This is a genomic window from Bacillus sp. SN1 (genome assembly GCF_002796895.1).
GTDB lineage: Bacteria > Bacillota > Bacilli > Bacillales > Bacillaceae > Bacillus > Bacillus inaquosorum.
The window spans coordinates 1,430,098-1,660,783 of sequence record NZ_PHIE01000001.1 but is presented as its reverse complement, the minus strand read 5'-3'; the positions used below and the strand labels follow the sequence as shown (position 1 = coordinate 1,660,783).

228 protein-coding genes, 8 pseudogenes and 1 riboswitch (2 of these 237 running past the window's edge) are annotated in these 230,686 nt (G+C 45.4%); of the genes and pseudogenes, 134 read left to right on the top strand and 102 right to left on the bottom strand.

Annotated elements, in window-relative coordinates; genetic code table 11:
• Positions 1-47, bottom strand: partial view of a cold shock-like protein CspB gene (gene cspB, locus CVV77_RS08420; RefSeq protein WP_003224086.1) — the 5' end (the start) only. It extends 157 nt beyond the left edge of the window; only the first 47 of its 204 coding nucleotides appear in the window; the start codon lies at positions 45-47; its stop codon lies off the left edge, out of view.
• Positions 48-484: 437 nt separating this feature from the next.
• Between cspB and CVV77_RS08410 the strand changes: the two genes are divergently transcribed.
• Positions 485-1,315, top strand: a complete 831-nt coding sequence (locus CVV77_RS08410; RefSeq protein WP_100275097.1) for a MetQ/NlpA family ABC transporter substrate-binding protein — start codon at positions 485-487, stop codon at positions 1,313-1,315.
• Positions 1,316-1,317: 2 nt separating this feature from the next.
• Here the strand turns inward: CVV77_RS08410 and dgcK are convergent, their stop codons facing one another.
• Positions 1,318-2,397 carry a diguanylate cyclase DgcK gene (gene dgcK, locus CVV77_RS08405; RefSeq protein ID WP_100275096.1) on the bottom strand — a complete coding sequence of 360 codons (1,080 nt, stop codon included), beginning with the start codon at positions 2,395-2,397 and terminating at the stop codon, positions 1,318-1,320.
• A gap of 172 nt (positions 2,398-2,569) precedes the next feature.
• On the opposite strand from dgcK, the gene tcyP reads away from it, so the two are divergent.
• Positions 2,570-3,961 (top strand): L-cystine transporter TcyP, encoded by a 1,392-nt coding sequence (gene tcyP / locus CVV77_RS08400; RefSeq protein ID WP_084991811.1) that lies wholly within the window; start codon positions 2,570-2,572, stop codon positions 3,959-3,961.
• Positions 3,962-4,228: 267 nt separating this feature from the next.
• Positions 4,229-4,750 (top strand): streptothricin N-acetyltransferase SatA, encoded by a 522-nt coding sequence (gene satA, locus CVV77_RS08395; RefSeq protein ID WP_100275095.1) that lies wholly within the window; start codon positions 4,229-4,231, stop codon positions 4,748-4,750.
• 158 nt (positions 4,751-4,908) lie between these two features.
• On the opposite strand, the pseudogene CVV77_RS08390 reads toward satA, so the two are convergent.
• Positions 4,909-5,081: pseudogene (locus CVV77_RS08390) on the bottom strand (endopeptidase); the annotation flags it as partial.
• A gap of 249 nt (positions 5,082-5,330) precedes the next feature.
• Here CVV77_RS08390 and CVV77_RS08385 point away from each other — a divergent pair.
• A complete protein-coding gene (locus CVV77_RS08385) occupies positions 5,331-6,119 on the top strand; it encodes a helix-turn-helix domain-containing protein (RefSeq protein ID WP_100275094.1) in 789 nt (262 codons plus the stop codon).
• A gap of 505 nt (positions 6,120-6,624) precedes the next feature.
• Here CVV77_RS08385 and CVV77_RS08380 read toward each other — a convergent pair.
• The gene (locus tag CVV77_RS08380; protein ID WP_100275093.1) at positions 6,625-7,059 is read right to left on the bottom strand and encodes a hypothetical protein; all 435 of its coding nucleotides are present in this window, start codon (positions 7,057-7,059) and stop codon (positions 6,625-6,627) included.
• 149 nt (positions 7,060-7,208) lie between these two features.
• On the opposite strand from CVV77_RS08380, the gene CVV77_RS08375 reads away from it, so the two are divergent.
• Together CVV77_RS08375 and CVV77_RS08370 are read left to right on the top strand one after the other, a co-directional pair.
• Positions 7,209-7,793, top strand: a complete 585-nt coding sequence (locus tag CVV77_RS08375) for a YhcN/YlaJ family sporulation lipoprotein (RefSeq protein ID WP_100275092.1) — start codon at positions 7,209-7,211, stop codon at positions 7,791-7,793.
• Between the two features lie 119 nt (positions 7,794-7,912).
• A complete protein-coding gene (locus CVV77_RS08370) occupies positions 7,913-8,881 on the top strand; it encodes a gluzincin family metallopeptidase (RefSeq protein WP_100275091.1) in 969 nt (322 codons plus the stop codon).
• Here the strand turns inward: CVV77_RS08370 and CVV77_RS08365 are convergent.
• Complete coding sequence (locus CVV77_RS08365; RefSeq protein ID WP_019257883.1) at positions 8,813-9,463, bottom strand: spore coat protein; 651 nt, start codon at positions 9,461-9,463, stop codon at positions 8,813-8,815. The genes CVV77_RS08370 and CVV77_RS08365 overlap by 69 nt on opposite strands.
• Positions 9,464-9,614: 151 nt before the next feature.
• Between CVV77_RS08365 and yhcR the strand changes: the two genes are divergently transcribed.
• Positions 9,615-13,199, top strand: a complete 3,585-nt coding sequence (gene yhcR, locus CVV77_RS08360) for a sortase-dependent nonspecific endonuclease YhcR (protein WP_100275090.1) — start codon at positions 9,615-9,617, stop codon at positions 13,197-13,199.
• On the top strand, positions 13,196-13,792 hold the full coding sequence (gene srtA, locus CVV77_RS08355; RefSeq protein WP_100275089.1) for a sortase SrtA: 597 nt from the start codon (positions 13,196-13,198) through the stop codon (positions 13,790-13,792). Before yhcR ends, srtA begins: the two co-directional genes overlap by 4 nt.
• Before the next feature lie 30 nt (positions 13,793-13,822).
• Here srtA and CVV77_RS08350 read toward each other — a convergent pair whose 3' ends face one another.
• Positions 13,823-14,731 (bottom strand): RluA family pseudouridine synthase, encoded by a 909-nt coding sequence (locus CVV77_RS08350; RefSeq protein WP_100275088.1) that lies wholly within the window; start codon positions 14,729-14,731, stop codon positions 13,823-13,825.
• 110 nt (positions 14,732-14,841) lie between these two features.
• On the opposite strand from CVV77_RS08350, the gene CVV77_RS08345 reads away from it, so the two are divergent.
• The 14 genes and pseudogenes from CVV77_RS08345 to CVV77_RS08280 all read left to right on the top strand — a co-directional run bounded on the left by CVV77_RS08345 (position 14,842) and on the right by CVV77_RS08280 (position 29,914).
• Positions 14,842-15,237 carry a YhcU family protein gene (locus tag CVV77_RS08345; protein ID WP_100275087.1) on the top strand — a complete coding sequence of 132 codons (396 nt, stop codon included), beginning with the start codon at positions 14,842-14,844 and terminating at the stop codon, positions 15,235-15,237.
• A gap of 137 nt (positions 15,238-15,374) precedes the next feature.
• Positions 15,375-15,797 carry a CBS domain-containing protein gene (locus tag CVV77_RS08340; RefSeq protein ID WP_019257888.1) on the top strand — a complete coding sequence of 141 codons (423 nt, stop codon included), beginning with the start codon at positions 15,375-15,377 and terminating at the stop codon, positions 15,795-15,797.
• A 125-nt stretch (positions 15,798-15,922) separates the two neighbouring features.
• A complete protein-coding gene (locus tag CVV77_RS08335) occupies positions 15,923-16,585 on the top strand; it encodes an HAD family hydrolase (protein ID WP_084991801.1) in 663 nt (220 codons plus the stop codon).
• A 15-nt stretch (positions 16,586-16,600) separates the two neighbouring features.
• Positions 16,601-18,142: a bifunctional GNAT family N-acetyltransferase/carbon-nitrogen hydrolase family protein gene (locus CVV77_RS08330; protein ID WP_003239590.1), complete on the top strand. Its 1,542-nt coding sequence runs from the start codon at positions 16,601-16,603 to the stop codon at positions 18,140-18,142.
• A gap of 107 nt (positions 18,143-18,249) precedes the next feature.
• Positions 18,250-19,163: pseudogene (locus CVV77_RS08325) on the top strand (AEC family transporter).
• 144 nt (positions 19,164-19,307) lie between these two features.
• A complete protein-coding gene (locus tag CVV77_RS08320; protein WP_100275165.1) occupies positions 19,308-20,660 on the top strand; it encodes an aspartate aminotransferase family protein in 1,353 nt (450 codons plus the stop codon).
• Positions 20,661-20,690: 30 nt separating this feature from the next.
• On the top strand, positions 20,691-21,266 hold the full coding sequence (gene glpP, locus CVV77_RS08315; protein ID WP_100275086.1) for a glycerol uptake operon antiterminator GlpP: 576 nt from the start codon (positions 20,691-20,693) through the stop codon (positions 21,264-21,266).
• Between the two features lie 170 nt (positions 21,267-21,436).
• Positions 21,437-22,261 (top strand): glycerol uptake facilitator protein GlpF, encoded by an 825-nt coding sequence (glpF, locus tag CVV77_RS08310; RefSeq protein WP_003239586.1) that lies wholly within the window; start codon positions 21,437-21,439, stop codon positions 22,259-22,261.
• A gap of 18 nt (positions 22,262-22,279) precedes the next feature.
• Entirely contained in the window at positions 22,280-23,770 is a 1,491-nt protein-coding gene (gene glpK, locus CVV77_RS08305; protein ID WP_003239584.1) for a glycerol kinase GlpK, read from the top strand.
• A 141-nt stretch (positions 23,771-23,911) separates the two neighbouring features.
• Entirely contained in the window at positions 23,912-25,579 is a 1,668-nt protein-coding gene (gene glpD, locus CVV77_RS08300; RefSeq protein ID WP_100275085.1) for a glycerol-3-phosphate dehydrogenase, read from the top strand.
• A gap of 132 nt (positions 25,580-25,711) precedes the next feature.
• Positions 25,712-27,457: a phospho-sugar mutase gene (locus CVV77_RS08295; RefSeq protein WP_100275084.1), complete on the top strand. Its 1,746-nt coding sequence runs from the start codon at positions 25,712-25,714 to the stop codon at positions 27,455-27,457.
• Between the two features lie 149 nt (positions 27,458-27,606).
• Complete coding sequence (locus CVV77_RS08290; RefSeq protein WP_100275083.1) at positions 27,607-28,749, top strand: GAF domain-containing sensor histidine kinase; 1,143 nt, start codon at positions 27,607-27,609, stop codon at positions 28,747-28,749.
• Positions 28,746-29,393, top strand: coding sequence for a response regulator (locus CVV77_RS08285; RefSeq protein ID WP_100275082.1), 648 nt, complete (start codon positions 28,746-28,748; stop codon positions 29,391-29,393). The genes CVV77_RS08290 and CVV77_RS08285 overlap by 4 nt, the downstream gene beginning before the upstream one ends.
• The gene (locus CVV77_RS08280; protein ID WP_100275081.1) at positions 29,390-29,914 is read left to right on the top strand and encodes an NADPH-dependent FMN reductase; all 525 of its coding nucleotides are present in this window, start codon (positions 29,390-29,392) and stop codon (positions 29,912-29,914) included. The genes CVV77_RS08285 and CVV77_RS08280 overlap by 4 nt, the downstream gene beginning before the upstream one ends.
• A 15-nt stretch (positions 29,915-29,929) precedes the next feature.
• Here CVV77_RS08280 and CVV77_RS08275 read toward each other — a convergent pair whose 3' ends face one another.
• Complete coding sequence (locus tag CVV77_RS08275; RefSeq protein WP_003224139.1) at positions 29,930-30,172, bottom strand: YhdB family protein; 243 nt, start codon at positions 30,170-30,172, stop codon at positions 29,930-29,932.
• 200 nt (positions 30,173-30,372) lie between these two features.
• Between CVV77_RS08275 and CVV77_RS08270 the strand changes: the two genes are divergently transcribed.
• Positions 30,373-30,696: a YqzG/YhdC family protein gene (locus CVV77_RS08270; RefSeq protein ID WP_088111241.1), complete on the top strand. Its 324-nt coding sequence runs from the start codon at positions 30,373-30,375 to the stop codon at positions 30,694-30,696.
• A gap of 42 nt (positions 30,697-30,738) precedes the next feature.
• Here CVV77_RS08270 and lytF read toward each other — a convergent pair whose 3' ends face one another.
• The 3 genes from lytF to CVV77_RS08255 all read right to left on the bottom strand — a co-directional run bounded on the left by lytF (position 30,739) and on the right by CVV77_RS08255 (position 34,417).
• Entirely contained in the window at positions 30,739-32,184 is a 1,446-nt protein-coding gene (gene lytF, locus CVV77_RS08265) for a peptidoglycan endopeptidase LytF (protein ID WP_088111240.1), read from the bottom strand.
• 152 nt (positions 32,185-32,336) lie between these two features.
• Complete coding sequence (gene nsrR / locus CVV77_RS08260) at positions 32,337-32,777, bottom strand: nitric oxide-sensing transcriptional repressor NsrR (protein ID WP_003239574.1); 441 nt, start codon at positions 32,775-32,777, stop codon at positions 32,337-32,339.
• Positions 32,778-32,890: 113 nt separating this feature from the next.
• Complete coding sequence (locus tag CVV77_RS08255) at positions 32,891-34,417, bottom strand: mechanosensitive ion channel (RefSeq protein ID WP_100275164.1); 1,527 nt, start codon at positions 34,415-34,417, stop codon at positions 32,891-32,893.
• Between the two features lie 165 nt (positions 34,418-34,582).
• Here CVV77_RS08255 and spoVR point away from each other — a divergent pair, with 165 nt between their 5' ends.
• Positions 34,583-35,989, top strand: coding sequence for a stage V sporulation protein SpoVR (gene spoVR / locus CVV77_RS08250; RefSeq protein WP_019257901.1), 1,407 nt, complete (start codon positions 34,583-34,585; stop codon positions 35,987-35,989).
• A gap of 34 nt (positions 35,990-36,023) precedes the next feature.
• On the opposite strand, the gene phoA is transcribed toward spoVR, so the two are convergent.
• Positions 36,024-37,400, bottom strand: coding sequence for an alkaline phosphatase PhoA (gene phoA / locus CVV77_RS08245; protein ID WP_100275080.1), 1,377 nt, complete (start codon positions 37,398-37,400; stop codon positions 36,024-36,026).
• Between the two features lie 541 nt (positions 37,401-37,941).
• Between phoA and lytE the strand changes: the two genes are divergently transcribed.
• Entirely contained in the window at positions 37,942-38,952 is a 1,011-nt protein-coding gene (lytE, locus tag CVV77_RS08240; RefSeq protein WP_088111237.1) for a peptidoglycan endopeptidase LytE, read from the top strand.
• Positions 38,953-39,022: 70 nt separating this feature from the next.
• On the opposite strand, the gene citR is transcribed toward lytE, so the two are convergent.
• Positions 39,023-39,898: a transcriptional regulator CitR gene (gene citR / locus CVV77_RS08235; RefSeq protein WP_019257903.1), complete on the bottom strand. Its 876-nt coding sequence runs from the start codon at positions 39,896-39,898 to the stop codon at positions 39,023-39,025.
• A 108-nt stretch (positions 39,899-40,006) separates the two neighbouring features.
• Here citR and citA point away from each other — a divergent pair, with 108 nt between their 5' ends.
• The 4 genes from citA to CVV77_RS08215 all read left to right on the top strand — a co-directional run bounded on the left by citA (position 40,007) and on the right by CVV77_RS08215 (position 45,182).
• Positions 40,007-41,107 carry a citrate synthase CitA gene (citA, locus tag CVV77_RS08230; RefSeq protein WP_100275079.1) on the top strand — a complete coding sequence of 367 codons (1,101 nt, stop codon included), beginning with the start codon at positions 40,007-40,009 and terminating at the stop codon, positions 41,105-41,107.
• A gap of 73 nt (positions 41,108-41,180) precedes the next feature.
• Complete coding sequence (locus CVV77_RS08225; RefSeq protein WP_100275078.1) at positions 41,181-42,050, top strand: SDR family oxidoreductase; 870 nt, start codon at positions 41,181-41,183, stop codon at positions 42,048-42,050.
• Positions 42,051-42,305: 255 nt separating this feature from the next.
• Positions 42,306-43,703, top strand: a complete 1,398-nt coding sequence (bcaP, locus tag CVV77_RS08220) for a branched-chain amino acid transporter BcaP (protein ID WP_003239563.1) — start codon at positions 42,306-42,308, stop codon at positions 43,701-43,703.
• Positions 43,704-43,826: 123 nt separating this feature from the next.
• On the top strand, positions 43,827-45,182 hold the full coding sequence (locus tag CVV77_RS08215) for a sodium-dependent transporter (RefSeq protein WP_100275077.1): 1,356 nt from the start codon (positions 43,827-43,829) through the stop codon (positions 45,180-45,182).
• Positions 45,183-45,214: 32 nt separating this feature from the next.
• Here CVV77_RS08215 and pdxR read toward each other — a convergent pair whose 3' ends face one another.
• On the bottom strand, positions 45,215-46,624 hold the full coding sequence (gene pdxR / locus CVV77_RS08210) for a MocR-like pyridoxine biosynthesis transcription factor PdxR (RefSeq protein WP_100275076.1): 1,410 nt from the start codon (positions 46,622-46,624) through the stop codon (positions 45,215-45,217).
• 109 nt (positions 46,625-46,733) lie between these two features.
• Here pdxR and CVV77_RS08205 point away from each other — a divergent pair, with 109 nt between their 5' ends.
• On the top strand, positions 46,734-47,162 hold the full coding sequence (locus tag CVV77_RS08205; protein ID WP_100275075.1) for a GNAT family N-acetyltransferase: 429 nt from the start codon (positions 46,734-46,736) through the stop codon (positions 47,160-47,162).
• Between the two features lie 32 nt (positions 47,163-47,194).
• On the opposite strand, the gene CVV77_RS08200 is transcribed toward CVV77_RS08205, so the two are convergent.
• Genes CVV77_RS08200 through sigM form a run of 3 tightly spaced genes read right to left on the bottom strand, consistent with a single transcriptional unit; the run spans position 47,195 to position 49,030 of the window.
• Positions 47,195-47,485 (bottom strand): hypothetical protein, encoded by a 291-nt coding sequence (locus CVV77_RS08200; protein WP_003239559.1) that lies wholly within the window; start codon positions 47,483-47,485, stop codon positions 47,195-47,197.
• Positions 47,473-48,549 (bottom strand): anti-sigma factor, encoded by a 1,077-nt coding sequence (locus CVV77_RS08195; protein WP_080010757.1) that lies wholly within the window; start codon positions 48,547-48,549, stop codon positions 47,473-47,475. The genes CVV77_RS08200 and CVV77_RS08195 overlap by 13 nt, the downstream gene beginning before the upstream one ends.
• On the bottom strand, positions 48,539-49,030 hold the full coding sequence (gene sigM, locus CVV77_RS08190) for an RNA polymerase sigma factor SigM (protein ID WP_003224177.1): 492 nt from the start codon (positions 49,028-49,030) through the stop codon (positions 48,539-48,541). Before sigM ends, CVV77_RS08195 begins: the two co-directional genes overlap by 11 nt.
• Before the next feature lie 196 nt (positions 49,031-49,226).
• Here sigM and akrN point away from each other — a divergent pair, with 196 nt between their 5' ends.
• From akrN to CVV77_RS08175, 3 genes are all read left to right on the top strand, one after another.
• Positions 49,227-50,222: an aldo/keto reductase AkrN gene (gene akrN / locus CVV77_RS08185; RefSeq protein WP_100275074.1), complete on the top strand. Its 996-nt coding sequence runs from the start codon at positions 49,227-49,229 to the stop codon at positions 50,220-50,222.
• 134 nt (positions 50,223-50,356) lie between these two features.
• Positions 50,357-50,956, top strand: coding sequence for a 1-acylglycerol-3-phosphate O-acyltransferase (locus CVV77_RS08180; RefSeq protein ID WP_019257912.1), 600 nt, complete (start codon positions 50,357-50,359; stop codon positions 50,954-50,956).
• 101 nt (positions 50,957-51,057) lie between these two features.
• Complete coding sequence (locus CVV77_RS08175) at positions 51,058-52,185, top strand: NAD(P)/FAD-dependent oxidoreductase (RefSeq protein WP_100275073.1); 1,128 nt, start codon at positions 51,058-51,060, stop codon at positions 52,183-52,185.
• 21 nt (positions 52,186-52,206) lie between these two features.
• Here CVV77_RS08175 and CVV77_RS08170 read toward each other — a convergent pair whose 3' ends face one another.
• From CVV77_RS08170 to cueR, 3 genes are all read right to left on the bottom strand, one after another.
• The gene (locus CVV77_RS08170) at positions 52,207-53,106 is read right to left on the bottom strand and encodes an NAD-dependent epimerase/dehydratase family protein (RefSeq protein WP_100275072.1); all 900 of its coding nucleotides are present in this window, start codon (positions 53,104-53,106) and stop codon (positions 52,207-52,209) included.
• 160 nt (positions 53,107-53,266) lie between these two features.
• Positions 53,267-54,601: a hemolysin family protein gene (locus CVV77_RS08165; protein WP_003239552.1), complete on the bottom strand. Its 1,335-nt coding sequence runs from the start codon at positions 54,599-54,601 to the stop codon at positions 53,267-53,269.
• 60 nt (positions 54,602-54,661) lie between these two features.
• Positions 54,662-55,093, bottom strand: coding sequence for a Cu(I)-responsive transcriptional regulator (gene cueR / locus CVV77_RS08160; protein ID WP_100275163.1), 432 nt, complete (start codon positions 55,091-55,093; stop codon positions 54,662-54,664).
• A 155-nt stretch (positions 55,094-55,248) separates the two neighbouring features.
• On the opposite strand from cueR, the gene CVV77_RS08155 reads away from it, so the two are divergent.
• Positions 55,249-56,430, top strand: a complete 1,182-nt coding sequence (locus CVV77_RS08155; protein ID WP_100275071.1) for a pyridoxal phosphate-dependent aminotransferase — start codon at positions 55,249-55,251, stop codon at positions 56,428-56,430.
• Positions 56,431-56,724: 294 nt separating this feature from the next.
• Positions 56,725-58,110: a hemolysin family protein gene (locus CVV77_RS08150; RefSeq protein ID WP_100275070.1), complete on the top strand. Its 1,386-nt coding sequence runs from the start codon at positions 56,725-56,727 to the stop codon at positions 58,108-58,110.
• A gap of 13 nt (positions 58,111-58,123) precedes the next feature.
• Here the strand turns inward: CVV77_RS08150 and crcB are convergent, their stop codons facing one another.
• From crcB to CVV77_RS08135, 3 genes are read right to left on the bottom strand one after another with little or no spacing between them, the layout of a single operon-like run.
• Positions 58,124-58,480 carry a fluoride efflux transporter CrcB gene (gene crcB, locus CVV77_RS08145; RefSeq protein ID WP_100275069.1) on the bottom strand — a complete coding sequence of 119 codons (357 nt, stop codon included), beginning with the start codon at positions 58,478-58,480 and terminating at the stop codon, positions 58,124-58,126.
• Positions 58,477-58,872, bottom strand: coding sequence for a fluoride efflux transporter FluC (locus CVV77_RS08140; RefSeq protein ID WP_084991763.1), 396 nt, complete (start codon positions 58,870-58,872; stop codon positions 58,477-58,479). Before CVV77_RS08140 ends, crcB begins: the two co-directional genes overlap by 4 nt.
• Positions 58,859-59,590 (bottom strand): glycerophosphodiester phosphodiesterase, encoded by a 732-nt coding sequence (locus CVV77_RS08135; RefSeq protein WP_088111229.1) that lies wholly within the window; start codon positions 59,588-59,590, stop codon positions 58,859-58,861. The genes CVV77_RS08140 and CVV77_RS08135 overlap by 14 nt, the downstream gene beginning before the upstream one ends.
• 233 nt (positions 59,591-59,823) lie before the next feature.
• Between CVV77_RS08135 and CVV77_RS08130 the strand changes: the two genes are divergently transcribed.
• The 3 genes from CVV77_RS08130 to srtN all read left to right on the top strand — a co-directional run bounded on the left by CVV77_RS08130 (position 59,824) and on the right by srtN (position 62,016).
• Positions 59,824-59,931 carry a YhdX family protein gene (locus CVV77_RS08130; RefSeq protein WP_003224203.1) on the top strand — a complete coding sequence of 36 codons (108 nt, stop codon included), beginning with the start codon at positions 59,824-59,826 and terminating at the stop codon, positions 59,929-59,931.
• 151 nt (positions 59,932-60,082) lie between these two features.
• A complete protein-coding gene (gene mscY, locus CVV77_RS08125) occupies positions 60,083-61,198 on the top strand; it encodes a small-conductance mechanosensitive channel protein MscY (protein ID WP_100275068.1) in 1,116 nt (371 codons plus the stop codon).
• A 74-nt stretch (positions 61,199-61,272) separates the two neighbouring features.
• Positions 61,273-62,016, top strand: a complete 744-nt coding sequence (gene srtN / locus CVV77_RS08120) for a sirtuin NAD-dependent deacetylase (RefSeq protein WP_100275067.1) — start codon at positions 61,273-61,275, stop codon at positions 62,014-62,016.
• 26 nt (positions 62,017-62,042) lie between these two features.
• Here the strand turns inward: srtN and CVV77_RS08115 are convergent, their stop codons facing one another.
• Entirely contained in the window at positions 62,043-62,891 is an 849-nt protein-coding gene (locus tag CVV77_RS08115) for a polysaccharide deacetylase family protein (RefSeq protein ID WP_100275066.1), read from the bottom strand.
• 285 nt (positions 62,892-63,176) lie between these two features.
• On the opposite strand from CVV77_RS08115, the gene dat reads away from it, so the two are divergent.
• Positions 63,177-64,025, top strand: coding sequence for a D-amino-acid transaminase (gene dat, locus CVV77_RS08110; RefSeq protein ID WP_084991755.1), 849 nt, complete (start codon positions 63,177-63,179; stop codon positions 64,023-64,025).
• Between the two features lie 42 nt (positions 64,026-64,067).
• Here the strand turns inward: dat and nhaC are convergent, their stop codons facing one another.
• Entirely contained in the window at positions 64,068-65,429 is a 1,362-nt protein-coding gene (gene nhaC, locus CVV77_RS08105; RefSeq protein ID WP_100275065.1) for a Na+/H+ antiporter NhaC, read from the bottom strand.
• Between the two features lie 123 nt (positions 65,430-65,552).
• Positions 65,553-66,053, bottom strand: coding sequence for a universal stress protein (locus CVV77_RS08100; RefSeq protein WP_100275064.1), 501 nt, complete (start codon positions 66,051-66,053; stop codon positions 65,553-65,555).
• A gap of 163 nt (positions 66,054-66,216) precedes the next feature.
• Between CVV77_RS08100 and CVV77_RS08095 the strand changes: the two genes are divergently transcribed.
• The 3 genes from CVV77_RS08095 to bmrD all read left to right on the top strand — a co-directional run bounded on the left by CVV77_RS08095 (position 66,217) and on the right by bmrD (position 70,273).
• Positions 66,217-66,378: a hypothetical protein gene (locus CVV77_RS08095; protein WP_019257926.1), complete on the top strand. Its 162-nt coding sequence runs from the start codon at positions 66,217-66,219 to the stop codon at positions 66,376-66,378.
• 119 nt (positions 66,379-66,497) lie between these two features.
• Positions 66,498-68,255, top strand: coding sequence for a multidrug ABC transporter ATP-binding protein BmrC (gene bmrC, locus CVV77_RS08090; protein WP_100275063.1), 1,758 nt, complete (start codon positions 66,498-66,500; stop codon positions 68,253-68,255).
• Positions 68,252-70,273 carry a multidrug resistance ABC transporter ATP-binding protein/permease BmrD gene (bmrD, locus tag CVV77_RS08085; protein ID WP_100275062.1) on the top strand — a complete coding sequence of 674 codons (2,022 nt, stop codon included), beginning with the start codon at positions 68,252-68,254 and terminating at the stop codon, positions 70,271-70,273. Before bmrC ends, bmrD begins: the two co-directional genes overlap by 4 nt.
• A gap of 46 nt (positions 70,274-70,319) precedes the next feature.
• On the opposite strand, the gene CVV77_RS08080 is transcribed toward bmrD, so the two are convergent.
• The 6 genes from CVV77_RS08080 to spaC form a co-directional block, all read right to left on the bottom strand.
• A complete protein-coding gene (locus CVV77_RS08080) occupies positions 70,320-70,940 on the bottom strand; it encodes an NAD(P)-dependent oxidoreductase (RefSeq protein ID WP_100275061.1) in 621 nt (206 codons plus the stop codon).
• Positions 70,941-70,977: 37 nt separating this feature from the next.
• Positions 70,978-71,103, bottom strand: a complete 126-nt coding sequence (locus CVV77_RS08075; protein WP_080010758.1) for a hypothetical protein — start codon at positions 71,101-71,103, stop codon at positions 70,978-70,980.
• 104 nt (positions 71,104-71,207) lie between these two features.
• Entirely contained in the window at positions 71,208-71,411 is a 204-nt protein-coding gene (sspB, locus tag CVV77_RS08070; RefSeq protein WP_003233287.1) for a beta type acid-soluble spore protein SspB, read from the bottom strand.
• Between the two features lie 209 nt (positions 71,412-71,620).
• Positions 71,621-71,839 (bottom strand): YheE family protein, encoded by a 219-nt coding sequence (locus CVV77_RS08065; RefSeq protein ID WP_080010759.1) that lies wholly within the window; start codon positions 71,837-71,839, stop codon positions 71,621-71,623.
• Between the two features lie 151 nt (positions 71,840-71,990).
• The gene (yheD, locus tag CVV77_RS08055; RefSeq protein ID WP_100275060.1) at positions 71,991-73,352 is read right to left on the bottom strand and encodes a spore coat associated protein YheD; all 1,362 of its coding nucleotides are present in this window, start codon (positions 73,350-73,352) and stop codon (positions 71,991-71,993) included.
• The gene (gene spaC / locus CVV77_RS08050) at positions 73,342-74,433 is read right to left on the bottom strand and encodes a spore coat associated protein SpaC (RefSeq protein WP_003239523.1); all 1,092 of its coding nucleotides are present in this window, start codon (positions 74,431-74,433) and stop codon (positions 73,342-73,344) included. Before spaC ends, yheD begins: the two co-directional genes overlap by 11 nt.
• Before the next feature lie 267 nt (positions 74,434-74,700).
• Between spaC and CVV77_RS08045 the strand changes: the two genes are divergently transcribed.
• Together CVV77_RS08045 and CVV77_RS08040 are read left to right on the top strand one after the other, a co-directional pair.
• A complete protein-coding gene (locus CVV77_RS08045) occupies positions 74,701-75,834 on the top strand; it encodes a DUF445 domain-containing protein (protein WP_084991735.1) in 1,134 nt (377 codons plus the stop codon).
• Positions 75,835-75,925: 91 nt separating this feature from the next.
• Positions 75,926-76,279, top strand: coding sequence for a YlbF/YmcA family competence regulator (locus CVV77_RS08040; RefSeq protein ID WP_003239521.1), 354 nt, complete (start codon positions 75,926-75,928; stop codon positions 76,277-76,279).
• A gap of 43 nt (positions 76,280-76,322) precedes the next feature.
• Here the strand turns inward: CVV77_RS08040 and CVV77_RS08035 are convergent, their stop codons facing one another.
• Positions 76,323-77,396 (bottom strand): DNA alkylation repair protein, encoded by a 1,074-nt coding sequence (locus CVV77_RS08035; RefSeq protein WP_100275059.1) that lies wholly within the window; start codon positions 77,394-77,396, stop codon positions 76,323-76,325.
• A 484-nt stretch (positions 77,397-77,880) separates the two neighbouring features.
• Between CVV77_RS08035 and CVV77_RS08030 the strand changes: the two genes are divergently transcribed.
• A complete protein-coding gene (locus CVV77_RS08030; RefSeq protein WP_003239519.1) occupies positions 77,881-78,747 on the top strand; it encodes a Cof-type HAD-IIB family hydrolase in 867 nt (288 codons plus the stop codon).
• A 111-nt stretch (positions 78,748-78,858) separates the two neighbouring features.
• Positions 78,859-80,364: a coproporphyrinogen III oxidase gene (locus CVV77_RS08025; RefSeq protein ID WP_003239518.1), complete on the top strand. Its 1,506-nt coding sequence runs from the start codon at positions 78,859-78,861 to the stop codon at positions 80,362-80,364.
• 18 nt (positions 80,365-80,382) lie between these two features.
• Here the strand turns inward: CVV77_RS08025 and khtU are convergent, their stop codons facing one another.
• Genes khtU through CVV77_RS08010 form a run of 3 tightly spaced genes read right to left on the bottom strand, consistent with a single transcriptional unit; the run spans position 80,383 to position 82,501 of the window.
• Positions 80,383-81,600, bottom strand: a complete 1,218-nt coding sequence (khtU, locus tag CVV77_RS08020; RefSeq protein WP_003239517.1) for a K(+)/H(+) antiporter subunit KhtU — start codon at positions 81,598-81,600, stop codon at positions 80,383-80,385.
• 7 nt (positions 81,601-81,607) lie between these two features.
• Entirely contained in the window at positions 81,608-82,105 is a 498-nt protein-coding gene (khtT, locus tag CVV77_RS08015; RefSeq protein ID WP_003239516.1) for a K(+)/H(+) antiporter subunit KhtT, read from the bottom strand.
• A gap of 57 nt (positions 82,106-82,162) precedes the next feature.
• On the bottom strand, positions 82,163-82,501 hold the full coding sequence (locus tag CVV77_RS08010; protein WP_080010760.1) for a hypothetical protein: 339 nt from the start codon (positions 82,499-82,501) through the stop codon (positions 82,163-82,165).
• Between the two features lie 165 nt (positions 82,502-82,666).
• On the opposite strand from CVV77_RS08010, the gene CVV77_RS08005 reads away from it, so the two are divergent.
• Positions 82,667-83,434, top strand: coding sequence for an enoyl-CoA hydratase (locus CVV77_RS08005; RefSeq protein WP_029316804.1), 768 nt, complete (start codon positions 82,667-82,669; stop codon positions 83,432-83,434).
• 20 nt (positions 83,435-83,454) lie between these two features.
• On the opposite strand, the gene CVV77_RS08000 is transcribed toward CVV77_RS08005, so the two are convergent.
• Entirely contained in the window at positions 83,455-83,640 is a 186-nt protein-coding gene (locus CVV77_RS08000) for a YhzD family protein (RefSeq protein WP_088111217.1), read from the bottom strand.
• 127 nt (positions 83,641-83,767) lie between these two features.
• Here CVV77_RS08000 and CVV77_RS07995 point away from each other — a divergent pair, with 127 nt between their 5' ends.
• From CVV77_RS07995 to yhaL, 6 genes are all read left to right on the top strand, one after another.
• Positions 83,768-84,664 carry an ABC transporter ATP-binding protein gene (locus CVV77_RS07995; RefSeq protein ID WP_019257935.1) on the top strand — a complete coding sequence of 299 codons (897 nt, stop codon included), beginning with the start codon at positions 83,768-83,770 and terminating at the stop codon, positions 84,662-84,664.
• Positions 84,657-85,916: an ABC transporter permease gene (locus tag CVV77_RS07990; protein WP_019257936.1), complete on the top strand. Its 1,260-nt coding sequence runs from the start codon at positions 84,657-84,659 to the stop codon at positions 85,914-85,916. The genes CVV77_RS07995 and CVV77_RS07990 overlap by 8 nt, the downstream gene beginning before the upstream one ends.
• 106 nt (positions 85,917-86,022) lie before the next feature.
• Positions 86,023-87,249, top strand: coding sequence for a metallophosphoesterase family protein (locus CVV77_RS07985; RefSeq protein ID WP_100275058.1), 1,227 nt, complete (start codon positions 86,023-86,025; stop codon positions 87,247-87,249).
• Between the two features lie 4 nt (positions 87,250-87,253).
• Positions 87,254-90,151, top strand: a complete 2,898-nt coding sequence (locus CVV77_RS07980; protein ID WP_100275162.1) for an ATP-binding protein — start codon at positions 87,254-87,256, stop codon at positions 90,149-90,151.
• Between the two features lie 73 nt (positions 90,152-90,224).
• Positions 90,225-91,169 carry a 3'-5' exoribonuclease YhaM gene (gene yhaM / locus CVV77_RS07975; protein WP_019257939.1) on the top strand — a complete coding sequence of 315 codons (945 nt, stop codon included), beginning with the start codon at positions 90,225-90,227 and terminating at the stop codon, positions 91,167-91,169.
• A gap of 125 nt (positions 91,170-91,294) precedes the next feature.
• Positions 91,295-91,507, top strand: a complete 213-nt coding sequence (yhaL, locus tag CVV77_RS07970) for a sporulation protein YhaL (protein WP_019257940.1) — start codon at positions 91,295-91,297, stop codon at positions 91,505-91,507.
• A gap of 41 nt (positions 91,508-91,548) precedes the next feature.
• Here yhaL and prsA read toward each other — a convergent pair whose 3' ends face one another.
• Complete coding sequence (prsA, locus tag CVV77_RS07965) at positions 91,549-92,424, bottom strand: peptidylprolyl isomerase PrsA (RefSeq protein ID WP_019257941.1); 876 nt, start codon at positions 92,422-92,424, stop codon at positions 91,549-91,551.
• Between the two features lie 159 nt (positions 92,425-92,583).
• Here prsA and yhzE1 point away from each other — a divergent pair, with 159 nt between their 5' ends.
• The gene (gene yhzE1 / locus CVV77_RS07960) at positions 92,584-92,670 is read left to right on the top strand and encodes a sporulation protein YhzE1 (RefSeq protein ID WP_003327753.1); all 87 of its coding nucleotides are present in this window, start codon (positions 92,584-92,586) and stop codon (positions 92,668-92,670) included.
• A gap of 124 nt (positions 92,671-92,794) precedes the next feature.
• Positions 92,795-92,881 (top strand): sporulation protein YhzE2, encoded by an 87-nt coding sequence (gene yhzE2 / locus CVV77_RS07955; protein ID WP_003155248.1) that lies wholly within the window; start codon positions 92,795-92,797, stop codon positions 92,879-92,881.
• 50 nt (positions 92,882-92,931) lie between these two features.
• Here yhzE2 and CVV77_RS07950 read toward each other — a convergent pair whose 3' ends face one another.
• The gene (locus CVV77_RS07950) at positions 92,932-93,114 is read right to left on the bottom strand and encodes a hypothetical protein (protein WP_024571667.1); all 183 of its coding nucleotides are present in this window, start codon (positions 93,112-93,114) and stop codon (positions 92,932-92,934) included.
• Positions 93,115-93,221: 107 nt separating this feature from the next.
• Positions 93,222-93,740: a DUF3267 domain-containing protein gene (locus CVV77_RS07945; protein ID WP_003239503.1), complete on the bottom strand. Its 519-nt coding sequence runs from the start codon at positions 93,738-93,740 to the stop codon at positions 93,222-93,224.
• Positions 93,741-93,946: 206 nt separating this feature from the next.
• Between CVV77_RS07945 and CVV77_RS07940 the strand changes: the two genes are divergently transcribed.
• The gene (locus CVV77_RS07940) at positions 93,947-94,288 is read left to right on the top strand and encodes a YhaI family protein (RefSeq protein ID WP_100275057.1); all 342 of its coding nucleotides are present in this window, start codon (positions 93,947-93,949) and stop codon (positions 94,286-94,288) included.
• On the opposite strand, the gene CVV77_RS07935 is transcribed toward CVV77_RS07940, so the two are convergent.
• Both CVV77_RS07935 and CVV77_RS07930 read right to left on the bottom strand, forming a co-directional pair.
• Positions 94,285-94,896, bottom strand: coding sequence for an HTH-type transcriptional regulator Hpr (locus CVV77_RS07935; protein WP_003239501.1), 612 nt, complete (start codon positions 94,894-94,896; stop codon positions 94,285-94,287). The two genes, CVV77_RS07940 and CVV77_RS07935, sit on opposite strands and share 4 nt — an antisense overlap.
• Positions 94,897-95,072: 176 nt before the next feature.
• Positions 95,073-95,429 carry a YtxH domain-containing protein gene (locus CVV77_RS07930; protein ID WP_003239500.1) on the bottom strand — a complete coding sequence of 119 codons (357 nt, stop codon included), beginning with the start codon at positions 95,427-95,429 and terminating at the stop codon, positions 95,073-95,075.
• Positions 95,430-95,557: 128 nt separating this feature from the next.
• Here CVV77_RS07930 and yhzF point away from each other — a divergent pair, with 128 nt between their 5' ends.
• Positions 95,558-95,749, top strand: a complete 192-nt coding sequence (gene yhzF / locus CVV77_RS07925) for a membrane protein YhzF (protein WP_003239499.1) — start codon at positions 95,558-95,560, stop codon at positions 95,747-95,749.
• A gap of 72 nt (positions 95,750-95,821) precedes the next feature.
• Here yhzF and trpP read toward each other — a convergent pair whose 3' ends face one another.
• From trpP to CVV77_RS07910, 3 genes are all read right to left on the bottom strand, one after another.
• A complete protein-coding gene (gene trpP / locus CVV77_RS07920; RefSeq protein WP_019257945.1) occupies positions 95,822-96,340 on the bottom strand; it encodes a tryptophan transporter TrpP in 519 nt (172 codons plus the stop codon).
• A 123-nt stretch (positions 96,341-96,463) separates the two neighbouring features.
• Complete coding sequence (serC, locus tag CVV77_RS07915) at positions 96,464-97,546, bottom strand: 3-phosphoserine/phosphohydroxythreonine transaminase (RefSeq protein WP_019257946.1); 1,083 nt, start codon at positions 97,544-97,546, stop codon at positions 96,464-96,466.
• Positions 97,547-97,691: 145 nt separating this feature from the next.
• On the bottom strand, positions 97,692-98,129 hold the full coding sequence (locus CVV77_RS07910) for an HIT family protein (protein WP_003239494.1): 438 nt from the start codon (positions 98,127-98,129) through the stop codon (positions 97,692-97,694).
• Between the two features lie 487 nt (positions 98,130-98,616).
• Between CVV77_RS07910 and ecsA the strand changes: the two genes are divergently transcribed.
• Genes ecsA through CVV77_RS07895 form a run of 3 tightly spaced genes read left to right on the top strand, consistent with a single transcriptional unit; the run spans position 98,617 to position 101,312 of the window.
• Complete coding sequence (ecsA, locus tag CVV77_RS07905; RefSeq protein WP_003239493.1) at positions 98,617-99,360, top strand: ABC transporter ATP-binding protein EcsA; 744 nt, start codon at positions 98,617-98,619, stop codon at positions 99,358-99,360.
• Entirely contained in the window at positions 99,353-100,579 is a 1,227-nt protein-coding gene (gene ecsB, locus CVV77_RS07900; RefSeq protein ID WP_019257947.1) for an ABC transporter permease EcsB, read from the top strand. Before ecsA ends, ecsB begins: the two co-directional genes overlap by 8 nt.
• A gap of 22 nt (positions 100,580-100,601) precedes the next feature.
• Positions 100,602-101,312, top strand: a complete 711-nt coding sequence (locus tag CVV77_RS07895; RefSeq protein ID WP_088111210.1) for an EcsC family protein — start codon at positions 100,602-100,604, stop codon at positions 101,310-101,312.
• A gap of 17 nt (positions 101,313-101,329) precedes the next feature.
• Here the strand turns inward: CVV77_RS07895 and sndC are convergent, their stop codons facing one another.
• The 4 genes and pseudogenes from sndC to hmoB all read right to left on the bottom strand — a co-directional run bounded on the left by sndC (position 101,330) and on the right by hmoB (position 104,911).
• The gene (gene sndC, locus CVV77_RS07890; protein ID WP_100275056.1) at positions 101,330-102,520 is read right to left on the bottom strand and encodes an N-acetyl amino acid acetylase SndC; all 1,191 of its coding nucleotides are present in this window, start codon (positions 102,518-102,520) and stop codon (positions 101,330-101,332) included.
• Between the two features lie 68 nt (positions 102,521-102,588).
• The gene (locus tag CVV77_RS07885; RefSeq protein ID WP_100275055.1) at positions 102,589-103,980 is read right to left on the bottom strand and encodes a hypothetical protein; all 1,392 of its coding nucleotides are present in this window, start codon (positions 103,978-103,980) and stop codon (positions 102,589-102,591) included.
• 68 nt (positions 103,981-104,048) lie between these two features.
• A pseudogene (locus CVV77_RS07880) lies at positions 104,049-104,367 on the bottom strand (hypothetical protein).
• A 43-nt stretch (positions 104,368-104,410) separates the two neighbouring features.
• Positions 104,411-104,911, bottom strand: a complete 501-nt coding sequence (gene hmoB / locus CVV77_RS07875) for a heme-degrading oxygenase HmoB (protein WP_084991706.1) — start codon at positions 104,909-104,911, stop codon at positions 104,411-104,413.
• Positions 104,912-105,032: 121 nt separating this feature from the next.
• Here hmoB and CVV77_RS07870 point away from each other — a divergent pair, with 121 nt between their 5' ends.
• The 6 genes from CVV77_RS07870 to CVV77_RS07845 all read left to right on the top strand — a co-directional run bounded on the left by CVV77_RS07870 (position 105,033) and on the right by CVV77_RS07845 (position 113,912).
• Positions 105,033-107,177 (top strand): transglycosylase domain-containing protein, encoded by a 2,145-nt coding sequence (locus CVV77_RS07870; protein WP_100275054.1) that lies wholly within the window; start codon positions 105,033-105,035, stop codon positions 107,175-107,177.
• Positions 107,178-107,298: 121 nt separating this feature from the next.
• Positions 107,299-108,360, top strand: coding sequence for a uroporphyrinogen decarboxylase (gene hemE, locus CVV77_RS07865; RefSeq protein WP_100275053.1), 1,062 nt, complete (start codon positions 107,299-107,301; stop codon positions 108,358-108,360).
• A gap of 71 nt (positions 108,361-108,431) precedes the next feature.
• Positions 108,432-109,364, top strand: coding sequence for a ferrochelatase (gene hemH, locus CVV77_RS07860; RefSeq protein ID WP_003239483.1), 933 nt, complete (start codon positions 108,432-108,434; stop codon positions 109,362-109,364).
• A gap of 14 nt (positions 109,365-109,378) precedes the next feature.
• Positions 109,379-110,791 carry a protoporphyrinogen oxidase gene (gene hemY / locus CVV77_RS07855; protein ID WP_100275052.1) on the top strand — a complete coding sequence of 471 codons (1,413 nt, stop codon included), beginning with the start codon at positions 109,379-109,381 and terminating at the stop codon, positions 110,789-110,791.
• A 147-nt stretch (positions 110,792-110,938) separates the two neighbouring features.
• Entirely contained in the window at positions 110,939-111,514 is a 576-nt protein-coding gene (locus tag CVV77_RS07850) for a TetR/AcrR family transcriptional regulator (RefSeq protein WP_019257956.1), read from the top strand.
• Between the two features lie 70 nt (positions 111,515-111,584).
• Complete coding sequence (locus CVV77_RS07845; RefSeq protein ID WP_100275051.1) at positions 111,585-113,912, top strand: YhgE/Pip domain-containing protein; 2,328 nt, start codon at positions 111,585-111,587, stop codon at positions 113,910-113,912.
• 41 nt (positions 113,913-113,953) lie between these two features.
• Here CVV77_RS07845 and fabHB read toward each other — a convergent pair whose 3' ends face one another.
• A complete protein-coding gene (gene fabHB / locus CVV77_RS07840) occupies positions 113,954-114,931 on the bottom strand; it encodes a beta-ketoacyl-ACP synthase III FabHB (protein WP_060398302.1) in 978 nt (325 codons plus the stop codon).
• A gap of 129 nt (positions 114,932-115,060) precedes the next feature.
• On the opposite strand from fabHB, the gene CVV77_RS07835 reads away from it, so the two are divergent.
• The 4 genes from CVV77_RS07835 (at position 115,061) to CVV77_RS07820 (ending at position 117,717) form a co-directional block, all read left to right on the top strand.
• Positions 115,061-115,837 (top strand): YhfC family intramembrane metalloprotease, encoded by a 777-nt coding sequence (locus CVV77_RS07835; RefSeq protein ID WP_100275050.1) that lies wholly within the window; start codon positions 115,061-115,063, stop codon positions 115,835-115,837.
• 96 nt (positions 115,838-115,933) lie between these two features.
• Positions 115,934-116,122, top strand: coding sequence for a hypothetical protein (locus CVV77_RS22155; RefSeq protein ID WP_309300183.1), 189 nt, complete (start codon positions 115,934-115,936; stop codon positions 116,120-116,122).
• Positions 116,123-116,256: 134 nt separating this feature from the next.
• Positions 116,257-117,297, top strand: a complete 1,041-nt coding sequence (locus CVV77_RS07825; RefSeq protein ID WP_100275048.1) for a M42 family metallopeptidase — start codon at positions 116,257-116,259, stop codon at positions 117,295-117,297.
• Between the two features lie 12 nt (positions 117,298-117,309).
• The gene (locus CVV77_RS07820; RefSeq protein WP_019257961.1) at positions 117,310-117,717 is read left to right on the top strand and encodes an ASCH domain-containing protein; all 408 of its coding nucleotides are present in this window, start codon (positions 117,310-117,312) and stop codon (positions 117,715-117,717) included.
• A gap of 36 nt (positions 117,718-117,753) precedes the next feature.
• Here the strand turns inward: CVV77_RS07820 and gltT are convergent, their stop codons facing one another.
• Together gltT and yhfH are read right to left on the bottom strand one after the other, a co-directional pair.
• A complete protein-coding gene (gene gltT, locus CVV77_RS07815; protein WP_100275047.1) occupies positions 117,754-119,043 on the bottom strand; it encodes a glutamate/proton symporter GltT in 1,290 nt (429 codons plus the stop codon).
• Positions 119,044-119,313: 270 nt separating this feature from the next.
• A complete protein-coding gene (gene yhfH / locus CVV77_RS07810; protein WP_003244802.1) occupies positions 119,314-119,448 on the bottom strand; it encodes a protein YhfH in 135 nt (44 codons plus the stop codon).
• 157 nt (positions 119,449-119,605) lie between these two features.
• Here yhfH and CVV77_RS07805 point away from each other — a divergent pair, with 157 nt between their 5' ends.
• The 4 genes from CVV77_RS07805 to lcfB all read left to right on the top strand — a co-directional run bounded on the left by CVV77_RS07805 (position 119,606) and on the right by lcfB (position 123,716).
• Positions 119,606-120,340: an MBL fold metallo-hydrolase gene (locus CVV77_RS07805; protein ID WP_084991689.1), complete on the top strand. Its 735-nt coding sequence runs from the start codon at positions 119,606-119,608 to the stop codon at positions 120,338-120,340.
• Positions 120,341-120,352: 12 nt separating this feature from the next.
• Entirely contained in the window at positions 120,353-121,348 is a 996-nt protein-coding gene (gene lplA / locus CVV77_RS07800; RefSeq protein WP_088111201.1) for a lipoate--protein ligase, read from the top strand.
• 64 nt (positions 121,349-121,412) lie between these two features.
• Positions 121,413-122,057: an SDR family oxidoreductase gene (locus CVV77_RS07795; protein ID WP_100275046.1), complete on the top strand. Its 645-nt coding sequence runs from the start codon at positions 121,413-121,415 to the stop codon at positions 122,055-122,057.
• Between the two features lie 117 nt (positions 122,058-122,174).
• Entirely contained in the window at positions 122,175-123,716 is a 1,542-nt protein-coding gene (gene lcfB / locus CVV77_RS07790; protein WP_100275045.1) for a long-chain-fatty-acid--CoA ligase LcfB, read from the top strand.
• A gap of 39 nt (positions 123,717-123,755) precedes the next feature.
• Here lcfB and CVV77_RS07785 read toward each other — a convergent pair whose 3' ends face one another.
• Positions 123,756-124,151, bottom strand: coding sequence for a YhfM domain-containing protein (locus CVV77_RS07785; protein WP_088111198.1), 396 nt, complete (start codon positions 124,149-124,151; stop codon positions 123,756-123,758).
• A 149-nt stretch (positions 124,152-124,300) separates the two neighbouring features.
• Here CVV77_RS07785 and CVV77_RS07780 point away from each other — a divergent pair, with 149 nt between their 5' ends.
• The gene (locus CVV77_RS07780; RefSeq protein WP_100275044.1) at positions 124,301-125,593 is read left to right on the top strand and encodes a M48 family metallopeptidase; all 1,293 of its coding nucleotides are present in this window, start codon (positions 124,301-124,303) and stop codon (positions 125,591-125,593) included.
• 39 nt (positions 125,594-125,632) lie between these two features.
• On the opposite strand, the gene aprE is transcribed toward CVV77_RS07780, so the two are convergent.
• A complete protein-coding gene (gene aprE / locus CVV77_RS07775) occupies positions 125,633-126,778 on the bottom strand; it encodes a subtilisin AprE (protein WP_100275043.1) in 1,146 nt (381 codons plus the stop codon).
• Positions 126,779-127,221: 443 nt separating this feature from the next.
• Here aprE and CVV77_RS07770 point away from each other — a divergent pair, with 443 nt between their 5' ends.
• The 3 genes from CVV77_RS07770 (at position 127,222) to CVV77_RS07760 (ending at position 130,199) form a co-directional block, all read left to right on the top strand.
• Complete coding sequence (locus tag CVV77_RS07770) at positions 127,222-127,671, top strand: GNAT family N-acetyltransferase (RefSeq protein WP_003239457.1); 450 nt, start codon at positions 127,222-127,224, stop codon at positions 127,669-127,671.
• A gap of 71 nt (positions 127,672-127,742) precedes the next feature.
• Entirely contained in the window at positions 127,743-128,735 is a 993-nt protein-coding gene (locus tag CVV77_RS07765) for an NADPH:quinone oxidoreductase family protein (RefSeq protein WP_100275042.1), read from the top strand.
• 492 nt (positions 128,736-129,227) lie between these two features.
• The gene (locus CVV77_RS07760) at positions 129,228-130,199 is read left to right on the top strand and encodes an ABC transporter substrate-binding protein (protein WP_019257972.1); all 972 of its coding nucleotides are present in this window, start codon (positions 129,228-129,230) and stop codon (positions 130,197-130,199) included.
• Positions 130,200-130,230: 31 nt separating this feature from the next.
• Here the strand turns inward: CVV77_RS07760 and phoE are convergent, their stop codons facing one another.
• The 7 genes and pseudogenes from phoE to CVV77_RS07730 all read right to left on the bottom strand — a co-directional run bounded on the left by phoE (position 130,231) and on the right by CVV77_RS07730 (position 137,085).
• Positions 130,231-130,812 carry a phosphatase PhoE gene (gene phoE, locus CVV77_RS07755; protein ID WP_100275041.1) on the bottom strand — a complete coding sequence of 194 codons (582 nt, stop codon included), beginning with the start codon at positions 130,810-130,812 and terminating at the stop codon, positions 130,231-130,233.
• A 70-nt stretch (positions 130,813-130,882) separates the two neighbouring features.
• Entirely contained in the window at positions 130,883-131,977 is a 1,095-nt protein-coding gene (locus CVV77_RS07750) for an acetyl-CoA C-acyltransferase (protein WP_100275040.1), read from the bottom strand.
• A 1-nt stretch (position 131,978) separates the two neighbouring features.
• Complete coding sequence (locus CVV77_RS07745) at positions 131,979-133,418, bottom strand: acyl-CoA synthetase (RefSeq protein WP_100275039.1); 1,440 nt, start codon at positions 133,416-133,418, stop codon at positions 131,979-131,981.
• Positions 133,419-133,422: 4 nt separating this feature from the next.
• Positions 133,423-133,983: a biotin transporter BioY gene (locus CVV77_RS07740; protein WP_100275038.1), complete on the bottom strand. Its 561-nt coding sequence runs from the start codon at positions 133,981-133,983 to the stop codon at positions 133,423-133,425.
• Positions 133,984-134,117: 134 nt separating this feature from the next.
• Positions 134,118-134,633 carry a methyl-accepting chemotaxis protein gene (locus tag CVV77_RS22660; RefSeq protein ID WP_373695039.1) on the bottom strand — a complete coding sequence of 172 codons (516 nt, stop codon included), beginning with the start codon at positions 134,631-134,633 and terminating at the stop codon, positions 134,118-134,120.
• Between the two features lie 240 nt (positions 134,634-134,873).
• Positions 134,874-135,500 (bottom strand): annotated as a pseudogene (locus CVV77_RS22655) (protoglobin domain-containing protein); the annotation flags it as partial.
• A gap of 55 nt (positions 135,501-135,555) precedes the next feature.
• Complete coding sequence (locus tag CVV77_RS07730; protein ID WP_100275037.1) at positions 135,556-137,085, bottom strand: FAD-dependent oxidoreductase; 1,530 nt, start codon at positions 137,083-137,085, stop codon at positions 135,556-135,558.
• Between the two features lie 111 nt (positions 137,086-137,196).
• Here CVV77_RS07730 and CVV77_RS07725 point away from each other — a divergent pair, with 111 nt between their 5' ends.
• Positions 137,197-138,054 carry an SDR family oxidoreductase gene (locus tag CVV77_RS07725; protein WP_003239442.1) on the top strand — a complete coding sequence of 286 codons (858 nt, stop codon included), beginning with the start codon at positions 137,197-137,199 and terminating at the stop codon, positions 138,052-138,054.
• Positions 138,055-138,080: 26 nt separating this feature from the next.
• On the opposite strand, the gene CVV77_RS07720 is transcribed toward CVV77_RS07725, so the two are convergent.
• Positions 138,081-138,314 (bottom strand): IDEAL domain-containing protein, encoded by a 234-nt coding sequence (locus tag CVV77_RS07720; protein ID WP_003239440.1) that lies wholly within the window; start codon positions 138,312-138,314, stop codon positions 138,081-138,083.
• A 292-nt stretch (positions 138,315-138,606) separates the two neighbouring features.
• On the opposite strand from CVV77_RS07720, the gene comK reads away from it, so the two are divergent.
• On the top strand, positions 138,607-139,185 hold the full coding sequence (gene comK, locus CVV77_RS07715) for a competence transcription factor ComK (protein ID WP_003239439.1): 579 nt from the start codon (positions 138,607-138,609) through the stop codon (positions 139,183-139,185).
• 45 nt (positions 139,186-139,230) lie between these two features.
• On the opposite strand, the gene CVV77_RS07710 is transcribed toward comK, so the two are convergent.
• Positions 139,231-140,130 (bottom strand): SDR family oxidoreductase, encoded by a 900-nt coding sequence (locus CVV77_RS07710; RefSeq protein ID WP_100275036.1) that lies wholly within the window; start codon positions 140,128-140,130, stop codon positions 139,231-139,233.
• Between the two features lie 207 nt (positions 140,131-140,337).
• Here CVV77_RS07710 and CVV77_RS07705 point away from each other — a divergent pair, with 207 nt between their 5' ends.
• Complete coding sequence (locus tag CVV77_RS07705; RefSeq protein ID WP_019713871.1) at positions 140,338-140,607, top strand: excalibur calcium-binding domain-containing protein; 270 nt, start codon at positions 140,338-140,340, stop codon at positions 140,605-140,607.
• Between the two features lie 42 nt (positions 140,608-140,649).
• Here the strand turns inward: CVV77_RS07705 and CVV77_RS07700 are convergent, their stop codons facing one another.
• The 3 genes from CVV77_RS07700 to CVV77_RS07690 all read right to left on the bottom strand — a co-directional run bounded on the left by CVV77_RS07700 (position 140,650) and on the right by CVV77_RS07690 (position 142,897).
• The gene (locus tag CVV77_RS07700; RefSeq protein ID WP_100275035.1) at positions 140,650-142,119 is read right to left on the bottom strand and encodes a sodium:solute symporter family protein; all 1,470 of its coding nucleotides are present in this window, start codon (positions 142,117-142,119) and stop codon (positions 140,650-140,652) included.
• The gene (locus CVV77_RS07695; RefSeq protein ID WP_019257983.1) at positions 142,116-142,316 is read right to left on the bottom strand and encodes a DUF3311 domain-containing protein; all 201 of its coding nucleotides are present in this window, start codon (positions 142,314-142,316) and stop codon (positions 142,116-142,118) included. The genes CVV77_RS07700 and CVV77_RS07695 overlap by 4 nt, the downstream gene beginning before the upstream one ends.
• A 218-nt stretch (positions 142,317-142,534) precedes the next feature.
• Positions 142,535-142,897: a YhjD family protein gene (locus CVV77_RS07690; RefSeq protein WP_100275034.1), complete on the bottom strand. Its 363-nt coding sequence runs from the start codon at positions 142,895-142,897 to the stop codon at positions 142,535-142,537.
• Between the two features lie 153 nt (positions 142,898-143,050).
• Between CVV77_RS07690 and CVV77_RS07685 the strand changes: the two genes are divergently transcribed.
• From CVV77_RS07685 to CVV77_RS07670, 4 genes are all read left to right on the top strand, one after another.
• Positions 143,051-143,674 carry a TVP38/TMEM64 family protein gene (locus CVV77_RS07685; protein ID WP_100275033.1) on the top strand — a complete coding sequence of 208 codons (624 nt, stop codon included), beginning with the start codon at positions 143,051-143,053 and terminating at the stop codon, positions 143,672-143,674.
• A 1-nt stretch (position 143,675) separates the two neighbouring features.
• Positions 143,676-144,197: a signal peptidase I gene (gene lepB / locus CVV77_RS07680; protein ID WP_019257986.1), complete on the top strand. Its 522-nt coding sequence runs from the start codon at positions 143,676-143,678 to the stop codon at positions 144,195-144,197.
• Between the two features lie 167 nt (positions 144,198-144,364).
• Positions 144,365-145,858 (top strand): monooxygenase, encoded by a 1,494-nt coding sequence (locus tag CVV77_RS07675; RefSeq protein ID WP_100275032.1) that lies wholly within the window; start codon positions 144,365-144,367, stop codon positions 145,856-145,858.
• A gap of 76 nt (positions 145,859-145,934) precedes the next feature.
• The gene (locus CVV77_RS07670; RefSeq protein WP_088111190.1) at positions 145,935-146,462 is read left to right on the top strand and encodes a MarR family transcriptional regulator; all 528 of its coding nucleotides are present in this window, start codon (positions 145,935-145,937) and stop codon (positions 146,460-146,462) included.
• 25 nt (positions 146,463-146,487) lie between these two features.
• On the opposite strand, the gene CVV77_RS22000 is transcribed toward CVV77_RS07670, so the two are convergent.
• The 3 genes from CVV77_RS22000 to CVV77_RS07660 all read right to left on the bottom strand — a co-directional run bounded on the left by CVV77_RS22000 (position 146,488) and on the right by CVV77_RS07660 (position 149,182).
• Entirely contained in the window at positions 146,488-146,667 is a 180-nt protein-coding gene (locus CVV77_RS22000) for a hypothetical protein (protein WP_138140499.1), read from the bottom strand.
• A gap of 48 nt (positions 146,668-146,715) precedes the next feature.
• Positions 146,716-147,870 carry an AbrB family transcriptional regulator gene (locus CVV77_RS07665; protein ID WP_084991845.1) on the bottom strand — a complete coding sequence of 385 codons (1,155 nt, stop codon included), beginning with the start codon at positions 147,868-147,870 and terminating at the stop codon, positions 146,716-146,718.
• A 109-nt stretch (positions 147,871-147,979) separates the two neighbouring features.
• On the bottom strand, positions 147,980-149,182 hold the full coding sequence (locus tag CVV77_RS07660) for an MDR family MFS transporter (protein ID WP_100275031.1): 1,203 nt from the start codon (positions 149,180-149,182) through the stop codon (positions 147,980-147,982).
• Between the two features lie 112 nt (positions 149,183-149,294).
• Between CVV77_RS07660 and CVV77_RS07655 the strand changes: the two genes are divergently transcribed.
• A complete protein-coding gene (locus CVV77_RS07655; RefSeq protein ID WP_100275030.1) occupies positions 149,295-151,022 on the top strand; it encodes an SgrR family transcriptional regulator in 1,728 nt (575 codons plus the stop codon).
• Positions 151,023-151,057: 35 nt separating this feature from the next.
• Here the strand turns inward: CVV77_RS07655 and CVV77_RS07650 are convergent, their stop codons facing one another.
• Together CVV77_RS07650 and CVV77_RS07645 are read right to left on the bottom strand one after the other, a co-directional pair.
• Positions 151,058-151,387 carry a four-helix bundle copper-binding protein gene (locus CVV77_RS07650; RefSeq protein ID WP_100275029.1) on the bottom strand — a complete coding sequence of 110 codons (330 nt, stop codon included), beginning with the start codon at positions 151,385-151,387 and terminating at the stop codon, positions 151,058-151,060.
• 117 nt (positions 151,388-151,504) lie between these two features.
• Positions 151,505-151,942 carry a ferritin family protein gene (locus CVV77_RS07645; protein WP_100275028.1) on the bottom strand — a complete coding sequence of 146 codons (438 nt, stop codon included), beginning with the start codon at positions 151,940-151,942 and terminating at the stop codon, positions 151,505-151,507.
• A gap of 182 nt (positions 151,943-152,124) precedes the next feature.
• Here CVV77_RS07645 and addB point away from each other — a divergent pair, with 182 nt between their 5' ends.
• The 5 genes from addB to CVV77_RS07620 all read left to right on the top strand — a co-directional run bounded on the left by addB (position 152,125) and on the right by CVV77_RS07620 (position 164,268).
• Positions 152,125-155,625 (top strand): helicase-exonuclease AddAB subunit AddB, encoded by a 3,501-nt coding sequence (gene addB / locus CVV77_RS07640; RefSeq protein WP_100275027.1) that lies wholly within the window; start codon positions 152,125-152,127, stop codon positions 155,623-155,625.
• Complete coding sequence (gene addA / locus CVV77_RS07635) at positions 155,612-159,316, top strand: helicase-exonuclease AddAB subunit AddA (protein WP_100275026.1); 3,705 nt, start codon at positions 155,612-155,614, stop codon at positions 159,314-159,316. The genes addB and addA overlap by 14 nt, the downstream gene beginning before the upstream one ends.
• A gap of 71 nt (positions 159,317-159,387) precedes the next feature.
• The gene (sbcD, locus tag CVV77_RS07630; protein WP_100275025.1) at positions 159,388-160,563 is read left to right on the top strand and encodes an exonuclease subunit SbcD; all 1,176 of its coding nucleotides are present in this window, start codon (positions 159,388-159,390) and stop codon (positions 160,561-160,563) included.
• A complete protein-coding gene (gene sbcC, locus CVV77_RS07625) occupies positions 160,560-163,952 on the top strand; it encodes an exonuclease subunit SbcC (RefSeq protein WP_100275024.1) in 3,393 nt (1,130 codons plus the stop codon). The genes sbcD and sbcC overlap by 4 nt, the downstream gene beginning before the upstream one ends.
• Positions 163,953-163,965: 13 nt before the next feature.
• On the top strand, positions 163,966-164,268 hold the full coding sequence (locus CVV77_RS07620; protein ID WP_100275023.1) for a hypothetical protein: 303 nt from the start codon (positions 163,966-163,968) through the stop codon (positions 164,266-164,268).
• 36 nt (positions 164,269-164,304) lie between these two features.
• On the opposite strand, the gene CVV77_RS07615 is transcribed toward CVV77_RS07620, so the two are convergent.
• The 8 genes from CVV77_RS07615 to CVV77_RS07580 form a co-directional block, all read right to left on the bottom strand.
• Positions 164,305-164,523 carry a spore germination protein gene (locus CVV77_RS07615; protein WP_003239412.1) on the bottom strand — a complete coding sequence of 73 codons (219 nt, stop codon included), beginning with the start codon at positions 164,521-164,523 and terminating at the stop codon, positions 164,305-164,307.
• A gap of 31 nt (positions 164,524-164,554) precedes the next feature.
• Entirely contained in the window at positions 164,555-164,956 is a 402-nt protein-coding gene (locus CVV77_RS07610) for a spore germination protein GerPE (protein WP_084991634.1), read from the bottom strand.
• Entirely contained in the window at positions 164,949-165,131 is a 183-nt protein-coding gene (gerPD, locus tag CVV77_RS07605; RefSeq protein WP_019258000.1) for a spore germination protein GerPD, read from the bottom strand. The genes CVV77_RS07610 and gerPD overlap by 8 nt, the downstream gene beginning before the upstream one ends.
• Positions 165,128-165,745, bottom strand: coding sequence for a spore germination protein GerPC (gerPC, locus tag CVV77_RS07600; protein ID WP_060398332.1), 618 nt, complete (start codon positions 165,743-165,745; stop codon positions 165,128-165,130). The genes gerPD and gerPC overlap by 4 nt, the downstream gene beginning before the upstream one ends.
• Before the next feature lie 23 nt (positions 165,746-165,768).
• A complete protein-coding gene (locus CVV77_RS07595) occupies positions 165,769-166,002 on the bottom strand; it encodes a spore germination protein GerPB (RefSeq protein ID WP_003239410.1) in 234 nt (77 codons plus the stop codon).
• A 13-nt stretch (positions 166,003-166,015) separates the two neighbouring features.
• Positions 166,016-166,237 (bottom strand): spore germination protein, encoded by a 222-nt coding sequence (locus CVV77_RS07590; protein ID WP_003239409.1) that lies wholly within the window; start codon positions 166,235-166,237, stop codon positions 166,016-166,018.
• A gap of 422 nt (positions 166,238-166,659) precedes the next feature.
• The gene (locus tag CVV77_RS07585; protein ID WP_003239407.1) at positions 166,660-166,830 is read right to left on the bottom strand and encodes an aspartyl-phosphate phosphatase Spo0E family protein; all 171 of its coding nucleotides are present in this window, start codon (positions 166,828-166,830) and stop codon (positions 166,660-166,662) included.
• 142 nt (positions 166,831-166,972) lie between these two features.
• Entirely contained in the window at positions 166,973-167,896 is a 924-nt protein-coding gene (locus tag CVV77_RS07580) for a CotH kinase family protein (protein WP_084991632.1), read from the bottom strand.
• Between the two features lie 154 nt (positions 167,897-168,050).
• Here CVV77_RS07580 and CVV77_RS07575 point away from each other — a divergent pair, with 154 nt between their 5' ends.
• The 3 genes from CVV77_RS07575 to wprA all read left to right on the top strand — a co-directional run bounded on the left by CVV77_RS07575 (position 168,051) and on the right by wprA (position 172,277).
• Complete coding sequence (locus CVV77_RS07575) at positions 168,051-168,956, top strand: fumarylacetoacetate hydrolase family protein (protein ID WP_084991630.1); 906 nt, start codon at positions 168,051-168,053, stop codon at positions 168,954-168,956.
• 114 nt (positions 168,957-169,070) lie between these two features.
• Positions 169,071-169,427, top strand: coding sequence for a YisL family protein (locus CVV77_RS07570; protein WP_003239401.1), 357 nt, complete (start codon positions 169,071-169,073; stop codon positions 169,425-169,427).
• A gap of 165 nt (positions 169,428-169,592) precedes the next feature.
• Positions 169,593-172,277, top strand: coding sequence for a cell wall-associated protease WprA (wprA, locus tag CVV77_RS07565; protein WP_100275022.1), 2,685 nt, complete (start codon positions 169,593-169,595; stop codon positions 172,275-172,277).
• 32 nt (positions 172,278-172,309) lie between these two features.
• On the opposite strand, the gene CVV77_RS07560 is transcribed toward wprA, so the two are convergent.
• The gene (locus tag CVV77_RS07560) at positions 172,310-172,867 is read right to left on the bottom strand and encodes a DUF2777 domain-containing protein (RefSeq protein ID WP_100275021.1); all 558 of its coding nucleotides are present in this window, start codon (positions 172,865-172,867) and stop codon (positions 172,310-172,312) included.
• Between the two features lie 169 nt (positions 172,868-173,036).
• Between CVV77_RS07560 and asnB the strand changes: the two genes are divergently transcribed.
• Together asnB and CVV77_RS07550 are read left to right on the top strand one after the other, a co-directional pair.
• A complete protein-coding gene (gene asnB, locus CVV77_RS07555; RefSeq protein WP_060398334.1) occupies positions 173,037-174,881 on the top strand; it encodes an asparagine synthase (glutamine-hydrolyzing) in 1,845 nt (614 codons plus the stop codon).
• 81 nt (positions 174,882-174,962) lie between these two features.
• Positions 174,963-175,792, top strand: a pseudogene (locus CVV77_RS07550) (phytoene/squalene synthase family protein).
• A 29-nt stretch (positions 175,793-175,821) separates the two neighbouring features.
• Here CVV77_RS07550 and CVV77_RS07545 read toward each other — a convergent pair.
• Positions 175,822-177,189, bottom strand: coding sequence for an MATE family efflux transporter (locus tag CVV77_RS07545; RefSeq protein ID WP_088111177.1), 1,368 nt, complete (start codon positions 177,187-177,189; stop codon positions 175,822-175,824).
• Between the two features lie 123 nt (positions 177,190-177,312).
• On the opposite strand from CVV77_RS07545, the gene CVV77_RS07540 reads away from it, so the two are divergent.
• The 3 genes from CVV77_RS07540 (at position 177,313) to iolX (ending at position 180,443) form a co-directional block, all read left to right on the top strand.
• Positions 177,313-178,176, top strand: coding sequence for an AraC family transcriptional regulator (locus CVV77_RS07540; protein ID WP_100275019.1), 864 nt, complete (start codon positions 177,313-177,315; stop codon positions 178,174-178,176).
• Between the two features lie 17 nt (positions 178,177-178,193).
• Complete coding sequence (gene degA, locus CVV77_RS07535; RefSeq protein WP_100275018.1) at positions 178,194-179,207, top strand: transcriptional regulator DegA; 1,014 nt, start codon at positions 178,194-178,196, stop codon at positions 179,205-179,207.
• Positions 179,208-179,414: 207 nt separating this feature from the next.
• Positions 179,415-180,443 carry a scyllo-inositol 2-dehydrogenase gene (iolX, locus tag CVV77_RS07530; RefSeq protein ID WP_100275017.1) on the top strand — a complete coding sequence of 343 codons (1,029 nt, stop codon included), beginning with the start codon at positions 179,415-179,417 and terminating at the stop codon, positions 180,441-180,443.
• A 62-nt stretch (positions 180,444-180,505) separates the two neighbouring features.
• On the opposite strand, the gene CVV77_RS07525 is transcribed toward iolX, so the two are convergent.
• Positions 180,506-181,015, bottom strand: coding sequence for a DinB family protein (locus CVV77_RS07525; RefSeq protein WP_019258012.1), 510 nt, complete (start codon positions 181,013-181,015; stop codon positions 180,506-180,508).
• A gap of 49 nt (positions 181,016-181,064) precedes the next feature.
• Positions 181,065-181,676 (bottom strand): LysE family transporter, encoded by a 612-nt coding sequence (locus tag CVV77_RS07520; RefSeq protein ID WP_019258013.1) that lies wholly within the window; start codon positions 181,674-181,676, stop codon positions 181,065-181,067.
• Positions 181,677-181,793: 117 nt separating this feature from the next.
• On the opposite strand from CVV77_RS07520, the gene CVV77_RS07515 reads away from it, so the two are divergent.
• Positions 181,794-183,245, top strand: coding sequence for an aminotransferase-like domain-containing protein (locus tag CVV77_RS07515; protein ID WP_100275016.1), 1,452 nt, complete (start codon positions 181,794-181,796; stop codon positions 183,243-183,245).
• 7 nt (positions 183,246-183,252) lie between these two features.
• Here the strand turns inward: CVV77_RS07515 and CVV77_RS07510 are convergent, their stop codons facing one another.
• Entirely contained in the window at positions 183,253-183,891 is a 639-nt protein-coding gene (locus CVV77_RS07510) for a pentapeptide repeat-containing protein (RefSeq protein WP_100275015.1), read from the bottom strand.
• Positions 183,892-184,095: 204 nt separating this feature from the next.
• On the opposite strand from CVV77_RS07510, the gene CVV77_RS07505 reads away from it, so the two are divergent.
• Positions 184,096-184,902, top strand: coding sequence for an alpha/beta fold hydrolase (locus CVV77_RS07505; protein WP_100275014.1), 807 nt, complete (start codon positions 184,096-184,098; stop codon positions 184,900-184,902).
• 26 nt (positions 184,903-184,928) lie between these two features.
• On the opposite strand, the gene cysC is transcribed toward CVV77_RS07505, so the two are convergent.
• The 3 genes from cysC to CVV77_RS07490 form a co-directional block, all read right to left on the bottom strand.
• Positions 184,929-185,528 (bottom strand): adenylyl-sulfate kinase, encoded by a 600-nt coding sequence (cysC, locus tag CVV77_RS07500; protein ID WP_019258017.1) that lies wholly within the window; start codon positions 185,526-185,528, stop codon positions 184,929-184,931.
• A complete protein-coding gene (sat, locus tag CVV77_RS07495; protein ID WP_100275013.1) occupies positions 185,525-186,694 on the bottom strand; it encodes a sulfate adenylyltransferase in 1,170 nt (389 codons plus the stop codon). The genes cysC and sat overlap by 4 nt, the downstream gene beginning before the upstream one ends.
• A gap of 105 nt (positions 186,695-186,799) precedes the next feature.
• Positions 186,800-187,513 carry a phosphoadenylyl-sulfate reductase gene (locus CVV77_RS07490; protein WP_100275012.1) on the bottom strand — a complete coding sequence of 238 codons (714 nt, stop codon included), beginning with the start codon at positions 187,511-187,513 and terminating at the stop codon, positions 186,800-186,802.
• Between the two features lie 189 nt (positions 187,514-187,702).
• Between CVV77_RS07490 and CVV77_RS07485 the strand changes: the two genes are divergently transcribed.
• Positions 187,703-188,389 (top strand): 2-phosphosulfolactate phosphatase, encoded by a 687-nt coding sequence (locus CVV77_RS07485; RefSeq protein ID WP_100275011.1) that lies wholly within the window; start codon positions 187,703-187,705, stop codon positions 188,387-188,389.
• Positions 188,386-189,144, top strand: a complete 759-nt coding sequence (locus tag CVV77_RS07480) for a phosphosulfolactate synthase (RefSeq protein ID WP_064813435.1) — start codon at positions 188,386-188,388, stop codon at positions 189,142-189,144. Before CVV77_RS07485 ends, CVV77_RS07480 begins: the two co-directional genes overlap by 4 nt.
• Positions 189,145-189,188: 44 nt before the next feature.
• Here CVV77_RS07480 and CVV77_RS07475 read toward each other — a convergent pair whose 3' ends face one another.
• From CVV77_RS07475 to CVV77_RS07445, 7 genes are all read right to left on the bottom strand, one after another.
• Positions 189,189-189,818: a YitT family protein gene (locus CVV77_RS07475; RefSeq protein ID WP_100275161.1), complete on the bottom strand. Its 630-nt coding sequence runs from the start codon at positions 189,816-189,818 to the stop codon at positions 189,189-189,191.
• A gap of 94 nt (positions 189,819-189,912) precedes the next feature.
• The gene (locus CVV77_RS07470) at positions 189,913-191,028 is read right to left on the bottom strand and encodes a mandelate racemase/muconate lactonizing enzyme family protein (protein ID WP_100275010.1); all 1,116 of its coding nucleotides are present in this window, start codon (positions 191,026-191,028) and stop codon (positions 189,913-189,915) included.
• Positions 191,029-191,036: 8 nt separating this feature from the next.
• On the bottom strand, positions 191,037-192,305 hold the full coding sequence (locus CVV77_RS07465) for an MFS transporter (protein WP_100275009.1): 1,269 nt from the start codon (positions 192,303-192,305) through the stop codon (positions 191,037-191,039).
• Between the two features lie 111 nt (positions 192,306-192,416).
• Positions 192,417-193,268, bottom strand: coding sequence for a GNAT family N-acetyltransferase (locus CVV77_RS07460; protein ID WP_019258025.1), 852 nt, complete (start codon positions 193,266-193,268; stop codon positions 192,417-192,419).
• Between the two features lie 4 nt (positions 193,269-193,272).
• Positions 193,273-193,722, bottom strand: coding sequence for a GNAT family N-acetyltransferase (locus CVV77_RS07455; RefSeq protein WP_142397303.1), 450 nt, complete (start codon positions 193,720-193,722; stop codon positions 193,273-193,275).
• 89 nt (positions 193,723-193,811) lie between these two features.
• Entirely contained in the window at positions 193,812-195,650 is a 1,839-nt protein-coding gene (locus CVV77_RS07450) for a bifunctional homocysteine S-methyltransferase/methylenetetrahydrofolate reductase (RefSeq protein WP_100275007.1), read from the bottom strand.
• A 90-nt stretch (positions 195,651-195,740) separates the two neighbouring features.
• Positions 195,741-195,859, bottom strand: a riboswitch (SAM riboswitch).
• Positions 195,860-195,965: 106 nt separating this feature from the next.
• Positions 195,966-196,457 (bottom strand): YajQ family cyclic di-GMP-binding protein, encoded by a 492-nt coding sequence (locus tag CVV77_RS07445; protein ID WP_100275006.1) that lies wholly within the window; start codon positions 196,455-196,457, stop codon positions 195,966-195,968.
• A 98-nt stretch (positions 196,458-196,555) separates the two neighbouring features.
• On the opposite strand from CVV77_RS07445, the pseudogene CVV77_RS07440 reads away from it, so the two are divergent.
• Positions 196,556-197,453: pseudogene (locus tag CVV77_RS07440) on the top strand (CvfB family protein).
• A gap of 51 nt (positions 197,454-197,504) precedes the next feature.
• Here the strand turns inward: CVV77_RS07440 and CVV77_RS07435 are convergent.
• Genes CVV77_RS07435 through CVV77_RS07425 form a run of 3 tightly spaced genes read right to left on the bottom strand, consistent with a single transcriptional unit; the run spans position 197,505 to position 199,536 of the window.
• Positions 197,505-198,089: a sporulation delaying protein family toxin gene (locus CVV77_RS07435; protein WP_003239365.1), complete on the bottom strand. Its 585-nt coding sequence runs from the start codon at positions 198,087-198,089 to the stop codon at positions 197,505-197,507.
• Positions 198,086-199,015: a sporulation-delaying protein SdpB family protein gene (locus CVV77_RS07430; protein ID WP_100275004.1), complete on the bottom strand. Its 930-nt coding sequence runs from the start codon at positions 199,013-199,015 to the stop codon at positions 198,086-198,088. Before CVV77_RS07430 ends, CVV77_RS07435 begins: the two co-directional genes overlap by 4 nt.
• On the bottom strand, positions 199,000-199,536 hold the full coding sequence (locus CVV77_RS07425; protein ID WP_100275003.1) for an SdpA family antimicrobial peptide system protein: 537 nt from the start codon (positions 199,534-199,536) through the stop codon (positions 199,000-199,002). Before CVV77_RS07425 ends, CVV77_RS07430 begins: the two co-directional genes overlap by 16 nt.
• 177 nt (positions 199,537-199,713) lie before the next feature.
• Between CVV77_RS07425 and CVV77_RS07420 the strand changes: the two genes are divergently transcribed.
• From CVV77_RS07420 to nprB, 4 genes and pseudogenes are all read left to right on the top strand, one after another.
• The gene (locus CVV77_RS07420; RefSeq protein ID WP_100275002.1) at positions 199,714-200,061 is read left to right on the top strand and encodes a PadR family transcriptional regulator; all 348 of its coding nucleotides are present in this window, start codon (positions 199,714-199,716) and stop codon (positions 200,059-200,061) included.
• Positions 200,058-200,649: pseudogene (locus tag CVV77_RS07415) on the top strand (HAAS signaling domain-containing protein). The gene CVV77_RS07420 and the pseudogene CVV77_RS07415 overlap by 4 nt, the downstream one beginning before the upstream one ends.
• A 19-nt stretch (positions 200,650-200,668) precedes the next feature.
• The gene (locus tag CVV77_RS07410) at positions 200,669-200,962 is read left to right on the top strand and encodes a DUF3784 domain-containing protein (protein ID WP_003239356.1); all 294 of its coding nucleotides are present in this window, start codon (positions 200,669-200,671) and stop codon (positions 200,960-200,962) included.
• Positions 200,963-201,096: 134 nt separating this feature from the next.
• Positions 201,097-202,713, top strand: coding sequence for a neutral protease NprB (gene nprB / locus CVV77_RS07405; RefSeq protein ID WP_100275001.1), 1,617 nt, complete (start codon positions 201,097-201,099; stop codon positions 202,711-202,713).
• Positions 202,714-202,760: 47 nt separating this feature from the next.
• Here the strand turns inward: nprB and CVV77_RS07400 are convergent, their stop codons facing one another.
• Complete coding sequence (locus CVV77_RS07400) at positions 202,761-203,612, bottom strand: DegV family protein (protein WP_100275000.1); 852 nt, start codon at positions 203,610-203,612, stop codon at positions 202,761-202,763.
• Between the two features lie 137 nt (positions 203,613-203,749).
• On the opposite strand from CVV77_RS07400, the gene CVV77_RS07395 reads away from it, so the two are divergent.
• Positions 203,750-204,592 (top strand): YitT family protein, encoded by an 843-nt coding sequence (locus tag CVV77_RS07395; RefSeq protein WP_003224514.1) that lies wholly within the window; start codon positions 203,750-203,752, stop codon positions 204,590-204,592.
• Between the two features lie 18 nt (positions 204,593-204,610).
• Positions 204,611-205,066, top strand: coding sequence for a BsuPI-related putative proteinase inhibitor (locus tag CVV77_RS07390; RefSeq protein WP_309300182.1), 456 nt, complete (start codon positions 204,611-204,613; stop codon positions 205,064-205,066).
• Between the two features lie 30 nt (positions 205,067-205,096).
• Here CVV77_RS07390 and CVV77_RS07385 read toward each other — a convergent pair whose 3' ends face one another.
• From CVV77_RS07385 to yitU, 3 genes are all read right to left on the bottom strand, one after another.
• Entirely contained in the window at positions 205,097-205,294 is a 198-nt protein-coding gene (locus CVV77_RS07385) for a DUF3813 domain-containing protein (protein ID WP_100274999.1), read from the bottom strand.
• On the bottom strand, positions 205,295-205,447 hold the full coding sequence (locus tag CVV77_RS22150; RefSeq protein ID WP_003239346.1) for a hypothetical protein: 153 nt from the start codon (positions 205,445-205,447) through the stop codon (positions 205,295-205,297).
• Positions 205,448-205,551: 104 nt separating this feature from the next.
• The gene (gene yitU / locus CVV77_RS07380; RefSeq protein WP_019258036.1) at positions 205,552-206,364 is read right to left on the bottom strand and encodes a 5-amino-6-(5-phospho-D-ribitylamino)uracil phosphatase YitU; all 813 of its coding nucleotides are present in this window, start codon (positions 206,362-206,364) and stop codon (positions 205,552-205,554) included.
• A 120-nt stretch (positions 206,365-206,484) separates the two neighbouring features.
• On the opposite strand from yitU, the gene CVV77_RS07375 reads away from it, so the two are divergent.
• From CVV77_RS07375 to CVV77_RS07315, 13 genes and pseudogenes are all read left to right on the top strand, one after another.
• Entirely contained in the window at positions 206,485-207,252 is a 768-nt protein-coding gene (locus tag CVV77_RS07375; RefSeq protein ID WP_100274998.1) for a prolyl oligopeptidase family serine peptidase, read from the top strand.
• Between the two features lie 64 nt (positions 207,253-207,316).
• A complete protein-coding gene (locus tag CVV77_RS07370; protein WP_003224525.1) occupies positions 207,317-207,625 on the top strand; it encodes a metal-sulfur cluster assembly factor in 309 nt (102 codons plus the stop codon).
• A 68-nt stretch (positions 207,626-207,693) separates the two neighbouring features.
• Positions 207,694-207,864, top strand: a complete 171-nt coding sequence (locus CVV77_RS07365; RefSeq protein WP_003232996.1) for a YqaE/Pmp3 family membrane protein — start codon at positions 207,694-207,696, stop codon at positions 207,862-207,864.
• A 62-nt stretch (positions 207,865-207,926) separates the two neighbouring features.
• A complete protein-coding gene (locus CVV77_RS07360) occupies positions 207,927-209,357 on the top strand; it encodes an FAD-binding oxidoreductase (protein WP_100274997.1) in 1,431 nt (476 codons plus the stop codon).
• Positions 209,357-209,896 (top strand): MFS transporter, encoded by a 540-nt coding sequence (locus tag CVV77_RS07355; RefSeq protein ID WP_258459141.1) that lies wholly within the window; start codon positions 209,357-209,359, stop codon positions 209,894-209,896. Before CVV77_RS07360 ends, CVV77_RS07355 begins: the two co-directional genes overlap by 1 nt.
• Positions 209,897-210,099: 203 nt before the next feature.
• Entirely contained in the window at positions 210,100-211,140 is a 1,041-nt protein-coding gene (gene argC, locus CVV77_RS07350; RefSeq protein ID WP_100274996.1) for an N-acetyl-gamma-glutamyl-phosphate reductase, read from the top strand.
• A gap of 19 nt (positions 211,141-211,159) precedes the next feature.
• Positions 211,160-212,380 (top strand): bifunctional ornithine acetyltransferase/N-acetylglutamate synthase, encoded by a 1,221-nt coding sequence (gene argJ / locus CVV77_RS07345; RefSeq protein ID WP_100274995.1) that lies wholly within the window; start codon positions 211,160-211,162, stop codon positions 212,378-212,380.
• Positions 212,381-212,394: 14 nt separating this feature from the next.
• A complete protein-coding gene (gene argB / locus CVV77_RS07340; RefSeq protein WP_003239329.1) occupies positions 212,395-213,171 on the top strand; it encodes an acetylglutamate kinase in 777 nt (258 codons plus the stop codon).
• Positions 213,168-214,325: an acetylornithine transaminase gene (locus tag CVV77_RS07335; RefSeq protein WP_100274994.1), complete on the top strand. Its 1,158-nt coding sequence runs from the start codon at positions 213,168-213,170 to the stop codon at positions 214,323-214,325. Before argB ends, CVV77_RS07335 begins: the two co-directional genes overlap by 4 nt.
• Positions 214,326-214,395: 70 nt before the next feature.
• Positions 214,396-215,457, top strand: a complete 1,062-nt coding sequence (locus CVV77_RS07330; RefSeq protein ID WP_100274993.1) for a carbamoyl phosphate synthase small subunit — start codon at positions 214,396-214,398, stop codon at positions 215,455-215,457.
• Entirely contained in the window at positions 215,450-218,542 is a 3,093-nt protein-coding gene (locus CVV77_RS07325; RefSeq protein ID WP_100274992.1) for a carbamoyl-phosphate synthase (glutamine-hydrolyzing) large subunit, read from the top strand. Before CVV77_RS07330 ends, CVV77_RS07325 begins: the two co-directional genes overlap by 8 nt.
• Positions 218,530-219,490: pseudogene (argF, locus tag CVV77_RS07320) on the top strand (ornithine carbamoyltransferase). Before CVV77_RS07325 ends, argF begins: the two are co-directional and overlap by 13 nt.
• A gap of 86 nt (positions 219,491-219,576) precedes the next feature.
• On the top strand, positions 219,577-219,756 hold the full coding sequence (locus tag CVV77_RS07315; protein WP_003239319.1) for a YjzC family protein: 180 nt from the start codon (positions 219,577-219,579) through the stop codon (positions 219,754-219,756).
• A 45-nt stretch (positions 219,757-219,801) separates the two neighbouring features.
• On the opposite strand, the gene CVV77_RS07310 is transcribed toward CVV77_RS07315, so the two are convergent.
• Positions 219,802-219,987 carry a YjzD family protein gene (locus CVV77_RS07310; protein WP_003224551.1) on the bottom strand — a complete coding sequence of 62 codons (186 nt, stop codon included), beginning with the start codon at positions 219,985-219,987 and terminating at the stop codon, positions 219,802-219,804.
• Between the two features lie 251 nt (positions 219,988-220,238).
• On the opposite strand from CVV77_RS07310, the gene CVV77_RS07305 reads away from it, so the two are divergent.
• From CVV77_RS07305 to comZ, 4 genes are all read left to right on the top strand, one after another.
• Positions 220,239-220,973, top strand: a complete 735-nt coding sequence (locus CVV77_RS07305; RefSeq protein WP_019258046.1) for a hypothetical protein — start codon at positions 220,239-220,241, stop codon at positions 220,971-220,973.
• Between the two features lie 81 nt (positions 220,974-221,054).
• On the top strand, positions 221,055-221,612 hold the full coding sequence (locus CVV77_RS07300) for a hypothetical protein (protein WP_100274990.1): 558 nt from the start codon (positions 221,055-221,057) through the stop codon (positions 221,610-221,612).
• A gap of 90 nt (positions 221,613-221,702) precedes the next feature.
• Positions 221,703-222,656, top strand: a complete 954-nt coding sequence (gene med / locus CVV77_RS07295) for a transcriptional regulator Med (RefSeq protein ID WP_019258048.1) — start codon at positions 221,703-221,705, stop codon at positions 222,654-222,656.
• A gap of 14 nt (positions 222,657-222,670) precedes the next feature.
• A complete protein-coding gene (gene comZ, locus CVV77_RS07290; protein WP_003224559.1) occupies positions 222,671-222,862 on the top strand; it encodes a ComG operon transcriptional repressor ComZ in 192 nt (63 codons plus the stop codon).
• Positions 222,863-222,891: 29 nt separating this feature from the next.
• On the opposite strand, the gene yjzB is transcribed toward comZ, so the two are convergent.
• The gene (yjzB, locus tag CVV77_RS07285) at positions 222,892-223,119 is read right to left on the bottom strand and encodes a spore coat protein YjzB (protein WP_080010764.1); all 228 of its coding nucleotides are present in this window, start codon (positions 223,117-223,119) and stop codon (positions 222,892-222,894) included.
• A gap of 164 nt (positions 223,120-223,283) precedes the next feature.
• Here yjzB and fabH point away from each other — a divergent pair, with 164 nt between their 5' ends.
• The 7 genes from fabH to CVV77_RS07250 form a co-directional block, all read left to right on the top strand.
• Positions 223,284-224,222 carry a beta-ketoacyl-ACP synthase III gene (gene fabH, locus CVV77_RS07280; RefSeq protein WP_019258049.1) on the top strand — a complete coding sequence of 313 codons (939 nt, stop codon included), beginning with the start codon at positions 223,284-223,286 and terminating at the stop codon, positions 224,220-224,222.
• 22 nt (positions 224,223-224,244) lie between these two features.
• A complete protein-coding gene (fabF, locus tag CVV77_RS07275) occupies positions 224,245-225,486 on the top strand; it encodes a beta-ketoacyl-ACP synthase II (RefSeq protein WP_100274989.1) in 1,242 nt (413 codons plus the stop codon).
• Between the two features lie 76 nt (positions 225,487-225,562).
• Positions 225,563-226,348, top strand: a complete 786-nt coding sequence (locus CVV77_RS07270; protein ID WP_019258051.1) for a DUF2268 domain-containing putative Zn-dependent protease — start codon at positions 225,563-225,565, stop codon at positions 226,346-226,348.
• A 188-nt stretch (positions 226,349-226,536) separates the two neighbouring features.
• Positions 226,537-227,523 carry an oligopeptide ABC transporter ATP-binding protein AppD gene (appD, locus tag CVV77_RS07265; RefSeq protein ID WP_100274988.1) on the top strand — a complete coding sequence of 329 codons (987 nt, stop codon included), beginning with the start codon at positions 226,537-226,539 and terminating at the stop codon, positions 227,521-227,523.
• Positions 227,520-228,509 carry an oligopeptide ABC transporter ATP-binding protein AppF gene (appF, locus tag CVV77_RS07260; RefSeq protein ID WP_100274987.1) on the top strand — a complete coding sequence of 330 codons (990 nt, stop codon included), beginning with the start codon at positions 227,520-227,522 and terminating at the stop codon, positions 228,507-228,509. The genes appD and appF overlap by 4 nt, the downstream gene beginning before the upstream one ends.
• Before the next feature lie 85 nt (positions 228,510-228,594).
• Entirely contained in the window at positions 228,595-230,223 is a 1,629-nt protein-coding gene (locus CVV77_RS07255) for a peptide-binding protein (protein ID WP_100274986.1), read from the top strand.
• 73 nt (positions 230,224-230,296) lie between these two features.
• Positions 230,297-230,686: the beginning of an ABC transporter permease gene (locus CVV77_RS07250; protein WP_014113363.1), read on the top strand. It continues 561 nt past the right edge of the window; the window shows 390 of its 951 coding nt (coding positions 1-390); its start codon is at positions 230,297-230,299; its stop codon lies beyond the right edge, outside the window.

Here is a 230,686-nt window from a genome sequence, read left to right as displayed (position 1 = left end):
CCGAAACCTTTTTCAGAGTTGAACCATTTTACTTTACCTTCTAACATGAAATTTCCTCCTAAAGCGATCATAACGCTTAAATTCACTATTCTTGCTCTTAACAAACTTCCAAGACGAAAACTCTTACAAAACTTTCTTCTTAAAGATAGTTCGAACAAAAATAATTACCTTTACTCTACCAGTAATCTTCAGAAAAAACAACTGCTAAATGAAACTTTTTTCGGAAAATACCATATTTATTTTTCGATTTGATATTTATTCACGGAAATTCATCTGCTTTCTCGATACGTGATCATACGTTTGCCTTAGATATTCCTGCTTTTCTGGAGAGAATGCAATAGGAATTGACAACCTTATTGTATATGAGTAAGGTAAAAGTTAACCAATATTACAAATGACAACGTTTATCAACTAAAGAGAGCGTATGTTTTTTATGTCTGATATTGCTTGCATGCTCTAATACATAGATAGGAGTATGGTCACAATGAAAAAGTGGCTTATAGGCAGTTTTGTTTTTGTTCTGCTCGTTTCATTCACTGCATGCTCACCGTCAGGAGAACATGAAACGATCAAAATCGGAATTGCTGAGTCTGACAGGGCAATATGGAACTATATTGCTGAAAAGGCGGAAGAGGCAGGGCTGGATATTCAACTGATTCATTTTTCGGATTATGCGGAGTCTGATATCGCGCTTGCGAACAAAGAAATTGATGCTAACGCTTTTCAAACCATTTCATATTTTCAGTCATTCACCCAAAAATACAAACATAAGCTGGCACCGCTTGGTACGACATACATAACGCCTATGGGCATTTATTCAAAACGATATGGCCGAATCCAAGATATACCGCGCGGAGCTGTTGTTTCGGTTCCGGATAAAGCGTTCGATTTTGGCAGGGCGCTTACGGTGCTTCAGGAGGCGGGCTTGCTAACGCTGAAAAACGGATTTAACGGAACAGGTTCAGTCGATTTGATTAAAGATAATCCGAGACACCTGAAATTGAAAACGGTCCGGCAACAGGATGCAGTGAGCGGCGCCGATGTATTTGTCATGAAACCATCTGACGCAAAAAAAGCGGGGCTGAACCCGAAAAAACACACCATAAAGAGCGGCGGACTAGTGTCAGAGGAAGAGATGAATTTGATTGTTGTCAGAGCGGAGGATCAAGATCGGGAAGCACTGCAAACCATTCTTGAACTTTATCAAGCTGATGATACAGCGGCATTTATAGAAAAGGAATACCAAGGGGATCTTGTTCCGGCTTTTCTGCCTTTAAAACGTCTTTCAGATTGGAAGAATGAATTCGAACATTGAATTCATTCTTTTTTTTCTGAAAAACATACTTTGTTCCGTCCCGTTTCTTTCGCTTTGTAGAGCATTTGATCGGCAAGAATCGGCAAGGATTCTGGATGTTCCGAATTATTGGGATAATGAGCGGCCCCCAGTGATATCGTCACTGACAGCTCTTCTCCGTTTGTTAATCTAACTGGTTCGTCATTGACAGCGCGCCTGATTCGTTCCGCGATTTGGACTGCTTTATTAAGCGTACAGTTCGGCAGGAGCACGGCAAATTCTTCACCACCAATCCGTGCGGCAGGATCAGTATTTCGGATACTATGCTTCAGACGTGAAGCCAGCTCTTTCAGCACTTGATCGCCTTCATGATGGCCGTATTGGTCATTGATGGTTTTAAAATGGTCGATATCCATATAAATCAGAGCGAATTGAAAATGCGGGGTATTGGCCGCCTGTTGATACAGAGTTTGTGTGATTTCTTCAAACTTTCTTCGGTTATAAATGCCTGTTAAAAAGTCAAAGTGGGCCTGAAACTTATATTGTTTAAAAAGAAGATGTGCATTTGTTTCATGATCAATAATATATAAACTGAGCATGCCGCCCGCTATTGAGATGATCCAAAAATAAAAGTGAAGTTCATATGAATGTAAATCTATAAGAAAATAAAAGGAAAATGAGATCATGCTATTTGTAATCATTAAAAGGTAGAAAGCATGTTTTAATTGTACTTTTTTTCTTCTAGAAACAATGAGTGACGGGATGGCAGCAATACAAATGATAATAACCGAGTATAGTGCAGATGTGTTCATCGTGATCAGCATGCGGCCTGCACCGATCATAACCAAGGCCGTTGCCGTTGAAACCCAGCCTCCGTAAAGAGCAGCGATCATAATAGGGATATTTCGAAAATCAATGATTGAATGCTGATAGGTAAATCCAAAAACCATCAGAATAACCCCGAGGAAACCGCAGGCCAGTCCTTTAACAGCTTGGAAGGATACGCTGTCTTTTTTATGTACCAGCCTATCTTTAAACAGGTGGGTGAAGAGATAATTAAATGTGATTAAAATGGTCAAGTTTACAAACAGCTCTTTCAGCAAATATTATCACCCTAATATAAGGTACTAAAGATGGAAGGGAAAGAAAAGGACAAATAAGGGATTATATAAGATTTTTTTACTTGGATTTTATTGTTTTAATAATTCGCACTTGACCCATCGGAATTAGTGTAATATAGTATATGAGAAAATTCGAAGGGAGAGTTTACCTGCTTTGGAGACTTTACTAGTCGTATTACATGTATTTATTTTATTTTTACTTATCTTAGGGCTTTTTGTGATGCAGAAAAAACATGTTTCCTTCTCTAAACGTGTATTTACTGCGCTGGGGCTGGGGATTGTATTCGGATTTGCGCTTCAGCTGATTTACGGCCCGACTTCAAATATAGTCATTCAAACAGCTGACTGGTTTAATATCGCCGGGGGCGGATATGTCAAATTGCTTCAAATGGTTGTCATGCCGCTCGTCTTTATTTCAATTCTCGGCGCATTTACAAAGCTGAAGCTGACAAAAAATCTCGGAAAAATCAGCGGTTTGATTATCGGGATTTTAGTTGCGACAACAGCTGTAGCAGCAGCTGTCGGTATTGCGTCCGCTCTTTCTTTTGACCTGCAGGCGATTCAGGTTGACCAAGGGGATACAGAGCTTTCACGTGGACAGGAGCTTCAGCAAAAATCAGAAGATATGACAGCGAAAACGCTGCCGCAGCAGATTGTTGAACTGCTGCCGGGAAACCCGTTTTTAGATTTTACAGGAGCTAGACCGACTTCAACGATCGCTGTCGTTATTTTTGCAGCTTTCCTTGGAATGGCGTTCCTCGGCGTGAAACGTAAACAGCCGGAACAGGCAGAAACCTTTAAAAAGCTGGTTGATGCCGTTTATGCCATTGTCATGCGCGTTGTCACCCTCATTTTGAGACTGACGCCTTACGGGGTGCTGGCCATTATGACAAAAACGATTGCGACGAGTGATATTGACAGCATTCTAAAACTAGGTATGTTTGTAATTGCTTCGTATGCCGCGTTAATTACAATGTTTATTATTCATTTGCTGCTGCTGACGCTCAGTGGCTTGAATCCGATTGTTTATTTGAAAAAAGCCGTGCCTGTACTTGTATTTGCATTTACATCACGGTCAAGCGCGGGTGCTTTGCCGCTGAATATTAAAACACAGAGAAGCATGGGTGTTCCGGAAGGAATCGCAAACTTTGCCGGTTCGTTCGGTCTTTCGATCGGCCAAAATGGATGTGCCGGCATTTATCCTGCGATGCTGGCGATGATGATTGCCCCAACTATCGGCCAAAATCCGTTTGACCCGGTGTTTATCATCACAGTTATCGCAGTCGTTGCCATCAGCTCCTTCGGTGTTGCCGGAGTTGGCGGCGGAGCGACATTCGCGGCGCTTCTAGTTTTATCATCATTAAATATGCCTGTGGCACTCGCCGGTTTACTTATCTCAATCGAACCGTTAATTGACATGGGGCGTACTGCTCTGAATGTCAGCGGAAGTATGACATCTGGTCTCATTACGAGTAAGGTAACGAAGGAAATTGATCCAGGGGTATTCAATGATCAATCCAGAGTGGTTGAAGCAGAAGAAGCGTAACAACGTATATTCCGCCTAGGATTGATAGTTCATTTCAATAAAAGAACTCATGAACCCTGTAATATAAAGGTTTCATGGGTTCTTTTTTTTATGATTTGCTTTTACTCCACTTACTAAAAATTATTGGAAACAAAGGTTGATGGACGTCTTAAGTGCTGTTTTCACAAAGTTTGTTGTTTTAAGAGCGGTTATTGATTTATTTATCAAATAACATATAATGGAAGTTGAGAGTTCTTAATACAAGTTTTCGTTTGGAAGGAGATTGATATGATAATTAAAATGAATCAATTTAATATGAAAGATTTCAATAAACCAAACGAACCTTTCGTTGTTTCAGGTAGAATTATACCTACATTTGAAAACAATGTTTGGAAATATAAAGAAGAACTATTTTCTGAGCCTTATTTCAAGAAATATGAAGATGATGAAATTGATGTTAGTTATATTGAAGAAGAGGGGAAAGTTGTTTTTTTTTATTATGTTGAAAACAATTGCATTGGTCGGATTAAGATTCGTTCTAATTGGAATGGATATGCACTAATAGAGGACATTGCTGTTTCAAAAAAGTATAGAAAAAATGGTGTTGGAACAGCATTATTAAATAAAGCCATTGAGTGGGCAAAGGAGAATAACTTTAGTGGTCTTATGCTTGAAACACAAGATATTAATGTTTCAGCTTGTCATTTTTATGAAAAAAACCACTTTGTAATAGGTGCAGTTGATACTATGCTTTATTCCAACTTTCCAACAGCAAATGAAATTGCGATTTTTTGGTACTGTAAATTTTAAGTTATAATAGCATCTCAACAATCTCAGAGATGGTAATTTAATGTTTCCGTCTTGTTGAAATAATGGGTGTGTTAGTAAGTGAAGGACCATCAACGGTGGTCTTTTTATAATGTCCTCAAGAATTCTATTGTGATTTTTTTGCACGCTGAAATAAGCAACTGTTCCACCTGTTTCTTTGTTGCCTCATGCTGTTCTTGTGCTGTTCTGGGAAGAGTAATTCCAGCTTCCTCAAAAGACCACTGAACAATCAAAATCCAGTTTTCGGATTTGAACCATCTCATGCATACGGGTGCCCTTCATACTTCAATGCTTCTTTCATGACCATTACATAACAAGTTAAGAGGAATGGAAAATAGTAGAAAAGAATGAATTGTTTATCTATACTAAAGAAGGAACAGGAATTAGATGTTTATTTTTGAAAACATTTACTCTACTTTATTCTAGACATGGTCTGAACAGGCAAAAACACACTGTATAACATCGTTGCAACCGTAAGTTGACAAAGTGCATTTGCTGGAAGATAGAACAAAGATCGTTGTTTTCATACAATATAGTCATCAAAGCAAAGGAGTTCTTAACTATGACATTTGGTGAAAAACTTTTTAAGTTGCGAAAAGAAAAAGGACTGTCTCAAGAAGCTTTAGCTGAAAAAGTAAACACGACAAGGCAGGCGATTAGCAAATGGGAAAATGGGCAAGGGTTTCCTGAAACCGAAAAGCTTTTAATGATTGGAAATATTTTCGAAGTATCAATTGATTATTTGTTAAAAGATTCTGTTGAGCCGCGTCGTGACAATAAAGAAGGATATTATGTTAGCAGAGAAATGGCAGACGGCTTTTTATTGCATGAACGCAAAGTTACCAAATATGTTTCTTTCGGACTGAGCCTGCTTATTTTATCCACTGTCCCTTATTTGGTTTTTAAACAAGAACCAGCCATCTATACACTCCTTATCATGATCATAGCTGTACTCGGCATTGGGGCTATTGTGACAGGATTGATCTCGGTAGAAGATAAATACAAGGTGCTCAAGAGAGAGGCTCTGATTTTTGACCAAAATCATCATAAAGAGCTGACAGCGAGATATAAAGATATGAAAAAAAGGTATGCTGCTATCATAGTCGCTGGTGTTTGTTCCATTGTAGCAGGCGGAATTCCTTTTTTTCTTGAAAGAAAACATATAGTCTCAGGTTTCAATGCCTACTATCCGGTTTGTGTTGTTTTGATCGCTATTGGTGTCTACATTTTAATTCGCATCCTGCCAATAATTGAGGCTTATCAAATAATGGCGAAAAATGAAGAGTATATCAATAGGTTCGGCTTTAAGCTAAGTAAAAAAGTAAGAAAAAGAGTGGATGATTTCTCATAATAGATACTAACCAATTTGATTCAAGGAAATCATGATTAAAGAGCCTAAAAAGGTTCTTTTTTCTTCACCTGATATCTTTTAGACGAACTAAATCACTAGAAGTGGAAACATAAAAACACATATTGAAATGGGCTTCGGCTTGTTTGTTATTATATTGCTGACAGGATTTCTAACGCTCGAGTGAATATTATATGTTGAGCGTTGAAGCAAGAAATAAAATTAAATTATTAATGAAACTCACTCGGGTTATATTCGCAGTAACAGTGTTAACTAGTGTTCTGTCCTTTTCAACTTTTGATGTGGGAACTAACAATGAATTGATAAAGATTGCTTCGGATAGAGTGGCAGCATTAAAAAAATCCTTCAAGCGTTCTTCATAGAACGAAAGAAGGATTTTTTTAATGCTACCAATTCAAAACAGGCGGAAAAATGCAAAAAACTCCTGAAAAGACAATAAAATCAACTACTTGAACCATTATGCAATCCGCCATGGATTACACGTTTTTTAACGGCCGGGTTCTAAGTCCTCAAGTATTCCCATCATGGTGTTGTCGTCCATCACATTCATTGCGCTTTGTTCAAAATGAATGGGTTCGGCATAATGCGGCTGTCTTTTTTGCGTTGTTGTCTCAGCTTGCCTAGTTTGAGTCTGCTGGTGCTGTGTTTGCTGCTGTCCGGCATTCTGATGCTGACGGCCATTTTGCTGCTGGCTTTGATTTTGTGAACGTTCCTGGTTATTGCCGCCGCCAAAAACTTGTTTGACCATATTACCTACATTAGAAGCATCAAACATCTTATTTTCAGAATTCTGTCTGTTCATTTGACCTGTAATAAATCCGCCGACTCTTTGGCGAATCTGAGGTGATAAAGCAGCTATAAGCATAGTTGACCCTATAATCAATGTTGCGGGGCTGATTCCTTTTCGCTGGTTGAACAACATGATCCCTCCTTCTTAGTGTATTCATATTTTCCCCCTCATTAGACAAATTAACCGTTTTATTTCCCGGGAAAGCATTTCCTTCAGATTTACATGCATATTTAAAGCCATTTAGAAAAACCTATAAGTAAAGTGATAAAGGAGGAATTCACATGCTTGGAAAAAAACAAGTCCTTGCGTCTATGCTTCTTATCCCTTTGCTTATGACTGGCTGCGGAATGGCCAACCAGGGTGAGGGCAGACGTGATAATTTAGAACCAGAAAATGTTAACTATCGCAACCCGGTGAACGATAATGGCACAAGAAATATTAACGATGTCAATAATAATCGTGACAATGTCGATAATAATGTAACTGACAATGTCAACAATAACGATAACAACAATAATAACGGTAATAACAACCGTAAATTAGATGTTGCTGACGACGCTGCCGATAAAATCACTGATATGAAAGAAGTAAAACATGCAAATGTAATTGTTGCCGGAAATCAAGCATATGTTGCAGTTGTATTAACAAATGGAAATAAAGAAGTTGGAAAAGACCTCAAAAGGAAGATTTCAGATAAAGTGAGAGACACTGATAAAAACATGGATAATGTTTATGTTTCTGCAAATCCGGACTTTGTAGACCGAATGCAGGGCTATGGCGAGCGGATACAAAATGGCGATCCAATTGCAGGATTCTTTGATGAATTCAGTGAAACTGTACAGCGTATATTCCCGCAAGCTGAATAAATGAAAAAAGCCGCATAATTTGTGCGGCTTTTTCTTTGCGTTAATGACACACCGCGAACTCAGGCTGCATAGAGTAAAAATAAAAGGTACAAGACGGACCGGCTCAGGGAGGGAGACGTTTGCGGGATGGCATAGGAAAGCGTGCGGCATCCGCTCTATTCCTGTGCGGAGTCCTTGTGATGCTGGCTGTAAGTTCAGCCATCGTATCAAGCACGATGTATATACTGTCTTTGCCAGGGCAGGCATCTGGTATAACAAAAGAACAAGTGACGAAGCACATGAAGAAAGAGTCATTCGAACAGGCCGATATTTATTACACATCTAAGGAAAAGTCCTTACTGCCATTGACGAAAGAAACGCTTGAATATGCGGTCAGTATTAATCAGATTATGATTGGATATTCGAATCAAGTGCCTATTGATATTATTTTTTTTCATAATGAAAAACAGATGGAGGCTTACTCCGGTTTAATGGATGTAGTCGGTTTTTATTCTGAGCAGGAGCAGCTGATCGGATTGTTGCCTGAAGAGAAAAAGAAGCTTTTAGAAGGTGACGAGGTAGCGGTTTATTTGTACCAGAGATTGTTGATTCATGAATACACGCACCATGCGTTTCACCAGAAATTGAAGGAGCTTGAGGCTGACCCCGATAAGTTTCCGTTATGGTTTCATGAAGGGTTAAGCGAGTGGATCGCGAACTATGAATTGCTCATAGATCCGATCTCGTTTTCTGTTGTGCCCTTTGACCGTTTGCAGACAGATCAAGATTGGCAGGAAGCCCGAGCTGAATATGAAACTGATGTCTATTTGCAAAGCTTTTATATGATCAATGAGCTGACGGACAAATACGGGAAAGATATTATTTCAGAAATGATAAAGGAAACGGCAAAAAAAGGGGACTTTAAGAAAGGATTTAAATCGGCAACAAAGGAAAGTCTTGATCAATTTGAAAAAGAATTTAAGAAAACATTTGAAGAAAACAGTGCGGCATTGGATAGTAGCTATCCAATGCCTTTGTTATTAATGAAGTCCTTGCTGGCCCATTCCGCCTTGCGTTGGAGGCATTTGTCCTTGTGCAGGAGCAAATGAATTTCTCATTTGTTCCATATCCTGCGCATCAAGCTGAGGAACTTGATAATAGCCGTGTTTGTTTTGGTATAGGAAAATTTCAAAAGCCATTTCAACATACTCCTGAATTTGCGCTGACAGTACGCGTCTTACGGCTGGGTTTGTCATTTCCAGTGAAGCCATTGTCAGCATAGAAGCCTGTGCTTTAATCGCGCAAAGCATTTGTCGGCTGATGATGCTGTCATCAATATCATTCATGGATTGAACCGGTTTTTTAGGCTGTGACGGCTGCATGCCATAAACAGTCTGATTGTCTTCCTTCATCATATAAGTTGCTGTTTTTTGTGAAGGTTCGTTTCCTGTTTTAAAGCATTCTGCAGTTAAGTTATATTGAGACGTAATGAATTGATATTGACGATCAAGGATGTTTAATAATTCCTGATCCTTACAAAATTGTCTCAGCATCATAAACTGATCAAGTACAGTAAGGGTTCCGGAAAGCACCTCGTGCATATCAAACATTTCATGTCCGCCGTGGTTTTTATGCGGCTTGCCAGGGATACCTTTATTCATTTGGGATTGCTGCTGATTTAACTGATCCAAACCCAATTCCTCCTTTTTTTTCAGATCAGCTGTATTTTGTGTCAGTCTGCCGCGTTTTATGCAGAAGCCTGAAAGGAATTAAATGCTGGCTGTCGAAATGTAAAGCAGACAAAGTCGTTGTCATATTGTGTATATTAAGGGAGGAAAAATGATGAGGCGTATTCTGCATATTGTGTTAATCACGACATTGGTGTTCTTGAATGTGATGTACACTTGCGAAGCAGTAAAGGCAGCTGAGCAGCAGCAGCCGATATCGGTTGATCAAGCGATACAGCAAAAAGAAGGACAGGCTCTTGTCGAAGGATACGCTATCGGCCAGGCTGTTTCCCCGCAGCATTATAAGCTGGCAAGCCCTTTTTCAAATAATTATAATGTTGCGCTGGCAGACAGTGAAAACGAGACATCGCCCGATCACATCCTTCCTGTGCAAATCCCCTCCGCCTTCAGAAGCCAATTTGGGCTGCAAACCAATCCGCTTCTTCTTGGAAAAAAGATAACGGTTCAAGGACAGCTTGAAGATTACTTTAGCACAACAGGGCTTAAGAACGTCCAGTCGATGGACTTAACAGATGACACGAAAACTCCGCCGGCTGAACAGCCAGTGTCGATAAATGAAGCGCGGGGACGGCTGAATGAAGAAGTAACGATAAAAGGGATCGTCACTGCTGATCAAAGCGCGGTCGGAGGCGGGAAGCTGTCGACCTTTATGCAGGATGAAACCGGAGGCATTAATATTTATTCGTCTGCCCCTGAACAATTTCCTGAATTAAAAGAAGGCATGGACATCACGGTGACAGGGAAAATCACGACATACCAAGGGCTGACAGAAATTGTTCCTAACTCATCAGGCATCAAAATCAACCAGTCAAATCAATCTCTCCCCGTTCCTAAATATTCAACAATCAATGAACTGGTTAACAGCAGTCTCGGTGATCAGCTTGAAGGCCGTCTTGTGGCACTAAAAGCATATGTTTCCTCAATTCCAAATTCACCTGCCGGAGGCGGTTACAATGTAACGGTGATTGATGAAGATCACCATGCTATGATGCTCCGGGTTATGAATGAAACAGGGATAATAGACGGACTTAATGAGGGCAAATGGTATGAATTTACCAGTATATTAAGCAGATACCAATCCTTTCAGCTGCTTCCGCGAAAATCATCTGACCTGAAGCTGCTTGAAGAACAGCCCGCACCTCCGTCTTCGGAGGGTGAATATGAAGGTATTGTTGATCGCGTTGTTGACGGTGATACCATTCATCTCAAATCTCCGGTACTTGGAACGACAAAAATCCGGTTCGTAAATGTAGATACACCTGAAACGTATCACACACCAAAAAATGAAGCAGACGAAAATCAATTAAGATTTGGCAAAAAAGCATCTGACTATCTAAAAACGGTTCTGTCCTCAGGAGATAAGATTACTGTCAAGGTCGGAAGTGAAGCCAAGGACAGCTATGGCAGACTTCTCGGGCAGGTCATAACCGAATCAGGTTCAAACGTGAACTTAGAGCTTGTGAAAAATGGCTATGCTCCGACGTATTTTATTTGGCCGGTTGACAATGAAGAGGATTATCAGCAGTTTCAGGCTGCCGCAGCCACTGCGAAAAAAGAGCAAAAAGGCATTTGGAATGAAGCCGATCCCCTCATGGAAATGCCGTTTGAGTTTAGGGCCAGAGAGCAGGGAAAAGGCCTGACAAGATATGTGGGAGATTCGTCAAATAAAACGTATGTGAAGCCGGCTGACTGGAAGCAGATAGCTGTGGAAAACAGAATTTTCTTCGCCTCAGCAAGTGAAGCGGAAAACGCGGGATATCAAAAGAGGCAAACGGCACCCAAAGAAAATGTGCCGCTAAGAATTCTAAGCATGAATGATTTGCATGGCAAGATCGATCAGCAATATGAGCTTGATCTTGATGGAGACGGAACTGCAGACGGCACATTTGGACGCATGGACTATGCCGCCGCATATTTGAAGGGAAAAAAGGCCGAAAAGAAAAACACGCTGATTGTACATGCGGGAGATATGATCGGGGGAAGTTCTCCAGTTTCATCTCTTCTTCAAGATGAACCGACTGTAGAACTGATGGAGGACATCGGATTTGATGTCGGAACTGTCGGCAACCACGAGTTCGATGAAGGTACAGATGAACTGTTGAGGATCTTAAATGGCGGAGATCACCCGAAAGGCACAAGCGGATATGATGGACAGAAATTTCCCCTTGTATGCGCCAATTGTAAAATGAAATCTACCGGAGAGCCCTTTTTACCGGCATATGACATCATAAATGTGGAGGGCATCCCCGTTGCTTTTATCGGGGTTGTCACACAGTCGGCAGCGGGCATGGTCATGCCTGACGGAATCAAAAACATCGAGTTTACAGATGAAGTGACAGCGGTAAATGAGGCGGCCGAAGAGCTGAAGAAAAAAGGCGTAAAGGCCATCGCAGTTCTCGCGCATATGTCAGCCGAGCAAAATGACACATCCATTACCGGGGAATCTGCTGATCTTGCAAACAAAACAGATTCTGAAATCGACGTCATTTTTGCAGCGCATAATCATAAGGTTGTTAACGGTGAAGTGAACGGGAAACTGATTGTTCAGGCGTTTGAATATGGAAAAGCAATAGGTGTTGTTGATGTAGAGATCGATAAAACAACAAAAGACATTGTCAAAAAGTCGGCAGAAATCGAATATGTCGATCAAAGCAAAATAGAACCGGATGCCAGCGCGTCAGCCATTTTAAAGAAATACCAAACACTTGCTGAACCGATTATCAGCGAGGTTGTCGGTGAAGCGGCTGTTGATATGGAAGGCGGGTATTCGAATGACGGCGATACCCCTCTTGGAAACCTGATTGCGGATGGCATGAGAGCGTCCATGAAAACGGATTTTGCTCTTATGAATGGCGGAGGAATACGGGAAGCGCTGAAGAAGGGTCCCATTACGTGGGGAGATCTTTACAATATCCAGCCGTTCGGAAATGTGTTAACAAAGCTTGAGATTAAAGGTAAAGATTTAAGAGAGATTATCAATGCGCAAATCTCGCCGGTTTTTGGGCCTGACTACAGCATAAGCGGGTTTACGTATACGTGGGATAAAGAAACCGGAAAAGCTGTCGAGATGAAAATGGCAGATGGCACCGAGATTCAGCCCGATGCCACATACACACTGACCGTCAACAATTTTATGGCGACGGCGACAGGAAGCAAATATCAGCCAATCGGATTGCTTGGGAAAAATCCAGTGACAGGTCTCGAGGATTTGGAAGCGACAGTTGAGTACGTGAAGAGCTTTGATGAGCCAATTGCTTATACAAAAGAGGGAAGAATTCAGCTTGCAAAAGCGGTTGACATTGAAGACCCTGTAACAGAAGACCCAGTTACGGAAGAACCGGGAGATGGCCCAGGGACAGAGCAGCCGGTTAAAGAGGATCCAGAGCCTGTTGAAGATCAGACTGATATAAAAGAGACTCCGGGTACTGTGCCGGTTCATCAGCTGACGCCTTCAGACATTTTGAGATTAGGTGAATTACCGAGCGATGAAAAAAATGCTGACACTGCCGACAAGATCAGCACATTGCCTTTACAAAATGAGACTGCGGAAAGCGGGTCTGATCATCAGCTTCCGGATACATCAGCGGGCTACTATAACATTATGGTGATCGGTGCGGCGGTGACACTGTCCGGAACTTATCTATATGTCAGAAGAAAAAGGAGTGCCTCCAGAACGTGAAAAAAGTTATTCCACTTGTCATCATTGCGGCCGGTCTAGTGATCGCAGGCTATGGGGGCCTTAAATTAATCGACACGAATATGAAGACCGAACAGACATTAAAAGAAGCAAAACTGGCGACTGAAAAGCCCCAGGAAGCTTCGGACACGAAAAAAAATGCAGATCAAGCAAAGAATAAAGCATCATTTAAGCCTGAGACCGGCCAAGCGAGCGGCATTTTGGAAATACCGAAAATCAGCGCAGAGCTTCCGATCGTGGAGGGCACCGATGCAGATGATTTAGAAAAAGGTGTCGGGCATTATAAGGACAGCTATTATCCTGATGAAAACGGGCAAATTGTGCTGTCGGGACATCGGGATACCGTGTTTCGCCGGACGGGAGAGCTGGAAAAAGGGGACCGGCTTCGTATTCTCCTGTCATATGGAGATTTCACATATGAAATTGTAAAAACAAAAATTGTCGATAAGGATGACAAATCCATTATTACACTCCAGCATGAAAAGGAAGAACTCATTCTAACGACCTGCTATCCGTTTTCATACATCGGCAATGCCCCGAAGCGCTATATTATATACGGAAAACGAGTCACTTAAAAAGCCGCAGGCTATTCCTGCGGCTTTTCTTCATGAAAAATATGTGTGGCAAAGGCTTTCTATATCAACTGGGAAAGGCGCTTCGGCAACAATTAGCTCGCCGGTTATCGGATGAACCGCTTGTACCTTTTTGGCGTGCAGCGCCTGCCTGTTTAGCAGTTTGCTCCCGCCTCCGTAAAGCAAGTCTCCTGTCAGCGGATGGCCAATGCTCGCCATATGAACACGAATTTGATGTGTTCTGCCTGTTTCCAGCTCTAATTCAACGAGTGACAGCCGCTCTTTCGCATTGCTGGCAATCAACTTGAAATGAGTGACGGCTGCTTGCCCGCCTGGTGAAACCCGGCGTCTTGTCGGGTGTGATCGGTCTCTGCCGATCGGTGAATCAATTGTCCCTTTTTTCGTCTTTAGCTTTCCTTCAGCGATGGCAGTATACGTACGCTTCAGCGTCTTTTTCTCTAACTGCTGATCTAAAATGGCATGTGCCAAACGATGCTTGGCAAAAACGACTGCACCGGATGTATCCTGATCAAGGCGATGAACATGGCGCACCTTGCATGCTTCGCCATTCACCTGATAATGGTAGGCGATCAAATTAGCCAGTGTGCCGGTTTGGCCCTCCTCATTCGGATGTGTCGCTATGCCATCGGGTTTATTGACGATGAGCATGTGACTGTCTTCAAATAAAATATCAAGCTCTCCATACTCCGGAATGACGGAAGATTCTTCACTTTCCTGAAGATCAATGAAGACGCGGTCACCTTTTTTAACGATGACGTTGTTTGTAACGGATTCGTGATTGACCTTTATCTGGTGATGCGACACCCAGTCTTGAATCACGGGTTTAGAGGCTTTGAGCGATGTTTTCAGTACAGAAAACATCCATTGGCCATCTTGTTTGTCATTGATGAGGAGCTCAAGCCCTCTGCCTTTTTGTTTCATGTCAAATGGCTCCTTTTCGAAGCGGAAGGCCGCTGTTTCTCATAGGAAACACTTACCTTAGCTTTCGTGTTTTTTTCTGTGCTATTCTTGATTAAGACTTAGGCTATTCGATGGCAAGAAAGGTGATTGACGTGAGAATTGTGAACGCAGCAACTGCAGAACAGGAGAGCTTTATCAAGGAGCTGTCAATGGAGTTGATCCATGATGTATTTCCTCTTTATTTCTCCGAACTGGACATTCAGCGCTTTAAAAAGAAAGGCGTTCTGTCTTTAAATAACCATTATTACCAAGGAACATTAAAAGAAGCATTTCAAATTATGGCTTGTCTGCAAATGATACATATTATCCTGACAAAGCCTTCGCCGCACACTGATTTGAGTAATCAGGCGATTTTTGATAAAAACAGCAAGATGCTGAATGATTTCGGGATTTATTTTCCGTTTGCTTTTTCTGACTTTCAAACAAAGACGAATAAAGCCTTTTCCGGTCACAGAAGGCTGATATAATCAGGCAGCAAGAGCTTTTTCATTTTCAGAAAAGCTCTTTTTTGCATCAGAGAAATCATATCATAAAACCTTTCCTCTAACTCCCTTTTTAATCGGCACGTGTCTGAACATACTAATGATTGAAAGGGGTGCTGACAATGAGTTCAGTAAAAGATACAATGACAACGCAGGTGGCAACCGTTTCACCGAATCAAACGATTCAGGAAGCGGCTTCTCTCATGAAACAGCATAACGTCGGGGTGATTCCCGTTGTAGAGCAAGGTGTTTTAAAAGGAATGCTGACTGACCGTGACATTGCATTAAGAACTACAGCTCAGGGCCGAGATGGCCAGACACCCGTTTCAGAAGTGATGTCAACAGACCTCGTATCAGGAAATCCTAATATGAGTCTGGAAGACGCGTCGCAGCTGATGGCCCAGCACCAAATCCGCCGCCTTCCTATTGTAGATCAAAACAATCTAGTCGGGATCGTTGCGCTTGGAGACCTGGCAGTCAATCAGATGTCGAACGAGTCTGCGGGAGAAGCGCTGACAAACATTTCTCATCAAAACATTCATTAATAAGAAAGAGCTTGCGGTGTGCAGGCTCTTTCTTCACATAAACCTTACTTTTTGAAAGCAGACATGTTTCGGGGTATAGTGAGTGTATACATATGTCTCAATTCGGACTAAAGGAGTTGTACGCAGTGATTAAAGCGTTAATTTTTGATTTTGACGGACTTATTCTAGATACAGAAACACATGAATATGAAGTCCTTCAGGAAATATTTGAGGAACACGGCTCAGTCCTGCCGCTATCCGTCTGGGGAAAGGTCATCGGAACAGCCGCGGGATTTCGGCCCTTTGAATATTTAGAAGAGCAGATCGGCAAAAAGCTGAACCATGAAGAGCTGACAACATTGCGAAGAGAACGGTTTGCGAAACGCATGGAAACAGAAAAAGCAAGACCGGGTGTCGAGGCGTATCTGAATGCGGCAAAGGATTTAGGTTTAAAAGTAGGCCTTGCCTCCAGCTCTGATTATAAGTGGGTATCGGGCCATTTGAAGCAAATCGGCCTGTTTGATGATTTTGAGGTCATTCAAACGGCGGATGATGTGGAAGAGGTGAAGCCGAATCCTGAATTGTATTTATTGGCGGCAAAGAATCTTGGCGTATCGCCATCAGAATGTCTCGCGTTTGAGGATTCTGTCAACGGTTCGATTGCTGCGAAAAGAGCGGGGATGAAGTGTGTCATCGTCCCGAATAAAGTAACAAGCACCTTGATGTTTGAAGATTATGATCACAGGCTTGAATCAATGGCGGAGATGGAGCTCGCCCTATTGCTTGATCATCTGAACACACAACACTAGAAAGGAGCGAGTAGTTTGTCTGAGAAATTAGATTTGACCCGTTTTGAAAAGAAAATGGTCATTCGCAATATCGAAGAGAAAGACATTGACAAGATTATCGATCTTCAAAAGGACTGCTTTCCGGGGATGGAGCCGTGGAAGCGGGAGCATTTAATCAGCCATTTGGAGCATTTTCCTGAAGGGCAGTTTTGTGCAGAATTCGAAGGTGAAATTATCGGTTCGTGCTCAAGTCTCCTGATTAATTTTGATGAATATGATGACCGCCATACGTGGCAGGACATTACTGATGACGGTTATATCACCAACCATAATCCCGACGGTTTGAACATGTACGGAATTGAGGTCATGGTGCATCCGAAATACAGACGAATGAAAATCGGCCACCGTTTGTACGAGGCTAGAAAGGACTTAGCCAGACGCTTAAATCTAAAAAGCATCATCATAGGCGGACGGATTCCGAACTATCACAAATATGCAGATGAAATGACGGCAAGAGAGTATGTTGAACAGGTGACACGCCACCAAATTTACGATCCGGTTCTTTCTTTCCAGCTGATGAACGGCTTTACCCTTATGCGGATTAACCCGAATTATCTCCCGGATGATACCGCTTCGATCAAGTATGCGACGCTGATGGAATGGAACAATGTCGATTATCTTCCGCAGCAGACAAAACGCTATTATAAATCGGCGTTCCCTGTGAGAATTTGTGTGATCCAATACGAAATGAAGAAAATTTATTCCTTTGAGGAATTTGCGAATCAAGTAGAGTACTATGTCGATGTCGCTTCCGACGCGAGATCTGATTTTGCGGTGTTCCCGGAAATTTTCACAACCCAGCTGATGTCTTTCCTTGAGGAACGGTCACCGAGCTTGGCGGTACAGAGAATTACCGAGTATACAGAAGATTATATCAGCCTTTTTACTGATTTGGCTGTGAAGTACAACGTCAACATTATCGGCGGATCTCATTTCGTCGAAGAGGAAGGCAAGATCTATAATATCGCTTATCTGTTCAGACGGGACGGAACGATCGAGAAGCAATATAAACTCCATATTACGCCGAATGAACGCAAATGGTGGGGAATCAGCGCCGGAGACCAGGTTCGCGTGTTTGATACGGACTGCGGAAAAATCGCGATTCAAATCTGTTACGATATTGAGTTTCCTGAGCTTGCCCGGATTGCGGCCGATAAAGGCGCAAAAATCATTTTTACGCCATTTTGTACAGAAGACCGCCAAGGCTATTTGCGTGTCAGATACTGTTCGCAGGCAAGAGCGGTTGAAAACCAAATTTATACGGTCATCTCCGGAACGGTTGGAAACCTTCCGCAAACGGAAAATATGGATATCCAATACGCTCAATCAGGCATCTTTGCACCATCTGATTTTGAATTCGCCAGAGACGGCATTGTCGGTGAAACAAATCCGAATATCGAAATGGTCGTCATCGGCGATGTTGACCTGGAAATTCTCAGAAGACAGCGCCAAAACGGTACAGTGCGCCAGCTAAAAGACAGACGGCGTGATATTTATCATATTCAGTATAAAAAATAATCCCAAAACCCGCCAACAGGCGGGTTTTTTATTAAAAGCGGAATTGAAACGTTTACGCGCTTTCTTTAAAATAAAAGTAAATTGTATATCGGAAAAGAAGGTGCCTTATGGAGTTTCTGCTTGTTTTAGTTCCTGTTTTCGGAATTTTCGCAATTGGTTATATCGGACAGAAAACACTCGGCTTTGATATTCAAACACTGTCCAAAATGTCCTTATACTTAATGTCTCCTTTTCTGGCGTTTGATACGTTTTATACGAACAAGCTGACGATGGATTATGTCTATCTTTCTATATTTGTGCTGGGGCTTTGCTTGGTTCTTGTTCTATTTGTCTACTTTTTATCTTTTTTTCATAAGTACCCGAATCAAGATCGCTGTGCCTTGATTCTGTCATCTGCTTTTATGAATAACGGCAATTACGGAACGCCTGTTGTCCTGCTGGTGTTTGGGACAGCCGGTCTGGGCACGGCCGTTGTGTTAATGGTGCTGCAGCAGTTAATCATGTGTACGATCGGCATGTATTATGCAGCAAAAGGAGGTTCGGGGGAAGGCGGATTTAAAACGGTCATGACCCGGGTTATCCGTATGCCTGTTGCGTACGGAGCACTTTTAGGCGCAATACTTCAGCTTATGCATATTTCAATCCCAAAAGAGTTAATGACGGGAATTGAGCTGGTCGGAAATGCGGCCATTCCTACGATTATGATCATTTTGGGCATGCAGCTTGCACTGATTTCTTTCAAGAATATTGAATACAGAAAAATTTCTTATTCATTGGTTTTGAAGCTGATGGTATCGCCGGTGATTGCGCTTAGCTTCACATTGATATTGCCTGTGGATGACATGACAAAACAAATCATGATTCTCGTCGCCGCTATGCCGACCGCTGCTAATACGACGTTAATGGCTGTTCAGTTTAATACAAGGCCGGAAGTCGTTTCGAGCGCTACCTTATCAGCACGATGCTGAGTATTGTCACCTTGCTTGTTCTGCTTTGGATGCTGCATCCTCTTTCTTCTTGAGAAAGAGGAAATTTTATTATTTCCGCGGTTTATTGACTCCAACCCCGTCTGGCTTTATATTGAAGGCAGGGAAATCATCACCTAGACATCACATAAGAGAAGGTCTGTTTCAATTGAATTGACACTTTAGTGAACGCTAAAGAAATGGAGATGATAGGGATGGAAAACATTCAGCAAAATCAGGGATTAAAGCTAAAAGATGAGCAATTTGTGTGGCATGCCATGAAGGGAGCGCATCAAGCGGACAGCCTGATTGCCCAAAAGGCTGAAGGGGCCTGGGTGACTGACATAGACGGACGCCGCTATTTGGATGCGATGTCCGGTTTATGGTGTGTTAATATTGGTTACGGCAGGAAGGAGCTTGCAGAGGCTGCCTATGAGCAATTAAAGGAGCTGCCTTATTACCCGTTAACGCAAAGCCACGCACCGGCAATTCAGCTGGCGGAAAAGCTGAATGAATGGCTTGGCGGCGATTATGTGATCTTTTTTTCCAACAGCGGATCGGAAGCTAACGAAACTGCTTTTAAGATTGCCCGCCAGTACCATCTGCAAAACGGTGACCATAGCCGTTATAAATTCATCTCAAGATATCGGGCATATCACGGCAACACATTGGGAGCGCTCTCAGCAACCGGACAGGCGCAGCGGAAATATAAATATGAGCCTTTAAGCCAGGGATTTCTGCATGCAGCCCCGCCAGATGTATACCGGAATCCTGAGGATGCTGATACGCTTGAAAGCGCAAATGAAATTGACCGCATCATGACATGGGAATTAAGCGAAACAATTGCCGGGGTCATCATGGAGCCTATCATAACGGGCGGAGGCATCTTAATGCCGCCGGACGGATATATGAAGAAGGTGGAGGACATTTGCCGACGCCACGGAGCTCTTTTGATTTGCGATGAAGTCATCTGCGGCTTTGGACGGACAGGCGAGCCGTTCGGATTTATGCATTACGGCGTGAAGCCGGATATTATTACGATGGCAAAGGGAATCACGAGTGCGTATCTGCCGTTGTCAGCGACTGCTGTGAAACGGGACATTTTCGAAGCGTATCAGGGTGAAGCGCCTTATGACCGTTTCCGCCACGTGAACACATTCGGCGGAAGCCCGGCTGCCTGTGCATTGGCGTTGAAAAACCTGCAAATTATGGAGGACGAACAGCTGATTCAGCGATCCCGCGACCTTGGGGCAAAGCTTTTAGGTGAGCTTCAGGCCTTAAGAGAACACCCGGCGGTCGGAGATGTTAGAGGAAAAGGGCTGCTGATCGGAATCGAGCTCGTCAAAGATAAATGGACAAAAGAGCCGGCTGATGCCGACAAAGTAAACCAAGTGGTTGCGGCGTGCAAAGAAAAAGGGCTGATCATCGGCAAAAACGGCGATACAGTCGCCGGCTACAACAACGTCATCCAGCTTGCGCCGCCATTTTGCCTGACAGAAGAGGACCTTTCCTTTATCGTGAAAACGGTGAAAGATAGCTTTCAGACGATTTAATATAAAAGTGATTTGTTAAAGGAGCACACGATGAGTTTTCACAATCAGCCTATTTTACCGGCTATTCGAAATATGAAGCAATTTGATGAGTTTTTGAACAGTTCATTTTCCTACGGCGTTATTCTTGATATTCATCTCGGCCAGCTGAAGGGTGTGATCAGAGAGGCGCAAAAGCACGGAAAGAACATGATGGTGCACGTCGATCTCATCCAAGGGATCAAGCATGATGAATACGGAGCTGAGTTTATTTGCCAGGACATCAAGCCCGCTGGGATTATTTCAACAAGATCGAACGTGATTGCCAAAGCGAAGCAGAAGAAAATTTATGCGATCCAGCGCCTGTTTCTGCTCGATACAAGTGCGATGGAGAAAAGCATGGAGTTTGTCGGCAAGCATAAGCCTGACTTCATTGAAGTGCTGCCCGGCATCGTTCCGTCACTCATTCAAGAAATAAAAGAGAAAACGGGAATTCCTATCTTTGCTGGCGGTTTCATCCGTACGGAAGAGGATGTAGAACAGGCCTTGAAAGCGGGAGCTGTTGCTGTCACTACATCTAATACCAAATTATGGAAGAAATATGAAAACTTTTTGACAGAAAGTGATTGACACCGCTTTCATCCACTGATACAATTGCACTAGGTTAATACATTGTGATGGAGAACTCGGAGACCACAGCAGCTCTTTACGGTAAATGTTTATGCACCCGTAAAGCGGTTTGTTGTGGTTTTTTTCTTCTCTATCATACTTCTTAATCGTGACTCTAGGAGGAATGTGCTATGACAGCATTTTGGGGAGAAGTCATCGGTACGATGCTGCTGATCATTTTTGGAGCAGGGGTTTGTGCAGGTGTCAATTTAAAGAAATCGCTTTCATTCCAGTCTGGCTGGATTGTTGTTGTATTTGGGTGGGGATTGGGTGTTGCCATGGCGGCTTATGCAGTTGGCGGCATAAGCGGAGCACACTTGAATCCGGCGCTAACGATAGCGCTTGCATTTGTTGGAGATTTTCCGTGGGAAGAGGTTCCCGTTTATATTGCGGCACAAATGATCGGAGCGATCATCGGTGCGGTGATTATCTATTTGCATTACCTTCCGCATTGGAAGTCAACGGATGATCCCGCTGCCAAGCTAGGGGTTTTCTCAACAGGCCCCAGCATTCCGCATACATTTGCAAACGTTTTAAGTGAAGTGATTGGGACTTTTGTCCTTGTGCTTGGAATCCTGGCTATTGGGGCAAATCAATTTACAGAAGGGCTTAATCCTTTAATCGTCGGTTTCCTCATTGTGGCGATCGGTATCTCCCTTGGAGGCACCACCGGCTATGCGATTAATCCGGCCCGCGACTTAGGCCCGCGGATTGCCCACGCTTTTCTTCCGATTCCGGGGAAAGGCTCATCAAATTGGAAATACGCGTGGGTTCCAGTAGTCGGCCCGATTTTAGGCGGATCATTCGGCGGCGTATTTTACAACGCTGCATTTAAAGGGCACATAACAAGCAGTTTCTGGATTGTAAGCGTTATATTGGTTGTGGTATTGTTAGGACTCTATGTTTATACGAAATCACATTCAGCTAAAACATTATCAAATTCAAAATATATTTAATCAAAGGGGAGACATCTTATGGAAACGTACATTTTATCCTTAGATCAGGGGACGACAAGTTCAAGAGCGATTCTGTTTAATAAAGAAGGCAAAATCGTTCACTCTGCTCAAAAGGAATTTACACAATACTTCCCGCACCCAGGATGGGTTGAGCATAATGCCAATGAAATTTGGGGCTCTGTTCTCGCTGTTATTGCAACAGTCATTTCTGAATCGGGGATCAGTGCTTCGCAAATTGCCGGCATAGGTATCACGAACCAGCGTGAGACGGCAGTTGTGTGGGATAAGGACACAGGAAACCCTGTCTATAATGCGATCGTTTGGCAATCCAGACAGACGTCCGGTATTTGTGAGGAGCTTCGTGAAAAAGGATATAATGATCTATTCAGAGAAAAAACGGGGCTTTTAATCGATCCGTATTTCTCCGGCACAAAGGTGAAGTGGATTTTAGATAATGTGGAAGGCGCGCGAGAAAAAGCGGAAAAAGGCGAGCTGCTGTTTGGAACGATTGATACATGGCTCATCTGGAAAATGTCCGGAGGAAAAGCGCATGTGACTGATTACTCCAATGCCTCCAGAACGCTGATGTTTAATATTTACGATTTGAAATGGGATGATGAGCTTCTCGACATTTTAGATGTACCGAAATCAATGCTTCCTGAGGTAAAACCATCCTCCCAGGTGTATGCTGAAACTGTTGATTATCACTTCTTCGGCAAAAATATTCCGATTGCGGGAGCGGCAGGCGACCAGCAGTCCGCGCTGTTCGGCCAGGCGTGCTTTGAAGAAGGCATGGGGAAAAACACGTACGGTACAGGATGTTTCATGCTGATGAATACCGGGGAAAAAGCAATTAAGTCCGAACACGGGCTTTTAACGACAATTGCATGGGGCATTGATGGAAAAGTTGAATATGCTTTAGAAGGCAGTATTTTTGTCGCAGGCTCTGCCATCCAATGGCTCAGAGATGGATTGAGAATGTTCCAGGATTCTTCGCTAAGTGAATCTTACGCGGAGAAAGTGGATTCAACTGACGGCGTATATGTTGTTCCCGCATTTGTCGGCTTGGGAACGCCATACTGGGACAGCGACGTGCGCGGTTCGGTTTTCGGCCTGACAAGAGGCACAACAAAAGAACATTTTATCCGCGCGACACTGGAGTCTTTGGCTTACCAGACAAAAGATGTGCTTGACGCAATGGAAGCTGATTCAAACATTCAATTAAAGACGCTTCGTGTAGACGGGGGTGCCGTGAAAAATAATTTCCTGATGCAGTTCCAGGGAGATCTTCTGAATGTTCCTGTGGAGCGGCCGGAAATTAATGAAACAACTGCGCTTGGCGCGGCTTATTTGGCAGGTATCGCTGTGGGATTCTGGAAGGACCGTTCTGAAATCGCGAACCAGTGGAATCTGGATAAACGGTTTGAACCTGAATTAGAAGAAGAAAAACGAAATGAGCTGTATACAGGCTGGCAAAAAGCCGTCAAAGCAGCTATGGCTTTTAAATAAAATCATACTATGATATAATGGTTACAAGTTAATAAGAACGGTCCTGAGATGAGGAGAGACCACAGCACCAAAGTGTAATCATGCACTTTGGCTGTTGTGGTCTCTTTTTCTATTTACACACCGTGACAACAAGGAGGAGCAATAATGAAACATCAATTTTCAAGTCTTGAAAGAGATCGCATGCTGACAGACATGACGAAAAAAACCTATGATCTATTTATTATCGGAGGAGGAATTACAGGAGCGGGAACAGCTCTTGACGCGGCATCAAGGGGAATGAAAGTTGCGCTTAGCGAAATGCAGGATTTCGCGGCGGGAACATCAAGCCGATCAACTAAATTGGTTCATGGCGGCTTGCGCTATTTAAAACAATTTGAAGTGAAAATGGTTGCTGAAGTAGGGAAAGAGCGGGCGATTGTTTATGAAAACGGCCCGCACGTCACTACCCCGGAATGGATGCTGCTTCCGTTTCATAAAGGCGGCACATTCGGTTCATTCACAACCTCTATCGGTTTAAGAGTTTATGACTTCTTAGCAGGTGTGAAAAAATCAGAACGAAGAAGTATGCTTTCAGCAAAAGAAACGCTGCAAAAGGAGCCATTGGTGAAAAAAGACGGCTTAAAAGGCGGCGGATACTATGTGGAATACCGCACTGACGATGCGAGACTGACAATCGAAGTCATGAAGGAAGCGGTGAAATTCGGAGCAGAGCCTGTGAATTATTCCAAAGTGAAGGAGCTCCTTTACGAAAAAGGCAAAGCAGTCGGCGTATTAATTGAAGATGTGCTGACAAAGAAAGAATATAAAGTGTATGCGAAAAAAATTGTTAATGCGACAGGCCCTTGGGTCGATCAGCTCAGAGAAAAAGACCATTCGAAAAACGGAAAGCATTTGCAGCATACAAAAGGCGTTCACCTTGTATTTGACCAGTCTGTCTTCCCGCTGAAACAGGCGGTATATTTCGATACACCTGACGGCCGTATGGTATTTGCGATTCCACGTGAAGGCAAAACATACGTGGGGACAACAGACACCGTTTACAAAGAGGCGCTGGAGCATCCGCGAATGACAACGGCGGATCGTGATTACGTCATCAATTCAATCAATTATATGTTCCCGGAACTGAACATCACTGCGAACGATATCGAATCCAGCTGGGCGGGGCTGCGTCCGCTGATTCATGAAGAAGGCAAAGACCCTTCTGAAATTTCACGGAAAGACGAGATTTGGACATCTGACTCAGGCTTGATCACCATCGCCGGCGGAAAACTGACCGGATACAGAAAAATGGCGGAGCACATCGTCGATCTTGTGCGTGATCGCTTAAAAGAAGAAGGCGAAAAGGATTTCGGGCCATGTAAAACGAAAAACATGCCAATCTCAGGAGGGCACGTCGGCGGTTCTAAAAATCTCATGTCATTCGTTACGGCGAAAACGAAAGAAGGAATCGCAGCCGGTTTATCAGAAAAAGACGCAAAACAGCTGGCGATCAGATACGGCTCTAACGTAGAGCATGTATTTAACCGCGTGGAAGCACTGAAGGACGAGGCGGCGAAACGCCACATTCCGGTTCATATTCTTGCTGAGACAGAATACAGTATAGAAGAAGAGCTGGCCGCAACACCTGCTGACTTCTTTGTCCGCAGAACGGGACGTTTATTTTTTGATATCAATTGGGTAAGAACATATAAAGATGCCGTTATTGATTTTATGAGCGAGCGATTCCAATGGGATGAGCAGACGAAAAACAAACATACAGAAAACCTTAACAAGCTTTTACACGATGCGGTTGTGCCGCTCGAACAATAAATCATAACGGGCTGTCTGTCAGCCCGTTATTTCTTTTTACGAGCCGAAAGTGCCAGATCTCAGGTTATCAAGTGACAGAGGCACCCGCTTCATATAAAATAATGGCATAAGCTGATACATAGGAGGACGAATATGACTTGGAGAAAGAGCTATGAACGCTGGAAACATACAGAAAATTTAGATCCGGAACTAAAAGAGCGCCTCGCTGAATTAGAGGGGAATGAACAGGCTCTTGAGGACTGCTTCTATAAAAACCTTGAATTCGGTACTGGCGGAATGCGCGGAGAAATCGGCGCCGGGACGAATCGCATGAATATTTACACTGTGCGCAAAGCATCAGCCGGGTTTGCGGCATATATCTTGCAGCAAGGTGAGGAAGCGAAAAAACGGGGCGTTGTCATTGCTTATGATTCCCGCCACAAATCGCCGGAGTTTGCGATGGAAGCGGCAAAAACACTTGCTACACAAGGCATCCAAACATACGTATTTGATGAGCTTCGCCCGACGCCGGAGCTGTCATTCGCTGTCAGACAGCTGAACGCCTATGGGGGAATTGTGGTGACGGCAAGCCATAATCCGCCTGAATATAACGGCTACAAAGTATACGGAGATGACGGCGGCCAGCTGCCTCCAAAGGAAGCGGACATCGTCATTGATCAGGTAAATGCGATTGAAAATGAGCTGACGATCACAGTCGACGATGAAAAAGCGTTGAAAGAAAAAGGCTTAATCAAGATCATCGGTGAAGACATTGATCAAGTCTATACAGAAAAACTGACGTCCATTTCTGTTCATCCTGAGTTATCCGGAGAAGTAGAAGTAAACGTTGTTTTCACACCGCTGCATGGAACTGCAAATAAACCGGTTAGACGCGGTCTTGAAGCACTCGGCTACAAAAATGTAACGGTTGTTAAAGAACAGGAACTGCCGGATTCAGACTTCTCTACTGTTAGCTCTCCAAACCCGGAAGAGCATGCGGCATTCGAATATGCCATTAAGCTTGGGGAGGAGCAGAACGCAGATATTCTCATCGCAACAGACCCTGACGCTGACCGCCTCGGCATTGCGGTGAAAAACGATCAAGGCAAATATACAGTGCTGACAGGAAACCAAACCGGTGCGCTGCTGCTTCATTACTTGCTTTCTGAAAAGAAAAAGCAAGGCATCCTGCCTGACAATGGTGTTGTGCTCAAAACAATCGTCACAAGTGAAATTGGGCGTGCTGTCGCTTCTTCATTCGGCCTTGATACGATTGATACGCTGACAGGCTTTAAGTTTATCGGTGAAAAGATTAAGGAATACGAGGCATCAGGCCAGTATACCTTCCAATTCGGTTATGAAGAGAGCTACGGTTACTTAATTGGGGATTTTGCCCGCGACAAGGACGCCATTCAGGCAGCGCTCTTGGCAGTTGAAGTTTGCGCGTTCTATAAAAAACAAGGAATGTCATTGTATGAAGCGCTCATCAATCTCTTCAACGAATACGGTTTTTATCGTGAAGGGCTGAAATCCTTGACGCTGAAAGGAAAACAGGGAGCAGAACAGATTGAAGCGATTTTGGCTTCCTTCAGACAAAATCCGCCGCAAAAAATGGCCGGCAAACAGGTTGTCACAGCCGAAGATTATGCTGTAAGCAAACGGACGCTTCTGACGGAAAACAAAGAAGAAGCGATCGATCTGCCAAAATCAAATGTACTGAAATACTTCCTGGAAGACGGGTCTTGGTTCTGCCTCCGCCCTTCCGGAACTGAGCCGAAGGTCAAATTCTACTTCGCTGTAAAAGGAACCTCTTTAGAAGACAGTGAAAAGCGTCTTGCCGCGCTTTCTGACGATGTAATGAAGGCGGTAGACGACATTGTAGAGGCTACAGCCAAATAGTTCAAGCATAAGCTGGATCATTGTAAATGATCCGGCTTTTTTCTTTTCTCATCCAAAAGTCTGAAAGAAAATCATCCCTCAAGCGAAGTAACGAAATACAAAAAACTGGTATAATCTTAAATAACAAGACCAATGCCGGAGTGAGAAACATGAGCAATACGAGGATGGAAAAATTAAAAACGCTGAAAACGATTGCGGAAACCTTAAATCAAGGGCACGATGTCAAAGCAACACTGGATGAGGTTTTAAAAGAATTGCTGAGCCTGACGAACCTTCAATCCGGATGGATTTTTTTGATCGAAGAAGACGGCTCCTATACGTTAGCGGCCGACGCTTATCTGCCCCCGGCTTTAAGCCGCAAGGAAAAAGTGCTGATGTGCGAAGGGGAGTGCTACTGCCTGACGAAATTCAATAACGGAGGGCTGAGAAGGGCCGCTAATATAATGAACTGCAAACGCATAGAATCAGCCGAGGAACTGCATTGTTTTGACACTGAAGGGATTACGCATCATGCAACTGTGCCTTTAGAAGACGGGGACAGGAGATTCGGATTGTTAAATGTAGCGGCGGCCGGAAAAACCATGTTTGATGAGGAAGAGCTGCATTTACTTGAGTCTGTCGCCTTTCAGATCGGAACGGCAATCCAGCGCATGAAGCTTTCAGAATATAAACAAAAAAATGCTCTTTTAATGGAGCGCAACCGCCTCGCTCAGGAGCTTCACGATTCCGTCAATCAAATGCTGTTTTCCGTCAGTTTAACAGCCAGAGCGGCAAAGACACTAACAAAAGATGAGAATTTGCAGCAGATGATTGATTTCATTCAAAACCTATCACAGGACGCGCTCGCAGAAATGAAAGCATTAATTTGGCAGCTTCGTCCCGGAGGATTGGAAAAAGGGCTGTCTGAAGCCATTAAAAGCTATGGCACGCTCATCGGATTACATGTCATTTTCACACAAAAAGGCTGTCTTGCTCTTACTGATGAGCAGGAGCATATGCTGTGGCGTATAGTACAGGAAGCTTTAAACAACTGCAAAAAGCATGCCGGTACTGATACGGCGTATGTCAGCCTGACTGCTTCTTCGTACCATGCGGAGCTGGATATCATAGATCATGGGGCAGGGTTTCGCTATGAAGCGCATGACGGGGTGCCTTCACTTGGCATCAAGGGTATGAAAGAACGGGCACTAAAAGCCGGCGCGGCGTTTTTGATTGAGTCAGAGCTTGGTGCGGGGACAAAGCTGTCCGTCAGGCTTCCGCTAAACAATCAGAAAGGAAGGACAGTGCAATGAAAATTGTAATTGCGGATGATCACCATGTTGTCAGAAAGGGGCTTCGTTTTTTCTTCGCCACCCAGGGTGATATTGAAGTTGCCGGCGAGGCCGCAACCGGAACAGAAGCTCTCCGTGTCATTGAAGAGACAAAGCCTGATCTTGTGCTGATGGATCTGTCTATGCCCGAGATGGACGGCATTCAAGCCATAAAAAAAGCAGTACAGCAATTTCCGGGCATCAATATCATTGTGCTGACGAGCTATTCCGATCAAGAGCACGTCATCCCGGCGCTGCAGGCGGGGGCGAAGGCGTATCAATTAAAGGATACGGAGCCAGAGGAATTGGTAAAAACACTAAGACAAGTGCATGCCGGCGAATACAAGCTTTCTTCAGCTATTATGCCCCATGTGCTGACACATATGAGAAATCAGCACGCTCCGGAAAAAGAAAAATTTTATCAATTAACACGAAGGGAAAAGGACGTTCTGAACGAAATTGCCAACGGCAAAAGCAATAAAGAAATCGCGGCAGCCTTGTTTATTTCAGAAAAAACAGTGAAAACCCATGTGTCGAATCTTTTAGCAAAGCTTGATGTAGCCGACCGGACGCAAGCAGCGCTTTTCGCAGTGAAATATAACCTGAATGGAGAGATCACGAAATGAACATGTTAGTCATAAACGGTACGCCCAGAAAACATGGCAGAACAAGAATTGCCGCATCCTATATTTCAGCGCTGTATCACGCGGACTTGATTGATCTAAGCGAGTTTATATTGCCGATTTTTAATGGTGAAGCGGAGCAATCCGAACTTTTGCAAGTACAGGAGCTTAAGCAGCGCGTCACTAAAGCGGATGCGATTATCTTATTATCTCCTGAGTATCACAGCGGCATGAGCGGCGCTTTAAAAAATGCGCTGGATTTTCTAAGCAGCGAACAATTCAAATATAAGCCCGTTGCATTATTGGCAGTGGCAGGAGGCGGAAAAGGCGGCATCAACGCGCTGAACAATATGAGAACGGTCATGCGGGGTGTCTACGCCAATGTCATTCCGAAGCAGCTCGTGCTTGATCCGGTGCACATTGATGTTGAAAATGCTGCAGTGAGGGAAAATATAAAGGCCGGCTTAAAAGAGCTTGTCGAAGAACTAAGCCTGTTCGCAAAAGCAGGAAATCCCGGCGTCTGAACGCCGGGATTTGTTTTATGTGAGCAAGGCTAATTGATCTTCGTAAGTCAGCTCTGTGGCATGATCAATATAACGGAGAAGGGAATACAGCATCTTTTCAAGAACGGCGTAATCCTGTTCAAAATGATACGCATGCAAAAAATGCTCGATTCGTTTTGATAACAAATCATCCTCTGTACGCACCATTAAAATCAATAAATTATCCCATTGAGAACGGTGAGTATAATACAGCGCTTTATCGTAATCGGCATAATCCATGAATCGCTTCTCCTTTCTTGTGTGAGAAGTTCATGATTAGTTTATGCCGCATCCTATGTTATTGACGGGGCAAAACTTGGCGTCTGCGGCAGTACAGGGGTAGCAATATGAGGGAGACATAAAATCAAAATGCCTGAATGAAGCCATCGCTTTTGGAAATCCTATGAGAGAACATAATCTGGGTACAGGAGACTGAAAACATGAAATCTCTGCCGTATACCATTGCGCTTCTTTTTTGCGGATTAATCATCGTGTCAATGGCTGCAAAAGGGCATTCAACGGACACAAACGAGTCCGTTCAAAAGTGGGAAAAGCTCGCCTGGAGCAAAATTCAGGATGAATATAAGGGGGCTTCGTTTTCTGATTACGCTTATATGGGACGGACCGAGGTGAATGATGAGCAGACGAAAGATGTCTTTCGGGTGACGGTCAGACAGAATGGCGACACCTTCTCTGTTCGGGCCGAAGTCTATTTTCATCCGGTGACGAAACATATGATCAGCATCAACGTCTTTAGGCTCTAAGTAAAAAACTGTACAGCCGCTAAGGCCATACAGTTTCTGTTTTTAGAAATATCGTTTTGCTCCGAGATAGCGCTGTTTCCAGTAAGAGTTGTTCATACTGGAAATGACAACTCCGGAATCATTGGCATTAATGAACTCCCCGTTTCCAAGATAAATTCCGACGTGGGAAGGGCCTGCTTTATATGTTGTAAAGAAAACGAAGTCTCCGACAGCAGGCTGGCTGACAGATTTCATTGTGTTCCAATATCCGGCTGCCGTTAATCTTGATACGGATGTGACTTTGTTCAGTGCATAGTAAATGAAACCGCTGCAGTCAAATCCGGCGGGTGTCGTGCCTCCCCAGCGATACGGAACCCCAAGCTGCTCTTTAGCGGCGGCAATCATAGTGTTGATTTTCGCGCTTGAAGAGCTGGTAGTGCTTGATGACCCGGATGAAGCAGAGGATGAAGATGAGGCTTTTCCGGTAATGACCAGCTTTTGGCCAACCTGCAAGACATCCGTTTTTAAATTGTTTTTCTCCCGAATCTGCTGAGCTGTTACATTAAACTTTTGAGCAATCACCCACAAGGAATCGCCGCTTTTCACCGTGTATGTAGTCGTCGTCGTGCCGGAGCTTGCATTTGACGAAGAAGACGATGACGATGAAGAAGAGCCTGAAGATGCTTTACCTGTCAGCTTCAGCACTTGTCCGACGTACAGCACATCTGATTTCAGATTGTTGCTGTTTCGGATTTGCTGTACAGTCAGGTTATAGTTGTTTGCAATTTTCCAAAGTGAATCTCCGCTTTTTACAGTGTATTTCGTTGTTGCTGAAGTTTGGTTCGAATTAGATGAAGTGTCTTTGGAAGACGTATTAGAACCGCTAGATTTTGTTTTTAACACTTGATTCACATAAATGGTGTCTGATTTTAAGTTGTTCAAGACCTTCAATTCAGCGACGGACATATTGACTTTGTTTGCGATTTTCCAAAGCGAATCTCCAAGCTTCACCTTATATGTTCCGGTAGAAGATGAAGAGCTTGAGCTCTTATTGGAACTGCTTTTTTTACTGGTACTAGAGCTGGAGCTTGAGGAAACCGTACCGGATACCTTTAATTTTTGCCCCGCACGAATCATGTCGCTGCTTAGGCCATTTAATTTTTTCAGTTCCTGCACCGTCATTTTATACTCATTTGCGATCAGCCAAAGTGAATCTCCGCTTTTCACTGTGTAAACAGAACTTCCGCTCTTCTTGGTTGTTGAGCTTGAAGTAGATGAAGTGCTGGAATTGCTGCCTGGAATGGTAAGCGTCTGGCCGATCGACAGAACAGTAGTCGAAAGATGGTTGGCGGATGTGATAGCCGCCACACTTGTATTGTAGTTTTGGGCCAGTTTCCATAAAGAATCTCCGCTTTTAACCTTAATCGTTGCTGCCTCAGCTGGTGCCACTGCTAAAGTTGTGCTGACAATCGCAGATGCTGTCAGCCCTGCTGCTAATTTCTTTTTCATCTGAGCTCTCCTTTTTCCCCCAATGATTTTGAATTCGCTGTTTCTTTTTTATATCGGCAGATTTGTCTCATCGTTTTGCCTTTTTTTAAAAACAGCCATATTATCTTAACAAAAAGGGGGAAAAAGGACATAAAAAAAGAAGGAATCATTTTCTATTCCTTCATTCTTAAAAGCTTCATGATATCTTCCTTGTTTTTAACAAGGTCGCGCAGCGTATAGTTGTCTAAAACCGCAAGATAGGCCATAAGCGCTTCATTAAGTACATGTTTTAAGCCGCACACCGGGGAAATAATGCAGAGATTCTTGTTCGCATCAAAACATTCCACAATATTAAAATCATCTTCCGTTTTTCTGACAACCTCACCGATATTGATGTCTTCAGGGTCCATGCCTAAACGTATGCCGCCGCCTCGTCCGCGTATCGTTTCTACGTAGCCGAGCTGGCCGAGCCTGTATATGACTTTCATAAGATGATTTTTTGAAATAGAATATGTTTCGGCAATCTGTTTTATATTTGAAAGTTCTCCGGGACGTTCTGCAGCCAGAAAAATCAACACTCTTAACGAATAATCTGTATAATTTGTTAACTTCATAATAAGACCTCATAATAAGACATTTTCTATATCTTATCATAATCGATTGAAAAATGAAAAAAAAGGAATTTTTCAATAAAAAACGTACACCCTGCTGGGTGCACGTTTTTTATTTACATGTGATTCGGTGGATTTTGGTTTTTACGGTTCTTATCGATTTCGGTGTTTTGCATTTTGCGTTCAAATGTAGACAGATAACGTGATGCAAAATCCTTTCCGCCAAGGCCGAAGGATAAACCGAAAGCGAGTGCGAAGCCGCTAAGCACGATAATGAACGCGGAATTGACGATTGTGTCAGCGACACCAAGCTGATCCAGGGCCATAAAGAAAGCAAGTGCAATAATCGTATACTTAGCAATCGCTGCTAAAGACTTGAATTCCTGGCCTTTAATGATGCTGGCGAGCACTTTTCGCACCATTTCTCCGGCGTAAAGGCCGATTCCGAGAATGAATACGGCGACAAGGACATTTGGAAGATACGCGATGATGCCAGTCGCAATCTCTACGAGGAAGTGCAGCTGAACAATTTGCAGCGCCTCGGCTGTAAACAGCAGAATGACAATGATTTGCGCAATCATACCGACAACTTGAGACAGGGACAGCTTTGCAGGCGTTCCTGTTTCCATGCCCATTTTTCCTAACACAGAATCAAAGCCTGCACGATGGAGCAGTCCGGACACCATGGTGTTCACCCATTTTCCTGTCCACATACCCGCTAAAATAAGCACAATGGCAATGATGATATTCGGAAGCATGTTTAAGATGGTATTCAGCATAGAGACAGCCGGTTTCGAAATGCCGGCGACATCAAGCTGGTCAAGCGCAGAAATGACAACCGGTATTAAAATCAGCACATAAGCGATTGTTCCGATGACTGCAGAAAGGCTTGTATCTTTTAAATAAATAGATAAACCCATACGGGCAGCGAATCTTTCCGTGCCGATGCTTGCTAGGAAATTCGTAATGATGTCACGTACAAGACGGGCAACAAGCCAGCCGATTAAAACGATAAGCGCCGCAGCAAATAATTTCGGCAGAAAAGCGAGCACGCTTTCCATCATATTTGTAAACGGGCCTGAAATGCCGCTGATTTTCAAAGAAGATAAGACCCCTGGGAGGAAAACGAGCAGCACAAGGTAAAAGACAATTTGTGAAGCGGCATTGACTGCCTGATGAATATCTTTCCCTTCAGATACCAAATTCCACTTGCGCACCTTGTCACTCGTGCTCAGCTTTATCCCGATTTTTTTGACAAGGAAGCTCAATACAGAGGCTGCAGCCCATCCTAACAGCAGGAGGAGTCCGGCCTTCAGCACGCTTGGGATAGCCGCTGTAATTGCGGAAAGCATGCTGACAAACGGTGATGCCACTGTTGTCAGGTGCAAAATGTTAAAGAATAAAATAAAGACGATAATCAATGCAATAAAATAAACGACCTTGCTTATGACTTTTTCCGAGGAATAGCGTGATGGCTTTTTCCCAGCAAAGAGCTTGTCGTCGATTTTTGTTTTTCTGAGCCCTTTGTATACCGCTTTTTCAATGATTTTAGCGATAGCCCATCCGATTAATAAGACGAGTAAGGCAATGATTACGTTTGGCAGCTTACTGAGATAAGAAGAAAGCATGTCTGCTACATTCAATTGGTATCGCTCCTTTTTTTCGTAATATGATGTGTTTTTACCCACTGACACAATCGGCAAACAGCTGAATGTGCCGGGCGAATTTTTTTCTTGCCCAAGTGCGGCTATCATCTTTTGTCAGGCGGGCTCATACATTATAGATAAGTCCAAGTAGGGGGGATTCGGTTGAACGCGGAGGAGAAGAAGGGATTACAGCGGGCAATTGAGGAAATTACCGAAATTGCAAAGGGATTCGGCCTTGATTTCTACCCGATGAGATATGAAATCTGCCCGGCTGAAATTATTTATACATTCGGCGCGTACGGGATGCCGACAAGATTCAGCCACTGGAGCTTCGGCAAGCAGTTTCACAAAATGAAGCTGCATTATGATCTTGGATTAAGCAAGATTTATGAGCTGGTCATTAACTCAGATCCATGCTACGCTTTTTTGCTGGACAGCAACTCACTGATCCAAAATAAATTGATTGTTGCTCACGTTCTCGCCCATTGTGATTTCTTCAAAAACAACTGCCGCTTCCAAAACACGAAGCGCGATATGGTGGAAAGCATGGCGGCAACGGCCGAGCGGATTAAACACTATGAACAGGTTCACGGGATAAAGGAAGTCGAGGCTTTTTTAGACGCGATCCTATCGATTCAGGAGCATATCGATCCCTCTTTGGTCCGTCCAAAGCTCCTATGGAGTGTGGATGATGAGGAAGAGGAGCTTGAAGAGGCAGCGACGCCTTACGATGATTTATGGTCTTTAGATGAAAAGAAACCAAAAAAACAAGTGAAAAAATCGAAAAAACCTTTCCCGCCGCGGCCGGAAAAAGATATTCTGCTTTTTATCGAGGAGCATTCCCGGGAACTAGAGCCGTGGCAGCGTGATATTTTAACGATGATGAGAGAGGAAATGCTTTATTTCTGGCCTCAGCTGGAAACAAAGATTATGAATGAGGGCTGGGCTTCCTATTGGCACCAGCGAATTATACGTGAGCTTGATTTAACTTCTGATGAAGCGATAGAGTTTGCCAAGCTGAATGCAGGTGTCGTCCAGCCGTCCAAAACGGGTATCAATCCTTATTATTTAGGGCTGAAAATTTTTGAAGACATTGAGGAGCGGTACAACAACCCGACTGAGGAAATGAAGAAAATAGGCGTAAAGCCTGACTCGGGCCGGGAGAAAATGTTTGAGGTCAGGGAAATTGAATCCGATATCTCTTTCATCCGCAATTATTTAACAAAAGACTTAGTCATGCGGGAGGATCTTTATTTATTTCAAAAGCAGGGCAGAGATTATAAAATCGTCGATAAAGAGTGGGAGTCGGTGCGCGACCAGCTCGTGAGCATGCGGGTAAACGGCGGGTTTCCGTATTTGACAGTAAACGACGGCGATTATATGAAAAATAACGAGCTCTATATTAAGCATTGGTATGAGGGCATAGAGCTGGATTTGAAATATTTGGAGAAGGTGCTCCCTTATTTATTTCAGCTTTGGGGGAGAAGCGTGCACATCGAGTCTGTACTTGAGGATAAGGAAGTCGTGTTTTCGTATGACGGAAAAGGTGTTCACCGCAGGTACCTTTAAAAAAAGAGGATGCAGCGTTCTGCATCCTCTTTTTTTATTTTCCTGTTTTCAAAATCTTAAAGATGATTTTTGCCTGGTCGGTATTGTTAATCAGTCCGCGGAATTTCTCTTTTCCTGGGCCGTACGCGTATACCGGCACTTCTTCGCCCGTATGATCGGTACTCGTCCATCCGCTGTTAGACCGTGTGTTCAGGATCTTGATGATGGCTTTATAGGCGCCTTTGTCCTTGTCAGCCTGGGCTGCTGTTTCAACACTTTTGATTTCTTCAGTTGTGAAGTCAAGGTCAGTATAGCGGGCGAGCACATCTTTTGCCGGTTTGCCCTCATTGATTTTCTTTGCCATAAATTCAGGTGTTTTTTTGGCGGCGAGAATCGGCTCCGCGTGCCAATTCTTTTCGCCGTTTGCGCCAATGGTAAATCCGCCGGTCGTATGGTCAGCAGCTGCAATGACAAGCGTGTGTTTATCTTTTTTCGCAAAGTCAATCGCGGCTTTATAGGCCTGTTCAAAATCTTTAACCTCGCTCATGGCTCCTACTGTATCATTGTCATGGGCCGCCCAGTCGATTTGGCTGCCTTCGACCATTAAGAAAAATCCTTTTTTATTTTGGTTCAGACGGTCAATGGCTGAAACCGTCATGTCTTTGAGAGAAGGTGTTTTGCTGTCACGGTCCAGCGCTTTAGCAAGCCCTCCGTCTGCGAAAAGCCCAAGCACCTGCTGATCTTTATTTTTCTTCAGCGCTTGTTTTGTTGTCACATAGCTGTAGCCTGCTTGTTTGAATTCCTTCGTCAAATTTCTGTCCTTACGGTTAAAATACGATTTTCCGCCGCCAAGCAAAACGTCTATTTTTTGTTTGCCTTTTATTTTGTCATCCATATAGCTGTTGGCGATTTGGTCCATGTTTTTCCGAGATTCGTTGTGGGCGCCATATGCGGCAGGGGTGGCGTGGTTTATTTCAGACGTTGCGACAAGCCCGGTCGATTTGCCTTGCTGTTTGGCTTCTTCGAGCACAGATTTTACTTTTTCTCCGTTTTTATCGACGCCAATTGCATTGTTATATGTCTTAACGCCTGTCGCCAATGCAGTTCCGGCTGCAGCTGAGTCCGTAATATTATAGTCAGGGTCATCCGGATGCGTCATCATCATGCCTGTCAGGTTCCGGTCAAATTCAGTTAACTTTGGGTTATTCGGTGTTTCACCGTTATTTTTCATGGAACGGTAGGCGTTTATGTATGATGCTCCCATCCCGTCACCAATCATCACAATGACATTCCTGATCTCATCTTTGTTTTGTTTTTTGGCGCTAGCTTTTTCGGTCTGCTGCAGTTCTGCACCGGCGAATATGCCGGCTGTAAGCACGGAAACAGCTGCGATGGGCACAAGTTTTGATTTCAAGTTTTGAAACAGACTCATTTTTTTTGCAGGCCTCCTTTAATGTATTCTGTATATTATGTTAGGGAAATTTTGTTAAATACGGCTGTTGACCGTGTAAACATTAAGTAAAGCATTGTAAGGAAATGAAAAATGTCGTTTCGTTATTTTGTCTTATTTGGTTCAAAGCATTCATTTTTCCAGAAAAATCTTTACCTCTTCGTCCTTGCATGATATGTTTGTTTAAATAAAAAAACTGCGGTTCTCCGCAGCTTTCCCCGAATACTCTTTATCACTCAATCTTCCAATTTGTGAGTTGACCCCGAAAGTTTTTCATTTATTTCCTTTAAGTTGAAAAACCTCCCAAATCACATGACAAAAGGACTCGTTTTTTGTCACCTTTGAAACGAAAATGAAATATTTAATACCCTTACAAACTTTTTTTTAGAACGAATAATTAAGAAATTTGTCACATGAAGTCAAGACTATTTCTGTTGGGAATCTATCCTTATAATAGAAAACAATAAGATTAATTAAAAAAAGAGATCAATATATAGAGATATAAATATTTGGGGAGGAAAATATGAAAAAGCAAATCATTACAGCTACAACAGCAGTTGTTTTAGGATCGACATTATTTGCAGGAGCGGCATCTGCACAAAGCATCAAGGTGAAAAAAGGCGATACGTTATGGGAACTTTCAAGAAAATACGACACAACGATCAGTAAAATTAAATCAGAGAACCACCTTCGTTCAGACATCATTTACGCAGGGCAGACTTTATCGATTAACGGCAAATCTACAAGTTCAAAAAGCAGCAGTTCTTCATCTTCTTCTACATACAAAGTAAAGAGCGGGGACAGCCTTTGGAAAATTTCGAAAAAATACGGCATGACAGTCAGTGAACTGAAAAAACTGAATGGCTTAAAATCAGATTTGCTCCGCATTGGACAAGTCCTGAAACTGAAAGGTTCTACAAGTTCAAGCAGCTCCAGCTCATCAAAGGTGTCATCGTCTTCAACTTCTACATATAAAGTAAAGAGCGGAGACAGCCTTTCTAAAATTGCGAGCAAATATGGCACAACAGTTAGCAAATTAAAAAGCTTAAACGGCTTAAAATCAGATTTAATCTATGCCGGCCAAGTGTTGAAAGTGAAAGGAACAAGCTCAAGCACAGGATCAAAAAATGTTTCTTCCAGCACTTCATCATCTTCAAGCAGCAAAACGTCATCTACATCACTTAATGTGAGCAAGCTGGTTTCTGATGCAAAAGCGTTAGTCGGAACGCCATACAAATGGGGCGGAACGACGACTTCCGGCTTTGACTGCAGCGGGTTCATCTGGTACGTACTGAATAAACAAACAAGTGTGGGCAGAACAAGCACTGCGGGCTACTGGAGTTCTATGAAGAGCATTGCCAACCCGTCTGTCGGTGATTTCGTCTTCTTCACAACATATAAATCCGGCCCTTCTCACATGGGGATTTACGTTGGAAACAACAGTTTCATTCATGCAGGATCTGACGGCGTACAAATCAGCAGCCTGAACAACAGCTACTGGAAGCCTCGTTACCTCGGTGCGAAAAGATTCTAATTTTAGAAGGAAACCCGTTCATTGGAACGGGTTTTTTTCATTAGACGGAGCTCATCCGTTTTGGTTGCATCTAAAAATGAAAATGTGATAAAAAATCCAAGAATTTTTTTTCTTTCTTATTTTCATAAAGGGCGATTGCGTAAGCGCCGGCATAGGGCAGCTGTACAGATTGATAAGGGATTTTGATCATCTGATTCTCTGCCAACTCACGCTTTACCGTAGATAAGGGCAGAAATGAAACCCCGAGTCCTTCCTTGATAAACCGTTTCGTTATATGTGTTTGTGTGACTTTCATTGTTCTCACAAATGGAAATGTCACTCTGACCTGACGGAGCAAGTCGTCCCAGTAATCAGGATGATTGTGGGTCAAAAGCAGGTATTGTTCGAGCACCTCTTTGGCATCAATTTCTTTGTCTGCCATGAAACGCTGATCGGGCGGGGCAACAAGGACAACAGGGTCTTTATATAAGCAGTGGCAGGTTAAAGAGGAAGACTGCACCTTTAAACAGCTCAGTCCGATATCTGCTTCCCCGGCTTTAATCAGTGACGCGATTTCTGCCGATTCAAAAATCGTTACCGCCATTTCTGTTTCTGTATTCATTGCTGTGTACCGCTTCATGACAGACGGAAGCACAGTATCTGCGATAAGCGGAGAAACCGCGAGCTGTAAGGTTTGACAGTAGCCTTGTCTCACTCTGTGAAGCTCTGCCATGCTGTTTTCGTAATCATCAAGAAGCCTGAGTGCATACGGCAAATAAGCCCTGCCTTCATCAGTCAGCTGGATCTTCCTGCCTTTTCGCTCGAACAGCTTGCAGCTGATTTCTTTTTCTAATTGCTTAATATGCACGGTCACAGTAGGCTGAGATAAAAAAAGCGTTTCCGCTGTTTTTCGGAAGTTTTCATATTTCGCAGCGGTCACAAAGGTGTGTAGCCATTTGAAATCCATTTCTAATCTCCCTCTGATTAATAATTTTAATTAATTCCCTTTAAAATATTCAATATTTTTTAAATATTATATTTACTATAATAACAGAAAAGGATAGGGGGAATACAATTGGTACATTACGGATTAAAGGGAATTACATGTGTGGAAACATCTATCAGCCATATTGATGGCGAAAAAGGCCGCCTGATTTACAGAGGGCATCATGCAAAAGACATCGCCCTGAATCACAGCTTTGAAGAAGCGGCTTATTTAATTTTATTTGGGAAACTGCCGTCATCTGAAGAATTGCAGACATTTGAAGAGAAGCTTGCTGCGGAGCGGCATTTGCCGGAACACATAGAGCGCTTGATTCAGTCACTGCCAAACAACATGGACGACATGTCGGTGCTGAGAACGGTTGTTTCAGCATTTGGGGAAAATGCGTACACGTTTCATCCGAAAACAGAAGAAGCAATTCGGCTGATTGCAATCACGCCTTCCATCATTGCGTACAGAAAACGATGGACGCGAGATGAAAAAGCAATTGCGCCATCTTCCCAGTACGGACATGTCGAAAACTACTATTATATGCTCACAGGTGAACAGCCTTCAGAGGCAAAAAAGAAAGCGCTTGAAACATATATGATTCTGGCCATGGAGCACGGCATGAATGCCTCCACTTTTTCTGCACGTGTCACATTATCTACAGAGAGTGATTTAGTGTCAGCTGTCACTGCTGCTCTCGGCACGATGAAAGGCCCGCTGCACGGAGGCGCTCCTTCTGCGGTGACCAAAATGCTTGAAGACATTGGAGAAAAAGAAAATGCTGAAGCTTATCTGACAGAAAAACTCGAGAAAGGAGAGCGCCTGATGGGATTCGGCCATAGGGTGTACAAGACGAAGGACCCGCGGGCAGAAGCTCTGAGACAGAAAGCAGAAGAGGTGGCCGGCAATGACCGCGATCTTGATCTTGCGCTGCACGTAGAAGCAGAAGCGATTCGTTTGCTTGAAATCTACAAACCGGGACGCAAGCTATATACAAATGTTGAATTTTATGCGGCTGCTGTGATGAAGGCGATTGATTTTGACGATGAATTGTTCACACCGACCTTTTCAGCAAGCCGAATGGTAGGGTGGTGCGCCCATGTGCTGGAACAGGCAGAAAACAACATGATTTTCCGCCCGTCAGCGAAATATACAGGCGCCATTCCTGAAGAAGTTCTTTCATAACATATTTTGCTGTTTATTCGCTTCTATGACGTGGTAACGTTCAGTATCAACCACATGTCTAGGAGTGAAGAATATGAACCCAATGGACAGACAAACAGAAGGGCAAGAGCCGCAGCATCAGGACAGACAGCCGGGCATTGAGTCACAAATGAATCCGCTGCCTCTGTCAGAGGACGAGGATTATCAAGGAAGCGGAAAACTGAAAGGAAAAGTCGCGATCATTACTGGGGGCGACAGCGGAATAGGGAGAGCGGCAGCGATTGCGTTTGCTAAAGAAGGGGCCGATATCTCCATTCTTTACTTAGATGAGCATTCTGACGCAGAGGAAACGCGTAAACGGATCGAAAAGGAACATGTCCGCTGCCTGCTTATCCCGGGAGATGTCGGGGACGAGAACCATTGTGAACAAGCTGTGCAGCAAACAGTGGACCATTTTGGTAAACTCGATATCTTGGTGAACAACGCTGCTGAACAGCATCCGCAGGACAGTATTCTCAATATTTCAACAGAACAGCTGGAAAAAACATTTCGCACAAACATTTTTTCCATGTTTCATATGACGAAGAAAGCTTTGCCCCACCTTAAAGAGGGGAGTGCCATTATGAATACGACATCGATTACCGCTTATGAAGGCGATACGATGTTAATTGATTATTCCAGCACAAAGGGTGCGATTGTCTCCTTTACGCGGTCCATGGCGATGTCCCTTGCGGATAAAGGCATCAGAGTGAATGCGGTGGCGCCCGGCCCAATTTGGACACCGCTTATTCCGGCGACATTCCCGGAGGAAAAAGTGAAACGGCATGGCTTGGATACCCCAATGGAAAGACCGGGACAGCCAGTTGAGCATGCAGGCGCCTATGTCCTGCTGGCGTCTGATGAATCTTCCTATATGACAGGTCAGACCATCCACGTAAATGGCGGCCGTTTTATTTCAACATAATGAAACGAAAAACCAGCATGATTGCTGGTTTTTTTGCGTGGTAAGATATTTCAAAATAAAAAATTTGTCGATTTTTCTAAAAATTTTGTTTTCATTTTTGTGATTTTATATATAATATTGAGTAGGAGAAAGGAATGATTCACCACTGGTACAAATAGGGTAGAAAAAAAGAAAAATGACCATTGCCACTCATGAATTCAGAAAATTCAAATAAAATATATAAAAATAGATAATTAGTCTAGGAGTTGAAGGGGAATGAAAGGGAGCGTATTTAGGAAGAAAAGTATTCAGGATTTACTCGCTGCGACGAGCGGTGAAAAATCTTTAAAAAGAGAATTAGGGGCATTCGACTTAACATTGCTTGGAATCGGAGCCATTATTGGCACAGGGATTTTTGTACTGACGGGAACAGGTGCAGTCACGGCTGGTCCCGGACTAACCGTTTCATTTGTTGTAGCGGCGCTGGCTTGTTTATTCGCTGCCCTGTCTTACGCAGAATTTGCTTCAAGTGTGCCTGTTTCTGGTTCGGTGTACACATTCACTTATGCGACTTTGGGAGAGCTTATGGCCTTCATTATCGGGTGGGATTTAATTTTAGAGTACATGCTGGCGGTAAGCGCGGTGTCAGTCGGCTGGTCTGGTTATTTCCAATCGTTTTTATCAGGGCTCGGCATTCATCTTCCAGTTGCTTTAACAGCGGCACCTGGGGCGGTGAAAGGTACATTTACCATTTTTAATCTGCCTGCATTCGTGATTGTGATGGCGATAACGTTTTTGCTTTATTTAGGCATCAAAGAATCAAAAAGAGTCAACAACATCATGGTTATCTTGAAAGTGCTTGTCGTTCTGCTGTTTATCGCGGTGGCAGCCGTTTACGTGAAGCCGCATAACTGGCAGCCGTTTATGCCGATGGGCTTTGGCGGCGTATTCAGCGCAGCGGCGCTCGTATTCTTTGCTTTTATCGGATTTGACGCTGTATCCTCTGCTGCGGAAGAGACAAAAAATCCTGCGAAGGATCTGCCTAAAGGCATTATTTTCTCTTTATTGGTTTGTACGGTTTTATATGTCACCGTATCAGCGATCATGACAGGGGTTATCCCGTTTGCCCAGTTTGCGGGTGTGGATCATCCGGTTTCTCTCGTCCTTCAAAGCGCCGGGCAAAACTGGGTGGCAGGCATCATTGATATTGGCGCCGTTTTGGGAATGACAACAGTTATGCTTGTGATGCTTTATGGACAGACACGCGTCATGTTTGCCATGTCGCGTGACGGACTGGTGCCGGGCTCACTTTCTAAGGTGCATCCAAAGCACAAAACACCTTATGTAGCCACTTGGTTTTTCGGAACGATGTCGGCGCTTCTAGGCTCACTAGTTCCGCTGGATGAACTTGCAAAACTGGTAAACATCGGAACGCTGTCAGCGTTTGTGCTGATTTCTGTGGCAGTTATCGTTTTGAGAAAGAAACAGCCGGATCTTCCGAGAGCTTTTAAATGCCCAGGGGTTCCGGTTATCCCAGGCCTGGCGATTCTGTTCTGCCTGTTCTTAATTTTAAATCTTGGATGGGTGACGATTGTCCGCTTCCTTGTGTGGCTGTTAATCGGCTTGGCAATCTATTTCCTGTATTCAAGAAAGCATTCAAAATTAAATCAATAATCTTTTGTTCAAGAGAGAGCGGTCATATAGGGCCGCTCTCTCTTTTATGTTCTTGGCAAATGAATCTATAGAAATGAAGACAAAAATAAGAGATAATATAGGCTGGAAAGGAAGTGACGTTTATTGTCTGAGCAAAAACCAGTCCAATGGGCTTCGAAAATCGGTTTCGTTATGGCAGCCGCCGGCTCGGCTATCGGCTTAGGCGCGATATGGAAGTTCCCTTATGTAGCGGGGACCAATGGAGGAGGCGCCTTTTTTCTTATCTTTGTGTTATTTACCATTCTCTTGGGCTATCCGCTTTTAGTGGGAGAATTTATTTTTGGAAGACGGAACCAGACGAATGCCATTGATGCATATAAAAAAGAAGCGCCGAGAACAGCTTGGTTTCTTACAGGATGGGTCGGCGTAGCCGCATGTTTCTTAGTGCTGTCGTTTTACAGTGTAATCGGAGGATGGATTTTGCTATATATAGTGAAAACAGCGTCAGGTTCACTGTCAGGGCTTACCCAAGCACAGTATGGCGCTCTTTTTGCTTCTATTATTCAAAATCCTATGCAGACACTCGCGGCTCAGCTTGTTTTTATGGTGCTGACTGTTATAGTAGTCGCCAGAGGTGTTCAAAAAGGGATTGAACGAGTCAGTGCGGTGATGATGCCGATTTTGTTTTTACTGTTTATTCTGCTCGTTCTTCGGTCTCTCACACTTAATGGTGCGATGGAAGGCGTAAAATTTTTGCTTGTGCCTCATTTCGGCGATCTGACTCCGGAATCCATATTATTCGCGCTGGGACAAGCCTTCTTTACGTTAACACTGGGGGTTTCGGTGATGGTGACTTACAGCTCCTACTTGCCGAAAACACAAAACGTCCCACGCTCGGCAGCCTCCATTGTCGTGATGAATATCATTGTGACTCTCTTGGCGGGCTTGGCCATTTTTCCGGCGGTTTTCTCATTCGGTTTTCAGCCAAATGAAGGTCCGACATTGCTGTTTACAGTGCTTCCGGCTGTTTTTGAACAGCTTCCGTTCGGCACCTTGTTTTTTATCGGCTTTCTCGTTGCGTTTTTATTTGCAGCCTTAACCTCCGCTTTTTCGATGGTTGAAATTATTGTGGCTACGATCGGAAAAGGGGACGAAAAGAAGAGAATAAAACTGTCATGGACGAGCGGGCTTTTGATCTTCTTGGTCGGAATCCCTTGTTGCTTGTCTTATGGTGTATTGAGCGATGTACACATGTTTGGTAAAACGTTTTTTGATATTGCCGATTTTACCGTCAGCAATGTTTTGATGCCATTAGGCGCTCTGTTAATTTCTCTATTTATCCCGCTGAAAATTCCGAAACAAGAGCTCTTGGCAGAAATGAGAAACGGATCAAATGCAAGTAAAGCATTCTTTTATACATGGTTTTATTTGCTTCGTTTTATCGTGCCGCTGGCAATTATTATTGTATTCTTAAATTTAATCGGTATTTTATCATTTTAAACAACAGGCTCCGTTCCCGGAGCCTGTTTTGTTTAACAAGACGAGATCCGCGGAGTCCACGCTGTTTTCAGTTTTTGGATACCGAGCCTAATGTCCTCTTCTGACAATCCGCCATAACCGATTAAAACAGAAACAAATGGCGGCTGTCCTTTATAAGAGGGAGATACGGGATAGATGGTTACGCCATTGTCGGCGGCTGCTTTAATTGCTTCTTCCTCACTTGCTGGAAACAAAAGCCGCAGCACGATATGAAGCCCGGAGTTTTTTCCGAGAACTTCAACGCTGTTTCCTAGTTCAGACCGTATGGCTTCTAACAGGACAGCGTGTTTTTTTCGGTATAAGGCTCTCATTCTGTTTACATGTTTTTTCCACTCTCCGCTTTCGATGAAGTCCGCCAGTGCCATTTGAGAGTGGGAAGAGACCGTTTGCTTCATTAAATGAGCGTTTTTTCCGACCGATTCCATCAGCGTGGGAGGCAAAATCAAGAAGCTGAGCCGCAAGGCAGGCAACAGTGATTTTGAAAAAGTGCCGAGATAGATGACTCTGCCATTCGGATCAAGCCCTTGCAAAGACGGAATGGGCTGGCCGCTGTAGCGAAATTCTCCATCGTAATCATCCTCGATAATGAACGAGTGTGCCTCTTTTGCCCATGCCAGAAGCTCCTGTCTGCGAGCTATCGTCATAATGGTCCCTAGTGGAAACTGATGCGAAGGAGTTGTATACACGAGGTGCGGATTCCGGCGTTTAAGCTCACCCGGCAGGACGCCTTCTTCATCAGAACAAATAGGAATGACAGTCATGTGATTTGCTTCAAACATCCTTCTTGACCGGTGAAATCCCGGTTCTTCAAAACCGATTTTTGTTCCGCGCCCAAGTGTAAGACAAAGAATTTGCAGAAGCACGGTGGTTCCTGCGCCGATGATGATCTGGCCAGGCTCGCAATTTACTCCCCGAGACAGCCTGACAAAATGGGCAATCATCTGCCTGAGTTCAGGTTCTCCTAGAGGATCGCCAGAGGTGTGGAACGATCCGGAATAGCGGTCCAGACTTTTTACTATGCTTTTTCTCCATGCGTTAAAGGGGAAGTGTACCGGATCAACATTGCCTTGGTGAAAATCAATAGCAGGTGCGTTTTCTTCATGTAAGACCGGTTGCGTAGACTGCTGAAAATGTACAGGAGCCGCCGGGAAGTCTGCTTCTACCCCCGCCGCGAACCAGCCGACTTTTGGCTTGCTTTTGACATAGCCCTCAGCAGTTAATTGCTCGTAAGCACGTTCGATTGTTGCCGTACTGACACCGAGCGAGCCGGAGAGCATGCGTTTTGACGGAAGCTTTGTTCCCTTCGTTATTCTCGTATGTGAAATTTCTTGTTTAAAAAAGGTATAAAGCTGCTCATACAGCGGTGTTTTGCTTTTTTTATCAAGAAACGGCGTGATATCCATCGTATATCTCCTTTATATCTGGCATGGTCATTTTTTCTGATATTGGCTATTTGGCAAATGCCATTTATTAGCTATGATCATTGTAACGAAAGGAAAGGGGATTGAGAAGATGATACATATGAAACAACTAACCACGAAAGAAGAATGGGCCGAGTCGTTTCCGGTAATGAGTGAATTGAGAACAGAACTGGATGAAGAGACGTATTTACACAGGCTTGAAGCCTGTGTGCGGAAAGAATCGTATATGCTGTTTGCCTTATATGAGGATACAGCAATCAGGGCGCTATGCGGCGCGCTGCCGAGGGTTTCCATTCATAAAGGGGAGCACTTATGGATTGCGGATCTTGTGACAACCGCGCCTTGCCGATCAAAGGGATACGGCAAAATGCTTTTGGATTATGCCGCAGACTGGGCGAGAAAAGCTGGATTTGGCTCTGTCAGTCTTTCATCTGGCCTTCAGCGCAAAGACGCACACCGATTTTATACAGACAAAATGGGTTTTACTATAGAAAGCTACTTGTTTCGAAAGCCAGTGTAATGAAAAAAGACGCCTCTTCAGGCGTCTTTCTTTTAAAAGCCAAACTGTAAATTGGTATCAACAGATACAATGGTATACACACAAATAATTACAAAGAGATTAAGGACGACGCCGAGCAGGCCGGGGCCTGTGCGCCCTCTCTTGATGAAGAGCTCAATAATGCCAAATGGAACGGCAGCCATGGCGAACGGAAGCATTTGATAGGAATAAATTGTGACGTTGCTGATAATCGCCAAATTCAGCAAGAGCAGGGACAGAATCGCTGTCCCGACTGAAATCCAGCCGAATACATTGTGTTCTTTAAAAATTCTTACCAGTTCCATAATTCCACCTCGCCGACATTCGCGGATTTTACAGATTTGTTTTTCAGCATGCGTTGGATTTCCTTGGTTGGTCCTGTAACGACCGAACCGTATACATTGACACCGTTTTTCTCTACATAATCCAATCGGTTATCCACTTTCAGGTCTTTTCGTTTTGAAATGACCTGTGCCCATTTTTCATGCTTGGACATGAATGTCAGGGCGTTGATAAACTGATCGCCATTTGATTTGCCTTTTGAATTAAGCGCAGCCAAGAACTTTGAATCCTTTCCAGGATAGCCAAGCGGCTCTGCGTATACTGTATCGTTTGTGTTTTTCTCTGTTTCGATTGCATTCCATAAAAAGCTTACATCATAGCCTTTGAACTTGTTATACACTTCTTTTGTCGGGTATGCACGGTCATATGAAAGGTAGACCTCGGATACAGTTCCTTCAGGCAATGTCTTTAACGTTTTTTCTGCTTTTGCGGTTGTTTGTTCTGACGCACTTGATGGGTGTGTAAAGTAATGGCCGGTTTTATGCACTTCTAGGTCATAGTAGTTAACGGCCGGCGCTTTCACTTTATTATAAAACATTTCAACCCGTTCATTCCCTACTGCGACCGTCTTCGTACCGATCTGCTTCTGCAGCGGGAATTCCGTATTCATGCCAAACAGCTTCACTTGGCTTTTCAGTCCGGATGTATCGACAAGAACATTCGGCATGGTCAGGGCTACAGTGACTGCGGCGGTTTCCATAAACTCATTGCCGGTGCTGTGTTTTCCTCCCATTCCGTAATAGAGGTAGCTTCCCAGCGTACAAAGCGGCAAAATCATCAATGTCGAAATGACGGCAAGCACAGAAATTCGCAAATAAGACTTGCGTTTGCCGTAGGCTAAAATCGCTTTTTGTTTTTCAGGACTGATGCTGACATCCCAATCGTTATCGTCCTGAAGCTCGCTGTCAATCAATTCCTGATACACTTCGAGCTTCTCAAGTTCTTCCTCAAATGCGGTCATTTCCTGGTCGCTCATTTCCCCGTTTTTATATTGATCAAAACGCTTTTTAAATTCTTCATTCATCATTAACACCTCTATTATAAAGTGCTTTCAGCCGCTGTCTGGCACGAAATAAAACACTTTTAAAATTCGCCTCTGAAATATTCATAATATGGGATGCTTCTTTGTAATTTAACTCTTTTAAATAATATAGCGTTAAGGCCTCCCGATAATTATCGGGGAGCTCGGACATATAACCAGTCAGCACTTCCTTTATCTCTACCTGGTGGGCAGGGCTCTGAACAGCATTTTGAAAGAGGCTTCCGATCAAGTCATCAGAAATGGTTACTTCTTTCTTATGCTTTCTGACGTAATCAATGAAGGCGTTTCGCGCCACTTGAAAAAGCCAGGGCTTTACTTTGCTGTGATCATAGGAGTGAATGTGTATGTATGCCCGCATAAAGGTTTCCTGCAGCAAGTCTTCGGCAAGATGCTTGTCTTTTGTCATGGAGAGCAGGAACCTGTAAACATCATTCATGTACATTTGGTAAATTTCATCGATCGTCACTGCCTTTTCTCCCCTCTATCTTATACACGTATAAGAAAGGTTTAAAGTTGCACATTACGTGCAAACGGCTTTTTTATACCTAATCAAACACCATTTATATATAGTAACCAAAAATGGCCGCAAAAGATAGTACCGAGAAATGTTTAACATTTTTGCCAGCGGGGAAAAGATAGTGAAAAAGTGAAGGAGTGGCACAATGGAATATACCAGTATAGCAGACACAGGAATAAAAGCCTCCAGAATCGGCCTCGGCACATGGGCGATTGGCGGAACCATGTGGGGAGGCACGGACGAAAAAACATCAATCAAAACAATCCGCGCCGCTCTTGATCAGGGGATCACACTGATTGACACCGCGCCGGCTTACGGCTTCGGGCAGTCCGAGGAAATCGTTGGGAAGGCGATAAAGGAGCACGGCAAAAGAGATCAGGTGATTCTCGCAACAAAAACGGCTCTGGACTGGAAGAACAACCAGCTGTTCCGCCATGCGAACAGAGCGAGAATCATAGAGGAAGTCGAGAATTCTTTGAAACGGCTTCAAACGGATTATATTGATCTTTATCAGGTGCATTGGCCTGATCCGCTTGTGCCAATTGAAGAAACGGCTGAAGTCATGAAGGAATTATATGATGCCGGGAAAATCCGGGCGATTGGCGTCAGCAATTTTTCAGTTGAGCAAATGGATACATTTCGCGCCGCTGCACCGCTTCATACGATTCAGCCTCCATATAATCTGTTTGAAAGGGAAATCGATGAGAATGTTCTTCCGTATGCGAAAGACAAACAGATCACAACATTATTATACGGCAGTTTATGCAGAGGGCTGTTAACAGGCAAAATGACCGAAGAGTATACATTTGAGGGCGACGATCTGCGAAATCACGATCCGAAATTCCAGAAGCCCCGCTTTAAAGAGTATCTTTCTGCTGTCCATCAATTGGACGAGCTGGCGAAGGCACGTTATGGAAAATCAGTGATTCACTTGGCCGTCAGATGGATCTTAGACCAGCCGGGGGCGGATATTGCTCTTTGGGGGGCAAGAAAGCCTGAGCAGGTTGAGGCGGTATCTGAGATTACAGGCTGGACACTGAGCAGTGAAGATCAAAAAGACATCAGTACCATATTAGAAAATACGATATCAGACCCGGTCGGGCCGGAGTTTATGGCACCTCCGACCAGGGAGGAAATATAACAAAAGCTGAGGGCGAATCCTCAGCTTTTTCGCGTTTTAATCGGAGAAATCATAAAAATTAGTACCAGGTAATAAAAAATGTTGTTATAATAAGTAACAGAAAGAATCATTGATTACGACAAAGGAAGTGCGATATGTATAAGTTTTGTGCTAATGCTTTAAAAGTTATTCTTTCTCTTCGCGGAGGAGTGAAGGTGTATAACAAAGAAAACCTTCCGGCCGATTCAGGTTTTGTCATCGCGTGTACACACTCTGGCTGGGTTGATGTGATCACACTCGGAGTCGGGATTCTTCCTTATCAAATACACTACATGGCGAAAAAAGAGCTGTTTCAAAATAAATGGATCGGTTCGTTTCTGAAGAAAATTCATGCCTTTCCGGTAGATCGGGAAAACCCCGGGCCAAGCAGTATTAAAACACCGATTAAGCTGCTGAAAGAAGGAGAGATCGTCGGTATCTTCCCAAGCGGAACAAGAACCTCTGAGGACGTGCCTTTGAAAAGAGGTGCGGTAACGATTGCGCAGATGGGGAAAGCGCCGCTCGTTCCCGCTGCTTATAAAGGGCCTTCGAGCGGAAAGGAATTGTTCAAAAAAGGAAAAATGAAGCTTATTATCGGTGAACCTCTACAACAGGCTGATTTTGCCCACCTGCCGTCAAAGGAAAGACTGGCAGCAATGACAGAGGCTTTGAATAACAGTATTAAAGAGCTTGAAATGAAGCTGGAGCAGTTATAAACCATCATTACTTTCACGCACTGGTTTCCCAATTGTTTATAAGTTCCTCGGCAATTAGCTATACTAATTGAGGAACTGATTATTGGGAAAGGTTACGGAAAATGAAAAAAATCATTGTAGTAGGGGCTGGGATTTTAGGAGCGTCAACAGCATATCAGTTAGCCAAAATGGGGGCTGAGGTTCTTGTTATAGATCGGAAAGATAAGGGACAGGCCACCCATGCGGCGAAAGGCATTATTTGTCCATGGCTGTCACCCAGGAAAAATCAGGCGTGGTACAGGATGGCGAAGGCAGGAGCGCACTTTTACCCCTGTTTCATAGAGGAGCTTAGAAAAGAAGGCGAGAAAGAAACGGGTTATGCTCCTGTTGGTGCTCTTAGTGTACATCACGAGAAAGAAAAGATAGAGAAAATTGAAAAAAGGGTGCAGGAACGTAAACTAGATGCCCCGGAAATCGGTGAGATTTCCTTTCTTTCTGAAATGAAAACCGCTGGCATGTTTCCGATGCTGGCTGAACGGTACCATTCCATTCATATAAGCGGAGCAGCCCGAGTGGATGGTGAAGTGCTGAGAGATGCATTAGTTCGTTCTGCTCAAAGAATGGGAGCTGTTTTTTTAACAGGCGATGCCAAGCTTCAATATCATTCAAAACGAGTGACAGGCGTATCCGTCGGTGATGAAAGTTATGCTGCTGACGAGGTGATTGTTTGTGCCGGTGTATGGGCAGACCAATTGCTGGCGCCTTTAGGCATTCACTTCAAAGTAAGCGTGCAAAAAGCGCAAATCATATATGTGCAGGTTCCGGCCGCAAACAATATGGAAAGCTGGCCTGCTGTGATGCCGCCTTCTAAGGAATATCTGTTAGCTTATGCTGACAAGAGAATGGCCATCGGAGCGACTCGTGAAGATAACATAGAAGGACATGATGTACGGATAACGGCCGGCGGGCTGCAGGAGTTGTTGAACAAGGGGTTAGAAATGGCTCCTGGTTTAGAAAACAGCACCTTTCAGGAGGCAAGAGTCGGTTTACGCCCTTTTACCCCAGGTGATGTGCCGGTGATCGGACGTCTTCCCGGCTGGGACGGGATAATAGCAGCAAATGGGCTTGGATCGTCAGGATTGACTATGGGGCCCTATATGGGGCAACAGCTGGCGAAGCTGGCTCTCAAAATGGATGTAGATATCAATTTAGAGGATTATGATATAAAAAAAGCAGCAGAAGTTCATTGAACATCTGCTGCTTTTTGGTGTTTATTTGTTTGACAATGACAGCTGATCCTCTGGCAGTGCCTTGAGTGAACCGTCATTATTTAACACATTACGCCATGTATAACGCGGTTCATAACCAAGGACCTTTTTCGCTTTATCAATTGCCATCAGCGTTTCATATCCTTTTATATCTCTTTTTAAAGAGACATCCCGGAAAAACCGCTTAACTAAGTCTTCGCTCGGTTCTTTCATGATGGTGTCCGGCGCAGTAATATGGAAGACATCGTTTCCGAGATTGTTTTTTTCGACTGCAAGAAGGCAAGCCTGTGCAGCATCTCTGACATCACAATAGGCCCATGCATTTTTCTTTTGTATATCTTTTTGCTGCTCGTTCCAGTGCATGCCAGGGATTTTTTCGTACTCATCAGGCTCGTATATATTCGCAAAACGGAGGGTGACGATTTGTGTATTGGTAAGTTTTGAATACATGTCTGAGAGGATTTCAGTCAGCCGTTTTGCCATGGCATAAGATGATTTTACGATCGTCGGGTGCTCCTCGTCTACAGGAAGGTAGCTGAGCTCTTTCGGGACAAACGGATATCCCAGCACCGTTTCACTTGAAGCCCATACCAGCTTAGGGATTTTAAAATCTTTACAGGCTTCCAGGACATTAAAGTTGACGAGCATATTATTTTCAAATATCGCCTGGGAGGTATTCCTGACATCGGTCGGAATATTCCCAAGGTGGACCACAGCATCACAGCCCATAATAAGCTGACATACCTGGCCATAATCCCGCAAATCTGCTTGAATAAATTTTTTCGATGCTGATTCTTCTCTTAATAACCGATCTGACGCTGTTACATCATGGCCGGCCTCCAATATTGCTCTTACGGCCCACCGTCCTATTTTACCCGCTGCTCCAGTTACCACTACTTTCATGTTTTCACTCCTTTTTCTCGCTTTTAAATGAGATCCAGTCCCCTGATTAGAATTCCCGAGGATTACCGTTTTATTAGCAGCAGTTTTCATAGGAGAAGAATAGGAATGTTAAGACAAAACATAATAAAAAAGACACCTCAATAAAAGGTGCCTTTTTATATTACGCTTCTTTCGGTTCTCCAGCTTCGATCAGCTCTTCTGTCGCGAGCTTTTTCACTTCAATGTAAGCGACGTGGTGGCCGTCGATTTCGTTGATGATAAATTCGCAGCCTTCTTCGATGATAGAATCGTCTTTTTCAACATCGTATTTTTGGGTAAGGAACCATCCGCCGATTGTATCGACTTCTTCGTTCTCTAAATGAATGCCGAGCAGGTCGTTTACTTGGTCGATTAACACTTTTCCGTCAAGAATATAATGGCCTTCGCCGATTTTGCGAATTTCGTTAATTTCATCAATATCAAATTCATCGCGGATTTCGCCGACGATTTCTTCGATAATGTCTTCAACCGTTACGAGCCCGGCAGTCCCGCCGTATTCATCAGACAGGATGGCCATGTGGACCCTTTCTTTTTGCATTTTGACAAGCAGATCTTGGATCGGCGCAGATTCAATGACATGAATGATCGGGTTGACGAATTGTGAAATCGTGGAATCAACTGATACCTCGCCGCTGATGCAGGCTGTCAGCACTTCTTTAATATTAATAACCCCGATAATGTTATCCTTATCGCCCTCTTCCACAGGGTAGCGGGTATATTTTTCAATCTGAATGATGTCCATCATTTCAGAAATTCTTATATCATGCGGAAGGCTGACAATTTCGGTCCGCGGAATCATAATTTCCTTCGCGAGCCTGTCGTCAAATTCAAAGATTTTATTCACATATTTAAACTCTGACTGGTTAATTTCACCGCTTTTATAGCTTTCAGACAGAATGATGCGCAACTCTTCTTCAGAGTGAGCCAGTTCGTTTTCTGAAACGGTCTCCAGGCCAAATGCTTTTGTCAATAACCGTGCGGAATTGTTCAAAAGCCAAATGAACGGAAACATAATGCGGTAAAACCAAATCAGCGGTTTCGCAAACAGCATAGACACTGCTTCCGCCTTTTGGATAGCGACTGTCTTAGGTGCAAGTTCTCCGACAACAACGTGCAGGAACGTGATAATGGCATACGCAAAAATAAACGATATGACATGTGAAAGGGAACCTGGAACGTTCAATTGTACGAAAAGCGGATGAAGCATCCTTTCAATCGTTGATTCACCTAAAACCCCTAATCCAATGGAAGTCAATGTAATTCCGAGCTGACACGCAGATAAATATTCATCAAGATGCGTGGTCACTTTTTTTACGGCTATTGCTGCTTTATTTCCTTCCGCGATCAGCTGATCAATCCGTGAGCCTCTGATTCTGATAATGGCAAACTCAGATGCCACGAAAAATGCCGTCAGGGCGATTAAAACAGCGACAAAAATCAAATTCACTATGTCCAATTAGAACCTTCATCCTAGCAATGAGAATGAAGGTAACACCTCCTGTTAGATAAAATGGTTTTAACTTAACAGCAGCATAAATGATTGGAACACGGCGAGCTTTTCGGGCGGGAGCTTGCTTTTCAGCTTGTCAAGCTCCTCGGGCTTCAGCCGTTCAAACCGATGCAAGATTCCGGAGATGTTTTGATTCATATGATCAATTTCTAATGCCAGATTTCCAATTTCATCATCAAGTATAGCTGAAGAGGGAAACTGGTTCTCCAGTCGATCTTTAATATCGGACAGGGCCAATCGCTGCTTCTTGCAATCTACAATAAATATGAGTCGTTTTAGTGCGTTTTCATCGTAGTAACGGTAATTTGAACAGGATCTGGCCGGCGTAAGCAGACCGAGATTTGTATAATAATCAACTGTTCGTTTCGTTACTCCGGCAAGTGCCGCTAGTTCACTGATACGATATGTCTCAGCCCCATCTATATCCCTCCCAACCATCACGTTATAGTTATGAGAATAGTTTAATATATGAACGGTGTCTTGCACAAGTTTATTGTTTTTTACAGACGTGTACTGGAAGTTGTGGAATTCATATTCTGATTGAAGTAACATAGAAAGATAGAATTTTCAAATTTTTCATACGGAAGGGACAGATGAAATTGGCTGGGTTATCCCGGGAAATTGAAGAAAACTTAAATAAAGGATCATGGATCCGCAAGCTGTTTGATGAAGGCGCAAGGCTGAAGAAAGAGTTCGGGAATGACCAGGTATTTGATTTTTCAATCGGAAATCCGGTTGTTGAACCGCCTGAAGCTTTTAAGAGAGCATTAATAGAGGAAGCTGCCAAAGGAAATCACGGATACATACAAAATCAAGGGCTTCCGGCAGCAAGAGAAAAAGTAGCGCAGTTTCTGGGGTCCCGTTTTGAAGCCGAGTTCTCGGCGGAGCGAGTCGTCATGACGGTAGGCGCAGGCGGCGCATTGAATGTCGCGTTAAAAAGTATCGTAAACCCGGGTGAAGAGGTTATTATTCTCGCACCTTATTTTGCCGAGTATAAATTGTATATTGAGAACTACGGGGGAAAAGCTGTAAGCTGCCCGTTGACGTCCCGGTTTGAGATTGATATTGAGGCGGTGAGACAATCGGTTACCTCAAAGACGAAAGGGCTGATTCTCAATACACCTCATAACCCGACAGGCACTGTTCTCAGCCAGAAAAATATAGATGATTTAGGCGCTTTATTAAAAGAAATAGAAGAGAAGAGCGGACAGACGATTTATGTGCTGTTTGATGAACCGTACAGTCAATTAATCTATGATGAAGAGCTGGCAAATCCGTTTCTATCGTATCATCGTGTGATTTTGGCGAGCTCATTCAGTAAGGATCTCGGCATAGCAGGAGAGCGGCTCGGGTATATCGGATTAGACAGCAAGATGCCGGATGCCGCCCTTTTGATCAACGCTTTTGTGTTCTGTAATCGAACGCTTGGATTTGTGAATGCGCCTGTCATGATGCAGCGGGCTGTGGCAAGAATGGATGATTTAAGAGTAGACGCAAGCGCTTATAAAGAGCGCAGGGATTTAATGGTCGGTATTTTAAAAGAAGCCGGTTTTGAATTTGAAATGCCGAAGGGCGGTTTCTTCATTTTTCCGAAATCGCCAATTGAAGATGAAGTCGCATTTTGCGTCCATGCCGCCCAAAAATACAAATTATTAATCGTGCCGAGCAGCGGTTTTGGAATGAAAGGGCACTTCCGTTTATCCTTCAGTGTGCCGATCGAGCAGATTAAAAACTCACGGGATATTTTCGTTTCTTTATATAAAGATTTTGCTTAGGAAAACAAAGAAAAAGAAAACGGCTTTGAATGCTGTTTTCTTTTTTCATATTCACGATATCTCTCCTTTGCCAATCCAAACAGCCTGCTCCATAATAAAAGTCTAAAAATTAAAAATCATTTTTGGAATGAGTTGTGTTACAATAAAATATACAATTTATAATCAAACTTTGACTTGGAGGTGGTATGATGGGGCCCTCTGCTTAGGCAACAATACACCGCGTACCTCAATGTTAAGGAAAAATGATTATATCAGGAGGTGACTCCTTATCCTTTGATGAGAGGATAAGGTTAAATGGACGATATTGACAGTCTGATTTTAATTGGCGTGCTCATTGCTTTAACCGCGTTTTTCGTTGCAAGCGAGTTTGCGATTGTTAGAGTAAGGAGATCCAGAATTGATCAGCTTATAACGGAAGGAAACAAACGGGCGATACTCGCAAAGCGTGTCATAACAGATTTGGATGAATATTTATCCGCATCCCAGCTGGGCATTACATTGACATCAATCGGACTCGGCGTGCTGGGGGAGCCGGCATTTGAACGGCTGCTGCATCCATTGTTTGAACCGCTCGGCCTGCCGGAATCGGTTTCTCATGCAGTTTCTTTTGCAGTCGCGTACGCCTTGATCACGTTCCTGCACGTTGTTGTGGGCGAACTGGCCCCGAAAACGGTCGCGATTCAAAAGGCAGAACAGCTGACCTTGCTGATAGCTGGTCCATTGCGTTTATTCTATTTGCTCCTGTTTCCGTTTATTTGGATCCTCAATGGATCGGCGCGGTTTTTATGCGGCATGTTCGGTTTAAAGCCTGCGTCAGAACATGATGGTTCCCATTCTGAGGAAGAACTTAGAATGCTGTTGTCTGAGAGTTTAAAAAACGGAGAGATTAATCCGTCTGAATATAAATATGTGAATAAGATTTTTGAATTTGATAATCGGATCGCCAAAGAAATTATGATACCGCGGAAGGAAATGGCCGCTGTGTCAACAGAGATGACGATGGCCCAGATGCTTGAAGTCATGCTGAAGGAAAAATACACGCGCTGGCCTGTCACAGACGGGGACAAAGACAGTGTCATCGGTTTGGTCAATACGAAGCATTTGTTTTCTGATTTGCTGTTTATGACAGAAGAGGAACGAATGAAGATGACGATTCATCCGTATGTGCGGCCCGTAATTGAAGTGATTGAAACCATCCCGGTTCATGATTTGCTGATTAAAATGCAACGCGAACGCATTCATATGGCCATATTGTCGGATGAATACGGAGGGACCTCGGGACTTGTGACGACTGAGGATATTCTTGAGGAAATTGTCGGCGAGATCAGGGATGAATTTGATGAAGATGAACAGCCGCTGATCCAAAAGCTTGGCGACCGCCATTATGTGATGGATGGAAAGGTTCGGATTGATCAGGTGAACAGCCTTCTTGGCGCATCGATTCAAGAAGACGTCGATACGATCGGCGGGCTGATATTGAAAGAAAACATCGATATTGAGGCTGGTGAATCCATCCGCATCGGTTCATATACGATAAAGGTGCTGAAGATGGACGGCCGATTAATCAAGCAAATCGATATAAAAGAAGAGGCCGGCAACACAATCGGGGTTACAGCGCACCATACGCTGCCGATGCCCGAGCCTGTAATGCTGAACAGTGCAACCTTGAGCGAGAAATAAGCTCAAGGTTTTTTTACGCTGCGATTGTCCAGCCGCACCAAAATGCCAAAAGCGACCCGCAAAGCGTCAGGGCGATGTACAGGATGCTTTCCATTACGCGTTTGGCCAGCAGGAGCTGAACACTTTCAACGCTGAAAGTGGAAAAGGTCGTAAAGGCGCCAAAAAATCCCGTGCCGATGACGAGGGAGGCCGAAGCATTCGTGACGTGAAGCCCTGTAAACATTCCGAGCCCGAAAGCTCCGAGAATATTAACTGTTAATATGCCAATGGGCAGGCTGAGGCCTTTGGTATTGGCGGTTATGACATTGCCAAGCCAGAAGCGCAGCATCGCGCCAAGTCCGCCCGCTATGAAGATACCCGCTAGTGTCATCTTTCCTGCAGCCCCTTTCTTTGCTGAATGCCTGCAATGCGCCGTCCCGCCAGAACGCCAATCAGCGCAAGAACGATTCCTGATATCAATGAGACTGCCATATACAAAACAGCCAGTGAGGATTGTGTTTGCAAAAGCATCACCGTTTCTTTAGAAAATGTGGACATTGTTGTAAAGCCGCCGCAAAAACCCGTGCCTAAAAAAGCCAACAGCAAAGGCTGTTTTGCCCTGACCATAAAAAAGCCGGTCAGAATGCCTAATAGAAGGCTGCCTGCCGCGTTTTCCAGCCAGGTTGCTGCCGGGAACGGATCGTTGTGCATCCACATGTTTAATCCGTATCGGAGGCAGGCGCCAAGCGCACCTCCGATAAAAACCGCGCTATATATTTTCATGTTTGCCATCCTTTTTGATGAAATCCGGGTAGTCTGTTACGATGCCGTCCACGCCCATGGCTTGCAATTTTGCTGCTGCCTTTTGATTATTGACAGTCCATGCAAATACTTTTAAGCCGGTTTTATGGGCGGAAGCGATCATTAGCCGGTTGAGTCGTGTGTATTTTATATTGACATAGTTTGCGATAGATTGGCAGGCCTTTAGCTGATTTCTGGACAGCATGCCAAAATTGGGTCTTGTAATGACTGCTGTCGAAATCGATGGATAAAGCTCGCGGAACCGCTGGACGGAGCGGAACTGAAAGGATTGGACAATATTATTAATAGAAAAAGAAAATTGCCCTAACAGCTGTCCCACTTCTTCTTCAATTCCGACTTGAGATGAATGGCCTTTTAATTCAATTAAAAGGCCGATTTTTTTGTGGTAGCGCTTGAGCACCGCTTCCAAGGTTGGAATACGCTCTCCCTGAAAAGCGGGGCCGTACCAGCTTCCTGCATCGAGCTTCTGTAATTCCTCCAATGTAAAATCCTTAACAAAACCCGATCCGTTTGTTGTTCGGTCAACCCTGTCATCGTGTATCACAACAATCTGCCTGTCTTTAGTAAGCTGGACATCCAGTTCGATCATATCTGCATTCATTTTCACCGCAAGGTCAAAGGCGGCAATCGTATTTTCCGGAGCGTAGCCGGATGCTCCGCGATGGGCAATGGTGTACAAGCTCAGTCAGCTCCTCGTATGGGCATTTCTGTTATTGTATCAAATCCATATATGCGCGGCGATACAAACTGGTGAATTTTTTCTGCCAGATCGGAATCGTCCGGGCTGAGCGTTGCGTATAACTAAAAAAAGACACTCAGCGTATCAGAGCATATTTCGTCAGAAAATTAGGTCTTTCGACATGTTCACAACAAATTCTGATCCTTTATAATAGCAAAAAAGGAGGCGAGATCATGGGAAAAGGGAGAATTAGAGTGGAGGAAAGAATTAAAGCCGAAACGGATGCTGAAATGCAAAAAGCAACTCTCCTTGATCAGACACAAACGAAAAAAAGTAAGTGACTGTCCCTATTGAATCTGGCTGAAAAGATGAATTGAGAAATGGCCCCGGCGTTAACGCCGGGGTTTTTTGCTGCAAAAAGACATTTAGAAGAGCATCGTTACGAATCTTTTAGTATAATAAACATTCGATTGAGATAGAGGGGAGACTGTCATGCCAGATTATCTGCAGCAATATTTCACGCTTGATAAAATCATACAAATCGGCATCAGCTTGGCGATTTTGCTGGTGTTTCTTATACTTAGAAAACTGTTTACAAGATATTTCTTTAATCTGCTTTTTAATTTGACAAACCGGCCGAAAACAGAAATTTTCAAACAGGTGGTACTTGCGTTTGACAAGCCGGCCAGATGGTTTTTTGTTGCCTTGGGGCTGTTTTTAGCGATCCGCTATTCACCGTTTTTAGACGAGCAAATGCCGGTCATCAGCAAAATATACCGTTCACTGATTGTGGCGCTCTTGTCCTGGGGGCTTTGTAATTTAACCGCAACGTCGTCGTTTATCTTCCATAAGGTGAATCAGCGCTTCGAGCTGGACATGGATGATATTCTGGCTCCGTTTTTATCCAAATTGCTCCGTTTTGTCATTATTGCGCTCAGTGTCAGTGTGATCGCTCAGGAATTCAATTATGATGTCAATGGATTTGTAGCGGGCCTTGGTCTTGGCGGACTGGCTTTTGCGCTTGCCGCGAAGGATACCATCAGCAACTTCTTCGGCGGGATCATTATTATTACTGAGAAGCCGTTTACTATCGGTGACTGGGTGGAGACGTCGACGGTAACCGGATCAGTAGAGGATATTACCTTCAGGAGCACGAGATTCAGAACAGCACAGGGGGCGCTTGTAACGGTGCCGAATTCTACGCTGTCAATGGAAGCGATCACGAACTGGACAAGAATGACCAAACGCCAGATTACGTTTTCCATTCATGTGTCCTACGCTACGCCGATTGAGAACCTTGAACGCTCCATTCGTTCTCTCAGAACAATGCTCTTGGAGCATGAGGGCGTTCATAATGAAACGATCATGGTCAATTTTGATACGTTTGCCGACAGCTATTACAATTTATTTTTCAACTTCTATACAAAAACAACGGTTTGGGCTGAAAACCTCGATATTAGAGAGGACATCAACTATAAAATCATTGAAATCCTTGGCGCAGAAGGTGTCGAGTTTGCATATCCCGGCCAAATGGTTGTTGTAAAGCAAAAGCACCAAAACGATCCGTTCCAAGTGAATCTAAATAAAGAGGAAAAGGAACGGGCTTAAAAAGGGGAAGACTTCGTCTGACAGAGGCGGAGTCTTTTTCATGGTAAAATAAGAGAAAAAAAGGCGGTGTTGAGGTGGAAGCATTCAGAAATATTTTAAATGAAGCGCAGCGAATTGTCGTGCTGACCGGAGCGGGAATGAGCACAGAATCAGGAATTCCCGACTTTCGATCAGCCGGGGGCATTTGGACGGAGGATGCCTCAAGAATGGAAGCGATGAGCCTTGATTATTTTTTAAGCTATCCGCGTCTGTTTTGGCCCAAATTCAAAGAATTGTTCCAGATGAAAATGAGCGGCAGCTTTGAACCGAATGAAGGGCACTTGCTTTTAGCTGAGCTGGAGAAGCAGGGGAAACAGGTCGATATTTTTACGCAAAACATTGATGGTCTTCATAAAAAAGCCGGGAGCAGACATGTATATGAACTGCACGGCTCTATCCAGACAGCAGCTTGTCCGGCATGCGGCGCCCGATATGATCTCCCTCATTTGCTGGAGCGGGAGGTGCCGGAGTGTACGGCAGCCGGAAAAGATGGGGAGATTTGCGGAACGGTATTAAAAACAGATGTTGTTCTCTTTGGCGATGCCGTCCTGCACTTTGACACCCTTTATGAAAAACTGGATCAAGCAGATCTTTTATTAGTCATCGGCACGTCTCTCGAGGTTGCTCCGGCGAGGTTTGTGCCTGAGGACGCAAGCCGGATTCCCGGCATGAAGAAAGTCATCATTAACCTCGAGCCGACGTATTGCGACAGCTTGTTTGACATGGTCATCCATCAAAAAATTGGAGAGTTTGCCCGGAGTTTGGGCATAAAAAAGTGAGGCCGCACTTATGCGCCTCACTTTTTTTATTCGTGAACAGGAACCATTGTGTCCTCTAACACTCCGAAGGAATAGCCCTTTTCTTTTAGTTTATTGATTAGTACCGGCAGCGCGTTTACTGTAGCAGGAAGATCATGCATGAGAATCACATACGGCCGGTTTGAATGGCCGTGTTCCATATTCTCAAGCTGCTGTAAGACTGCAGTCACATATTTTGAATTGCGGTATTTCCAGTCCATGCTGTCGATCGTCCAATCCCAGTACACAAAACCGTCTTTTTCAAGATTGCGGATTTGTGAGGCGGTCAGTGACGGCTTGCTCCCGTATGGCGTTCTGACAAGATCGGTTTTATAACCTGTAATGTCTTGCAGCGTGTCACGCGCCTCCTGCATTTCTTTTAACGGAGATGTCGGCGTTTGATAGAACAGTTTGTTATTATGGGTAACGCCGTGTAAACCGAGTGCGTGGCCTTCCTTTTCTGACCTTTTCACAGCTTGTTTGAATTCGTTCATCCGCGGTGACAGCATAAAAAATGTCGCTTTTACATCAGCGCTTTTCAGTACGTCGAGCAAGCGGTTTGTAAAGGCTGACGGGCCATCATCGAAGGTTAAGTAAACCGTCTTATCTCCCATGTTCCGCTTTGTCTGCAGATGTTTTATCAGCAGATCGGGGGAGTCGTTTTTCAGCTCCAGGCTTTCCTTCTCATCACGAAGCTGGCCGTTTGTTGTGACAGTGACTTCCTTTGCTTTTGATGAGCTATTGGAATAACCCAGTATCACCATAAGCAAAAGCAGCACACATAAAACTGCTAAACTTGCAAATTTAAAAGCAAGCGAAACGGCAGAAGGAGAAGCGTCTCCTCTCGTTTGTCGCATAACAATCTCTCCATTGGCATAAAATCTCTACATACAGCTGTACAGCAGGCAGCTTATGAAGATGCCATATGTTTACAACCTATGTATTACCAGTCAAGTATACAGGAATAAAACTGGAAAGAACATAGGGAATTTGTCGAAATATCAGATTTTAAGGGGAAAATAAACTCCTTCCCGCTATAGATCTCTTGATCTTTCTGTTTTTCAGCTTGTCCAATATGATAGAATAAGTGACAATAACAGCTTGAAAAACATCAGGGAAAATCTCGAAAAGGGAGGGCTTTTATGAAGGTTTTAGTCAATGGCCAGCTGATTGGGCGCAGCGAAGCATCGATCGATTTGGAGGATCGCGGTTATCAGTTTGGTGACGGTATCTATGAGGTTATCAGGGTGTACAAAGGGGTATTGTTCGGCTTGCGCGAGCATGCGGAGCGTTTTTTCAGAAGTGCGGCTGAAATCGGAATTTCACTGCCATTCAGTATAGAAGATCTCGAGTGGGACCTGCAAAAGCTTGTACAGGAGAATGCAGTCAGTGAAGGAGCGGTATACATTCAGACAACAAGAGGTGTGGCGCCGCGAAAACACCAGTATGAAGCAGGACTTGAGCCGCAGACGACTGCTTACACATTTACTGTGAAAAAACCGGAGCAAGAGCAGGCATACGGAGTGGCAGCCATTACAGATGAGGACCTTCGCTGGCTGAGATGCGACATCAAAAGTCTGAATTTACTGTATAATGTTATGACAAAGCAAAAAGCCTATGAAGCTGGAGCATTTGAGAGCATTTTAATGAGAGACGGCATTGTCACGGAAGGTACATCCTCTAACGTTTATGTTGTTATCAATGGAACGGTGCGAACACATCCTGCTAATCGGCTCATTCTTAATGGAATTACACGGATGAAGATTTTAGAGCTGATTGAAAAGAATGGGGTCAAGCTTGATGAGAAGCCTGTCAGTGAGGAAGAGCTGAGACAGGCGGAAGAAATCTTTATTTCCTCAACGACGGCAGAGATCATTCCGGTCGTGACGCTCGATGGAGAGTCGATCGGAAGCGGTAAACCCGGACCGGTGACAAAACAGCTTCAGGCTGCTTTTCAAGAAAGCATTCAGCAGGCCGCAAGCATTTCATAATGAAGCATAAAAAAAGAGCCCGCTTTGCAAGCGGCGCTCTTTTTATTTTTTAACAAATCCAATCAAAATGGAGATCATCGGTGATATATAGAGGAAGAACGTAAACGGGATATAGTCTATGACGGGAACACCAAGCGCGCTCGCCATAAAAGCGCCGCTGACGCCCCAAGGGATCAACGGGTTAATCAATGTCCCGCCGTCCTCTAATGATCTTGTCAGAAATTTTCGCTGGATGTTTTGTTTGTCATATAAGGATTTAAATGATTGTCCCGGAATTAATATCGATAAATACTGTTCGCCGGTTGCAAGATTGACGCCGATGCTTGAGCCGACGGTCGCCGCAACAAGACGGCCTTTTGAGCGGACGCCTTTCATGACGCCTTCCAAAAGTGCAGAAATCAATCCGATTTTCTCCATCAATCCGCCCAGTGCAAAAGCAATCATAATGAGAGAGACAGAGCTCATCATGGATTGCAGTCCGCCTCTGTTGATAATTTTTGCGGCCGCTTCATTGTCAGTTTGGAACGTCGTGCCATTTTGCAAAGCTGTCATAAACGCCTGCAAGCTGCTGTCAGGTACAAAAATAGCAGTCAAAATTCCCGAGGAAATAATTCCGATAGTCAGAACGGGAATTACAGATACACGCTTAATCGCCAGCAAAACGACTAAGAGCGGGGAAAGAAGAGCCCACGGTGTCACGTTTGCGGCATCCTTTATTCCGGTGATGACATGTTGGATATCATCGGTTGAAGCAGCATCCGCTGATACAGATAAACCGAGAAAGTAAAACAAAACGATGGTGATAAGCAAAGCCGGAATGGTAGTGCCCATCATATGGCGAATATGTTCAAAGATCGGTATTTCGCCTATGCCGGCGGCGAAATTGGTTGTGTCTGACATCGGAGACATTTTATCACCAAAACAAGCGCCGCATATGACTGCGCCGGCCGTCCATTCAAGGGGAACACCGGCCGCACTCGCCACGCCGATCAGCGCTACCCCAATCGTGCTCACAGTTGTCAGGCTTGAGCCGACAAGTGTGCTGATGATCATGCATGAAAACAAAGCTGTCAAAAGAAGGTGGCTTGGTTCAATAAAGGACAGGGCATAAACTGTCACGGACGGTATGGCGCCGCTGTACATCCAAGCGCCGATTAAGATGCCGATCAGCGCCAGAACGATAATTGGCTGTACGCCGTTTTTGATCCCCTCTACAATCCCTTTTTCTAGGATCCTCCAAGAAAAACCGAACCATAAACCGGCTGCTGAAAGCATGACAACACATAGAAACAGCGGGATATGCGGTTCTGTATGAAGAAAGAATAAGCAAGAAATAATGATGCCTAACATGAATATAAATAAACCGACGGCTAACGGAAACGTCAGCTTTTTTTGAGAATCCAAAATAACACCCCATATATCTTTAATGCTTTTGTGCTTTTGGGCACGAAAGCATTATAACAGAAAAAAACGAAAATCTATGTTTTTTCACAATTATGAATATAAAAAAGCGAGCACAGGGCGTGCTCACTTCACGATTAGAACGGGTATATCAGATTTCGCTGAAAGCTTTTCACTTACACTTCCGAATATTAGCTTTTTCAGCCTGTTTTGGTCTCTGCTTCCGGTTACGATCATATCGGCAGAAATGCGGTTTGCATGTTCGATAATCGATTCAGCCGGATCACCTTCTAATATATCGATATCTCCATTTGCCTGCTGGTCATTCAGCATCATTCTGGCTTCGGCGATGACTTCTTCCGTACGGTCTTCATAGATCATTGGCTCAGGTGGTGCAACATCTGATATCAGCGGATCAGGAACACTTGTCATGCCTCCGCCAATATAGCTTGCCCCTGCTGCGGGCCTCGGCGGGGCGATGATGGTTTGATTGTCTTTCATATCATATGAATGGGCGACGGTAATGGCGGCATTTACGGTTTTAGCAAGATCGATGGCTGTCTGAAGCGCTTTCTTACTATTTTCACTTCCGTCAAACGCGACAATGATACGGTCAGCATGAAACATCATTCTCACCCTTTCAAAAAACGTCTTACAACACAATACCCGGATTTGAGTACAATTAACCTTTTCCTATTCAAGTCATGATTGACAAAAAAAGGTTTTGTTTATATGATGAAAAAAGATGAAATCAGAATGGAAGGAGGGTTTGCTATGCCAAGGAATTTGCGTGTTTATCAAACAGTTTCATATTGGCGCGGCAAACCCTATGTTCTGTTTAATTGAACGGTTTTTTGGGTCGAGCCGCGCGCTGAAAAGCGCTGTGCATATCATATCGGTTAGAAAAGGCATGGAGCTGACGCTTCATGCCTTTTTTATATACAAAATCTAAGGAAAGACAGGTGTATGGGATGTGAAGACAAATACAAAGGCGAGGGTAGCTCATGTCAAGCTGAACGAAAAAAGCTGCAAGGAAAAAATAGAAGGCGGCTGATGAGGAGATGGGAATCGATGTTTTCAGTATTGAAAAAGCTTGGCTGGTTTTTTAAAGCTTACTGGCTGCGCTATACGATTGCGATTGTGCTTTTATTAGGAGTCAATGTAATTGAAATGTTTCCGCCTAAGCTCTTGGGGAACGCCATAGATGATATGAAATCGGGGGCGTTTACTGCGGAAGGGCTGCTGTTTTATATCGGTATCTTTTTTGTGCTGACGGCGGCCGTGTATATCATGTCTTATTTTTGGATGCATCAGCTGTTTGGCGGAGCGAATGTGATGGAGAAAATTCTTCGTACGAAGCTGATGGGACATCTGCTGACCATGTCACCGCCGTTTTATGAAAAAAACCGTACAGGCGATTTAATGGCACGGGGGACGAATGATCTTCAGGCTGTCAGTTTAACGACGGGGTTTGGCATATTGACGTTAGTCGACTCTACGATGTTTATGATGACGATCTTTTTGACGATGGGGTTTCTGATTAGCTGGAAGCTGACCTTTGCCGCCATTATCCCGCTTCCCGTCATGGCGATTGCAATCAGTCTATACGGAAGTAAAATTCACGAGCGGTTTACGGAGGCCCAAAATGCGTTCGGGGCGCTGAATGACAGGGTGCTTGAATCTGTTTCAGGCGTGCGGGTGGTTCGCGCGTATGTACAGGAAACAAACGATGTCCGCCGGTTTAATGAAATGACCGCCGATGTTTATCAGAAAAATATGAAAGTGGCTTTTATTGATTCGCTGTTTGAGCCGACGGTGAAGCTGCTTGTCGGCGCCAGCTATCTGATTGGGCTCGGCTACGGAGCGTTTCTAGTGTTCTGGAATGAGCTGACGCTTGGCGAGCTTGTTTCCTTTAATGTGTATCTCGGCATGATGATTTGGCCGATGTTTGCAATCGGTGAACTCATTAATGTGATGCAGCGAGGCAATGCGTCATTAGATCGGGTAAATGAAACCCTATCTTATGAACCGGATGTGACAGATCCAAAGCAGCCAGCTGAATTGAAAGAGCCTGGAGATATCGTTTTCAGCCATGTCAGCTTTACATATCCAAGCTCAACAAGCAGCAATATTCAAAATATTTCTTTTACAGTGCGAAAAGGGCAGACTGTCGGGATTGCCGGTAAAACCGGGAGCGGAAAAACGACGATTATTAAGCAGCTTTTGCGCCAGTACCCTGCCGGTGAAGGGAGCATCACATTCTCAGGCGTGCCGATTGAGCAGATCCCTCTTGACCGGCTCCGCGGGTGGATCGGATATGTGCCGCAGGATCATTTGCTGTTTTCACGGACGGTAAAAGAAAATATTTTATACGGAAAACAGGATGCAAGTGATGAAGAGGTTAAGCAAGCGATTGCCGAAGCACACTTTAAGAACGATTTACACATGCTTCCGTCTGGTCTGGAGACAATGGTCGGTGAGAAAGGCGTGGCGCTGTCCGGCGGGCAAAAGCAAAGAATTTCGATTGCGAGAGCACTCATGGCGAATCCGGAGATATTGATTTTGGATGATTCGCTTTCTGCTGTAGATGCCAAAACAGAGGCGGCGATTATCAGCAATATCAGAGAAAACCGCAAAGGAAAAACGACATTTATTTTGACGCACCGTTTATCCGCGGTAGAGCATGCTGACCTGATCCTTGTGATGGACGGCGGCGTGATTTCTGAGAGAGGCACGCATCAGGAACTGCTGGCCAATAATGGGTGGTACCGGGAACAATATGAAAGACAGCAGCTGTTCACTGCGGAGGAGGGGGGAGCAGGGGCATGAAAACAGGGAAAACGTTATGGAGATACGCACTCCTTTATCGAAAATTGCTGATCACAGCCGTCCTTTTGCTAGCTGTAGCCGTCGGTGCAGAACTGACCGGACCGTTTATCGGCAAAAAAATGATAGACGACCATATCCTCGGCATTGAGAAAACATGGTATGAAGCTGCGGAAAAAGATAAAAACGCCGTTCAGTTTCACGGCGTCTCTTATGTCAGAGAGGACCGTATGCAGGGATCTGTTTCTAAAGAAAAAGAAGCGCATATTTATCAAGTGGGAATGGCGTTTTATTTTGTTGATCAGGCGGTCAGTTTTGACGGGAACAGAACGGTTTCTGACGGAAAGCTGACGATCACAAACGGAGACAAGAGCCGGACATATGCTGCCGAAAAGCTGACAAAGCAGGAGCTTTTCCAGTTCTATCAGCCGGAAATAAAGGGAATGGTGTTTCTGATCTGCCTGTATGGGGGCTTGCTTGTCTTTTCGGTATTCTTTCAATACGGACAGCATTATTTGCTGCAGATGAGCGCCAACCGCATTATCCAAAAGATGAGGCAGGACGTGTTTTCGCACATACAAAAAATGCCGGTTCGCTATTTTGACAACCTTCCGGCCGGCAAAGTGGTTGCGCGGATTACCAATGATACGGAGGCCGTCAGAGATTTATATGTCACAGTGCTGTCAACATTTGTGACAAGCGGAATCTATATGCTAGGGATATTCACGGCTTTGTTTCTGCTGGATGTTAAGCTCGCGTTTGTGTGTCTGGCAATTGTGCCGATTATCTGGCTGTGGTCGGTCATATACCGAAAATACGCGTCTTATTACAATCAAAAAATCCGTTCGATCAACAGTGACATTAACGCAAAAATGAATGAGTCCATTCAAGGCATGACGATTATTCAGGCTTTCCGTCATCAAAAGGAAACGATGAGAGAATTTGAGGAATTAAATGAATCTCATTTTTACTTTCAAAACAGGATGCTGAATTTAAACTCCTTAATGTCCCATAACCTTGTCAATGTGATCCGGAACCTTGCGTTTGTCAGTCTGATCTGGCATTTTGGCGGTGCAAGTCTGAATGCGGCCGGGGTTGTTTCCATCGGTGTGCTGTACGCGTTTGTCGATTATTTAAACCGGTTATTTCAGCCGATTACAGGCATCGTCAATCAGTTTTCAAAGCTGGAGCTTGCACGGGTCTCCGCCGGCCGCGTTTTTGAACTGCTTGAAGAAAAGAATACGGAAGAAGCGGGTGAACCGGCGAAGGAGCACGCGCTGGGGCGGGTTGAATTTCGTGATGTGTCATTTGCCTATCAAGAAGGTGAAGAGGTATTAAAGCATATTTCCTTTACCGCCCAAAAAGGCGAAACCGTAGCGCTCGTCGGCCATACCGGATCAGGAAAGAGCTCAATTTTGAATCTCCTGTTTCGTTTTTATGACGCGCAAAAAGGGGATATTCTGATTGATGGGAGAAGCATTTACAACATGTCAAGACAGGAACTCAGATCCCATATGGGCATTGTGCTTCAGGACCCGTACTTATTCTCAGGCACAATCGGTTCTAACGTAAGTCTGGATGACGAGAGAATGACTGAAGAAAATATCAAAAAAGCATTGCGGCAAGTCGGAGCCGAGCCGCTTCTGGAAAAGCTTCCGAAAGGAATTAATGAACCTGTGATTGAAAAAGGGAGCACGCTGTCCTCTGGAGAGCGGCAGTTAATTTCTTTCGCAAGAGCTTTGGCGTTTGATCCCGCCATTTTGATTTTAGATGAAGCGACGGCACACATTGATACAGAGACAGAGGCCGTGATTCAGAAGGCGCTCGATGTCGTCAAACAAGGACGCACAACCTTCGTCATTGCCCACCGGCTTTCAACAATCAGAAACGCGGATCAAATTTTGGTCCTCGATAAAGGAAAAATTGTTGAGAGAGGGAACCATGAGGAATTGATGGCGGTCAAAGGCCAATATTATCAAATGTATGAGCTGCAAAAGGGTCAGAAACATTCCATTGCATAACGCTCAAAAACCCAAAACAATCGTGTTTTGGGTTTTTTATATGTACTTAATAAGCCAGTCCGGCACGGTATCCGACATACTCTCCTGTAACGAGCTCACGATATAGAAAATCAGCAGTATCACCGACCGTAATGCTTGAACCGCCCTCCGGCAAATCGTCACGCTCCGCACGATAAACGCCGGTTGCTGTTCCGTCCGGGAGGTAAGTGGGGCAGATGATGGTCCAGTCTAAAGATGATTCTTTTAGCATTTCGTATACTTTTGCATGCTCCTTGGCTGCGCGGGTCAGCTTTCGTTTTGATTCATTTGTTTCAAACCGGTATTTTCCCGGTTCATATCGGGAATCAAGAATGCCTGCAGTGCCGATTGTAATCAGCCTTTTGATATGCTGTTCCAGCATAATGTCGAGAATGTGTGTCAAAGCTGCTGACAGGGTATCATCACCATCTGTACCGAGACAGCTGATCACGATTTCAGCATCCTTCATCACTTTTTTCACATCTTCCCGGCAGCGTGCGTTCCCCATAACGATTCGGTCTTTTGGAAGGGGAAGTTCAGTAGGTTGAGATCTGACCAGAGCATAAATGTCAAATTGTTCATCTGCGGCAGCTTGTTTTAAAAAAGCTTGTCCGACGCGGCCGCTGGCTCCAAATAAAGCGATTTTCATCAAAAAACCTCCTCGCCCTCATTATAAAAGGATGTTCTCAATTTGAACAGCGCGGGAAAGAATACCTGTACAAATAGACAGAACGATGGGAAACATATTCATGAATCATGGATATACTTACGAATTGAACCAGCTCCCAATTCACAACGGCGATGAATGACACCCTTATTCCCTCCCTTTTTTTCTAGGATATGTGGATCAGGAAAAAAGGGTGACAAATATAAAGAGAGCGCGGAAACCGCGCCCTCATAGCCATATATTGAGTTGTTATTGTACTCTGCCGCCCATTTGCTGCTGAGCGAAAGATACTAAACGTTTTGTGATTTCTCCTCCGACAGAACCGTTAGCGCGGGAAGTTGTATCCGCTCCAAGGTTAACGCCGAATTCAGAAGCGATTTCAAGTTTCATTTGATCGATAGCCTGAGCTGCGCCAGGAACTAGTAAGTCATTTGAAGAGTTTTGGTTAGCCATGTGTAAAATCTCCTTTTTGTTTAGTATGGTTGGGTTAACTGGAGTTGCACCAGTCTGTGGACCCGTCTCGGGTATCACTGCCGTCTCGGCGTAACCCAATGCTTGCCGGCTTGTTACTAGTATTATGTTAAAATGGCCGGAAACTCATGCGGAGAATTGAGTGGTAAATCTTGAGAAGACATAAAAAAAGCTTAGCCGTTCAGGCTAAGCTAGTCATAAATATGAAAAAGCATCAGTTCATGTATCTCGTTTTTAAGAGCAGGCTCGTCAGCGCGGGCGGGAAACAAATTTCCCCATTCAATCTCACCGCTTTTATGATAGATGCCTTCATAATGGGTTCCTTTATAATAAAACGAAATTCTCCATCCGGGCAGCTTTTCTTTTTGGAACAAAGGTTTCCAGCTGAAATGAGAAATCATTACGGCCACGCTCCTTAAAATTGATGTCAATTGATCTGAATACGAACGAATTATGTTCATTGTATCACTGTTTCAGAACATCATTGAAGAGGTCTTTGGGATACAGTTTGTCCCAGCTCTAGATAAAGATAGGCCCGCTTTAATAAAAAAAGCGGACAGATTACGAAGGCCACAGCGCTTCATGGGAGGTGATCGCCTTCTCGGATAGATAGGAGGCGTATTCAAAGCTTCTTCGTTTTGTCAGGGAATCAACATGATACAAATTCGGATGAGAAAAAATACTGCGGCCCGGACGTGAATTCGCTTCAAACATCCATACTTTACCGTTCTGCTCGATGCCAAAATCGAAGCCAATCTCCCCGATAAACCCCTCAATATGATCGTGAAGCACATGGCTTGCCGTCAGTGCCGCAGCAGAAAGCTTTTTAATGACCTTAATTCTTTCAGCAGGATCATCGTATACTTCTGCAAGTGTTTTTACAGTTCCGCCATTAGAAAGATGTGTTGTAATGCTGTTTTCTCCGGAAATTTTTACGGCTATTGCTGTCACAGTCCATTTCCCTTTTCTGTTTTTATTGGTATGGACACGAAAATCCGCTGGTTTGCCTTGAAATTTGATCAGATCGACACCTTGCTGAATGAGAAAGTCAGACGGATCGTGCTGTTTTTGAAATTCTGCCAGAAATGCGGCGGCATCGGAATAATCGATTGAAGAAAACGTTTTGGCGTCATTTGTATGTTTCACTGTCAGGCCATCGTCTGTTTTTGTCAGCTGATATATCCCAGTGCCGAGTGCTCCGTTTGCCGGTTTGATATAGACTTTTTTGTATGCACCACAGAGTTCTGCAATTTTCTCCACAGATGGTGTCAGCTCGGATTTCGGCAAAAAAGGGGCGGTTCTCGGATCTTTTTCGAGCAATTGATGAACGCTCCATTTATTAAAAAACGTTTTATTAAACCATGGGATTTGATATTCATCAATCAGCCGTTTTTTTGTATGTTGCAAGAGAAGCGAATCTTCAATTTTTCTGTTTGGCAAACGGTCATAAACGACGTTCGGCAGCGGGACGATTTTTTTCTCCCAGCCGTTTTCTCTGTATAGGAGCCCTTCAATCGTACCCTCTTCCCAATTGATTTGGTGTGCGCCAAAAACGAAGCAGTAGCCTCCTGCTTGCTCGTGTAACGTAACAAGCTTAGAAAAAAAGAGGGAACGATCCTTAAAAGGGCGCTCAAGAGATACGGTAAAACCTGCCGTAAAGATGCCGATTAACGGTCCGATATGCACCGTATGATCATGAATCAGGATGTCAGCCCTGCTTCGATGGGGAAGCAAAAGCTCATGAAACAGATTTTCAGAGAGAAGCACGGTTTGTTCTAGATGCCGTCTGTAAGAAACGTGGCATCTGACAACCTTCGTCCCGAATGCGGCATGCAAAAGTCCGTCTCGCTTCATGGAAGAGGGAAGAAACAGGGTATTTTCACTGGTTTTGTCTATGCCGATCAAAAACCGTTTACGATTCACGCGGAAGAACTCCTTTCTGGCTTTGCTCAGAAAACAAATATTGGCAGCGCTTAAGGGGACAGGTATACAGCTGTTCTTTTTGCTCGGGAGAGACACGCAGGATTGATTTCCTGCCCGGTTTGGAATTGATATCTAGGATCCAAATTCTCCCGTCCTTCGCAAGGCATATATCGAGCCCGAGTTCAAACAGCGGCCCGTAGCGCTCGTCAAGGTAATACGGAACCGACTGGGTAATCGAGAACACGTCATCAAGTAAGACCACTTGCTGTTTTTTCGGTATATCTTCAAACCATGAATCGAATGTCAGCGCATCAGATCCGCCTGACAAATTGGCCAAAAGCCCGTGTTTGTATCCGCGTCTCACTGCCTTTCCGACTGTATTCCATTCACCTGCTTCGTTTTTTTCCATGAAGAGGCGGATATCACACGGGTATTGCTCCTTATCTTGAATATTTAAATAAGGCTGAAGCAAATATTGATGCTGAAGCACTTTTTTGCACCATGTTTTGAAAGAAGTTTGGTTGGAAAAGGTTTTTGTCTGCTTATCCTTTCCGATGTGATAAGTAGCGGTTATGTTTTTCTTACCCAGCTCCAAAAGAATCACGCCTCTGCCTCCTGCGCCGAACGCCGGTTTTAAGATGCAGGCTTTTTCTTTGGTTAAGAAGGAGTGGATTTGTTCATAGCGGCTCACCTTCATCGTTTCCGGAATATAGGGGTTGATCACAGCGTGCTGCTGCAGATCATGAAGAACGGTCCACTTATCGGGAAGACCCAGCCCGATGAATTCCGTTTTCGGATATTTTTTGAGCCACTCAACGATCGGTTTTGCTTTTTGGGATTGTGAATCCTTGCCGTAAAAACAGCGGTCATAAATATAATCTGGAATCGCCATTTCAGTTTCGTTCCATGTGCTGCTGGCCGAATGATAGACCGATGCTTTGACACGCAAGGTGTCAGGTAAAATATCAAACGGTGTAAACCGGATGAAACGTATGCCAAATTCGGGTGCTCTTTTGGCCAACTCTGCGGAATAGTCCGCTTCATGCTGGCGGGATAAGGACATAAAACCAAGTGTTATCATGGTGAGACTCCCCCTTTTATTCAAAAGCTGCCGGCGGGTGTCAGCAGCTTTACGCTAAATACGTGTAAGACGAACGCAGCTGACGGTATTCTACTTTACAGAATACGATTCTCCACCTTGCCCTATTCCAAAAGAACAAGCTGATTTTCTGACAACAGGAATTTGTCTCCTCATTTGCTATGTGATTGCATCAGCCTCTATAATACGAATAGGTACAACATCTATATGAAAAAAAGCTGAAGCACAGATGGAGGAAGATGAATAGGAATGGGTATTGCAGGAACCTTTATTTTTATGATCGTGATCGGCGCTGCCATTGGAGCGGTAACCAATCATTTAGCAATTCAAATGCTATTTAGGCCATATAAAGCGTACTATTTGTTTGGGAAACGAGTTCCTTTCACGCCCGGGCTGATTCCGAGAAGACGGGATGAACTTGCAAAACAAATGGGACTGATGGTAGTGAATCATCTCTTAACCCCTGAGGGCATTAAAAAGCGGCTCGTCTCTGATACAGCCAAAACGCAGGCTCTTCAAGTCGGGGAACAGCTGATTCAAAAGCTGTCACTTTCTGAAATGACAGTAAAAGAAGCACTTGAAAATGCCGGGGTAAAGCGTCCTGATGAAGCGGCAGACGCATGGATCAGCAATTGGACCGATGATAAGCTGAATGAGCTTTTCCGCCAATACGAGCACCAATCGTTAAAAGAGCTGGTGCCTTTGGAAGTGCAGGAAAAGCTTGAGGAAAAGATCCCGATGATTTCAGGATATATATTGTCACGAAGTGTCAGTTATTTTGAAAGTGATGAAGGGAAAATCCGTCTCGGCAATATGATTGATGACTTTTTAAAAGAGCGCGGCATGCTTGGAAGCATGGTGCAAATGTTTTTGGGCAATACAAGCCTCGCGGACCGCGTGCTGCCGGAGCTGCTGAAGTTTTTGCGGAATGAGGAAACAAATAAACTGCTTTCTGATCTCTTGCAAAATGAATGGGGCAAGCTGAGGGAGTATACGTTTTATGAAGCAGACGAAAAATGGAATGCCAAAGCGCTCATTTTCAGCCTGAAACGAAGAGTGCTGCAAACATTCTCGACTGCTCCTTTCTTTGACAATACGATTGGCACGCTTACCGTGCGCTATGAATCTGAGCTGACCCAGCAAATGTTGCCAGCACTGCTAGACAAATTGCTTGAAGGGATTTCGGCCAATCTTGAAAGTGTTTTAAAACGGATGCGCCTTGAGGAAATCGTCAAGGAGCAGGTGGATCAGTTCCCGGTGCAGCGTCTTGAAGAAATGGTGCTATCCATTTCAAAAAAAGAATTTAAAATGATTACCTATTTGGGAGGCCTTCTCGGCGGAATCATAGGTGCGATTCAAGCATTGTTTGTCATCCTTTTTTAAGAAGAAATGGTTTTTGATTAATGAAAGCAGCTCCATAGTCTGTTATAGTGGAGTGGTATGTCAAACGGCAATGATGAAAGGAGCTATTCCAATGGCTGTTAATTTTTATGATGTAGCGTATGATCTGGAAAAAGCATTACGCGGGAGCGAAGAGTTCACCCGTTTAAAAAACCTGTACGATGAAGTAAACGCAGATGAATCAGCGAAGCGCATGTTCGAAAACTTCCGTGATGTGCAGCTTAGACTCCAGCAAAAACAAATGGCAGGAGAAGAAATTACACAAGAAGAAGTGACGCAGGCTCAAAAAACAGTTGCGCTTGTACAGCAGCACGAAAAAATTTCTCAGCTGATGGAAGCGGAGCAGCGCATGAGCGTGCTGATCGGTGAATTGAACAAAATTATTATGAAGCCTTTAGAAGAGCTTTACGGCAGTGTCGAAGGCTAAACAGCAAAATCCCTTCTTGGAAAAGAAGGGATTTTTTATTCTTTCAGCAAACTTGGAAATCCAATGAATCTTTTACCTCTCCATTGATGATCACTGATAATGTATGAATTCCTTTGTAATGTTTTCTGGTAGTTAGATCCTTAAAGGATTGAATTCTTGTGTACGGCTTAGTTTCGTTTTTTCTAATATTTGTTTCTGTTATTTTAAATACTTTTTGATGACGCTGACCTCTTGCTTTTACAAAATCAATTGCGTACTCAATTCTTACTTTTTGATCCCTGTCTGAATGAATATAGAAAGAAAATTCAAGGCTTTCGCCAATGGCTATACGGCTGGATTGACATGTTAAATCATGTAATTGTATTGAATCAGCATTTTCATAACCAAAAAGCGATAAGGCCTGTTTATCACCCTTTTTTAATAAGGTCCGATAGGCGTGTTTGATGATCCAATCGGAATAGGGATGTGTTCCGTACCATTGATCTGCGACTTTTCTCAGCAAATGAGGATGCGTTTTTGATATATCATTAAGGTTGTTGGCCACGCTTTTCCTTACATACAAGGACTTGTCCTGCATCAGCTTCTCAAGGATCGGCAGAATGGGGGAAGGGTCTGATTTCAAAGCGGGTATCGATTTTCCCCATGGCAGGCGGGGCCTGCTTCCTTCGCTCGCAAGTCTTCTCACGTGTTCATTTTCATGCTTGGACCATTTAAGCAATTGTGCAATCATTTTTTCTTGATCTAAAAGCAAAAAAGGCCTCACAGCAAATTCTGAGGTGGAATATTGCGTAAAGTATTCCAATGCCTTTATTGATTCTTCCCAATGCGCTAACCCGTACTGTTCTACATAATCAGGGAATAGAATTCCGCTTAGTCCTTTAAAATGAGGGGCTGTATCCCGTAAAATTGCAAGCACTTCATCGTAATGTTTTGGCAGTGTTTCGTATAAGGAAGCTGTAATGCGGCGCATCCGCTCTTTTAAAGCGAGTTCAGGCCAGTCTTCCTGCAGCAATTGTTCCTCGAATCTGTCTTGGTTAAAATCAGGACAAGATGCCTTTATATGGTGTATCAATTGAGATATCAGTTTTTCATTGTATATTTCTTTTAAGTCAGCCACCTGATCACCGCTCTTTCATTTATTATTTATATTATATGGGAATGTATGTTCTGAATCAAATATATTCCAAAAATTAACAACCGATCCTACCTTAGTATACATCATTTGGATACTTTTTTTAGTTAAAAAAACCCTTGTCATCAGCAAGAAAAACTGAGATAATGGCATTGAAAGCGCCTACACTTACCTGATTTCAATTGGATACGGTCGCATATCATGCCGTTATATAGAGGGGATAAGCAACAGAGAGTAAGTGTTCGGAGCGCATCATTGGTCAAACAAGGGGTTCCTGATACATGATTTTTCGTAAAACGAAATAACGATATTAGGGAGAATGGCAGCTTCGATCGTATCCTATCATAATGCCAAAAACATAAAGTCTGCTGAGCCAGGCTTTTTTGCTTTGCAGAAAAGGTTGTTCTAAACACAGAGACAGGGTCATATTCTATACACAAGTACAGTCATCAAGGAGGGGGACATCTCTGTGTCAAAACAATTGCTTGCCTTAAATATAGATGGAGCGCTTCTTCGGTCGAACGGAAAGATTCATCAGGCAACGAAAGACGCGATCGAATATGTTAAGAAAAAAGGGATTTACGTCACACTTGTAACCAACCGTCATTTTCGTTCAGCACAGAAAATAGCAAAATCGCTGAAGCTTGATGCCAAGCTGATCACTCATAGCGGGGCATACATCGCTGAGAAAATAGACGCCCCGTTGTTTGAAAAAAGAATCTCTGACGATCACACCTTTAATATTGTTCAAGTGCTGGAGAGCTATCAATGCAATATCCGGCTTCTTCACGAGAAGTATTCGATCGGAAACAAGAAAAAGGTGAATTCAAATTTATTAGGGAAAGCACTCATTCACCCGTCTGATCCGATCTTTTATCCAGTCCAGTTTGTTGAATCATTAAGTGATCTGCTCATGGATGAGCCAGTGAGCGCACCTGTCATCGAGGTGTACACGGAGCACGACATTCAGCATGACATTACAGAAACGATTACGAAAGCTTTCTCTGCGGTTGATGTTATTCGCGTAAACGATGAGAAGCTGAATATCGTCCCGAAAGGTGTCTCGAAGGAAGCGGGCCTGGCCCTCGTCGCTTCAGAGCTGGGCCTGACCATGGATGATGTCGTGGCCATCGGGCATCAGTATGACGACCTCCCGATGATTGAACTTGCCGGTCTTGGGGTAGCGATGGGGAACGCCGCTCCGGAGATTAAGAGAAAGGCCGATTGGGTCACAAGGTCCAATGACGAGCAGGGTGTTGCTTACATGATGAAGGAATATTTCCGGATGCAGCAGCGAAAAGGATTTCTTGATAAGTTCCACATGAAACGTGTGTAAAAAAGCCGCTCGCGCCCTGACAGGTGCGGCGGCTTTTTTGCCGGATTGATTTTAACGGTTTATTTCTGTACACTAAAGAAAGTTTTGAATCTGATAAATTAGGTGATGAAGTTGCAAATTAAAATAGAAGGCATACATGATGACCGCCTGCATCGGCCTCTGCAAAATATTGCAAATTTGTTTTATGAAGAGTGCGAGCTTGTGTACGGCGGAGGGGAGCCCGCAGATGTTGTCATTTCTTTAGACTGCTCACAAACGGATGAGCATGTGACGGTTTCGGGAGAAGTGAAGGGAACTGGCATAACGGAACAGCATACAAAATCTTTTTCTCCCGGCATGAATGAAAAAGAAGCTTTTAAGCAAGTGAAAAACACGATTTCTTATGTGTATCTCAATCTTCTTCAAGCGCATACGGGCATCACGCAAAAGTGGGGAATCCTGACAGGAATCCGGCCGACAAAGCTGCTTCATAAAAAGCTGCAAAGCGGAATGCCGCAGGAGCAGGCACATGCTGAATTGAAAAAGGACTATTTAATTCATGATGAGAAAATCGGGTTAATGCAGGAAATTGTTGACCGGCAGCTGGCGGCAGTGCCGGATTTGTATCAAGTAAAGGATGAAGTCAGTATTTATATCGGCATACCGTTCTGCCCGACAAAATGCGCGTATTGCACATTCCCTGCGTACGCCATCCAAGGGCAGGCGGGCAGAGTCGGCTCATTCTTATGGGGGCTGCATTACGAAATGCAGAAAATCGGCGAATGGCTGAAGGCGCATGATGTTAAGGTTACAACCATTTACTTTGGCGGCGGGACGCCGACAAGCATTACAGCGGAGGAAATGGATCTGCTGTATGAAGAAATGGTCCGCTCCTTCCCTGATGTGAAAAACATTCGCGAGATTACGGTAGAGGCCGGCCGCCCTGACACGATTACAGAAGAAAAACTCGCCGTTTTAAACAAATATGACATTGACCGGATCAGCATCAATCCGCAATCCTATGAAAACGAAACGCTAAAGGCGATCGGACGGCATCATACAGTTGAAGAGACCATTGAGAAATATCATCTGTCACGCCAGCACGGCATGAATAATATCAACATGGACTTGATTATCGGTTTGCCCGGGGAAGGCGTGAAGGAGTTCAGACACAGCCTTTCAGAAACGGAAAAACTGATGCCGGAATCCCTTACGGTTCATACTCTTTCCTTTAAACGGGCCTCAGAAATGACGAGAAACAAGCATAAGTACAAAGTCGCCGGCAGGGAAGAGGTTTCTCAAATGATGGATGACGCGGTAGCCTGGACGAAAGAGCATGGGTACGTGCCTTATTATTTATACCGCCAGAAAAATATTCTTGGAAACCTTGAAAACGTCGGATACTCTTTGCCGGGACAAGAAAGCATCTACAACATCATGATTATGGAAGAGGTGCAGACCATTATCGGCATCGGCTGCGGCGCAGCAAGCAAATTTATAGACCGTGATACAGGGAAAATTACGCACTTTGCCAATCCGAAAGATCCGAAATCGTACAATGAGCGCTTTGAGCACTACACGGACGAAAAAATCAAATATTTAGAGCAGATTTTTGAGAGAACGACAAAGCAGCACTGATCACAGTGCTGCTTTTTTTTATCCCTGTTTTCTTGCAGGCTGAACATCAGGCTTCCATTTAAATACCTTGTTCAGCAAGCGGTAAATTCGTTTTGATTCCTTTGTTAAAAGCGGCCCTAAAATCGCCAGAATGAGGACATATAATGCGGCAAACGGCTTTAAAGTGGCTGACAGGCCGCCGGCTATCCCGAGATTCGCAACGATAATCGAAAACTCTCCCCGTGAAACGATCGTCAGTCCGATATTCGATGAAGCCTTATGGGAAAGCCCTGCGCGTCGCCCTGCCACCATTCCGGCGATAAAGTTTCCGAGAATGGTCAGAATCACTGCTCCCAGTGCAAGCCAAACCGCTTCACCGAGCGAAAACGGGTCGATGCTGAGGCCGAAGCTGAAAAAGAACATCGCGCCGAAGAAGTCGCGAAACGGAACGACAAGGTGCTCAATCCTATCGGAATGCTCTGTTTCTGAAAAAACCAAACCGAGCAGCAGCGCGCCAATCGCTTCCGCTACATGGATCGTCTCTGAAAACCCGGCGATAAAAAAGAGTGCGGCGAAAATGACGATAATAAACACTTCATTTGAGCGAATGTCCAACAGCTTATTCAAGAGCGGCGGGAGCTTTCTGGCTGCGATAAAAAACAGCAGCATATAACCGAAGGCGATCAAAATGGACAAGAGCGCACTCCCGACTGATGTCGCATCACCTAACACAAGGCCGGAAACAACGGACAAATACACGGCAAGGAAAATATCCTCAAACATAATGATGCCAAGAATCAGCTCGGTTTCCGGATTGGCCGTTCTTTTTAAATCGACGAGCACTTTTGCGACAATCGCACTTGACGAGATTGTGATGACGCCTGCGAGGACGAGGACTTCCAGAAAGGAAAACCCGGTGATAAACCCATAAAGCAGCCCGAGGCTGAAATTAATCAAGATATAAATCGTTCCGCCAATTGCAATTGATTTTCCGGATTTGATTAATTTTCCTACGGAGAATTCGAGTCCGAGATAGAAAAGGAGGAAAAGCACGCCCATCCGCCCGAAAAACTCGATGATTTCACTGCTTTCTATAAACGTAAGGTCAATAATCCCCACTTTCGGCGCGTGCGGTCCAAGCAGCATTCCAAGCACAATCAGAAATGGAATAATCGAAAATTTAATTTTATTGGCGATTACACTGGCAATCGCCACAAGAACAAGCGCAGTCCCGACTTCAAATACAAGATGATCCATCGGCCGCTCACACGCCCTCTCCAGAAAGAAAATCATGAATCAGTTTCTTCAGATGCTTTCTTTCACCTGAGAGGACAAGTGTGTCATTTTCTTCAATAACCGAATCGGCTCCGGGATTTAAAAGCTTTTCCTGGCTGTGTTTGATGATGGCAATCACAGTGACATCGTAGTTCTGGCGGACATCAAGCTCCCCGAGTGTGCGCCCGATCGATTTGGCGCCTTTTTCGACCTTAAACCATTCAATAATGAGATCGCTGAAGGCCATTTCGATGGATTCCAGCGCTTGCGGTTTATAGACCATGCCGCCTAAAATAGCGGCAATTTGCCTTGCTTCAGAATCATCCAATGAGATATTGGAAAGAAGCTCATCCGGGTCCCGGTCATTAAACCGGTAAATTTCTCTTCTTCCATCATCATGAATGATAATCGTCATTTTTTCGTGACTTCTCGTTTCGATTTCAAATTTTTTGCCGATGCCCGGCAGATCGTTTTCTTTAATATTCAATGAAAATCCCTCCGAATGTAGTGTTGGCTAAATGGGGTAAGTTAAAAACAAGAACATTTATATTCGGAGGTAATTAGACTGGTATTTGACAGGGACGGCACAAACCTTTTCCAACCTATTTATCAGCGGTTCGTCAAGAGGTTTGACAGACAGCTGCCTGACAGACTGCGCCAGCGGGCTGTACTCTTTGATCAGCTCTGCCGGGTACATGCTGCCCGGCGACGGTGTTTTGGCCGTTTGTGTTTCCTGCGGATATGAGGACATAGGCACATAGCTGTCAGTGCTTGCTTCAAGCTGGGAAGGCAGAACCACGTCCGAAGGGGGAAAGTACACCATAAATAAACTTAACAGAAAACTGATCAGCAATTTATCCATGTTCCTTTCCCCCTTTCTCATCCTGATAATCCCTTCTTTTTCACTATATAAAACTTTATGTTTTCATTCAAACAATATGCATTTTTCAGTATCTATTGACCTTGAAAAATAAAAAGGTTTATTTGAGGATGGCGGGGAATGTATAGGAGAAAGAAAAAAGAAAGCGCATACTTGGAGGTGCTTCATATGGAATTTATTCAATATGAACGGAATGGAGCCGTTGCGGAGATTATCCTGAATCGCCCTGATGCCCATCACGCCCTGAATGAACAGATGCTGTCTGAACTGAAGGAGGCGGTTGAAAAGGCGGCTGCAAGCGAGGCGCTTATCGTTCTCCTGAGAGGAACCGGGAAAGGCTTTTCGGCCGGCGGAGACATCCGGATGATGACGTCAGAGCATGACCCTGATCAATTTAAGCAGCTGATGGATACGATTGAGGCTGTCACTTTGACGTTATATCAAATGAAGAAAGTGACAATTGCTGCTATTCACGGTGCTGCTGCGGGACTGGGCCTGAGTTTGGCACTGTGCGCTGACATTGTGCTCGCGGAAAAAAACGCTGTTCTCGCGATGAATTTTATCGGCATTGGGCTTGTTCCGGACGGCGGAGGACATTATTTGCTGAAGAAAAGAATAGGGGAAGCGAAAGCGAAAAAGCTGATTTGGACCGGGAAAAAACTTTCCGCCGCGGAAGCCGCCGATATGGGCCTCCTTGACGGGACATTTGCCGGAGACCCTGCGGAAGGCGCAAGACCCTTTATCGAAACCCTTTTGGCCTCACCTCTTTTGGCGATGATTGAAACGAAAGCCATCTTTCAGAGCCTCCAGCTTGAAGAACTGAAAAAGGTGCTTTCTCTTGAACGCAGCGCCCAAGAGAAAATGAGAAGGACCAAGGATCACCAAGAAGGAATCCGTGCCTTTTTAGAAAAACGGGAGCCGAAGTTCCAAGTGTAACAGATCAGCCGGAAAGCTGATCATCTGTGAAACAAAATCAGCTTTCCGGCTGCATTGACCAAACGATGGGTATGACTGTGAAGCTCTTTTTCTTTTAACAGGTCCTCACCATGCGTTTTTGCCGTTTCTTCATTTTCTGCCTCGAATCGTTCGTTTACCAGTGTTTTCCCCGAAGGATCAAAAGCTGTAAGGAAATAATCAGCCATCAGGTTTCTCCTCCATTTTCAAGATTTATCGTTCTTTCTTCATTTATATTCTAAATAGGAAATCAAAATCCTTTATTATGTTTCATCCAAAATTAGTATATAATGGGTCAGGGAAGGAGGAGATTCGGTGCTTAAGATTGATCACGTAACGAAGACATTTGGAGATTATAAAGCCGTTGACGGATTGGACTTAGACATTCCGGAACAGCAAATGTTCGGTCTTTTAGGCGCAAACGGAGCGGGAAAAACGACGACGTTTCGCATGATCCTTGGCTTATTAAGCATTACGGATGGCTCAATCAGCTGGAAAGGCCGTCCTGTGAATTACAGTATCAGCAACAAAATCGGTTACTTGCCGGAAGAACGGGGCCTTTATCCGAAAATGAAGGTAAAGGATCAGCTTGTCTATCTTGCCAGATTAAAAGGGATGGAGAAGCGGGAGGCTGTAAAAGAGCTCGGCACATGGCTTGATCGCTTCAATATAACAGATTACGAGAATAAGAAGGTGGAAGAGCTTTCGAAGGGTAACCAGCAGAAAATCCAATTTATTTCGGCAGTTTTGCATAAGCCGGAGCTGCTGATTCTTGATGAACCATTCAGCGGTTTGGACCCTGTCAATGTTGAGCTGTTAAAAGAGGCTGTAATCTCTCTGAAAAACAGCGGTGTTTCTATTTTATTTTCCAGTCACCGGATGGAGCATGTGGAGGAGCTTTGTGAGAACCTTTGCATATTGCAGAAAGGAAAGCCGGTTGTGCAAGGCAGGCTGAAGGAGATAAAGCGTTCCTTCGGCAAAAAGAATGTCACGATTCACTCCGATGACGATCTGCGTTTTTTGCAGTCTCATGAAGGCATTCTTCAATGGAAGGAAACGGCCGGCGGCGTCAAGCTGCAGATTGCCAATGAAGACATCTCTCAAGAGATTTTTGCCATGCTCCAAGGAAAAGGGTTTATCAGAAAGTTCGAACTTGAAGAGCCGTCACTGCATGATATTTTTATAGAAAAGGTGGGGGCCGTCTATGAATAAATTTTGGATCATGCTTTCTCATACATACAAAAATAAGATTATGGCAAAATCCTTTATTATTTCGACTGTCATCACGGTACTGCTTGTTTTAGTTGTAACGAATCTGGAGTCAATCATTTCTCTGTTTCAAGGTGATGACGCGAAAGAAAAAATCGCCGTTGTTGATGAAACAAACGAATTATATCCGGTTTTCTCGAAGCAGCTGAAAGCGGTGGATACAGACAGCGATCTTGATGTGAAGCAGTCGAAGCAATCGGAGGATGAGGTCACAAAGCAAGTCAAAGATGAAGCGCTCGATGGCATGCTCATCATCAAACGTGATGAAAAAGGGACCATTTCAGGAACATATAAAGCGTTAACGATTTCTGATGAAAGCACATACCAAACGCTGCAGCAGGCGCTGACGCAAACCAAAACGGCTGTCGGAACGGCGGAGCTCGGCGTTTCGCAGGAAACGATCAGCAGCCTTTATGCGCCCGTTACTGTCGGGCAGGAGGCGCTGAAAGAGGGAGCGAAGTCTGAGGAAGAGCTGGGCCAGACAGTAGGGCTTGTTTATATTATGCTGTTTGTCATCTATTTCTCTGTGATTATGTATGCCAGCATGATTGCAATGGAGGTCGCAACCGAAAAATCTTCGCGTGTCATGGAAATTCTTATCTCAAGCATGCCGCCGATCCAGCAGATGTTTGCAAAGCTGCTCGGCATCGGGCTCGTCGGGATCACACAGCTTGCTGTCATTATAGCTGCCGGCTCATTGTCGCTAAGGTTGAACAAAACGAGCGAAACAGCTTCATCTGTCGGGGGATTTCTTAATCTGACCGACGTTTCAGCAACGACTGTCATCTATGCTGTTATTTTCTTTTTGCTCGGCTACTTTTTATACGCGACACTCGCCGCGTTTCTCGGCAGTGTCGTCAGCAGGATAGAGGATGTGCAGCAAACGATCACGCCGATGACGCTATTGGTTGTCGCCGGTTTTATGATCTCGATGTTCGGCTTGAATGCACCTGACGCAGGATTTATTACGGTAACCTCGTTTATTCCGTTTTTTACGCCAATGATTATGTTCTTGCGCGTCGGCATGCTTGATATTCCGTTTTGGCAGGCGGCTGCCGGAATCGGAATCACACTGCTCACCATTATCATACTGGCCGTCATCGGCGCCAGAATTTACAAAGGCGGTGTGTTGATTTACGGCAATTCAAGCGCGTTCAAAGCGATCAAACAAGCGCTGCGTTTAGCGAAAAACTGATTGGAAAACAGCCTGGGGATTCTCAGGCTGTTTCTTTATTGACAGAACGTGCATTCGCAAGAATTCGGTGCTAAAATAAGGGTACTTCATCCTGGAAAGGAGCAGAATGTTGACTGATCTAACCTTTATTCATGCGGCAGATCTTCATCTTGACAGTCCGTTTTACGGGATATCGCATCTGCCGGAACCGATTTTTGCCCGGATCAAAGAAAGCACGTTTGTAAGCGTGAGACATATAATAGATGCCGCAGTGAGAGAAAACGTTGATTTCATTTTGCTGGCGGGGGACCTGTTTGACGAAGCCAATCGAAGCTTAAAGGCTCAGCTCTTTTTGAAAAAACAGTTTGAAAGACTCAGAGAGTGCGGGATTTCAGTTTATGTGATCTTTGGGAACCACGATCATCTGGGCGGGGAGTGGACGCCGATTGAATGGCCGGAGAATGTCCACATTTTTACGTCCGCTGTTCCTGAAGAAAAATCGTTTTATAAGGAAGGCAGGCGCATAGCAAGCATTTACGGCTTCAGCTATCAGGCCAGGGCCGTAACGGAAAACCAAGCCGCCCGCTACCGGAGGTCAACTGATGCGCCGTTTCATATCGGTATGCTTCACGGCACGTTATCGGGATCTGAAGGGCACGATCCGTATTGCCCGTTTACACATGACGATCTCCTGAAAAGCGGGATGGATTATTGGGCGCTTGGCCATATTCATAAACGCCAGATTCTTTCTGCCGGGAACCCGGCAGTCATCTATCCGGGAAACACGCAAGCGCGCCATATGAAGGAGACTGGAGATAAAGGCTATTATCTCGTTCGTGTGACAAACGGAGAGATTTCTTATGAATTTCAGAAAGCGCATGATGTCCTGTGGGAAAAAGCGGCAGTTGATGTGACGGAGGCAAAGAATATGACTGCCCTTTTCCAAATGGTTGAGGACGCGTTTTCGAAGCTGCGGATAAAGGGGAGCCCTGTTTGTGTAAGACTCGTATTGCAAGGGCGGGCGCCGGAATGGCTGCTGGAGGCGCCGAGAGGCACTTTGGACGAGCTTCTTGAAGCTTTTCAGGAGCAAGAGGCGGAGGAGGAACACTTCATTTGGACGCTTTCATTAGAAGATGAGACAGAAAAAGAAACAAACCTTACAAATCTTGACCCTTTTTTCGGCGGTTTATTTGAAGACATTGATGGCGGCGATCTCTCAGATGTGCTGGAAGGGCTTGAGCGTCACCCTGTATATAGAAGGCACGCGGACCGGTTTAGCCAAGAGGAGTTAAAGGAAATAAAAGAGCAGGCACAAATTTTATTGAAAAGACAGCTTAAGGTGCTTGAAACATGAGGCGGTGAAAGCTTTGCGAATTAAATCTTTACATATCTACCATTACGGGAAATTTTCCAATCGGACCTTTCACTTTTCCGCCTCACCTGTCCAATTAATCTACGGATTAAATGAGGCAGGAAAAACGACGATGGTGTCATTTATTGAAAGCATGCTGTTCGGTTTTCCGAAAACGAAAAAATATGAACCGAAAACAGGCGGTGTCTACGGAGGTGTTCTTGAAGCTGAACATCCTGAGTATGGGGTGTTGAAGATCGAACGGACGAAAGGGACTGCCGAAAAGCTGAGAGTGTACACAGAAAAGGGCGAAGTGAAGCAGGGAGATTTTTTAAAGCAGCTATTCCAGGGCACGGACAGGGCGCTGTACAAAGCCATTTATTCGTTTGACGTATTCGGGCTGCAGGAAATTCACGCCTTTAATCGCGACAAGATTGGGGAATTTCTGCTGTTTTCCAGCTTGTTTGGCGCCGAGGCCGTATCTAAACTTGATTCAAGGCTGGCAAAGGAAAGCGAAAGGCTCTATAAACCAAACGGGCGAAATCCTCAATTGAATCAGGAGCTGGAAGCGCTTAAGCAGCTGACAGCGAAGCTCAAACAGGCGGAAGCAGAGGAAGCGGGCTATCATCAGCTTCTTGAGGAAAAAAGAACGCTCGAAGTCCGTCTGGCAGCGGCAGAAACTGAATTAAAAGAGGCGGCAGGACATTTCCGAACGATTGAGGGAGCGATTGAGCTGAAACCGCTGCTAAATGAAAAAGCGGCGCTGGAACAGGCGATTGCTCAATATCCGGAACAGGCAAGACAATTTCCGGCTGACGGGCTGCATCAGCTGGAAAAGTATGAATCCCATCTTCACCCGAAATCCGCACAGCTTGAGGCGCTTCGGGTGAAGATGGCAGAACTGGACAAGCAGATGCAAAAGCTTAACCCGGATAAAGAAATAGTGGCGAAAGAAACGCTGATACAAGAGCTTTCGGCAGGGTTTCATATGTATCAATCCTGCGGAGAACAGCTCGCCGCCATTCAGGCACAGCTGCGCCAGTCGTCTGCACAGGCAGCGGCCGGGCTGGAACAGCTCAATAAAACGGATGAAAATGAGCTTTTGAATATGAACACGTCATATGACTATGAATGGCAGCTTCAGCAGGCGGTGCAGCAATACGTGCAGGCAAGAGACAGAAAACGGCAGCTTGATGAGACGTTTGAACTTGCCCGGCAAGAGCTGGAAGACGCAGAAAAGGCTGTTCATGCTGCTTCGTCCGCCATCCTTGAAAACAGCCAAAGAAAAGATAAAGAAGCGGCTCTTAAAGCATATGATGAAGCACAGGGGCAGCATCAGGAGCAAGCGAAGCTGAGAGAACAGCTGAAGTTTTTTGAAAGGCAGCAGGCAAAACAGAAAAAGACTGTTATTGCAGCTGGTATGTTGTTCATCGTTCTATTTCTGCTGCTGCAGCAATGGATTCCCGCCATAAGTATCGGCGCTGCTCTTATCGTGTATTGGCTTGCATCAGGGCAAAAAACACCGTCTTCCCGAAACAGCGGGGAGCCGAGACAGCCAATGACGGACATTTCGCTGGCAGAAGCCGAAGCGCTTCGAGAAGCGTTATGGGAGGATGACCGCAATAAACAGCAGCTCATCACACAGCGGGCAGTGCTCCAGCAAAAAGAGACGGCTTATGAAAGGGTCATCCAGCAGTTTGAACAGTGGGAAGCCGATATGGCCCCGTCCTTTACTCAGGTCGAGCGTTTTATGAAGGAGCTCGGATTCAAGGAAGATCCGTCTTTTTTGCTTGATGCATACAGCTTAATGAAGGATGTCAAAAAAGAAGTGAAGAAAAAGCATGAGCTGACCATTGAAGCGGGACGGCTGAAAAAACACCGGCGCACATTCGAAGAACGCGTCAGCAAGCTTATGTCTGAGAATCATAGTGAGAACATCTCTATTTCGGACGCCCTTCACACATTGCAAAAAAACGTTGAACGTGAAAAAGAAATCGAGAAGCAAAAAAAGGGAATTGAAACAGATATTCATTATACAAAGGAGCAGCTGCTGGAGCTGGAGCAAGAAATACAGTATTTTCAAGCCCAGATCGAACAGTTATTTGCCGCGGCGGCTGCAAAAGACAGAAATGAGTTTTGCGCCATTGCAGACATCAGCAGGAAATTGAAGGATACGGAGATCAAACTTCATCACATAAACGCACAGCTTCAAGGCGGACACCCTGAGGAGATTGAACTGGCGGATTCCAATACGCTTACTGAATTGAAAAACAAGCAATTCGTTGAGAATGAAAGAAAAGAACGGCTGACTGAGGAGATCCAACAGCTTCGGAGTCAAATCGCACTGCTCTGCGTCAAACAGGAACAATTAGAGGCGTCGGGATTAGTCTCAGACCTCAAGCTGCAAACAGAAATGCAAAAAGAGCGTGTCAAAGAAACCGCTAAAAAATGGGCCTCAATACAAATGATCAAACAGGTGATCAGAAATAAATTGGAGCGTCATAAAAAAGTCGAGCTTCCGCGCCTTCTGGAGACCGCCGGAGAATTTTTCCGTCCATTGACTGATGGAAGCTACAAGACGATTTATTTTTCTGAAACGGATGATTCCATTATGGTCATGCATTGTGATGGAACTGTCTATCATGCCGAAGAGCTGTCACAAGGGACGTGTGAGCAGCTGTATACAGCGATCCGATTTGCTCTGGCCGTTACACGTCAGGATTGGGCCGGGCTACCGTTCCAGCTTGACGACAGCTTTGTCCATTTTGATCAGGAAAGGCTGAAACGTGTATTAGACGTTCTTTATGATTTATCTGAAGGCGGACGGCAGATTTTGTATTTTACATGCCATGACCATGTAAAATATGCATTTCAAAGCAGCCAGATCATCCATTTGGTGTCATAAAAGAGGTTCTATAGCTGTAAATCGGTATGTGATATACTGATATTATGTAAGATACGGAGGGAGCTTTAATAGAATGGCTAAAGGGATTATGCTACATGAGGTTGGCGAACAGGTGGACCAATATCTATTGATTAAATCCTCGACAAAAGGGATTGCAAGCAATGGGAAACCGTTTTTAACGCTGATGCTGCAAGACCAGTCAGGTGATATTGAAGCGAAGCTGTGGGATGCCAAGCAAAGTGATGAAGTGACCTATGCGCCGCAGACGATTGTGAAGGTCGTGGGGGATGTTCATCATTACCGCGGGCGCACCCAGCTGAAGCTGAGAAACATCAGGCCGGTAAGCGAGCATGAAAACGTCAATATTGATGATTTTTTAGAAACCGCGCCGATTCCGAAAAATGAAATGATGGATACCATCACTCAATATATATTTGAAATGAAAAATCCGAATATCCAGCGGATCACAAGGTTTTTAGTCAAAAAACACGAAGCTGAATTTATGGATTATCCGGCGGCTACGAAAAACCACCATGAGTTTGTCTCAGGTTTAGCGTATCATGTCGTCTCTATGCTGAATCTGGCGAAATCCATTGCCGATTTATATCCGTCTCTTGACCGTGATCTGCTTTATGCCGGTGTTATCCTGCATGATCTTGGAAAAGTGAAAGAGCTGTCCGGCCCTGTTTCTACTTCCTATACGGTCGAAGGCAATTTGCTTGGCCATATTTCGATTATGGTCACAGAGCTGTCAAAAGCGGCTGAGGAGCTTCAAATCGATTCTGAAGAGGTGTTAATTCTTCAGCATTTGATTTTAAGTCACCACGGCAAAGCAGAATGGGGCAGCCCGAAACCGCCGATGGTGAAGGAAGCGGAAATTCTGCACTATATAGACAACCTGGATGCGAAAATGAATATGATGGACAGAGCGCTTGAACGCGTGAAGCCGGGCGAATACACTGAACGGGTATTCGCGCTGGAGAACCGTTCCTTTTATAAACCAACTTTTCACAAATAATTAATTAAGGACTGATACTGAAACATTCAGATCAGTCCTTTTTGCTGCGTCTTTCCCGCTCATAACTCGTCTCATTCCCGCATATGGTTAAGAATAAAGAATCTATGCAAAAGGGGGAGGAACACGTGTTATTTTTTCCATGGTGGGTGTATCTTTGTATTGTAGGCATCATTTTCAGTGCATATAAACTTGTGGCGGCAGCCAAAGAGGAAGAAAAAGTAGACCAGTCCTTTATTGAAAAAGAAGGGCAGATTTATATGGAGAGGATGGAAAAGGAGAGGGAACGCCGCAGTTCTCAGCAGCGTGACGAAGAAAATCCAAACCATTCTATTGCATAAAAAAAGCTGTGCAGCTCAATGAGCGTGCACAGCTTTTTTTATTATTTAGAACTGTTTGAAGAGGAAGAAGTGCTGCTGCTTGTAGAAGATGTATTGAATGTGTCTTTCAGTTCTTTATCTTTTACTTCGATGTCAGCTTTCTTCATGACTTTTTGAACAGCTTCCTGAACGGCATTGGTGTCATTTAGTTTTTGTTCGAGCACTTCAGATTTCAGCTCTTTTTTCATATCTTCGTATTTACCGCGTTCTTCTGTCTTTTTAATGATGTGATAGCCGTATTGTGATTTTACAGGATCACTGACTTCACCTGTTTTTAATTTGAATGCAGCTTTGCTGAATTCAGCCACCATACCGTCTTTTGCGAACCAACCAAGGTCCCCGCCTTTTGAAGCAGAGCTGTCTGTAGAGTATTCTTTCGCAAGGTCTTCAAATTTCTCGCCTTTTTTCAGCTTTTTCTCTACTTCTTCAGCTGTCTTTTTATCAGCGACAAGGATGTGGCTTGCACGGATTTTGCCTTTTAAGCCTTCCCAGTACTCTTTGATATCGGCATCTGTTACTTTGATGTTATCTTTAGCGGCTTTTTGTGTCAGTAATTCATATTTTACTTGCTCTTTAAGGTAATCTTTTCCGTATTGGTCTTCAAGGGCAGTATATTGATCGCCAAGCTGTGTTTTGTATTCTTTCAGCTTGTTGTCAATTTCTTTATCTGTAACTTTATATTTCTTGTCTAATACTTTTTCTTGCACCAGCTGTGTCAGTACGCTTGCGCCAGCTGTTTTCTTCATGTTTGTGTAAAGCTCGCCTTTTGTTACATCGCCTGCGTCTGTTTTTGCGATGACTTCTTTGTCGCCGCCGCTGCAAGCACTGAGAGCGAGGATGCTTGTAGCGGTAATAGCTGCTATTGCGATTTTCTTCATGGTTTTCAAACACTCCTAATCATTCCAAATTAAATTGCCTATGCGTATCATAACATATTGTGGCTTTCTGTAAAAAGATTTTAAATAAAGGGCATTCGTCTAGTCAAACTTTTGCTGATGACATACTTATATATTGATCAAGAAAAGGAGGTATGTAACATGAGCGGAGGATACTCTAACGGATTCGCGTTGCTCGTAGTACTGTTCATTTTGCTTATCATCGTAGGTGCAGCTTACATCTACTAAGCAGCCCGGGGATCGCTTGCACGATAAGCGATCCTTTAATTTCACTAGCGCCTAATCGTTTCAATCATGAATTGCATAAGATGTAATTGGTAAATAAAGCTTTTTACAGGAGGTGCTTTTCAAGATGGGTGAAGTATTTGCAGGCGGTTTCGCTTTATTGGTTGTTTTGTTCATTTTATTGATTATCATCGGCGCTTCTTGGCTGTACTAATCAAACAAAAAAGCATAGCTGCTGAAACAGCAGCTATGCTTTTTTCATATTTACACAGTAAAGGAGATCTCCACAAACGAAGAGATCAGTAAAATTAATATAGATACATTAATAAATCGGAATACCTTATCTTGCCGCTCTTCAGGAATCTCTCTGACAAGGCATAATGTATTGGTGAGCCTGTTTATGAAATATAAAATAAACACGGCAGCCACGATAAAATAGAATAAAATGATGGGAGATTCCCCCTCTCTCTGAACTGTCCCATATTACATTACCAAATATTTATTAAAAAAGATAGAATGCAAATTGAAAAATCGCCACTAGCGCCAAGGTTTGGCTACTTTTCAACAAGAATATCCAAGCCGTCCTCTTCCTGATCAATAAAACAGGCTTTCGGCGCTTGTATCAGCTTGAGAGCCAGCAAAAAGTCAGGCAGACAGTAGCCGGCATGAATGCCCGAAATCATGCAGAAATAATGGGCGTGATTCGGAAATGCCAGCGCGGCGTAAAACAATACAGGCGTAATCAGCAAAAACGGGCTTACGAGCGAAATCAGCATTGTTGTTTTTGGTATTCGTTTCCATGTGCGCATGCGCAATATGTAAAACTTTTTTTCTATTTTTCTTTTTTTGCAGATGATTGGCAGGACATGGATGACTTTATGTACAAATAAAATAACGACGAGCAAACCGCCGAATAAAGGTACATATTCATCGCTTAAGCTTGTGCCAGGCCGCAGCAGCTCAAATGCTAAAAAGGTAGATATAAAAACCAAAATCATAAAACATACAGCAGTTAATATTATGCGAACGGCACCATAATCCTTCATGAGATTTATGGTCTTCCAGCAATTCATCAAAGTCATCCTTCCATACATCTTGAATAGAATCTCAAAATAATTTACTCCTCCCAAGAGAAAAAATCAATGCTTTTTAAGAAAAAATATCGTGTAGCAGGTATTTTTTTGAAATAAGCAAACAAACTGCGAAATATGGGGTTAGAACTTTCTTCTCAGTGAATTATCAGCTAAAATAAGATTAAAGATAGAAAGAAGTGGTGTGGATGGATTCGATGGATCATCGCATTGAGCGATTAGAATATTACATACAATTATTAGTGAAAACAGTAGATATGGACAGGTACCCCTTCTATGCGCTTCTCATTGATAAAGGGCTTAGCAGGGAAGAAGGGGAAGAGGTTATGAGGATTTGCGATGAATTGTCAGAAGAGCTGGCAACACAAAAAGCGCAAGGATTTGTAACTTTCGATAAGCTCCTTGCGCTTTTTGCCGGACAGCTGAATGAAAAATTAGATGTTCATGAAACGATTTTTGCACTGTATGAGCAGGGGCATTATCAAGAGCTGATGGAAGTGTTTATCAACATCATGAAGCACTTTGATTAACTGTTTACAGGTTCGAGCTCTTCTGCCGGTTCATCCGCAGCACTGTCCTTTGCTTTTTTCTTCAGTTTTCCGTTTACGCTTTCAAAGTCATTGTCAATATTGGTGAGTGACGTTTCGAAAATTTCCATAAAATCATCGCCGTAGATATGGCGTATCATACACATCATTTCTGCCACTTCAGGGAATTTTCCGAATAAATGATACAGAGGCTGTGACCCTTTAAAAACCGCATTGCGAGTCGGATCAAACTCCTCAAGCAGGCTCCAGAATACCTCAGTGCCTTCCTCAGTCAATTGAACGTATGTGTTCCGTTTATCATTCAGCCGTTTAGAGAACCTTAAATATCCTCGTTCTTCCAGCTTTTTTGAAAAGTTGAATGCGGTTGATACGTGCATGACCCCGAATTTCGCGATTTCAGAAATGGAAGCTCCATTCAATTGATACGCAATCCATAAAATATGATGCTCATTAATATTCAGGTCATACGGTTTGAGCCATTGCTGCCAATCCTTCTCAATTGATTTCCAAAGAGCCTTGCTAAGCTGAGCCATTTTCTGGGTGAAGACCAGAGCCTCTTTCACATCATAGGGCGGTTCCACTCGATTCATTACGTCACCTGCTTCTCTTTTTCTTTTTCTCTATTATGCCAATAAAATAAAGATTAATAAAGATGAAAATTTAAGAATTTTTTAATAAATTCACAATCCATTGCGGTGAGAGGCTTTTTCAGCAAAAAAAAATGCGGGTCCAAGTTTGGCCCGCATTTTTTTATTTTGAATAGATATTAGTTTTGTAAGGTTTTCTCCAGCTGTCTGATTTTCTCTTCGATATCAGCGATTTCTTTTTGCAGATCCTGCTGGTGAGGCTTGATCTCTTCCTGCCATTTTTTAATGGACGTTTGAAGCTCGCCGCTTACGTCTTTAATGACATCCGTGCTTTCTTTTGCCGCTTTGATCAGCTGGTCTTTTAACGCAAGCCCGTCTGATTTTAAGCGCTTGATCGTTTCTTCGAAAGAATCATAATTGGTTTTCATTTTTTCACGCAGCTGCTTTCCTGAGGAAGGTGCAGTAAGAAGAACTGCTGCTCCTCCGATGATGCCGCCTACGAATAGTCCTGTTAATAGAGAACGTCCGTCCGCCATTACAATCACCCCGTCTTTTTCTTGAAATAGGATTCATTCAGCTTTTTTCATTTTTGTTGAAAGCCTGAACTTCTATACATAGCTTGCTTTATTTTAGCATATTTTTTAAGTGAAAAGGAGGGAGAAGGTTGTCTGTCTTTATGATTGTGTTATCCTGCATCACCCTTGCCTTCGCTTCAGGCGCTGTTTATTATATCAGACTTCTCAGCCAGGCTGCTTCTTATCCGCCCAAGAAGGTTATCCGGCAGAAAGCGCTTGTTTGTTCAACCGGAACCGCCTTTACACTATGTCTTATCTTTTTCACAAAACTCTTCGCTTAAAACATGCTGACATGCTGCGGGCTCTTTGTCGAAAAAACCTCTCCCGGCAGCGGAAGAGGTTTTGGGTGACAATTATTTAGCAGCTTCCATAAAACTGGAACGTCTTAAGATGGTTTGCACGATCGGATAAATAATGATCATGGCGATGGTATTCAGCACAGTGGCCGGCAGAACAACAGCCGCGAACAATGCGGTGAAACCGCCAGGCAAACCGACGATCAATAAAGCTGACGTTAAAAATACAATTCCCGATAAGATGGTCCCGATCGCTGTCAGCACTGCGGCTGCACCTGTTTTTTGGCTCCTTCTGAACAAAAGGAATAGGGTGAAGAACAGAAACGCTGACACGGGTTTATCGATGATGTTAGGAATCTGTCCGGCTGGGAATGCGGTTGTAAGCGCGGAGATGATTCCGGTCACAATCCCGATGACGAGTACGTTTTGCACCCGCGGGAACAGCAGGATGCCCATGAACATCATGATCAGCATCATATCTGGTTTCATGCCGCCTAAAAAGGGCGGAATAATGGAATGAAGCGCTGCGCCGATTGCGGCAAACAGAGCCATAGTGACTAACTCTTTTGTTTTCATATCTATGCTCTCCTCTGCTAAGCTTTTTGCCCTCCAATAATATGCTCGTCATTTATTGCGAAGGCTTAAAGAATGTGATATGCAAACAGTATACCAAACGAACGGTTTGCATAGCCAGACTTTTTACTCATTTTCCTGCTGGAATTTCTTCATGAACGCAGCTAATTTTTCACAGTCTTCGAGAGACACCGCGTTATAAATAGAAGCGCGGCAGCCTCCTACTGAACGGTGTCCGCCAAGGCCGATCATTTTTGCTGCTTTTGCTTCCTGAACGAATGTTTTTGTTAATTCGTCATCACGAAGCGTGAAGGTAACATTCATGCGTGAGCGGCTGTCCTTTCTGGCATGCCCTATATAGAATCCGTTGCTTTCATCAATACAGCTGTAGAGAACCTGAGCTTTTTGTTCATTGCGCTGTTCAACAGCGTCCACACCGCCGTTTTCCTTCAGCCATTCCAGAACAAGGCTCAGCATATAAATCGCAAATGTCGGCGGAGTGTTGTAGAGTGAGTCCGCTTTGACATGCGTTGAATATTTCAGGATTTTTGGAACGTTCGCATTTTCACTTTGCAGCCAAGTTTTTTTCATGATGACAACTGTCACACCGGAAGGGCCGAGGTTCTTTTGAGCGCCTCCGTAGATCACGTCAAACTTGGACACATCAATTTTTCTGCTCAAAATATCGCTGGACATGTCAGCTACGAGCGGAATTGGGGAATTCGGGAATTCCTGCCACTGTGTGCCGAAAATCGTATTGTTGGACGTGATATGTAAATACGCACCGTCTTTTACATCCGAAAGGTCAACCTCCGGAATAAAACTATAATTGTCTGCTTCACTTGTAGCAGTGACAGACGTATTTCCGAACAGCTTCGTTTCTGCCAGTGCTTTTTCAGACCATGCGCCGGTCATCACAAAATGCGCGGTTTTTTCAGGTGTTAAAAAGTTCATCGGAAGCATTGAGAATTGAAGGCTTGCCCCGCCTTGAAGAAACAAAATATCGTAATCTTCCGCCGGGATGCCCATCAGTTCAATTAAAAGGCTTTTCGCTTTTTGGTGCACCGCTTCATACTCTTTGCTGCGGTGGGAAAGCTCCATAACGGACATGCCGGATTCGTTAAAATCAATAAATTCTTTCTGTGCTTTTTGCAGAACTTCCAATGGCAGCGCTGCAGGACCTGCGTTAAAATTCGTTGTACGTTCCATCATGATCTCTCCCTGTTTTCCACGTTAATGTATAAAATAATACAATTATCCTATCACAAAAATTCAGTTTTTTGATAAAAAATTAGAATAATCAAAAGAAATTGACGGATGTTTGCGAAATGTTCACAAATAAAAAAACCTCATCTTATGATGAGGCCAGGCGTTTTGCGATAGAGGAAGAAATGTTCTGCAGATCCTCCGGTTTGTAATCATCAGCATGTGTTTTCCAAACCGCTCCGAATCCGTCTCCTTTTCCGTAGCGCGGGATGATATGCATATGATAATGAAAAACAGATTGTCCTGCTTTTTCGCCGTTATTGTTCAGCGTATTTAAGCCGATCGGTTCAAATTCATCCCGGATGGCACGGGCGATTTTCGGAACGGCGTGAAAATATTGTTTTGCTAATTCATCCGTAAATTCATACACATTTTCGATATGTGTTTTCGGAATGACAAGCGTGTGTCCCTTTGTCACTTGGCTGATATCAAGGAAGGCCAACACATGTTCATCTTCATACACCTTTGCGGACGGAATGTCGCCGGCGATAATTTTACAAAAGATACAATTCTCTGCACTATGCATGAGGGTTCCTCCTTATGAAATTGTTTAGTATGTATACACTCATCGTACCACAGAAATGCAGAAAATAGAAAACAGGATGAACGGCAAGCGTTCACCCTGAATGCAGAGGAAGAGCTTATATGAAGAAAATGTGATATGCCTTTGGTAAGCACCTCATTTGTCAATAAAATGAAGACTTGTTTAATGCCTAACGATTCCTGCGATAAACACCTCATTTGACAATTTGCTTCATAGATGAAGAATTCATCAATTCAGTGAAGAGAAATGGTTTGAGCATTGGACATGTTTATTTTCTATCCAACTGTATCTAAGACGTCTTTGACAAACACCTCATTTTTCAGTTGATATGCTTTTCCTCTACGACCATTATGATGTCCAGAAAACTGTCTCTTTATGACAGCAAATTCATCATTTGTTAAAAGGGAATTGTTTCAAATCAGGCCTTGTTTTTGGTACTATGAAGAAAAACAATATAAGGGGAGAAACTATGTCTCTGCTATCGGTAAAAGACTTAACCGGCGGATATACAAGGAATCCGGTTTTAAAAAACGTATCATTCACCCTTGAACCGAATCAAATTGTCGGCTTAATCGGGCTGAACGGTGCGGGTAAAAGTACAACAATCAGACATATTATCGGGCTGATGGACCCGCACAAAGGATCGATCGAATTAAACGGGAAAACCTTTGCTGAGGATCCAGAAGGCTACCGCTCACAATTCACCTATATACCCGAAACACCTGTTTTATATGAAGAGCTGACGCTGATGGAGCATCTTGAATTAACAGCCATGGCATATGGCCTGTCAAAAGAAACGATGGAGAAAAGGCTGCCGGCGCTTTTAAAGGAATTCCGAATGGAAAAGAGGCTGAAGTGGTTCCCGGCTCATTTTTCCAAAGGAATGAAGCAGAAGGTTATGATTATGTGCGCATTTTTGGCAGAGCCCGCGCTCTACATTATTGATGAGCCTTTTCTAGGGCTTGATCCGCTTGCGATTAACGCACTGCTTGAGCGAATGAATGAAGCGAAAAAAGGCGGGGCGAGCGTCCTGATGTCAACACACATTTTGGCAACGGCAGAACGCTATTGTGATTCGTTTATTATTTTACATAACGGCGAGGTGCGGGCGCGCGGCACGCTGTCCGAGCTGAGAGAGCAGTTTGGAATGAAGGACGCGGCGCTGGACGATTTGTATCTTGAGCTTACAAAGGAAGACGCTGGCCATGAATAATATGCTTGATATTTGGCAGTCGCGGCTGCAGGAGCATATCAAAGAAACAAGAACGTACATGAAATATATGCTCAACGATCACCTCGTCATTGTTTTGATCTTTTTTCTCGCGGGCGCTGCAAGCTGGTACAGCAAATGGATACGGGACATTCCCGCTCACTTTCCGTCCTTCTGGGTGATGGCCGTGCTGTTTTCGCTCGTGTTGACAAGCTCTTATGTGCGGACGCTTTTGAAGGAGGCTGACCTTGTCTTCTTATTGCCGCTTGAAGCGAAAATGGAGCCTTACTTGAAGCAGGCGTTTGTCTACAGCTATGTGTCTCAGCTGTTTCCGCTGATTGCACTGAGCATCGTTGCGATGCCGCTTTATTTTGCCGTCGCACCGGGAGCTTCGCTCGCATCGTATGCGGCAGTATTTGCACAGCTTTTGCTTCTGAAAGCGTGGAATCAGGTGATGGAATGGCGTACGACCTTCCAGAATGACCGAGGCATGAAACGGATGGATGTGATCATTCGCTTTGCGGCGAATACGCTCGTTCTTTATTTTGTGTTCCAATCTGTTTATATGTATGCGATTGTGGTCTATGTCATTATGGCTGCTCTTTATCTGTATATGTCTTCCTCAGCAAAACGGAAAACGTTTAAATGGGAGAGCCATATTGAGTCCGAATTGAGACGGAAGCAGCGTTTCTATCGAATTGCCAACCTGTTCACTGATGTGCCGCATTTGCGGAAGCAAGCGAAACGGAGAGCCTATCTCGACTTTTTGCTGCGGCTCGTGCCGTTTGAACAGCGCAAAACGTTTGCCTACATGTTCACCCGCGCCTTTTTGCGTTCAAATGATTATTTGGGCATTCTCGTCAGATTAACGGTCATTTTCGCGCTGATTATTATGTATGTGTCGGCAAGCCCGCTCATTGCAGGGGTTTTGACTGTGTTTACCATTTTCATTACGGGCGTTCAGCTTCTGCCGCTGTTCGGCCACTTTGACCATCTGGCGCTTCAAGAGCTTTACCCTGTGACAAAAGAAACGAAGCTGAAAAGCTATTTCTCTCTATTAAAAACTGTACTTAGCGTTCAAGCGCTGCTGATGTCTGCTGCATCTGCCTATGCTGCCGGCATGACAGGTTTTCTGTACGCGCTGATCGGTTCTGCCGTTCTGATTTTTGTCGTTCTGCCGTCTTATATGACAACCAGACTGAAAAAACATGGCAAGCTGTGAGCTTAAAAAAGGGGTAGGTCAAATGACAGACAATCAGCTGCTGATGCAGGAAGCCCTTCAATGGAAAATGCATTTTTTGCGAAAGGATTCCATGTTTGAACGCTTTTCGAAGCGTGTGCAAACGAAGGTGAATGAGCGGATTCCTGAAAAAATCCATACGGTCGTCACCGAGAGCGTGAAAAAAATGGTGGAAGCGACGATGGCCGGCTCCAATATTATCACCTATAAGAAGGATACAAGCACACTGTCACTCAGTGAAAAAAACGAACTGGCGAAAAAAACAATTGCTTCTTATCAGAAAGTGGCAGCTGCTGAGGGAGTCGGCACCGGAGCTGGCGGCATTTTTTTAGGCATTGCCGATTTCCCGCTGCTGCTTTCGATTAAGATGAAGTGTTTATTTACTTTATCCTCAATTTATGGATTTGATGTGAAGGATGCACAAGAAAGAATGTTCTTGCTGCTCGTGTTTCAGCTTGCGTTTTCGAGTGATGACTGCCGCAAATCGCTTTTTTCTGTCATTGAAAATTGGGAGGCGGAGAAAAAGAGCATCGACTGGAGAGTGTTCCAGCAGGAATATCGCGATTATATCGACGTCGTGAAGCTTTTTCAGCTTTTGCCGGGAGTAGGGGCGGCAGTCGGCGGTATTGCCAATTATAAGCTGCTAGCTCAACTTGGCGAGACGGCAAGACACGTTTTTCATCTGAGAATAGTAAAGGAAACAGCCGGAGAATAAACACTCCGGCTGTTTTTTTATAGCATATGATATGTGATCGCGGCACCCGCAAGCACCTTGGCCGCTGTCAGCATTGCTTTTTCATTGATGTCAAATTTCGGATGATGGTGGGAATAGACTCGTTCTGGCTGTTCAGGAGCGGCACCTGTAAAGAAAAAGGTGCCTTTGACGTTTTGTAAGTAATAAGCAAAATCCTCACCGCCCATTTGCGGTTCACCGTCAATGACGTGCTGAACGCCCTCAGTGTTCTTTGCGATGCTAACCAAGTGGCTTGTTTCTGCAGGATGGTTCACAACTGCCGGATAGCCCCGTTCATAGTTGTACTCATAGGACGCGCCGTGCATGGTGCACACTCCTTTTACAACTGCTTCAATTTCTTTCTCCAGCATGCTGCGGACATTTTCGTCAAAAGAACGCGCTGTGCCGATGAGTGTCGCTTGGTCTGCGATAACATTAAACGGGTTGTCGGCGATGAAAGAGCCTGTCGAAATAACGGCGGATTGAATCGGATTGACTTTGCGGCTGACAATGTGCTGCAAAGAGGAAACGATTTGCGAGCCGATCAGGACGGCGTCTTTTGTATCATGCGGATGAGCGCCGTGACCGCCCTTCCCGTGAATGTTGATCGTAAATCGGTCTGCTGCCGCCATCACGGCGCCGGGGCGGCAGAGAATGGTTCCGAGCGGCTCAGTCGCCCAAAGATGCGTGCCGAATATCACATCCGCGTTTTCGAGACAGCCGTCATCAATCATTGGCTTTGCGCCTCCCGGATAATATTCTTCCGCATGCTGGTGGATCATCACAAACGTTCCCTTCAGCTCATGTCTGTTTTGGTGAAGGACCTTCGCCACTGCGAGAAGAGCTGCCGTATGGCCGTCATGGCCGCATGCGTGCATGACACCTGGCACCTTGGAAGCGTAAGGAACATCTTTTTCATCTTGAATGGGGAGGGCGTCAAAGTCGGCCCGCAAAGCGACGGTAGGGCCGGGTTCGCTACCTTCTATATATGCTAAAACCCCTTTGCCGCCGACATTCGTGCGGATCGGAGCTCCTAACGATTCATAATAGGAAGCAATAAAGGCGGCGGTTTTTTCTTCTTGAAACGAGAGCTCAGGATACATATGAAAATGGCGCCTGATCTCGACCATTTCTTCAAAACAGCTGTCGAGCTGTTTGTTAATCTCTTTCTGCAGTGTGGATATGGACAAAGCCGCTTCCCCCTTTTCTATGCTTTTCCATGATTGTATAGAAAAAGTCTGAATATTTCAACTTGATTTCAAAGCAGAACCATGGCTGCGATGGTTGTTACTGAAAGGCCGATCACGACGGGGATAAAGTTTTTTCTGGCAAGCTCAAAAGGATCAACTTTACAAATGGCTGCAGCGGGAATCAGCGCCCATGGGACCAGTGTTCCGCCGCCCACCCAGATGGCAGATATTTGACCGAGTGCGGTTAGAACGGCTGGATCAGCATGAAGAGCGGACGAAAAGAGCTTGGCGATAGAGCCGGCGAGAGAAATACCTGAAAACCCTGATCCGTCTAGGCCGGTTATGGCCCCAGCTGCAGTTAAGGCAGCGGCGGCAAGCTCCTTTGACATGGGCATCGTATGGGATAAAGCGATGCCAAGATCATTGACAATTCCGTGGGAACCTTTAGGGAGTGAAGTGCCCAGTATGGTTTCAAAGCCTGAGTCACCAAGGTAGAAGAAAGCGGCAATCGGGATGACGGGGCCGAAAACCTTAAAGCCGAACTGGAATCCATCAATAAAATAGCCAGTGATTTTCTCAAGTCCTTTTTGCTTATACACGAGAAAATGAACGATCATGAGGATGCAGATCGCAGACCCGCCAATTAACGCGGTCGCATCATTTCCCTGAAGGTCAAACAAGAGCATGCAGGCGATATCAGCAAGAAAGACAAGCGGAATCAAAAGAGCCAGTGTGGATCGCAGACGTTTTGGCAAGTACAGCGAGGTGTTTTGTTCCTCAGAAAGTACGGGGGTAAAAGAAGCTGGACGTAACTGTTTTTTGCGTTCGCGCTGAATCATGAGAAATGCCGCAGTCGTTGTGGTCACGCCCATAATGAGCACAAGAGGAATGCTGGCCGAAACGACATCACCGACTGGAATGCCTGCTGCATCTGCTGTCAGCTTTGGTGCCGCCTGAATGACAAAGTCTCCTGACAAGGCAAAACCGTGGCCGAATAAGTTCATGGCCATGGCGGCGGCAATAGGCGGCAAACCGGCGCGGGCGGCTGCCGGAAGCAGGACGGCGCCGATCAAAGCGACACCTGGAGAAGGCCAGAAGAAGAGAGAAATGGCGAACATCAGGCCGCCAATCAGCCAGTAGGCGATTACAGGACCTTTCACAAGGCGTATAAAGGGAGAAATCATCGCTTCATTTATCCCTGTTTTCGTTAACAAATCACTCATCGAAACGATAAAGCAAATGATGAAAATCGTGGGCAGCAGTTCGCCAGCCGCGTAGATAAAGCTGTGGAATAAACTGCTAACAGAAGCTGAAAGTGAATGGCTGGCCCATAATGATATGATAAAAATGCCGAATAAGGAAATAAAGGTCGTATCTTTCCGCAGCAGCATAAATAGGATAATCGCCCCGATAAAAAACACATAAAGAACATGGACAGACAAAATCCCGATTTCCATCATTGATCACTCCTTCCGCTTCCTACAGATTATTCATAGGCGGGCGGAAGGTGCCGGGACAGAAGGCAGGGTTATGATGGAAGATGAACATTGATCTGTTTTAGCTGTTCAATCAGATGATGCGGTAACACTCTGTTCGCTTTTTGCTGATGTTCTGGGAAGCATTCAGGGGAAAAAATGACGCTCCCATCAGCAAGCCAGTTTTTTTCTGTAGGCGACGATGCTTTCCGATGGCTCGAAATATGAACCATCCTCGCGCTGCATGTCGTAATCGTCAAATCCGAACTGAAAACCGCAGCACGGGCAGATTTCATAAGAATGATTCCCTTCCTTATCATATGCCGGTTCAGCCAGTCCCTTAAACCCGCAGACCGGGCAAGTATACTTCATTTTGCTTTCCTCCCAATAAATAAGCTGCCGGACATGCCGGCAGCTATTCGACAGCGAAATATGTGGTGACATACGAAGGCCGGGAGAAGATTGACGTTGTGTCAACTCCGGCAGACGTGCCGCGTTTTTTGTGGGCTTCTTTGTATGAATCTGACTGCTGCCAGTCTTGAAAGTCTCTTTCGGATTCCCACAAGGTCAGAATGACATAGGTGTCACTGTCAAGCGGGCGAAGCACACGAATCGCTTCAAAACCAGGCTGGTTTTCGACTTTTCCCGCTCTGTTTTTAAATCTGTTTTCAAACAGCGGACGTCCTTCCTGAGTGACGGCAATATTGTTCAATACTGCAAAACCGGGATGCTTCATCTCTCCGACTTGGTCAATGACTTCATAAGCGTGTGGTGCCTGGAAAACCGTATCTCCGCTTGTTTCGTGGATCAAAATCGCGTTTTCCTGCCCCTGCATCAAAAGGATATTTTCTGAGGGATGCTTCTTTACGATCGTTTTTAAAAAATCGGCTGTCCCATATGTAATATAAACCTTCATATCAGCCACCTCCTGCTTGCTAGTATATCAAAACAATGGTATAAGTTTCTATTGGCGAGTGCTTCGAACATAATTCCAAACAATTTTTCCCATACTACCTTTAGAAAGGCGAGGTGAGTTTATGTTTAAGGTAAAGAAAAAGAAACTATTTATACCGATTGTTATTTTAGTGTTAACTGCTTTTCTCGCTTTAATAGGATATATTTCAATTATTTTTCTCGGGCATTATGTCATAGATGAAAAGAAGCTGATTCTTCATGCCTCTTCTAAAATTGTGGATCAAAACGGAGATGAGGTTGCAAGCCTGTATACAGAAAATCGTGAGCCGGTCTCGATCAATGAGATTCCGAAACAGGTCAGAGAAGCGTTTATCGCTGTTGAGGATAAACGGTTCTATGAGCATCACGGCATTGATGTGAAATCTGTCGGAAGGGCAGTGTACCGCGATATATTAGCAGGCGGAAAGGTGGAAGGCGGAAGCACGATCACCCAGCAGCTTGCCAAAAATATTTTTCTGACACATGACAAAACGTTTTTAAGAAAAACAAAAGAAGTGATCATTGCGATCAACCTTGAACGGGATTACAGCAAGGACAAGCTGCTGGAAATGTATTTGAATCAGCTTTACTTCGGACATGGGGTCTACGGCATACAAGCGGCATCTCACTATTATTTTAATAAAGAAGTAAAAGATTTGACTGTATCCGAAGGGGCGGTTTTGGCTGCTATTCCGAAGGCGCCTTCTACGTATTCTCCTGTTTTGCATCCAGATAAAAATAAGGAGCGGCGTGATACGATTCTCGGCATGATGAATGACCAGGGCTACATCAGTGCGAAAGACGCTGTCAGCGCGCAGGGCCGAACGCTTGGACTGCACGTAAAGAAACAGTCGGAAACACCCTGGTTTGACAGCTATATTGACCTTGTGATTGAAGAGGCGGAGGACAAGTACTCGATTTCCGGAGAGCAGCTCCTTCAAGGCGGATACACGATCAAGGTGCCGCTTGATTCCAAGCTGCAGAAGACGGCTTATCAGGTGATGAAGCAGGGGAGCTATTATCCTGGAACAGATCAAAATGCTGAAGGAAGCGCGGTCTTTATCAATAACAAGACAGGCGGTGTGGAAGCGGCGATCGGCGGAAGAGATTACACATCTAAAGGATATAACCGTGTCACAGCTGTCCGCCAGCCGGGTTCCACATTTAAGCCGCTTGCAGTATACGGACCGGCGATGCAGGAAAAGAAATTTAAGCCATATTCTCTATTGAAGGATGAACTGCAATCCTACGGAGATTATACGCCGAAAAACTATGACAGCCGATATGAGGGCGAAGTGACCATGTCTGACGCCATTACGTACAGCAAAAACGCGCCGGCTGTCTGGACGCTGAATGAGATCGGCGTCGAAACAGGAAAATCTTATTTGAAAGCAAACGGCATTGATATCCCTGATGAAGGCCTTGCCCTTGCTCTCGGCGGCTTGGAAAAAGGCGTTTCACCGCTTCAGCTTGCCGGCGCGTTCCATACATTTGCAGCGAATGGAATGTATATTGAGCCGTACTTTATTTCTAGCATAATGGATGAAGACGGAGAAACAATTGCCGATCATAAAGAAGAAGGAAAGCGGGTATTCAGCAAGCAGACGTCCTGGAATATGACAAAAATGTTGCAGCAGGTGGTCAAAAAGGGAACGGCCACGTCCGGCACCTATCACGGAGACCTGGCGGGAAAAACCGGTTCCACGTCTTATACAGGCGTCTCCGGCGCGACAAAGGACGCCTGGTTTGCCGGCTATACGCCGAAAATAACCGGAGCTATCTGGATGGGCTATGACAAAACGGATCAAAACCATTATTTAAAAGGCGGCAGCGCGTATCCGACGAGACTGTTTAAGGATATTTTGACACAGGCAGGAGAAACCGGTTCTGTGTTTACAAAGCCTAAAAACGTCAAAGAACTGGAAAGCCCGATTGAGCTGGAGCCGGTCAAAACACTGACAGCGAATTACACATTTAAAGCTGCGGGACTGTTTACCATTGAATTAAAATGGAATGCCCAAGAGGATGATCGGGCTGTATACAGAATTTATGTAAACAAGGACGGCAAGGAGACGCTTCTTGATTCAGTTGAAGGAAAGGGAAGCTATGAAATCCCTTATGCCAACTTGTTTTCGGGCGCTTCTTATAAAATTGTGCCTTATAATACACAGACAAAAAGAGAAGGGGAAGGAACCGATTACGTTCAGCCTAAATTGTTTTCCTCTTAATGGAATTCGGCGATTTTTTGAACTTTGAGCCTCATTTCTATACCATTTGCCCAAAACGAGGTATAGTGTAATAAGTCAAGAAATACGAACGTATGGTTGCAGTATGAAAGGTGGAAATCAGATGAGTAAACGAGAAACGTTTAACGAGACGTTTTTAAAAGCTGCACGGGGAGAAAAAGCGGATCACACGCCTGTATGGTATATGAGACAAGCAGGGCGCTCACAGCCGGAATACCGTAAGCTGAAGGAAAAATACGGATTGTTTGATATTACACATCAGCCCGAACTTTGTGCCTATGTCACAAGACTGCCGGTTGAGCAATACGGTGTCGATGCTGCAATCCTTTATAAAGATATCATGACTCCGCTGCCGTCAATCGGTGTGGATGTTGAAATCAAAAACGGGATCGGGCCTGTGATTGATCAGCCGATCCGGTCTCTGGCGGACATTGAAAAACTCGGCCAGATTGATCCGGAACAGGACGTGCCGTACGTGCTTGAGACGATTAAACTGCTTGTCAATGAACAGCTGAACGTCCCGCTCATCGGTTTCTCAGGTGCGCCTTTTACACTGGCTAGCTATATGATCGAAGGCGGTCCGTCTAAAAATTACAATAAAACAAAAGCCTTCATGTACAGCATGCCGGATGCATGGAAGCTGCTGATGTCCAAGCTTGCCGACATGGTAATCGTGTACGTGAAAGCGCAGATTAAGGCAGGCGCAAAGGCGATTCAAATCTTTGATTCGTGGGTCGGCGCCCTGAATCAGACAGATTACAGAACATACATCAAACCCGTAATGAACCGGATTTTTTCAGAGCTTGCGGAGGAGAATGTGCCGTTGATTATGTTTGGCGTCGGTGCAAGCCATCTGGCAGGTGATTGGCATGACCTTCCGCTCGATGTGGTCGGGCTCGATTGGAGACTCAGCATTGATGAAGCCAGATCAAAAGGCATCACCAAAACAGTGCAGGGCAACCTGGACCCGTCCATTTTGCTTGCGCCATGGGAAGTCATTGAGAAGAAAACGACGGAAATACTTGATCAGGGCATGAAATCTGACAGCTTCATTTTCAACCTTGGACACGGAGTATTTCCTGACGTCAGCCCTGAGGTTTTGAAAAAACTGACAGCATTTGTCCATAAATATTCACAAAACAAAAAAATGGGTCAATATTCCTAAGCATATCTTTTGGTATCATGATGATATCCTGTCAAAATGTTTGTATCAGATCATTAAAGAGGGTGTAAACAGTGAGTAGAAAGAAAATGGGGCTTCTCGTTATGGCGTACGGCACGCCTTATAAAGAAGAAGATATCGAGCGTTATTATACACATATCAGAAGAGGCAGAAAGCCTGAGCCTGAAATGCTTCAAGATTTGAAAGACAGATACGAAGCAATTGGCGGCATTTCACCGCTTGCCAAAATCACAGAAGAGCAAGCGCACAAGCTTGAACAGCACTTAAATGAGATTCAGGACGAGATTACATTTAAAGCGTATATCGGGCTGAAGCATATCGAGCCGTTTATTGAAGACGCTGTGTCAGAGATGCATAAGGACGGCATTACAGAAGCAGTCAGCATCGTGCTGGCACCGCATTTCTCCACGTTCAGCGTGCAGTCCTACAACAAACGTGCCAAAGAAGAGGCTGAAAAACTTGGCGGCTTAACGATTACGTCTGTTGAAAGCTGGTACGATGAACCGAAGTTCGTGAAATACTGGGTTGACCGAGTGAAGGAAACATATGCGTCAATGCCTGAGGATGAAAGAGAAAACGCGATGCTCATCGTATCCGCACACAGCCTGCCGGAAAAAATCAAAGAATTTGGAGACCCGTACCCGGATCAGCTTCATGAATCGGCGAAATTGATTGCTGAAGGCGCAGGCGTTTCCGAATATGCGGTCGGCTGGCAAAGTGAAGGGAACACGCCTGATCCTTGGCTCGGACCTGATGTACAGGATTTAACACGTGATTTATTCGAACAAAAAGGCTATCAGGCATTTGTATATGTCCCTGTCGGATTTGTCGCGGATCATTTAGAAGTGCTTTATGATAATGATTATGAATGCAAAGTGGTTACTGACGATATCGGCGCAAGCTATTACCGCCCGGAAATGCCAAATGCAAAGCCGGAATTTATTGACGCATTAGCAACAGTTGTATTAAAAAAATTAGGACGTTAAAGAAGGCGATGAACATGAGTGACGGCAAAAAACATGTAGTCATCATCGGCGGCGGCATTACCGGTTTAGCCGCCGCCTTCTATATGGAAAGAGAAATCGAAGAAAAAAATCTGCCGCTTGAGTTGACACTTGTTGAGGCAAGCCCGAGAGTAGGCGGAAAAATCCAAACTGTCAAGAAAGACGGCTATATCATCGAAAGAGGACCTGACTCATTTCTGGAACGGAAGAAAAGCGCTCCGCAGCTTGTCAAAGATGTAGGGCTTGAGCATTTGCTTGTCAACAATGCGACCGGACAATCCTATGTGCTTGTAAACCGCACCCTGCATCCGATGCCGAAGGGTGCCGTGATGGGGATCCCGACAAAAATTGCGCCGTTCGTTTCAACCGGCCTGTTTTCTTTGTCTGGGAAGGCAAGAGCCGCTATGGATTTCATCCTGCCTGCAAGCAAATCAAAAGACGACCAGTCATTGGGAGAATTTTTCCGCAGGCGTGTCGGAGATGAAGTGGTCGAAAATTTAATCGAGCCGCTCCTATCAGGCATCTACGCAGGCGACATTGATAAACTCAGCCTGATGTCGACATTCCCGCAATTTTACCAGACGGAACAAAAGCACAGAAGCCTGATCCTCGGCATGAAAAAAACTAGGCCTCAAGGCTCCGGCCAGCAGCTGACGGCTAAAAAACAAGGGCAGTTTCAGACTCTGACAACCGGTTTGCAGACCCTTGTAGAAGAGATTGAAAAGCAATTAAAGCTGACGAAGGTGTACAAAGGCACAAAAGTGACCAAGATCAGCCGCGGCGGCACTGGCTACTCGCTTGATCTGGATAACGGCGTCACACTTGATGCTGAATCAGTGATTATGACTGTTCCGCATAAAGCGGCTGCGGGAATGCTTTCTGAGCTTCCTGCGATTTCTCATTTGAAAAATATGCACTCTACATCCGTGGCAAATGTCGCCTTGGGCTTCCCTGAAGGCGCTGTCCAAATGGAGCATGAGGGGACGGGCTTTGTCATTTCAAGAAACAGCGATTTCGCGATCACAGCCTGTACGTGGACAAATAAAAAATGGCCGCACGCAGCGCCGGAAGGCAAAACGCTGCTTCGGGCATATGTCGGAAAAGCCGGAGACGAATCCATTGTCGATCTCTCAGATAACGACATTATCAACATTGTGTTAGAAGACTTAAAGAAAGTCATGAACATAAACGGGGAGCCGGAAATGACATGTGTCACGCGCTGGCATGAAAGCATGCCGCAGTACCATGTCGGCCATAAGCAGCGTATCAAGGAGCTGCGAGAATCACTGGCCTCCGCATATCCGGGTGTCTACATGACAGGCGCTTCTTTTGAAGGTGTCGGAATTCCCGACTGCATTGATCAAGGAAAAGCTGCCGTGTCTGACGCGCTTACCTATTTATTCAGTTAAAAACCTCCGCTGTATGGCGGAGGTTTTTTTATTGTGCAATGGCAATATTGAGTAAAAAAATGATTGAATTGATTAGCAGGTTATGATACATTTGCATATGTACTTAATGACTAAAATGTTCAAACGGTCAGTTTCGAGGTGAATACAATGTCAATAGATCGAAAAAAGCTCATTTTGGAGGCGGCCACAAAGTCTTTTACGCAGTTCGGGTATAAAGCGACAACAATGGATCTTGTGGCAAAGCTTGCGAACGTGGGGAAGGGAACCATCTATACTTTTTTCAAAAACAAAGAAGAGCTGTTTGACGAGATTTTCACTACTTTATTGAAGGAAATGAAACAAAAAGCGGACGAAGCGATGGAGCCGAACCTTCCGTTCCATGAAAATGTGCACAGAGCGCTGTTTGCCATTCTGGAGTTCAGGAAAACACATCAGCTGACGATTAAAATTTTTCAAGAAAATGCTGAGATTGGTACAATGGCAGTTCAGGAAGTGATTCAAAAAATGGAGCGAGGCATTCTGTCTTATATCAAAAATAAGATTGAAGACGGGATCAAGAACGGTGCAATCAAGCCGTGCGACCCTGAACTGACAGCTTTTGTGATGCTGAAGCTTTATATCGCGCTCATTTTTGATTGGGAAAAACAGCATCCCCCGCTCGATAAAGAGACGATTGCGGAACTGCTTGAATTGTATGTTGTCAAAGGATTGTCAGCTAACTAGATAATCCTTTCTCTTTGCAAGAAAATGACCATTTTTCATGATGAGTCAGTTTTAGAATGGAGGCATCAGGATGAACACAATACGAAGTCAGTGGAAAGACATCGTAACGAGTAAAAAATTATTAATTCCCATCATTGCCATTTTGTTTGTCCCGCTTATTTACAGCGGCGTGTTCTTAAAGGCTTATTGGGACCCATACGGCACAGTTGACCAGCTGCCTGTCGTTGTCGTCAACCAAGATAAAGGAGCAACGTATGAAGGAGAAAAGCTTCAAATTGGTGATGATCTGGTCAAAGAATTAAAGGATAATAAAAACTTTGATTGGCATTTTTCCAGTGATCTCGACCAATCATTAAAGGACTTATTAAATCAAAAATACTATTTAGTTGTCGAGATTCCTGAGGATTTTTCTAAGAATGCCAGCACTGTATTGGACAAAAATCCGAAAAAGCTCGATCTGAAATACCATACGAATGCCGGTTCAAACTATGTAGGGGCAACGATCGGTGAAAAAGCGATTGATAAACTGAAAGCCTCTGTTTCAAAAGAAGTGACCGAGCAATATACGAAAGTCATTTTTGATAACTTTAAAGATATCGCCAAAGGTTTGAGCGACGCGAGCAGCGGAGCGAAAAAAATTGATGATGGCACAAAGGATGCGAAAAACGGAAGCGCCCAGCTGAAAGAAAATCTGGCGAAGCTGAAGGAAAGCACCGCTACCATCAGTGACAAAACAGCGCAGCTTGCAGATGGAGCGGCTCAGGTGACAAGCGGAATTCAATCGCTTGATAGCTCGCTCGGAAAATTCCAGGACAGCAGTAATCAGATTTATGATAATTCTAACAAGCTTGCGGCAGGATCAGGCAAGATAACGGGCAAGCTAAATGAACTGAATGCCGGCCTTCAAAAGGTGCAGCAGGGCTTGCCTAATCTGACAAACGGGCTGGATCAGCTCAACAGTAAAGCGCAAGAAGAGTCGGAAAAAGCAGCAAAAGCGGAAAAACTCATAAATGCGCTCGATTTAACACAGCTTGAAACAGCTGTGAACAACCTGGAAAAGTCAGAAACTGCGATGAAGGAATTTAAAAAACAGCTGTCTGACTTTGAAAACAGCTTAAAAAACCGTGATCAGGCATTCAAAAATCTCATCAACTCGAGTGATTTCTTAACAGCGGAGCAAAAAAGCCAGCTGATCAATTCTGTTGAAAAGCAGCTTCCGAAAGTTGATGCGCCTGATTTTGATGAAATTTTAAGTGGGCTTCCTGCAGCTGATCAGCTGCCTGACATCGCAACGATAAAAAGCTCATTGGAAGATGTGAAAGCGGAGGTTGCCCAGGTGAAGGCATTGCCGGAAGCTACCTCTAAGCTTTATAACGGCGCAAAAGCCACTCAAGACGCGATTGACAAATTAACTGCTGGATCTGAGAAGCTATACAATGCGTCACAGCAGGTGACAGATGGCCAAACTAAACTGACAGCCGGCATCGGTGAATATAATAAGCAGTTCGCAAAAGCAAAAGCGGGCTCAGAGCAATTGGTGACAGGAAGCAGCCAAGTATCCGGCGGATTGTTTAAGCTGTTAGACGGGTCTAAACAGGTCCAAAACGGATCATCAAAACTTGCAGACGGGTCTGCATCACTTGATACAGGTTTAGGCAAGCTATTGGACGGCACAGGAGAGCTGTCTAGTAAGCTGAAGGATGCGGCAGATCAAACAGGAGATATCGATGCTGACGATCAAACATACGGCATGTTTGCCGATCCTGTTAAAACCAATGATGACGCCATTCATTCCGTTCCTAACTACGGAACAGGGCTGACACCTTATATCCTGTCAATGGGCTTGTATGTCGGCGGCATCATGCTGACGGTTGTCTTCCCGCTGAAGGAAGCGTCAGGACGTCCGAGAAACGGTTTTGAGTGGTTCTTTAGCAAATTCAATGTCATGATGCTCGTTGGAATTATTCAATCGCTGATTGTGGCGACGGTTCTTCTTCTGGGAATTGGTCTCGAGGTTGAGAGCACGTGGAGATTTTACGTGTTTACGATCATTACGAGTCTCGCTTTCCTAGCGATGATTCAATTTTTGGCCACAACGATGGGCAACCCGGGACGATTTATCGCAGTCATTATTTTAGTGCTGCAGCTGGGAGCGAGCGGAGGAACCTTCCCGCTTGAATTGCTTCCGAATTTCTATCAGGTCATCCACGGCGCATTGCCGATGACCTACAGCATTAACGGATTCAGAGCGGTCATTTCAAACGGGGATTTTGGCTACATGTGGCAAATGGCCGGCGTCTTAATCGGCATCGCCCTTGTTATGATTTTGCTCAGCATTACTTACTTTACAATTTTAAGCCGGAAGGAAGAAACATCAGAAGAACAGCCGGCTTCATAATGAAAAAGAACTTGTTTCCTTGGAAACAAGTTCTTTTTTTATTACATTCCCCATTTGACAAGCAATCCTGTATAGGTTAAACCGCCGCCAAATCCGAAAAGCATCACGGTTTGATCTTTTTTCAGCTTCCCGGCTTTCACTGCGAGATCTAGCGCCAAAACAATCGAAACAGAGGACGTGTTTCCATAGTATTCGACACTGGTGAGCGTTTTTTCGATCGGGAACGGTGTTTTTTCACAAATCGACTCAATCATGCGCAAGTTGGCGCTGTGAGGGACAAACCAATCGAGCTCGCCGCTTGTCAGCCCTGCTTGATGTAAAAGGCGTTCAAATTCGCGGGGAACGGTTCTTGCTGCCCATTTATACACTTCGCGGCCGTTTTGGACCATTTTACCGGAACCAGCAAGCGGCATCCCATTCAGTTCATTCCGCAGTGCGGCACGGTACAAAATATCGCCGCCGTTCCCGCTTGTTCCTTGGACAGACGCAAGAAAACCAGGTGTCTCTTCATCTCGTTCTACCAGCAACGCACCCGCTGCGTCGCCAAACAGAACGCATGTCGTTCGGTCCGTATAATCCGTTACCTTTGACAATGTCTCCCCTGCGATGACGAGAATTTTTTGATGAAGGCCGGATGTAATCAATCCGTTTGCCAAATGAAGGCCGTATGTCAGCCCGGCGCACGTCGCATTAATATCCAGGGCGCCGGTGTTTTCCCAGCCGAAATATTCCTGCACACGGCATGCAGTACTCGGAAAGGCGTAATCTGATGTTGTTGTGGCAACGAGGATCATATCCACGTCATCAAGCGTTCCTTCATAACGGCTCTTGAGATCTTTCACCGCTTCTATGCATAAATCAGAGGTAAACTGCTGTTCATCCGCAATCCGGCGTTCTCTCATTCCTGTGCGCTGAACGATCCATTCATCAGACGTATCAACGATCTTTTCTAAATCTGCATTTGTTAAGCGTCTGCTCGGTGCATAGGTGCCGATAGCTGTAATTTTTGCTTTTGACATATGAATCACTCCTTATGATCAGATTATAACACTAGATATTAGTATCTGGTACTAAAAAGAAGGGTTTTTCATAAAAAAAGAGAAATTGTGAAATAGGGAATCTATGAAATAGAAAAAGGAGGCTGAAAAATGGTCAGTCAAGGAGCAGTAGTCCTTATGGCGGTATCCGGAGCTATTGCGTTTTTGTTGCCGATCGGACTGATTGTATGGTTTAAGCGAAAGTATGGCGCATCGCTTAAGGTGTTTTTTATTGGCGCTCTTACGTTTTTTGTCTTTGCCCAGCTGTTGGAGGGCGGCGTTCATGTTTATGTACTGCAAGTGAATGAAATGACGAAAGAAGCGATGCAAAATCCATTGTGGTATGGCATTTACGGCTGCTTGATGGCCGGAATTTTTGAGGAGTGCGGGCGGTATGTTATGATGCGATTTTTTATGAAGCGCCATCATACTTGGGCGGATGGCTTGGCTTTCGGAGCAGGACATGGCGGGCTTGAGGCCATCCTGATTACAGGCTTGTCCTCTATCTCGCTTATTGTATATGCGTATGCGATCAATAGCGGAACGTTTGAACAGCTTTTGATCAATGGCGACATCAAACAGGCACTTTTGCCGATTCAGGAACAGCTGCTGCATACTCCTTCGTATGAGTGGCTGCTGGGCGGAATTGAAAGAATCAGTGCGATTGCTGTCCAGATCGGGCTGTCGCTGCTTGTCCTGTATGCGGTTAAAAGCCGCCGGCCGCTGTTTTTGCTGTATTCTATCCTTTTACATGCGCTGTTTAATGTACCGGCGGTTTTATACCAAAAAAGGATCATAGAACATGCTGCTGCTGTTGAAATCATTGTTGCTCTGATAGCGGCCGTATCAGTTTATTGGATTGTAAAAGCAAAAAGGCTGTTTCAATAAAAGGTCCAAGCAGCAGTAATGCCCGCTTGGAAAAATGTGAATGGAAATATTCATTAAGCATGGGTCATCAGAATATTTCTGATTCAGTCTTTAGCAATGACAGCAAGAGTGTCTGTGTTTTTTACAAGAGAAACAATGGTGTTTCTTTTTCTTCTTCTTCTTCTCGCAAGGGTCATGGCATTCTTTCTTTTTCTCGCAATGGTCGTGGAAATCTTTATCGAACCACTCGTCAAAGAACCAAAAATCATCGAACCAATCGTGACAACGACATTTCTGTTCATGTGAATGACGACAGCACATAGATATCCCTCCTCTTCCCATGCTCTCTACAGCATATGAGAGATTGATAGGAAAAGATTGGACGGGTCCCTCGGGAAAAGAGTATATTTTAAATAGAAAAATAAAAGGAGGAATGTCCTATGACGTCCGTACGTAAAACGATGGAGCTCATTAAAGAACTTGTATCGATCCCAAGCCCCACAGGAAATACATATGAGGTGATCAATTATATTGAAAGCCTTTTAAGAGAATGGAAGGTAGGAACGGTTCGGAACCATAAGGGCGGCTTAATTGCAACGCTTCCCGGACGCGATACATCCCGGCACCGGATGCTGACGGCGCACGTTGACACCCTCGGTGCTATGGTAAAAGAAATTAAAGCTGACGGCCGGCTGAAAATCGATTTGATCGGCGGGTTCCGCTACAACTCGATTGAGGGGGAGTATTGCCAAATTGAAACCGCCTCGGGAAAAACATATACAGGCACAATTTTAATGCATCAAACGTCTGTGCACGTATACAAAGACGCGGGTAAAGCTGAGCGGAATCAAGAGAATATGGAGATCCGCCTCGATGAACCTGTTCACTGCCGGAAAGATACGGAAGAGCTTGGCATTGGCGTCGGAGATTTTGTGTCGTTTGATCCCCGTGTCGAGATCACATCAAGCGGATTTATTAAATCGCGCCATTTGGATGACAAAGCAAGCGTCGCCTTATTGCTCCGCTTAATTCATCAGATTCAAACAGAAGACATTGAATTGCCGTATACAACTCATTTTCTCATTTCAAATAATGAAGAGATCGGATACGGCGGGAACTCGAATATTCCTCCTGAAACGGTCGAATATCTGGCGGTTGATATGGGTGCTATCGGAGACGGGCAGGCGACAGATGAATATTCAGTATCAATCTGTGTGAAGGATGCGAGCGGGCCGTATCATTATCAGCTTAGAAAGCATTTAGTCCATTTAGCCGAGAAGCACCATATCGACTACAAGCTTGATATTTATCCGTACTACGGGTCTGATGCGTCAGCAGCGATCAAATCCGGGCATGATATTGTGCATGGCCTTATTGGGCCGGGAATTGACGCTTCGCATGCATTTGAACGCACCCATAAATCATCTCTTCGCCATACGGCTAAGCTTCTGTACTATTATGTACAGTCACCAATGGTTTAAAGGGGAAGGCGAATGAAGATTTATGAGCTCAAAAGCACATTCGGCTGGGAAGGTGATGGCGGCTTGGGGGAACAGCTGATTCAGCAAATCCTCGCCGGAGAAAAAACAGCCACGTGCGCGCCGAAATCATTGTATTCAAAAGATGAATTGAGTGACGTGTATCAAACAGCGGGGCAGCTTGTTACCGTTTATGATAAACATGACAAACCGAGATGCAATATAAAAGTGACAGATGTGTTTGAAACGACCTTTGGAGCGCCTGATATGAGGTTAGTCAAAGGAGAGGGCAATGGAGATCGAATTGATGAGTTTCAGGAGGACCATCGGATGGCATGGGCGGAACTGATCAAAAACGGTGAACTGGAGCTGAATGAGGATACTGTTTTGATTACAGAGCTGTTTGAACTTGTTAAAGATTAAAAAAGCCTGCGGGGCAAGAACCCCACAGGCTTTTCATTAACCGGAAATGGTTGCGTTTTGGTCTGCTTTTGCTTGGGACATGACCGTTTCTGCTTTCGCAGGATTAAACATGCCTTCCCATTTAGACATAACAACGGCAGCAAGCGCGTTACCAGTCAGGTTGACAACTGTACGTGCCATGTCCATGATGCGGTCTACGCCGGCAATAAAGGCAAGTCCTTCAGCCGGAACGCCGATGGTGCCAAGTGTCGCAAGCAAGACAACAAAAGAAGTACCAGGCACGGCAGCCATCCCTTTAGATGTCACCATTAATACGAGCACAAGCGTAATTTGGTGCCAAATTGTCAAATCAATGCCGTATACCTGTGCCAAAAACAGCGCGGCAATAGATTGATAGAGAACGGAACCGTCTAAGTTAAACGTATATCCGATCGGAATAACAAATGAAACAATGCCTTTCGGGCAGCCGATTTTCTCCATTTTTTCCATGATGCGAGGAAGAACCGTTTCAGAGCTGGACGTACTGAACGCCAGTAAGATTTCGTCCTTCATGTAAGCAAGGAATTTGAAGATGCTGATTCCGGCAATTTTTGCGACAATCCCGAAAATGACAATTAAGAAGAAAGCAAGGGCGACATACACCAATCCGACGAGCTTTCCGAGAGAGAGTAGAGAACCGAGTCCAAATTTAGACACAGTCACTCCGATAAGGGCGAAAACGCCGAGTGGTGCTACTTTCATCACAAGGTTTACAACGTGGAACATGGCATGGGATACACCCTCGAAAAAGGCTAATACAGGCTTGCCCCGTTCGCCGATCGCTGAAATTCCCAATGCAAATAGCACTGTAAAACAGATGATGGCAAGAAGATCCCCTTCAACTAAAGATTGGAAGAAGTTTGTTGGCACAATATGCAGGAACGTTTCCGCCACTGATTTATTGCTTTGTTCTTTTTCAGTTTCAACATATTGACTGATGTCCGTTTTTTGAGCTTCGTGTATATTAACTCCTGTACCCGGATGGAAGATGTTTGCAAGGGCTAGTCCGAGAATAATGGCAAAAGTCGTAATAATCTCGAAGTACAGAATCGTTCTGAAGCCTAATTTACCGACTTGCTTTCCATTTCCTGCACCGGCTACACCGATGATTAAGCTGGAGACAACAATAGGAATCACTATCATTTTGATTAAGCGTAAAAAGAGATCCCCGATTGGCTGCAGGTAAGTAGGCAATGCTGGGTTGCCATACCAAATAACGCCAACAATGACACCTAGAATAAGTCCAACGAATATTTGTGTGGCTAATCCAAACTTAATTCTTTTCATAGATTACCTCCCAAAAAACAAAGTATCAACATATATCATGAATAGACATATATTTAATCTCACTATTAGATCAAATTATAATAGATAAGAATCGAATTCGTCTATAGTAAATTATATTTTGAAAATGAAGAATATTCAAAAATATGGCACGAAACACCAGAATTATCTAAAAACAGGTGAGCTTTGACCCAACCTGACTATTATTTCAAAATAAAGAGATATGAGAAAAATCAAGAAAATCCCACGCGTGATGCGCAGGATTTTCGCTCATTACAAATCGTTTACTTTTATACAGTCATTGCAGATATTACCATAACACTCATGCTGCTCTTCTATCTTTTTTCCACATTCCGCGCACTTTTTCGAAGGCAGGTTTCTAAAAAATTCTGTGATTTTTCCCAGCATAACCAATCCCTCTTTCCCCTTTGTAGTGTTTTCATTGTAATATAACAGATTATAAAAATCAATAACTGTTTTGATACAATGTTTAAAACATGCTTTTTTTAAGAAAAATGGGTATATTGAAGGAGGATCAATTTTCTTGAAAAGATAGGAGGACATTATGAAAGTTACAGTTATCGGATGCTATGGCGGTTTTCCGGCCGCAAATGAAGCGACGTCGGGCTATTTGTTTCAGTCAGGTGATTACTCTTTGCTTGTCGATTGCGGCAGTGCCGTATTATCTAAGCTGTTCGGATATGTGCCGGCGGAAAAGCTGGATGCGGTGGTTCTGTCTCATTATCACCATGACCATATCGCTGACATCGGACCGCTGCAATTTGCCAAGCAAGTCGGTTCGTTTCTCGGCAAAGGAGAGCACACGCTTCCGATTTACGGACATGATGCTGATATAGAACAGTTTCAAAAGCTTACATATAAAACACATACAAAAGGGATTGCTTATCAGCCGGATCAGCCGCTGACTGTCGGTCCGTTTACGATCACCTTTCTAAAAACAATTCACCCGGTGACGTGCTATGCCATGCGGATTACGGATGGCAGCCATACTGTCGTATATACCGCTGATTCCAGCTATCAGGATTCATTTATTCCGTTTTCGGAAAATGCCGATTTGTTGATCTCAGAATGCAATTTTTATGCCGATCAAGACGGGACAAGCGCAGGCCATATGAACAGCCTGGAAGCCGGGCGAATTGCAAAAGAAGCGGGAGCGGGAGAGCTGCTGCTGACGCATTTGCCGCATTTCGGCGTGCATGACAATCTTCGCAAAGAAGCGAAAACCGTTTTTAACGGCGAAGTGAATATTGCGAAATCAGGTTTTGTGTGGGAAGGATAAAGGAGGAGCACCATGTTATTTATAGACAATCAAAACATCAATGATCCGCGGATCAATCTTGCTATCGAAGAGTACTGTGTAAAGCATTTAAACCCAGAACAGCCGTATTTGCTCTTTTACGTGAATCAGCCGTCTATTATCATTGGGAAAAACCAAAATACGATAGAAGAAATCAATACAAAATATGTAGAGGAAAACGGAATTATCGTCGTCCGCCGTTTATCAGGCGGAGGCGCTGTGTATCATGATCTGGGGAATTTGAACTTCAGCTTTATCACAAAGGATGACGGGGAGAGCTTTCATAACTTTAAAAAGTTCACTGAGCCGGTGATCCAGGCTTTGCACCAGCTTGGGGTTCAAGCGGAATTGAGCGGCCGGAACGACATTGTCGTAGATGGCCGGAAAATATCCGGAAACGCCCAGTTTGCGACAAAAGGACGCATTTTCAGCCACGGCACTCTCATGTTTGACTCAGCCATTGATCATGTTGTGTCAGCATTAAAGGTGAAAAAGGATAAAATTGAATCAAAAGGGATCAAGTCAATCAGAAGCCGTGTGGCAAACATCAGTGAGTTTCTTGACGATAAAATGACCACGGAAGAATTCCGCAGCCATTTGCTACGCCATATTTTTAACACAAATGACATTCAAAATGTACCGGAGTATAAGCTGACGGAAAAAGATTGGGAGGTCATCCATCAAATATCAAAAGAGCGCTATCAGAATTGGGATTGGAACTACGGACGCTCACCGAAATTTAACCTTAATCATTCGAAACGCTATCCGATCGGGTCGATTGATCTGCGCCTGGAAGTCAAGAAAGGCAAAATTGAGGACTGCAAAATCTTCGGAGATTTCTTCGGTGTCGGTGATGTATCTGAAATTGAAAACATGCTGGTCGGAAAACAATATGAACGCAGCGTTATCGCTGATGTGCTGGATGATGTGAATCTCAAGCATTACTTTGGGAACATTACGAAAGAGGATTTCCTTGATCTGATTTATTAAGGCAAAACACATTGTTTGAAAGAGCGATTGTGTTTTTGAAATAATGGAGGCAGGAGGGATTCACATGAAAGTGTTTTTAATCGGAGCGAACGGACAAATCGGTCAAAGACTCGTTTCTTTATTCCAGGACAATCCTGATCATTCCGTCAGAGCGATGGTCAGAAAAGAAGAACAGAAAGCGTCTCTCGAAGCTTCCGGTGCAGAAGCTGTGCTTGCGAATCTGGAGGGCAGCCCGGAAGAAATCGCCGTGGCGGCAAAAGGCTGTGACGCGATCATTTTCACAGCCGGTTCAGGCGGCAGCACAGGTTATGATAAAACGCTGCTGGTGGATCTTGACGGAGCGGCAAAAGCAATGGAAGCTGCGGACATCGCCGGAATCAAACGGTTTATCATGGTCAGCGCCCTGCAAGCCCACAACCGTGAAAATTGGAATGAATCACTTAAACCTTATTATGTGGCCAAGCATTACGCTGATAAAATTCTCGAATCCAGCGGCTTAACCTATACGATTATCCGTCCGGGGGGGCTTCGCAATGAGCCTGGAACGGGAACTGTATCAGCAGCGAAGGATCTGGAAAGACGATCTATTTCCCGTGATGACGTTGCGAAAACGGTCATTGCTTCTTTGGATGAAACCAATACGGAAAATCGGGCCTTTGATTTGACAGAAGGAGATACGCCGATTACCGAAGCATTGAAGAAACTATAACAGTACGGACACTCGGGGCTTTTTGCTCTTGAGTGTTTTTTTCTGTTTCTCTATAATGAAGGGGAAAGCTTATCTTCAATAATGAATGACTGTTCATTCACTTTAAGGGGTGGGAGAATGAATCTCGTTTCGAAATTGGAAGAGACAGCATCTGAGAAGCCCGACAGCATCGCATGCAGGTTTAAGGATCACATGATGACGTATCAGGAGCTGAATGAAAGCATTCAGCGATTTGCGGACGGCCTTCAGGAAGCCGGTATGGAGAAAGGGGACCATCTTGCTTTGCTGCTTGGCAATTCGCCGGATTTTATCATCGCGTTTTTTGGTGCGTTAAAGGCCGGAATTGTGGCTGTGCCCATCAATCCGATGTACACGCCGACAGAAATCGGTTATATGCTGACAAATGGCGATGTAAAAGCGATCGTGGGCGTTGATCAGCTTTTGCCGCTTTATGAAAGCATACATGAATCGCTGCCAAAGGTTGAGCTCGTCATTTTATGCCAGACGGGAGAGGCTGAGCCGGAAGCTTCAGACCCAGAGGTCAGAATGAAATTGACAACGTTTGCAAAAATATTGCGTCCGACATCTGTCGCTAAACAAAGGCCAGAGCTTGTCCCTGATGATATTGCGGTTATTTTATATACGTCAGGAACAACCGGAAAACCGAAAGGCGCAATGCTGACCCATCAGAATTTGTACAGCAATGCCAACGATGTCGCCGGCTATTTGGGAATGGATGAGAAGGACAATGTGGTCTGCGCTCTTCCTATGTTTCACGTGTTTTGTTTAACCGTCTGTATGAATGCCCCGCTGATGAGCGGCGCAACTGTCTTGATTGAACCTCAATTCAGTCCGGCATCTGTTTTTAAGCTTGTTAAAGAGAGGCAGGCGACCATTTTTGCCGGTGTGCCTACGATGTATAATTACTTGTTTCAGCATGAAAACGGAAAGAAAGATGATTTTTCTTCCATCCGGCTGTGCATTTCAGGAGGCGCGGCCATGCCAGTCGCACTGCTGACGTCGTTTGAAGAAAAATTCGGCGTTACCATTTTGGAAGGCTACGGGCTCTCGGAAGCATCACCCGTCACGTGCTTTAACCCGTTCGACAGGGGCAGAAAACCGGGCTCCATCGGGACAAGTATCTTACATGTCGAAAACAAGGTCGTAGATCCGCTCGGACGTGAGCTGCCCGATCACCAGGTCGGTGAATTGATCGTGAAAGGCCCTAATGTGATGAAAGGCTATTACAAAATGCCGATGGAAACAAAGCATGCGTTAAAAGACGGGTGGCTTTATACAGGGGACTTGGCAAGACGGGATGAGGACGGCTATTTTTACATTGTTGACCGGAAAAAAGACATGATCATTGTAGGAGGATACAACGTGTATCCGCGTGAGGTGGAGGAAGTGCTGTACAGCCACCCGGATGTTAAGGAGGCGGTTGTCATCGGTGTGCCGGACCCTCAAAGCGGGGAAGCGGTAAAGGGATATGTTGTACCGAAACGCTCTGGTGTAACAGAAACGGACATCATGCAGCATTGTGAAAAACATCTGGCAAAATACAAACGGCCTGCTGCTATTACGTTTCTTGACGACATTCCGAAAAATGCGACAGGGAAATTACTCAGACGGGCGCTGAGAGATATTTTGCCTCAATAATATGAAAAAGCGAAGCGGCGGAGCTTCGCTTTTTCATTTTTAATCCTTTGCTTCTTTTTTAATAATGTTTAGCAGCGCCTTTGTATCGCGTTTACTTAATTTGTAGTATGTGCCGTCCTTCAAATAAACGGCTTGCTGGCTGCCGTCAATCCATAGTCTGAATGAGTCGTACCGGTCTTTATGAAACTTGATTGTCCCTTCGTAATCAGGGGTTGATGTTTTTTCTGTCTTCAGCTGTTTTCCCTGATTCATAATGTCCAGCATGTCTTTGACGTGCTGCCTTTTTTCAATCTCGATATCTTCCCGGCCGCTTGAAGACAGCGTGATCAAATCCGCGTCTACCGATTGATACACATCGCCTGACCGGCTGTAAAGATAGAAAAATGCAAGAAACACAAGACCGATAACCACGATGGCTGCCACTATTTTTTTCATTTGCATCACTCCAAACATTGTTAGTTTTCCCAGCGATCGGGCTTTCCATGCTTAAAAGGACGGAAAAGTACGAGCGCATAGCTTGGTTCTAAGAATTTGAATTTATGATTACAATAGAAGTAACGGGTTGATGTGAGGAGTGAGGCGTTATGCGGAAGTGGATTGCGGCAGCAGGGCTTGCATACGTGCTGTACGGACTGTTTTTTTATTGGTATTTTTTCCTGTCCGGTGATTCCGCAGTACCGGAGGCCGTGAAAGGGACGCAGGCTGATCCGGCTTCTTTCATGAAGCCGTCTGAATTGGCAGTGGCCGAGCAGTATTCGAATGTAAAGAATTTTCTATTTTTTATTGGGATTCCTCTTGATTGGTTTTTGTTCTTTGTATTGCTGGTCAGCGGCGCTTCAAAGAAAATCAAGGGATGGATGGAAGCGGCCTTGCCTTTTCGGTTTTTGCAGATCATTGGTTTTGTGTTTGTGCTTTCGCTGATCACAACTTTGGTGACACTGCCTTTAGATTGGATAGGCTATCAAGTATCGCTTGACTATAACATTTCTACACAGACAGCGGTCAGCTGGGCTAAGGATCTGGTCATAGACTTTTGGATCAGCTTTCCGATCTTTACGCTTTGCGTTCTCGTGTTTTATTGGCTGATCAAAAGTCATGGAAAAAAATGGTGGTTATACGCTTGGCTGTTAACTGTGCCGTTTTCGCTGTTTCTGTTTTTTATTCAGCCGGTCATTATCGATCCTTTATACAATGATTTTTATCCGCTGAAAAACAAAGAGCTTGAAAGCAAGATTTTAGAGCTGGCAGAAGAAGCCGATATTCCGGCTAATCATGTATATGAAGTGAACATGTCTGAAAAAACAAATGCGCTTAATGCCTATGTCACAGGAATTGGGGCCAACAAACGGATTGTATTGTGGGATACAACGCTGAACAAACTTGATGATTCAGAAATTCTCTTTATTATGGGCCACGAAATGGGCCATTATGTCATGAAGCACGTCTATATCGGACTGGCCGGCTATTTGCTCGTGTCGCTCGCTGGATTTTATGTCATTGATAAGCTTTACAAGCGGACGGTCCGCTTTACCCGCAGCATGTTTCATTTAGAGGGAAGGCATGACCTTGCAGCACTGCCGCTGTTATTGCTTTTGGTGTCCGTTTTGAGCTTTGCGGTTACGCCTTTTTCTAATGCCGTCTCGCGTTATCAAGAGAATAAGGCTGACCAGTATGGGATCGAGCTGACGGAGAACAGAGAAGCCGCTGTCAAAACGTTTCAGGATTTGGCCGTGACGGGACTGAGCCAGGTTAATCCTCCGGAGCTTGTTAAAATATTCAGAGGCAGCCATCCTTCGATTATGGAACGGATTCAACGAGCGGAAAAAGAAGAGAATGCGCCAGAGCATCCTGCCTCAGAACAGGATGCTGACAAATAAAAAGAAGCAGGTATGGAGGAACCTGCTTCTTTTTTTCTATTATTGTGCAGCTGCTTGTACATTGATTAACCCTTTTCCATAGTAGAAAGAGCTTCCAAGGTATGTTGCAGTGCTTTCTAAACGATCACGGACTTGCGCGTTTGTCCAAGTCGGGTGCTTAGAAAGAATTAACGCTGCTGCACCGGCAACGTGAGGAGTCGCCATTGACGTTCCGTTGTAAGCACCGTAAGTGCCTCCAGGAAGTGTGCTTTGGATGGACACGCCAGGAGCCATCACATCAAGCTCAGAACCTGCGCTTGAGAATGAAGCTCTTTGGTTGCTGCTGTTTACCGCACCTACCGCAATGGTAGAAGGATATTTTGCAGGGTAGCCGACTGTGCTTGTGCTGCCCGATGAACCTTCGTTTCCGGCTGCAGCAGCAACAACGATGCCGCTGGAAACGGCTTTATCAACTACTGTTTTCAGCGCTGTTGAACCAGAAGGTCCGCCAAGGCTCATGTTGATAACATCCATATTGTTGGAAATAGCCCACTCAATGCCGTTAATAATCCAGCTGTATTGGCCGCTTCCTGTTGAGTCAAGAACTTTTACTGCATATAACGATGCGTTTGGCGCTACGCCCAGAACACCGATTGTGTTATTAAGAGCGGCAATCGTACCGGCTACATGTGTGCCGTGAGAACTGCCGTCCTGGTATGGGTTTGTTTCAGAAGGTACGAAGCTTGCTCCGCCTCTGACGTTTAAGTCAGGATGAGAAGAGTCAATTCCGCTGTCGATAACAGCTACTTTTACATTAGAGCCTGTGTAGCCTTGAGAGTGAAGAGCCGGCGCTTTAATTTGAGAGATGCCGTAAGGAACAGATTGCGCATATTCATGTGCAATATGATCTTCTTCCACATATGCAACGCTCGGATCTTGTTTCAATTCTTTTACAGCTTTTTCATCCAATGTTGCTGTGGCTGCGTTAACATACTTAAACTGCTTTTGAACTTTTCCGCCTTTCTCAGAAATAACATCCTTTTTCTTGGCGGAACTCATGGCACTCATTGTCTGTTTGAATCCGACAATGTATTTCTTTTCTGTACTGCTTTTTCCGGCAGCCTGCGCAGACATGTTGCTGAACGCCATCGTAAAGATTAACGTTAACGCAAACAACAAGCTGATCCACAATTTTTTGCTTCTCACTCTTTACCCTCTCCTTTTAAAAAAGATTCAGAGTAGCCTCACTTAAGGGACTATTCTGTAAATTTATTGTAATAGATGGAATAATATTTTAGTAGACCCATTTTTTCACGATGATTTTATCTCTATTTAGGTATATCATCTCTCGCTATTTCTGTAGAGCCTCGAAATAACTAATTTTATACAGAAAAGAACGAAAATAGACATGAGTAAATGTTCATTATGCTGAAATGTCATGCTTTTTCAGGTTAAATGCTCCTGAGTCCCGGCAAATTCCTGTCGAAAAAAATCCTTCAAATGACCTGCATGTGTTTTCGTGAGATCAATGGATATTATCTTGATATTTTTTCTATGTATGCTGATAAAAGTATTCTGAAAAATAAACTTTACAGAAAATTCTATTAAAGTTAAAATAAAACGATTATAGAGAGGGAGGAACAAATGAGATGAACATTCGCCAAGCAAAGACATCAGATGCAGCAGCCATCGCGCCGTTATTTAACCAGTATCGGGAATTTTATAAGCAGGCGTCCGATCTGAAAGGGGCAGAGGCTTTTTTGAAAGCGCGTCTGGAAAATCACGAGTCTATTATTTTGATAGCTGAAGAAAATGGAGAATTCATAGGTTTTACCCAGCTCTATCCAACGTTTTCTTCTGTGTCAATGAAAAGAATCTACATATTAAATGACTTATTTGTCGCTCCTCATTCGCGAACAAAGGGAGCTGGCGGGCAGCTGCTGTCTGCCGCAAAGGATTATGCTGCGGAAAACGGGGCAAGTCGTTTATCGCTTCAGACTGAACACCACAACCTGACGGCAAGAAGCTTATATGAGCAAAACGGCTATGAAGAGGATACTGCTTTTGTCCATTATCGTCTCAGTGTACCGGCGAAGTGAAAATGGAAGCTTGATGATTTGGTTTTTTGAACGTTCTTCGGTTACGATAGAAACGAAAAGGAGTGTGCCGAATGTCAACGTTATTTCAAGCATTGCTGGCAGAAAAAGATGCTGATGATGTTTCAGTCAATGTAAAAACCATGTCAACAGAGGATTTGCCGAAAGATGGTGTCCTGATTAAAATTGCTTATTCCGGCATCAATTATAAAGACGGCCTGGCCGGAAAAGCAGGCGGAAATATCGTCAGAGAGTATCCGCTTATTTTAGGCATTGATGCTGCGGGTACGGTTGTCTCTTCCAATGATCCGCGTTTTGCCGAGGGAGATGAAGTGATTGCAACAAGTTATGAGCTCGGTGTCTCCCGCGATGGCGGATTAAGTGAATATGCTTCAGTGCCTGGTGACTGGCTGGTGCCTTTGCCAACAAATCTTACTTTAAAAGAAGCGATGGTGTACGGAACAGCGGGATTTACAGCGGCGTTATCGGTGCACCGGCTTGAACAGAACGGCCTGTCTCCGGAAAAAGGGAGCGTGCTTGTCACAGGAGCAACCGGCGGTGTCGGCGGAATTGCTGTATCGATGCTGAACAAGCGGGGCTATGAAGTGGTGGCAAGCACCGGAAACCAGGAGGCGGCTGATTATTTGAAGCAGCTCGGTGCAAGCGAAGTGATCAGCAGGGAAGATGTCTATGACGGAACGCTTAAGGCGCTGTCCAAGCAGCAATGGCAGGGAGCGGTTGATCCAGTCGGCGGAAAACAGCTTGCCTCGCTTTTAAGCAAAATCCAATATGGCGGATCTGCCGCGGTGAGCGGCTTAACGGGCGGGGGAGAGGTTCCTGCTACGGTGTATCCGTTTATTCTTCGCGGGGTCAGCCTGCTCGGAATCGACTCAGTGTACTGTCCGATGGATGTCAGAGCCGCTGTTTGGGAGCGCATGTCTTCCGATCTCAAGCCTGATCAGCTGCTGACAATCGTGGATAGGGAAGTACCATTGGCAGAAGCGCCGGCTGCGTTAAAAGATATTTTGCAAAATCGCATTCAAGGAAGAATCATTGTGAAGCTTTAACAGGCCCAGCTTGCAGAGAAAACTATGTTTTTCTGCAAGCTTTTGTATTTTTTCAAGAATATGTACAAGTTATTAAGCTGATGAACTGCTGTGTCCCCAAACAATCTGCCATTTTTGTTTTGCCATACGCGTGTGTAAGTAATTTCACCTTCAAAAGGCGTTCCGATGCATGATCTAAGATTCTGATGCGCTGATCCAAAACATCAATGCTTGTTTAACAAAAATAAGGTCATCAGCCAGAAGTTATCCAATCCTTCCGTATCACTTGAAAGCATGCCCTTTTTTAACCATTCCTTTAAGAAACCTATTTGATTTTCATCCATACCATTTCCTCCTCTCTTCCTATTAGTTACAGTGAGATAAGTTTTTCCTGTAAGCCGGACTTTCTCTTCTCATTTTAAAAATAATTAGTGATAATGATTCTCATTTCGTGTTATACTATCTTTTGGACATCTTACTCTTAGAAACTACATACAGGAGAGACTTAAACCCATGAAGAAAACACTGATTATTCTTACAGTTTTACTTCTTTCTGTCTTAACGGCTGCCTGCTCGTCTTCAAGCGGCAATCAAAACAGCAAAGAAAATAAAGTGGCGGTAACACATGATTTAGGGAAGACAAATGTGCCTAAGCAACCGAAGCGGGTTGTTGTTCTTGAGCTTGGTTTTATCGACACACTGCTTGATCTCGGCATTACACCTGTCGGGGTTGCTGATGATAATAAAGCGAAGCAGCTGATCAACAAGGATGTGCTGAAGAAAATTGACGGCTACACATCTGTCGGCACCCGCTCACAGCCAAGCATGGAAAAAATCGCTTCATTAAAACCCGATTTAATTATTGCCGATACGACCCGGCATAAAAAGGTATACGATCAGCTCAAAAAAATCGCACCGACGATTGCGCTTGATAATTTAAACGCGGATTATCAGGATACAATTGACGCTTCACTTACGATTGCAAAAGCAGTCGGCAAGGAGCAGGAAATGGAGAAAAAGCTGACGGCGCATGAAGAAAAGCTTAATGAGACAAAGCGAAAAATCAGTGCTAACAGCGCGTCCGTGCTTTTAATTGGAAATACAAACGATACGATTATGGCCAGAGATGAAAATTTCTTTACATCAAGACTTTTAACACAGGTTGGCTATCAATATGCAATCAGCACGTCAGATAACAGCGAATCAGGCAATGGCGGCGACTCAGTGAACATGAAAATGACACTTGAGCAGCTGCTGAAAACAGATCCGGATGTGATCATCCTGATGACAGGCAAAACAGATGACATCGATGCGGACGGCAAACGCCCGATCGAAAAGAATGTGCTGTGGAAGAAGCTGAAGGCAGTAAAAAACGGACATGTGTACCACGTGGACCGTGCAGTATGGTCTCTGCGCCGCAGTGTGGACGGGGCGAATGCTATTTTGGATGAGCTTCAGCAAGAGATGCCAGCTGAGAAGAAATAAAAGAAAAGACAGGCGAATGCCTGTCTTTTTCTTATTTGATAAAGCCGGATAAGTGGCTGTTGATATTATAGTCTTTAATTCGCCATTTCTCTTTTGCAAATTCAATGTTGCTGAGGCAGGCGTTGACAAGGCGAGTGCTTTGTAGCTCTGGGTCACCGCCGGAAATTTCCGTCAGCAGTGCGTGAATCGCTGCGCCGTGCGCGACGATCAGCACCTTTTGGTTTGGATACGCCTGATTCACTTTTACCAAACCGCCCATCAGCCTGTCAGTGAGCTCTTCCAGCGTTTCCATATTCGGATATTTTTTATCCGGATATCGCTTTGTCCGTTCTTCCAGCTGCATGCCCTCCGCATCGCCGTAATCGCGTTCCTTAAAGTCATCCATTTCGACAATTGGAAGATGCAGATATTCATTAATGATTTCCGCGGTTCTTTTCGCTCTTTTCAGCGGGCTCGTTACAATGACATCCCAAGAAAAATCCTTTACGTATTCTCCGGTTTCTCTCGCTTGGCGTTCACCTGTCGCGTTCAGCGGGATATCGGTTTTGCCTTGGCATTTTTGCTGCAGGTTCCAATCGGTTTCTCCATGTCTTACTAAGCAAACGGCTGTCATAAAATCCCCTTCCTGACTTTGGTCATATCGCTATTATACTAAATCAAAAGCGCGCATCCTATGAAAAAGCCTATGCCAAAATTTCAAATAATAAAGCCAGCCCGGTTCCGCCGCCGCTTCCGATAGCAGCAACGGCATATTGACAGTCTGTCCGTCTTTGCGCTTCATAAAACAATCTGGTTACCAGAGCTGCACCTGATGCGCCGTACGGATGGCCAAGAGCTAACGCACCGCCGCGCACATTGATTTTTGAAAAGGGGATGCCGAGTTCTTGCGAGCAGACACAAATTTTGAGGGCAAAGGCTTCATTGATTTCATATAAATCGATATCATCAGGTGTTAAATTGTGTGTGATTAGGAGATTACGGATTGCATCAACCGGTGCAGCGGGCGGATAGTTTGGGTGAATCCCGCTGACGGCGCTGCCGATAAACCGGAGCACTGGCTTAAGCCCTAGGGCTGCCGCTTTTTCTTCTTCCATTACAAGGAGAGCGGCCGCTCCGTCTGATATGCCGCTGCTGTTGGCTGCTGTAACCGTTCCGGAGCTGGTGTCGAAAACCGGCTTTGCACGGGGAATCATTGCTTCTATCGGCCGCTTTTTCAGAAATGCTTCGTCCGTTTCCAATTCCCCGAGAGGAACAATTTCTTCACGGTAATATCCGCCATCATGCGCGCTTCTGCTGCGTTGATGGCTGAGAAGCGCATATTCATCCTGCTTTTTTCTGCTGATGGAATAGCGTGCTGCCGTATATTCTGCTGCTATGCCCATGTCAGGATCACCGATCGCATCTGGAGAAAACCGGGCCCGCTCTGAAAAGGGCGATTGGCTGCTGCTTTCTGAGCCGCCCGCGATATACATCGTGCCGGCTCCCGCTTGAATGAGACTGCAGGCATAGCGTACAGCTTCAAGGCCGGAGCCGCACTGTCTGTCAATCGTCATCCCGGGAACCGATAAAGGGAGTCCGGCTTGCAGAGCTGACAGCCTGGCGAGATTGCCGCCTCTGCCGATCGCGTTTCCGAGAATCACCTCGTTGATTTGATCCTCTAGCTTTCGGCTGAGACAGCTGATGATGGGAGCCGCCAAATCCTCCGGGAGAAAGTGGTTCAGCAGCCCGTTTTGTTTTCCAAAGATCGTTCGTTTTGCATCAACAATAACCGCATTCAAGTTACACTGCACCCTCTTCTAGCCATTTCCTCACGCTGGAACGGGCGATTTTTCCGCTGCTCGTTTCCGGCAAGCAGTTTGTAAACACCCATTTTTTCGGGATTTTGTAGGATGCCAGTTTCTGTTTGCACAAAGCTTTCAGCTTTCTGGCATCAGTGTTTCCGTGAATGACAGCTACAGCGATTTCTCCCCAATACTCGTCAGGGATTCCAACGACTGCCGCGTTTTCAACCTCTGGACAGGAGAGAAGCACACGTTCAATCTCTTCTGGGAAAATATTCAATCCTCCGTACACGATCATCCCGTTTTCTCTTCCTGATATGTATAGAAAGCCATCCTCATCGACACTTCCCATATCATCCACTGTCATCCAGCCGGATTCATCTGGTGCGCTGCCATTGACATAGCCGGAAAACCGCATCGGGCTTTTGACAAATATTTTCCCGATTTCTCCGGGCTGACAGCGTTCTCCCGCAGCGCTGCGGATTTCAATCTGGACGTTGTGAAAAGGGCGGCCGGCTGAATGCGGCTTCCATTTGCTGTCTTCCGGTGAGGAATATGTCACAAAGCTAAGCTCTGATGTGCCGTAAAAATCGTATAGCTTGAGATGAGGCCATTTTGCGGCCAGCTTTTTCTTAGATTCTGCCGGCCAGTCTGCACCCGATGAAATGATTTTGACAGGACTGTTGGGAAAGCCCTCAATCCGAGCAATGGCATCTGTCATCGTCGGTACGGTATAGAGAACGCTGACTGATTCACGGCTCAGCCATTCCTTCGTTTGAGCAGGGGAGAACTTTTTCAGTAAACAAACGGTTCCTCCGAGAAACAAGGTGCTGACAGCCCCATATAGGAAGTGAGAGGACATTAACGTCCCGGGAATCAGAACCTTATCATCTGATGAAATCGAAAAATCTGTTTCCGTACACGTAAAGCTCTCTATCCATGAGCGGTGAGATCGCGTGAAGGCCTTCGGTTTTCCTGTCGAGCCCGACGTAAATCCCATATAAAAAGGGTGCTCCGGATCAATGGTAGGCAAGGGATCAGCGGCTGCCTCAGAAATATCTGCCATACAGTTATCCAGCAAAACAACAGGTGTCTGGCTATCTGTCAGTTTGTTTTTGAAAAAGGCTAAAGTAACCACAAGATCTGCATTGCTTATGGACAGCCGCTCCTTGCATTCAGCCGCGCTCCAGCGTGTGTCGATGGGAACAGCCGTGCATCCCGCCGCTGCAGCTCCGGCAAACAGCTGTAAAAACGCCAGGCTGTTCGGGAGCAGGATCGCCACACGCTTCGGCATGCTCGGCAGCGACCGCAGCCAATTTGCGGTTTGAGAGACAAGACGAGCCCAATCCTGGTACGTGATTTGCTCCGATTCAGTATGGATCGCCACACGCCCGGGCGATTTTTCGGCAATAGATGAATAGGTATGAGTAATTGTCATAAAATCAGCCTCCTTTCGTAAATATCGTATCAGAAAGAGACAAGGCTTGGGTGATTTTAATGGCCAGAAACGCAGATACAGCTGCTTTTATCAAATCACCAGGCACATATGCAAGGCTCATGAAGGCGGCCTGTGACAAATCAATATGCATGATAAAAGCTTGTACTGGTATACCGAGCAGATAAATAAAGATGATGCCGAATATGATATGAGTGAAAAAGAGACGCAATACAGTCACTTTTCGCAGTCTGGAAACGGCTAAACTAATCAGCCACGAAGCGAAGGGATAAGCGATCAAAAAGCCCGCGCTCGGCCCGAAAAAAACGCCAAACCCGCCTCGTCCACCGGGCAAAAGCGGCGCTCCGAAGGCAACGAGCAGCAAAAAGACAAGCTGGCTTAAGAAAGCAGACTTAGGCTTGAGGATGCTGCCTGCCAGCATCACGCCGAGCGTTTGTAATGTAATCGGAACGGGTGTAAAAGATAAGAAGAGAGGGGGCATAAAGCCAAGCACTGCCATCAGTGCGGTAAAAATGGCAATATGCATCATGTCTATTAATCTCAGCATGTGAAATCCTCCAAACAGTAATAAAATATGGTTATACAATAAATGCAGACAATTAGTATGTCAACTTAATTTTAATTTTAGTTAACATACTAAACGTGAAAAAACCGGCTGCATGGCAGGCCGGTTTTTGATGTTTATTCTTCTGTCAGAATGACAAGCGAATCAACAGATGCTGCCACGTGAGAAACGGCGCGGCTGACTTCCTGAAGCCCTCCAAGAAAGGCCTGCAAATCGACGTCGATTTTGCCTGATTGCTCTTTGCTGATTTTCATGCTGTGGACGATTTCATCGAATAAGCGGTTAATTTGTGTCATTTTTTCTTTGCTCTCGCTGACTAGCCCATTCACGTCTTTGATATGCTTTGAGACGATGTTGATTTGTGTATTCGTATTGTTCACAAGCTCAGACACGGTAGAGACGGTTTTTTTCGTGTCCTCAGAAAGCTTCCGCACTTCGTTTGCCACTACGGCGAAGCCTTTTCCGTGTTCGCCGGCGCGGGCAGATTCAATAGAAGCATTGAGCGAGAGGAGGTTTGTTTGTTCAGCAATGCCTGTGACGATGCCGAAGATTTTTTCAATTTGCTGTGCGATTTCATCCAGCTTCACCATTTCCTTTTCGATTTGGACAAGGCTTGTGTCAATTTTGTTCATCTGTTTTTGCTGGATTTCAAGCTCTTTTTTCCCGCCGATAGACTTTTCTTCAACAGTACTGGATGTCACTGTGCCGGCTTTGGATGCTTCGGAAATGCCTTCAGATTTGTCCACAAGCTCTTGAACAGATCTGCTCGTTTCTGAAAACAGATTGGCAATCGACCCGGAGGTTTCTTGAATTTTCTGATGAAGAAGGTTTTTCTTTTCCTCTTGTTCATCGCGGGTTTGGTTGTACTCGCTTTGAAACGCTTCAAGGACAAGCTGCTGTTCTAAGTTCAAGATTTTAGTTGTCGCTTTAATAGCTTTCAGCAGTTCTTGGTGATCTGTAATAGATGTCTCGTAAATGTCAATCATTGACAGAAGTAATTCTTGAAACGCGCCCATGTACCATTTTGGCAGGAGGCCGATTCTTAAATGAATGGAGGCGATTTTGTTTCGCTTTTCAATGAATTCATCATCAATAACACCTGCAAACATTTCCTGAATATGCCGTTTTAACGTTTGTTTTAAGCGGTCAACTGAGCTGTGGTCATTAATGATATCCATCAATGAGCTTTCGTGGTCAAGGTTTTTATAAAACGCATCGACGATGTATACGATGTTTTCTTGAATTAATGGCTGAAGCTGCTCTAAAACGTAAAGCTCAGCATCTCCTAATCTGACCATTTTGAGCTGTTTTTTGACATCTGCATGTTTGTTTGTGAGCTGAATGCGGTTTTTTTGCTGTCCGTTTGAATCAGAAAAATAAGCTGTTTCTTGTTTTCTATCTTTTTTAAATAACAATACAGTGATCCCCCTTGGGAAAAATATAATTTTTACTTTTTGGCTTTTTAAGCCTTTTTCTTTTTTATCGGTCAAGGGGAACATGAATGAAGATGCAGATGAAAAATATTTATAAAAACCGTTCATTAAAATGAACGGTTTAATCAAGGTCTATTTGTTTTAATGGTTTGATGGCAGGGCCCTCCACAACTTCGCCCGTAGGTTTAAAGCGTGATCCGTGGCACGGGCAATCCCATGTGTGCTCGCCGTCGTTCCACTCGACCTCGCAGCCTAAATGGGTGCACGTCGTATCGACGAGATGTAGGCAGCCTGTTTCATCTCTGAATGCGCCCGCACGTCTGCCGTTAATGGTGACGGCTTTTCCTTCACCCGGCGCGATCTCTTCAAATTGGACGTCAGGCTTTTCAAGCTTGCCTTTAATGAAATGCTTGGCGACATCGGCATTGTAAGAAATCACTTTCTGCAGTCCGGGGTTCAGATGGAAACGGGACGGCGTGAAAATGCTTTCGTATGGATTGGCTTTTTTCTCCACAAGGTCTGACAATAGAGTGGCCGCGACAGCTGATGACGTCATGCCCCATTTTTTGAACCCGGTCGCTACAAGAATATTGTCCTCATTTTCCGACATAGGCCCAATAAACGGAATTTTGTCGATTGTGACAATATCCTGGGTGGACCAATAATATGGGATGCTTTCGATGCCGATCGTGCTTTCTGCAGCTTTTCTCAGTGATTCGTAATGTGTCGACATGTCTTTTCCCTGGCCGGTTTTATGGCCTTCTCCGCTGAAGAGAATCAGTTTTTCTCCGTTTACAAGGGTATAGCGGAGCGCCACTGACGGCTTATCGATACTCAAATACATGCCCTCGGGATATTCGATCTTCGGCTTGATGGCGAGGACATAGGATCTGTCAGCGTACATTCTCGTTGCATATAATCCGCCTCCGTCATAAAAAGGGAAGTGGGAGCAGCATATGATAAAGCGGCTCTTAATGGCGTGCCGGGTTTTTGTAATGACTTCAGGCCTTTCTCCTTTTTTGATATCAAGCGCAACTGTGTCTTCAAAAATCCGTCCGCCTTTTTGAACAATCTGCTCCAGAAGCGCTTTTAAGTATTGCAGCGGATGAAATTGGGCTTGATTCTTCATGACAAGCGCCAGCTTAGAACCTAAGGGAATCGGAAGATCCTTGATAAGGTCTCTTTCAATTCCAAGCTTTGTATATGCCTCATGCTCAGTGCGGATTTTTTGTACGGCGTTTTCATTTGCTGTGTAGAGATAAGCGTCTTGTTCGGTCCATTCGCAATTAATTTGATGTTCATCAACAATTCCTTTTATGTAATCAACTGCGTTTTGATTTGCTTCATAATAAAGCCTCGCGTGGTTCAACCCGAAATTGCGGATAAATTCATCGTAAATCATGTCGTGCTGTGCCGTAATTTTAGCGGTTGTATGGGCAGTGGTGCCGTTGAGGACCTGATTTGCTTCAATCAAGACGACACGGAAGCCTCTTTTCGTTAGTTCATATGCCGTTGTGATTCCCGTAATCCCGCCCCCGATAATGGTGACATCACATTCAGTATCCTCTTGAAGCGCCGGAAAAGAAGGCAGGTCAGTCGATGTTTTCCAGTATGTTTCGGGTGCTTCCTTTGCAAAATATGGATTAGCCAAGCCATTATACCTCCAATCAGATTTATTCTTAATTTTTCCATATTCTATCTTTTCATACATAGGAAGCAGGCATTGTTCATAACATAGTAGGGTTGAAAAGGAGTGATTTCATTGGCGAATCAAAAAAAGAAAACATTGCCGCCTCAGCATCAGAACCAGCAGCCGGGCTTTGAATATCTCATGGATCCCCGTCCGGTTTTTGATAAGCCGAAGAAAGCGAAAAAATTAGAGGGCAAAACCGCTATTATTACTGGAGGGGACAGCGGGATCGGACGTGCTGTATCGGTGTTATTCGCAAAAGAAGGGGCTAATGTGGTCATTGTATATTTGAATGAGCATCAGGACGCCGAGGAAACAAAGCAGTATGTAGAAAAGGAAGGGGTAAAATGCCTGCTGATTGCAGGAGATGTCGGAGATGAAGCGTTTTGCAATAATGTGGTCATGCAGGCAAGCCAAGCATTTCCGTCGATTGATATATTGGTTAACAATGCAGCTGAGCAGCATGTCCAGCCCGGCATTGAAAAAATCACAAGCCACCAGCTGATCAGAACTTTTCAAACGAACATTTTCTCCATGTTTTACTTAACAAAGGCGGTGCTGCCTCATTTAAAAAAGGGAAGCTCTATCATTAATACCGCTTCAATTACCGCCTATAAAGGGAATAAAACGCTGATTGATTACTCAGCGACAAAAGGAGCGATCGTTACGTTTACAAGATCACTTTCCCAGTCGCTTGTTCAGCAGGGCATACGGGTCAATGCAGTAGCGCCGGGCCCCATTTGGACACCGCTTATCCCGGCCAGCTTTGCCGCAAAGGATGTGGAAGTGTTTGGGTCAGATGTGCCGATGGAACGCCCGGGACAGCCGGTGGAAGTGGCGCCAAGCTATTTATACCTTGCCAGTGACGATTCCACATATGTCACAGGACAGACGATTCACGTTAATGGCGGAACAATTGTAAATGGGTAATAAAAAGCCAATCCTTGAGGATTGGCTTATTCGCTCTGCTTGAGCGCTGCATATTCTTTAGAGAGCGTAAGAAACGCATCTTTATCTTTTTCGTCCAAGGCTTTGTTGATTTGGTCCGTCAGCATGGCAAGCCGACGCTTATACAAGGATTCATCGAGCACCATTTGAATGTAGACATCCGTCATTGTGACATCAAATTCTTTTGTTTTTTGCGTGTTGCGGGACTTCATGAGCTCAGTGTACGATTTTTTCTCTTTCATAAAGAATCCCCCCAATGCCTTTTTTATAGTATATGGATATAAGTCGAAAAAATCAATAAATTTTTATAATTTTTAGACAACTAATACTTGGCAATCTATCGACATATCCTGCAAAATGCCGTAAACCGGATGATCATAAGAAGGTAAAATCGGTTTATTACTAGTTATTTAGTGCTAATAAATATCATTAAAAGATGATTTTAGCTTATTTGTTAAAAAAACCTGTCGTTTTATAAAAACAGATGATAGATTATTAGTATAAATTTTGCAGAAAAAGGATGGAGGCCATAATATGAGTCAGAAAACTGACGCACCTTTAGAATCGTATGAAGTAAACGGCGCAACAATTGCCGTGCTGCCAGAAGAAATCGACGGCAAAATCTATTCCAAAATTATTGAAAAAGACTGCGTGTTTTACGTCAGCATGAAGCCGCTGCAAATTGTCGACAGAAGCTGCCGGTTTTTCGGATCAAGCTATGCGGGAAGAAAAGCGGGAACTTATGAAGTGACAAAAATTTCACACAAACCGCCGATCATGGTGGACCCTTCGAACCAAATCTTTTTATTCCCTACACTTTCTTCGACAAGACCCCAATGCGGCTGGATTTCCCATGTGCATGTGAAAGAATTCAAACCGACTGAATTCGACGATACGGAAGTGACGTTTTCGAACGGCAAAACGATGGAGCTGCCGATCTCCTGCAATTCGTTCGAAAACCAGGTTTACCGGACAGCATGGCTCAGAACCAAATTCCAGGACAGAATCGAACACCGCGTGCCGAAAAGGCAGGAATTTATGCTGTACCCGAAGGAAGAGCGGACGAAGATGATTTATGATTTTATTTTGCGTGAGCTCGGGGAGCGGTATTAGAAAATAGAAAGGAGCTGACCGAACAGGGCAGCTCCTTCTCCTGCTTTAGGCCGTCGGAATTCCGCCGGTGATGCCGTATACCTGGGATGTCACATAGCTTGAATTCTCTGAAGCTAAAAATACATAAACATCTGCCAATTCTGCTGGCTGTCCAGCGCGGTTTAGCGGTGATGGCGGCGTGCCTTGGCCGAATTTCGGGATGTTTTCCGTCGGCTGTCCGCCGGAAATCTGCAGCGGCGTCCAAATTGGCCCAGGTGCAACTGAATTCACTCTGATGCCTTTGGAAGCCAGCTGTTTTCCCAGCCCGACGGTAAAGCCGATAATGGCGTTTTTCGTTGCTGCGTAATCTAACAGCATCGGGCTTGGATTATAGCCTTCTACTGAGGTGGTGGTAATAATCGACGCGCCTTCCGGCAACAACGGAAGCGCCGCTTTTACAACCCAATAAAGGGAAAAGACGTTCACTTCAAATGTTTTATAGATTTGTTCAGTAGGCAGATCTTCAATGTTTTCGACCGCTTGCTGTTTGCCGGCAACCAGCGCCAACACATCCAGTCCGCCGAGTTCCTGATGCGCCTGTTTGACTAGTTCCTGGCAAAAGGATTCGTCGCTCAAGTCTCCGGGGATCAGCACTGCTTTTCGCCCTTCTGCTTCTATCAGTTCCTTCACTTCTTCAGCATCAGGCTGTTCCGCAGGCAAGTAGTTAATGGCTACATCGGCGCCTTCTCGGGCGTAAGCAATCGCGGCAGCGCGGCCGATGCCGGAATCGCCGCCGGTGACAAGCGCTTTTCGGCCGGTGAGTTTACCCGATCCTTTGTAGCTTTTTTCTCCGCAATCCGGCACCGGCTTCATATTCTGCTGCAGGCCGGGCGGTTCTTGATATTGTTCAGGAAATTCATCATGAAAAAATGCTGTTAAAGGATTGCTAAGATTTGAATCAGACATCGTCAACGCTCCTTTTCTGTTTGGTGTACATTTGTATGTGTACCCCTGAGCATATGGGGAGAAACATGTTTTGGCAGTTTGAACGCTGAAAGAAAAGGAAAAACCAGCCCTTCTTCCATATTTATCTTGTAAAATAGGACTGTATGAATTATGATAAAATTCAGCTATAAAACAACTAAATATTGGATAAGAGGGGAGTATATCGTCATGAAAAAAGCGGCGGCGGTTTTGCTGTCACTCGGTCTCGTTTTCGGTTTTTCATACGGGGCAGACCATGTGGCGGAAGCCAAAACAAAGGTGAAGGTCTATAAGAACTGCAAGGAGTTAAATAAAGTATACAAAGGCGGGGTGGCCCGCACGTCGAAGGTGAAAAACAAAGGCGGAAAAACGAAGTACAAGCCTTACGTCTCCAAGGCTCTTTATGATGCCAATAAAAAGAAAGACCGCGATAAAGATTATATCGCCTGTGAACGCTAAACAAGAAAAAGCAATCTGATGTCCAGATTGCTTTTTTTATGCTTATGCCGCCTGATCGGCCGCAGCGCTTTTTGCTTTTCTTGTCATAAGGCTTATTGCCATCATGACCGTGATGTTCAAAAGCAAGGCGACTATGCCTACATTTAAATCTTTTGCGGCTTGCGGCAGCGCCGGAAATAAAGTGCCGATTGTTGTTTCTGTCAATGTAATATAAGAAACGGCTCCGACACCTGTAATAATGCCGGCGAATGCTCCCTGCTTCGTCACTATATTATGCTTGAACAGGCTGAACAGAAGGGCCGGGAATAATTGTGTAACCAGGCTGTAGCCCATCAATAGCAGCGTAACGATGGTATTCCCGCCTTTAAAGGTAAAGTACACCGAAATCAGCGCGACCACCGGCACTAAAAACTTAGCAAGCGCCGATACTTGCTGATCTGTTGTGCGGGGAGCGAACACTTTGTACACATTTTTTGCAAACAGCGTGGAGGCTGACATTAAGATCATAGATCCCGGCACAAGCGCCGTCAGCAGTCCGGCAGCGCCGACGATCCCGACAAACCAAGGGTCAAATGTTTGTAGTGACAGTCTCAAAAGTGAAAGATCCCCATCTGCGCCTTTCAAACCTGGAACTTGCAGGATAGCCGCAAAGCCGACGAAAAGGACGAAGAGCAGGACCAGCTGGTATAAAGGCATGATAATGGCGTTTTTGCGAAAGACTTTTGGGTTTTCGGCTGAATACGAAGCGGAAAACGTATGAGGCCACATGTAAAAACCAAGCGCTGTCAAGAGCACGGTTGAACTGAACCATGCCGCACTTTGTCCCGTATCGGGAAGCGTAATAAAGCCCGGCTTTGCCGTTTCAATCTGCTGAAACATGTCTTGAAATCCGCCGTAGTAATGAATCGGCAAATACACACCTAAAAACAGAACGACAACCAAAATCATGATGTCTTTCACAACCGATATCCAGGCAGACCCGTGAATGCCGGATACCATAACGTAAACCGTGATGGAAATGGCGCCGATCCAGATGGCGGCGGCCGGAGAAATTTTGCCGTACGATGTTTCCGATACAATCAGCCCGAGGCCTTTCAGCTGCAGCACAAGATACGGAATGAGCGCTGCGATGCCCACCAGTGAAACGAGCACGCCAAGCAGCGGACTGTTATATTTTTTGGTGAAAAAATCAGACTGCGACATCAGCTTATGATGTTTCGCGTACGTCCAAACTGCCGGAAGTAGCCAATAAGAAAGGATATAGGCCAGACAGCCGTACGCGATGATGTAAAAGGCCGGTCCGCCTTTCCCGTAGGCCCAGCCGCTTCCGCCGAGAAACGTAAAGGTGGTATAAATTTCGCCTGCCATCAATAAGAAGACGAACACGGTTCCGAAGCCGCGGCCTCCGACCGTCCACTGCTCAAGGTTCATGTCTTTTCCTTTTTGGGCGCGTATACCGAGAAAAATGCTCAAGAGCAGGACGCCAAAAATGATCATGAGAGCTGCGTTCATTCTGCTCCCTCCTTTTTATTTTCGTTGTCGAGGACATACACAAGCGCCATCAACGCAGAGGTTAAAAGAGCCCACAGCACGATATAAGCAAGAATAAACGGCATGCCGAACACATAGGGAGTCACTTTATTTGCAAAAGGGATGCCGAGTAAAATTCCGATAAAGGGCAAAGCGGCGAGAACGTGAATCAGTTTCATAAAATCCTCCTTCGATTTAGGGTGGGGTTGTGCAGCGCACTGAAAATGATGTCGCAGATATGGCAGCACATGTCATTTTTTGGTGTGAAAAGGCTGTGGTTCGAATTATAAATAAATTTATTTTGTTTGTATAGTGTGAATTATCTGATATTTATTGTTGGAATCGCCCGAAGAGGGGAGTGGGCAGTCTCGGAAGAGAGCAGAATGATTCAAAAGACTCAGAGCCTGTCAGGGGCAAACAAATAGAACGTTAATAATTCGCTGACCTGCTCCCGGATTCGAGGATTAAAATAGCGGTGCTTTTCTTCATAACCATCGATCACAAATACATAAAGCGTAAAGGCCTCATCGCGTTCCGCCTCGTGGATCGCAATTTTTCTTTTCCTCAGCTCTTTTCTGACTTCAATCAAATCCTTTTGTGCTATTTTTAATGATTCGCTGATAAGCTGTTTATAAGGATGCTTCAATTTTAATGTGCTTTGCTCAATTCCGGCGAGATCACGATTAAAAATTGTAATCGCCATGGGCAAAAAGAGAGCCCGTTCAATTAATTCGTATATTTCCTCCTGCAATTTCGGCATTGCTGACTCCTTCTTTCTAACAGGAACATTTGTTCTATATGTATTCTATATCGGCTGGTGAAATGTTTCAAGACAGAAAAAATCGCCAAAACTTTTTAGTTTTTTGCTGATAATGTGTAGAATAAGGATAGACAAACCCGGTAAGGAGTATAAATGTTGGAGCATTTTTTATCCTATTTTACACAAGAACATTTAACTGAATTATTTCAAAGCTATAGGGCTTTCGGTCCGCTCATAGCTGTGCTGCTGCCTTTAGTTGAAGCATTTCTTCCGTTTTTGCCGCTGATCGTGTTTGTGGTGGCGAATACGAACTCGTTTGGCCTGTGGGAAGGATTCATCCTGTCTTGGGCGGGATCAACTGCTGGATCTATTCTCGTATTTTTGATTGTCCGTCAATACGGACAGAGAAGATTGCTTGGATTTATCCGCAGTCATCCGTCGGTCAGAAAGCTGATGTTATGGGTGGAACGGCACGGCTTCGGCCCTGTGTTTCTTCTGCTTTGTTTTCCGTTTACACCGTCAGCCGCGGTGAATGTTGTTGCCGGTTTGTCAAGGATCGGAACGCGGCCGTTTATTTTGGCGGCTGCCTCGGGAAAGCTTGTCATGATTTTTATGATCAGCTTCATCGGATATGATCTGCACGCGCTGATCACACAGCCGATTCGAACGGTCATCGCCGTATTGGTGATCGCTGTCTTATGGTATGTCGGCAAAAAGGTGGAGCGGTACCTGCATGTGAGAGCTAGTCAGCGTGATCATGATGGAGGGAGACAGTAACATGAAAAAACGGTTTTGGTTTCTTGCCAGTGTAGTGTCCGTCGTTCTCGCCATTCAGGTTAAAAATGCCGTCTTTATTGATTATAAAGTGGAAGGCGTCAGCATGAACCCGACCTTTCAGGAAGGGAACGAACTGTTGGTCAATAAATTTTCGCATCGATTTAAAACCATCCATCGTTTTGATATTGTCCTTTTTAAAGGCCCCGATCAAAAAGTGCTGATTAAGCGGGTAATCGGCTTGCCCGGTGAATCGATCAAATATAAAGATGATCAGCTGTATGTGAACGGAAAGCAGGTTGCTGAACCATTTTTGAAGCAATTGAAATCTGTTTCTGCCGGAAGCCATGTAACAGGTGATTTTACGTTGAAAGATGTGACAGGAACAAGCAAGGTGCCGAAGGGTCAATATTTTGTCGTTGGAGATAATCGCATATACAGCTTCGACAGCCGGCACTTTGGTCCAATTAGAGAAAAAAATATCGTCGGTGTGATTTCCGATGCTGAACAAAAAGACGCCAATTGAATCGGCGTCTTTTTTTGTGCTGGTTTGGAAAAATGTGTTGAAGAAAAAATTGTAAGGAGTTATAATCAAAATTGTTACGTACGTAACAAAAAATATTCGATTTTTGGTTTTTCTTTTATTCTTAGTGATTTTCATTAGTTTTATATGAAACAAAAGGAGTGATTTAGATGAATGTTGAAGCAGTGATTATAGGGGGAGGGCCGGTCGGATTTATGCTGGCTTCCGAGCTTGCGATGGCTGGGGTGAAAACATGTGTGATTGAGCGGCTTGAAAAGCCTGTTCCGCATTCTAAGGCGCTGACGCTGCATCCCCGCACGCTGGAGCTTCTTGAGATGAGAGGGCTGCTGGAACGTTTCGTATCCATGGGAACCAAGATACCTTCCGGACACTTTTCGATGCTGGATACCCGTCTTGATTTTTCAGGCTTGGATACGGGCTGTCCTTACACGCTTTTGCTTCCGCAGGCCAAAACAGAGCAGCTGCTTGAGGAACATGCACGAAGCTTGGGGGCAGAGGTATTTCGCGGGGCAGAGGTGCTGGCAGTTACGCAAAACGAAGCAGAGGCGCAAATCATTTTCAAGGATCGGGACGGCAGTCTGCGGACAATCACAAGTATGTTTGCCATTGGTGCCGATGGAGCAGGAAGTACTGTCCGGAAACAGGCTCGAATTGAGTTTCCGGGTACAGACAGCACCATTACAGCAGCGCTTGGAGATGTGGCGCTCCTTTCTCCGCCGCCGTCAGGCATGCTGTCCCTTTGCACAAAAGAGGGGGGTGTCATGATCGTTCCGCTTTCTCCGGGCCGATACCGTGTCGTCGTGATCAGCCCTTATCGCACGCAGACGCCGAAAGATGTGCCTGTCACTGAGGAGGAGCTAAAAACTGATCTCATACGAATTTGCGGGACTGACTTCGGTTTAACCGAGCCTTCCTGGATGTCACGGTTCGGGAACGCCGCACGCCAAGCGAAGCGGTACCGCGACGGCAGAATCTTCCTTGCAGGGGATGCGGCGCATATTCATTTTCCAGCGGGCGGCCAAGGGCTGAATGTCGGCCTTCAGGATGCGATGAATCTTGGATGGAAGCTGGCGGCGGCCGTCAAGGGCGCTGCGCCTTCATGGCTTTTAGACAGCTATCATGAGGAGCGGCACCCGGCTGCAGAAGGGCTCCTGAGGAACACGGAGGCGCAGACAAAACTGATTGATTTCACTCAAGCAGGCCTCCATTTGCGGAGTATGATGTCGGAGCTGCTTGCCTATCCTGAAGTGAATCGATATGTAGCGGGGCAAATTTCTGCGCTCGATGTCAGGTATGAAGTTGATCCAGACATGCCGCCGCATCGCTTGAACGGGTCAAGGCTCCCTGATATGGAGCTGATTCGTTCCGACGGCAGCTCGGAACGGCTGTACAGCTGTCTCCAAAATGGGACATTCGTTTTGCTGTCATTGATGCAAGAAGCTGATGAGCATAGCCGATTGAAAGGCTTGTGTACGGTAACCGCCTCGCTTGCAGAACCGAATGAAGAGTTACGGGACGTGCATACAATATTAATTCGCCCTGACGGACATGTTGCCTGGGCCGTGGGTGCATCAGCGCCTGATTGTGCCGAGTTGATTCAAAAAGGGATTAGCCGCTGGCTTTCCGTCACCAGCCGGGTGTAAGGCAATTCGATTGTTTCATCTGTAACAAAACGGTATGATAGAAGAAACAATCGAATGAAAAAGGATGGAAAACCCGATGAACACAGATCATACGAAACGCAATCTTTTTGAATTGTATGCGGAGCTCATTCATCAGCAGGAGAAATGGGAGGGGCTCATTAAAGCCTTTTTGGCTGACGAATTGAAGAAGCTTGGTGCCGAGCACGGGAGTAAATCTCAATTGTCGATGACAGAAATTCATGTTCTATCCTGTGTCGGGGACAATGAACCAATCAATGTCACGTCTATAGCAGAAAAAATGAATACGACAAAAGCGACTGTATCGCGCATCAGCACAAAATTGCTCGGCGCAGGTTTCCTTCATAGAACTCAGCTCAGCGATAACAAAAAGGAGGTCTACTTCCGACTGACGCCGGCTGGGAAAAAACTTCACAATTTGCATAAATATTATCATCAGAAGGTCGAACAGCGTTTTCTGTCATTTTTTGACCGGTATACAGAGGAAGAGATTCTTTTTGCGGAACGGCTGTTTCGGGATCTGGTGACAAAATGGTATCCCTCGTCAGAAGAGATGGAAGATGGTCTTCACAACGTTTTTAAATAAAAAACACGCACTGAGGTGCGTGTTTTCACGTTTCTTCTTTCTTTTTCAGGATGGTAAGGTAAATCAGATTTCCTCCGGCTAAAATCGTAAGCGGCAGTCCGGGGGAGCCGGATGTCACCACATTATAAATCAGCCAGATTCCTAAGCATATTCCATAATATAAGTGCATTGTTTTCTCGGGATTGTCGCGCAGCAAAAGAGTCACTCCTTCCCCTTCTGCTGTAAGTGTACCATGGGAGGATTGTTTTTCCAATTAGGCATTGCTGCCGCTGATCGAGCTTTCTTTGCCTTTTTTTTCACCATGAAGATGATGAAGCAGGCGATAAAACGGCGGCAATAGGGCAATGACAAGGATGACGCGTATGACCTGAACCGCGACGACAAAGGTGGAATCGGCATGCAAGGTAACAGATGTCGTCGCCATTTCTGCAATGCCGCCGGGGGCAAATGCCAGAACAGAAGTGATGAGCGAGATGCCTGTCAGCTTGGAAACGATCATGGCGCTCAAAAACATAGCTGCGATTAAACCGACGGATGAGACAAACCCGACGATGATCACGCGAGTCACGCCGGAAAACATGCTTTTATACATCTTAGAGCCGATCGTTGCCCCGAGAAATACTTGCGATACATGGTTAGCTTGTGACGGCCACCAAGCCATCATGTCGTGTCCCGTCACCGCAGCTCCGCCAACGTGGACAAGTGCCACACCGAGCATACTGCCGAGCAGCCATGGAGCCGGGAACTTTAAAAATTTCGCAGCTTTGCAAGCTCCCCAGGCAGCGAGAATAAGAATGGCGGTCCACAAAACGGGAGCGAGCCTAAAATCTGTCGTTGCTGTGGAAAGCGTTTCTGCTGCAGCACTTGCGGAACGATCTTGTTTTGTATAGATCAGGATGACCAAAAACGGAATGGAAAGCACCACGAGCAGCACCCGCATCATTTGAACGAGGCTGACAATGGCGGTATTAGCGCCGACCTCCTGCGCGATGCTCGGCATGGCGGACAGCCCGCCGGGAGCCGTGCCGACAAAGCTTGTCATCATATCCGTTTTGCTGAAACGCCAAAGCACATATCCTGACAGCATGGCCAGCAGTATAGACAATATCAGCATAACGCCGACTGAAAACCAATGGTCTTTGAGAACAGAGAGGACGGATAAGTTCAGCTTTTGGCCCAATTCGATGCCGAGGATCATCTGTCCGAGGGCGAGCCATCGGCGGTTAATTCCTTTTTGGTCTGGCGCCATCATGAGCCATGCCGGACGTATCATGGCGAGGCAGCAGGCGACAATCAGCGTTCCGATCATCCATCCAATCGACATTCCGGTTAATGAAAGAATAAACCCCCCGGCTGCACTGATTGCGATAAACCATAGATCTTTGAGGAGATTTTCGTCTTTCTTCAATGTAAAACCCTTCTTCCTTTTTCACGTAACACTCCAATTGTTCACGTAGTGAATGTATTTATTACTATAGTATATTTTTGTTGATAAAGAAATTATGATTTTTTTTCTATTAACCATTCATTTTTCTTATGACCTTGTGTTCGAGTCTTTCTATTGTGTAAGTCAGGCATAAACCCGCTGCCAGCAGACACGCGGCAAGGGAGTAAAAAATCACTTCTCCGCCAAACGATGTCAGGATCAGTCCTCCTAACAGGGGTCCGATTGAGCGGGAGATATCCCAATGCAGGCCGTATACCGCATAAAACCGGCCGAGCAGATGGGGCGGTGCCAATTTCGAAATGAAGGTCTGGATGTGAGTCAATCCGATGCTCTCGCCAACCGTCATCACCGCTGCCGTCACTAAAAGCATTGTCAGGGAGGCTGAGCATGCAAAGCCGGCAGCCGCAAGGGAGTAGCAGATGTAAGTAATGAAAAGGATTGTTTTCATTGAAAGCTTTTCTGTCCCTTTTACAAGAGGAACTTGGAGAACAAAGCTGAATAAAGCTTTTGCCGCCGAGTAGACCGTCAGTATTGACAGATAATCAGAAAACATATTTTTGCTGAAGAGCCTGTATGTTGTTTCTGTTTGCGCGTATAACATGCTGATGGGGAGAGAAAGCAGCAACAGAAGCAGTACAGGCCTGTATATCGTAAAGCTTGCGGACATTTCCGGTGTAACAGCTGGCTTTAGCGGCTTTGTTTCTGGCAGTTTCAGTGCAGCGATCAGAAAGTAGGTAAACAATGCCGCGGCATCTAAAGCGAATATCCACACGGGATTATAATTGTACAGCAGCATCCCCAGAAGGGGCCCTGCCGTCAGGCCCGCCGAATAGATCGCATTGATGACTGCAAACACTTCCGAACGTCTGCTTTCCAGCGTGCTTTCAGCGATTTGGGCGCGGGAAGCAGGTATGTACAACGATCTCCCGATGCCATTCATGACGTAGAGAATGGCGAAAAAATATGCATGCTCGGCAAACACAAACCCCGTCATGGCAGCTGATTGGAGAAGCAGTGCGATCAAAATTGCAGTGCGACGCCCGAGCTGGTCCGTCACCCGTCCCGCAACGAGCGTCAAGCAAATATCAGCAAATGGCTGAAGACTGATGATAAGCATCGGAATCATGACACTGCCGTTTAATTGTTCATGCAGATACAGCACCATGAAAGGACCCATCATTGCACCTGTCAGGCTTGTCAGCATTTCTCCTAAAAAGCGGAGCCAAACGGGAGCGGTGTATCTCGATTTTATAGATTGAAAGCTGGTCAACATGTGATCGCGCCTTTCGCTGTTTGATATAGTAGTAGTGTATAGAAGGGGCGGCGGCCCAAAAAGTGAAGAAAAGAAGAGAAAAAGATTCCCCTTTTGTCGGGAGGTGCGGGGATTGAAGCTGATTGAGCACTACGTGGCACTCGTAAAAACAGGAAGCGCTGCGTATGGGCAAATGAACGAAATGACGCTTACTGAAATGGCTGACAGTTTATTTTGTACAGAAAGAAATGCAAAGCTCATATTACATAAGCTGGAGAACAAGAATTGGATTATCCGGGAAAGCGGGGCGGGGCGCGGCCGTAAATCGAAAATCGCGTTTCTTCGCCAGCCGGAGGAGCTGCTTCTTCAAACTGCCAAGGAATATACAATGGCTGGAAAGCTTATAAAGGCAAAGGAACTGCTTCAGCAGTATCAATCCGCGTTTCCGGGGCTTCAAAACGAATATGACATGTGGTTTTCTGAGGTGTTCGGCTTTGTGACAGAGACCGGCTGGGATGGAGAAAAGGATGTGCTCCGGCTGTTCATCACCCCTGGAGCTGTCAGCAGTTTGGACCCGTGCCAGATATTTTTGCGGTCTGAGGGGCACTTCGTCAAACAGATATTTGATACATTGCTCACATTAGATCCGGCTGTGCAGGAGCCGAAGCCTCATTTGGTTCATGGATGGGAAGAAGCGGGGAAAAAACGATGGAGATTTTTTCTTCGAAAGGGAGTGTCTTTTCATAACGGACAGCCGCTGACGGCGCGGGATGTTGCATTTACGTTTCAACGCTTTTTGGCACAGGCTGACAACCCGTATAAATGGCTGTTACACGGAGTGAAGCAAGTCTTAGAAAATGGCCCTTATTGTGTGGAGCTCATACTTGATAAGCCGAATGAGCTATTGCCGTATGTTCTTTGTGATGAACGGCTGTCCATTCTGCCGGCGAAACAGGGCGGCGGGATCAATGGATCAGGACCTTTTCGGGTGATTCAGCACCACCGCCAGATGCTGGTGCTTGAAGCCAATGAACGCTACTTCAAGGGACGGCCCTTTTTGGATCGCGTTGAGTTTGTGTTTTCGGAACAAGCCGGAGAGATGAACGGTTTTACCATTCAAGAAAAACAAACATGTCCCGAGCAGCAAATTGTTTTTGATGAAAGGCATGTTCAGTATTTGTCGCTCAATCTGAAAAAGAAGGGGCCTCTTCAGCATCGAAGCTTTAGAAAAGCGCTCCGCCTGCTGATTTCCTCTCAACGGCTCGTTCGTGAGGCGGGAGGGCACCGCAGAATCCCGGTTACGTCTTTTTTGCATCCGAATCTTTTAGATTGGGGCGGCGTTTCACCTTCTGAATTGCTGAAGCAAAGCGGGTACGAGGAAGAAACGCTGGTGCTGTATACCTTTTCGGAAACGGATCATCGTGAGGATGCCGAGTGGATTCAAAATGTTTGCGCCCAACATGGCATCAGGCTAGCGCTTCAATTCTGTGATTCTGCTGATCTTCGCCGGCCCGAAATCGTGCAAATGGCGGATATCATTCATGACAGTGCGACATTTTATCAAGACAGTGAGTTTGGTTTTCTGCATTTGCTGCTGTCGCAGAACAGTTTTTTGAGTCAGCATCTATCTGAAAAGCTGGAACAGATATGCTCAGGAATGTCAGAACGCATTTTTTCGACGCCTGACCGCTGTTCGAGAATCAATATGCTGCGGGATATTGACTGCCAGCTTATACAGGAGTTCAATGCGATTCCGCTGTATCAAAATGTGCTGCAGGTGACATCAAGTGAAAATGTGAAAGGACTGATGCTTGATGAAGAGGGGTGGATTGATTTGTACTCCGTGTGGCTGTCCAAATGAAAAAGAGGGTTCTTTTTTTGAACCCTCTCCGTCCTTTATGACGCTGCCATGCTGCGGCATTGTTCAGCGCAGGCAAAGCAGGACTTCGCACATGCCTGGCAATGATCGTGGTCATGCTTTTCGCATTCAGTGCCGCACGCTTCACAAATATCGGCGCAAAGTGCGCAGATTTCTTTCATGAACGGGCTGTCCGTTTGCATGGCTTTGACTGCCAGCGCGCAAATATCCGCGCATTCCCTGTCAAGCCGGATACAGCCGCTGAGATCGTGATGCGCGTTTTCTTCAAGGCATTTTGTAAAACAATGATTACAAGCCTCCATACAATCAATGCAAGCCTCAATACAAGCTTCTGAATGTTGCTCCATGGTTGATCCCCCCTGTGTGGCAGTGTATAGTCTTATGTTTCCCGGCTTTATTTGAAAAAAACAGGTGAGTGCGTTTTTGGGTGAGGGGATATGTGGGTATTCACTGTGCAGGTATATTTAACGTTTCATCAAGAAGTATAGAAACCAGACAGCGTGATTTTGTTCATCACGGGCGGCGCGCGTAAAGATGCCTTTCGCTTTTAAGTTTGGGGTTTCCTCGGCCGCACGCAAGTAAAAGTCGGCTGTTTCTTGTTCATCTTTAAAAGCGGCGTCCAGCCCTCTCGTGAAAGTGTCCGGGCATTCGCCCGTCTGTTTTGGCATGATGTGTTTGCCGGTAATGGCACCGTACAGTGTGGAAAATTCACGGAGGTGGCGCATTTCGTCACGCCTGATTTCTTCAATCTGTTTTCTGACTTCATCGCGGCGGGTAAGTTCGGCAAGCTTGCGATAGCATTGAATCGCGCTGAATTCTCCGTTAATGGCCTTTATTAAATTCCGAATCAAAACAGGATCTTCCCGGTATGGCGCCGGATAGGGGTAGTAGCTGTAATACACGAGGGGTCAACTCCATTCCTAGGAATTGGGCTTTCGTAAAAGTATATGTAGGGCGGGGAGACATGTGCGGAGAAATTCAGCTTTTTATATGCGAAAAGGCCGTTTTTACCAATAGATCAGATTGGTCATTTTCGTCAACATTCGATAAAATATATAGAGATAAAAAGAGAGGGGTCTTCTAATTGGGAGCAGAGTTTTTAGTAGGCAGGTCCGGGAGTGGAAAAACGAAGCTGATCATCGACAGCATTCAGGATGAACTGCGCCGGGCTCCATTCGGGAAACCGATCATTTTTCTAGTCCCGGATCAAATGACGTTTTTAATGGAATACGAGCTTGCTAAAACGCCTGATATGGGCGGAATGATACGCGCTCAAGTGTTCAGCTTTTCACGATTGGCCTGGCGCGTCCTCCAGCATACGGGAGGCATGAGCAGGCCGTTTCTTACGAGCACAGGCGTACAGATGCTCCTGCGGAAGCTCATTGAGGAGCATAAACAGGAGTTTAAAGTCTATCAAAAAGCGAGTGACAAAAGCGGGTTTACCGCACAGGTAGAACGGATGCTGACAGAGTTTAAGCGCTACTGTCTGGAACCGGAAGACATCCGCCGGATGGCGGAAAGCGGAACGGATTCTGAGTATCGCGGAGAACGTATTTTATCTGAGAAGCTTCATGATTTATCGATTTTATATCAACAGATGGAAAAAAGCCTTGCAGGTCAATACCTTCACTCTGAGGATTATTTAACATTGCTGGCAGAGCATATTCCGCTTGCGGAAGATGTAAAAGGCGCGCATATCTATGTGGACGGCTTTTATCAGTTTACACCGCAGGAATTCAGGGTGTTGGAGCAGCTTATGGTTCATGCAGAGCACATCACGTTTTCGCTGACAGCGGACAAGCCGTCATATGAGCGGGAGCCGCATGAACTGGAATTGTTCAGAATGACGGGAAAAACCTATTACCGCCTGCACCAAAAGGCGAAGGAACTGAATCTGGACATAACGTATAAAGAGCTAAGCGGGACTGAACGGCATACGTGCACACCGGAATTGGCACATTTAGAGGCGCAGTATGAAGCGCGTCCAGCCGTTCCGTATGCAGAAAAACAAGAGGCCTTTACTGTGATGCAGGCCGCAAACAGACGAGCTGAGCTGGAAGGCATTGCCCGGGAAATTCACGCTCTTGTCAGAGAGAAGGGCTATCGCTATAAGGATGTAGCGATTCTTGCGCGCCAGCCGGAAGACTACAAGGATATGGTGAAAGAAGTTTTCGCAGATTACGAGATTCCTTATTTCATTGACGGAAAAGCATCAATGCTGAACCATCCGTTAATCGAATTTATCCGCTCAAGCCTAGATGTTCTGAAAGGGAATTGGCGTTATGAAGCGGTGTTTCGCTGCGTGAAAACCGAACTGCTATTCCCGCTTAACGAGCCGAAGACTAAGGTGAGAGAACAGGTCGATCAGCTTGAAAATTACTGTATCGCCTACGGGATCAAAGGCGATCGCTGGACAAAGGGCGACCGTTTTCATTACAGACGTTTTGTGTCATTGGATGATGATTTTGCGCAGACCGACCAGGAAATCGAAATGGAAAACATGCTGAATGACACACGCGACTGGATTGTTCCTCCGCTTTTTCAGCTCCAGAAACGAATGAAAAAAGCAAAGACGGTTCAGGAGAAGGCGGAGGCGCTCTACCGCTATCTAGAAGAGACGGATGTGCCGCTGAAGCTGGATCAGGAAAGACAGCGTGCAGAGGAAGACGGCAGAATCATTGAAGCGCAGCAGCATCAGCAGGCGTGGGATGCAGTCATTCAGCTGCTTGAGGAGTTTGTTGAAATGGTGGGAGATGATGAGATTTCTCTTGATTTGTTTCAGCAAATGATGGAAGCCGGCGCAGAGTCGCTTACATTTTCTCTTATTCCGCCTGCGCTTGACCAGGTGTTTGTCGGCAATATGGATTTGTCCAGAATGTATGGCACCTCCTGTACCTTTGTGCTGGGGGCAAACGACGGCGTTCTGCCGGCGCGCCCAGATGAAAACGGGGTGCTGTCGGATGATGACCGGGAATGGCTGAAAACGGTTGGGGTTGAGCTTTCCTCAGGCGGGCGGGAGCGTCTGCTTGATGAGCATTTCCTCATCTATATGGCGTTTTCCAGTCCGTCTGACCGGCTGTACGTATCGTATCCGATTGCTGATGCGGAAGGAAAAACGCTTCTGCCGTCGATTGTCATTAAGCGGCTGGAAGAACTGTTTCCGCAGCATAAGGAGCGCCTGTTGACAAATGAACCTGAGCAGGTCAGCGATGAGGAACAGCTGATGTATGTCGTCAATAAAAGCGTGGCACAGTCCTTTACCGCCAGCCAGCTCAGATTATTGACTCGGGAATACGACATCAGCGACGTCTGGTGGAGCACGTACAATGTGCTGATGAGTGAGCCGGACAGGCTGCAATCGAAAAAGCTATTCTCAAGCCTGTTTTTCCGGAATGAAGTGAAGCAGCTTGAACGCAGCGTGTCGAGACAGCTCTATGGTGAACGCATTCAGGGCAGTGTATCGAGAATGGAAACCTTTAACGCGTGCCCGTTCTCCCATTTTGCGTCACACGGGCTGCATCTGAAGGAACGGCAATTTTTCAAGCTCGAAGCACCGGATATCGGCCAGCTGTTTCATTCCAGCTTAAAGCTGATTTCAGACCGGCTGCGCGAGCAAAAAATGGATTGGCGCGATTTAACGAAAGAGCAGTGCGAGCTGTTCTCCTATGATGCGGTAGAGCGTCTGGCGCCGAAACTGCAAAAGGAAATTTTGCTCAGCTCAAACCGGCATTATTATGTGAAGGAAAAACTGCAAAAAATTGTGACACGCGTGTCCGGCATTTTAAGCGAGCATGCGAAAGCGAGCGGTTTCGTGCCGATCGGGCTTGAACTGGGCTTTGGAGGAAAAGGGCCGCTTCCGCCGCTGACCTTTAAGCTGAAAAACGGCTGCACAATGGAGCTCGTCGGGCGAATTGACCGCGTCGATAAAGCGGAAAGCTCAAAAGGCCTGCTTCTAAGGATTGTCGATTATAAATCAAGCGACAAAGGCCTTGACTTAGCGGAAGTATATTATGGACTGGCGCTGCAAATGCTGACGTACCTTGATTTATCGATTACTCATTCAGCCGACTGGCTCGGAATGAGAGCGACGCCGGCCGGAGTGCTGTATTTCCATATTCATGACCCAATGATTCAATCTAACCTCCCGCTTGGGCTTGACGAGATCGAACAGGAGATCTTTAAGAAATTTAAGATGAAGGGCCTGCTCCTCGGCGATCAGGAAGCGGTTCGCCTCATGGATACAACCCTTCAAGAGGGACGGTCAAATATCATCAACGCCGGCTTGAAGAAAGACGGCTCTCTCAGATCGGATTCAGCGGCAGTCGGCGAAAAGGAATTTGAGCTGCTGACGAAGCATGTGCGCCGCACCTTCCAAGAAGCAGGCGAACAAATCACCGACGGACGCGTATCGATTGAGCCTTATAAAATGAAGAACAAGACGCCGTGCACATACTGTGCGTTCAAATCAGTATGCCAATTTGATGAATCATTAGAAGAAAACGAGTATCGCCCGTTAAAGGCTGAAAAGGACAAGACGATACTTGAGTGGATAAAAAAGGAGGCGGATGGCAATGAACATTCCTAAACCGGCAGACAGCACATGGACAGATGACCAATGGAATGCCATTGTTTCAACCGGCCAGGATATTCTTGTGGCAGCGGCAGCGGGCTCCGGTAAAACCGCTGTGCTCGTTGAACGAATGATCCGGAAAATTACCGCAGAAGAAAACCCGATTGATGTAGACCGGCTTCTCGTTGTGACATTTACAAACGCCTCAGCGGCAGAGATGAAACACCGGATCGCGGATGCCCTGGAAAAAGAGCTTGTAAAGCGCCCCGGCTCGCTGCATATCAGACGCCAGCTGTCTCTTTTAAACCGGGCCAGCATTTCGACACTTCATTCCTTTTGCCTGCAAGTGCTGAAGAAATATTACTACTTGATCGATCTTGATCCGGGCTTTCGGATTGCTGATCAGACAGAAGGCGAGCTGCTCGGAGATGAAGTGCTGGACGAGCTGTTTGAAGACGAATACGCAAAGGGCGAGAAGGCGTTTTTTGAGCTTGTTGACCGCTACACGACAGACCGGCACGATTTGGATCTGCAATTTCTCGTCAAACAGGTGTACGAGTATTCCCGTTCTCACCCAAACCCGGAGGCATGGCTGGAAAGCTTTGTTCATTTATATGATGTATCGGAAAAGAGCGCCATCGAGGAGCTTCCGTTTTATCAATATGTCAAAGAGGATATTGCGATGGTGCTTAACGGAGCGAAGGAGAAGCTGCAGCGCGCGCTTGAGCTGACGAAAGCGCCGGGCGGCCCGGCGCCGCGCGCTGACAATTTTCTTGATGATCTTGCGCAAATTGATGAACTGATTCAGCATCAGGACGATTTCACTGAGCTTTATAAGCGGGTGCCCGCAGTCTCTTTTAAGCGCGCGAAAGCAGTAAAAGGTGACGAGTTTGATCCTGCGCTCCTTGAAGAAGCGACGGATTTGAGAAATGGCGCAAAAAAACTGCTCGAAAAGCTCAAAACCGATTACTTCACAAGAAGCCCTGAACAGCATTTGAAAAGCTTAGCCGACATGAAGCCTGTCATTGAAACGCTCGTACAGCTTGTCATCAGTTACGGAAAACGGTTCGAAGCCGCGAAGCAGGAAAAATCAATCATTGATTTTTCAGATTTGGAGCATTACTGTTTATCCATTTTGACAGCTGAGAACGACAAAGGCGAACGGGAGCCGAGCGAGGCAGCAAGATTTTATCAGGAGCAGTTTCATGAGGTGCTCGTTGACGAATATCAGGATACCAACCTAGTGCAGGAATCGATCCTGCAGCTTGTCACAAGCGGACCGGAAGAGACCGGCAACCTGTTTATGGTTGGAGATGTCAAACAGTCGATTTATCGATTCAGGCTTGCAGAGCCGCTTCTTTTCCTCTCCAAATATAAACGGTTTACAGAGAGCGGAGAAGGCACGGGACGGAAAATCGACCTGAATAAGAATTTCCGAAGCCGGGCTGATATTTTAGACAGCACAAACTTTTTATTTAAACAGCTGATGGGCGGCAAAATCGGTGAGGTTGATTATGACGAGCAGGCTGAGCTGAAACTTGGTGCGGCGTACCCGGACAATGATGAGACGGAAACAGAGCTGCTGCTGATCGACAACTCAGAAGAGACGGATGCAGGCGAGGAAGCAGAAGAGCTGGAAACGGTGCAATTCGAGGCGAAAGCGATCGCTAAGGAAATTCGTAAGTTGATTTCATCGCCATTTAAGGTGTATGACGGAAAAACGAAAACACACCGCAATATTCAATACCGCGATATCGTGATATTGTTACGTTCCATGCCGTGGGCGCCGCAAATCATGGAGGAGCTGAGAGCACAGGGCATACCGGTTTACGCCAATTTAACGTCAGGCTATTTTGAAGCGGTCGAAGTCGCCGTCGCGCTTTCTGTGCTAAAGGTGATCGATAACCCGTATCAGGATATACCGCTTGCCTCTGTTCTGCGCTCACCGATTGTCGGAGCAGATGAAAACGAGCTGTCTTTGATCCGGCTTGAAAATACAAAAGCGCCGTACTATGAAGCGATGAAAGACTACTTGGCTGCCGGCGACCGGAACGACGAGCTTTATCAAAAGCTGCAAACGTTCTATGGACATCTGCAAAAATGGCGTGCGTTTTCGAAAAACCACTCAGTATCTGAGCTGATTTGGGAAGTGTACCGCGATACAAAATACATGGATTATGTCGGCGGGATGCCGGGCGGAAAACAGCGCCAGGCCAATTTGCGCGTTCTCTATGACCGGGCGCGCCAATATGAATCGACGGCATTTCGCGGCCTGTTCCGTTTCCTGCGGTTTATCGAACGCATGCAGGAGCGGGGCGATGATCTTGGAACGGCGAGAGCACTCAGCGAGCAGGAGGATGTTGTCCGCTTAATGACGATCCACAGCAGCAAAGGGCTCGAATTTCCAGTCGTGTTTGCAGCGGGTCTCGGACGGAACTTCAACATGATGGACTTGAACAAATCGTACCTGCTGGACAAGGAGCTCGGGTTTGGCACGAAGTTTATTCATCCGCAATTGCGCATCAGCTATCCGACGCTTCCGCTCATTGCCATGAAGAAAAAAATGCGCAGGGAGCTATTGTCAGAGGAATTGCGTGTTCTCTATGTCGCATTAACGAGAGCGAAGGAAAAGCTGTTTCTGATTGGCTCGTGCAAGGATCATCAGAAACAGCTCGCAAAATGGCAGGCAACTGCGTCCCAAACTGACTGGCTTCTCCCGGAATTTGACCGCTATCAGGCAAAAACCTATTTAGATTTCATTGGACCTGCTCTTGCCAGACACAGAGATTTAGAGGCTTTGGCTGAAAACGGTGCGGCAGCGCATGCTGACATATCAGGCCACCCGGCTCGTTTTGCCGTTCAAATGATCCATTCCTATGATTTGCTGGATGATGATCTGGAAGAAAGATTGGAAGAAAAAAGCGAGCGCCTAGAAGCGATCCGCCGAGGTGAACCAGTTCCCGGCTCGTTTGCGTTTGATGAAAAAGCCCGGGAGCAGCTAAGCTGGACATATCCGCATCATGAGGTGACGCAAATTCGCACAAAGCAGTCAGTTTCTGAGATCAAGAGAAAAAGAGAGTACGAGGATGAATACAGCGGCAGGGCCCCCGTTAAACCGGCAGACGGAAACATTCTGTACAGGCGTCCCGCTTTTATGATGAAAAAGGGCCTGACAGCGGCGGAAAAAGGAACGGCCATGCATACGGTTATGCAGCATATCCCGCTCGCACATGTGCCGACGATAGAAGAAGCGGAGCAGACGGTTCACAAGCTTTATGAAAAAGAGCTGCTCACTGAAGAACAAAAAGCCGCTATTGATATAGAAGAAATCGTTCAATTTTTCCATACAGAAATCGGCGGACAGCTGATCAGCGCTAAATGGAAGGACCGGGAAGTGCCATTCAGTTTAGCGCTTCCGGCTAAGGAGATCTATCCTGATGCACAGGAGGCGGATGAGCCGCTTTTAGTGCAGGGAATCATCGACTGTCTCTATGAAACTGAGGACGGTTTATATCTCTTGGACTATAAATCAGACCGGATTGAGGGCAAATTCCAGCACGGCTTTGAAGGAGCGGCCCCGATCTTGAAAAAACGATACGAAACGCAAATTCAGCTGTACACGAAGGCAGTTGAGCAAATTGCAAAAACAAAGGTAAAGGGATGTGCGCTTTATTTCTTTGACGGAGGGCACATTCTGACACTATAGCGAGATCCGTAAGCTCCGGGAATTCAGACGGAGCGGATCTCGTTTTCTATACAAAAGAGAGGTGAAAGCATTTGCGGATTTTACATACGGCTGACTGGCATCTTGGAAAAACACTTGAAGGAAGAAGCAGGCTGAGTGAACAGGCCGATGTGCTTGATGAACTGAATACGATTGTAAAGGAAGAGCAGATCGATGCCATTGTAATGGCGGGGGACGCGTTTGACACCGTGAACCCGCCGGCTTTAGCCGAGCAGCTGTTTTATGAAAGCCTGTCTGCACTCAGTGACAGGGGGAAGCGCCCGATTGTTGTCATTGCCGGAAACCATGATAATCCTGACCGTCTGTCCGCCGCTTCACCGCTGACACATGAAAACGGCATTTATTTAATCGGCTATCCGACAACAGAACCGCTTCATATTGAAGTGCCTTCAACTGGGGAGCTTTTGGCTGTCGGAGCACTGGCGTACCCATCTGAAGCGCGGTTAAATGAAGTGCTTTCCGATACATTTGATGAAAAGCTGCTCCGTGATCATTATGACGTGAAAATCAGGCAGGCGTTTGAGCATATGACAAGCCGGTTCCGCAAAGACGCAGTGAAGGTTGCCGCCAGCCATATTTATGTCGCAGGCGGAAACCAAACGGATTCAGAGCGGCCAATTGAAGTCGGCGGCGCTTATACGGTGGCTGCTGAAAGCCTGCCGGCGGATGCGGCTTACGTGGCGCTCGGCCATTTGCATCGCCCGCAAACGATCAAGCGGGCGCGTACCCTTGCGCGTTATTCAGGATCTCCGCTCGCCTACAGCTTTTCTGAAGCGGGCTACGCCAAATCAGTGACAATCGTGGACGCAAAACCGGGGGAAGAGGCCTCTTGGAATGAGGTTTTATTATCAAGCGGCAAGCCTCTTGTGAAGTGGAAAGCGGCAAATGGCTTAAGCGAGGTGTACAGCTGGCTGGATGAAGGCAGAGATCAGAATGCCTGGATTGACCTTGAAATTCGTGTGGCGGACCAGCTGTCACTTGAAGAAATTCATAGGCTGAGGAAGGCGCACCCGGGCCTTATCCATATCAGGCCGGTTTATGAAGAACAGAACAAAGACCGGGAACGGATCGAGGTTAAGCATGTGTCGATCGAGGACCGCTTTAAGAAATTTTATGAAAAACAAACTGGCGGCGCGGTGCCGGATGAAGAAATGGTGAAGCTGTTTTTAGAGCTTGCATCAGGCGTTGAAGAGGAGGATGCGAAATGAAGCCGATCGCCTTAAGCATTAAGGGGCTCCACAGCTTTAGAGAGGAGCAGACGATAGATTTTGAAGGCCTTTCCGGTGCCGGTGTTTTTGGCATTTTCGGCCCGACAGGAAGCGGTAAATCCTCCATCCTCGACGCAATGACGCTTGCTTTATACGGAAAGGTGGAGCGGGCGGCGAATAATACGCACGGGATCTTAAACCATGCGGAAGATACGCTGTCTGTTTCCTTTACCTTTGCGCTTCAGACGAATCATCAAATCTCTTACAAAGTCGAGCGCGTGTTTAAGAGAACCGATGAAATGAAGGTGAAAACGGCACTCTGCCGCTTCATCGAAATCAAGGATGAGCATACGGTGCTGGCTGATAAAGCCAGCGAAGTGAATAAAAGAGTGGAGGAGCTCTTGGGGCTGACGATCGACGACTTTACGAGAGCGGTGGTCCTGCCGCAAGGGAAATTTGCTGAATTTCTGTCATTAAAAGGGGCGGAGCGCAGACATATGCTTCAGCGTTTATTTCATTTGGAGCAGTATGGAGACCGGCTTGTGAAAAAGCTGAGACGGCAGGCGCAGGAAGCCAATGCGAGAAAAAATGAAATGCTTGCTGAACAGTCCGGTCTCGGGGAGGCGAGCTCGGAAGCGGTTGAGCAGGCGGAACAGGCTCTCGAACAAGCCGAAGCCCGGCTGGAAGCGATGAAGAAGAATCGTGATCAGGCAAAGGAGCGGTTTACGGAGCATCAGGAGATTTGGAATGTCCAAAAGGAAAAATCCTCTTACGAAGAAGAGAAAAAACGTCTCGAAGAGGAACAGCCGCACGTAGACAGCTTGCAAAAGCGCCTGCTGGAAGCAGAAACAGCCGCCGCTCTGAAGCCCTATGCGGACCGATACGCAGAAGCGATCCAGCATGAGGAGAAAGCTGCAAAGGAACAAACGCTTGCTCAAAAAGAGTTAGCAGACCGGACAGGTTTCTTTCATCAAAAACATGAAGAGTATGAAGCGTGGCGCCGGCATAAAAGCGAGAAAGAGCCTGAGCTTTTAACTGAGCAGGAACAGCTTTCCCGCTTGCAGGAGATCGAAATCAAACTGAGTGAGGCCAAGCAAGAGGAAGCTCGCAAAAAGGCTGAACTCCAGCAGAAAGAAGAAGCTCTTCAATCTGTCATGAATGAATTGGAGACTGTAACAGACCGTCTGACACGGGGACAAAACAGGCAGACGGAATTAAAGCAGCAGCTTAAATCCCTGCAGGTGACTTCTGATGAGCGAAAAAGCTGTCAACAGGCCGCAGAAATGGCATCGCGCATCAGACAAACTGAGGAGCAAATCACAAAAGAGCAAAAACGAAGTGACGCATTGAATCTTGCGCTGCAGAAGATGCATGAGGAGAAGAACACACTCGTTCAAAAGATGGAAGCTGAAAAAAACAACATCATTCAGGCATATGAGGCTGTACAAACCGTGTACCATTTGGTATGCGAGACGGAACGGTCATTAACACATATGACTGACAAGGCTAGAAAAAGACAACACGCGCTTCACTCGCAGCGTGAAAAAGCAAGGGTGGCACTGCTGACAAAAGAGCTAGCCGAAAAGCTGACCGCCGGACAACCTTGTCCGGTCTGCGGTTCAACCGATCATGATCCGTCGGCCTCAGCACATGAAACGTATGAGCTCGACAGCAATCTTGAAGAGGACATCAAACAGACAGATGTGTTGCTGACGGAAGCGGCAGCTCTCAGCCAGGAGATTCTTTCAGCCAAAATCACACTTGAAGAACAGTCCGCGCGCTTTATTGAACAATGCACATTTTTGCAAACGATTCAAGCGCAGAACCTTGAAGCAGCAGCTTCTTACGAAAATCTGCCGGTGCATGATGCATTCGATCATGCCAACATTGAATGGAAACGAGTCAAACAGGACATTCTTTCTGTTAAAACACGAATGGCACAAATGATCAGTGCCTATCAGGAGTCTTTAAAAAAAGCCGAGCAGCTTAATGAAAAAATCGGTTTTGAAAAAAGAGAGGCTGACCGCATTGAAAACATCATCGCCGAGCTTCAGGCCTCAATGGTCAGCCGCCTGAACATGTTTAAAGAAGCATTTCAGGATCAAGCTGTGGATAAAGCGGAAAAATGGCAGCAAGCCATTGAAGAAAAAGACCGGGCTGCAGAAGAATGCGAGAAACGAATTGAGCGCAGCATCGCATTTCTTGCTGAGCATGAAGCACAAAAAGAAAAGCTGCGGGAGTCAGGGCATCAGCTTGAGCGTGAAAAGCTGGAGCTTCATTATGCGGCTGAACGCATAAAGAGCGTGATAGCGGATTATGAGCACGAACTCGGAGATTACGCAAAAGGAGATTCGATTGAAATCAAACTCCGCTCTGTCCAGCAGAATCTAAAGCTGTTAAAGGAAAAAGAGCAATCTTTATATGAAGAACTGCAAGGCGACCAGATGAAACTCAATCAGGCGAAAAGCCGCGCTTCAGCAAGCGAGCTCACCCTGCAGGAGGCGAAGGGCAGGTTGGAAAAAGCGGAAGCCGATTGGCTTGAGCATGCGAAAAGCACCTGCTTTACCCGGACTGAAGAGGTGGAGCAAAGTCTCATTCCAGCCGATGAGCTTGAAAAGATGAAAGCCAGCATAGACCAGTTTATGGATAAACTGAAGCAAAATGCTGCAAACTTAAAACGTGTAGCAGAGATACTTGCCGGCAGAGCCTTATCAGAGAGCGAATGGAGCGAAACCGTTACGGCATTACAAGAAGCAGAGGACGCATTTGGCGCTGCTATAGAGGAAAAAGGCGCGGCAGCGAAAGCACTTGCCGTCATTCGCGATCATCATAAACGGTTTAACGAAATTGAAGCTGAACTGAAAAAATGGCAAACACATATCGACAGGCTGGACAAGCTGCAAGCTGTGTTTAAAGGCAATACCTTCGTCGAATTTTTAGCTGAAGAGCAGCTTGAAAGCGTTGCGCGGGACGCGTCAGCAAGACTTGGCATGCTGACGAGACAGCGCTATGCCATAGAAGTGGATTCAGAAGGCGGATTTGTGATGCGGGATGACGCGAATGGAGGCGTCAAACGCCCGGTATCCAGCTTGTCTGGGGGAGAGACCTTCCTCACCTCGCTTTCTCTCGCTCTTGCGCTGTCTGCGCAGATCCAGCTTCGCGGAGAATACCCGCTCCAGTTCTTTTTCTTAGATGAAGGGTTCGGCACACTCGATCAAGATCTGCTGGATACGGTTGTGACAGCCTTAGAAAAACTGCAGTCAGACAATCTGTCTGTCGGTGTCATCAGCCATGTGCAGGAGCTTCGGGCGCGGCTTCCGAAAAAGCTGATCGTCCATCAGGCTGAACCGAGCGGCCGCGGTACACGGGTATCACTTGAGTTGATGTAAGGGAGGACTGGATATGGCAAAGCAGACTGTCGGAATATGTGAGCTGTGCGGCCGAAGCGAAGTCCAGCTGACAGAGCATCATCTCACACCGAAGGAAGAAGGCGGAACGTTCCTGCCGACAGCGATGCTCTGTATTCCTTGCCATAAACAGATTCATGCCTTATATACAAATCAAGAGCTTGCGGTTCGCTTAAACGGAATAGATGAACTCAGAAGCGATCCGCAGCTTGCCCGGTTTGTCAGCTGGATCAGAAAACAGCCGCCTGAGAAGCTGATCAAAACAAAGAAATCAAATGAACGAAAAAAGAAAAAATGACCAAAAAGCAGCCCTCTCTTTGCAGAGCGGCTGCTTTTATCCATTTCCAACCATATCCTGATCACTGACATCGGGGTCTATATAATTTGTCGCGTTGATTGCATTGTTTAATAGAAGGAAATCTCCCGTGTTCCCTGCTCCCGAACCGAGCGCAGATTTTGAAGAGCTTTTCGGAGAAAGGTAAAAGGAATCACCAAAGTTTACGACTCCGCCCGATATGGAATTGATAGCTATAGGCCCGACAATTGCTGGCATAAACGACACCCTTTATCGAAGTCTCTGTTTATTATATGCTCTTGGCGGGCGATTGTGAGCGCGGTGACTGAATCTGTCTAATATGTTTGATTCTCGCATCGCCGCGGACATGCGAAGCCGCCCCCACATGAAAAACAGAAGAGGATGAGACCCCTTGAATTTTGATGCTGCGTACATGAATGACCGGCACTTCGTGGCAAAATGCGCTTTGTACACCTGTTTCGGGAATCGGCTTCACTGCCTGCTGCTGAAAGATCTGGTACTCCTTTCTGTTAAATGAACCTTCATTTTCATAAAACGTTGAAAGCGAGCGCTGAACAGCCAGTACTTTTATCTTCATATCGATTTCGTTTGTATCGCCAACTTGAAACACACTTGATATTCCAAGAGAGTTAAATTTAATCAGTCTGATGCGGGAAATACGCTTAAGCATTATTCGACGGCAGCGGAGCAAACGGCCCGATGATAAGAGATTCAGGCGGCGTATCGAAAATAGAAGAAAGATAGATAGATTCAGTGTCTCCGATGTGGAAAACAGAGGAGCTGGATACACCATTCATCCGGATATCCCCGACCTCCAGGTTGCGGTTGATGACTGTAAAGATCATGCTTGCTCATCTCCTTTCATTTCGGATGGGATATGTTCAAGAAAATGTTCTACAGCACGGATCACGTCACGCTTCACATGCTCAGCGATATGTTCTGCATATTGTTTAGGCGGTGTGTTTTCTTCTTTTTTGATATGGGACATATAATAGTGAATCCGGCTGTCCATTTGTTTTCTGATGTCTTCAATGACATGATGCCTGTTTGTATCGTCAAGCCTGCTGTCATACTGATTTTCAAGCTGCTCCAGCACATTTGGGATTTCCTCGGTTAAGTACATGTCGACATTCTGGCGGATCTGCTGCATGAGCTGGGCGCTCTCTTCCTGCTGCATCATCCCGATTTCAGGTGCCGTTTGGCTGACTTCAAAATTTTGGACGCTGTTCGGGTCTGTCGGATTTAAACCGATATTCAATGTCCCGTCGAGCCTTTCGATTTTCAGCTGATCAAATTTATACTCCACACGCTCAATGGTAGTGGCCGGCCGCTGTTTCATCGTATTCATTTCAGCTTGAATCTCTTTCAGCTGCCGTTCGAGCTGCTGAATATGAAGCGCCTGCTGCTGAACGAAGGAATTCAAGTTTTGCAAGTAAGAGGAAACAGATTGATCATACATGTTCTTTCACCTCTTTCATATGATTAACGACCAGGAGGCTGGAGCGGGACCAATGTTCCTGTATCGGGCTCATCTAATTCAACTGGCTCCCCCTGAGCTGAAACTTCGGGGGCCGCTTCTACATAGCTGCCTGTATTATACAGGTTAGAAAGCGATTTAATGGACCCGGCGCTTCCGATTTGCAGAATGGAGGAGTTGCTGATTGATTCCAGCCGGAGATAGTTAATTTGAATGGTTTGATTAATATAAAAGTTCATGAAGCACACTCCTTTACGCATTCCCTACGATCGGCTGATCAACTGCATCGTTGTCATACACATTCGTCGCGTTTTTGTAATTCATCACCTTGAGGCTGTCACCGGTATTAAAACTGCCCGCACCGGCAAACGTTCTAACCTCGGCCTGAGGAGAAATCGTAATACAGTCCCCGATGTGAATGACTCCGCTCGTACCAATCGCATTAATTTTAAACGCTCCGACAATGGCCGGCATACGAGCACATCCTTTGTTGAAATATTGAAAAAAGGCAGGTAAAGTATAAATAGAATTTGATTTTAATTGGGCTATTCACGATAGCTTATGACAAACGCACATATGTGTGAGAGAAATTTAGAGGGGACATATCGGCTTCAAATGTAAGCGGTCGCATTTTTTGGACCGTTATGTTTAAACATTTCAAAAGCGGGTATTGAATAAACTGAGCGGAAAAGCGGCGATGGATGCCGCTATCCGCCTGCGTGATTTTTGTTTCAGTTACTATGGTGTTTTTTCGTGTGGGAAATGCTTTTTGGAGTATGTCGTGCTGCGGTATCCGTTTTTTGGGCGGGCACATTCTCGCCCTGAGGTATATCCCGGAAGTGCTGAGCAATAAGCGGAGTTACATGTGGTGTATTCAAATCGTTATAGAAAATGATTCACATACGGGAGTTTTCAGGATATCCCCCAAAAATCATTTCTTCTTTAATTCGGCTGTTCAGCAGACTGTCCAGCTTTTGGCTGCATTGAATCGTCTCCTTTGAATTCATGCCGTATTTTTGTGCTGTTTCAATTAGTGTGATTCTCATTTCTTCAATTTTACTGTTCATTACACGATCTCCAATTCTAGAATTTTATTTTGATAAATACAGGATATCGTTAGTATAACCTATTTTTGCTGAAAAGGTTGCCTTTCGTCAATTTGACTGAAAAAGCGACAATTTTTGTTGCGCTTTTTTATGGAAGAAAGGACTATAGTCTTGCTAAGTGTGCTTGCAAAAAGTCCTGCCGCTCCTCTATTTCTCTAAGTATATTTGTCTGCTCCTTTTCGAATTGCAAGGGGCTTTTTTTTATGAATGGATCATCATCAGCCTTTTGACAAATGTCAAGATGCCAATCTCTGATGAAAGGAGACAATCGTTCAATTGTAAACGACCGGTTCAGCACGTTTTTCATTAACGTGTGATATTGCGACCGGTAGGCGGGAATGGAAAGAAGCCTTGACGAGAGCGTCTGCCCTTTAGTCAGCAGAGGGTCTTCGTCAGATCTTCCGTGTGCGGCAAGCGATCTGGTCTCTATCGGGGAAACGTGAAGCCGGCCGGATTCGTGTAAACACAATGTGTAATAAAAGCCTTGATTGGTGCAGGCGCTCCCGATCAGCCACAGAAAAAACAGTTTGACATCCAAATACATTTTAATGCGCTCAGCTAATTCGTCATCTCCAGCTGTACGGATCAGCATGAGAAATTCATGTAAGAACGCGGCAGATCCATCTTTGAAAACGGACAGCGGAACCCTTGGATCGGCGGTCTTCACTTGGTAACCTGCCCTATCGGCTAGCAGATGGTTCTTGATGCTCAAATAAATGCCTTCTGGCTGGCCATTGATGGTCAGAAAGCTGTACGAGGCAGCAGGAGCGGGAACGCCGATCTGATCAAAAAAACAATAGGCGAGCCTGCGCCGCATCAGTGACGGATCATCCTGTTCCGCATTCAAAAAAAGTGTGTTTTCACCAAGCAGAGACTTCTCCCAGCTGATTTCATAGGATGCCTTTTCCGCTCTGTCACGCTGTGTGAGAAGAATCGGAGAAACTGATCGGTCCGTCACCAAAAGCCCCTTGGCAGCTCCTTTTCTATTCAGCTGCTGCCGATGAAAAAATAAGTGTATGTTCTCCATATTCTTTCCTCCTCCTCAAAACGCCATTTGTATGATATGTGCAGCAAGCCCGTCCCGAAACGAAATGAAAACGGACACGAGAAAAAGGGATTTCAGTATTCGACAGAGAATACATGAAGGAGCATTCTGATTTAAAAGATGATGGAGGAATAACATGAAATTTGCGACAGGGGAACTTTACAACCGAATATTTGTCGGCCTGATCATTGATGATGATAAAATTATGGATTTGCAAAAGGCTGAAAAAAAACTGTTTGAACTTGAGACGATTCCGGGATCGCTGATTGAATGTATCGCAGAAGGGGATAAATTCGTTGCGCATGCAAGGCAGCTGGCAGAGTGGGCAAAGAAACCGAATGATGAGCTGGGATCATTTATGTATTCATTATCTGAGGTGAAGCTTCATGCACCCATTCCTCAGCCGTCAAAAAATATCATCTGCATCGGCAAAAACTACAGGGACCATGCGATTGAAATGGGAAGCGAGGCTGACATTCCGGAGCACCCGATGGTGTTTACAAAATCGCCAGTAACGGTTACAGGGCATGGTGATATCGTAAACAGCCATGAAGAGGTCACCTCTCAGCTCGATTATGAAGGAGAGCTTGCTGTCGTCATCGGAAAGAGCGGCACCCGCATATCAAAAGAAGACGCATATGACCATATTTTCGGATATACGATTGTGAATGATATCACGGCGCGTGATCTGCAAAAAAGGCATAAGCAGTTTTTTATCGGAAAAAGCCTGGATACGACATGTCCGATGGGACCCGTGCTTGTACATAAATCATTGATTCAGGAGCCTGGGCGCCTCAAGGTTGAAACGAGAGTCAACGGCGAGCTGCGCCAATCGGGTTCGGCGAGCGATATGATCTTTTCCATTCCGGAATTAATTGAAACCCTCTCAAAGGGGATGACGCTTGAAGCGGGAGACATCATTGCCACCGGTACGCCGTCTGGAGTCGGAAAGGGATTTAATCCGCCAAAATTCTTGCGGTCAGGTGACAAAATCGACATTACGATTGACCCGATCGGAACGCTGTCAAACCAAATCGGCTGAAACAAACAGGAGGGCGGACTAGGACCCGCCCGTTTTTTCTGAGTCTATCTTTGTGGCAGAGGACAAGTTCATGGTACTATAAGTGGGGTAATTTATCTGATAGGGGGAACATATATGACACACCTACATATTACAACATGGGTGGTAGCGCTGATTCTGCTTTTCGTCAGCTACTCGCTGTATTCGTCACAAAGTGCGAAGGGCGCAAAAATCACTCATATGATTCTGCGGTTATTCTATATCCTTATTATTTTGACAGGAGCTGAGCTGTTTGTCCGTTTCGCCAACTGGAACGGAGAATACGCCGGAAAAATGATTCTTGGCATTATCACCATCGGCCTGATGGAAATGCTCCTCATCCGCAAGAAAAAAGACAAATCAACCGGAGGCTTATGGATCGGCTTCGTCATTGTACTTGTGCTGACAGTGCTGCTCGGCCTGCATTTGCCAATCGGTTTTCGATTGTTTTAATAGAAAAACGCAAACCCGGCTCTATGATAGAGTCGGGTTTTTGTATATTTCCCTCCTTATATTCCAAATCATTTAAAATAACCTTAAAATTCCCTGTAAGCGGTATCTCGTCCTATGAAATTATGATACCTTCAAGTAGATTCATTATTTTGCAGGAGGGATATCATGAAACGCAAAAAATTCAGCTCGTTTGTGGCGGCAGTGCTTATTTTTGCACTGATCTTCAGCCTTTTTTCTCCGGGAACCAAAGCGGCAGCGGCCGGTGCGATCGATCAGGCGGCGGCTCTGGAAAACGGCAAAGAACAGACAGGCACCATGAAGGAACCGGAACAGGTGAAATGGTACAAAGTGACTCCGGGAAAAGTGGATATTCAAAATCATTCACATATGGCACTGACCGTAAAGAGTGATTCAGCACTGAATGTATCTGTATATCCAAGTATGGAAAAAGCGCTTAAAGATGAAACGTTTGAGATGTACCGTTCTTACACAGCGGAGGATGGAAAAAGCGAAATCAATTTTCCATACGCGTGGAGCGGCCCTTACTATGTAAAAGTTGAATATCTTGGTGAAGAAGAACCAGAGGACGGCGGAACGGCAGAAGCAGCTGCGGAAGCCAAGTATACGATTGGATATAAAGGCACCAAAAAGCAGCCGTCAGATTTAGAAGAGGAAGAAGCTTGTCCGGTGGAAATGAGTGTCGATCAGAAAAAATCGGGAAAAGGCATCCTGGACAAGCTGAGAGCGATTCGTGATGAGCAGCTGAGCCAAACAGCAGAAGGCAAAGAGCTGACTAGCCTTTACTACAAAGCGGCGCCGTTTATCGTGGCAAAGCTCGCACTCAATAAAACAGCGAGAAATGAAATCTATCAGGATCTTGTGACATTAAAGCCGTTGTTTGATGATGTGTCAGAAAACGGTGTGTCATCTTCATATAAGATTACTGAAAAGGATCAAAAGGCAATCAACCGGCTATACGATAAAGCTTTACAATCAGTCCCGTCTTTCCTTAAAGAGGAGATAAAGAAACAGGCGGAACGATTAAATATCAAGCAGCTGCAAGGCAAAACAGCAGGAGCAGTGTTAACAGAAAACAATATTGCGGCAAAAAGTGAAGTTCAGACAACAAAGGTCATTTTCAAGGTGAAAGACAATAAAAGCCTCTCGTCAGTACATAACGAAATGAAGGGCTTTTCTGCAAGCGCGCAATCGAAAAAAGACATTTCCAATGTGAAAAAGGCAAAGAAACTGTTTGACAATCTCTACTCATTTGAACTGCCGAAAGATGAGAAACAAAACGGCACATATACGGCAAGCGCAAAACGGGTGAAAAGCGCTGCTGCGACATTATCCAAGATGTCTAACGTAGAGTTTGCAGAACCTGTACAGGAATACAAAAGCCTGTCAAAGGATATTCAGTACCCGTACCAATGGCCGCTTAAAAATAATGGTGATAACGGCGGAATTAAAAATGCGGATGTGAAATACGAGCTTGCCAGCACATTGCTGTCTAAACGCAAGCTGAACGATACATTAATTGCGGTAGTAGACACAGGTGTAGACAGCACGCTTGCTGATTTAAAAGGAAAAGTCAGAACCGATCTCGGGCGTAATTTTGTCGGACGGAATAACAACGCAATGGATGACCAGGGGCATGGGACGCACGTCGCCGGCATTATTGCTGCACAAAGCGATAACGGTTATTCAATGACTGGTTTGAACGCCAAAGCGAAAATTATTCCGGTAAAAGTGCTTGATTCCACAGGAGCCGGAGATACTGAACAAATTGCTCTTGGCATCAAATATGCTGCTGACAAAGGAGCAAAGGTGATTAATTTAAGCTTAGGCGGAGGCTACAGCCGCGTGATTGAATTTGCTTTGAAATACGCTGCTGACAAAAATGTCTTAATTGCCGCAGCCAGCGGGAATGACGGAGCCAATTTCTTATCGTATCCTGCTTCATCTAAATATGTGATGTCAGTCGGAGCAACGAACCGCATGGATATGACCGCGGATTTCTCTAACTATGGAAAAGGTCTGGATATCTCTGCTCCAGGGTCTGATATCCCGAGCTTAGTGCCGAACGGGAATGTCACGTACATGAGCGGAACATCCATGGCGACGCCATATGCTGCCGCTGCTGCAGGATTGCTGTTTGCTCAAAACCCTAAGCTGAAAAGAACAGAAGCAGAGGATATTTTGAAAAAGACGGCGGACGATATTTCCTTTGAAAGCGTCGATGGCGAGGAAGAGGAATTGTATGACGATAATGGCGATCCGATTGATATTCCAAAGACGCCTGGAGTAGACTGGCATTCAGGCTACGGGCGGCTGAATGTCATGAAGGCTGTCAGCGCAGCTGATGTACAGCTCAAGGTCAACAAGCTTGAAAGCACACAAACAGCCGTCAGAGGAAGTGCGAAGGAAGGCACGCTGATCGAGGTGATGAACGGCAAGAAAAAACTCGGCAGCGCCAAAGCCGGAAAAGACAGTAAGTTCAAGGTCAATATCCCGACTCAAAAACAAGATCAAGTCTTGTATGTGAAAGCAACAAAAGGCGATGCGAAAACATCGTATAAAGTTGTCGTCGTCAAAGGAAAACCTTCCGGCACACCGAAAGTAAATGCTGTGAAAACGAAAGATACGGCAGTGAAAGGGAAGGCGAACAGCAATGCAATGATCAGAGTGAAAAACAAATCAAAGAAAGTCATTGCTTCTGCCAAAGCTGACGCGAAAGGAACGTTCACGGTGAAAATCAAAAAACAAAAAGCCGGAACGGTGCTTTACGTCACGGCTGCTGATACAGACAAAAAAGAAAGCAAAGATGTAAAAGTTGTTGTTGAAAAGTAATCAAAAAGCGGTGCCTCGCTGCACCGCTTTTTTTATTTGCGCCCCCGCTGGACCGCTGAATACATAATGGATCGCTTTCCATTTGAAGCCGTCCATTCGAATCGGTCTCCCGTCCCTTCGCTGCTGTAGTGATGCTGCACCGCGCATTGGGCGGTGTCATTTGAAAAGTGATAAAAAGAAACACCCTGCTCCTCCGAAATATTCGAAAAAACGCCTTTATTATAAGAAAACACACAATCGAATACCGATAAGCCGAAGCTGTGCAAGTACTGCAAAAATGCGAGAAAGGTTTCGTCATCAAGTGAATCTAAAAGCGCCATGAGCGGCCGCTTGACTGATTTTTCATAGCGGATGCGTTCTCCGCCGGAAAGGGAGATGTTTTCTTCACCGCATGCCAGAATCAATTGATCCTGAAAGCCTGCCTGCTCCCACTTTCCTTTATGCTGTATCCAGATTGGGCTGTGATGGAGACTGTCCGCCAGCAGTATATCGCCTTCCTCGTTTTCGATTAAACAGATGCCGTCTTCGATGAGGATGGTGCCGTACTCCCACTTTCGCTCCTCTGTATATATCAATTGTTTCCGTTTCATACATGCTGTCTCCTTTTTCTTCTTTCCTCTCCTTTCTATCCAATTCAAGCCTGTCCCATACAACTCTTTTATGGACAAATCAACTATCTGCCTAAAGATGCATAAACTTACTAAGGTGCTGAAAGAAACGAAATTGTTACGAAAGAAACGGGATTGGAGCTGATATCACATGTGTGGAATTACGGGTTGGGTCGATTTTAAAAAGCAGCTCGTCCAGGAAAAACAAACGATCAACAGAATGACAGACACTCTTTCCAAACGGGGGCCTGATGATTCTAACGTTTGGGGAGAGCATCATGTTTTATTCGGACATAAAAGGCTTGCGGTCGTTGATATAGAAGGCGGGCGCCAGCCGATGGCATGCACCTTTAAAGGAAATACGTACACCATTATTTATAATGGCGAGCTGTATAACACGGAAGATCTGCGCAAAGAATTGCGGGCGCGGGGCCATCAGTTCGAGCGGACATCAGATACCGAGGTGCTGCTGCACAGCTACATTGAATGGCAGGAAGACTGTGTAGACCATCTCAATGGCATATTCGCTTTTGCTGTGTGGGATGAAAAGCGCGATCTGCTGTTTGCGGCGAGAGACCGTCTCGGTGTGAAGCCGTTTTTTTATACGAAGCAAGGCTCTTCTTTTCTCTTCGGGTCGGAAATCAAAGCGATCCTTGCACACCCTGATATAAAAGCGCGGGTGGACAGAACAGGACTTTCTGAAATTTTCGGGCTTGGGCCGTCCAGAACCCCGGGCACCGGCGTATTTAAAGGCATAAAAGAAGTCCGGCCGGCCCATGCGCTGACGTTTTCTAAAGACGGGCTGAACATTTGGCGTTATTGGAATGTCCAAAGCGAAAAACATACGGATGGCTTTGGTGATACTGTTGCCAATGTCAGATCGTTGTTTCAGGATGCGGTGACGCGGCAGCTTGTGTCGGATGTGCCGGTTTGCACATTCCTATCAGGCGGACTGGACTCAAGCGCCATTACTGCGATCGCGGCAGGCCATTTTGAAAAGGAAGGGAAAGCGCCGCTTCATACTTATTCGATTGATTACGAAGAGAACGATAAATTTTTTCAAGCGAGTGCCTTTCAGCCCAATGATGACGGCCCATGGATTGAAAAAATGACAGAGGCCTTCGGCACGACGCATCACAAATGCGTGATCAGCCAAAAAGATCTCGTCGATCATTTGGAGGAAGCCGTACTGGTCAAAGACTTGCCGGGAATGGCTGATGTTGACTCGTCCTTGCTGTGGTTTTGCCGGGAAATCAAAAAAGATTTTGTCGTCAGCCTGTCGGGAGAGTGTGCGGATGAGATTTTCGGCGGGTATCCGTGGTTCCATATGGCAGACGTTGAATCGGGCTTTCCATGGATGAGGTCGACGGAGGAGCGGATCAAGCTGCTTTCTGATTCGTGGCAGAACAAATTGAATCTCAAAGAATACGTAAATGCCAAATATGAAGAAACTTTGGCAGAAACGCCATTATTAGACGGAGAAACGGGTGTGGACAAAGCAAGAAGACAGCTGTTCTATTTAAATATGCTTTGGTTTATGACGAATCTTTTGGATCGCAAGGACCGGATGAGCATGGGGGCGAGCCTTGAAGTGCGGGTGCCGTTCGCCGATCACCGGCTCGTGGAATATGTCTGGAATATCCCGTGGGAAATGAAAATGCATGACAATCGGGAGAAAGGCATTTTCCGTAAAGCGCTTGAGGGCATTTTGCCTGATGACATTCTGTATCGCAAAAAAAGCCCATATCCGAAAACACACCACCCGGAATATACAAAAGGCGTCAGCGAATGGCTGAAAACGATCAGAAGCCAAAAGGACTCCGTGCTCCATACCCTGCTGGATAGAAAACAATTGGATCAGCTCTTAGAAACGGAAGGCTCCTCCTTCAAGGTTCCATGGTTCGGGCAGCTCATGAAGGGGCCTCAGCTGATCGCCCACCTTGCTCAAATTCATACATGGTTTGAAGCGTATCGCATTGATATTGATGAGGGATAAAGAAAAAGCCGATTCTGCGCAAAGGAATCGGCTTTTTCTTCATATACAATTGCGAGAAAACATAATAGACTTGAAGAAGCAGTGATACATAGGAGTGAAAAGAAATGACAGAGATAAAAGAAGTCTATCAGCAATGCGGCCAGATCGTCAGCGCCCGCGAACCAGCCTGTTACAAAGCATTCTCGTTTCTCCCGCTGAAGCAAAGGCAGGCAGCTTGGACAGTTATGGCGTTTTGCCATACGGCAGCCAATGCGGATGAGAAGGCGTTATCTGCCATTGAAGCTGAGGCTGAGCATGTTTTTTCCGGGACATATAACGGGAATCATGTTTTGTGGAAGGCTTTCAGCCACGCGTATCAGACCTTTACATTGGACAGCGAGCCATTTCGTGAGTTCATTACCGCACAGAAAGCGGAAGATAAACCGTTCGAAAGCCTTGATGAACTGCTCATGCACGCATACCAGACGGGCGGCTCGGCCGGATTGATGCTTCTCCCGACTATGGCGCGCCGGCATCAGGAACAGCTTACACATGCAGCCGGCTCTCTCGGTTTAGCGATTCAGCTGATTCGGCTTCTGAGAGATATCGGCACGGACCAACAGCAAAAAAACCGCATCCCCCGGCAGGTGATGCAGCAATTTGGATATACAGAGGACGACCTTCAAAATGGCGTCGTGAATAAGGCGTTTACCATGACATGGGAGTATATCGCTTTTGAAGCGGAAGCCTATCTTGAGGAGTGCCTGGATGCATTGCCGCTATTTCCGTTATATTCACAAAAAACGGTGAAAGCCGCTCTTCATTTGTACCGGGCTGTTTTAGAAAAAATCCGGGCGGAGCAGTATGATGTATTTCAACATCAATACGCCCTCACAGAGAATGAAGTGAAGCGGATTCTGTCTGACATATAAAAAAACACCCGGCCTTATTGAGCCGGGTGTTACGCCATTCCTTTTTGAATCCAGATACGGGAGCGCCATCTTCTGTACATTAAGATTCCGCGAACCCATTCGTCCGCAATAAAGGAAATCCAAACGCCGGCAAGACCGAAACCGAGGTGGATCCCGAATAGATAAGCAAGCGGGAGGCCGATGCCCCACATCGAAATCATTGCCATGTAAACCGGGAATTTCGCATCCCCCGCGGCACGCAGGGAGTTAATGATAATGACATTAAACGAGCGGCCCGGTTCAAGGATAATTGTCATGGCAATCAAAAGGCTCGCAGTCGCAATAATATCAGGGCTTTGTGTAAAAATGCCGATCAGGTCTTTTGAAAAGATCGTCATCAAAACCGATGTGGCCGCAGCAATTCCGAGTGCCCAATATAAGCTCTTCATGCAGCGCTCATACGCGGCATCAAACTGTTTGCCGCCGATATAGCGGCCGATTAAAATTTGCGTGCCCTGGCTGATTGCAGTGCCGAACAGCAAAATAAACATCGTAATATTTTGCGTATACACTTTTGTTGTCAAAGCCTGCGCACCCATGATGGCGATAAAATAAGTGACAATCATTTGCGAAAGGTTGTATGAAAGCTGTTCTCCCGCAGAAGGGATGCCGATTTTCAGCAGCTTGCGCAAATGCTCTTTATGCATATGAAAGACTTTTTTCAATGACATCTTCAGCTGGATGCGTTTGTTGACAATGACAATCATCGCGATTAATCCGATGACGCGGGCGATAGATGTGGACATGGCCACACCGGCGACGCCGAGAACAGGAAAGCCGAACAGACCGAAAATCACAACAAAGTTTCCGGCAATGTTTAAAATGTTCATGCCGATTGTGACAAACATTGTATCTTTTGTGTAGCCGTAGCTTTTTAAGATCGCGCTGAATGTCATGATTAAAGCCTGAATAAAGGACAGACCTCCGACAACTTGTAAAAAGACCTTCGCATCAGGCATCAGCTCGTTTGATAATCCCATCATATGAAGCAGAGGGACAGCCGCGAAAAAGACGACGGCGCTGATGGCAAGGCTGATGAAGAAGTTGGCGCCGATTGACACATAAGCGACTTCCATGGCTTCTTTCTTTTGCCGTGACCCTAAAAATTGTGAAATGATCACAGTCGTTCCTGTTGCGATAAAGCTGAACATCACGATAATTAAATTCAAAATCTGGTTGCTGACGCCGACCGCTGCCACGCTGTTATCTGAGTATTGGCTGAGCATGAGTGTATCGGCATTACCCATAAACATATATAATGAGACCTCAATAAAGATCGGCCAAGTAAGCGAAAATAATGAGAACGATTTGTCAGCGGGTTTTTTCAAAGCAGTTGATTTGAAGACAGCTTGTTTCATCGTGTCTAACCCCTTTCGTAAATAAAATCAACGTTTTAAAGTGTACCTCCATTTCCTTATAATAAAAAGGGAGAGAAACGATACTTCTTGCAAAAATCCGACTTAATAAGGAGGATGATCAAAATGCCTCGCATCCTGTTTACAGTCCCGCCTTTTCCGGTCTTTATCGCAGCCGGAGAAGGGGTTTTTAAAAGGGGAGAAACCCATGTGAAGCGCGTTTTTTCTGTATTTGATCTGATATACGTCAAGCAGGGAACGCTTTATATAACGGAAAATGAAAAATCGTTCTCTGTTGAAGGCGGCGAGTACATCTTGCTTTCTCCCGGTCTTGAACACTATGGGACGAAGGGCAGTGATGAAGCAACCTCCTATTATTGGCTTCACTTTGATGAACATCGATATGAATTTACGGCAAAGGGAGGGAGCAACTGGTCTGAGCTTCAGCAGGAAAAAGGGAGCTTCGAGACGCCGGCCCGCTACGGCCTGGCTTTGCCGAGAAAAGGCAAGGTGCAGCGCCCGCAGTTTATGGCGCAGCAGTTTGAAAGGCTCATAGATTACTCTGCGGAAAACTCCGATTTGCCGCTTAGAAAGCAAATCTTATTTGAGGAATTGATGCTGCATCTTCAAAAAGAGGCGTTTCAAATTCCGTCTGCGAAAGAACGGGTTGCCTGGGAGGCGGCCCGGTACTTACAGGAGCATTTTAAGGAGAAGACGACAATCAAGGATCTCTCGCTCGCCCTTCACTATAATCAGGATTATGTGAGCCGCTGCATGCAGCAGGTGCTCGGCGTCACACCGGCGCAATACACGAACCGGGTGAGAATGACAGAAGCGAAGCGCCTTTTATCCTCTACAAATGATAAAATGGGCGTCATTGCGGAAACGGTCGGAATGGAAGACCCGACATACTTTTCAAAACTCTTTAAGCAGATAGAAGGCATTTCACCAATTGAATACCGGAAAATTGTCAGCCGGAAAGTTCAATAACCAGACGAGGGATGAACATGAAAACAACAATCTACGATGTGGCAAGGGCGGCGGGGGTCTCGATCACAACTGTGTCGCGTGTCATTAACAATACTGGCAGAATCAGCGGCAAAACGCGGCAGAAGGTGATGAATGTCATGAAGGAAATGGCATACACGCCCAATGTCCACGCCGCGGCGTTAACGGGAAAACGGACGAATATGATCGCTCTCGTGGCGCCTGATATTTCAAATCCGTTTTACGGCGAACTTGCCAAAAGCATTGAGGAAAGAGCGGATGAGCTCGGTTTTCAAATGATGATTTGCAGCACTGATTACGATCCGAAAAAAGAAACGAAATATTTTTCAGTGCTGAAGCAGAAAAAGGTGGACGGGATTATTTTTGCGACAGGAATTGAGAATCATGGCAGCATGTCTGCTTTGGAGGAAATCGCCAGCGAGCAAATTCCGCTTGCCATGATTTCTCAGGATAAGCCGCTGCTCCCGATGGATATTGTCGTGATGGATGACGTTCGTGGCGGGTATGAAGCTGCCAAGCATCTTCTGTCACTCGGCCACACGAACATCGCCTGCATTGTGGGAGACGGGTCAACGACGGGTGAAAAAAACAGAATCAAAGGCTTCCGCCAGGCGATGGAGGAAGCGGGCGTGCCTGTCGATGAATCGCTTATCATCCCGACGCGATTTTCTTTGGAAAGCGGCAAGGAAGAAGCGGGAAAATTGCTGGACAGGAACGCCCCAACGGCTATTTTTGCCTTCAACGACGTATTGGCTTGCGCCGCCATACAAGCTGCGAGAATGAGAGGCATAAAAGTGCCCGATGACCTTTCCATCATCGGTTTTGATAACACGATACTTGCAGAAATGGCTGCCCCGCCCCTGACCACCGTGGCCCAGCCGATTAAAGATATGGGGCGGAGCGTCATCGAACTGCTGGCAGAAGCAATCGAAGGAAAACGAAAGACGAAACAAAAAATAGTGCTGCAGCCTGAGCTTGTGGTCAGACATTCTACAGCACCACTCAAAACATGAGCCCGCAAATGAGCGGGTTCTTTTCATTTTGGCAGTTGAAGCTAAAAAACATATTGCGTGTTAACAAGAGGCGGTGTAAAATGAAATCATCTTTTGAGAAAGCGCTTGCGCAATGTGTTAAAGCGGATTGAACCGCTGTTTTTTAGCTGGTAATAGAAAGCGCTTTCTCGAAGCGATCCTGAAATGAGATAAAGGAGAGGATGGGACGTGGAACATCAAGTAAGATGCGCAGTATTGGGGTTAGGAAGGCTCGGTTATTATCATGCGAAAAATCTCGTCACCAGTGTTCCGGGGGCAAAACTGGTCAGTGTCGGTGACCCGTTGAAAGGGAGAGCGGAGCAGGTGGCCAGAGAATTCGGTATCGAAGAATGGTCAGAGGACCCATACGAGTTGTTAGAAGATCCCAGCATTGACGCTGTCATTATCGTAACGCCGACAAGCACACATGGCGATATGATCATCAAAGCAGCGGAGAACGGTAAGCAAATCTTCGTTGAAAAACCACTGACATTAAGCCTTGAGGAATCAAAAGCAGTTTCTGAAAAAGTGAAAGAGACAGGTGTCATTTGCCAAGTCGGCTTTATGAGGCGGTTCGATCCCGCGTACGCAGATGCCAAACGGCGGATCGACGCTGGGGAAATCGGCAAACCCATCTATTATAAAGGGTTTACGCGCGATCAAGGAGCGCCTCCCGCAGAGTTTATCAAACACAGCGGCGGGATCTTTATTGACTGCTCCATTCATGACTATGATATTGCCCGTTATTTGCTCGGTGCGGAGATCACTTCTGTTTCGGGACACGGCAGGATCTTGAACAACCCGTTTATGGAGCAGTACGGCGATGTGGATCAGGCGCTGACGTATATAGAATTTGACTCCGGCGCAGCGGGAGATGTCGAGGCAAGCAGAACCTCTCCATACGGACATGACATCCGGGCGGAAGTTATCGGGACTGAGGGCAGTATTTTCATAGGGACATTGAGAAATCAACATGTGACCATCCTGTCGGCGAAAGGGAGCAGCTATGATATTATCCCAGACTTTCAAACTCGTTTTCATGAAGCCTACTGCTTAGAGCTGCAGCACTTTGCCGAGTGTGTCCGGAATGGAACAACGCCGATCGTGACAGATGTCGATGCAACGATCAATTTAGAAGTCGGCATTGCCGCGACCAATTCGTATCGAAGCGGCAGGCCTGTACAGCTGGATGTGAGTCGTGCTCATACTAGTTTGTAAACGTTATCATATTGCGTCTGCGACTTCCGCAAATCGTTCTTATCAAAAAAAGCAAGGGCAGTTTAGCCCTTGCTTTCTCTCTTTTCATATAAATAGTACACATAATCAGTAGGTACGCCTGAATGGCCAAGCTGTCTCAGCATTGCAGTCACGTTCCCTCTGTGATAAGTGCCGTGATTGACGACATGCAGGATGATGTCTGCATAGGTTGTTTCCAGTGTCCCGAGTTTCGGATGTTTCATTGAGAAGGTCTGTTCTAAGTCTATCTGTCGGCTGAAGAAATCATGATACTGCGCCTCCAACTTGGAAGCATGCTGTTTAATCGCTGCCATATCACCTTGCGCGGACTCGAATTTGCCTACGCTGTCTATGATCTCTTGGTAGGCAACTTCCGAAAGAACGTTCAGCCAAATGTAGTCAGCCCTGCACATATGAAGCAGCACGTCGCTGACAGAAGGGAATACGCTCTTTACTTCTTGATAAGCAGTTTCCTCCGGCAGTTTTTCGATATGGTTAAATATTCGCTTGTTTGCCCAAGAATGGTAGTCATAAAACTGTTTTGCATCAGTCATTAGCATTGCCTCCTTTTCTAAGACATTCGCTGTTTCAATTGTTTTTCCTTCAATTGCTGAAGAGAGATGCCCCGAAATATCCTGCTGCTGCCCACATCACCACTGCAGAGCATTTGTTTACAATCAGCATAAGCCTGCCGCTCGTATCTATCGTCTGAAACAGTCGGCCCGCTATCGCAAGACTGATAAACCAAAACCAAGATACAGTGACACAAGCAGCCATAAAGAGCCATTTCTCAAGCCCAGAATATTGGAGTGAGCTTGTGCCGATGACACCGATCGTGTCCAGAATAGCGTGTGGGTTTAATAGAGAAACGGCGGCCGCAAACGCAGCTTGTTTTTTAGCTGTGAACGTATTTTTCTCATTTTGATTTGCTTTCGGACGGCTGTTCCATGTCACCCAGCCCATATAGAGGAGAAATAAAAATCCACCGGCCATCATTACCGTTTCAAACACAGGCACCTGCTGCACAATGACAGATACACCAGCAACCGCTGACACAATGAGCAGGGTATCGCAGACAGAAGCGCTGATGACGGCGGGGAGTGCCCGCCAAATATGCCTTTGCCACGCTCCTTGCTGAAAAATAAACACATTCTGCGCTCCCAGCGGCAAAATCAAGCCAAACGCTAGCACAACTCCGTGGATGATTGCATTCATGCTGAAAAAACTCCCTTCACATCTGTTGTTTCAATCTTAAGGGAGATTTTCTATCATGTCTCCGGCCATTTGGTTGGGTTTAGAACCAGCCAAATGTATAATGTGAAAAAAGGGGGCATGACTATGTTGCAATGGCAGCCAAGCCGAGATTCGGATATTCCGCTGCATCGGCAGATTGAACAATACATGAAAGACAAAATTCTTCACGGAGAGTGGGCTGTAGGGACGAAAATCCCTTCACAGAGAACGCTGGCCGACATGTTTCAAGTCAACCGCAGTACAGTGACAGCAGCCATTGATGAACTCACGTCTCAAGGCCTGTTAGAGGGGAGGAGAGGAGGCGGCACGAAGGTTGTAAACAGTACTTGGAGCGTGCTGGCCGCTGAGCCTCCGCTCGATTGGAGCGATTACGTCCGTTCAGGAATTCATCACCCTAATTCTTCTATCATTCAGGATATAAATCAAAATGAACCAAGAGCGGATATCATCAGATTAGGCACAGGAGAGCTTTCACCGGATCTGCTGCCTGCTGATACAATGCGACGGATGTTTCAGCAGATCAATCCGCACGCTCTGTCTTTAGGGTACGAGCAGCCGAAAGGAAACCGTCAGCTGCGGGGGGCGGTGGCGGAGCATTTAAAAGGAAAGCAGATCCACGTGTCACCGTCAGCGATTTTAATTGTGTCCGGCGCGCTTCAGGCGCTTCAGCTCATCTCGATCGGGCTTTTAAAACGAGGCTCTGTCATTTTGACTGAAAAACCGTCCTATCTTCAATCTTTGCATGTGTTTCAATCAGCGGGGATGCGGCTTCGCGGCTTGCCGATGGATGAAGCAGGTATCAAAGCGGGGCTTGTTTCTTCTTATCGAAAACAATACGGAGGACAGCTGCTTTACACGATTCCATCGTTTCATAATCCGACAGGCATTGTCATGTCAGAACAGCGAAGGAAAGAGATCATCAGCCTTTCAAAAAAAGAGCGGCTGCCGATCATTGAGGATGATGCATACGGTGATATATGGTTTGAAGAAAAACCGCCGCAGTCCTTAAAAGCAATGGATCATGAAGGCAATATTCTGTATCTGGGCACTTTTTCAAAAACAGTGAGCCCCGGCCTTCGAATCGGCTGGCTTGTCGGACCGGAGCCGGTCATTGAAAGGCTGGCAGACATTAAAATGCAGACAGACTACGGATCGAGCGGCCTGTCTCAGTGGGCGGCTGCCGAATGGCTGTCACAGGGATATTATGAAGAGCATCTGACATGGATACGCAGGGAGCTAAAACAAAGGAGAGACGCGGCGCTTCATTTTCTTAAGCAGTATGCATGGGACATCGCGACGTGGACAACTCCCGCCGGAGGCTTTTATATTTGCGTGACATTTCATCGAGCCCTGCCTGTCGCCCGTTTCTTCCATGAATTGCTGAAACAGCAGGTGCTGGTGAACCCCGGTTCCATTTATGACAGCGAAGACCGAAACAGCATCAGGCTGTCATATTCCTATGCATCTCTTGCGGATTTGGAAACAGGCATTAAAGCGGCAGCCTGTACAGCCCGCCGCCTGATGTCCTAAGCTTTTGTTATACAATGACAGCTCCCAGCGCCCTGGCGAAAGCAATCGCGTGCTCCGGCGCGATTTTGCAGCCTTTCAATTTGTCGAGGGAGACATGAAGCTGTTCAAAACGGCAGGTGCTGATGTCCATATTTTGAAGGGACGTGCCGGTAAAGCTGGCGCCTTCCAGTTCACACCTGTCAAAGTGTGATTGCTGGAGCGCCATATTGCTGCACTCACTTTGCATAAGGGCACAGTGATCAAATCGAACTTGTTTCATATTTGAGTACGAAAATGAACTGAAATGTCCGTGGCATTCCTCGAATGAAACATTCCGCAGCGTTGATTCCGCCAAATTCATTCCAACCATTTTTGATTGCTTTACTGAAGTCCTGTGAATGACAGCCCCGTTGAAATCGGCGTTCGACAAATCACATTTTTCAAAGATCACATCTGTCAGTTCGATATGCCGGAAAGATACATCGATAAACACAACATTTCTGAATATCGTTTTTTCCACACAAAGTCTTTCAATATCTTCGCCGCAGATTGTACAATCTTCAAACAAATGCATGCTGATCACATCATCCTTCGCCGCGGTTTCGTAAAAATCGGCGATTTGCAGGTTTTCCGGTATGTGCGGTTTTTGAATCACTGTTTTATTCATGTGATGACATCCTTTACTGCCCGAAAACCAGAGGCCTTCGGGATCAATTTAATAGATCGTTATGGAAATTGATACATATAGTAAATCGTGAAGAGCCTTTTCTTGGTACAGCAGCCCGCTTGTTTTGTAAGCATAAATGGAAAGCTTCCTGTACGTCAAGGCGGTTACAGGCCGGGAAAGAAAAGGGAACAGGAGGAATGCGGAATGGGGCATTACGTCAAAACCGAGGAGCATGTGACACTGTTTGTAGAGGATATCGGGCATGGAAGGCCGATCATCTTTTTGCACGGGTGGCCGCTGAATCATAAGATGTTTGAATATCAAATGAATGAGCTTCCGAAAAGAGGATTCCGTTTTATCGGCATTGATTTACGGGGATATGGGCAATCTGATCGCCCGTGGGAAGGCTACGATTATGACACGATAGCAGATGATGTGAAGGCAGTCATTTATACGCTGCAGCTTGAGAACGCGGTTCTTGCCGGTTTTTCGATGGGCGGCGCAATCGCCATCCGTTATATGGCAAGGCATGAAGGAGCCGATATTGGCAAGCTGATATTATTGTCTGCAGCGGCGCCCGCATTTACAAAACGACCGGGTTATCCGTACGGGATGAGGAAGCAGGATATTGACGATATGATTGAACAATTCAAAACGGATCGGCCCAAAACACTGGCTGATTTAGGGACACAGTTTTTTGAGAAAAACGTGTCTCCGGAGCTCAGACTTTGGTTTCTCAATCTGATGCTGGAGGCTTCCTCCTACGGGACGATCCACTCCGGCATTGCATTAAGAGACGAGGATCTCAGAAAGGATCTTGCATCGATCAAGGTGCCGGCACTGATCCTGCACGGGAGAAAGGATAAAATTGCGCCGTTTGATTTTGCGAAAGAATTGAAGCGCGGCATCAAACAGTCGGAATTGGTTCCGTTTGTAAACAGCGGGCACGGAGCTTTTTATGAAGAAAAAGAGAAGATCAACCGTTTGATTGCACAGTTTGCGGGATCATGAGAAAAAACCCGATATTGATCGGGTTTTTATATGATTCCTTTGCTTTGCAGTTCTGTAATGATCAGATCAGCTCCGTCGGAAATAGATGTCTGGTCTGTCTCAATGATGAAATCGGGTGAAAGCGGCGGTTCATACGGGGAATCGATCCCGGTAAAATGTTTAATTTCTCCGTTTCGCGCTTTTTTATATAGTCCTTTTGGATCGCGCTGTTCACAAACGTGCAGCGGGCACTTCACATAAATTTCGAAGAACTCTCCCTCAGGAAAGAGTGCTCTGACCATGTCCCGGTCCTCTCTGAATGGAGAAATAAAAGCCGTTAAAATCATTTGCCCGCTGTCGACAAACAGCTTCGCCACTTCTCCGATCCGGCGAATGTTTTCAATCCTGTCTCCAGTCTGAAATCCAAGATCTTTGTTTAAGCCATGGCGGATATTATCGCCGTCAAGCACATAGCTCTGAATGCCCATGCGGTAAAGCTTTTCATCAACAGCATTGGCCAGCACCGACTTTCCTGAGCCAGACAGTCCGGTAAACCAGAGGGCGCAGCTTTTGTGCCCGTTTAAGGACTGTCTGTCAGACTTCGAGATTGCAGCGCGGTGCCAAATGATGTTTGGATTGTGTGTCATTGCAATCCCCCGCTGTTTTGCTGGATGGCAACTGGCTGTTGATGAAGACCCTTGATCAGCACGTTTGCGACCTCAGGGCGGCTGAATTCTTTAGGCGGCTTTTTGCCGTGGCGGAGAAGCTCTCTCACTTTTGTGCCTGATAAGTGGATGTGGTCTCTTGGGCTGTGCGGACATGTTTTCGAGGTGCCCATGTTTCCGCATTTCCGGCAGTAAAAGCTGTGCTCGAAAAACAGCGGCTTGATGCCCAGCTCCTCCTCTGTGAATGATTGAAAAATATTTTGCGCGTCGTATGTTCCGTAATAGCTGCCGACACCCGCGTGATCACGGCCTACAATAAAATGGGTGCAGCCGTAGTTTTTGCGGACGAGGGCATGGAAAATCGCTTCCCGCGGACCTGCATACCTCATGGCAGCAGGGAAAACCGATAACATGACCCGATCCTTTGGATAATAGTGATCAAGCAAAACCTGATAGCTCTCCATTCTGATATCGCTTGGAATATCGTCTGACTTCGTTTCTCCGACAAGCGGGTGAAGCAGCAGACCGTCGACCGTTTCTAACGCTGTTTTTTGAATGTATTCATGCGCTCTGTGAACAGGGTTCCTGGTTTGAAAACCGACAATCGTTTTCCAGCCGAGTTTGTTAAAGGCTGCTCTTGTTTCTGCGGGCGCTGCGTAAAACTGTTCGAAGGATTTGTCGGGAAGGCGGCTGACCGTGATAGGCCCTCCGATATAGTAATCCGGACGCTCAAGCAATTTTTTTACGCCTGGGTGGGCAGGGTCGTTTGTTTTAAAAACAGACAGCGCTTCCTGTGTTTTATCGGGCTGGTATATATCAATGACTGTGATCATGCCGTAGGTGATGCCGTCTTTCACAAGCTTGACGCGATCTCCGGCAGACAGCTGTTTTGCTGTTTTTTCTCCGACAGGCAGCGTAATCGGCAGACTCCACGGTAAGCCGTTTGCCAGCCTCATCTCTTTCACAACAGAATGATAATCTTTTTCTCCCAAAAAACCTGTTAACGGGCTGTAGCCGCCGATCGCGATAAGCTCCAGGTCGCTCAGTGCAAGCTGATCCAGCTCCGCTTCGCACGTGCACCCTTCAAAATGGCATGCGGGATCGCAGCGGTTGATTAACACCCCTCCGTGGGGCTCGTTTCCATTCAACGTGTTCAACCTCCATTTTTACGTTTCCTTTGTTTTCTTTTCTGCGCTGGCTGAAAACCTCGAGCAGCGCGTCAACATCATTCCATGGCAAGGGCATGCCGGACGCTATTCTTGATGCAGGCCGCATTCTGTTTTCTCCCGTCCGGCCCATCTTCCAGCTCTCTCATCGTTCGGGTCCGCGGAAGGCAATGTACACATTTCACAGCCTATGCTCGGGTAATGTTGATCGTGCAGTTTGTTATAAGGCAAATTGTGCAGGCGGATGTACGTCCAAATGTCATCCCATGTCCAGTGGATGAGCGGGCAAATTTTGATGAGCTTAAACTTTTGATCCAGATTCACGTATTGAATATGCTTTCTCGTAGGCGACTGCTCCCGGCGCAGCCCTGAAATCCAAGCTGACATGCCGGACAGGTGCTTTTTCAGCGGTTCGATTTTCCGCAATTGGCAGCATAGATTCGGGTTATGTTTCCACAGCTCACCGCCGTATTGCGTCTCCTGTTCTTTTAAGGTCAGCTCGGGTTCGAGTAACTGGATTGTCAGTCCCGGATATCGCTCTTTGACGGTCTCGATCAGCTCATATGTTTCCTGGAAATGCAGCCCTGTATCTAAAAAGATGATGTGCGCGTTTTTGTTGATTTTTGATATGAGGTCGAGAAGTACCATCCCTTCTGCGCCAAAGCTGCACGCGTACACAATCTTTTCCCTATATGTTCGGTAAGCCCATTTCAACACATCGAGCTCATCGATCAATTGATCCGTTATCTGCTTGGACAGCGTGTCGTTCCATGTGTCATATGTGATGATTTGTTCGTTCAACGTTTTCCCCCCGTTTGCATCTGTCTGTTTTCTTATCTATTGATCGAGTTATAGGCAGACTATTCATTTTTCACATAAACGTTCAGGGTTTTTAGGTGCGGCGCCGCCTAAAATGAGGGAGCGGAACCATTAAGAGACCGGCTGAATATGCTTTTAAGCAAAATGGTTTTATGCCCAAGGAGAGGTATTATGCCGATTACCATTTATCAGGGGCATCATCATTCGCTAGCCCCGGCGGATATTAACATCGTCATTGATGTCATCAGAGCCTTTACGGTCGCCCATTATGCGTTTATCGGCGGGGCGAAAGAGATATTATTGGCCGGAACAGCAGAGGAAGCCTTTGCGCTGAAAGAAACCTATCCGGATTACGTATTGACGGGAGAGGAAAAGGGGGTCGGTATCAGCGGATTTGATTTGGATAATTCTCCAAAACGCATGGCGATGCAGGGGATGGCGGATAAGCGCCTGATCCAGAAAACAACAAACGGCGTCACAGCAGCGTTAGGGGCGCTGAACGCCAAGCTTCTGTTCGTGACCGGATTTTCCAACGCCAGAACAACAGCAGAGCATGTGAAAACGCTCGCCGCAAAGGATTGTGTCATGAACATTGTCGCTTCCCATCCGTCAGGTGATGACGACATGGCGTGTGCGGAGTATATCAAGGACATCATTGAAGGGACAAATGCGGTAACCTCTGCGGAGACGATCGAAAGAATAAAAGGCTCTTCTGTTGCGGAGAAATTTTTTGACCGCTGCCAGCCATTGTTTGATCCGGAAGACATCGCGTACTGTACAAAAGAATTGACAGGCGATTTCGTGATGAAAGTGAAACAAGAAAGAGAAGTTCCAACGATAGAGAGGGTCATGATATGAATGATTTTTCACTAGAATTGCCAGTGAGAACAAGCAAGCCGAGAGAAACCGGGCAGACCATTTTAATAGATAACGGCTATCCCTTGCAATTTTTCAAAGATGTGATAGCCGCAGCGTCCGACTATATAGATTTTGTGAAATTCGGCTGGGGCACATCATTACTTACGAAAGATCTTGAAGAAAAGATCAGCGCGCTGAAAGAGCATGACATTAAATTTTTCTTTGGCGGCACACTGTTTGAGAAGTATGTAAGCCAGAAAAAAGTGAATGAATTTCATCGGTATTGCACCTATTTCGGCTGTGAATATATCGAGATTTCAAACGGTACGCTCCCGATGACGAATAAAGAGAAAGCGGCTTACATTGCCGATTTTTCTGATGAATTTCTTGTGCTAAGTGAGGTGGGCAGCAAGGATGCGGAATTATCAAGCCGGCAAAGCTCTGAGGAATGGCTAGAGTATATCGTTGAGGATATGGAAGCTGGCGCGGAAAAAGTGATTACGGAGGCAAGGGAGAGCGGGACAGGAGGAATATGTTCCAGCAGCGGCGATGTTCGGTTTCAAATTGTTGATGACATCATTTCCTCGGATATTGATATCACCCGGCTGATTTTTGAAGCGCCGAACAAAACGCTCCAGCAAGGGTTTATTCAAAGGATCGGGTCGAATGTGAATTTGGCCAATATCCCATTTCATGATGCGATCGCGTTAGAGACGCTGCGTTTAGGGCTAAGATCCGATACGTTTTACTTGTAAAACAGCGGCTGCGGGGCTCTCGTCGTGAAGAGAGCCTCTGCCTATTATTTTTTATGGCGGTACATAGGCGTGAGATAGGGGAGTGAAGTCAGACGGATGTTATAGATGAAGTCGATGACTCTTGTCGATATCACTTGGCATATCAGGGCTTGGATGACGATGCCCCATGCAATAATAGACGCGGTCACCATAAAAATGATGCAATTCATGATGAGCAGGATTGTTCCGGGATTCCCGCCGCGGTAAATGGAAATCATCAGCGCAAGGGCTCCAAATCCTCCGTTTGAAATTTTGTATTTGTATAAAAGTCCGATGCCGAGTCCCAATAACACAGCGCCGATTGCCAGATCAAGCCACAGGTTTGATGTGATATCCGGAAAAATCGCATCAAAGATCAATACCGAGACAGAGGTGACGGTAATCGAAGCGAGGGTGCCGGTGAATGTTCTCATTTCCAGCCATTTTAAAGCGGTAAAAAGCATCGACACATTCACAGCCCACACTGAAAAGCCATGAGGAATTTGAAACAGATAATGCAACAGCACCGCAATACCTGCTGCCCCGCCTGTCGGAATATCATGCGGAAATAAAAACAAGGACATGCCGAGTCCCTGCAGTACGCCGCCTACGACAATCATAAACGTGAGTTTTGCTTTCGTCAGCAGTTCAGCCATTAAGTCATTTGCTCCTTTATGAAAAGACTTGTCCGCTGTTTCCATTTTATGAGGCTGTCCATTATTTATGTCTGCAAATAAAGAATGGCTCAGCTTAATATGCTGAGCCATCCCACTTGTAGCGATTGACGATCTCCATATTGATTTCTGTTCCAATGCCTTTTCCTTTCGGGATGTGAACCGCTCCTTTTGAAGGCTGAAGGCTGACGAGATCTGTAAAAGGATTCTTCATGACGTCCCACTCGATCGGTTCAATTTGGTCTTTCTCCATTTTAGACCACGGAGAAAGACAGGCTTGCGCAAATAAAGCATAGAGCCGTGAAAGAGAACCATCATATGCATGGGCGGACGCTCTAACGCCGAAATAACGTGCGAGCTGGAGGCAGTCCCGAAATTCATCAATTCCGTTGACATGCATGACATCGGGCTGAATGATATCCAAACACCGCTGTGAAAGGAGAGGCACAAATTGTGCCGCGCCTTTCATATTTTCTCCACCGGCAACAGGAACAGATAAACGGCTGCGCAGCAAAGCGTAATCCTGCTGCTGATCAAAGGGCAAAGGCTCTTCAAGCCAGCCGATGTTCGTCCATGCTGAGAAATAGCGTTCCCATTTCAAAGCGGCTGCGGCGTCGTAGCTTTGGTTTGCGTCCAGAATCATCGTAATGGAGCTGCCGGCCGTATGCTGCAGGGCATTGATGTGACGGACATCTTCCTCAAATGAAGTCCCGCCGATTTTGACTTTAATTTGCTTAAAGCCCTTGTTTAATTGGGTTTCGACACTGGAAACCGAATGGCTGATCCATTGCGGCTGTTCAGAATACGATTGAAAAGAGGCGTATACAGGAATCTCTTCTCTGTACCGCCCGCCCCATAGTTCGCAAACCGAACAATCCGCAGCTTTGGCCGCAATCTCAGTCAGCGCCATGCTCACAGCAGAGGCCGCCCGTTGATGCCATTTTTGAATCGTGCGCACTAATGGCAGTCGGCTGCCGGCCTGTTTTCCTACAAGGTACGGGATGATCCGTTTGGTAAAACCGACATGGAGAGCCGGGAGCCAATCAACACATTCTCCCCAGCCGTCAATCCCGCTTTCTGTGACAATTCTGATGAGATAGCAAGTTCGATATCGTTTAAACCCGTTTGCGTCGCCGTACGGCTCTTCTAATCGATGCAAAAGCGGAAAGGTCTCAACCCGTTCGATTTTCAAATGGGATGCTACCTTTCCTCAGCTGGCTGAAGCCGATTGCCAGCCATTTTAGGATCTTCTTTTTCTTTTGTTTCTTCTTTGTTTTGATTCACATGGATCAGCAAAATCACGAGAATGCCGACAACAAGCGTCAATCCCGCAATGCTCAAGAACATGCCGGGTCTGGACCATTGCATCAGGCGGCCGAAAATCGGAGGCCCGATGGCAACCCCTAAGAAACGAACTGATCCGTAGAGCGAGGTCACAAATCCCCGTCTTTCTTTGCCGACAGCTCCGGTAATAAAACTGTTCACACAAGGAAGGACAAGGCCGGAGCCTATACTGCTCAGTACGAGAACGCTGATAAAGAGGACAAGATTCTCAATGAAAGACAATGCCGCATAAGAAACAGTCATAAACGCCAATCCGAGTACGATCAGCTTTTTCATTAATGATTGCTTTTGGCCGATTTTGCTTCCGGTTGTATAAGACGTCACACACATAACCAAAAGCGGGATTGCCAAAATCAAGCCTTTTTTGACGCCGTCGGTATCGTATGTTTTTTCTAAGACATCTGATAGATAGAACAGGATGCCGAATAAAGTAAACAAACAAGTTGCCCCTGCTAAATAAGCTGTAAACAGCCATCTGCCTTCATGTTTAAAAACACTTAACAGCCCTTTCGCATATTTTCCGATCGGGGGCGGTTCTTTTTCCTTTTTCTTTTCTTTAATAAAAATCCACGTCAGCACGATCGAAATGATACAAAACACCGGGAAGGCAAAAAACGCGCCATACCAGACAAGCAGGGCGATAAGCGAGCCGATGATCGGCGAAAGCACTTTCCCCATGCCGTTTGAAGCTTCAACGAGGCCGAGCACCTTGCTTTCCTGGGCGCCTTTAAACAGATCCCCCGTCAGTGCCATCGCAATCGGGCCGGTCCCGGCTGCCCCGATTCCCTGAAGCGCCCGTCCTGCCATGACCCAAGGGTATGCATGATCAAAAAAACCCGCCGCAAACCCGGCTAATAAGCCGCCGGCACCGTACAAAATTAAGCAAGGGATAATGATGATTTTCCTTGAGAATCTGTCAGCGAGATAACCGACAATCGGAATGGCAAACGCCGCAATCAAGGAAAATACTGTGATCACGAGACTGACTTGAAATTGTGATAAATGAAGTTCAGATTTCATTTTTGGCAAAATCGGAATAAGCATCGAGTTTCCAAGTGTTAATATTAAAGGGATTGAACCGATTGCAACAATCGTCATTCCGTTATTTTGTTTTGATGATTCCATCTCAGAGCACACTCCTTTTCTTCTGCTTAGAATGTCCCTGCTGGCTTCGTTTATTCAACGTTCAGACAGCAAAAAACCGAACAGAAAATACCTGTTCGGGAAAAAGGAGGGTTAACCGAGTGCCTGTGAAATTAACGAATATAGGTGTCCATTTTGGTCAGGAAGCCTCTTTTTCTGGTAAAGCATAAGCGGCGGCTCTGCGTCTGCGTGAAATCCCATTTCAATCAGTCTGTCATGAAGAGATGTGTGTTCACCCGGTATATCGATTCGCATCGGACTTTGTTTGCCGGCGGCCAGCCTGTTGATAATTCGTGCAGCAATGTCTGATGATGGAGCGACGATAGGGCCGAATTTCAGATTGGCCGGTGTCTGTACAGACAGGCCGTAGCCAATCAGCTGTCCCTTCTTGTTTCTGATGATGACACATTCTTCCGAAGTGGAAATAAGCTGCTGAAGAAGGTTTGATCGATCTCCGCCAAAAGCTGCCAGATCCGCTGCGGCTAAGTCTTGAAAGTCTTGTTCTCTAAAGGGTGTCAGTTCAGCGTCAAGGTGCTTTGCAAAAGGTTGAAAACTGTGGCAGCTGTACTTTCGGACTGAACCCGCTTTATGAAAACCTGCTTTTTCATAAAGCGGCAAACCTTCTTTTGTGGCGCAAAGCCTGATGGCGGTGCTTTCATCCGTTTGGGTGATACACGCGTTTACCATCCGCCGCCCGAGACCGAGCCGTTTGTATTCTTTGTCGACGATGACGAGGCCGATAGAAGCAAGACGGCCAAACAAAAACAAGCCGATGCAGGAGATGATCTCCCCGCGGATGTTTTGATAACCGAAAAAGCGCCCTTGCTGGACCAGCAGTGCCAGCTCTTGTTCACCATAATCCGGCCACCCGGCCTGCCTGCAAAGCCGCAATACCCCGGGGACATGTTCTTCATGAAGCTCAATCAGCTCATCCATTACGTCCATAAGATCACCTGCTTGTTCCGAGTTTTTTGCACATGACGATATGAGTGCCAATGCCGGGAATCTCAAACGGTTCGCCGCGTTCTTCCCAGCCAAGCTTTGCGTAGTAGCCTTTGACATGTTGTCTTGCATTGCACCAGACCGCCTGCACGCCTTTCTCTGTCAGTTTCTGCTCCGCGTGTTTGATCAGCATGCTCCCGGCTTTTTGATCACGATATCCCTCAAGCGTCGCCATGCCTCTCAGCCGATACGCAGGAGATTCCGTTAATAATGGCTGATTTTGAGGGGAGAAAGAAGCGATGCTGATCAGCGTTCCTTCAAAAAACGCGCCGAGATGAAAAGAGCCTTCCGCATGATCCTGTTCATATTTGCATTGTTCGATGGATTGATGGGGGCGCAGGATACGGTGCCGGATTTCGTATGTATCTTCCGCGGAAATGGTTTTAACTTCGAGCATGATGTTCCTCCTCATAAACCGATTTTTTATATCGTAACACGAATGCGGTAAAAAAAGACCGCCCGATTGGCTCAGGCAGTCATCTAGGTTTAATGCAAATAGATATTTTGGCGCTGCTCATCTTTTTGCTTGATATACGAAGTGAGCTCAGCGGTTAAGTCAGATCTGAGAAAAGGCGTAATCAAGTAAATGCCGTTAAACAGCTCGCATGCCGTGTCCAGCAGGGAGCGGGCAATCGCAAGGCCTTCCGCTTTTTGCTTCTCTTTATCTTCACCGGCGAGGGCCATTGTTTCGCGAATAGAGTCAGACAGCTTAATGCCCGGAATTTCATTGTGGATGAATTCAGCATTTCGGCTGCTTGTGAGCGGCATAATGCCGATATAGATCGGCGTCTTCAGATGCTTTGTTTCGTTATGGATATCGACAAGCTGCTGCTCGGAATAGACAGGCTGTGAAACAAAATAATCGGCCCCGCAATCTATTTTTTTCTCCAGCCGTTTTACCGCTTTATCCAGATGTCGGACGTTCGGATTAAATGCAGCGGCGACTGAGAAATTCGTTTTCTTGCCAAGCGGCTTTCCAGACAGGGACAGTCCTTCATTGAACTGTTTGATCAGCCTGATTAAATCAAAGGATGTTAAATCATAAACAGACGTTGCACCCGGAAAATCCCCGATTTTAGAAGGATCACCCGTAATGGCCAGCACGTCATTCAGCCCTAATGTATCAAGGCCCATTAAATGTGACTGCAAGCCGATAATATTTCGGTCACGGCACGTAATATGGACAAGGGACCGCATATCGAGCTGCTGCTTCACAAGGGCGCCGCAGGCAACATTGCTGATCCGCGGGGTAGCCAGTGAATTGTCAGCGAGCGTCAGGGCATCAATTCCCGCTTCTTTTAATTCGGCAGCAGCGGACAGAAATTTGTCAAAGCTCAATTTTTTCGGCGGGTCCAGCTCTACGATAATGGAGCGTTTTTCCGCCGCGATCTCATTCAGGCCGGGCTCTGTCCGCTCGTGCTGAACGGAAATGAATTCCTTCGCCCGGGTTTTGACTTCTTTTTCCGTAATCGGAGCCAGCCCGCCAACTGCTTCCGCCATCGCCCGGATGTGATTCGGTGTGGTGCCGCAGCAGCCGCCGATAATCCGTGCGCCTTGCTTGCGGAATTCTGATGCGCTGTTTTGAAAATACGTGTCATCTGTTTCATAGACGAGCCGTCCCTCTTCAAGCGAAGGAAGACTGCTGTTCGGATAAACTGATAAGAACACGTCATCAAAAATCGGCACTTCGCTGAGCGCTTCAATCATGTGATAAGGGCCGAGCCGGCAGTTAATGCCGACGATATCAGCCCCGAGATCCGCAATCGATCGCAATGCTTCAGAAAGCGGCGTTCCGTCCTGCAGTACGCCTTGCTCGTGCATCGATACATTGAGCATAATCGGAAGGCTAGTCTCTTTGCGCGCAATTTTCAGCACTTCACGGGCTTCTTCCAAATCATAATACGTTTCTAACAGCAAGCCATCCGGTTCTTCATGCAGCAGCAGGTACAGCTGCTCGCGAAAGCTGCGTTTGATTTCGTCAAGGCTGTACGCGTTTTTATTAAATGTGCGGATGCCGCCCATCGTCCCAAGTACGTACGCATCGCCTGCTGAAGCCCGCGCGATTTTTACTGCCTCTTGATTCATTTTTTTAATGTCATCCTCAAGGCCGTGTCTCGATAATTTAATATAATTGGCCCCGTACGTATTCGTTTGAATAATGTTGGCTCCTGCCTCAACGTACGCTTTATGTATGCGCTGAATTTCCTCCGGCTTCGAAATGTTGAGCTCCTCAAAACACCTGTCAATGCCATAGGAGTAGAGGAGCGTTCCCATGGCGCCGTCACCGATTAACACCTGTTTTTGCAAATCTTCTAAAAGTCCCATTGTCTGCCTCCTTTATTCACATTCAGCAAGGAAAAAAGAGAAATAAAAAAAGTCCTCTTAAGAAGAAGACTTTGTCAGTGATTTTGTCTCTTCTTATCTTCCAAGCTGTTCGAGCTTGCTGGATTTAGCACCTTGGTCATGGCTGATCGCCATTTACACCGGTTGCTGAAGCTTCGTCGGGCCAGTCCCTCTGCTTCTCTTGATAAGAACGGATATGAAGTTTTCGTATTCAGGAAATGCCAAAAGATGCCGGGCTTTTTCCCTTTCTCCAAATTTACCGAAAATAAAGACAATAATCAATAGGATTCAGAAAATTTATCTGAAATTTATAAATTGAACGTCAATCGGCAGATCTGCACCCCGCACAGCTGTAATAACCTGCTGCAGGTCATCCTTGTTTTTTCCAGTGACGCGCACTTGATCATCCTGCACCTGAGACTTTACTTTCAGTCCGGAGTTTTTGATGATCGCATTGATTTTTTTGGCGTTGTCTTTGTCAATGCCTTGAACAAGCTTTGCGCGCTGGCGTACCGTTCCCCCTGATGCGTTTTCAACCTTGCCGTAATCAATGTTTTTTGTCGGTACATTTCGTTTAATTAATTTACTGACCAGCACATCTTTCAGCTGGCTTAATTTGAATTCGTCATCAGAAACGAGGACAAGCTCCTCTTTATCTAAAGAAATATCGCTTTTGCTTCCTTTAAAGTCATAGCGTGTGCTGATTTCCTTCAATGCGATTTGGATCGCGTTTTGCACTTCAGGCAATTCCACCTTAGATACAATATCAAATGAACTTTCTTTTGCCATATGAAAACCTCCATAACATTTAACTTATGTGTTGATTATAGTAGAATAAAGAGAAACTTCCAACAGAACAAAGAATCAATTTGTGATGATTGGAAAAAATGTTAACAGAATCCGCAGAAAAATAAGCGGAACAGGAAGGACGATAGCATGAGACCAGGGCAGCAATTAACCTTGAGTATAGATCACCAAACCGACTTCGGTTACTTTTTAACCGACGGAGAAGACACGATTCTCTTACATAACAGTGAAATAACTGAGGATATCGAGGACAGAGACGAAGTAGAGGTCTTTATATACGTCGATCAGCAGGAAAGGCTTGCGGCCACGATGAAAATTCCGGTCATCAGCGCTGATGAGTATGGCTGGGTCGAAGTGGTGGATAAAGTGGAAGATATGGGCGTTTTCGTTGATGTCGGTTTATCTAAGGACGCGCTTGTCGCAACCGAGCATTTGCCTCCGTACGAAGATGTCTGGCCGCAAAAAGGGGATAAGCTTTACTGTATGCTGAAGGTGACAAACCGGGGACGCATGTTCGCGAAACCAGCGCCGGAAGATATCATCAGCGAACTGTTTACCGACGCCACAGAAGATATGATGAATAAAGAGCTGGCAGGTACGGTGTACAGACTGATCGCAACAGGTTCATTCGTCATCACGGACGACGGTATCCGCGGTTTTATCCATCCTTCAGAAAGAAAAGAGGAGCCAAGACTCGGCTCAAGAGTCACGGGACGGGTGATTCAAGTCAAAGAAGACGGTTCAGTCAACATGTCGCTGCTTCCGAGAAAACAGGATGCAATGTCTGTTGATGCTGAGTACATTCTGACGTATATGAGAACAAGAAACGGCGCTATGCCCTACAGCGACAAAAGCCAGCCTGACGATATCAGAGAACGTTTTAACATGAGCAAGGCCGCCTTTAAACGCGCGCTCGGCCATTTGATGAAAAACGGAAAAGTGTATCAGGAAGACGGATGGACATACGAGAAAAAATAGCATGGAAAAGGCTCGCCTGCAGCAGGACTGCAGAGCGAGCCTTTTTTATTTCTAGTTTAATTCATCCACCAGCGTTCTGATTGCCATTTCGCGATCGACATTGTCTGAAATCGCAATCGGCGTAATATCAATGGCAAGAATGATCAGAATCAGGGCACCGGCTGCAGCAACATAAGAAACATAATAGAAATAGTTAGCGGTATCGACCGTGTTGACGAGCTCAGCCTGAACTCTGGACGTATCATCCTTGGAAGCGGCGATTTCCTTTGCGGCTTCCACTTTTTCTTCAACGATTTGACCCGCTTTTTTCAGCAGTTCATCCACTTTCAATGCATCTTTGCTGTAAACAGCTTTCTTCAGGTTATCAAAGAAGTCAGCATCCTCTTTTTTAATATCAGCGACAACCTGATTGGCAAATGCCTTTGCCTCTTTTGTGTTGAGTTTGTCAGTCATGGCTTTATTGAAGACCTCTGGAAGCTGTTTGCCTACTTCCCCCTGAGCAAATACAAACCCTTTAAAAATTTCCTCACCTGAATACTCGAGCTGCTTTGCCTGTGCCACACTTTCTTGCTGCTTCACCAAAAACACAGTCGTCACCAATACAACCGACAAAAACACTAGAAACGCCTTCTTCAAACTGAAACCTCTCCCTTCTTTTGTTTTTTATTCCACAACATTCTGCGAATATATGTAAATTGAATCGTGGAATCGATAGGAGTGAGATACAATATCAAAATGCCGGCCATGATAAGCGAGAAACTGATGAGGCCCAGCATGACTGCAAAAATCTCATGCATAAAAACAGCGATGATCAAAATCAATCTCCAATGCTTCTTCGGCGCGAACAGCGCCGCAAAGATGACAATCTGAACCAACAGCGTCCCCCATGTCGGAATCACCACGAACGGACTTGTCACAAATGGCTTCGTTAACGCCTGAAAAAAGCCGTTAAAGCCGATGGTTTTTTCCTGGGCGAAATAATAGACGGCTGTTCCGTCCACCCATTCCTGCTGAGAAAGCTTAGCGACGGTAGAGTGAAAATAAAGCACCGCCACTTGGATTCTGATCACAAAATAAGAAATAAAAGCTGTAATTTTTCCAAGTGTTCTTTTGCCCTCTAGAGGATTCGTGCTCCAATGCCATTTTCTCGGATCGGTCAGCGTGATGGGGAGCAATAAAAAGGTCATGACAGCTGCTGCCTGCTCGCCTCCATCGATGACGATTAACGATGACTGCAAGCTGTAACTGACATACCAATGGAGAACCCCGGTGATTCTAGGGCGCCAGCCAATGACGACAAGCACCAGAATGACAATGCAGACCCATCTGAGAAGATTTAACATCATATAGTTATTTTCGCCGAGGCAAAAGAGACTGAGATTCATTTTACAAGCAGGATAACTGCTGATTCCGCTGGCTGGCTTCATGATGAGACTCGGATGATTGACGAGCAGCGTCAGCAGGCTGGATAGCGCAATGATGCTTCGCGCGAGGCCGTATACATTTGTCCACGGGTTTCTTTCGTCCCATCCGGTGATGGTCTGTTTTATGTTTTCGAGCATGAGATCACAACCTTGACTATGCTTTTTACCTGATAAGACGAAGGGGTGTATTTAGAATAGCTCCAAGGAACAATATCCTCTTTCGTCAAAAAGTAGCTGCCGCAAAGCAGCGGGCGGGGAGCGGGTGTTTTTAATTGCACGGTTTTGGCTTTGCTTTTGCAGGCGCCGAGGTCCTTTTCTTTACATGCTGTCCACTGTTCCTTGCCGACTTGGCTGTAGATGACGCCCATTTCAACGCCTTGAGATCTCCCATACCGATACAGGCCGAATAGATTATCAGCCCTCATATTGGGCCATCTGACCTTGGCGCTGGCATCTCCATCCTCATATAATCCGATCGCAGTATCACGCGGATTTTTGCTGAAAAAGCCCCAGCCCTGAGGAATGACGCTGGACATGAGAAATCTGGCGTCCTTTGTCAGCGGAATAGGGGTTGTCCCTAAGCTGCCAATAATAGAAAACAGAAATAACGAACCCCAAAGGACTGAAAAAATGACAAAAAATGATATCGATTTCTGCATTCGACTGCTCCTTTTAACCTCAAGAATCGTTTTTTCACTTTTCATAATATAAAAACATTTATGTAATAAAAAGGTTAAAAAGTATGAGAAATTCCATTTTTGTTAAATGAAAAAACAGGACCTTTTTCACTGCTATATGTGATTGATATATAGTGGTTTTTTCGATATATTTAAACTATGAAAACGAATCAAGTTAATGACCGCTGGATTGTTCAATTTCGAAAAGGGATTTTCGAGCTGGCCATCCTTTCCCTGCTGCGCTCGAAACCAATGTACGGTTATGAGCTGACGTCATCCTTAAAAACAACCTCGGCACTGGCTATTTCAGAGGGAGCGATTTATCCGATTCTGAAACGAATGACCGAGAAGGGATGGATCGAATTTTTTTGGGGGGATTCATTGGACGGCCCGAAAAGAAAGTATTACAAAATGACGCAAAAAGGAGAAGAAATGTTAAAAGAACGGCTGGAGAAATACCTGGAAACCCATCAAGCCTTACTGTCTTTATCGGAGGATTTGCTATGAATGCACAGCACATCATTGACAGGTACATGGAGGAACTAAATGCAGAGCTGGCGAATATGCCTGATGTAGAGAGAGAGAGAAAACGCCATCTGCGAATTAAAGGGGCATATAACCGCTTTCGCACAAGACAGAATCAAAGCCGGCCTTAGTGAAAAGGAACTGCAGGAAGCTGTTGAAACCGAATTTTCTCATCCGAAGGAGCTTGCCGAAGTGATGAGGGGTGATGGGGGAGAGATGAAAAGGAGGGGGTCTTTATTGGGCAAAAGCTGGCTTTCGGTCCTTCTCATTGCCGCCATTATCGCCCTGCCGCTGCTGCCGCCCGATTACAGACATCTGCCGCTGGTTGTTTATTTAACGGTGCTCGCCGGATATGTGTGGAAGCGGAAAAAACTGATGATGTTTGCTGGCGTCAGAAAAAACAAATTGCGCTCTCAAAAGGAGATTGTCACGATTTCGCGAGTCGGTGCGGCTTATTTGCTGTTTTTGGCTGTGCTGCTTCTTTTGCAGCCGTTCCTCAATGCATCCGTCGTCCTGCTGCTGATTGCAGTAAGCTGCGCCGCTTTTTTTCTTTTTCTAAACGTCAAGTAATGTTGTAGGAGGCTCAAATATGGAAATCGGCATCAATTATCTGTTAATTGTCATCGCGCTTTTATTCTTTGTAGTTGCCTATTTTGTCGGGATCAAAAAACAAACGTGGATGCTGGCCGGATTTAATGAGGCCCGTATAAGGGATAAAGATCGGCTGGCCAGAATAGCAGGCTACTTTTTCTTGAATTCCGGTTTGTTCATTTTGCTGAATAGCTTTATCTCGTTTCAAGGCCAGGAGCAGCTCATTCCGCCGCTTATTTTGGCATATGGAGCAGGGGTTATTATTTATGTGAATAAAAAATTAGTAGAGTAGAAAAAGAAGGGCAGAGCCAATATCTCTGCCCTTCTTTTTTGGGAAAATAAGAACGAAGCACCACATACAATTTTTTGTTTTTTTGATAGGATGAAGAAAAATGATAGATTCCAAAACAGGAAGGATGTGGTGTTTTGCGCAACCTAGCCAAGACGTCTCTATTGCTGGCCGGCTTATGCACGGCGGCCCAAATGGTTTTTGTAACACAGGCCTCAGCTGATCAAAGCATCAAATATGACAATACGTATCAAACCCCTTCATACATCATCGAAAAGTCATCACCGAAGCAAGCACAAAACACAACCCAAAAAGAATCGCTATTTTCCTATCTGAACAAGCATCAAACGCATTTTAAGCTCAAAGGGGATGCGAACAGCCATTTTCGCATTTCGAAAACAATAAAGGATCCAAAGACAAAACAAACGTTTTTTAAATTAACGGAAGTTTATAAAGGAATTCCGATTTACGGCTTTGAACAAGCGATCGCGATGAAGGAAAACAAACAGGTGAAAAGTTTCTTTGGAAAGGTGCATCCGCAAATAAAAGACGTATCCGTCACACCGTCTATTTCTGAAGAAAAAGCAATACATACAGCGCGACGTGAGCTCGAGGCTTCCATAGGGAAAATCGAATATATTGACGGGGAACCGAAAGGCGAATTATATATCTATCCGCACGACGGGGCATATGATCTTGCCTACCTTGTGAGAATCTCTACATCTGAACCTGAGCCTGGCTATTGGCATTATTTCATCGATGCCAAAAGCGGAAAGGTCATTGAGTCTTTTAACGCCATTCATGAAGCGGCAGGTACAGGAATCGGTGTCTCAGGCGATGAAAAAAGCTTTGAAGTCACTGAACAGAATGGGCGCTTTTATTTGGCGGACGAAACAAGGGGAAAAGGGATCAATACGTTTGACGCGGAGAACCTGAATGAAACCTTGTTTACGCTTTTGTCTCAATTGATCGGGTATACGGGCAAAGAAATAGTCAGCGGCACGTCGGTATTTAAAGAACCGGCGGCTGTGGACGCACATGCAAATGCGCAAGCCGTTTACGACTATTACAGCCAGACATTTGGCCGAAATTCTTTTGATCAAAACGGAGCAAGGATTACGTCTACCGTGCATGTCGGCAAACAGTGGAACAATGCGGCGTGGAACGGTGTGCAGATGGTATACGGTGATGGAGACGGCTCAACATTTAAGCCGCTGTCCGGATCGCTCGACATTGTCGCACATGAAATCACACACGCAGTCACGCAGTATTCCGCCGGTCTCTTATATCAAGGAGAACCCGGTGCATTAAACGAGTCCATTTCCGACATTATGGGAGCGATGGCAGACCGTGATGATTGGGAAATCGGCGAGGATGTCTATACCCCGGATATTGCGGGAGATTCTTTACGATCATTAGAGGACCCATCCAAGCAGGGAAATCCTGATCATTACTCGAACCGTTACACAGGAACAGAGGATTATGGCGGAGTCCATATCAATTCGTCCATCCACAATAAAGCAGCTTACCTTCTGGCAGAAGGAGGCGTGCACCACGATGTACAGGTTGAAGGGATTGGGCGTGAAGCATGTGAACAAATTTACTATCGGGCTTTAACATATTATGTAACGGCGTCTACAGATTTCAGCATGATGAAGCAAGCGGCAATCGAAGCGGCCAATGATTTATACGGTGAAGGCTCGAAGCAATCCGCTTCAGTCGAAAAAGCGTATAAAGCTGTCGGAATTCAATAAGCAAACAAAAACAGTCAGGACATATGAGTCTGACTGTTTTTGTTTGCTTATTTTCTTAAAAAGAATATCGCCACTGTGCCGGGGCCGGCGTGCGAGCCGATTGCAGAACCGATCGAATGCATGATGATCTCTTTCGGCTTGAACGCATCCTCAATCAAGTGTTTCATGTCAGTGGCTTTTTCTTCGTTCGCGGCGTAGCTGATCCCTACGGTTTGATTGCTCCAATCATCCCCGCGCTCTTTCATGAGTTCGATGATCCGTTTGAAAAGTTTTTTCTGTCCGCGGATTTTTTCCAGAGGCACAAGCTTGCCGTCCTCCATCTGAAGCAGCGGTTTAATATTCAGCAGACCGCCGACAAAAGCGGATGTTTTTGAGATGCGGCCGCCTCTTGCAAGATACGTGAGATCATCCACGGTAAAAATGTGCTCAAGCTGTTCACAAAAGTTCTTTACAGACGTTTCAATTTCTTGTATTGTATTCCCGTTGATACAGAGATCGGCGGCATGCCGGACGGCCAAACCGTATCCTAATGAAGCACATTTGGAATCAATGACCCGCAAATCGAAATCGGGGAATTCCTCCTTCACTTCATTGGCGATCATCACAGCCGTCTGATACGTGCCTGAGAGGCCTGAGGAAAAGGCAATGTAAAGAGCGGGATCACCTGTTTCGGCATATTGCAAAAACACATTTTTAATCGCTTGCGGTGAGGCTTGGGACGTCTTAGGCGTTTCTCCATTTTGCATCGCATCAAATATTTGATCCGCTTCAATCGTGACTGCATCTTCGAATTCTTTATCTCCGAGAGAAACTCTGAGCGGAATAAAGCCGATGCCGTTTTCTTCAAAATAAGAACGGGGCAGATCGGCGGCGCTGTCAGCGATGAGATGAACTGTCATATTGCTTCCCTTCTTTCCGTTATCGTTCGTTATCAAGAGAGTTAAGCCAACTATATCATATTAATTTGCCAAAATCGTGTTCAAATATTTGTTTTAAGGGAAAACATAATAAAGAAGAAAGAGCGGAGGAACATGCCATGGTTCTAGATCAAACAAAAAAATTACTCATCGTCATCATCGGCGCTTTACTCAATGCGGCCGGGCTGAACTTATTTTTGATTCCGGCAGATGTATATGCCAGCGGATTTACAGGTGTCGCCCAGCTTTTATCAAGCGTCATTGTGCAATACGCCCCCTTTTACATATCGACAGGAACGCTCTTGTTCCTCTTAAACATTCCGGTCGGTATTTTAGGGTGGCTGAAGGTCGGCAAATCGTTTACGGTGTACAGCATTTTAAGTGTCGCACTCACTACTGTGTTTATGGGGATCCTGCCGGAAACAAGCCTGTCACATGACATTTTGCTGAACGCGGTGTTCGGCGGCGTTATTTCCGCTGTCGGTATTGGCTTAACATTAAAATACGGCGCTTCGACAGGCGGGCTTGATATCGTCGCCATGGTGCTTGCAAAGTGGAAGGATAAACCCGTCGGTACGTATTTCTTCATTCTGAACGGGATTATCATCTTGACGGCAGGATTATTGCAAGGTTGGGAGAAAGCATTATATACCCTGGTTACACTGTATGTGACAACGAGGGTGATCGACGCTATTCACACCCGCCACATGAAGCTTACGGCAATGATCGTGACGAAAAAAGCGGACGAAATCAAAGAAGCCATTTATGGAAAAATGGTGCGCGGCATCACAACTGTTCCGGCCAAAGGCGCCTTTACGAACGAACAGAAAGAAATGATGATTATCGTCATCACAAGGTATGAACTGTACGATTTAGAGAAAATCGTCAAAGAAGTTGATCCGAAAGCATTTACGAACATTGTTCAAACGACTGGGATTTTTGGTTTCTTTAGAAAAGACTGACGAAAGCAGGTGGAAGTCGTGAAACGGCTGCTTGTGATGCTCCTGCCCGTGCTGCTTTTGATAGGCTGCGGGAAAGATGAGCAGACAGAACCCGATAAGGAGGTATCAGGCGGAATGGAGAATCAAGAGGTTGTTTTATCTGTTGACGCAATTCAGGAGCCTGAACAAATCAAGTTTAACATGTCGCTGAAGAACCAAAGCGAACGTGCTATCGAGTTTCAATTCAGCACAGGACAAAAATTTGAACTTGTCGTGTATGATTCTGAGAACAAAGAAAGATACCGTTATTCGAAAGACAAAATGTTTACGCAGGCTTTTCAAAACCTGACGCTTAAGCCTGGAGAAACATATGATTTCTCTGATGTGTGGAAGGAAGTCCCTGAGCCCGGAACCTACGAGGTGAAGGTGACATTTAAGGGCAGAGCGGAGAATCTGAAGCAGGTTCAGGCTGTTCAGCAGTTTGAAGTCAAATAAGAGGCTATGGCGAATCGCCATAGCCTTTTTTTATTGCAGTTTGTCCAGCTGATCCTGAAATTGATGGAGCTGGCGACGTTCCGCATCTGTCGAGTTGGCATACGCAGAAGACACAGCGTTTTTGGCTCTCAGAATCGCTTGCTCCTGATTGCCTTCCTCAAAGCCGTTTGTCACCATGACAGCCTGTTGAACAAATGATTTTGCCTGCTGAAACAGTTCGTTTCTCATTTAATATTCAACCTGTCTTTCGGCCGAGTCTCGTGCCGCGGCATGCTGGTGAGCTTCTTCTAATGTAGACCGATATGGAAATCTAGCGGCGTGTAGCCCGATGGAGTCTTTACCCTGCTGAATAAACCTTCTGGATTTGCTTCGTTTACCCATTTTGAGACTGCCCCCTTCCATACTTTGACGAGATGAGTCGTCTTCAATAGTATGGTGGGGCGAAGTAAGGTTTATGAGTGGGAAAAATTAATACGGACCGGCCTTTAAAGGGAGAAATATTCTTTCAAAAACCTTGCCACGCCATCTTCTTCATTTGCAGCTGTTGTTCGGTTGGCAATCTGCTTGACCGCGTCAATTCCATTTCCCATGGCAACGCCGCAGCCGGCGAATTCAAGCATCTCTAAATCGTTATCCTCATCGCCAAAAGCAATGATCCGCTCCCTTGGCACGCCGTAATAATCGCTGATTTTCTGCAGGCCGACCGCTTTGTTCATACCGCTTTTAATAATTTCAATAACGTGCCACGGCGCAGCCCATCTTCTATGATCGATCACCTCGGCATGCACATCCGATAAATAGGAGCGTATTGCAGGAACATCTTCTTCTTTTGCGTGAATGAGTACGGATGTAACATCCTCACCGAGATTTTCCCGCAAGTCTCCGACCGTCACCTTCGTTGTGTTCATGTTAAAGGCATCAATCAGGTGCTCATCATGGTAATGAAAGTAGACGTCGTCAATGACTTCAGCAAGCACATTATGTACGTTGTAGTTCTCGCTGATATCAACTAGCTGTTTGACAACATCAAGCGGCAGCGAGGTATGATACCGTCCCCAGCTGTCGTCCTGCGGATGATGGACAAACGCTCCGTTAAAATTGACAATCGGCGTTGTCAGCTCCATCTGCTGGTAGTACATGGAGCTTGAACGGTACGGACGTCCTGTTGCGATGCAGACATAATGCCCGTCATCTTTTAGGCGCTGTATCGTCCGAAGGGTGTTTTCTGATATGGTTTTATCATCCTTTAATAACGTTCCATCTAAGTCTAATGCGATTAAGTAAGGTTTTGTCTCCATGAAAAGCTCCTTTTACCTTAGATTTTGCTTGTTTTGCCTTAATTACAGTGTAGCTTTTTACCATCTTTATTGTCTACATGTTACACTTATGATTATGGTTATCCTAAGGAGGGGCACATTGTGATTCAAATTGAAAATCAAACCGTTTCCGGTATTCCGTTTTTACATATTGTAAAGGAAGAGAACAGACAACGTCCTGTTCCTCTTGTGATCTTTATACATGGTTTTACTAGCGCGAAGGAACACAACCTTCATATTGCTTACCTGCTTGCGGAGAAGGGCTTCAGAGCTGTACTGCCGGAGGCTCTGCACCATGGCGAACGGGGAGAGCAAATGGCTGTTGAAGAGCTCGCCGGCCATTTTTGGGACATTGTTCTCAACGAGATTGAAGAGATCGGCGTACTCAAAGCTCATTTTGAAAAAGAGGGCCTGATAGACAGCGGCCGCATCGGGCTTGCAGGTACGTCGATGGGCGGCATCACAACGCTTGGCGCATTGACTGCTTATGATTGGATAAAAGCCGGCGTCAGTCTGATGGGGAGCCCGAATTACGTGGAACTGTTTCAGCAGCAGATTGACCATATTCAATCTCAGGGCATTGAGATCGATGTGCCGGAAGAAAAGGTGCAGGAGCTGATGGAGCGTCTTGAATTGCGTGATCTCAGCCTTCAGCCGGAGAAACTGCGCCAGCGCCCGCTATTATTTTGGCACGGCGTAAAAGATAAAGTCGTGCCTTACGCGCCGACCCGGAAATTTTATGACACGATCAAATCGCACTATAGCGAGCAGCCGGAACGCCTCCAATTTATCGGAGATGAGCACGCCGACCATAAAGTCCCGCGGACAGCTGTGTTAAAAACGGTTGAATGGTTTGATATGTACTTATAAAGCACTAAGTTATTAACAAGAGCTGAATTTACGTTATACTGTAGAAAAAAAGGAGTGAGGGAACATGGAAGAGGCATTAAAAGAAAACATTATGGGCGCCCTGGAACAGGTTGTCGATCCTGAGCTTGGCGTTGATATCGTGAACCTTGGTTTGGTATACGATGTTGACATGGATGAAGACGGCTTAACGCACGTGACGATGACACTGACATCAATGGGCTGCCCTTTAGCGCCAATTATCGTTGATGAAGTGAAAAAAGCGTTAGCGGACATTCCGGAAGTAAAAGAGACGGAGGTTCACATTGTGTGGAATCCGCCTTGGACAAGAGATAAAATGTCCAGATACGCGAAAATCGCGCTTGGCATTCAATAAAACAAAACAAAAGAGGACAGCCTGACATGTGAGGCTGTCTTTTTTACAGCTGAAAGGAGTGAAAGGAAATGATGTACCTGCTTGCTGTCCTATGCCCGCCGCTCGCTGTTTTGTTTTCGGGAAAACCGTTTCAGGCATTGCTGAATCTCATATTGACCTGTATCTTTTGGCTGCCGGGCGCGATTCATGCCTGCTTTATCGTCGCCGACCGCCGTGCCGAAAAACGGGCAAGAAGATAATTTGGAAAAATGAGGACGCAGACATGGTATAATGGTCATAAAAAAACAGCAGGGAGAGCGCCATGAAAAAGAAATTGCTTGCATTCGCGCTTTGTACAGGCGCGTATGCGGCCCTGTTTGCGTACTCTGTGCATTCAGATCAAAAAACAGACACAAGCGAGATGACGGATGTCAGCCGCCTGATGCCTGTGAAAATTAAGCAGACAGTGAAAGGGCAGGAAGAGGAAAAGCTCATTGACACAGTCAAAGAAGCAAATCGAAAAAACATAAAGATCTCAATCGCCGGGGCACAGCACTCCATGGGCGGCCATACATATTATGAGGACGGCATCGTTCTCGACATGATAGGCTACAACAAAATCCTGTCACTCGATCAAGAGAAGAAAACCATCAGAGTGCAAAGCGGTGCGACGTGGAATGACATCCAGAAATACGTGAATCCATACGGACTCGCGGTAAAAGTCATGCAGTCACAAAATATTTTTACAATTGGGGGATCTCTCAGCGCCAATGCCCACGGACGTGATATCCGCTACGGCTCGCTGATTGATACAGTCAAATCATTTCGGCTTTTAAAAGCGGACGGAACGATCGTCACCGTCACTCCAAAAGATGATTTGTTTACGGCAGTCATCGGAGGATACGGTCTTTTTGGCGTGATTCTTGATGTAACGCTTGAGCTGACGGATGATGAGCTGTATGTCATGCAGACTGAAAAAATGAATTACAGCACATACGCAGACTATTTTACAAAGCACGTAAAAGGCGATCCGGATGTCCGAATGCATTTGGCGCGCATTTCAACAGGGAAAAAAGGATTTCTGAAAGACATGTATGTCACGAATTACATATTGGCTGATCATCAGGATGAGCTGTCATCATACAGCGATCTTAAAAAAGACGAGTATACGGGAGTCACAAAGTTTGCACTCGGTTTGTCAAGACGGTATGAATGGGGCAGAAATTGGCTGTGGGACACGCAGCAATCCTATTTCCTGAGCCAAAACGGCACAATGATCTCACGCAATAACGTCATGCGGTCCGAATCAAAATTTCTCGAATATGAAAACAATGACAACACAGATGTCCTGCAAGAATACTTTGTGCCGGTAAAGGAGTATGCGTCCTATATTGACGACCTGAGACAAACGCTGTCGGCCGAGGACTTGAACCTGCTGAACATTACGCTCCGCTACGTGCAGAAAAATGAAAAAGCCGACCTCTCTTATGCGAAGGATGATATGTTTTCGCTCGTGCTTTTAATAAACGAAGGCTTTTCAAAAGAAGACCAGGCAGACACTGCCCGGATCATCAGGCGCATGACCGACGCTGCCATCAAGCACGGCGGCAGCTATTATCTGCCGTATATGACTTATCAGACAAAAGCGCAAATGAGGCAGGCGTATCCGAAAAGCGAAGCGTTTTTTCAGAAAAAACGTATGTATGATCCGGATGAGCGCTTTATGAATTATTTTTATCAGAGGTATAAATAATGGGGAAAAACAAATTAAAATGGCTGACATTATCACAAAGCAGCGTGTTTTTCGCAAGCAGCTTAATCTTTCCGTTTTATATTCTGTTTGTGAAAAACATCGGCTCAAGCTACACACAGTTCGGTTTTTCCTACGGATTGTTCGGGCTGAGCGGGGCGCTCATTTATCCGCTGCTCGGACGGCTGTCTGAAAGGCTCGACAGCCGCTATTTTCTGCTTGCGAACTCTTGGGGCATGGCTGTGCTGCTTTTGTATGTCCCGCATATCGGAAGCATCGTTCAAGTGTATATCGTCCAAGTGCTGTTAGGGCTCTTTGGGGCAATGCAGAAGCATGGAGAAAAAGTGTTGATCGCCGATTTTACAGACAGCGGAGAGCGCGGAAAGAAGATTGGGAATTATCATTTTTGGACGGCTGTCTTTTCAGCGGCAGCCATTATGCTCGGCGGCTTTCTCGCTGACTTTTTTACGGTGCAAATGATTTTTTATGCAAGCTCTATTCTTTATTTCTTGAGCGGATTAATAATGATGAAAACAGGCTGACGCGGTCAGTCTGTTTTTTTATGCGGTTGAGAAAAGCGGGAGATCAACGTTTTCTGCTGCAATAGCGCCATTTTTTCAGAGTGAATTTTTTGTTGAACAGAAAATTTACAAATGAATAAAAATATTAAATATACGATTGAATTAATTTTTATTCATGTTATAATGTTAAATAATTTCACAAAGACCAAGAAGGTGAACTTGTTTTGAAAATAGGAATTGTAGGCGCTACAGGTTATGGAGGCACCGAACTTGTCAGGATTCTCTCGCATCACCCTCATGCAGAGGAATGTATACTTTATTCATCCAGCGGTGAAGGGAATGTCTATAGCGAGGTTTATCCTCATCTTACCGGCTTAGCCGATCAGAAGCTGAAGCCCATTGATATGAATACGATCAAACACGAAATAGATATCATGTTTCTTGCTGCGCCGCCCGGGGTATCAAGTGAATTGACTCCGCAGCTGGCAGATGCGGGAATTCCGGTTATTGATCTGTCAGGTGATCTGAGGATACAAGAGCCGGCTGAATATGAAAAGTGGTATAAACGGACAGCGGCACCGAAGAAAGTGATTCATGAGGCGGTTTACGGCCTGGCGGAACTGAATCAAAAGCAAATTCAACAGGCGAAACTCATCGCTAATCCGGGCTGTTTTCCAACTGCTGTTTTGCTTGGCCTCGCGCCATTGGCTCAAAAGAAGCTGCTCAATGAGTCTTTCGTTATCGTTGACGCGAAGACCGGTGTTTCCGGGGCGGGAAGAAAAGCATCTATGGGAACTCATTTTTCTGAGCTGAACGACAATTTTAAAATTTATAAAGTCAATGAACACCAGCACACGCCGGAAATTGAACAGGCGCTGAATGAATGGCAGCCGGGGCTCGGGCCTATTACATTTTCGGCTCACTTGGTTCCGATGACAAGGGGCATCATGGCGACGATGTATACGCAATTAACAACTTTTGATGTATCGGCAGATGACCTGCATGATTTATATTCGCAATTTTACCAAGATTCATATTTTGTGAGAGTGAGGCCAATAGGGCAATATCCGCAAACAAAGGAAGTGTACGGCAGCAATTTCTGTGATATCGCTGTTACCCTCGACGAGAGAACGAACAGAGTCACGATCGTCTCGGTAATCGATAATTTAATGAAGGGTGCCGCCGGTCAGGCTGTGCAAAACTTTAATTTGATGAATGGCTGGAATGAAGAGACTGGACTCACCATGACGCCAATTTATCCATAGAACGGGAGAGAATCGAACCATGATTCAGTTAAGTGAAGATCAAATTGTAAAAGTAACAGGTGATGTATCCTCGCCAAAAGGGTTTCAGGCAAAGGGTGTGCATTGCGGGCTGCGCTACTCGAAAAAAGACCTCGGCGTCATTATCAGCGAGACACCGGCAGTTAGTGCCGCAGTTTATACCCAAAGCCATTTTCAGGCTGCTCCGATCAAAGTCACACAAGACAGCTTAAAGCATGGATCAGCATTGAAAGCCGTCATCGTCAACAGCGCCATTGCCAATGCCTGCACGGGAGAACAGGGCTTAAAGGATGCATACGCAATGCGGGAGAGCCTTGCTTCACAGCTTGGCATTGAGCCGGAGCTTGTCGCTGTTTCATCAACGGGCGTCATCGGCGAACATTTAGATATGGAAAAGATTCAGGCAGGCATCGAGCTGCTGACACAAACACCTGCGGGATCAGGAGATTTTGAGGAAGCGATTTTAACAACCGATACGGTGATCAAGCAGACGTGCTATGAGCTGACAATCGGCGGCGAAACAGTCACGATCGGCGGAGCGGCTAAAGGCTCCGGAATGATTCACCCGAACATGGCAACGATGCTGGGGTTTGTGACAACAGATGCGGCAATCGAAGAAAAAGCGCTGCAAAAGGCGCTTCGCGAAATCACTGACGTTTCATTTAACCAAATCACAGTTGACGGTGAAACATCCACGAATGACATGGTCTTGGTCATGGCAAACGGCTGCGCGGAAAATGAGTGCCTGACGGAAGATCATCCAGACTGGCCGGTCTTTAAAAAAGCACTCTTGCTGACTTGCGAGGATTTGGCTAAAGAGATTGCTAGAGACGGAGAAGGCGCGACCAAGCTAATCGAAGCGCAAGTGCAAGGTGCGAAAAACAATCTTGATGCAAACGTGATTGCCAAAAAAATAGTCGGCTCAAGTCTCGTGAAAACGGCGGTCTACGGAACAGATGCCAACTGGGGACGGATTATCGGAGCCATCGGGCACAGCGCAGCTCAGGTGACGGCAGAAGAAGTAGAGGTTTATCTCGGGGGCCAATGCCTGTTTAAGCATAATGAACCCCAGCCATTCTCTGAATCTCTCGCCAAGGAATACCTTGAAGGAGATGAAATCACCATTGTCATCAAGATGGATGAAGGTGACGGGAACGGAAGAGCGTGGGGCTGTGACCTGACCTACGACTATATCAAAATTAACGCGAGCTATCGCACGTAATAAAGGGGAGCGTAATGAAGAAAACAATCGTTTTTAAATGTGGGGGAAGTGTCATCCGTGAGCTGTCGGAGGAATTTTTTCATAACCTGAAAGAACTGATGGCGTCAGGATGGAAGCTGGCGATCGTGCACGGCGGCGGCCCGGAAATCACAAATATGCTGAAACGGTTAAATATCAAAACCGAGTTTTCGGGAGGGCAGCGGAAAACAACGAAGCCGGTGCTGGAAGTGGCTGAAATGGTTTTATCCGGTTCTGTCAACAAATTTTTCGTTGCCGAGCTTGCCAAACACGGACTGCGAGCCGCAGGCATCTCTGGTAAAGACGGCGGTCTTTTGGAGGCGGATTATCTCGATCCGGAAACATACGGGGAAGTCGGAGAAATCAAAAAGGTCGATGCATCCATGGTGAACGCGCTGATGGAAAAGGGCATCATTCCTGTTATTGCGCCGCTGTCTATGACTAGTGACTGCAAGACGCTGAATGTGAATGCCGATCTGGCTGCTTCAGCAGTCGCCGGAGCGCTTGAAGCTGATAAGCTGATGTTCGTCACTGATGTCGATGGGATCATGAAGGAAAAGCAGCGTCTCGACGTTCTGACCCCTGAGGAGGTTCAAGTGCTGATCAAACAGGAAGTAATCACAGGGGGAATGATTCCGAAGGTCAATTCAGCCTTGTCGGCTTTATCAGATCAGGTGTCTGAAGTCATGATTGTAAACGGAAAAGGATCATTCTTCACAGACCAAACCTTTCAAGGAACAAAAATCGTCAAAGCAAAGGAGGCTGTTTCATGAGCAGCTTATTTCAAACCTACGGCCGCTGGGATATTGATATCAAAAAAGCAAAGGGGACGTACGTTGAGGATCAAAACGGCAAAACGTACCTCGATTTCATTCAGGGGATTGCGGTATCTAACCTAGGCCACTGCCATGAAGCGGTCACAGAAGCAGTCAAAAAACAGCTCGACAACGTATGGCACGTATCCAACCTGTTTCAAAACAGTCTACAGGAGCAAGCGGCACAGAAGCTGGCGGCGCACAGTGCGGGAGATCTCGTTTTTTTCTGCAACAGCGGTGCGGAAGCGAATGAAGGCGCGATCAAGCTCGCCCGAAAAGCAACTGGAAAAACGAAAATCATCACTTTTCTTCAGTCGTTTCATGGACGCACGTATGCAGGGATGGCTGCGACCGGACAGGATAAAATCAAAACAGGCTTCGGCCCGATGCTTGAAGGCTTTCACTATCTGCCATACAACGATCCTTCCGCTTTAGAGGCTCTTAGGGAGGAAGACGGAATAGCCGCGGTGATGCTTGAGACAGTGCAGGGAGAAGGCGGAGTCAATCCGGCGAGCGTTGAATTTTTAACAGCTGTACAGTCGTTTTGCAAGGAAAAGAAAGCTCTTCTGATCGTTGATGAAATACAGACCGGCATCGGACGGACGGGAAAGGGCTTCGCATACGAGCACTTCGGACTCTCGCCGGATATCATCACAGCCGCAAAAGGATTGGGAAACGGCTTTCCAGTCGGCGCTGTCATCGGAAAGAAACAGCTGGGAGAAGCGTTTACCCCTGGTTCTCACGGAACGACTTTCGGAGGAAATATGCTGGCGATGGCTGCTGTGAATGCCACATTGCAAATTGTATTCCAGCCTGACTTTCTGCAAGAGGCTGCTGACAAAGGGACATTTTTAAAAGAACAGCTTGAGGCTGAGCTAAAGAGCCCGTTTGTCAAACAAATACGCGGGAAAGGATTAATGCTTGGAATTGAGTGTGATGGCCCGGTTGCTGACATTATTACTGAATTGCAGACATTAGGCTTGCTTGTATTGCCGGCCGGCCCGAACGTCATTCGGCTGCTGCCGCCGCTCACCGTGACAAAGGATGAAATAGCAGAAGCTGTCAGCAAGCTGAAACAGGCAATCACTCATCATTCCGCTGTAAACCAGTAATTTTTTTTCGGTATGAAAGTATAAAAATTCATTTTTATAATTAATTATTCATCAAGAGGTGGGCTGTTAGATGGAAGGTTATTTAGTGTTAGAAGATGGAACAGCGTTCAGCGGCGAGTTGGACGGTTATGAAAACTGCACGGGAGAAGCTGTTTTTTTTACAGGAATGACAGGCTACCAGGAAGTGCTGACAGATCCATCATATAAAGGACAGATTATCGTATTTACCTACCCGCTGATTGGCAACTATGGTATTAATGAAAAGGATTTTGAAAGCAAGAAACCGCAAGTGAAAGCCGCTGTTGTCTACGAGGCGTGTGATCATTTTTCTCATCATGAAGCGGTATACAGCCTCAAAGAGTATTTACAGAAATGGAACATTCCGCTGTTGACCCATGTTGATACGAGGGCTGTCGTGAAAAAAATCCGGGCAAACGGAACGATGGGTGCGACTGTCACAGCCTCTAAAGAAGCAGCTGAGATCGCCCTTCAGCCAGAGAACGTGGCAGAACAGGCATCCGCACAGGAAATCAGCACATTCGGCGATGGACATAAACATATCGCCCTCATCGATTTCGGCTATAAAAAGTCAATCGCATCATCACTTGTCAAACGAGGCTGCAAGGTCACCGTGGTGCCATATCAGCAAATGGAAGCTGTATACGACATGAAGCCGGACGGCATTGTGTTATCGAACGGACCTGGAGATCCGAAAGCCATTCAGCCGTATTTAGGAAAGATCAAAAGCATCATCAGCCGTTATCCGACTCTCGGCATCTGTCTCGGCCATCAGCTGATCGCGCTCGCGTTCGGAGGGAATACATTCAAGCTGCCATTCGGACACAGGGGCGCAAATCATCCGGTCATCGACCGTGAAACGAAACGCGTCTTCATGACAAGCCAAAATCACAGCTATGTGGTTGATGAACAGTCCATTAATGAAGAAGAGCTCACGATCAGGTTTCATCATGTCAATGATACGTCAGTTGAAGGGCTTGCCCATAAAAAATGGCCTGTCATGAGTGTCCAATTCCACCCGGAAGCCCATCCCGGACCTGCGGAAAGCGAATGGATTTTTGATGATTATCTAAAGAATGTGATACCAGCAAGGAGAGAAATCGCGCATGCCTAAAGACACCAGTATTTCAAGCATATTAGTAATCGGCTCAGGCCCGATCATCATCGGGCAGGCGGCAGAATTTGATTATTCAGGCACTCAAGGGTGCATCGCGCTGAAGGAGGAAGGCTATCGGGTGATCCTCGTCAACAACAATCCGGCGACAATTATGACCGATGAAGCCTTCGCTGATGAAATTTATTTTGAGCCGCTGACAGCAGAAAGCCTGACAGCCATCATTAAGAAAGAACAGCCTGATGGACTTCTTGCCAATTTAGGCGGGCAGACCGCGTTGAATTTAGCAGTGGAGCTTGAAGAAACAGGTGTTTTAAAAGAGCACGGCGTCAAACTTCTCGGTACATCCGTTGAGACGATACAAAAAGGAGAAGACCGGGAAAAATTCCGTTCGTTAATGAACGAATTGAACCAGCCCGTGCCAGAGAGTGAAATTGTTGATAACGAGGCCGACGCCATCCGTTTTGCGGAATCCATCGGTTTTCCTGTCATTATCAGACCTGCTTATACATTAGGCGGAAAGGGCGGAGGCATCGCTCCTGATAAAGAAGCCTTTACAGCCATGATCAAGCAGGCGCTGTTAGCAAGCCCGATCAATCAATGCCTTGTGGAAAAAAGCATTGCCGGCTTTAAAGAAATCGAATACGAAGTCATGCGTGACAGCCATAACACATGCATTACCGTCTGCAATATGGAAAACATCGATCCGGTAGGTGTGCATACAGGTGATTCCATTGTTGTGGCACCGTCACAAACTTTGACGGATGAAGACTATCAAATGCTGCGGACGGCAAGCCTGACGATCATCTCAGCACTTGATGTCGTAGGCGGCTGCAACATTCAATTCGCGCTTGATCCATTCAGCAAGCAATATTACGTCATCGAAGTCAATCCGCGGGTAAGCCGGTCATCGGCTCTCGCGTCTAAAGCCACCGGTTATCCGATTGCAAAGATGGCTGCGAAACTGGCAGTCGGATACACCCTTGATGAGCTGAAAAATCCGCTCACAGGCTCGACTTACGCTAGCTTTGAACCGGCGCTGGACTATGTGATCGTCAAATTTCCGCGCTGGCCGTTTGATAAATTCAAAAATGCAGACCGCAAGCTTGGCACAAAAATGAAAGCCACCGGTGAAGTGATGGCGATTGAACGGAATTTAGAAGCGGCGATACAGAAGGCAGCAGCGTCCCTTGAACTGAAAAATGTCGGTACGCACCTTCCAGAGCTCAGCGGCTTGTCGATTGAAGCGCTTTGGGATTTGGCAGTCACTCCGGACGACCGCAGATTTTTCGTTGTCATGGAGCTGTTGAGCCGAAGCGTGACGATTGATGACATTCATGCGAAAACAAAAATTGATCCGTTTTTCCTGCATACCTTTGACAACATCATCAAACTGGAGAACCGCATGATGGAGGCGGGCAGCGATCTCTCTTTTGAGTTATTGAAAAAAGCAAAGGAAAAGGGATTTTCAGACGCAACGATTGCCTCGCTGGTCGGCAAAACAGAAGAAGAAGTGCGCGCGCTTCGCAAGGAGATGGGTATTACGCCTTCCTTCAAAATTGTAGATACGTGCGCGGCTGAGTTTGATGCGAAAACAAACTACTTTTACTCCACATATTTCGGAGAGACTGATGGGGACATCAGCCGCAAAGAGAAAAAACGCGCGCTGATTATCGGATCAGGACCGATTCGGATCGGCCAAGGCGTTGAATTTGATTACAGTGCTGTTCACGGCGTGCTGACACTGCAAGAGCTTGGGTTTGAGACCATCATGATCAACAATAACCCGGAAACGGTCAGCACCGATTATGAAATTGCGGACCGCCTGTATTTTGAACCGATGACAACTGAGCACATTTTAAACGTGGCGGAGCAGGAAAACATTGATTTTGCAATCGTGCAATTCGGCGGCCAAACCGCGATCAATGCTGCTGAAGCACTCGAAAAAGCCGGCATTACCCTTCTCGGCACCTCGTTTGAAACGCTCGATGTGTTAGAGGATCGGGATCAATTCTATCAGCTTCTGGATGAGCTTGGATTGAACCACGCAAAAGGAGAAATCGCTTATACAAAAGAAGAGGCCGCTGAAAAAGCAGATGAGATCGGCTATCCGGTGCTGATCCGCCCATCTTACGTTATCGGCGGAATGGGCATGATCATTGTTGATTCGCAAGCTCAGCTTTCTCAGCTTCTGAACGGTGAGGACAGCATGCCGTACCCGATTTTAATTGATCAGTATGTGTCAGGAAAGGAAGTCGAAATTGATTTGATTTCCGATGGCGAGGATGTCTTTATCCCGACATATACCGAGCATATTGAACGGGCAGGGGTCCATTCGGGAGACAGCTTTGCCATCCTTCCTGGACCGTCCATCACAAGCGGGCTGCAGCAGGGCTTAAAAGATGCTGCGCAAAAAATTGCCCGAAAGCTTTCATTTAAAGGCATCATGAACATCCAATTTGTGATCGACAATGGAAACATTCTCGTTCTTGAAGTCAATCCGAGAGCGAGCCGCACGGTTCCTGTTGTCAGCAAAGTAATGGGCGTTCCGATGATCCCGCTCGCTACACGTCTGCTGGCGGGGGCGTCTTTAAAAGATGTAAACCCTGCAGTTCAAAATCATCATGGGGTTGCCGTGAAGTTCCCTGTTTTTTCTTCTCATGCGATCCAGGATGTGGATGTCAAGCTTGGACCGGAAATGAAATCAACGGGAGAAGGCATGTGTGTTGCATATGATGCCGACAGCGCCTTGAAAAAAATCTATACGCGTGTCTGGAATCAAAAAGGCAGCATTTATTTGCAAAACGGGCCGGAAGATGTCAAGGAGTTAGCGGAAAACGCCGGTTTTACAGTTCATGAAGGGACATTTGCCTCATGGATGGAACAGGAAGGAAAAGCGCTCCACATCAATCTGAGCGCCTCTGAAGAAGCGCGCAAAGAACGTTTGGAAGCCATGACGCACGGCATCACCGTCTTTACAGAAGAAGAAACCGTGCGGGCGTTTTTACAAAGCGGTTCAGGCCATCCGCAGCCTGTATCTCTCAAAGATCTCTATAAAAAGGAAGTGGCATCATGCACACAGTGACGCAAACCAGTTTATACGGAAAAGATTTATTAACGTTAAAGGATCTTAGTGAACAGGATATAAACGCCTTGCTCGCAGAAGCCGGTGAACTGAAACAAAACAAAATCCAGCCTATTTTTCAAGGCAAAACCTTGGCGATGATTTTTGAAAAGTCATCAACGCGGACCCGTGTTTCATTTGAAGCCGGCATGGCGCAGCTGGGCGGGAGTGCCCTCTTCTTGAGCCAAAAAGATCTGCAGCTGGGACGCGGTGAGACTGTCGCTGATACGGCTAGAGTGCTGTCAGGCTATGTGGATGCCATCATGATTCGGACCTTTGAGCATGAAAAGGTGGAGGAGCTTGCCAAAGAAGCTGACATTCCGGTCATCAACGGACTTACGGATAAATACCATCCATGCCAGGCGCTGGCAGATCTTTTGACGATTAAGGAAATGAAAGGGAAGCTTAAAGGCGTGAAAGTCGCGTACATCGGTGACGGAAATAACGTGGCGCACTCATTAATGATCGGCTGCGCGAAAATGGGCTGTGATATCTCGATCGCTTCGCCAAAGGGGTATGAAGTGTTAGATGAAGCAGTTGAAGCGGCAACATCAGCTGCACTTCAATCCGGTGCTTCTATCACGCTTACGGCTGATCCAATTGAAGCTGTAAAAGACGCGGACGTGATTTATTCTGATGTGTTTACCAGCATGGGGCAGGAAGCGGAAGAACAAGAGCGTCTCGCTGTCTTTGCGTCTTATCAGGTGAATGCAGCGCTTGTCAGCCACGCCAAGCCTGACTATACATTTTTACATTGCCTCCCTGCGCACCGTGAGGAAGAAGTGACTGCGGAGATTATTGACGGGCCGAATTCAGCAGTATTCCAGCAGGCGGAAAACCGTCTCCATGTGCAAAAAGCATTGCTGAAGGCCATTTTATACAAAGGAGAATAATCAAAAAAACTGCTGAGCCGCACTCAGTAGTTTTTTTTGATGGCAACATATTCACAGCCGCTTAGGCGCATACTACAGCAAAAAGGAAAAGGAGGAAAAACAGTGGGACAGCAGCATCAATTCCGGCCCGGACAAAAAGCGCCCAACAATGGCATCTACGTTGAAATCGGCGAGACGGGGAGTATGGTTAAAAACCCTCAAAAGGTTCATCTCTCAGCAGGGGATATGTTCCCTGAAACATCAAATCACAACCGGCTGTGGACATATAAAAGAAAGCCGTGATCAAGAAAAAACCCAAAACAATGAAATGTTTTGGGTTTTTGGCTTTTAATGCTGGCTTGCATTTTTGTTCATAGGCATGATTTCTGCTAAAACCATGATTAAGACATACAGTACAACAGCAATGACAGATGATGTTTTGAAATTATACGCAGCGCTGTTCATGCTGGCAATCAAGTAGCATGCCATATGTGATAAAAGGAACGTCCAAATAAAGGCAATAATATATCGCACGTTTCCACCTCGTCCTTCTCATTCTATTCTAGAAGCTATCATACCATACAAAAAGCGAAGGGGGAATCCAATTTTAGAAGAAAGTGAGGTGACAAAAGAGTCTGATTCGTCACATTTTAATGGTAAAATATAAAAAATCGTCAATCGGTATAATAGCCAAAACTGTAAAAGGCTAGGACTTTACCTTATTCGTTTCTTTTCTTTCTACATATGATAGCGTGAGATGAAGTGTGAAAGGAGGCGGGCAAGCGATGGGAATAACGGAAAGGTATTTTCAATTGGGAACGGAGCATAACGTCATTCATCTGCCCTATCGCCCGAACGGCTTCGGCATCTTTATCTTAGGGGACAGAACCCACTTTGTCGGGAATGATTCAAGCTTTTGGCTTCAGCATTACGGCCGAAATCAGCTTCTGAACATGCTGAGGAATGAAGGATATACCCTTTTTAACAGCAATCTGTTCGGAAGGCATTGGGGTGCGGAAAAAGCGGTCACCTATGCCAAACAGCTCATACATTCCGTGCTGAAGCAGGAAATCCTCAATCCGAAGATTCATATTTTAGCAGAAGGCATGGGTGCTCTCGTGGCCGATGAACTGCTTCGTTTTTCCCCGGATCATATCCGCTCAGCCGCAATGTTGAATCCTTGTCTCGATCTTCAGGCACATTATGAATCGGAGAAAGAAAATAAATTTTTCTATAAGCAATTTTTGAGAGAAGTATCGGAAAGCTACGGAATTTCTGAAAAAGAAGCGGAAGCGCTGTGTTACAAAACAATTGAAAGCTATCCGAGCGGCGTGCCGGTTCATATATGGCAGCGAATGACCGGAGCTCCCTATCCGTACAGCGTACATGCCGAAGTATTCAAGGAAAAGCAGCAAGAGCAAGGCTCACCGGTCGACATGACATTTCACTTATTTGAGCATCCAAGCAGAATATATGCATCAATCTGCAAATTCTTTCACAGTCATGAAAAAGAGTTATAGAGAATACAATAACAACAGCCTTCTCCTTTGCGGAGGCTGTTTTGCTTTGGGAAATGAAAAACCGGAAGGGCGGCAGATGCAATGGAATCAACGCTGATTGTAGGTGCGGACGAATTTTTCGGCCTTTCATTATGCGAGCGAATGATGGATGAAGGCATACATGTTGACGTTATTCTGGCTGAAACAGAAGATGAAATGAGACAAATATACTTAGAAGAAAGACTCATGTGGCTTGGGAGAAATGAACTCTTTCGCCAGCTTGAACGCATTGGGGAGCGAAAATATGATACAATTTGTATCCAGTTCGGCGGCTTGCCCTTAGACCAATATGATTCTCCCTATGTATTAGTATATGAACAAGACCGAACAGAATGGGAAAAAATGAAAAAGACAGGTTCAGAAAAAGCGGTAATCCTGCCAAAAATGTATGGGCCCTGGAAAAAAGAAACTGAGGAAGACGGCTTTTACACAGACGATGTGGCAGACGAACTGCTGAGGTTTCTGCTTGAACCAAGCCGTGATAAAAGCAATAATCAGATTTTTAATTTGCAAGTCACACAAAAAACCTCGAAAGAAGAAGCAAAAACAAAAATTGTCGAGTGGAAAAGACAATTTTCATCAATTTTCGACAAATATTAAGAAAAACCTTCCATGTTTCGAGGTTTCTAGATACAATAAACGTATAAAAATAATACATGTTATAGCTTGTCAAAAGGAGTTGAACATGACTTGATCACAAGGCTTGTCATGATCTTTTCTGTCCTCCTTTTATTGAGCGGATGTGGACAAACTCCGTTTAAAGGAAAAATTGAGAAGGTCGGCATGCTCTTTCCTGATACGATTAATGACCTCGTATGGGGCACAAAAGGGTATAAAGGATTACTGAATATACAATCAAAATACAATGTGGACGTCTACTATAAAGAAGGCGTTAAAACAGATGAAGATATCATAAATGCGATTGAGGATTTTCATAAGCGGGGCGTCAACCTTCTCTATGGCCATGGAAGTGAATATGCAGAGGTATTTAACTTGGTCAGCGAAGATTATCCAGATATGGAATTTGTCATTTCTAATGCGGAAGCGAAAGGTGATAATGTGACGAGTGTCCATTTCAGCGGCGAAGCAATGGGCTTTTTTGGAGGAATGACAGCTGCCCATATGTCGAAAACGAATCAAGTCGGCGTGATTGCTTCCTTTACGTGGCAGCCAGAGGTTGACGGTTTTATCAAAGGTGCCAAATATGAAAACCCTGATATAGAAGTAAACACGAAATATACGGATCATTGGGATGATGATTCGACGGCAGTAAAGCTTTATCAGAAAATGAAGAACGAAGGCGCGGATGTTGTGTATCCCGCCGGAGACGGGTATAATGTTCCTGTCATTCAGCAAATCAAAAAAGACGGCCTTTATGCCATCGGCTATGTCACTGATCAATCAGATCTCGGCGAGAATACCGTATTAACCAGCACGGTGCAAAATGTGGACAAGGCCTATGAAATCATCGCCGAGCAATTCAACAAAGGCACCCTTGAAGGCGGAGATCATTACTACGACCTGAAAACGGGAGTTGTTGAAATGGGAACATTTAGTCCGCTTGTCGATAAAGACTTTCAGCAAAGAATCGCCAAGCTGATCAAAACGTACAACAAAACAGGCGAACTGCCAAAAAATGAGTAATGGAGTGACTTCACATGCAGCACGAAAAATCACTGGAGTTCTTGCAAATTGCCATGAAATATCTGCCTGAAGCGAAAGAACAGCTTGAAAAATCAGGCATTGAGCTGTCAATGGAGGCCATCCAGCCGTTTATGAATCTATTTACAACGGTAATGGCGGAAGCTTATGAGCTTGGCAAGTCTGACGCGAAATCTGAAACCGAATAAGAAAAAGCCACTTTTTTGAAAGTGGCTTTTCACATGATTTTCTTTTTAATAGCGGAAATCATCGGTGCAAGCTCCTTTAAAGCGGGCTTGATTTGATCAAGAGAGTTCATAATTGAACCGATTTGGTCCATAATATGCATGTAATTAATCGTCTCTTCTTCGTTTGTCTGGGAAACCTCCTCTTGCTGTTCTTCCTTCTCTGCTGTTTGTTTTGCGGAATCGCCGAACATCATCTTTGAAAACACATCCAACTGCATACGCCTCCTTTCCATATACCATACTCTATGAGTAAGATGAACTGATAGTTTAGACGAATATATTGCCATGTGAAAAAAAATAGGATAGAATTAGTACCTGATACTAATAATTGATCACAACCTGATTGATCTTCTAAATTTACGATATAAAGGAGTCTTCCCTTATGAAAGCTGGAATACTTGGTGTTGGACGTTACATTCCTGAGAAGGTTTTAACAAATCAAGATCTTGAAAAAATGGTTGAAACTTCTGACGAGTGGATTCGTACACGAACAGGAATAGAAGAAAGAAGAATTGCCGCAGATGATGTGTATTCATCACATATGGCTGTTGCAGCAGCGAAAAAGGCGCTGGAACAAGCTGAAGTGGCAGCCGAGGACCTGGATATGATCCTGGTTGCAACTGTTACACCTGATCAGGCTTTTCCTACGGTCTCTTGTATGATTCAAGAACAGCTCGGCGCGAAGAAAGCGTGTGCTATGGATATCAGCGCGGCTTGTGCAGGCTTCATGTACGGGGTTGTAACCGGTAAGCAATTTATTGAATCCGGAACCTACAAGCATGTTCTTGTTGTCGGTGTAGAAAAGCTCTCAAGCATTACAGACTGGGAAGACCGCAACACAGCCGTTCTGTTTGGAGACGGAGCGGGCGCTGCGGTAGTCGGGCCAGTCAGTGATGACAGAGGAATCCTTTCATTTGAACTAGGAGCGGACGGCACAGGCGGTCAGCACTTGTATCTAAATGAAAAAGGACATACAATCATGAAGGGACGAGAAGTTTTCAAATTTGCAGTCCGCCAAATGGGCGAATCATGCGTAAATGTCATTGAAAAAGCCGGACTCTCAAAAGAGGACGTCGACTTTTTGATTCCGCATCAGGCGAACATCCGCATTATGGAAGCCGCTCGCGAGCGTTTAGAGCTTCCTGTCGAAAAGATGTCTAAAACCGTTCATAAATATGGAAATACTTCTGCCGCATCCATTCCGATCTCTCTTGTAGAAGAATTGGAAGCTGGTAAAATCAAAGACGGCGATGTGGTCGTTATGGTAGGGTTCGGCGGAGGATTAACATGGGGCGCCATTGCAATCCGCTGGGGCCGATAAAAAAAGGTGAGGTGCACACAAGATGAGTAAAAAGAGAGTAGTTGTTACAGGACTTGGAGCATTATCTCCGCTTGGCAACGACGTCGATACAAGTTGGAATAACGCAATCAACGGTGTGTCCGGAATCGGTCCGATCACTCGTGTTGATGCTGAAGAATATCCGGCAAAAGTAGCCGCTGAGTTAAAAGACTTCAATGTTGAAGATTATATGGATAAAAAAGAAGCTAGAAAAATGGACCGCTTTACTCAATATGCGGTTGTAGCTGCGAAAATGGCAGTTGAAGACGCAGATCTCAACATTACCGATGAGATCGCACCGAGAGTCGGTGTTTGGGTAGGCTCCGGAATCGGAGGACTTGAAACACTAGAGTCTCAATTTGAAATTTTCTTAACAAAAGGCCCAAGACGTGTAAGCCCGTTTTTTGTGCCAATGATGATTCCTGATATGGCGACAGGCCAGATTTCTATTGCATTAGGAGCAAAAGGGGTTAACTCTTGTACCGTTACAGCATGTGCTACAGGAACGAATTCAATCGGTGACGCGTTCAAAGTCATTCAGCGCGGCGATGCAGACGTTATGGTCACAGGCGGAACAGAAGCGCCGCTGACAAGAATGTCATTCGCGGGCTTTAGCGCCAACAAAGCGCTGTCTACTAATCCAGATCCGAAAACAGCAAGCCGCCCATTCGATAAAAACCGTGATGGCTTTGTCATGGGTGAAGGTGCAGGGATTATCGTTCTTGAAGAACTTGAGCATGCCCTGGCCCGCGGCGCTAAGATTTACGGAGAAATTGTCGGCTACGGCTCAACGGGAGACGCTTATCATATCACTGCACCGGCACAAGACGGTGAAGGCGGAGCGAGAGCGATGCAAGAAGCCATAAGAGATGCGGGCATTGCCCCTGAAGAAATTGATTATATCAATGCTCACGGGACAAGCACGTATTACAATGACAAATACGAAACGATGGCGATTAAAACCGTCTTCGGCGAGCATGCGCATAAACTTGCGGTAAGCTCTACAAAATCGATGACAGGCCACCTCTTAGGAGCAGCTGGCGGTATTGAAGCGATTTTCTCTGTCCTTGCCATTAAAGAAGGTGTGATCCCACCGACAATCAATATTCAAACACCAGACGAAGAATGCGATCTAGATTATGTGCCTGATGAAGCCCGCAGACAGGATCTCAATTATGTTCTCAGCAACTCATTGGGATTCGGCGGACACAATGCAACATTAATCTTTAAGAAATATCAATCATAATCACGCCAAACCGGCTGCCCTTAAAGGGTAGCCGGTTTTTTTTGTGCGCATAGGATAAAAAAGAGGAGGCGATCACATGAGTGTGGAACAAACATATAGCTGGCTCGGGAAGGCTGCTTCAATAGATGATTTGGCGCATTACATTGTACCGCTTTTTTCAGGTGTGGAGCAAAAGAACTGGAAAGGCATTCTGGGTCACCTTCAGCATCATGGGATGTTTAAAAACATAAAAGAAGGAATTCATACTGCTTCAAAGCTGAAAGAAAAAGGTTTTTACGAGCATATTCAAAAGGAAGAACAGTACCTGAAAAACAAATGGCAAGGTCCTGATGTACCAATTGTCACGCTGCCGGTTGATGAACGAAACAGGAGAATTCGTTTAGAATTCGGATCAAAGTCAGGACTCGCCTTTCAAGACAAAATGTTCCTCTTTCTCTCGTCAGATTTGGATTTTGCATCGGTATCTGCCCTGATGACACATGAATATCATCACGTTTGCCGGTTAGATCATCTGACAAAAGAGGAAAAGGATGTCACATTACTTGATACAATCATCATGGAAGGGCTTGCAGAATATGCTGTATATGAGAGGTTCGGCCGAAGTCAAATGGCTGAATGGACGTCTTGGTATACCCCGGAGCAGCTGCAAGCTTTATACGAAAAAAAGATTGCCCCCCATCAGGATATCAAACGGGACAATCGACTATTCTCCCAGCTGTTATTCGGTAAAGGATATCAGCCGAAAATGCTTGGATACGCAGTCGGATTCAATATTGTAAAAAAATATTTAACAGCCAACAAGGCAAACACGGCAGACGGGCTGTCCATTCCTGCTGAAACCTTTCTGGATGCAACGCTTTAATAGAATAAAATAATGGAATTTCGTTAATAATATTACATTTATCCTAAAAAATTCTTGATTTTGCAAAATGATTGTAATAATATACAACTATAAAATTTTTCGATAATTCAATATTATTTATTATTTCTGAATAAAGGGATTGCTTTCTCTTGAAAACGTTTGAAACAAGAGGGGGAAGGGGAGCTAGCATGAGCACACTTTTAGAAGTGAATAATTTAAAGACTTATTTTTTCAGAAAAAAGGAGCCGATCCCTGCGGTTGACGGAGTCGATTTTCACATCAGCAAAGGCGAAACCGTCGCGCTTGTAGGTGAATCGGGCTCCGGAAAAAGCATTACTTCTTTATCAATTATGGGCCTCGTCCAAAGCTCAGGCGGAAAAATCATGGACGGCTCTATTAAACTCGAAGACAAAGACCTCACCTCATTCACTGAAAACGACTATTGCAAAATCCGCGGAAACGAAGTATCCATGATCTTTCAGGAACCAATGACCTCCCTTAATCCGGTGCTAACAATCGGAGAACAAATTACCGAAGTGCTGATTTACCATAAAAACATGAAAAAAAAGGAAGCTCATCAAAGAGCTGTTGAACTCTTGCAGATGGTCGGTTTTTCCCGGGCCGAGCAAATCATGAAGGAGTACCCGCACCGGCTGTCCGGCGGAATGAGACAGAGGGTGATGATTGCCATCGCACTCAGCTGTAACCCTAAACTGCTCATTGCCGATGAACCGACAACAGCGCTTGATGTGACAATACAAGCCCAAGTTCTGGAGTTGATGAAAGATCTCTGTCAGAAGTTCAATACTTCAATTCTTCTTATCACACACGACTTAGGTGTCGTGTCGGAAGCAGCCGACAGAGTGATTGTCATGTACTGCGGACAAGTCGTAGAAAACGCCACTGTTGACGACTTATTTTTAGAGCCGCTGCATCCTTACACAGAAGGCCTGCTTACATCGATTCCTGTCATAGATGGAGAGATTGATAAATTAAATGCGATTAAAGGCAGCGTGCCGACACCAGATAATCTGCCGCCGGGGTGCCGTTTTGCTCCAAGGTGTCCGAAAGCCATGGATAAATGCTGGACACATCAGCCTTCGCTTTTAACGCACAAAAGCGGAAGAACAGTGAGATGCTTTTTATATGAGGAAGAGGGTGCCGAACAATCATGACAGCAGCTAATCAAGAAACAATCTTAGAGCTTCGTGACGTAAAAAAATACTTCCCGATCCGCTCAGGCCTTTTTCAAAGAAAAGTCGGCGATGTAAAAGCGGTGGACGGTGTTTCATTTTCGTTACAAAAAGGAGAAACACTCGGAATCGTTGGAGAGTCCGGCTGCGGAAAATCGACTGCCGGCAGGACGATGATCAGGCTGTATAAACCAACTGAAGGCCAAATCCTTTTTAAAGGGCATGATATTTCCAACCTGTCAGAGGAGAAGCTGCGGAAAAGTGTCCGCAAAAATATTCAAATGGTTTTCCAAGATCCATTTGCCTCTTTGAATCCAAGAAAGACGCTGCGTTCTATCATAAAGGAGCCGTTTAATACACATCACATGTATACGATGAGTGAACGAAACGAGAAAGTCGAAGAACTGCTTGCGAGAGTTGGTCTTCACCCGTCGTTTGCCAGCCGTTATCCCCATGAATTTTCCGGCGGACAGCGTCAGCGGATCGGCATCGCCAGAGCGCTCACTTTGAATCCAGAGCTGATCATTGCAGACGAACCGGTTTCCGCACTTGATGTATCCATTCAGGCCCAAGTGATTAACTTAATGGAAGAATTGCAGGAAGAATTTAATCTGACGTATCTATTTATCTCTCATGATCTAAGTGTCGTCCGCCATATCAGCGACAGAGTCGGAGTTATGTATCTTGGCAAAATGATGGAACTGACCGGCAAGCATGAGCTTTACGACAATCCGCTTCATCCATACACCCAAGCACTTCTATCGTCCGTCCCGGTCACCAGAAGGAAAGGATCTGTCAAACGGGAACGCATCGTCCTGAAGGGAGAACTGCCAAGTCCGGCCAATCCGCCAAAAGGCTGCGTTTTCCACACAAGATGTCCTGCCGCAAAGCCGATATGCAAGGAACAAATACCAGAATTCAAAGAAGCTGCTCCCAGCCATTTTGTGGCTTGTCACCTTTATAGCTAATTGCCCGCACAGCTTTGAGAGGGGGTATGCGCACTACATAAACAACAGCTGAGAAGAACGAACATTTCAAGAGGGGGAATATCTAATGAAAAGACGGAAAACCGCACTGATGATGCTAAGTGTATTGATGGTTCTGGCCATCTTCTTATCGGCCTGCTCGGGATCAAAATCGAGCAGCAACAGCGAGAAAAAATCAGCAGGCAAACCGCAGCAAGGCGGGGATTTGGTTGTTGGTTCAACTGGGGAGCCAACTCTGTTTAATCCACTCTATTCTACAGATGTCGCCAGTTCAGATATTGAAGGGATGATCTATAGTACATTATTAGAAACAGATGAAAAACTAAATGTGAAGCCTGCGCTAGCCGAGAAAGTGACAGAATCCAAGGATGGTCTGACTTATAATGTCAAGATTAGAAAAGGTGTAAAATTCCATGATGGGAAGGAACTTACTGCGGATGATGTTGTTTTCACATACAGCATCCCCATAAACAAGGATTATAATGGTGAACGCGGCTCGGGTTTTGAGTCACTTAAGTCAGTGACGAAAAAAGGTGATTATGAAGTTGAATTTAAATTAAAGAAAAAGGATGCTTATTTTTACAATGTTGTTTTAGATAGTTACGGTATTCTGCCTAAACACATTTTAGGGAAAGTACCAGTTTCAGATCTAGGCGAAAATGAATTTAATAGAAAGAATCCGATTGGTTCGGGTCCATTCAAGTTTGCTGAATGGAAAAAAGGAGATTATGTAAAACTTGAAGCTAATGAAGATTATTACGGCGGAAGACCATATTTAGATACAGTTACAGTAAAAACAATCCCGGATTCAAATGCAGCTGTTGCCCAGTTAAAGGCTGGAGATATTGATTTCTTTGTTGTTCCGGGTACTGATTTCGAGACAGTCAAGACATTTGATAATGTGAAAGTTAAATCAGATCTTGGTTTGAACTATAGCTATATTGGTTGGAATGAGAAAAATGAATTATTTAAAGACAAAAAAGTCCGCCAAGCTCTTACGCATGCACTTGATCGAAAAGCAATGGTGGATCAAGTGTTAAACGGTGATGGTGAAGTCGCAAACGTTCCTGAAAGTCCGCTATCTTGGAATTACCCGAAAAGTGATGTACCTACATTTGATTATAATCCTAAAAAAGCTAAGAAGCTTTTGAAAGAAGCGGGATGGAAAGATACAGACGGAGACGGTTACCTTGATAAGGATGGAAAGAAGTTTTCGTTTACCATTAAGACAAATCAAGGCAATAAAATTCGGGAAGATTTAGCGGTTGTTGTTCAGCAGCAACTAAAAGAAGTGGGAATTGAAGCAAAACCGCAAATTGTAGAATTTAGTGCACTTATTGAACAAACAAGTGCACCGAAATGGGACTATGATGCTTTGCTGCTTGGCTGGAGCTTGGCTACATTTCCGGATCAATTTTCGATTTTCCACTCCAGTCAATCAAAGAACGGATTAAATAACATATGGTATAAGAACCCTAAAGTCGATAAACTTTTGGAAGAAGCTAAATCTATTACAGACAGAAAAGAATATCAGAAAAAATACGAAGAAATCTATAAATTGATTGCAGAGGATCAGCCTTATTCATTCTTATTTTATTACAATTATCATAGGGCAATCCCGGCAAACATGCACGGCTATGTGTTCCATCCAAAGAATGACTTATATCATATTGAAAAATGGTGGCTTGAACAATAATTTTGAATCCCTAGAGAGGTGAGGATTCAGCATCCTTTCCTCTTTATCCTATTTTAGAAAAGGGGACAAGAAGATGGTTACATATATTGTTCGTCGAACATTAATGTCTTTGCCAATCCTACTGGGCATTACAATATTATCATTTGCGATAATGAAAGCGGCGCCAGGTGACCCGATGTCATTAATGATGGACCCGACAATCAGCCAAGCTGACAGAGCGAAATTTATTGAAAAGTATGGACTCAATGACCCAGAGCCTGTTCAATACTTAAAATGGCTTGGAAATATGCTCCAGGGCGACTTCGGGACATCTATTGTTAAAAAGGGGACACCAGTTTCCGATCTAATCCTTTCACGTTTGCCGAATACCTTGGTGCTTATGGTTTTTTCAACTCTTGTTGCTCTTCTGATTTCAATTCCTTTCGGAGTGCTTTCCGCGAAACGCCCTTATTCTAAACTTGAC

Coding starts and splice junctions, on each gene's coding strand:
- CVV77_RS08410 (WP_100275097.1), top strand. CDS start 485: ATGAAAAAGTGGCTTATAGGCAGTTTTGTTTTTGTTCTGCTCGTTTCA.
- satA (WP_100275095.1), top strand. CDS start 4,229: ATGATAATTAAAATGAATCAATTTAATATGAAAGATTTCAATAAACCA.
- CVV77_RS08385 (WP_100275094.1), top strand. CDS start 5,331: ATGACATTTGGTGAAAAACTTTTTAAGTTGCGAAAAGAAAAAGGACTG.
- CVV77_RS08380 (WP_100275093.1), bottom strand. CDS start 7,059: ATGTTGTTCAACCAGCGAAAAGGAATCAGCCCCGCAACATTGATTATA.
- CVV77_RS08375 (WP_100275092.1), top strand. CDS start 7,209: ATGCTTGGAAAAAAACAAGTCCTTGCGTCTATGCTTCTTATCCCTTTG.
- yhcR (WP_100275090.1), top strand. CDS start 9,615: ATGAGGCGTATTCTGCATATTGTGTTAATCACGACATTGGTGTTCTTG.
- CVV77_RS08350 (WP_100275088.1), bottom strand. CDS start 14,731: ATGAAACAAAAAGGCAGAGGGCTTGAGCTCCTCATCAATGACAAACAA.
- CVV77_RS08345 (WP_100275087.1), top strand. CDS start 14,842: ATGGCAAGAAAGGTGATTGACGTGAGAATTGTGAACGCAGCAACTGCA.
- CVV77_RS08340 (WP_019257888.1), top strand. CDS start 15,375: ATGAGTTCAGTAAAAGATACAATGACAACGCAGGTGGCAACCGTTTCA.
- CVV77_RS08320 (WP_100275165.1), top strand. CDS start 19,308: ATGGAGATGATAGGGATGGAAAACATTCAGCAAAATCAGGGATTAAAG.
- glpP (WP_100275086.1), top strand. CDS start 20,691: ATGAGTTTTCACAATCAGCCTATTTTACCGGCTATTCGAAATATGAAG.
- glpF (WP_003239586.1), top strand. CDS start 21,437: ATGACAGCATTTTGGGGAGAAGTCATCGGTACGATGCTGCTGATCATT.
- glpK (WP_003239584.1), top strand. CDS start 22,280: ATGGAAACGTACATTTTATCCTTAGATCAGGGGACGACAAGTTCAAGA.
- CVV77_RS08295 (WP_100275084.1), top strand. CDS start 25,712: ATGACTTGGAGAAAGAGCTATGAACGCTGGAAACATACAGAAAATTTA.
- CVV77_RS08290 (WP_100275083.1), top strand. CDS start 27,607: ATGAGCAATACGAGGATGGAAAAATTAAAAACGCTGAAAACGATTGCG.
- CVV77_RS08285 (WP_100275082.1), top strand. CDS start 28,746: ATGAAAATTGTAATTGCGGATGATCACCATGTTGTCAGAAAGGGGCTT.
- CVV77_RS08280 (WP_100275081.1), top strand. CDS start 29,390: ATGAACATGTTAGTCATAAACGGTACGCCCAGAAAACATGGCAGAACA.
- CVV77_RS08275 (WP_003224139.1), bottom strand. CDS start 30,172: ATGGATTATGCCGATTACGATAAAGCGCTGTATTATACTCACCGTTCT.
- CVV77_RS08270 (WP_088111241.1), top strand. CDS start 30,373: ATGAAATCTCTGCCGTATACCATTGCGCTTCTTTTTTGCGGATTAATC.
- lytF (WP_088111240.1), bottom strand. CDS start 32,184: ATGAAAAAGAAATTAGCAGCAGGGCTGACAGCATCTGCGATTGTCAGC.
- nsrR (WP_003239574.1), bottom strand. CDS start 32,777: ATGAAGTTAACAAATTATACAGATTATTCGTTAAGAGTGTTGATTTTT.
- phoA (WP_100275080.1), bottom strand. CDS start 37,400: ATGAGTCTGTTTCAAAACTTGAAATCAAAACTTGTGCCCATCGCAGCT.
- lytE (WP_088111237.1), top strand. CDS start 37,942: ATGAAAAAGCAAATCATTACAGCTACAACAGCAGTTGTTTTAGGATCG.
- citR (WP_019257903.1), bottom strand. CDS start 39,898: ATGGATTTCAAATGGCTACACACCTTTGTGACCGCTGCGAAATATGAA.
- CVV77_RS08225 (WP_100275078.1), top strand. CDS start 41,181: ATGAACCCAATGGACAGACAAACAGAAGGGCAAGAGCCGCAGCATCAG.
- bcaP (WP_003239563.1), top strand. CDS start 42,306: ATGAAAGGGAGCGTATTTAGGAAGAAAAGTATTCAGGATTTACTCGCT.
- pdxR (WP_100275076.1), bottom strand. CDS start 46,624: ATGGATATCACGCCGTTTCTTGATAAAAAAAGCAAAACACCGCTGTAT.
- CVV77_RS08205 (WP_100275075.1), top strand. CDS start 46,734: ATGATACATATGAAACAACTAACCACGAAAGAAGAATGGGCCGAGTCG.
- CVV77_RS08200 (WP_003239559.1), bottom strand. CDS start 47,485: ATGGAACTGGTAAGAATTTTTAAAGAACACAATGTATTCGGCTGGATT.
- CVV77_RS08195 (WP_080010757.1), bottom strand. CDS start 48,549: ATGATGAATGAAGAATTTAAAAAGCGTTTTGATCAATATAAAAACGGG.
- akrN (WP_100275074.1), top strand. CDS start 49,227: ATGGAATATACCAGTATAGCAGACACAGGAATAAAAGCCTCCAGAATC.
- CVV77_RS08180 (WP_019257912.1), top strand. CDS start 50,357: ATGTATAAGTTTTGTGCTAATGCTTTAAAAGTTATTCTTTCTCTTCGC.
- CVV77_RS08175 (WP_100275073.1), top strand. CDS start 51,058: ATGAAAAAAATCATTGTAGTAGGGGCTGGGATTTTAGGAGCGTCAACA.
- CVV77_RS08170 (WP_100275072.1), bottom strand. CDS start 53,106: ATGAAAGTAGTGGTAACTGGAGCAGCGGGTAAAATAGGACGGTGGGCC.
- cueR (WP_100275163.1), bottom strand. CDS start 55,093: ATGGTTGGGAGGGATATAGATGGGGCTGAGACATATCGTATCAGTGAA.
- CVV77_RS08155 (WP_100275071.1), top strand. CDS start 55,249: ATGAAATTGGCTGGGTTATCCCGGGAAATTGAAGAAAACTTAAATAAA.
- CVV77_RS08150 (WP_100275070.1), top strand. CDS start 56,725: ATGGACGATATTGACAGTCTGATTTTAATTGGCGTGCTCATTGCTTTA.
- crcB (WP_100275069.1), bottom strand. CDS start 58,480: ATGACACTAGCGGGTATCTTCATAGCGGGCGGACTTGGCGCGATGCTG.
- CVV77_RS08140 (WP_084991763.1), bottom strand. CDS start 58,872: ATGAAAATATATAGCGCGGTTTTTATCGGAGGTGCGCTTGGCGCCTGC.
- CVV77_RS08130 (WP_003224203.1), top strand. CDS start 59,824: ATGGGAAAAGGGAGAATTAGAGTGGAGGAAAGAATTAAAGCCGAAACG.
- mscY (WP_100275068.1), top strand. CDS start 60,083: ATGCCAGATTATCTGCAGCAATATTTCACGCTTGATAAAATCATACAA.
- CVV77_RS08115 (WP_100275066.1), bottom strand. CDS start 62,891: ATGCGACAAACGAGAGGAGACGCTTCTCCTTCTGCCGTTTCGCTTGCT.
- dat (WP_084991755.1), top strand. CDS start 63,177: ATGAAGGTTTTAGTCAATGGCCAGCTGATTGGGCGCAGCGAAGCATCG.
- CVV77_RS08100 (WP_100275064.1), bottom strand. CDS start 66,053: ATGTTTCATGCTGACCGTATCATTGTCGCGTTTGACGGAAGTGAAAAT.
- bmrC (WP_100275063.1), top strand. CDS start 66,498: ATGTTTTCAGTATTGAAAAAGCTTGGCTGGTTTTTTAAAGCTTACTGG.
- bmrD (WP_100275062.1), top strand. CDS start 68,252: ATGAAAACAGGGAAAACGTTATGGAGATACGCACTCCTTTATCGAAAA.
- CVV77_RS08080 (WP_100275061.1), bottom strand. CDS start 70,940: ATGAAAATCGCTTTATTTGGAGCCAGCGGCCGCGTCGGACAAGCTTTT.
- sspB (WP_003233287.1), bottom strand. CDS start 71,411: ATGGCTAACCAAAACTCTTCAAATGACTTACTAGTTCCTGGCGCAGCT.
- spaC (WP_003239523.1), bottom strand. CDS start 74,433: ATGATAACACTTGGTTTTATGTCCTTATCCCGCCAGCATGAAGCGGAC.
- CVV77_RS08045 (WP_084991735.1), top strand. CDS start 74,701: ATGGGTATTGCAGGAACCTTTATTTTTATGATCGTGATCGGCGCTGCC.
- CVV77_RS08040 (WP_003239521.1), top strand. CDS start 75,926: ATGGCTGTTAATTTTTATGATGTAGCGTATGATCTGGAAAAAGCATTA.
- khtU (WP_003239517.1), bottom strand. CDS start 81,600: ATGGATCATCTTGTATTTGAAGTCGGGACTGCGCTTGTTCTTGTGGCG.
- CVV77_RS08010 (WP_080010760.1), bottom strand. CDS start 82,501: ATGAGAAAGGGGGAAAGGAACATGGATAAATTGCTGATCAGTTTTCTG.
- CVV77_RS08005 (WP_029316804.1), top strand. CDS start 82,667: ATGGAATTTATTCAATATGAACGGAATGGAGCCGTTGCGGAGATTATC.
- CVV77_RS08000 (WP_088111217.1), bottom strand. CDS start 83,640: ATGGCTGATTATTTCCTTACAGCTTTTGATCCTTCGGGGAAAACACTG.
- CVV77_RS07990 (WP_019257936.1), top strand. CDS start 84,657: ATGAATAAATTTTGGATCATGCTTTCTCATACATACAAAAATAAGATT.
- CVV77_RS07985 (WP_100275058.1), top strand. CDS start 86,023: ATGTTGACTGATCTAACCTTTATTCATGCGGCAGATCTTCATCTTGAC.
- yhaM (WP_019257939.1), top strand. CDS start 90,225: ATGGCTAAAGGGATTATGCTACATGAGGTTGGCGAACAGGTGGACCAA.
- prsA (WP_019257941.1), bottom strand. CDS start 92,424: ATGAAGAAAATCGCAATAGCAGCTATTACCGCTACAAGCATCCTCGCT.
- yhzE1 (WP_003327753.1), top strand. CDS start 92,584: ATGAGCGGAGGATACTCTAACGGATTCGCGTTGCTCGTAGTACTGTTC.
- yhzE2 (WP_003155248.1), top strand. CDS start 92,795: ATGGGTGAAGTATTTGCAGGCGGTTTCGCTTTATTGGTTGTTTTGTTC.
- CVV77_RS07945 (WP_003239503.1), bottom strand. CDS start 93,740: ATGAATTGCTGGAAGACCATAAATCTCATGAAGGATTATGGTGCCGTT.
- CVV77_RS07940 (WP_100275057.1), top strand. CDS start 93,947: ATGGATTCGATGGATCATCGCATTGAGCGATTAGAATATTACATACAA.
- CVV77_RS07935 (WP_003239501.1), bottom strand. CDS start 94,896: ATGAATCGAGTGGAACCGCCCTATGATGTGAAAGAGGCTCTGGTCTTC.
- CVV77_RS07930 (WP_003239500.1), bottom strand. CDS start 95,429: ATGGCGGACGGACGTTCTCTATTAACAGGACTATTCGTAGGCGGCATC.
- trpP (WP_019257945.1), bottom strand. CDS start 96,340: ATGAAAACAAAAGAGTTAGTCACTATGGCTCTGTTTGCCGCAATCGGC.
- serC (WP_019257946.1), bottom strand. CDS start 97,546: ATGGAACGTACAACGAATTTTAACGCAGGTCCTGCAGCGCTGCCATTG.
- CVV77_RS07910 (WP_003239494.1), bottom strand. CDS start 98,129: ATGCATAGTGCAGAGAATTGTATCTTTTGTAAAATTATCGCCGGCGAC.
- ecsA (WP_003239493.1), top strand. CDS start 98,617: ATGTCTCTGCTATCGGTAAAAGACTTAACCGGCGGATATACAAGGAAT.
- ecsB (WP_019257947.1), top strand. CDS start 99,353: ATGAATAATATGCTTGATATTTGGCAGTCGCGGCTGCAGGAGCATATC.
- CVV77_RS07895 (WP_088111210.1), top strand. CDS start 100,602: ATGACAGACAATCAGCTGCTGATGCAGGAAGCCCTTCAATGGAAAATG.
- CVV77_RS07885 (WP_100275055.1), bottom strand. CDS start 103,980: ATGATGGAAATCGGGATTTTGTCTGTCCATGTTCTTTATGTGTTTTTT.
- hmoB (WP_084991706.1), bottom strand. CDS start 104,911: ATGAAGGTTTATATTACATATGGGACAGCCGATTTTTTAAAAACGATC.
- CVV77_RS07870 (WP_100275054.1), top strand. CDS start 105,033: ATGTTTAAGGTAAAGAAAAAGAAACTATTTATACCGATTGTTATTTTA.
- hemE (WP_100275053.1), top strand. CDS start 107,299: ATGAGTAAACGAGAAACGTTTAACGAGACGTTTTTAAAAGCTGCACGG.
- hemY (WP_100275052.1), top strand. CDS start 109,379: ATGAGTGACGGCAAAAAACATGTAGTCATCATCGGCGGCGGCATTACC.
- CVV77_RS07850 (WP_019257956.1), top strand. CDS start 110,939: ATGTCAATAGATCGAAAAAAGCTCATTTTGGAGGCGGCCACAAAGTCT.
- CVV77_RS07845 (WP_100275051.1), top strand. CDS start 111,585: ATGAACACAATACGAAGTCAGTGGAAAGACATCGTAACGAGTAAAAAA.
- fabHB (WP_060398302.1), bottom strand. CDS start 114,931: ATGTCAAAAGCAAAAATTACAGCTATCGGCACCTATGCACCGAGCAGA.
- CVV77_RS07835 (WP_100275050.1), top strand. CDS start 115,061: ATGGTCAGTCAAGGAGCAGTAGTCCTTATGGCGGTATCCGGAGCTATT.
- CVV77_RS22155 (WP_309300183.1), top strand. CDS start 115,934: ATGACAGCAAGAGTGTCTGTGTTTTTTACAAGAGAAACAATGGTGTTT.
- CVV77_RS07825 (WP_100275048.1), top strand. CDS start 116,257: ATGACGTCCGTACGTAAAACGATGGAGCTCATTAAAGAACTTGTATCG.
- CVV77_RS07820 (WP_019257961.1), top strand. CDS start 117,310: ATGAAGATTTATGAGCTCAAAAGCACATTCGGCTGGGAAGGTGATGGC.
- gltT (WP_100275047.1), bottom strand. CDS start 119,043: ATGAAAAGAATTAAGTTTGGATTAGCCACACAAATATTCGTTGGACTT.
- yhfH (WP_003244802.1), bottom strand. CDS start 119,448: ATGCTGGGAAAAATCACAGAATTTTTTAGAAACCTGCCTTCGAAAAAG.
- CVV77_RS07805 (WP_084991689.1), top strand. CDS start 119,606: ATGAAAGTTACAGTTATCGGATGCTATGGCGGTTTTCCGGCCGCAAAT.
- lplA (WP_088111201.1), top strand. CDS start 120,353: ATGTTATTTATAGACAATCAAAACATCAATGATCCGCGGATCAATCTT.
- CVV77_RS07795 (WP_100275046.1), top strand. CDS start 121,413: ATGAAAGTGTTTTTAATCGGAGCGAACGGACAAATCGGTCAAAGACTC.
- lcfB (WP_100275045.1), top strand. CDS start 122,175: ATGAATCTCGTTTCGAAATTGGAAGAGACAGCATCTGAGAAGCCCGAC.
- CVV77_RS07785 (WP_088111198.1), bottom strand. CDS start 124,151: ATGAAAAAAATAGTGGCAGCCATCGTGGTTATCGGTCTTGTGTTTCTT.
- CVV77_RS07780 (WP_100275044.1), top strand. CDS start 124,301: ATGCGGAAGTGGATTGCGGCAGCAGGGCTTGCATACGTGCTGTACGGA.
- CVV77_RS07770 (WP_003239457.1), top strand. CDS start 127,222: ATGAACATTCGCCAAGCAAAGACATCAGATGCAGCAGCCATCGCGCCG.
- CVV77_RS07765 (WP_100275042.1), top strand. CDS start 127,743: ATGTCAACGTTATTTCAAGCATTGCTGGCAGAAAAAGATGCTGATGAT.
- CVV77_RS07760 (WP_019257972.1), top strand. CDS start 129,228: ATGAAGAAAACACTGATTATTCTTACAGTTTTACTTCTTTCTGTCTTA.
- phoE (WP_100275041.1), bottom strand. CDS start 130,812: ATGACAGCCGTTTGCTTAGTAAGACATGGAGAAACCGATTGGAACCTG.
- CVV77_RS07745 (WP_100275039.1), bottom strand. CDS start 133,418: ATGACAATTACTCATACCTATTCATCTATTGCCGAAAAATCGCCCGGG.
- CVV77_RS07740 (WP_100275038.1), bottom strand. CDS start 133,983: ATGCTGAGATTAATAGACATGATGCATATTGCCATTTTTACCGCACTG.
- CVV77_RS22660 (WP_373695039.1), bottom strand. CDS start 134,633: ATGAACAAAATTGACACAAGCCTTGTCCAAATCGAAAAGGAAATGGTG.
- CVV77_RS07720 (WP_003239440.1), bottom strand. CDS start 138,314: ATGAAAGAGAAAAAATCGTACACTGAGCTCATGAAGTCCCGCAACACG.
- comK (WP_003239439.1), top strand. CDS start 138,607: ATGAGTCAGAAAACTGACGCACCTTTAGAATCGTATGAAGTAAACGGC.
- CVV77_RS07710 (WP_100275036.1), bottom strand. CDS start 140,130: ATGTCTGATTCAAATCTTAGCAATCCTTTAACAGCATTTTTTCATGAT.
- CVV77_RS07705 (WP_019713871.1), top strand. CDS start 140,338: ATGAAAAAAGCGGCGGCGGTTTTGCTGTCACTCGGTCTCGTTTTCGGT.
- CVV77_RS07700 (WP_100275035.1), bottom strand. CDS start 142,119: ATGAACGCAGCTCTCATGATCATTTTTGGCGTCCTGCTCTTGAGCATT.
- CVV77_RS07695 (WP_019257983.1), bottom strand. CDS start 142,316: ATGAAACTGATTCACGTTCTCGCCGCTTTGCCCTTTATCGGAATTTTA.
- CVV77_RS07690 (WP_100275034.1), bottom strand. CDS start 142,897: ATGCCGAAATTGCAGGAGGAAATATACGAATTAATTGAACGGGCTCTC.
- CVV77_RS07685 (WP_100275033.1), top strand. CDS start 143,051: ATGTTGGAGCATTTTTTATCCTATTTTACACAAGAACATTTAACTGAA.
- lepB (WP_019257986.1), top strand. CDS start 143,676: ATGAAAAAACGGTTTTGGTTTCTTGCCAGTGTAGTGTCCGTCGTTCTC.
- CVV77_RS07675 (WP_100275032.1), top strand. CDS start 144,365: ATGAATGTTGAAGCAGTGATTATAGGGGGAGGGCCGGTCGGATTTATG.
- CVV77_RS07670 (WP_088111190.1), top strand. CDS start 145,935: ATGAACACAGATCATACGAAACGCAATCTTTTTGAATTGTATGCGGAG.
- CVV77_RS07660 (WP_100275031.1), bottom strand. CDS start 149,182: ATGTTGACCAGCTTTCAATCTATAAAATCGAGATACACCGCTCCCGTT.
- CVV77_RS07650 (WP_100275029.1), bottom strand. CDS start 151,387: ATGGAGCAACATTCAGAAGCTTGTATTGAGGCTTGCATTGATTGTATG.
- addA (WP_100275026.1), top strand. CDS start 155,612: ATGAACATTCCTAAACCGGCAGACAGCACATGGACAGATGACCAATGG.
- sbcC (WP_100275024.1), top strand. CDS start 160,560: ATGAAGCCGATCGCCTTAAGCATTAAGGGGCTCCACAGCTTTAGAGAG.
- CVV77_RS07620 (WP_100275023.1), top strand. CDS start 163,966: ATGGCAAAGCAGACTGTCGGAATATGTGAGCTGTGCGGCCGAAGCGAA.
- CVV77_RS07615 (WP_003239412.1), bottom strand. CDS start 164,523: ATGCCAGCAATTGTCGGGCCTATAGCTATCAATTCCATATCGGGCGGA.
- CVV77_RS07610 (WP_084991634.1), bottom strand. CDS start 164,956: ATGCTTAAGCGTATTTCCCGCATCAGACTGATTAAATTTAACTCTCTT.
- gerPD (WP_019258000.1), bottom strand. CDS start 165,131: ATGATCTTTACAGTCATCAACCGCAACCTGGAGGTCGGGGATATCCGG.
- gerPC (WP_060398332.1), bottom strand. CDS start 165,745: ATGTATGATCAATCTGTTTCCTCTTACTTGCAAAACTTGAATTCCTTC.
- CVV77_RS07595 (WP_003239410.1), bottom strand. CDS start 166,002: ATGAACTTTTATATTAATCAAACCATTCAAATTAACTATCTCCGGCTG.
- CVV77_RS07590 (WP_003239409.1), bottom strand. CDS start 166,237: ATGCCGGCCATTGTCGGAGCGTTTAAAATTAATGCGATTGGTACGAGC.
- CVV77_RS07585 (WP_003239407.1), bottom strand. CDS start 166,830: ATGAACAGTAAAATTGAAGAAATGAGAATCACACTAATTGAAACAGCA.
- CVV77_RS07580 (WP_084991632.1), bottom strand. CDS start 167,896: ATGGAGAACATACACTTATTTTTTCATCGGCAGCAGCTGAATAGAAAA.
- CVV77_RS07575 (WP_084991630.1), top strand. CDS start 168,051: ATGAAATTTGCGACAGGGGAACTTTACAACCGAATATTTGTCGGCCTG.
- CVV77_RS07570 (WP_003239401.1), top strand. CDS start 169,071: ATGACACACCTACATATTACAACATGGGTGGTAGCGCTGATTCTGCTT.
- wprA (WP_100275022.1), top strand. CDS start 169,593: ATGAAACGCAAAAAATTCAGCTCGTTTGTGGCGGCAGTGCTTATTTTT.
- CVV77_RS07560 (WP_100275021.1), bottom strand. CDS start 172,867: ATGAAACGGAAACAATTGATATATACAGAGGAGCGAAAGTGGGAGTAC.
- asnB (WP_060398334.1), top strand. CDS start 173,037: ATGTGTGGAATTACGGGTTGGGTCGATTTTAAAAAGCAGCTCGTCCAG.
- CVV77_RS07545 (WP_088111177.1), bottom strand. CDS start 177,189: ATGAAACAAGCTGTCTTCAAATCAACTGCTTTGAAAAAACCCGCTGAC.
- CVV77_RS07540 (WP_100275019.1), top strand. CDS start 177,313: ATGCCTCGCATCCTGTTTACAGTCCCGCCTTTTCCGGTCTTTATCGCA.
- degA (WP_100275018.1), top strand. CDS start 178,194: ATGAAAACAACAATCTACGATGTGGCAAGGGCGGCGGGGGTCTCGATC.
- CVV77_RS07525 (WP_019258012.1), bottom strand. CDS start 181,015: ATGACTGATGCAAAACAGTTTTATGACTACCATTCTTGGGCAAACAAG.
- CVV77_RS07520 (WP_019258013.1), bottom strand. CDS start 181,676: ATGAATGCAATCATCCACGGAGTTGTGCTAGCGTTTGGCTTGATTTTG.
- CVV77_RS07515 (WP_100275016.1), top strand. CDS start 181,794: ATGACTATGTTGCAATGGCAGCCAAGCCGAGATTCGGATATTCCGCTG.
- CVV77_RS07510 (WP_100275015.1), bottom strand. CDS start 183,891: ATGAATAAAACAGTGATTCAAAAACCGCACATACCGGAAAACCTGCAA.
- CVV77_RS07505 (WP_100275014.1), top strand. CDS start 184,096: ATGGGGCATTACGTCAAAACCGAGGAGCATGTGACACTGTTTGTAGAG.
- cysC (WP_019258017.1), bottom strand. CDS start 185,528: ATGACACACAATCCAAACATCATTTGGCACCGCGCTGCAATCTCGAAG.
- CVV77_RS07485 (WP_100275011.1), top strand. CDS start 187,703: ATGCCGATTACCATTTATCAGGGGCATCATCATTCGCTAGCCCCGGCG.
- CVV77_RS07480 (WP_064813435.1), top strand. CDS start 188,386: ATGAATGATTTTTCACTAGAATTGCCAGTGAGAACAAGCAAGCCGAGA.
- CVV77_RS07475 (WP_100275161.1), bottom strand. CDS start 189,818: ATGGCTGAACTGCTGACGAAAGCAAAACTCACGTTTATGATTGTCGTA.
- CVV77_RS07465 (WP_100275009.1), bottom strand. CDS start 192,305: ATGGAATCATCAAAACAAAATAACGGAATGACGATTGTTGCAATCGGT.
- CVV77_RS07460 (WP_019258025.1), bottom strand. CDS start 193,268: ATGGACGTAATGGATGAGCTGATTGAGCTTCATGAAGAACATGTCCCC.
- CVV77_RS07455 (WP_142397303.1), bottom strand. CDS start 193,722: ATGCTCGAAGTTAAAACCATTTCCGCGGAAGATACATACGAAATCCGG.
- CVV77_RS07450 (WP_100275007.1), bottom strand. CDS start 195,650: ATGGGACTTTTAGAAGATTTGCAAAAACAGGTGTTAATCGGTGACGGC.
- CVV77_RS07445 (WP_100275006.1), bottom strand. CDS start 196,457: ATGGCAAAAGAAAGTTCATTTGATATTGTATCTAAGGTGGAATTGCCT.
- CVV77_RS07430 (WP_100275004.1), bottom strand. CDS start 199,015: ATGCTCGAAAACATAAAACAGACCATCACCGGATGGGACGAAAGAAAC.
- CVV77_RS07425 (WP_100275003.1), bottom strand. CDS start 199,536: ATGCAGAAATCGATATCATTTTTTGTCATTTTTTCAGTCCTTTGGGGT.
- CVV77_RS07420 (WP_100275002.1), top strand. CDS start 199,714: ATGAAAACGAATCAAGTTAATGACCGCTGGATTGTTCAATTTCGAAAA.
- CVV77_RS07410 (WP_003239356.1), top strand. CDS start 200,669: ATGGAAATCGGCATCAATTATCTGTTAATTGTCATCGCGCTTTTATTC.
- CVV77_RS07400 (WP_100275000.1), bottom strand. CDS start 203,612: ATGACAGTTCATCTCATCGCTGACAGCGCCGCCGATCTGCCCCGTTCT.
- CVV77_RS07395 (WP_003224514.1), top strand. CDS start 203,750: ATGGTTCTAGATCAAACAAAAAAATTACTCATCGTCATCATCGGCGCT.
- CVV77_RS07385 (WP_100274999.1), bottom strand. CDS start 205,294: ATGAGAAACGAACTGTTTCAGCAGGCAAAATCATTTGTTCAACAGGCT.
- CVV77_RS22150 (WP_003239346.1), bottom strand. CDS start 205,447: ATGGGTAAACGAAGCAAATCCAGAAGGTTTATTCAGCAGGGTAAAGAC.
- yitU (WP_019258036.1), bottom strand. CDS start 206,364: ATGGAGACAAAACCTTACTTAATCGCATTAGACTTAGATGGAACGTTA.
- CVV77_RS07370 (WP_003224525.1), top strand. CDS start 207,317: ATGGAAGAGGCATTAAAAGAAAACATTATGGGCGCCCTGGAACAGGTT.
- CVV77_RS07365 (WP_003232996.1), top strand. CDS start 207,694: ATGATGTACCTGCTTGCTGTCCTATGCCCGCCGCTCGCTGTTTTGTTT.
- CVV77_RS07360 (WP_100274997.1), top strand. CDS start 207,927: ATGAAAAAGAAATTGCTTGCATTCGCGCTTTGTACAGGCGCGTATGCG.
- CVV77_RS07355 (WP_258459141.1), top strand. CDS start 209,357: ATGGGGAAAAACAAATTAAAATGGCTGACATTATCACAAAGCAGCGTG.
- argJ (WP_100274995.1), top strand. CDS start 211,160: ATGATTCAGTTAAGTGAAGATCAAATTGTAAAAGTAACAGGTGATGTA.
- argB (WP_003239329.1), top strand. CDS start 212,395: ATGAAGAAAACAATCGTTTTTAAATGTGGGGGAAGTGTCATCCGTGAG.
- CVV77_RS07335 (WP_100274994.1), top strand. CDS start 213,168: ATGAGCAGCTTATTTCAAACCTACGGCCGCTGGGATATTGATATCAAA.
- CVV77_RS07330 (WP_100274993.1), top strand. CDS start 214,396: ATGGAAGGTTATTTAGTGTTAGAAGATGGAACAGCGTTCAGCGGCGAG.
- CVV77_RS07325 (WP_100274992.1), top strand. CDS start 215,450: ATGCCTAAAGACACCAGTATTTCAAGCATATTAGTAATCGGCTCAGGC.
- CVV77_RS07305 (WP_019258046.1), top strand. CDS start 220,239: ATGGGAATAACGGAAAGGTATTTTCAATTGGGAACGGAGCATAACGTC.
- CVV77_RS07300 (WP_100274990.1), top strand. CDS start 221,055: ATGGAATCAACGCTGATTGTAGGTGCGGACGAATTTTTCGGCCTTTCA.
- comZ (WP_003224559.1), top strand. CDS start 222,671: ATGCAGCACGAAAAATCACTGGAGTTCTTGCAAATTGCCATGAAATAT.
- yjzB (WP_080010764.1), bottom strand. CDS start 223,119: ATGCAGTTGGATGTGTTTTCAAAGATGATGTTCGGCGATTCCGCAAAA.
- fabH (WP_019258049.1), top strand. CDS start 223,284: ATGAAAGCTGGAATACTTGGTGTTGGACGTTACATTCCTGAGAAGGTT.
- fabF (WP_100274989.1), top strand. CDS start 224,245: ATGAGTAAAAAGAGAGTAGTTGTTACAGGACTTGGAGCATTATCTCCG.
- CVV77_RS07270 (WP_019258051.1), top strand. CDS start 225,563: ATGAGTGTGGAACAAACATATAGCTGGCTCGGGAAGGCTGCTTCAATA.
- appD (WP_100274988.1), top strand. CDS start 226,537: ATGAGCACACTTTTAGAAGTGAATAATTTAAAGACTTATTTTTTCAGA.
- appF (WP_100274987.1), top strand. CDS start 227,520: ATGACAGCAGCTAATCAAGAAACAATCTTAGAGCTTCGTGACGTAAAA.
- CVV77_RS07255 (WP_100274986.1), top strand. CDS start 228,595: ATGAAAAGACGGAAAACCGCACTGATGATGCTAAGTGTATTGATGGTT.